Here is a 230,686-nt window from a genome sequence, read left to right on the forward strand (position 1 = left end):
TGATCCGGACTATGCGTCCTTTACGCTGGACGGCCATTCCATCCTGCTGGAGGATTATGTGGAAATGCGGCCGGAGCGCAGGGGACAGCTCGAACAGCTGATGCAGGAAGGGCGGCTGATCGCCGGCCCGTATTATACGCTAGCCGAGGAGTTCAGCATCTCGCATGAGGCGCTGGTCCGTAATCTGATCCTGGGCCGGAGCGTGGTGGAGAAATTCGGCGGTAAGACAGGAACGGTCGCCTACACCCCGTCCTCCTGGGGGCAGACCGGGCAGCTGCCGCAGATTCTCCAGGACTTCGGACTTGATAAAATGATGTTCTACCGCGGCATCTCCCACCACGAGGCCGATGCAGAATGGATCTGGAGTGCGCCTGACGGAACGCAGGTGCTTGCCAGCCGTTTTGGCCTGTATGCTCGTTATAACTGGTATTACCAGGTTCACCGTGCAGTGACCCGCGGTACGGTTTTTGACAAGACCTATCAGTGGGGCAAGGAGAATGACCTGCCTTTCCGGCTGTCGGATGCCTTGTCCGGAGAAGATCAGGCTTACGAGATTAAATCTCCGGTTGTCCAATATGACAAAGAGAAGTTGAAGCAGGCGGTCGAGGACATGATTGAGCGTGAAGGCCGCCACTTCACGACCGAAGTGTTTCTGGCGATGCATGGACACGATATTTCGGTAGCCCATCCTCTGGAATCGCAGATTATTGCCGATGCCCAGGAACTGCTGGGGGATAAATATAACATCGAGCAGACAGATCTGGAGGGCTTCTGGAACGAGGCGCAAAAACATCTGGACCGGGAACATCTTCCTGTCCTCACGGGGGAGCGCCGGTCTTACCTTAAGGAAGGCATGTGGACATTCCTGTTCCCGGGAACGATCAGTGCGAGAACCTACCTGAAGCAAATGGACTTCTTGGCCAGCAATGCGCTGGTGTATTATGCAGAGCCGCTCGCCTCTTTGGCCTCGGCGCTGGGGTCTGCCTATCCGGCAGGATACATGGAGCGGGGATGGCGGTATTTACTGTCCAACCACACCCATGATGCCAACGGCGGCTGTGCGCCGGACAACGTCTGCGCCGATATGGAGTACAGATACCGGAAAGCCGGCGACATCGGGGATATCGTTACGGAGGATGCGATGGCGTACATCGCCTCGCAGCTGTCACCCAAAGGCATGGAGCAGGATGAGATGCAGCTGGTAGTTTATAATCCATTGCCGATGGAACGGAATGCAGTCGTGCTGCTCGATTTGGAGGTGCCGAGAGTCAATGGGGCCCTTTCCGTCAGCCTAAGCTCGGCACTGGACCCGCTGGTAGAACGCCAAGCCATTGCCAGCGGCAATTCCAGCGTGTTCGTGGACAGCATTTGGGATGTGCCCACGATCCTGGAGAGCCGCCGCATCCGGTTGTTAGCCAGCTTGACCCGCCTGCCCGGACTCGGCTACCGGACGTACCGGATTGTGCCGGAGGCGCGCGAGCTGCGCAGCAGCGGCACACTGATTACAGGACCCGACACAATGGAGAATGAATTTCTGAAAGTGCAGGTGAATCCTGACGGGACGCTGGATCTGCACAATAAAACGACCGGCAGAAGCTACAGCAGCCTCAACTATTTGAGCGATCAGGGAGAGAACGGAAACGCCTGGAAGCATGTGTCTCCTCTGCATGACCGTAAATACAGCAGTCTTGGTGTGCCGAGCCAGGTAGCGGTAACAGTAAGCGGTCCCCTGAGCAGTACGATCGAAGCGGAGTATGAATTTGCGGTTCCGGCAGATTACGGGGACGGAGAGTCGCGCAGCCGGGTAATGGCAAAGCTTCCGGTGAAGGTAGCCTATACGCTGGAAAAGGGCGCCAAGCATGTACTTGTGAAGCTGACGGTAGATAATAGGGCCAAGGATCACTGGCTGCGCGCCAATTTCCCTACAGGGCTGCGTACCGGGGTCACTTGGGCCGACAGCCATTATGATGTGTTGTCACGGCCCATCCCGCTGCCGGATTCCACGGATTGGGCGGAACGGGCCGAAGGTACACATCCGCTGCGCACCTTTGCCGACATGACGGACGGAAGAGATGGACTCGCGGTTCTGCCCAAAGGGATCTATGAATATGAAGCCTTTGAGGATGAGCACAGCACCTTGGCGCTGACCTTAATCCGGGCCTGCCGGATCAAGCTGGCAGTGAGCGAAGAGAAGCTGACGGAGCTGCCCGATCAGGGCATTCAGTGCCCTGGCCTGCAAAGCTTCGAATACGCCATCCACGTACATGAAGGAGATTGGCAAGAGGCAGATCTGCTTGCACAGGCGGCGCAGCTGTACACTCCTGTACGGATCGCAGCCTCCGGCCGTGGGCAGGGCGCGCTTCCGGCAGAGGCCAGCTTCTTTACGCTGAATAACCCTGCCCTTCATGTCAGCTGTGTGAAGCAGGCGGAGGATGGCAGCGGAACTATTCTCCGGCTCTTTAACGGTTCGGATACGGAACAGAAGGCGGACATCACCTTCGGCATCGCCCCGGAGCAGGTGCAGTGCTGCCGGATGGACGAAACGCTTCTGGATGAGCCGGAGCTGCAGCTGCAGCTGGCTGCCAATCTCTTGACAGTGACGATACCGGCCAAGAAGATCGCCAGCTATAAGATCTCTATGGGGGTCTGGGCGAAATGACGGAGAAGAAACTGCCTGGATTTGGTCTTGGAATGTCACAGCTGGCCGCCGGCTTCTTTGAGCAGGAGAGCGGAGGAGATGGGTTATTCCGCAGGGGAGTTGGCGGTGTTGCCGCTATTCTGACACCGAAGGACCGTAAGACTGAGTTTATCGTATACGAAGACAAAACGCTTTGTTATGTAAAGTCTTCGATGGGTTCCCCAGCGCTGTATCCTTTTCACGATGCAGCTTTCGAGGGTCCGGCAGAAGCGGTGCTGATGGATCTGGACGGAACCAGTGTCCACAGCGAAGGCTTCTGGATGTGGATTATTGAGCAGACGGTGGCCCGGCTGCTGGGAAATCCCCGCTTCGCGCTGCGCCCCGAAGATGAGCCGCATGTCTCCGGCCATTCCGTGTCGGAGCATCTGCAGTACTGCATAGCCAAATATTGTCCGCAGCGCAGTGTAGAGGAGGCCCGGCAGCTTTACTTTGACATTACCCATTATGAAATGAATGAGATTATGCAGGGCCGGGGGAAGCCGGGGGCGTTTGTTCCTGCACCCGGTCTGGGAGAGTTCCTCCAGACCCTGAAATCTAAGGGCGTAAAGATTGGACTTGTAACCTCGGGACTGTACGAGAAGGCTTGGCCGGAAATTCTGTCAGCCTTCCGGGCGCTGGATCTAGGGGATCCTTTCGGCATGTACGATGCGGTCATTACGGCTGGGCAGACATTTCATCCCGGCCAGGCGGGCACGCTGGGGGAATTGTCGCCGAAGCCGCATCCCTGGCTGTATGCCGAGACGGCAAGGATCGGCCTGGGTCTGAGTACGGAGAAGCGCCGCCGGGTGGTCGGCATTGAGGATTCGGCGGCGGGTGTCATCTCGATCCGTCTGGCCGGATTTGCGGCGCTCGGCGTGACCGGCGGCAATATCCGCAGCAGCGGTGTGCTGCCCTTGCTGCAGCAGGAATTTGGTAGCCTGACGGAGATGCTTCCGCTGCTGCTTGGCGAGGCCGGTCCGGCAGCGGCTTTTGAGGCTTAGGGAGTGCATGCTGCGGGCGAAGAGTAGGAAGAGGAATAGGAATAGGAAGCAGAAGCAGAAGCAGAAGCAGAAGGAGAAGGAGAAGGAGAAGGAGAGGGAGAAGGAGAAGGAAGAGTACAGCTGATCTCAGGGAAGGCAGCCTCAATGAAGATACTGGTATCTATGAGGAAAGCGGCAAATGATGATTGCACCGGGAAAAATGCCCGCTATATTTGTGCAGACAGCCCTTTTGAGGGATATACAGGGAATACATGCCGCTAATATGGACTTATTCTTCAATAAAGCCTTTTTGTAAAATATTAGCGGGCACAATTTCCGTTAGGTATTTGATTGTCGGAGTAATCTCTATATAGCGGCAGTAAATCCCGCTAATGAATCCGTGAGCTGCAAAGTAGCAAAGTAGCAAGGTAGCAAGGTAGCAAGGTAGCAAGATAGCGAGGTAGCGAGGTGGCAGCGTCTTACGCATCACAAGGTGAAATTTGATCAGGGACTCCGAAAATATAATATAGAATGGTCTCCTCCATAGCTGTATTTAGTTAAACCACAAAGGAGCTTGCCCCTGGTCACCGGACCTGAGGCAAGCTCCTATTCTGTGTGCACCTTTTTATTGCGGGAGCTCGATGAAATCCCCGCGGAATCTTTCATAGTCGGCCGTTCTGCACTCCAGCTGAAGTTTTGTGCCTTGCTCTTCATAGCTAATCTTCTGAATATGCGCATGCTCGTTGAAGTACGAGACGACGCTGCCGCGATCGAACGGAACCAGAATTTCACACTGAATATAGTCATTGAAGACATGCCCCCGGATCAGCCCGGTAAGCTCGGAGATTCCGCTGTTCTGCTTAGCCGAAAGAATAACAGAATTCTCTTGGACAACAGGATAGGGCTGGTCCGTCAAATCCGCCTTATTGTAGGCATAGATCGTTGGAATGCCGTCTGCGCCCAGCGCCTTCAGGGTCTCGGTAGTTACCGCCATATGCTGCTCATGCTGCGGATCGGAAATATCGACGACATGAATCAGCAGGTCGGCCTCAGTCACTTCCTCCAGCGTGGAGCGGAACGCCTTGACCAGATGATGGGGAAGCTGGCTGACAAAACCTACGGTGTCCGTAAGCAGGAACGTTTTCTGGTCGGGCAGCTTAATGCTGCGGACCGAAGTCTCCAGCGTGGCAAACAGCATATCCTTGGCAAATACCTGCTTGCCTGAACCCGGATGATACGTCTCTACTATGACATTCATCAGGCTGGATTTGCCGGTGTTGGTATAACCGACAAGACAGATCACCGGGACTTCATTCTTGTGGCGCTGCTTCCGCTGAATCTGGCGCCTGGATACCTGGGTCTGCAGCTCCGTCTGCAGTGCCGAGATACGTTCTTCAATTCTTCTGCGGTCCAGCTCCAGCTTGGTTTCACCGGCCCCCCGGTTCTTCAGGCCCGCCCCGCCGCCTTGTCGGCCGAGGGACTCGCGCATTCCGGTCAGACGGGGAAGCATATACTGCAGCTGGGCAACTTCCACCTGCAGCTGAGCCTCCTTGGTTTTGGCCCGTTCGGCGAAGATATTTAGAATTAGAATCGTGCGGTCAATCACCTGGCGGTCCAGCGACGATTCCAGATTGCGGATCTGCGAAGGGGTCAATTCATCATTGAAGATAACAAGGGTATCTTCATCCTCCAGCATAAGGGACAATTCCTGAATCTTTCCTGTACCGATATAGTGGGAAGGATTGATCCGGCTGGCTTTCTGGCTGAGTTCCCCGATCACTTTGATGTTGCAGGCGGCGGCCAAATTGCGCAGCTCCTCCATGGCATAGGCGAAATTAGTTTCATTCTGCAGTTGAACCCCGACAATTACTGCGTGTTGTGGTGTGGATTCCATATATTTATCAACCTCCTAAAAGTTTTGTGAGCATAACCTCATTGAATAAGCTTCGTGCAAAACTGGCTTCGAAAGTACACACCTAGTTTTGTGAGTATAACCTCGTTGAATAGACTTCGTGCATAACTGGCTTCGAAAGCATAAAAAAGCACAGGCAATCAGCGGCCTGTGCTTAATATCGTAGAGGAAACAGAATAGGACTGGGAGCATCACAAAAGGATTGCAATGCTTCTTCCAGCTGGGCATAACCATAGAAGGTAAAGGGAAAGAACCGGCATCGGCAAAGGGGAATAGCTGCCTATTCCACCGCTGGTGCATGCGGTAATTCCTTGGCTATGGCTGTGCGAATTTCTAAAGGCGAATGCGGCGGAGCGTTCCCGGTCCGCTGGTTAAGCTGTGGGTTGCCTTTAAAAATGGATAGACCTATCCTGAGTCCTCTGCACAAGGCAGAGCTTTAGCGCTATTAAAAGCTGATTAGCCGCGTAAAGTACGAATCCGGATATAATCTATCACATTCATTTGCAACCCTCCGTTCCTAAAAGTTGTGTTCATTTTAGCACATCAGTCATTTTATGGCAATCCTGATCCTTTGCAAGCACCTTCTGGAATTTGCGGCTTTTTGGCCACTTGCCATTCAACCAGAAACTTCCTACCTTGTCTGCATATAATATACTAATTGTCTTAATAGGAAGGAGGGATGAGCCATGGCAGTTCTAACTACAAATACAATCACCAGGAATCCTACCGGCGTTTTAGGACCGATCAGCCAGGCTGTTATAAAAATTGTAAATAGCGGAACAGCCAAAGCAGTGGTCTATATAACGGGCCTCAACAATGATGTAAGTCCGGCAACCCTCTTTGCCCAGGAATTGTTCGAGGTGAACTACAGGGAAGTGGTGAGCAAAACTTACAATATCACCGAAAACTTTTTTCAATTTAATGTACTTTATTCTCAGGAAAAGCTGGGTGTTCAGATTTTTCTTGTGGATAGTGGAGGGAAGTGGTTTCCGGTCAGCCTGACGCAGCTTGCGGTCAGCCGGATTACCTCGGAGTTTCGCGATAACATCGCCGTAACCAGTACTGATTTCGCCGCAATCAGCTTCCGCAGAAATGGGGCGCTGACGATTCCGGAAGGGGTAGCCGCCGAGATCCGGCCTGACGGTGTGGAAATTCTGGCGTCAACGCCCATCCGCTACAAAATCGTGGCCGGCGGTACCGTTAACGGCAGCTTTGTTAATTTTCCGACACCGACTACCGATATTTCCGTGAATGACACGGCGCTGCAGGTGAATTATACCTGCTCGACGGTTACGGGCGGCAGAGTCATCACGCAGGGCCTGGGCTCCGGGATTTCCGGTGCTTATCAGGATGTGGTGGTCAATCTTCTGAATCAGCAGCTTTTTTATGATCTTCAGGAGGAACCGGTAACGCTTGTGGTCAGCTCGCTCGCCGGGGAGGATAATCTGGCAGCCACCTTTAGAATGGCGGAGCAATGGTAGGATTGGCTGCACCGGACAGCAGTCTTACTCCATAATCCGGGCATACAAAAAGAACACCGGCGCATGCAGCATGCAGCAGATGTTCTTTTTTTGCACGTTATAGGTGATGCCTGCTGCTTCAAGAGCTTGAAGGAAAGAGGAGAGGGCCGGGTCAGCCAACCCACTCCTGCCGCAGCGTGAACAGATCTTTCAGCGCATCTGTAGACAGCTCGGTAATCCAGCCCTCGGAGCCGGAGATCACATCATCGCTGAGCTGCTGCTTGCTCTCCAGCATCTCATCAATACGCTCCTCCAGCGTGCCGAGTGAAATGAATTTATGCACCTGCACATCCTTGGTCTGGCCCATGCGGTAGGCGCGGTCGGTGGCCTGGTTCTCCACAGCCGGATTCCACCAGCGGTCAAAGTGGAACACATGATTGGCCGCTGTCAGATTGAGGCCGACGCCCCCCGCCTTGAGTGAAAGAATAAAGACATTTGGCTGATCGGACTGCAGCTGGCCTGCCGCCAGCAGGTCCCCGCCTTCCTGCGGCGGCGTCTGGAATTGTTCGATCATCCGGTCGCGTGCCGTTTTGGACGTGCTGCCGTTCAAGTAAAGGACCGGCTCCTGCAGCTCCTGCCGAAGCACGGCCTGCAGCATTTTGCCCATGCCGACATATTGGGTGAAGATCAGGCAGCGTTCGTTCTCTTCACGCAGCTCCCGCACCATCGCCAGCAGCCGTTCGAGCTTCGAGGAACGCTCAATCAGGGACGTGGTATCCAGTTGGCCCTCGCCATCCGGATCAGGCAACGCCTCCTTCGTCAGCAGCATCGGATGGTCGCAAAGCTGCTTGAGGCTGGTCAACGCAGCAAGAATCGCCCCTTTGCGCTCAATGCCCTCCAGCTGCTTCATCCGTTCCAGCAGCCCGGTTACGTTCTGGTCATAGAGGGCGGCCTGCTCTGCCGTGAGATGAACATAGGTTTTCATCTCGTTTTTGTCGGGCAGATCCAGCTGGATGGCCGGGTCTTTCTTCTTGCGGCGCAGCATGAACGGCTTTACAAGCTTCTGCAGATCCGCCGTGCGCTCCGCATTGCGTTCCTTCTCAATCGCATTCGCGAACCGGTCCTGGAACGCTTTTGGACTGCCGAGATAGCCGGGTGTGATGAAATCGTATATCGACCACAGCTCGGACAGCTTGTTCTCGATTGGTGTTCCGGTCAGGGCGATCCGGTGCAGGGCAGGGAAGCTGCGCACCGCTACAGATTGCTTGGTTCCGGCGTTCTTAATATTCTGCGCCTCATCCAGGCAAACCGTAGCCCAAGTGAACTGCTTCAGCAGTTCCTGGTCGAGCGCGGCCGTGGCGTAGGAGGTGAGGACCACGTCGGCCTGGGAAGCGGCGCCGTAGAAGTAACCGGCATCGAGGCGCCTGCTTCCGTAGTGGAGCATGATGTTCAGGGACGGAGCGAACCGCTGGAGCTCTTTCTGCCAGTTGCCGAGCACCGAAGTCGGACAGATAATCAGCGACGGCCAGTCCGGCGGGTCGGTCTGCCGCCCGGGCCCCATTGCTGATGGGCCGGCTTCGCCCTGCTGTTCCCTCAAGTGGAGCAGGTAGGAGATCAGCTGCACGGTTTTGCCGAGGCCCATGTCATCGGCCAGGCAGGCGCCGAGTCCGAAGCGGCGCAGAAATACAAGCCAGGCATACCCTTCATGCTGGTAGCTTCTCAGCTCGGCATGCAGGCCAGCCGGTACCTCGGGCTTCGGCCAATCCGAGCGGTGGCCGAGCTGGCCAATCAGCCGGACCAGATGCTCGTTCAGCTCGACCTCCAGCCGGAAGCGGGCGGCATTCTCTTCCGCCTGCTCCGCCTCGGCCGCCTCGATGTCCTGCTCTTCGCCGCCGCCCAGCAGGTGCAGCTGGAGCACATCCTGAAAGGACAAGCCCTGGGACTTGTCCATCCCGGCCATGGCCCGCTGGATCTGGGCCAGCAGAGCGGGGTCAAGCGGAATCCACTTGCCCCTGAACTGCACGAGCCGCTCGCCGCGTGCGACCAGATCGGCGAACTCCGCCTCGGAGAGTTCGGCGTCGCCGATGGAGATGCGCCAGTCGAAATCGACCAGCGAATCCAGCCCGAACAGCGACTGGCCGCCGCTGCTTCCGCTGCCCTCGCCGGAGCTGATCTTGGCGCGCAGGCGGGGTTTCTTCCGGCTGGCGGCTTCCCACCACGCCGGAAGGAGCACCTGCCAGCCGGCTTCCAGCAGCAGCCGGCTGTCCACGGTCAGGAACCGCCAGGCGTCCCCGTCGCTGAGCGGTTCACCAAGCACATCGTCCCCGTGGCCGATGTGCTCCCCGGCCAGGCTTTCGCGCAGGCGCGACAGCCACCCGGACGCGCGCTCGTGGACGTGGGGCGTCCACGCTGCCGGCCACAGGCCATGCGGCTCGCCGTCCCCGGTGAGCCGCAGCGGCACAAGCGCGGATTCATCGCGCTTGTCCTGCAGGAGCAGCTGGAGCCGCCAGTACGACTTCTCGTCGTCCGGCTCCAGCAATTGCAGGGCCGGCCGGAACGGCGCCGTGTCCGCTTTCCAGCCGATGGACATCAGCCAGCTGTCGTCGTCCATGCCGGCAGTTGCCGCGCCCGCGCTGCTGCTGAACAGCAGCGGGTATTCGCTGCGCAGATCTGCGGCTTCGGCCTCGGTGCCGTAATACTGCTGGAACACCGCCGCCGAGAAGGCGGCGCGCATTCCGTCCGCAAGGTTCCGGCGCCCGGCAAGTCCGCGCAGGGCAGACTGTGCGCTCCCGCTGCCTTCCGCAGCCAGCTCCAGCGCCTTGTCATCCCAGTCCCACTGCAGCTTGCCTTCGCGATAGGCGGACAGGCTCGGCGCATACTTCTTCTCCGCCAGCAGCCCGGCGATGGCGGGCGCCAGCCCGGTCAGCAGTTCGGCGTCGCCCTGCCAGCTCCAGCCGACATGCCGCAGCAGCCTGCGCTCCGCAAAGAAGGGGATGACCTGCTCGGCAGGCAGAACCACAAGGTCAACCCCATCGGCGTTCTGGAGCGTTAACTCCGTTCCATAAAAAGACTCCTCATGCCAGGAGAACAGCTTCTGCTTAAGCTGAACACCGGGCACATAATCATCCCTGTCATCCACCCCGTAGATCAGCGCATCGCCATATTGGGTTAAGGCAAGCTGGACAGTAATATTTCGCATATATTTGCTCATGGGATCAGCTTTCCTTTCCGCAGCTCTTCCTGCAGTGCGCGCAGCCGGCTGTACCGGAAGGTGAAGGAATCCAGAAATTGTTCCCACCGCTCCTCGCGTTTCAGCTTTTTATAGAGCTTGGACAAGCGCTTTAACAGTTTTACAGCCGCTTTGTAGCCGTGCCGGTTCTTCTCCAGCACGAACCGTTCTGCCGCCTGATGATAGAACGGGAGCAGCAGCTCCGGCGCGTTTTTCTCGATCGGCTGGAGGTCGCTGACACGGAAATCGGCGGGTTCCTTGCCGGAGGAGAGCTGGTAATCCATCCATTCCTGCCAGCGCCCGTGGTCCAGCAGCATTTCTTCATAAATCTCCCGGGACAGCGGCAGCATGCCGATCAGCGTATCCCACATCCGGGATTCGGTCTCCGGCAGGCGGCGGACGGCTTCCTCCCAGTATCCGGCATAGTTCTTCAGGTTATATAGGCGGCTGGTCAGCAGAGGGCCGATTTCGGCCAGCCACAGAGCAAGGCGGGACCAATGTCCGGCCTCCGCCAGGGGAGCCAGAAAGCTCATCAGCTCGTCCGGGTAGAGACCCGGGCGTTCGGAAGCTTTGCCAAGCAGCTCCCAGGCGCCTTTGTCATCGTTCAGATAGAAATACATCCGGCTCTCCGCCAGTTGCTGCGAGTGGCGCGAGAGTGATATGCCGGCTTCCTCGCCGGTCTGGCGGAGCGCTTCCAGCTCTTCCAGGTACATAGCCGGGCCGCTTGCATTCGGTGCAATCCAGCCTCTCCAGATCAGATCGTAGCAGAGGGAGTAATAAGGCTGTTCCCGTGAACGGTCGCGCGGCTCATTCAGCATCTCACGCCGCAGATAGGCCAGCGTTTCGCTGACCCGGGGCCAGGCTTCCGGCTCTGCGGCGAGCGGCAGGCTGTTTTTCATGAGATCTGTTACCGCTTTTTGCAGCTCGGAGACAGCAACAGAGGTATAATAACCCAGAGAAGCACCTGCTCCCGGGACGTGAGGGCCTGCCGGTTTCAGTAAGCTTTCCAGCACAAAGAGATGGGCATGAAGCTTATATAAGAGCCCGGAGGCCGGAGGGAGCGCTGGAGTGGCCTCGGAGATGGCTGCCAGCGCCCTGTCGGTGTATTGGGAATTCCGCACGGTAGGCGCCAGCGGTGCGGTGAGCAGCGCTAAGTATTCACGCCACTGCTCCACATTTCCGGATGGAACCAGGGCAGCCAGCTCCTCCAGCTGCTCCTTGCGGCGGGCGGAGCCACCGGCAACGGGAGTCTCCTTGACTACCGGATTGCGGATCCATTGACTTGTCGTCTTGGCATTGGCCAGCATATGCACCAGCCGGCCCTGCTGCTCGGCATACTTCATTAATACAGCAGCCATATGCTTGCAGGAATGCTGTACCGGGCAGCTGCAACGGCTGGCGGACAGGGTATCCAGATCAATAGTTACGCTGTAGTCTTCCCCGCCTTCCACGAGCGCCAGAATGCTCCCGACTGAGATCATTTTGAACGCATGGACACGGTCCTGCTTATAATACTGAAATCCCCGTTTGAGGGTGATGTCACTGAATTGATAGGCTACGTCTGAAATAAGCTTGTCCCATTCCTGATCGGCCATGTAGAAATTTCGCTGCATCGCAATTGGTCTCCTGTAGCAAATTGGTCTTAACTCATTTTCTCATTATAACATTTGTGACGATCTTATCCTTAACTCCCTAAAATCTTAAAGAATATGACATGCTCCATATTGCCGTATAGGCGAACATGCTACTCTAAGGTCTGAACTAAGCGAACTGCGGAAGGATGAAGCTGCACCCATGCTGCGATTTAAATTAAAATACTTGCTGAACAATAAGCAGACCCGGCTGATTCTGATGCTGACATTCAGTGTATCTCTATTAATTACTCTAATTGGCCTGTTCTCCTATAGAGAGTACAGGAATGCGCTGGATACTGAGCTGAACACGCCAAATGTAGAGCTGCTGCAAATTAACATGGATGTGACTAACCGGGCATTCCGGGAATCTGATAATAAAGCGGTCGATCTGGCCTTTCACCCGGCCGTCCTTAAATATATGGATGCCGATCCGGCGGATAATGCGCTGGCGGCTGCAGAGCCGCAGAATTTCCTGAAGACGCTCGCTACGGAGCCGGATGTCCATGCCATCAGTGTAATCAAGTTCGGGGATCATTCCGTCGTCTCCAGCAATTACGGGTATAGAGCTCTCTGGGAAGAAGCACCGGAGCATGCCTGGAACTCATGGATTGATGAAATGAAACAGAAGCCGCTGCTGATTAAAAGAAGAGTATATACCGGCACGGATGCCCGGCTGACCGGCACGGAGCTGCTCTCGCTGGCCCGGCCGATTGTCCGGAACGGGGACGTCACAGGCGCGGTATTGATCGATCTGGACTATGACATGCTGTTCTCCAAAATGTACACCCATTTATCCAGCTATCAATTTGTATATAACCTGGAGGGAGAGCTGATTTACCCAAAGCTCAATCTGCCTTTCCCTCTGGCGGACATGAATAATGTGCTGTCGGACATTGATGTAAGTCCGTTTGCCCATGTGAAGCTTCAAGGCAAGGCCTATATGGCGAACCAGACGTTCTCGAATGTCACCGGCTGGCGGCTGATTTCCCTCGTTCCGATGGAGCAGCTGCTGAAGAATGTGAAGACGGCACGCAATATGATGCTGATGCTCTCGCTGATTTCGATCGCTGTTGGCTGCTCCGCTATTTATTATTACAGCTTTGCCGCATTCCGGCCGCTGAAGCGGATCAATAAACTCCTGATGCCCGACCAGAAGCTGGCCGGTCATGGAAATCTTTATGATTTGGAGCCGGTCATCGGCAAATTGGTCGGTGATTTTCAGAGCAAGTCGCTGGTGGCCGAATGGAGCCTGCCGGAGCTAAGGTCCAAATTTGTTAGCGATCTGATTACCCGGAGCATCGGGACGCAGGAGACGTTGACGAAATGGGAGCACTACTTTGGAGGCTGGAAGGAAGGGCCCTTCGTAATTCTGACGATCTCTGTAGACCGCCATTCTAAGTGGACCTCCGCATATGTGGAAGAGGATCAGCTGCTGCTTAAATATGCGATGAACAACATTGTATTTGAGTTCTTCGGGCCTGCCTGGCGGACGGTTACGGCCACTCCCCGGAAGGACAGCCTCGTGGTGCTGCTGCAGCCCAAAGATGATAACAGCGGCCATCTGCGCGAGGATGCCGGTAAGCTGATTGCCATTCTGTCCGACGTCTTAAAAGTATCGGTATCCATAGGCATCGGCGAACCGGTCTCCGCGATTTCACAGGTAGCCCGGTCCTACTCGGAGTCCGAGCTGGCTTTATCTTATCGTCTATATGAAGGCTACGGTCATGTCCGTGAGTTTTCGGCGAAGGAGAGCAAATATGAGGAAGGCGGCGCAGCGGCGGATGATGCCTGGCGGCTGGAAGTGCTGCATGCGCTGAAGTCTTTTGATGCAGCGACTGCCCTGCAATGGGTCCGCAAGTGGTCGGCTGATACCCGCAAGAAAGCCGTGCAGCCGCAAAAAGTTGTTCGTGTTGTAGATGATTTAATAGGAGAAATTCTAAATATGGCGACTTCCGGGGGTCATCCGCTGCCAGCCGAGCTGGCGGATTATACGTGGCATCAAGTGATGACGATGGATTTGTCCGATATTGAGGAGATGCTCTGTAGTATTGTTATTCATATGTCAGGTGTACTTGAAGTGCACAGACAGTCCAAAGAATATCTGATGGTACAGGAACTGATCCGGTACATGGAATCTCATTTGCAGGATAACATCGGACTGCAGGATATCGCTGCCCATGTCAAAATGGGCGTTTCCTCCGTAAGCACCATCTTCAAGGAAGAGACGGGTACGACACTATATGATTATTTGACCAACCTGAGAATAGATAAAGCCTGTGAATTGCTGCAAGGCAGCAGCCTAAAGATTGCCGAAATTGCTCTTCGGGTCGGATACCAGAATGAGAACAGCTTCATCCGTGCTTTCCGGAAGATCAAATCGGTTACACCGGGCAAGTTCCGTGAGAGCAGCAAATATCCCAATGAATATGCAGATCGGCCAAAACCGCGCCATTCCGGCGTTTCTGACGATTCAGAATAAGATTATACGATTGATGGCAACCCCCCGTTTACGTTAAAGTTCTATTTGAGAAAACTTTCACAGATTCGTGAATGAGACTGTGATTGAAGAAACTTGGGGGGTGAAGCGGCGCACGCATGGCAGTAGATCCATTGTGGCCTGCGGCTCAATTGTCATTATTAAGGAAGAGGGATGGTCTTGAAACGGACAACAAAAATAGGCATTTGGACGGCATCCGTCCTGGCGGTTTTGACGATGGTATGGGCCGGAAACCGCATGATAACCAGCGATAACAGCCGGGAGAACGTAAGCGGTGATTTTCCGGTGAAACCGATTACCTTAATCGTGCCTTATGCAGCGGGCGGAGGGACGGATACCACAGCAAGAGCTTTAGCTAAAGCAACAGAGAAGGTACTGGGCCAGCCGATTATCGTGCTCAACCGGACAGGCGGCGGAGGTTCCGTCGGACTCATGGAGGGCGCCAATGCCAAGGGCGATGGGTATACGGTCACCTTTCTTCCTGCCGAGCTCACCATCCTGCCGCATCTGGGATTGCTTCCGATTACCTATGAGAAGTTCAAACCGATCGCCCAAACGAATTTTGATCCTTCCGCCATAACCGTAAGAGCCGAAGCGCCGTGGCAAACCGTAAATGAGTTTCTCGACTTTGCGAAAGCGCATCCAGGTGAATTGAAAATGGGGAACGCAGGAACGGGGAGTATTTGGCATTTGGCTGCCGTAACATTGGAGCGGGAAACCGGTGTGAAGTTTGCACATATTCCTTTTGAAGGGGGAGGCCCTGCCGTCTCCGCCTTGATGGACGGTTTTGTCGATGCAGTGCCTGTAAGCCCTGCCGAAGTGAAAAAGTATGTGGATGAAGGGAAGCTGCGGACGCTGGCGGTCAACGCCGACAAGCGCTCGGAGGCAATGCCTGGCGTACCCACGCTGGAGGAAGAGACGGGGATACATGTCAATTTCACAGGTACATGGAGGGGACTAGCTGTACCGAAGGATACGCCGGACGCTATTGCCGAGCTGCTGGCCGGGGCCTTTATCAAAGGGACAGAGGACAGGGACTTCCGCGAGTATATGAAAATCAACGGATTAGGGCTGCTGGTCACAGACGGCAAGGCGTTCTCCAAGCAATTGAAGGAAAGCGACGATTTATTCTCCGGGATGATCCCGCAGCTAGGGCTAAGCCGTAAGTAACATGAAAGCGCCGTCAGGCAAATTTTCTCAGAATCTGCTGCTCACTGATGATTTACCTTTAGTGGACAGGTAAGGTCTTGGGGCTGATTTGCTGCGCCTTCTTCAGGTAAAATCATCAATTTATGCAAGAATTAAGAATCCGACATGAAAGGTCTGATAAGATATGAAAATTAAAAAAGCGCTGGACAAAATTCCCGGCGGTATGATGCTGGTACCGTTGTTCCTCGGGGCGATCATTCACACCGCTTTCCCGAATGCGGGCGAATATTTTGGCGGCTTCACCAAAGGGCTGATGACGGGGACTGTACCGATTCTGGCGGTTTGGTTCTTCTGTATGGGGGCGGCTATAGATGTACGCGCTACAGGAAGTGTGCTGCGGAAATCAGGTACATTGGTACTGACCAAAATTGCCGTGGCCTGGGTAATAGCCCTGATCGCGATCCAGTTTCTGCCGGAGGGCGGCATTCAAAACGGCTTCTTCGCCGGATTGTCGGTGCTGGCTATTATCTCTGCGATGGATATGACCAACGGTGGACTGTACGCCTCCATTATGCAGCAATATGGCACCAAAGAAGAATCCGGCGCATTCGTGCTGATGTCACTGGAATCCGGCCCGCTGGTAACGATGCTTATCTTGGGCAGCACCGGGGTAGCTGTATTTGAACCGCATGTCTTTGTGGGTGCTGTGCTTCCTTTTCTGATCGGTTTTGTTCTGGGCAACCTGGATCATGATCTCCGTACCTACTTTGGCAAAGCGACACAAACACTTATTCCGTTCTTCGGTTTCGCACTGGGCAGCTCCATCGACCTCGGTGTCATCGTAGATACCGGACTGCTTGGCATTCTGCTGGGTATCGTAGTCATCATTATTACAGGGATTCCGCTGATTCTGGCCGATAAGTTTATCGGCGGCGGCAACGGCACTGCCGGACTTGCGGCCTCCAGCACCGCCGGGGCAGCCGTAGCCAACCCTATGCTTGTGGCCAATATGAAGCCTGAATTCCTGCCGGCTGCAGAATCAGCCACGGCACTTGTTGCGGCTTCCGTCATTGTCACCTCTATTCTCGTTCCGATCATTACCGCATACTATTCCGACTATATGCGGAAAAAGAATCCCCCGGCTGCCGATGGCCCCGTGGATCTGAAAACTCAGAAAGCTGCAATCTAATTACGTCATATAACAACGTAAATACTTTACAATTAATGATTACAAAAGCTAAGATTAGCTTCAAAAAGCTGGGATCTTCCGGACGCCTAATGGGCGGTGCCGGAGGGTCCTTTTTTAAAAGATAAGCGTACTATGTCAACAAGCTAAAACTGACTATAAAAGCAACTCAAACACACCTAACTCTTTGTTTTCCAAAAAATAGTTAGCAACTGACGAAGAGCGATGGACAGAACCGGAAGGTCTCGAACTTGAAAGGAAATAGCCTCGTGTTCAATCCTGTTATGCAATCTGGCTGAGTGCAGATCGAGATCTAACGTACAATTCGCATTAACAGGACGAGGTGGATAAGGCTTATTTACGAGGTCTGGGCCTCTAGAATTTAATCCGATCTTCCCTCAGTCCCAGACCCACCGGTTCAGTCATTTCAGGCTTGTTCAGGCAACATCCAGCGTAATGAAACAGCTAAAACGGAGCTTCTTATTGATCTCCTTGGCAAACGGACAAGAGGGCTTGGTGGAGAGAAAGGGCTTCTTGTCACGTAGCATCGCAAATGCAATTTTCAGCATCTTATTCCCCATAGCTACAAAAATGGAGCGAGGATGCTTCCCGCGGCTCTTTAACCGCTCGTAAAACGGTTTGAGATCCGGGTTATGCAGGCAGAGGCTTCGACCGGCTAAGTAGGCAACATAGCGCAAATGAGAGTTCCCTTGCTTGGAAATTTTTCCATAAGATCCGGCACTTCCGCCCGTTTGCTTAACGACGGGATTCGTTCCTGCTTTCTTAATCAACTGTCCGGCATGAGTGTAATGGGACACATCGCCAATCTCAGCGTAGAGCTCGGCTGCAGTGGAAACGCCAAGGCCTGGAACGGTAAGTAAAACCCGCCCGTCGGTCTGAAGCAAAAGGGCTTCGATCTCCTGCTCAAGCGTATCGATCTTAGCGTCAAAGGCGCGAAGATCCTGCAGCTTCATTCGCAGCAGAAGGAGTTCGGGACGAAGCGTTTGTTCGTCAGATGAGAGCGACTCCGCAGCCACCAGAAGGAGCTTGCGAATCGCAGCGACTCGAAGCTTCAGGTTATGCTGGATGGACAACCTCCGGAGTCCCGTTTCCCCCAGCTTACAAATCGCAGCAGGATGTGGATAGTGCTCCATGAAGAAAAGGGAGGCCTTTCCCCAAAAGTTGCTAAACACCTTGATTTTCCGAGCCCGCCCATTCTGATGGTCGGCATAGCCCTGAAATTCGCGCCAAACGATGTCCATGAGTGTTCGGATTTCCATCCGCAGAGTGGAGCGTTTGCGGATCTCCGAGCGTCTGGCCCGGGTGAGAACATGCAACTGCCGTTGAAGGCCCTCGGCCAAACGAAACTCGGTGGCTTTATTGCTCTTCAGCGCATGAGCGATAGCGACTAGATCGAGGTCATCGGTTTTACACCAGTTCAGCGCACTTGCCCGCTCTTCGAAAGTCGTATACGCGTTGAGAATCTGGACGAGGTAGCCTTGCTTGGCCATTTCTCTAACGATATCTTCATAGTAATGGCCAGTAGCTTCAATTCCTAAAAACAGGCGTACGGCCCCAGTGGAGGCCACCGCTTGTTCGATGGCATGGTATAGAGTCTGCATGCCGGATTGATTGACGGAAAAGAAAAAGGGTTTTGCAAGGATGTCGCCGAAATAATTGCAGATCAGGGCTTTTTGGTGGAGTTTGGCCGCATCGATAGCAACGATGAGGACCTGCTCCAGGTTAACACCCCGTAGTTGTTGACTGAACTTGGTTCCCTTTAAGCCTTGAATGTGTAGGGATTTCCCCATGCGACTTCAACCTCCTGTGGTAGGGTAGGTACGATTGAAGCTCTTTGTCAGGTGCTTCTTTCTTCGATAGTCGCTGGGGATTTTCCTTTTCTACAAGGATTATATATTACGCCAGAATTTATATGTTTCACACGATAACTTATCCTTCTATTTCTCGCTGAAACGGTACCGTCCTTAAAAAGGACGGCAAAGCCGTTTCCACTTGGATTGCCAGTTTAGATGAGCCGGCATGTGGAAGCTGTCGGACTCCAGCGCTCTTATTTCGGCAAAATCAGTCTTATTGGGGGCGAAACGGACCTCAGCGCCGCTATTTTCACAAAAACTGTCTAATTGTCGCAGGAAACAGGAAATAACGTCTCTGCAGTCCGCTGGGCATGATAGTGGGCTTTTCTGCTATAAATAGCGTCTCTCCAGTCCGGCAGCGTTGAAAGCTCCCTTCTGGCCGAAGCGGCCCGCTGTGCGCATATCGTGCGGCATGGTGGACTGGTCAGAGCCTTGGTTGCAAAGGTCTTACTGTCGTAATCTTGCTCTCCTATTGCGATAGGCTGCATAAGGCCAAAGCAATCGTTTATACTGGCGGTATGAGGTGATTTCATTTGGATCAGGCATTATTCGAACAGGTCTATGATTCGGTAGTCAAGCGGGAATCAACCTATGACGGGGTTTATTATACAGCGGTGTTGACTACACATATTGTCTGCCGCCCTTCCTGCCGGGCAAGAACGCCGAAGGCGGGAAATGTGGTTTTTTACGGTTCTTTGCAGGAGGCGACGAGAGCAGGTTTCCGCCCCTGCAAAAGATGCCGCCCCGAGGAAGGCGGCAGGCTAAGACCCGACGCGGTGCTTGCCGCACAGGCAGATGCCGTTATGGCAGAACGTTATGGAGAGAAGCTGACGCTGCAGTCACTGGCTGAACAGCTGAAAGTCAGCCCGTTTCACCTGCAAAGAACCTATAAGCGGGTAACCGGCCAGTCTCCTGCCGCGAGGCTGGACCAGCTGCGGCTGGAGAAAGCATGCGGACTGCTCGCGGACACCGGGCTCGCCATTGCTGAGGTTGGCAAGGCGGTCAGCTTTCAGGGACCGTCCCATTTTGCCGCATGGTTTGCGCGGAAGACCGGCCTTGCGCCAACAGAATACCGTACAGAGCTCAAAGGAGGAATCCAGCATGACCCAGACACTCAAGACCATTGAGATTTTCCATCATACCCTCAACGTCCGGAATAGAGACTGGACTTTGTGGGCCAGCAAGAAGGGCCTAATCCGCATATCTTATCAGGAGGATCAAGGCGTGCTTCCGGCATCGTGGCTGAAAACCTATGCACCGTCACATCAGTTCAGCGAGGACGCTGGCATCTTCGATCAATTCGGGGCCACGCAGCTTCTGGAGAGTTATTTTAACGGAGAGCCTGTAAGCTTCAGCAGTATCCCTTTGGATCTCTGGGGCACCCCGTTTCAGCAGGAGGTCTGGATGGGGCTGGCCGGTATTCCGCATGGTGCAATAGTGACCTACAAGGAGCTTGCCGTAAGCATCGGAAGACCGCAGGCAGTCCGCGCGGTGGGTGCGGCTAACGGACAAAATCCGCTGCCGGTCGTGCTGCCCTGCCACCGGGTCATCGGCACGAACGGCACACTAACCGGATACCGGGGCGGCCTCAAGCTGAAGCAGGAGCTGCTGAAATTGGAAGGCATTACGAATGTGGGGGCGGCGGGACATGAACGATTTGCTTTTTGAGCTGCCGCTGCCGGAGTTTTTTGACTTGTCCGCATGTCTGGAATACATGAACCGTTCGCCGCTGGAATGCCTGTTCCGTTCCGATGGGGAAGGGGTTACCCGGCTGTTCATGCTGGAAGGAACGCCGTCGCTGGTCAGGCTGACGGTTGCAGCCGGTACGCCGCGTCTACAAGCCACGCTGCTGACCGGTGCTTTTCCCGGCCCGAAACCTCTGGCGGAACTGGCACAGTATATCGTGGAATGGTTCGATCTGGACCGCGATCTTGCACCGTTCTACCGGCTGGCTGACGCAGACCCGCTCTTGCAGAAGCTCGCGGCGAGTGAACGGGGCTTGCGGATCATCGGCATTCCCGATCTGTTCGAGGCTTTATGCTGGGCTATTCTCGGCCAGCAGGTCAATCTGGCTTTTGCCTACAGGCTGAAGCAGCAACTCACCGCTGAATACGGGAAGTCGCTGGAATATGAAGGGCATACTTATTATCATTTTCCGGGGCCTGAGACGTTTCTACAGGTCTCGATGGAAGAACTCTGTAGTCTGCAGCTGACCCGCAGCAAAGCGCGGACCCTATTGGATGTGGCTGCACTGATCTCCGGTGGTGAATTGAGCCGGGAGGAGCTGCTGGCCCTGCCGTCCCCTGAAGCCGCCGAGCAGCGGCTGCTGAAGATCCGGGGAATCGGTCCGTGGACCTCGCAGTATGTGCGGATGCGCTGCCTGCGCGACACCACTGCCTTCCCCGTAGGAGATGTCGGCCTGCAGAATGCGGTGAAGTTCCTCACCGGCATGGATAGAAAGCCGACCCCGGCGGAACTGCTGGCACTGTCGGTACCCTGGCACGGCTGGGAAGCCTATGCCACATTTTATTTGTGGCGTGCGCTGTATTGACTATCCGCTGCCTGTGAACGAGTATTCTAATCGGTCAATAGTTTTGGGTTGTTTTTGTATCACCTTGTTGTATAAAAACCGATATGCTAAGATACAATTAAAGAAGGAGCCGTGCGTCAACACGACTCCAGTGTACAATCCGCGATAAGAGCGGACGGCCTTGGTATAAGGCAACGGAGAAGTAGATCGCGCTCACCCTACCAAGATGGGCGGTCTACTTCTTTTTGTTGAAGGATAAAATCAACACAACCAGTGTCGCAAATGAAATCATCAGCGTCAGTGCTTGGTATACCTCCACAGGCATCACCTCCCTTCCGGGAGATTAGCCGACCGCTAATCCAGCAGTTAACCGTGCATCAATGGAAATAAGCCCAGCTTTGATAGCCCCATACTTTTTCACACGCGAAAAAGCCCCTGCAGAGTTTGCAGAGGCTCGTCCGGCTATTGATTTATTTAATGGTCTACCCCGTGGCGCAGCGGTCCGAAGCCGCCGCTTGCGATCTTATCCGTGCTGGTGGATCCTGCGTCCGCGCTGACAACAGCTGCATTAACACTTACCAAAGCGACCACAATAAAGATGAGCGTAAACACTTTTTTCTTCATTTTGAAATCCTCCCTAGTCTTGTATTTGTTCCATCAAGCAGAGGTACTCGTCCAGTTGCCCGGAAGTTGTTTGATTTCGGAGTTTCTCAAAGAGAACCGCTGACTTACGGAACCCTGTATCATCTTTAAGCTTAACTGATGATGCCAAAGAACATAGAAGCGAATTTATAGAATCATATATATTTCCATTTATGTAATAATATTTCGCCTTTAAATAAATGTAATCTATGTAATACCGGATGTTCCTTTTTGTTATGTAGTATTCCCCCATCGAGTCGATCTGCTCTTTGAACTCGATCAGCACCTCATCGACGTTGTACTTATGCTTGATTGCTGACTCCAGGATGTATATCATGCCTGGCAAGATTTCCTCTTCGTTATGCCGCAGGAAAACCAGGTAATCCGGAAGTGCGGTGGTGTTCCCCTCGTTCAGTTCGATCACGTGCAGATTAGCTAGGGCAATTTCACGATAATATTCAACCTCGGCCCAGCCCTCGGCGTTCATACCGTTAATCCATCCCAAATCCTCATACTTCGAGATGCACTCTCTCGCCTCGTCATATCGGCCCAGCTTCTCGAGCGCGATTCCTTTCAAACACATAGAATAGCCGAAGTAATAGACGATGCTTCGGTTTAATCCGAAATTGCACACCTTCTGGCCGTCGGCATACTCCCGCCGATATATGTTGTAGAATTGATTAATCTCGCTGTATAGCCTATCGGCGATTTGGAGGATACCGTCCCAATTTTCAAGGGTAAATGATGCCCTTAGCATCTGAACCAGTGAATCAGCATTGATCCCGTTAAGATCCAACTCCAATATGATCCATCCTTCCGTAAAAAGCGAAAAAAGTTTCTCCATGATATTCCACAAAATACAAAATAAGAATTTCTTTGTCTAATCATTGTTCTTTATTTCACCCTTATTAGTAAGTGACCCATGTCACATTTAAAGGTATTTTTATACAAAAAAATTCATTATATGGAAAATATGCAGGGCGTCCGATACGCGTCATACAAAAACGCCTGAAATAAGCTCAGACGCTGCAATATCGCAACAAAGCTACGTCTGAATTAGTTAAATCTATAAAGGAAAAGAGACACCTCTAAAAGAGACATCTCTTGAATAAAACGGAGTTTATGTCACAGATAATCAAAGTTGTATATTCAGGATTAGACTTGAGAATAAATAATATTTTCCAAATAAAGCTGATAATTAGTAATCCGTGGTTGTAAATCCTCCTCCTCTAACTCCCTATTAATAGAAGGCGGTTGATGCAGAGCACAATGATATGGAGTTATCTATTAGCCTCTGCCACTCCATCAGCTAACCCTTCAAAAACAATTGGAGGTTTTATAAATGGGATACCACATTCGGGTTAACTTGAATGCAAACCGGACAAAACTGGGTTCATTGAAAATGTATAATGATAGCGGGGCTTTAGTATTTGGTCCTGTACAAGCACTTGGCCGCTCAGAATACGGTTATTCTTGGTCTCAGACTGACGGACATACACCAACCGGGGTATATTCAGCAGCAATATCGAAAGAGCCAATGCCCCAAACGGTTAAAAATAAACGTTCTTATGGCCCGTCGAAATATATCATAATGGACCCTGTTAGTGGCAATGCGTTAATTGCAGAACAAAATGGCCGCTCAGGTCTATGGATTCATGGTGGAGATCCAGCAGATACAGGTGCCCCTTCTTATCCACTACGTCCAACACATGGTTGCGTAAGACTTTCGAATGAGGACCAACACAGCTTGATTTATGTTCTATCCACATTAGGTGGCGGTACTGGAAAGGTAACTATCGCCGAAGTTTAATCTAAGGAACAAAATCAACATTTGTTCAAGCCGTTTCAAACGGGGTACTTAAATACAGATACAGGCCATGGCTGCCTGCCTATGGAAGGGCAGGAGCCATGGCCTGTTTTTTACCGTGGCCGCTTGGTGAAGATTTGAAAGGTCACACCGAACTTGTCGGTGATCATGCCGTAGGCTGGGCTGAAATAGACCGGACCGAGTTCAACGTCAACCTGCCCGCCTTCCTTAAGGGTGTTGTATAACCGTTCCGCTTCCCCGGCGTCCTCCGTCGAAAGGCAGATGTTGATGCCGTTGCCTGTTTGCAGTACCTGTCCGATGTCAAGATCGGCTACAAAAATATCCGTGTCTCCCACACTCAGGACAGAATGGGCGATACGCGCTTTTTCTTTGTCCGACAATGGTGAATCCGGATTCTGCGGACCTTGGCCTACGGTTTGCTTAAACTGAAGTTTTGCTCCCAGACTCTCCTGATAAAAAGCAATGGCTTCCTCTGCCGTTCCGTCAAGCAGGATAAAAGGATTTAATTGGATACTCATTTCTAATTCGCTCCTTCAAGCTGTATTTGCCCTTTGCGGCTGGGCTTTGATTTCATTGTAGTCTATAATAGTGACAAGTATTGTCATGAATAGAAAAGTAAATGAAGCCAATTTCAAATCATCTGAATGGAGGCTGGCGCATGTCCAAATCGAAAAGGCTGCTGGACCTGATGATGACCGTCAACCGCAGGCGGAAATTTACCGTCAGGGAGCTGGCCGACGAATTCGGGGTCTCTACACGGACAATTCTCAGGGATTTACAGGAGCTTGGCGAGCTTGGGGTTCCGCTGTATTCCGAAGTAGGCCCCCATGGAGGTTATCAGGTGCTGAACGAACGGATTCTTCCGCCGATTGCTTTTACGGAAGCGGAGGCGGTGGCGATTTTTTTTGCCAGCCATGCCTTGCGCCACTATCAGTATCTGCCCTTTAAAGAAGAGTCCCTATCAGCATTGCACAAATTTTATAATTATATGTCGGGTGATGTCCGCGACCGGATTGATGAGATGAAGAACCGGATTGATTTCGTGACTCCGTCAAGGCAGGCAGAGTTTCCTTATTTGTCGATCCTGCTGGAGGCGGCTACCGATCAGAAAGTACTACGGATCGACTATGAATCCAAAGGGCAGCAGTCGTGCAGAGCAATACAGCCTGTCGGCATTTATGCCAGCAGCGGCTTATGGTACTGCCCGGCTTATTGTTTTGTGCGCGGGGATATCCGCGTGTTCCGCTGCGACCGGATCCATTCGGCGGACTATGACCATTCGGGGCTGGCGCCCCTAGATTTGCGGCATATCCATCTGGGAAATAAGGAGATTTACAGCGCCATGGAGCAGGTGCCTGAAGAGGAACGGGTCAAACTTCACGTAGAGCTTGGGAAAGCGGGGGTCCAGAGCTGTGAGGCCGAGCTGTGGTCGGCATCCCTGCTGCATAGGCGTGAAGACGGGACCGGATGGCTGGAAGGCAAGGTATCTGGAAGCGATCTTCGCTTTTTTGCCAGATTTGTTATGGGGCTCGGAAACGGGGCGACGGTCCACGAACCGCCGGAGCTGGTGGAGGAACTAAAGGGTATGCTTGCCGAAATACTGGAGAAATACAGCTGACAGGAAATGCTGCGGCTGTTTCTGGGGATTAGCATACCCCAGCGGGCCGGGGGATTAACTTCGCTATTTGGTCACGCGGATGAATTGCTTATCCGCCAGGTCAAAGGAGCCTTCCGGCGGCAGTGGTCTGTCCGAGCCAAGGTAATGGTCAAGGGTCGTTGGGATTCACCTTCCTGAATGGTCTGCTGAATAACTTCGTTAAATCAAGGGCAGCCATACCTCAGCCAGACGGCGGATTCCCTCTTCGATCAGGTTTTCAGGGATGCCCCCGAATCCAAGGATAAACTCAGGGTCATCGTTTTCGGGCTGCTCCCACCAGGTATAAGACATCGGGGTAACCCGAATGCCGGCCTTTTCTGCCACAGCCGCAAGCTGCCGGGCACTGCCGCCGGATTTCAGTGTGAGCAGAATGTGAAATCCGGCGTCCCTTCCGCTTACGGCTGCCTGGTCTCCGAAATAGCGCTGAATGGAGCGGAGGAGAAGGTCATGTTTTTTCTGGTAGAGCAGCCGCATTCTCCGCAGATGCTTCTCGAAATGCCCTCTTTCCATAAAATAATGCATCGCGATCTGATTCAGCCGGGAGGCTGAATGCTCCAGATACAGCTCCCTCGTCAAATGGTGATACAGCGGCAGCAGTGCTTTCGGCAGAACCATGTAGTGAATGCTAAGGGCAGGGGCTAGAGACTGGGCGAAGCTGCACATGTAGATTACGGGGCTGTCTTCCAGAAGTCCCTGCAGTGCGGGAATCGGCCTTCCGTGATAGCGGAACTCACCGTCGTAGTCGTCTTCAATGATTATGCTGTCCGTTGAACGGGCCCAGTCCAGCAAAGCGTGGCGTTTGGCAATCGGCAAGGTCATGCCTCTGGGGAACTGGTGGGAAGGCGAGATATACACGCTGCTGGCCCTGCTGGTATAGAGCTTCTCCACATCTATTCCGTCTTCCTGTAAAGGAATGGGAATCATCTCAAATCCGTGCCTGCGGAATGCTGCCGGCAGCAGATGATAGCCCGGATCTTCAATGCCGAGCCGTTTGCTGCTGCCCTGCAGTATGAGGCAAAGCAGAGAACATAGCGTATATTGATCCCCGCCGATTACAACCTGCTCCGCCGTGCAGCGCAGCCCGCGGAATTGCCGCAAATGGGCGGCGATGCTCTCGCGGAGGGCAGGCTCACCCTGCGGATCGCCATATTGCAGCAGATCAGGGTTGGCGAGCTGTTCCTGATAGAGGCTGCGCCATATTTTGTGGGGAAACAGGGAAAAGTCGTTTTTCGACATATGGAAATCATAAGCATACGGCCGGGAGTCGCGGGCTGTTATCGGGCGGCTGGGCAGCGGCGGAGCGCCTGCGGCGGCTGTCAGCCCGCTGAACATATGCATAGGCTGAACATAATAGCCGCTGCGCGGCTTGCTTGCGATGAAGCCCTCGGACAGCAGCTGCTGGTAAGCAAGCTCGACCGGTGTAGCGCTGAGGCTTAGCTGGGCGGCAAACACACGGATTGATGGCAGACGGGTACCGGCCGGCAAGGAGCCGCTGATGATTTCTTTTTTGAAATAATGATATAGCTGAATATAGTAGGGAACTTCATGGTTCTCGCTGAGAGCGGGGACAAGCAGCATATTATCCTCTCCATCTGTCCTTCGAAATTGAATGATTTTGTCTATTTTATAGTATACAGTCTTGCAATATCATAGAGCTACACTAAGAGACAGGAGTTGGCAGCAATGAATAAGCAGTCCGGGCTATTAAATGGAGACAAAGTGTATCTGCGTCCGCTTAACGGGGAAGATGCCGAACTGTACTACCACATGTTCTACGATAAGGAGACCCGCTACCTCACAGGCACCCAGAAGCATATCAACAAGGAACAGATCACGGGGTATATTGAGCGAAAAGCCGGGGATGACAGCGCAGTGCTTCTGCTGATTGCCCTTCAGGAGAATGACGAGGTGATCGGCGACATTGCGATTCAGGATATCGACCGGAACAACCGGAATGCAAATCTGCGGATCGCCATCGGCGACGGGAAACATCAGGGACAGGGCTACGGCCGGGAGTCTCTGCTGCTCATGCTGGACTATGGCTTCGGGATTCTGAATTTGCACCGGATCGAACTGGAAGTCTTTAGCTACAACAGCCGTGCAATACATGTATATGAGAGCATCGGCTTTGTCCGGGAAGGCGTGCAGCGGGAGGCGCTTTTTTATAACCATGAATACCATGATGTGATCAAGATGGGCATGCTGGAGCAGGAGTACCGGGAGCGTTATTTACGATAAAGGTCAAACAAGGTCAAATCGTTAAAAAAGCTAAAATTTGTAATATAAAATAAGCCGAAACGCCGGGATTTGCCGGATTTTCGGCTTATTCCGGTTTTGTCATCCAGCGGTAGCCGGACTATAATAAAGCCATAAGGTCAAATAAAGTCAAAGTCAAAATCGAGTTCAAAATTGAAGACATTGAGAGGAGAATGGATCATGTTTGATTTGGTGCCTTTTGGAAAACGCAGAGATGATGTGTTTGGTGTGCTGGCTAAGTCTTTAAACGAAGTGTTTAATGATGAGTTTTTTGCTCCGATGACCGGCGCTGCCCAGTCCTTCCGGACGGATATCCGCGAGAGCGGTCAGGCCTATCTGATCGAGGCCGAGCTTCCCGGCTTCAAAAAAGAGGAAATCGACATTGATTATACCCGTCCTTATTTGACGATCAAAGCGGTACGCAAGGAAGAGGACGCTCAAGAGAACGAAGAGCATCAGGTAGTGCGCAGAGAACGCCGGTACGGGGAGTATGTGCGCCGCTTCTATGTGCAGGATATTGCCGAAGACGAAATCCGGGCTTCCCTAAAAGACGGCATGCTGTCGCTGGAAGTACCGAAGCAGCAGAAATCTCAGGGCAAACGCATTGAGATCCAGGATAATGGTTCATCCGGAGAACAGCTTCAGTAACATATTCCAAGGCTATAACATCCGGGGGAAGCGGAGAGTCCCGCACGCGGATGGAAGGTGAAGTGAGACTTTCAAGCCTGGAGGAATGAGCAGTGTAAAAAGGGATCCCGGGCAGGGCGGCCTATGCCGCATGCCTCTCTGATCCCTGCAGTTGCAGCGGCTTCACCGGGCTTTTCATATAGCAGTAACCATAGAAGGCGCATTGTAGTGGGATTTCCGGCTATGGTGCGTCTTTTCTGAGAGTATATCCCCTGTGGGCAGCAGCAGAGACAAGGTAAAGCAGCACAGGGCTGACCCGGCTGACGAATTACCAGTTGATGGGACGGGAAGAATATATTTAAGAATACAAGCGGAAAGCGCCGGAGGATGGGTGCAGCCAGCAGAAAGGAAGAGGTTCGATTGGCGGCAAAAAACTATTACGAGGCCTTGGAGGTAGGCAAGCAGGCTTCCAAGCAGGAGATTAAAAAAGCCTATCAAAAGCTCGCCAAAAAGTGGCATCCCGATGTTAATAAATCTCCTGGAGCGGATATGAAATTCAAGGAAGCGGCAGAAGCATACGAGGTGCTGGGCAACGAGGAAAAGCGCAAAGCCTACGATGAAGAGCTCCGCTACGGATTTGGCGGCGCAAATACGGGCGGCACGCAGCATTCGGGTTCCGGGAGCGGCGGTATTTCCGAAGAGGATTTGTTCGGCATGTTCTTCGGCAGCCGTGGTGCGGCGGACCGGGCCGGATTTGATTTCTTCTCCGGCAGCGGCGGTGCGCGGCAAGGCGGGGGAGGAACGTGGGGGCAAGCGCAGGGCACCATGCAGGCTCAGCTGGAGATTACGCTGGAGCAGGCTTACAAGGGCGGGAAAGTAAGGGTGCAGGTCGCTGGCAAAGACGTGAACGTTAGCATCCCGGCGCGGTCACCCGAAGGTACGGTCCTGCGGATTCCCGGCGGCGGGAATGCTGCTGCGCAGGGTAGGGACGTGCTGATTACGCTGCATATCCTGCCGCATGAGATTTACGAGCCCGAAGGCGGCGATCTGTATGGGACGGTGGAAATTGCCCCATGGCAGGCCGTGCTGGGCGGAGAAGCCAAAGTGCCGCTGCCCGATGGCAGCAGTGTCAAATTGAAGATCCCCGCCGGGATCACGGGCGGGAAAACGCTGCGGATTCCGGGCAAGGGGCTGAAACGCCCGAACGGCACAAACGGTGACATCCTGTTCGCGATTGAGATTGTCATCCCGCCCGGAACTACGGAAGCGGAGAAGAACATTTATCGCCGTCTGGCCGAGGGTGCAAGCTTTCAGGCCGGAGCCAAACGCCAAGGCTCCGGAGCGCAGCGGCGCACAGCCGCCAGAGGGTAACTAGATATAGGAGCGATGAAGAAAGGGAAAGGTGATGAAGGAGATGGACTTCAACAAACTAACACAAAAACTGCAGGAAGCCGTTGCAGCCGCACAATCGCTGGCGGGTGCGGGCGGACATCAGGAGATCGATAACCTCCACCTGCTTAAGGCGCTGCTCCAGCAGCAGGATGGACTGCTGCCGCGGCTGCTGCAGAAGATGAATATTCCCGCTGCCGAGCTGCTGCAGGGTACGGATGAGCTGCTTCAGCGGAAGCCCAGTGTCAGCGGATCGGGGGCCGGCACGATGCGGCGGTATGCTTCGCCATCGCTGATTGCCGTACTGGAGCAGGCCGAGAAGGAAGCGGCAGGGATGCAGGATGAGTTCGTTGCCGTAGAGCATGCCGTACTGGCCATGGTGTCTGTTTCCGGCAGCGGAAACCGCGAGCTGCGCGAACTGTTTGCCAGCCGGGGGATTACACGTGACAAGCTGCTGGCTGTGCTTGCGGATATCCGCGGGCACCAGCGGGTGACGAGCCGGGAGCCGGAAGCCACCTACGAGGTGTTGGAGAAATACGGCCGCGATCTGGTGGCCGAAGTGCGGGCCGGCAAGATTGATCCCGTCATTGGACGTGACGGGGAGATTCGCCGGGTCATCCGCATCCTCTCCCGCAAAACCAAGAATAACCCGGTGCTGATCGGGGAGCCGGGCGTAGGGAAGACGGCTATCGTCGAAGGGCTGGCTCACCGGATCGTCCGCAAGGATGTGCCGGAGGGACTGAAGGACAAGACGATTTTTTCGCTCGATATGAGTGCGCTGGTCGCTGGAGCCAAATACCGCGGGGAATTCGAGGAGCGGCTGCAGGCGGTTCTGAAAGAGATACGCGAGAGTAACGGGCGGATCATTCTCTTCATTGATGAGCTGCATACGATTGTCGGAGCAGGCAAAACCGAAGGAGCGATGGACGCCGGCAACATGCTGAAGCCGATGCTGGCCCGCGGCGAGCTGCACTGTATCGGAGCGACAACGTTGGATGAGTACCGCAAGTATATCGAGAAGGACCCGGCGCTGGAGCGCCGTTTCCAGCAGGTGCTGGTCAGTGAGCCGGATGTGGAGGACACGATTTCCATTCTGCGCGGGCTGAAGGAACGTTTTGAGGTGCATCACGGGGTCAAAATCCATGACAGCGCACTTGTAGCAGCGGGCGTGCTGTCGAACCGCTATATCACGGACCGGTTCCTGCCGGATAAGGCGATTGATCTGGTGGATGAGGCCTGCGCAATGATCCGCACGGAGATCGACTCCATGCCGGGTGAAATGGATGAGGTGACCCGTCGCCTGATGCAGATGGAGATTGAAGAAGCCGCGCTGAAGAAGGAAACAGACGATGCCAGCAAGCGCAGACTGGAATCCTTGCAGCGTGAATTGGCTGACCTTAAGGAGAAACATCTCGGGATGACTGCGCGCTGGGAAAAGGAAAAGTCAGCTATTCAAGGCATCCGTGAGCTGAAGAAAAAATTGGAGCAGGCGCGCAAGGACCTGGTGGATGCGCAGGAAATCTACGACCTCAACAAATCGGCGGAGCTTAGCTACGGCATCATCCCGGATCTGGAGCGGCAGGTGAAGGCTGCGGAGGAAGCGGCGCAGCAAGATCAGGAGACCCGGCTGCTGCGCGAGGCCGTGACTGAGGAAGAAATCGCGGATATCGTCTCCCGCTGGACAGGAGTTCCCGTGAGCAGACTGGTCGAAGGCGAGCGGGATAAGCTGCTGCGGCTGGAGGATACGCTGCATGAGCGGGTTGTCGGGCAGGAGGAGGCGGTCCGGCTGGTGGCGGATGCCGTACTCCGGGCCCGGGCAGGCATCAAAGACCCGAACCGGCCCATCGGCTCCTTCCTGTTCCTCGGGCCGACCGGTGTTGGCAAAACCGAGCTGGCAAAGGCGCTGGCCGTATCGCTGTTCGACCGTGAAGACGGCATGATCCGTATTGATATGTCGGAGTACATGGAGAAGCACAGCGTCTCGCGCCTTGTCGGCGCGCCTCCGGGATATGTCGGCTATGAGGAAGGCGGCCAGCTTACCGAAGCGGTACGCCGTCAGCCCTACACCGTTGTCCTTCTGGACGAGGTGGAGAAGGCCCATCCCGATGTGTTCAACATCCTGCTGCAGCTGCTGGATGACGGGCGGCTGACCGATTCGCAAGGCCGGGTCGTCGACTTCAAAAATTCGATTATCATTATGACCTCGAATATCGGCTCGCCGCTTCTGATCCAGGGTACCGATGATAACGGGGAGCTTACCCAGGCGGTCAAGGACAGAGTCATGAAGGAACTGAGCGGTCATTTCCGTCCCGAGTTCTTGAACCGGGTTGACGATATCGTAATGTTCAAGCCGCTGACATTGGCTGAAATTGAACAGATCGTTGTCAAGCTGGTCGACGGCTTGCGTCTGCGTCTGAGCGACCGGGGGGTTGGCCTTAAGCTAAGCGAGGCGGCGGTGCGGTTCATCGCCAAGGAGGGTTTTGATCCGGTGTACGGAGCAAGACCGCTCAAGCGGTTCATCCAGCGCAGTCTGGAGACACCTGTTGCGCGCGCCCTCATTGCCGGGGAAGCGCCGGAGGGATCCGTCCTGGAGGTTCACCATGCGGGCGGTGAGCTGAAAGTTTCCATTGCCAAGCCGGAGCCGGCGGAGAAAATAAGCACAGTGTGAGAAGCTGGCAGATAAGTTGTGTCTGGCAGGGAGCAGCGGCCTTGATGCGCTGCTTTCTGAGCTGCGAAGCAGCTTGTGGTGCGCTGTGTTCCGCGCCAAGAAGAAACTCGCGATACGAGGCGTTCTGCGCTGCCTAACACTACTGGTGCGCACTCTGCGCTGCGAAACACTACTGGGTGCGTACTCCGCGCTGCGAAACACTACTGGTGCGCACTCTGTGCTGCGAAACACTGCTGGTGCCGAACTCCGCGCTGCGAAACACTGCTGGTGCGTACTCTGTGCTGCGAAGCAGGGCGCTGGTACTTTGCGTTCCACATCGTGCACCGCTCAGTTCAGACTATGCGATGCCCTGCCTTGGCTGGAATTGGCCGCCAAGGCAGTTCTTCCGATGTGATCAGCAGATAGCTGCACTTCGTACAACTAAATGGACCCGTTATCCATGCGGTGGAGGTTTAATTGTATTTCGTGCAGCTATTTTTTTGATTTCCCGCCCATTCAGCCTTGTGACGGTTTTTTAATTGCAGGAACTGCAACTATAAGCCGCTTCTGGCCTTTTTGGCTGGGAATAGTTGCACGAAATACAGCTATAGATCTGGAATTGAAATTCTGTACTTCACAATTCCGCAATTCCGCAATCAATCTGCTTACGGCAGGCATCCATATATTGCACTTGGTGAAGCAGAGTAACTGGAACAGATTAAGGGTAGCTGTTGCTATCTGCTGCATCAAATCGTCCAAGTCCGGCACAAAAAGAGCGTCCACCAGCTATGTATGGCTGAGGGACGCTCTTTTGTGCTATTGGAAGTGTATAGGCTAGTGGTGCAGCTTTTAACTAAAAATGCTCTTTACTCAAGAAAACTGAGGGCAACAGCGCCCTAGAGCAGTTGACCGCGTTTCTTTAAATGGCGGTAGAGTAATCAGCGGTGCTACTGTCGAGCTGAGGCCGTAGAAGAAATGGGACAGATTCATCATCGTGCCCGAAACGGCCATCCAGCCGAAGATCAGAAAGCCGGCGAACACGGTCAGCAGCTGCAGAATACAGTTTCGTTTAGTTGATGCGTGCAGTAAAATTTGCATGAAAAACCGCATAGGGTCCAGTATACTACCACTCACTCTATCCAAGGAACCAAATTGGGGTGCTGCTCAAGGATGGAGGCATATTGCTCTTTCCAACCGTATATTCCATCCGGATCAAGCAGCATATAGCGCAAATATTTATCCAGCCGGAATTCTGGCCGGGACCAGCCGAGATGCTTAAGCCGCAAATTGCTTAATTGATGGGGCAGCTCAAAAATATTCTCCGGCAGCCGTCCGCAATGCTGCGGCGATTCATTCCAGATATAGGGGAAACCCTCGCGGTAGCGGAGCAGAAACGGACGATAGCTGTGGTGGGAACGCCAATACCTGTCTTCACGGTAATGATGATCATCCCAGAAATCATAGAGCCGGAAGCAGAACAGGTCGCAAGCATCCTCCCGCAGCAGGGCCTCGATGTCCCCGGCAAACCTTTCTTCAAAAATCTCATCCGCATCCAGGCTTAGGATCCATTCCGGCCCACTCTTAACAACCTCATCCCACTGCTGCTTGCGCAGCTCCGCCTCATTGCTGAACTTGGAGACGGTGTTGTGTATAAGACGGAGTGGAATGCCCTGAAGGGCTTCCCGGCAAATATCGGCCGTGTTATCCGTGCTGCCATCGTCAATAATGACGGCTTCGTCGATATACTTGCGATGTTCTTGCAGAATCTGCTGCAGGAAGCGCTGGCTCTCATTCTTGACGACCATCGTCAAGGTCAGCTTTGGTCGTCTGACAGCCGGGGAAGCAGTGGCAGCAGACGCCGACGGGACGGCATTGGCGGCACGATCCTCTGCCTCAGCGGGTTCATCTCCCGGCAGTGCCGGCAGGTCTTTGCTCAGGCGTACCTTCGCCTCAGCCGCTGTCCACGGAGCAGAATGCGGCTGCGAATCCTGTTGAACCGACGTTTCCCCGGATTCAGCTTCCGGGTCTGCGGTCTTTGCAGCTTGGCCAGCCTCCGCCTCCGTTTCTTCTACGACTCCCGGAACCGCCTCCGCTTCTTGTACGCCTCCCGGTGCAGCGGCAGCTTTTATTTCATGTGCGCCTCCCATCGTTCCCGCCGTATCCGCTGCATCTGCCCCGTCATCCGTCCCGTCCACAGCTGCTTCCGGAGCGGGTGACGTCAGCCGGATATAATCATCCACCTTACTAAGGTCGCTGTCCCTGTAGAGATGCAGCGCAGGATAATGGGTGTCGACATATAGCGGAATGCCCAGAGCGGCGGCACGGATGCAGAAATGGCGGTCTTCGCCCCAGTAGGAGATATTCCGGATCACATCATAGCTTACCCCGGACTCGATAGCCCGGCGGCTGATCAGCGTGCAGGCGCCAAGTCCGCCAACCTCATAGATTCCCGGCTGCTGCAGCTTGGCCAGAAAGGCGTGAAATCTGTGGTTGATCTCCTCGTGGGTAAGCTTCTCCCCCGGAAGTGCCTCCCACTGGTTGTACTCGTCATGCATCCAGACCTGCGGCTGCAGCATCGTGTTCGGCTGCCACTGTGTCCAGAAGACCTCCGAGATAATATCTTTTTGCGTCTGGATCAGGTGGAGTAACGTGTCCGGATGTAAGATCAAATCCGAATCGATCAGGAACAGATAATCATAGCCGAAGGCTTCAGCCCGCCGGATCATCAGGTTCTTGAAGCCAGCCACCTTCCAGACCAGGCCCGAATTCCAGAAATGGGTATGGTCATCCCGGACATAGGTATCGCGGAAGCCGGAGGACTGCAGGAATACATTATTGGCGCTTTTGGAGAATTCCTGCAGCAGCGAACTGGACGCTTCATCCTCATTGTCATCAATGAAATAAAAATCCAGCTCAACACCGTCAAGCCGCAGGCGCAGCAGTGATTTTAGAAATTGGTGCAGGATCAGCGGTTTTTGGTGGATCGGGCTGCCGAGCAGTACGCGTGTCTGGGGTCCGCTCATAGCTTTCCATTCCAGTACAGGGTCATCATTAATAGAACATCCCCTTGGATTTACAAATAGATGATATAGGTTATATGTATTCAATATATTTAGAGAGGTACTAGACTAACCCTTATTTTTTAAAGGGGGTGGGAATTTATGGATTGGTGTCTGGAGACGGCCTGTTGTACAATACCGCTTAAAGACTGCAACGGGCAGTCGGCAGGCTGACGGGAGGAGTGGCACTATCGCTATGGATAAATCACCGCTGAAAGTACAACAGCTGATCAATCTGCTGCTGGCAATGAATCCGCGTGCCGAGGTGTTCTGGCATGATGCGGAGGGGAACTACCGTCCGCTGCGGGACGAGGATGTACAGGAGATCTATGCGCCGGAGGAAGCTGCCAAGACGGTTGCCCATATTGGCGGCCCTTATAGAAATGAAGAGCCGGAGGGGAGATCATGAAGCAGGCATCCATCAGACTGGAGCAAGGACAGGTTATTGAGCTTGAGCTTCATGAGCAGGAAGCCCCGGGTACCGTAGCCAATTTTGAAAAGCTGGCGAACAGCGGCTTTTATAACGGCCTGACTTTTCAGCGTGTAGTCCGCGGGTTCGTAGCTCAAGGCGGGTGTCCCGAAGGCACGGGGCGTGGAGGCACCGATAAAATCCCCTGTGAAACGCAGAATAATCCCCATAAGCATGTGCGTGGCGCCTTGTCGATGGCTCATTTCGGGCCTAATACCGGCAGCTGCCAGTTTTTTATCTGCTATGATACGTTTGATTATTTGGATCCCTGGCATACGGTGTTCGGAAGAGTCACGGCAGGAATGGAGCATGTGGACGCCTTGAAGCGCGGGGATGTCATGTCAGAGGTTAAGGTGTGGAATCGTTAGATGCCCTACCCGTCTTTACAGGCGATTCCCTCGAACTCCCATTATTGTGAATTTGCATCCATTGTAATCCCGAGTATTCCGATATATAATTCTTATCAGAAGTAGTGAAGTTGCTCATAGACATGGAGGAGAAACATAATGCGTAGAGGATTATCAGGGGTTATTGTTCTAATATTGTTAACGGTTATGATCAGTGCGTGCTCCGGGGGGAATAACGCAGCATCAACAAATGCAAGCCAGTCACCGGACGCCTCGCAGCAGCCTGCGGCAGGTGAACCCAAAGACGGCGGGAACTTGATTATCGGGGTGGCTTCCGATCCGGTAGTGCTTAATCCGAACTATGCAGGTGACCGGGTCAGCCTGACGATTGACCAGGCGCTGTATGCCCCGTTGTTCCAGGTTAATAACGGAGAGAAAACATTTTATCTGGCGGACAGCCTTACGCCTTCGGCCGATAATCTTACTTATACACTGAAGCTGAAAAGCGGACTCACCTGGCATGACGGAGAGAAGCTGACAGCGGACGACGTAGTGTTTACGATTGACAGCATTTTGGATGAGGCACAGAATAGCTTCCTCAGAGCCAGCTTTGTCATCGGCGACAAGCCGGTCAAAGCGGTGAAAGTGGATGATGTGACTGTAGAATTCCAGCTGCCGCAAGTCAGCCCGGCTTTCGAAGCTGCGCTGGTGCAGGTATTCCCGATTCCAAAGCATATCTTTGAGAACGAAACTGATCTGGAGAAAAGCACCAAAAATGCCTCTCCTGTAGGTTCGGGCCCATTCAAGTTCAAAGAATATAAAGCCGGTGAGTATCTTACACTGGAAAGATTCGATAACTACTTCGGCGGCAAGCCGCACCTGGATTCTGTAACTTACCGGATTGCCAAGGATACCAACGCTGCCAACCTTGCCCTGCAGAATGGCGAGATCAACGTGCAGTACCTGGATCCAAAGGATGTAGCGACTATCCAGGCTACAAATAATTTTCAGATCCTGCCTTACAGTGAAGGCCGCCTGGCTTATCTGATGTTCAACGCCAACAGCGACACAGGTGTTCTGGCTAAAAAAGAAGTACGTCAAGCTTTGTCCCTGGCGCTCAGCCGTGATGAACTGATTCAAACGGCATACACTTCCAGTGAATATGCCGATCCGGCGAAGTCATTCCTGACTCCGGACGCGCTATACTTCACCAATGACGTGACTACGTATGACAATGATGTCGCCAAAGCAAAGGAACTGCTGAAAGCGGCTGGGGTCAGCAACCTCAAGCTGAGATATATTGTGCAAAGCGGAAACAAAACACAGGAAGCCATCTCCCTGTATGTACAGCAGAAGCTTAAAGCGGTCGGCGTAGAGGTTGAACTGCAGAATATGGATTCCTCAGCCTGGGTGCAGAAGTTTATTGACCTGAAGGCTAAGGACTACGAGCTGGCATTGACCGGATATATCATGGGATATGATCCCGATGCTTACCGCATCCTGTTCACTTCGGGCGCTTCCTCCAACTATTCGCATTATGCGAATCCAGAGGTTGACCAGTTGCTGAAGGATGGAGCCGGCGAGGCTGATACAGCCAAACGCGGCGAGATCTACAAGAAAGCACAGCAAATTGTTGCTGAAGATGCACCGATCTACCCAATCGCTTATACTAAAACTGTCGTAGCCGTGTCCAACACCTATGGCGGAATTGAAGAAGCTGTTCTGAAGCCTGTCGTTATTTTCGAAGATTTGTCCAAAATCTATTTGAAATAAAGCGCAGCGAAAAATAAGTACGGCAAAAAATAAGCTGGACATCCAGCTTATTTTTTGCTGATCAAGAGCTGGGAGAATATGCGTATGAGACAACTCATTCTTCGTAGACTGCTGCAAACGATCCCGATGTTGTTTTTCGTGTCGGTTGTCTGCTTTACGATGATCAAGCTGGCTCCGGGAGATCCGGTGCTGTCCTTTGTAACACCGAATATGCATGCCGATGATATCGAGCGCATCCGCCATAACCTGGGGCTGGATAAGCCGGCGTATATTCAATATTTTATCTGGATCAAAGAAATCGCCCAGGGCGACTTCGGGTATTCCCTGGTCAACCATCAGCCGGTATTGGATCAAATACTGGACCGTTTGCCGGCGACAGCCGGACTCATGGGCAGTGCGATCCTGCTTGCGGTACTGCTGGCGATTCCCCTTGGCCTGATTGCCGGTGCGAACCGCAACCGCTGGGCCGACAAGCTGATTAATTTTATCTCCTACATCGGGATTTCGGTGCCATTATTCTGGCTGGCCATTTTGCTAATGTACTTATTTGCCATTAAACTGCATCTGCTGCCGAGTATGGGGATGCGTACGATTGGCGTGGAATCGGCAGTTGATGTGCTGAAGCACGGGATTTTGCCTTGCTCTGTTCTGGCTTTTGGTTTTCTCGCCACATACGTGCGCTACATCCGCTCCAGCACCATCGGACAGCTTAAAGAGGAATATGTGCAGATTCAGTATGCTTTTGGCTCGAAGAAGTCGACGATACTGTTTCGTCATGTTATGAAGCATGTACTGCTGCCTGTAATTACGCTGCTCGGCATGTCCATGGGCGATCTGGTGGCAGGGGCGATCGTGACGGAGACGGTATTTTCCTGGCCGGGCATCGGGTCGCTGGGAATGACGGCAGTCAAGGGAATGGATTACCCGGTCATTATGGGGATCACGCTATTCTCTTCCCTGATGCTGATTATCGGCAATCTGGTGGCAGATATTCTCTATAGCTTCGTTGATCCGAGAATTAAATTAAAGGGGTGACCTCATGAATCGCAGTAAATGGAAAAATCTAAAATCAGAGCTGTTTACGAACGGTCTGGGTGTCGCCGCTCTCGTAATATTGATTGTATTTACCCTTGGAGCCATTTTCGCCTTCCTGTCCGGCTATGATCCCAATGCAATGGATGCGATGGCGAGACTAACTCCGCCGGGGGCCGCCCATTGGTTTGGAACGGATGACTATGGACGGGATTATCTGGCCAGAGCGTTGTACGGCGGCCGCGTGTCCCTGCTGGTTGGCTTCGCCTCGATGGTTGTGGCAACCGTCATTGGGGTAACAGTGGGCGTAATCAGCGGCTATTTCGGCGGCTGGCTGGATAATCTCCTGATGCGTATGCTGGACGTTATCATGTCGATTCCTTCCTTCCTGATTCTGCTGCTGCTCAGCGTGTTTCTGAAACCAAGCGTCAGCAACATTATCATCATTATTGCGCTCCTGATGTGGATGAATGTAGCCCGGGTTATCCGTGCGGAGGCGATGACGATCAAGGAACGCGAATATGTGCTGTACGCCAAGGCGTCGGGACAAAGCGCCACAGGCATTATCTGGCGGCATATTCTTCCCGGTCTGGTGCCGGTCATTATTGTAGGGGCAACGAACAACATTGCTTCGGCCATTATGATGGAATCCTCGCTTAGCTTTCTCGGCTTCGGCGTACAGCCGCCGAATGCCACCTGGGGCAGCATGCTGAACAGCGCGCAGGGCTATATTGCCCAGGCGCCTTACTTGGCGCTGTTTCCCGGGCTGATGATTTTGTTAACCGTACTGAGCTTTAATGTGCTGGGTGATATTTTGCGGGTTGGCTTTGAACCGAAGCTGATCCGGAGATAGGAGAGTGAAGACATCATGACGCAGAGGCTGCTGTCTGTTGAGGATTTGCAAGTATCGTTCTCTACCCGCGATGGGGAGAATCAGGCGGTCCGGGGAGTCAGCTTTCATATAGATGCCGGTGAAACTGTGGGAATCGTCGGGGAATCCGGGAGTGGTAAAAGTGTCACGGCCAAGGCGATTATGTCCCTGATTACGCCTCCGGGCCGCATCACCGCCGGAAATATTGAGTTCCGCGGCGAGAGTTTGAACGGGCTCTCGGAGAAGCAGTGGCGCAAGCTGCGCGGCAACCGGATCGCCATGGTCTTTCAGGACCCGATGACCTCGCTGAATCCGGTTAAGCGAATCGGGCAGCAATTAACGGAAGTCATCCGCAGACACCGCGGATTGAATAAAGAAGCGGCTTATGCCGAAGCGGCGGACATGCTGCGCCAAGTGGGCATCCGTGATCCGGAGCAGCGGCTGAAGCAGTATCCGCATGAGTTCAGCGGAGGAATGCGGCAGCGGGTGATGATCGCCATGGCGCTCTCCTGCCAGCCGGAGCTGCTGATTGCCGACGAGCCGACAACCGCGCTGGATGCAACGATCCAGGCGCAGATTCTTGACCTGTTTAAAGAGCTGAAGGGAAGATCGGAGACCGCTGTCGCGCTAATCACCCATGATCTCGGTGTGGTGGCGCAGGTCTGCACCCGGGTTATCGTGATGTACGGCGGGCTTATTATGGAGGAGGGGACGGTTCAGGATATCTTCTACCGCCCCCAGCATCCCTATACCCAAGGCCTGCTGCGCTCGATTCCGAAACGTGGCGGCGGCTCGCGCGAGCGGCTTATTCCGATTGAAGGCACGCCGCCGGATCTGCTGGATCCGCCGCCGGGCTGCCCGTTCATGGAACGCTGCCCGCATGCCTTTGCCCGCTGCAGCGAGCGGCCTCCGGTAACCGAGCTGTCTCCGGGCCACCGCTCAATGTGCTGGCTGGCTGAAGGCGCGCCGGAAGCTGCTGCAGTTCGTGCGGAAGGAGGGGAAGCCCTGTGAGTAAAAACGATGTGCTGGTGGATGTGAACAATCTCAAGAAGCATTTCTCCAAAGGCAAAGATATGCGCGGACGCGACACCGCCGTGCTGAAAGCAGTCGACGGCGTCAGCTTCCAAATCCGCCGGGGGGAAACCTTCGGATTGGTCGGAGAATCGGGCAGCGGAAAGTCGACAGTAGGACGCTGCCTGCTCCGGCTATACGATTATACAGGCGGCGAGGTGTCATTTGACGGCCAGTCGCTCGGCTCTCTTAGCGAGAAGCAGCTGAAGCCTTTCCGCAGACGGATTCAGTCGATCTTTCAGGATCCGTATTCCTCGCTGAATCCCAGTCTGAATGTGCTGGAGCTGATCAGCGAGCCGATGAAAATCCATGGCGTGCACCAGGGTGAAGAACGCAAAGAAGCGGTGGCTTCGCTGCTGGAGAAGGTAGGACTCAAGAGAGAGCATCTGTACCGCTTCCCTCATGAGTTCAGCGGCGGCCAGCGCCAGCGGATATCCATCGCCAGAGCGCTTTCCGTGCGGCCTGAATTTGTCGTCTGTGACGAGCCGATTTCGGCGCTCGACGTCTCCGTCCAAGCTCAAGTCGTCAATATGCTGGAGGATTTACAGTCCGAATTCGGACTGACGTATCTCTTCATCGCCCATGATCTGTCGATGGTCCGGCATATTTCCGACCGGATCGGCGTCATGTACGGCGGACGCCTTGTCGAGGTTGCGGAGAGCGATGAGCTGTACGACAACCCAATTCATCCGTATACCAAAGCGTTGCTGTCTTCCATTCTGGAGACAGACCCAATGAAGGTGAATCAGAGAATTCATCTCGACGGCTTCTCTGTCTCGCGCGGCGAGGGCGAAGCCGTCAAGCTGCAGGAAGTGAGCCCAGGCCACTTTGTGGCCTACGACTTCGCGGAATAAAGGCCAGCTGTGCTATGATTTGAAATAAGGATAGGCTGAGTTAATGGTGTTATTACTGGAGGGAGGTCATACAATGACAGAAACATCGGGCAAAGTTAAATTATCGCAATGGGATGCGCTGCTGCTGGAATCGCTGCGGTCCTTGGGGTGGGAGAGCGGGCAGCTGCTCGGAATAACCTCCGGGGGAGAACTGCCGGTGGACGAAAGTGAATTCCATTTTGACTATCAGCAATTGGCAGCATTCGCTGCGGAGCAGCCGGAGGAGTACCGCCGCGCGGTAACGGATGGCTACCAGATCAAGTACAATACCATTCGTGGAATCCGCAGCTGGATTGCCGTAGCCCTCGGCAAAGAGGCGCAGCTTGAGCTGGAGGAAGGCAAGGAAGCGGTGGAATTGGCTCTGACGGACGCTGAGAAAAGCCGTCTGGAAGCGGTGCTCTCCTTCGGATGGCATATTATTTCAGGACAGGCTGAGGCGGGAGTATACCGGATTGAGCCGATCCAGCGGTAAACGGGGTACAAGGCATTCATAAAGTTCTATCGACATCAGAGAAGATTGTGCCTGGCGCTGCCGGGGCAATCTTTTTTTATTGAAATATAAGTATTTATATGTGAACTTATAAGGTAGACATAAGAATTTTGCTGGTGTGAAATAGAAACGTTGATCCGGGCTAGGAGGGGAATCGGTGTTAAAATCGAAAAGCGCAGGGGTTACACTATTTCAGAGTGATCTCTATGAGACCAATTCGCTTGTAGTGGAGACTGTAGAATGTGTGCTGGTGGTGGATCCATGCTGGCTGCCGCGTGAAGTGGAGGAAATCCGGCTGTATGTAGAGAATATCCTTGCCGGCAGACGGCTGCTGCTGTTATTCACGCACTCTGATTATGATCATATTATCGGGTATGGGGCTTTCAAGGAGGCCGAAGTTATCGCCAGCAGAGCATTTGCCGGCAAAAGCGAAGAAGAGCGGAAGGCGATTATCGAGGATCTCCGGACCTTTGATGACAATTACTATCTGAGAAGGCCTTACGAGACAAATTATCCGGCAGTGGATCATATCATAGAACAGGATGGGCAAAGGCTAGTATTCGGAGATATGGTGCTGACCGGCTATGTTGCGCCGGGGCATACGGATGATGGACTGTTTACCTTGGTTGAACCGCTCGGACTGTTCATTGCCGGAGACTATTTGTCGGACGTGGAGTTCCCCTATATTTATGACAACAGCCGTTCCTACGAGCAGACGCTGGGCAAACTGGAACTGATCCTTGCCAATCATGCCATCACGCTGCTGGTTCCCGGACATGGAGAAGTGGCCGACAGTCTGCCCGAAATCTCGCGGCGCAAAGCCGCAGGTCTCGCTTATATTGATAATCTGCGGACAGCTATAGCTGAAGGCAAGCAGGAAGACATCGAACGCCTGATCGACGGCTGTGCGTTCCCGCGTAATATGGCCAAATTCCACCGGAGCAACAGGGAGCTGATAGAGAAGGAGCTGGCCGAAACTGCCGGTGAGACTTGAAGACCGGAAACGCAGTTTAGAGCCAGCTCCTCTTTCAAGCCGTTATAGATTAAGCTGGATCTTGCGGGTGTTGAGCACACCTTCGAGTCCGGTAGGGTCTGTGCTTATCTTGCGGGAGACGAAGGCCTCCGCCTGTTCCGAGGTGCGGATCCGCAGCGGCTTAGTTTCCATATGCACCAGGTCCCACATGACGTCCGCTACAGAAGCAGCGGTCTGCGGCACCACGTTCCGCTGCAGGAATGTCGCGGTATAGGCATCAAGAACCGGCTTATATTCGTCCTCCAGAATTCCTCCAGTGTCGGCTACATGACCGAGCACGGTCTTGTTGAATTCAGTGGCGATGGCTCCCGGCTCAAGCAGCGTGACATCAATATTGAACTGCGGCTTGTAGTAGGTAGCCAGACTTTCCAGCAAGCCCTCCACCGCGAACTTGCTGGCGCAGTAGATCTCGTTCATCGGCTGGCCAACCAGTCCGCCGACGCTTGAAGTGGCTACAATGTGTCCATATCCGGTGCGGCGCAGCAGCGGCAGCGCGGCCCGAATCGTATGCATGACGCCATATACGTTAGTGTCGAACACCTTTTGAATGTCCTCCAGCGGTGCTTGTCCAAGCGCCCGGAGATAGCCAAAGCCCGCATTGGCAAACAACACATCAAGTTGGCCCTGCTCCTGATCAATCCGCTCGATCACAGCCTGAACCGATTCCGGCTTCGTAACCTCCAGCTCTACAAAATGAAGATTGCTCTCTCCACGGTACTGTTCCTGATCACGTGCGGGGTTTCGTGTACCAGCGTAGACGATCCAGCCTTCACGCGCGAACTTCAAGGCCGAGGCCAGGCCAATTCCGGATGAGGCTCCGGTAATACAGATGATTTTTCCCATAAGATAAAGACCTCCAGTGGCAGAAATAATTCTGCATATTTAGCGATTATTTTCCACATTATAGCATAATATAGGCTCGGCTCTGATAAGTTGACATAAAGTTTGTATTTCCGCGTATTTTAGGGGCCCTCCAAGTTGCTATAAGTGATTTCATTACTGTAGACTATAAATAAAAGTCCTAATTGCAAGCGAATGGAGAGGAACAATGGAAGTATTCAAGCGTTACTACGCGAATTTAACAGCCCGGCGGTTTTTGATTCTGGCGCTGATCGCACTGTTGCTGTACAGTATTCGAGACATGCTGAATTTGGTGCTGCTGACGTTTTTGATTGCTTATGTAATGAACAGCTTTCAGGTATTGCTGACCAAGCGGACCAGTAGATTTGTTAAGGTGAACAGTAAGGTTATTATTATCATCTTATATCTTGCTTTAATCAGCATGATCGTGATGGCCCTCGTCAAATATCTGCCCAAGGTTTTTGAGCAAATTAAGCAATTAACCAATTTTCTCAGCACCTTAACCTCTGAAGATATTCCGCAGAATGAGATTATGCAGTATTTATTCAACATGCTGAAGGATTTGAACTATGAGTCCTATATGAAGAGCGGCATTGATTATGTGCTCAAGATCAGCAATTGGGGCACAACCTTCGTATTGTCAACCATTCTGAGCTTTGTTTTCATCCTGGAGAAGAACCGGATTGTCAGTTTTACCTCCCGCCTGAGAGAGAGCAAGATTTCCTGGTTCTATGTGGAGCTGGAGTATTTCGGAAAAAAATTCATCTCCTCCTTCGGCAAAGTCATTGAAGCCCAAATTTTGATAGCATTGTTCAATACTTTCTTCACGGTCATCGGGCTGTGGATTCTTGGCTTCCCGTACCTCTTCGCGCTGTCGATCATGATCTTCATGCTCAGCCTGATCCCGGTTGTCGGCTTTGTCATCTCCCTGATTCCGCTCTGCATTATCGGCTATAGCATCGGCGGGCTGGAAATGACGATCTATGTGCTGGCGATGATTGCAGTACTGCATTTTGTCGAAGGCTATTTCCTCAACCCGAAGCTGATGTCTTCCAAAATGAACCTGCCGATGTTCTACACCTTTATCGTGCTGCTGTTCTCCGAGCATTATATCGGCGTATGGGGACTTATTCTCGGCATTCCGATCTTCGTCTTCTTCCTGGATATTCTGGATATTACCCGGGAGAAGCAGGTACCTCTGGATATTGAAGCGAAAAAGATTCAATAACCTGTCAGATTCCTTAGCGGCATAATAAAAAGTGGCATTCCTACTTAACGAAAGTTGGAATGCCACTTTTTCTTTGTTCAAATATAATGAATTTATATGCTGCACGCTATAAATTATCCTTCTATTTCTCGCTGAAACGGATACCGTCCTTTTGAGGACGGCATCCGTTTCCACTTGCGATTGTTATGTAGTTCCCGTTAATCGAATGAGGTAAGAACACTTTGAGCCACAAGCTCGCTGAGTTCGGCTTTCTGAGCGGTATATTGCTCCGAAGTAATGCTTCCGCTTGCCAGTCTGGCATCAAGCTGCTGGGTTAACTGGGCAACCTGCAGGTGAATAACACTGTCAATATTCCCGCCGTTCTCTACAGCGATATCATGTAAGGACTTCCCGTCATAGAGTGCCTCGTACAACTCCTCGTCAGAGGATTGATTCAGTGCCTCCAGTAATTCATCCTTGTCTGCCACATTGGTAGAAGTGGACCATTTTGCTACCGGAGCGGCTGCTGCTGCTACTGCTGCAGGCTTGCCCCAGGTGGTTCCTCCAAAGGACATGGCCACAATCATTGTTCCGACAATCATCACCCGTTTAATGTTCATGCGTTTAATGTTCATGTTCATATGTTTTATATTCATCAGTGTCATCCTCACTTTAAGTGTAATGTTATATCAATCAAGGGGCGTAGGTTACGGCAATTAGGACTTTAGCTTAAGCTTATTGTAAACGGTGAAGCTGAGGCTAAGCTTAAGTCTGGTTTAAGATAACCTAAAAATTGGGCTCCTGACGAATACTACGTTTAAATTGGCAAGCGGGTTCGTTTTTTTGGAAGCAGGCAAGGATTTTGGTCAAACAGGCGAACAAAGGTATACTACAAATAGAACAATTGGCCAAGAAATAATTAAACCGGAAGCGGGAAGGTGAACCGAAGATGGCTAAAAAAGTGCTTGTTGTCGATGACGAGCCGGGCATTGTAAGTGCGATTGCCTATGCGCTCCGCCGTGAAGGTTACGAGGTGGACACCGCCGCTGACGGCGAAGAGGCGCTTGGCAAGGTATTGACCTTCCGGCCGAATGCCATGGTGTTGGATGTGATGATGCCGAAGCTGAGCGGATACGATGTATGCCGCAGGCTGGAGAACCGGAAGGACATCGGGATTATTCTGTTGACCGTCAAAAATGATATCGTTGATAAAATCGTCGGCCTGGAGCTGGGCGCGGATGATTATATGACCAAGCCGTTCGAAATCCGTGAGCTGCTGGCCCGTGTCAAGGCACTCTTGCGCAGGCTGGACAAACAAGGCGGGGAGGCACCGGCCGAGATTATCGAATATGGGGCGCTGCACGTGTACCCCGGAAGGCGCAGTGCCGAGCTCGACGGGCAGCAGCTTGAGCTGACACCGAAGGAATTTGATCTGCTGCTCCTCCTGCTCTCCCACCCGCAACGTGTCTATATGCGCGAAGAGCTGCTGGAACAGGTGTGGGAAATGGATTATGCCGGAGGCACACGTACGGTGGACATCCACATCCAGCGGCTGCGCAAAAAGCTGGGTGAGCCGTACCAGAATGTGCTGCAAACCGTCTATGGGGTCGGCTATAAAGCCATTTCTGCCGGGAGTTACCCATGAGGATCAGCATCAAGCTGAAATTCAGCCTGTTCCTGGCCGTACTGCTCATTCTGGCTGTAAGTGTGCTGAGCTATTTTGTGCTGCAGGGTGTAGCCAGGAATCAGCAGCTACAGGCTGAAGACTACCTGGACCAGCATGTCAAAACAGTGAATCTGCGGGTGAAGCAGACGTATTATACGGGTGCCCGTCTCGAACCGCAGGCATTCATGCAGCAGCGGGGCAGATCGCTGGCTGTGGAGCTGGCCGGGTTCACCGGCCTGGAAGTTACACTTTACGATGCGGCGGGGCAGGTCGTTGGCAGCTCGGTCCAAGGAGAGACTGCCCCGGAAGGGCAGGATGTCTCCGGTGCGCTGGCCTATGCGTTGCAGAATAAAATTGCCTACCAGAACGCAGCGGATGATAAGCTGCTTTATCTGGCTCCTGTGCAAGGACCGGAGAAGCAGATGGGAGTTGTGCAGCTGCAGTATTCGCTGAAGAGCGCCCAAAGCTTTCAGCAAACCTTACAGAACCTGTTTCTGACGATCGGTGCGGCCGTGCTGGTGCTCAGCTTCATCGTCGGCTATCTATATTTCAACCGCGCCGCTGCGGTGATCGGGCGGCTTAAGAAGGCGGCAGAGTCGATCCGCCGCGCCGAATATATCTCTGCTCCACCGGTAAAGCGGAAGGATGAGCTGGGCGAGCTGGCTGAAGGCATTTACTTTATGAGCCGCGAGATTGAGAGCAGTATTGCCGCAAAGGATGAGGAGCAGCGCAAGCTGCAGCTGGCCGTCACCAAGCTGCAGGCGCTGGAGCAGCAGCAGAAGCAGTATATCGGCAATATCAGCCATGAATTCAAGACGCCGCTGACCTCTATAAAAGCTTATGTAGACCTGCTGAATATGTATGACGATGATCCCAAGCTGTTGTTTGATGCCAAGCTCAATATTGCCAAAGAGACTGGGCGGCTGTATGAGATGGTTGAGAAGGTACTGCAGCTGACGGCGCTGGAGAAATACGATTTCGAGTCACAGGCTGAACTGCTGGAGGTGGCTGAGGGCCTGGAGGATATTTGCGGACGCATGAACGGCAAGGCGGAGCGCTACGGGATTACGATTATGCTGGATGCCGAGCCCGCCCATATCTGGATTGATAAGGAGAGCTTTATGCATATCTTTATCAATCTGCTCGACAATGCGATCAAATATAATGTTCCTCAAGGGAGCGTTCATCTTCATAGCGAGGTCCGGGACCAGCGGGTATGGATCACCATCAAGGATTCCGGTATTGGGATTCCTCCCGAGGCCCGCGACAAGATTTTTGAACCCTTCTTCACGGTCAACCGTGACCGTTCCAGAGCCTCAGGCGGGACTGGACTGGGCCTATCCTTGGTGCGCAATCTGGTGGAGAAGCAGAACGGAACCATTACCCTGCTGGAGACAGAAGGGGAAGGCACGGCATTTGAACTGTCTTTTCCGAGGGTCTCTTAATTTACAATTTGGAAACATCCGGAGGCGCTTTGGAAACACTCTTCCGGTATGCTTGGAGCAACTTAAGCTTGTAGGGGGAACGATCATGGCTGCAAAGATAGGCGGAAAGCCGGGCAAGGCGGCGCTGTTTCTGTTGTGCACGGCAGTACTGTTGTGCACGGCGGCTTGCAATACGGGAGAAACGGAGTCCCGGCAGGTCATAGAGAAATCCGGCCAGAAGATCACCGTTCTGGACAATACCAGCGAATCGGTCTACACGAAGCTGGAGCTGGAGGGCATTGACAAGGTGGAGAATGTCCGTGGAATGGATTTTGTCAGTGAAGACAGCCTTGTTGTGGATAAGGAGAATCGTCAGCTGCCTCCACAGACGGTTGAGGGCCAGAAACGTTATCCGCATAATCTCTATCTGCACAACCTATCCACGGAAGAGGAGACTCCGCTCCTGGTAGGGGAGAAGAATTACGGCTCGGCCCTGCTGTCTCCCGACAAGAAGCATCTTCTCTACAAAGAGTTGGAGGATTTCACCGGCTTTGGCTACATTATGAATCTGGAGACCGGAGTATCCGTACAGGTGGACGATACGCAGTTCAGGAGCGAAGAGGGGAAATGGATCGACAACGGGCAGGTTCTTTTTCCCGATATGGAAGGCAATATCCTAAGAGTCGATCTAAAAGGTGATCAAGAAATTGTGGTTAAACCCGGTGCGGCGTATGTTCATGAGGTGGTGCAGTCGGGAAACCTGATCTATTACGTCACAGGTGAAGAGGCGGAGTTGAACGCTTACAATACCGAAACGAAGCAATCCAAGCTGCTGAAGAAAAGTGTCATGTGGGTCATTCCTTCACCGGACGGGAGCAGGCTGGCTATTGTAAAACGGACCAAGCCGGGAGAGATGGTCCTGGTTCTCTGCGACACGGAGGGCAATGAGCAGTCAACACTAGCTTCGGCGCAGCAAATATTCGGAACCAGCTGGTCCCCGGACGGGAGCAAGCTGGCTTATGCACTAACTGCCGGAAACGCTGCTTCGGGTCAGGACGGTTTATTTATCACCGAAGTGGAAACGGGCGAACAAACACCGGTTCTGGCTGACATTGAAGTGGCCGACCAGCTGCGCTGGAGCCCTTCCGGCAAGAAGCTGCTCGCTTCTTCCGGCATTTTGAAGGATAATGCTTACCAGTTCATAACTTATGTGATCCGGTTAACTTAAGATGAAGATACGGGGCATCCTGCGGGATGCTTTTTATTTTTTCTAAATACACACTTGACAGGTTGGTTTAAGGGGGTTTATGATTACTGCAATAATTCACCAGTCATTAAATGAACAGTGAAATAATTACCTGAGCCGATTGGACCGCCAAAGGCTCCCGCATGATCTCCCTATGGGGGGAGTGTGCCGGGAGTCTTTTTTTGTTGGCTGATGGAAGGGAAGTAGGGAGAGCATGACGGAAGAACAATGGGAGCAGCTGGAAGAGGCGGATTATCTGTTCCGCAAAATGGTGCGCAGGTTTGTGAAGGAGCGTGACCGTGTAAGTGTTGCGGGGATTACCTTGCCGGGTATGCTGATTCTGCACAAAATCATCCGCGAGGGTGAGCAGCGGCTTGGCGATCTGGCCGGGCAGCTCGATTTCACCTCCGGTGCGATTACTGCACTAAGCGATAAGCTGGAGGCCGGCGGGTATACAGTGCGCAGGCGCAAGGAAGATGACCGCAGAACCGTATTACTCGATATTACAGCCAAGGGCAGGGAAGTGGCCGAGCGCAACAGCAACATCGGGGCCCGATGTATCACGCTTCTGTTCGAGGGCTTCACGGAGGAGGAGCTTGAGCTGCAGAGCCGCTTTTATGAACGGATCATCAGCAATCTGGAGGGGTTCTCGGATACGCTGCTGGAGCTGGCGCAGCAGAATGCCGAGCCCCCCGTTCCTGCCAGCCCTGAACAGAAGCCGCCGAGAACCGCGACAGAGAGCAAATATCTTAGTTACTGAGAAAATAATCTCTATGCTTCCGAAGCGAGTTTTGTTCGAAGCCGATTCAGGAAGCCAATACACACAAAACTTTAAGGAGAGATGATTATGGGACATTCAACAGTTTATCCAACAGGAGCAACAGTGTACAATCCGGCCAAGGCGTGGAGCGGCTATACGGTATTTCAGGCGGGTGAAGAAGGTGTAGTGCTGATCGACATGAACGGCAAAGAGGTTCATCTGTGGCAGGGGCTGCTCGGCTTTCCGGCCAAAATCCTCCCCGGCGGTTATGTACTAGGCAGCACGGGCCGGAGAGATCCGAAGTTTGGCATTCAGGATAATGTGGATCTGGTGCAGGTCGATTGGGATGGCAATATCGTCTGGAAGTACAACAGCTATGAGCATATTGAAGATCCCGGCTATGAGCCGCTGTGGTATGCCCGTCAGCACCACGATTACCAGCGGGAAGGTAATCCGGTCGGCTATTACGCTCCGGGGCTTGAGCCTAAGGTAAGCAGCGGCAAGACATTAATTCTCGCCCATAAGAACCTGCACAACGAAATCATCTCCAACAAAGAGCTGCTGGATGACACCATTCTTGAAGTGGACTGGGAAGGCAAAATTATTTGGGAGTGGAAGGCCAGCGATCACTTTGCTGAACTGGGCTTTGACGAAGCGGCCCGTAATGTCCTGTTCCGCGACCCTAACACACGTTCCTTCGGTAATCTCGGCGGCGGCGTAGGCGACTGGCTGCATATCAACTCTGCATCGTACGTGGGGCTGAACAAGTTCTATGATAATGGAGACGAACGGTTTCACCCGGATAACGTCATCTGGGATGCCCGGGAAGCGAACATCATCGCGATTACGGACAGGAAAACAGGTGCTATTGTCTGGCGGCTCGGACCGGACTATTCTCTCCCTGAAGTGAAGCATATCGGATGGATTATTGGCCAGCATCACGCTCACATTATTCCAAAAGGGCTGCCGGGTGAAGGCAATCTGCTCGTATTCGACAACGGCGGCTGGGGCGGTTACGGTCTGCCGAATCCGGCATCACCTTTCGGGCAGAAGAATGCGGTGCGCGACCACTCCCGTATCCTGGAGATTGATCCCGTAACGTTAGAGGTCGTATGGCAATACACTTCGGCAGAGGCCGGATTCTCAGTTCCGACGGACTCCTATAAATTTTACAGTCCTTATATCAGCTCGGCCCAGCGGCTAGCCAATGGGAACACGTTGATTACAGAAGGATCGAACGGCAGATTGTTTGAGGTTACTCCGGAGTATGAGCTGGTCTGGGAGTATGTCTCGCCATTTACCGACCGCCGAAACACGAATATGGTCTACCGCTCCTACCGGGTGCCGTATGCATGGGTGCCGCAATTGGAGAAGCCGAAGGAAATTGCGATTGAACCCATAGATGTGACCACCTTCAGAGTGCCTGGTGCAGCGCCGAAGGGCTCGGATTCTGTAGTAAGTGTAGCGACAACCCTGCCGTTTGTAGAAGGAGCTGCTTGTGTGGCTACCGCTGATGAGAGCGCTGTTCAGAGAGCGAGATAGATTAATTCCAAAATGAAGAGGTGTGTTTACTTGAAAAAATCCTGGTATGGTTCTGCTTTTCTGCTCTTATCCTTATCTTTCGTAATTTTTATGTCAGGCTGCAGTTCCAAGGGGGATGCCGCCGCGTCTGAGGGATCATCCGGCAGCAAGGAGAAGACCGTGAAAATCAAGATTGCCGACACGAATTCCAATCCGACCTTCCGTGTAGCTCTAAATAAAGGTTTCTTCAAAAATCATGGAATCGACGCGGAAATTGTCAACTTTGGCACCCCCGCAGAGGGTGTGAATGCTCTTTTCATCAAGCAGGTGGATGTATCCTACGGCGCTGATTTCCCGCTGCTGAACGCTGTTTCCAAAGGCGAATATTCGATCATTGCTTCTGCCGGTCTGGCTACCGATCAGGCTGCGGCGGCGTGGAAGCTGTACGTGAGGGATGAGATCCAGAGTGCCGCCGATCTGAAAGGCAAGAATCTTAGCTTCCTGCGCGGAACCTTCCTACCGTATCTGTGGGATGAATACCTGCAGGAGCAGGGCATCGCGTTAAGTGATGTGAAGCTTACCGGGCAGGGGGCTTTTGACGAAGCCTTTATTGCCCTGAAGCAAGGAGATATTGATGCCGCCTGGGTCATCGGTTCAGCATTGGAAGATAAGCTGAATGCCTTAGAAGGTGTGCATCAGTTAACTGACATGTCCAAAACTCCAGTGCGGCTGGGTACAGGAATTGTGGCCGGCAATGAGCTTCTGAAGGCAAAGCCGGATGTGATCGGAGGATTCCTGGCGGCTGTTGCTGAAGCGTCAGCCTATGCCCAGGAGCATCCAGATGAAGTGGCGGATCTCATGTACGAGGAAGTGAAGCAGCCGAGAGAAAATACGCTGAAGGATCTGCCTGTTAACCCATGGGAGGTTGGCTTTACACAGGCTGCCTATGACAGCTTGGCAGGCCAGAAGAAATACATGGTCGAGACGGGTATCATCGCACAGGACTTTGACCTGGACAGCAAGCTGAATCTGGAGCCGCTGAAGAAGGCTTTGCCGGATACAGTAACCTACGGCAAATAACATGCTCTTATGAAGCGGGTTCCGAAGCCAGTTCTGACCAAGGCTGACCGAGGAGCCCTATGCTATACAAAACTTTTAGGAGGTGTCCATATGGCCTTAACTGCCAAGCAGAATGCCATTCATATCGAGCAGCTTCGCAAAAGCTACAGCGAGCCTGCAGCCGGAAACGTCCATTACATTATCAAAGATGTGAATCTGGTCATTAAAGGCGGGGAGTTTTTTGTTCTGCTCGGACCGAGCGGCTGCGGGAAATCGACGCTGCTGAATATGATTGCCGGGTTTGTCTCCAAATCCGGAGGAAACCTCAGAGTGGATAATGTTGAAGTGGATAGACCTGGCCGGGACCGCGCAGTTGTATTCCAGCAGGCAGACTCCTCCTTGTTCCCGTGGCTGACGGTGCGGGAGAATGTGGAATTTGGGCTGCGGATGAAAAAGACACCGAAGCCGGAGCGGCGCACAATTTCGGACCGCTATATCGGGCTTGTCGGATTGAAGGGTCATGAGGAGAAGTATCCCAAAGAGCTCTCGGGCGGGATGAAGCAGCGGGTGCAACTGGCACGTGTGCTTGCGAACGATCCTGCCATCCTGCTGATGGATGAGCCGTTCGGTGCGCTGGATGCAATGACCCGGCGGACGATGCAGAAGGAACTGGTCAATATTTGGCGTGAGACGCACAAGACCATTATTTTCGTCACCCATGATATTCAGGAGGCGCTGCTGCTCGGTGAACGGATCGGCATTATGTCCGTAGGTCCATCCTCCAATATTACGGATATTTACGACAACACGCTCTCCTATCCGCGAGATGTGGCATCACCGGAGTTCTACTCGCTGTACAACCAAATTCAAGGCCATTTCGAAGAATAGGATAGGGTGTGAAGCATGATGAAATGGATAGAGAAAAAATGGGTCTCCGTCACTTTGCTGTGGTTGGCCGCACTGGCGATCTGGCAATTGGGTGCAGTGCTCTATGGACCTGATGTGATCCCCGGACCGTGGGCTACACTTAAAGGCGGGCGGGAGCTGATTAGTGACGGTACCTTGATGAAATATATCGGCATCAGCTTCTACCGGGTGCTGGTCGGCTGGGTGCTGGGCAGTCTGATTGCCATCCCTGTAGGACTTGTAATCGGCAAAGTCCATGTAATCCGTATTTTTGCGGAGCCGTTTCTGAATTTTATCCGTTTTATTCCGCCGATCGCCTTCATTACGCTGTTTCTAGTCTGGTTCGGCATCGGAGAGCAATCGAAGATCGCGCTGATCATGTACGCGACATTTTTTATTGTGGTGTTGAATACGCTGACCGGGGTGGTGTCTGTGGAAGAGGATAAAATCCGTTCGGCACGCAGCATGGGCGCAAGTGAATGGCAAATCCTGCTGCATGTTATCGTTCCGGCTACGACTCCGTATATTTTTACCGGCGTGCGTCTGGCGATGGGAACCTCCTACATGGCGATTATCGGCGCTGAAATGATCGCTTCGAACGAAGGCGTAGGCTATCTGATCTGGAATTCGCGGCTGTTTTTCCGCACGGACTGGATTTTTGTTGGGCTGTTCTGCCTTGGGTTTATGGGATTTTTCACCGACCGGTTGTTCAACTGGTTCGGGCGTAAGGTGCTGTATCGCTACGGTGTGGTCAGCGTGGCAGTGCGGAAGCGGTAGCTATTTCCTTCATATTGAATCGTCAAACAACCGCCCGGTTCTCCGGGCGGTTGTTTGATCTTCTATAGTAATGACGAATAGGCGGGGTTACGGGCGGTCAGCCGTTCTTTGGCTCCATATGGAATGGGCCGACAGGACAATAAATGAAGCATAAAGGCTGAGCAGGAACCACTCATGAAAATGATAGGCAGGCAGTGCAGTCAATAAAAGCCCCGCAGCATTAAAGACAATAAGCCGTACGGCCAATAACTTACAGAGCTTGGTCAGGATGAAGTTCAGTACACTCACGATCAGATTATATAAATATATAAACAGAAAAATACCGAGGAAATTAAACCCCCAGGAGAACCCCAGCGGGGACTCATCGTTAACTGTCGCTACTATACCTGCAAAAACCGCACTGATTCCAAGGGAGAGATATACCGTATTCAGAAATAACTCTTTGTACGCTTTATTCATTTTCAGTTCCTCCGGAAGATCGGAATCTTACTTTCAGTAAATACTGACGCAGTGAAGTGATATAAGTTTCATCTGGACACTTACACCCGATCCGGACGTTTCCAGGATTCGGCGCTGTTTATGCTATAATGGGGGAACATTGAAATAGAGGATGATCGAAAGGGGCAACACCTGATGGAAGTTACTGCGCAAGAGGTTGCGGAGTGGATGGTCAAGGAGATCCAATTTACCGGAACCTTGTACCAGACTGCTGCGATTGAATATGTGAAGGCGAATTTCGGCGAGCAATTTGTATTTGTAAACGAGAACGGAAATGCTTCGCTGTCCAAGGACGTGAAGAAGGCTTTCCGCAAGCTGCATGCCGGAAGGATTGCCTGGGACCGCGACGGCTTCCTGTGGGCATGGACCTAATTGCGGGAACCACGAACATATATAAATGAATTCGTGAAAAAGTGACCGTTGCTATTAGAGCAACGGTCACTTTTTTTGAAATAAATTATCTAAATAAGCCGGGAGCCACAGCCATTCTTACATTTTGCGGAATTTAGATATATGAAGTCATGCCCTTTTCCTTGAGCAGATCGACGATGTCCTTGACGGATTGAGCTTTGTCCTTGGGGCAGATGAGGACCGCATCCCCGGTATCGGCAATGATAAATCCGTCTACACCTATCGTGGTGATCAGCCGCCCGTTTCCGTAAATGATCGAATTGCGGGTATCAATGCCTATATGGTTGGCTTTAATAATGTTGCCGGACTCATCCGGAGGGAAGATAGCGCCGAGCGCATCCCAACTGCCGATATCATTCCATCCGAATTGGCCGGACAGGACTACCACCTCGTCAGAACGCTCCAGGATTCCGTAATCAATCGAAATATTTTGAAGCAGGGGATAAATGCGGTTAATCGTCTCCGCTTCCTGATCTGTGCCAAGCGCCTCGCTGATCGGCAGCATGGTGTTGTACAGCCGGGGCAGGTAACGCTTGAAATTATCAAGGATTACGGATGTCTTCCAGATGAAAATCCCGCTGTTCCATAAATAATTGCCTGACGCGAGATAACCCTGGGCTTTCTGGAAGTTCGGCTTCTCCACAAATTCAGCCACATCATAGACCGCTACCGGACTTGCTGAGATGGGGTCTTTGTCATAAGCGATGTAACCATAACCTGTAGAAGGAAAGGTAGGCTTGATGCCGATCGTGACAATCCGGTCACTTTCCATGGCTACCGTACAGGCCTCATCCAGCGTAAGCCGGAACTGCGGTTCATCAGTGATATAGTGATCGGAGGGCAGGACGACCATCAAGGAATCCTCTTGGGCCATATGCTGTATAGAGAACGCAGCGAACAGGATACTGGCGGAGGTATTGCGGGCCACAGGTTCAATCAGAATATTGCTCTTCTGCACGCTGCTGTGCATAATGCTCTCCAGCAGCACGGCCTGGGTGCGGTTTGTCACGATGACGGTGTTCTCCTGGGGAATAATGCCCTTGAAGCGTTCAATCGTATCGTTGAGCATGATGTCATTGCCGCTGATATTGAGCAGCTGTTTGGGAATTTCCTGTCTGGACAGCGGCCAGAACCGGGTGCCCCCTCCGCCCGCAAGGATGGTCGCGTATTTATCCATGATGGGTCACCAGATGGGCAATGGAGAAGGAAATGATGCTTTCCGACCCTTGATTCAGATTCAGTCCGCTGCTGTGGATACCGTCATAACAAGCCCCGGATTGAGGATCAATCAGCGGCAGATTTAAGGAATTATGCCCTGTGTACCATGCGTAGCATAAGTCAGCCTGCTGCAGATAAGACGGGTCCTGAAGCACGGACGCAGCCTCCCGGCAGGTCAGCAGCATTTCGCAGGCTTCAATTGGCTGCTCGTCGTAGAGAGCCGGCTCCCCGCCGCGCAGCAGCCAGCCGTGGCTGCCGATGGGCTTGTAATAGCCCTCCCGGGCAAAAGTCCGTGAAGCAAGGAAATCAAGGCTTTCTTTGGCTGTATGCTTAAGCGCAGCATTTCCGGAAAGCTTGAAAGCCCTCAGCAGCGCCCAGGGAAGCATGGAATTTCCGTACGTAAGGCTGTCTTCGTACCAGTTCCAGCCGTCTCCCTTGGTGCGGTTATACTGATTATGCAGCCGGACAGCGATGCGCTCAATCAGGCCGGTGATGAAGTCTTTGGACAGAAATGCCTTTTCCTCTGCCGTACTTGGCGTATGGGGATAGGGAAAGGAGTAGGTTAACGCGCCGGGCGTTTTGATCAGATAACTGAGGCCTACGACGGCATAAGCTACGGCACGGGGCGAACCAAGCTTTTCTATATGCGGCAGCGCCTGATTGATCAGATAACGGCAGGTATTCAGCAGGTTGTCGGGCAGAATCGACGAGTAGGAGAGTGCGAAGCCAAGCGCCCAAAGCGTACGCCCCTGGCAATCCTCGGAGCCGTTGTCCTCGAGAAATGAACGGCTATAATCCATGAAGTTCCGGAAGTTGCCCTGCTCATTTTGTGCGTGATGTATGAAGGAGAGATACGTGTGAATCAGGTCTAGCGAGACGGTATCCTGATCCTTTTTATACAACAGAACGGCTGCAATTAAAGCACGGGCGTTGTCATCGGTCGTATAGCCCTTCGAACGGTCGGGGACGCCAAACTTGGTATGCTGGAAAATCCCCGTATCATCGGTTATTCTGCGCATGTAATCCGCCTTGAACGTTACAGCAACGGAGGTTTGCATCAAATCACACTCCGGTCTGCCAGGCTCGCTTGCGAAATTTTCTCCTGGAAAATCGCAGCGTAGGATTTAGCGACTTCATTCCACATCATCGTTTGTCCCAGCTCATGGGTCCGTTTCTCCATGGCCTCCACTTTGGCCGGATCATCCAGCAGTTCGAGGATGCAGTCTTCCAGCGAAGCTGAATCACGGAATTTTGCCAGCAGGCCTCTGCCTTCGGCAAGCATTTCTTCGGCATAACGGTAAGGGGTGGAAACAATTACTCTTCCATAACCAACGCCATAGGCAAGTGTGCCGCTTACGGCTTGATCCTTGCCGAGATAGGGGGTCAAGTAGATGTCGGACATCACCAGCGACTCAATAACTTCTTCCTGGGTCAACAGCTTATCGACAAAGAGCACATTATCGGACAGACCGAATTCGCTGACGAGGTCTGTCAGTTTTTGCCGGTACACTTCACCCGTTTCCAGCTTGACCACCGGATGGGTTTTGCCCCAGATGATATATAGCGCATCCGGGTGCTGCTTCACCACTCCGCGCATGGCCTGAATAGCATATTCAATCCCCTTGCCGGGACTTAAAAAGCCGAAGGTAGAGAGGATTTTGCGTTCTCCGAAACCATACTGTACTTTAAGCTCCGCTCTAGGGGCTGTTTTTACATAAGGTACACCGTGATGGATACAGGCGATCTTCGAATCCTCGATATTATAGATGGAGGTCAGATCGTGCAGGGTGGATTGGGCCATCGTTACTACCTTGACACTTCCCTTTGCAATCCGGCTGATAATAAGGTGCTGCTTGGCTGTAGGTTCTCTTAATACGGTATGAAAAATAGCTACATACGGCAATTCGAGCCTTTCGATCAATGACAGCAGATATTCTCCGCTTTCCCCGCCGTAGATGCCGAATTCATGCTGGATAACGAGCAAATGGGCGTCTGATTTGTTAAGCTCATCGGCGGCCTCTATATAGTCAGACAACTTATCTTGGTTAATTTCCCTCATGACCTGGTCGCTGTACTGGTAAGTTTCATTGTTGTTCATGGCGATAACCTGAGGCGTATTGAAGCCCGGCAGCCCGGTAAATTGATCTAATAAATCCTGGGTAAACGTAGCAATTCCGCATTCTCTAGGCAGGCTTGTAGATAGAAAAACAATGTTTCGGTTGTTGTTGTCATGATTCAACATAGAGAGCCTCCTAAGAATTTTTATGAAAAAAAAAGAAAATAAGGAGTTCTTATTTTCTAAAGGGAAGTGGTATAAAATTTGACTTCTGCAATTTATTTCCTGCCCATACTATAACATGACCATTTTTTCTTGTCAATTTATTGACTCTCCTCTGTTCTCCAGATATAGTGATGTAGGAGGTGAAGGAATGCCGGTTATACGCAGTAAATTAAGTGAGGTTATGGAGAAACATGACCCCAAATTATCGATCCGCAAGCTTGCCAAAGAAATTAACTACCATTTCGATTCCGTCCGGCGGATGTACAAAGACGAGATGGTGCAGTATCCCCGGGATCTGCTGCTGAAGCTCTGTACCTATTTCAATATCCAGCCCGGTGAATTGATCCGGATGGAAGCGGATGAGAACGATTGGGCGATAGATAAAGCAAACGAATATGAGGAGGAAGGCAATGACAAGGAGACCGTTCAAGACGGCAACCTGTAACGAACTGCTGGACACCTTTTATGCTAGGCTCCGTCATGTGAGCGTGGAGAAGCTGGTTTTTTCCGGTGTTGGAAAACGCGATGTATACAATATAACGGCCCCGTTTGTACATGACGGGGAGGAAGTGATTCTGGGAAGAGTTGAGGAACGGGACAGTGAGTTCTCTCAAGTCTTCTTTTTTACACTCCGCGATGGCGTCTGGATACCCCGTGCGCATACACATACCTATAATCTGCAGGACCCTTGTGTAACCCACATCAAGGGAGAACTGATTGTAGGCGGGGTTGAAGTGATTACCGCAGGGGATGACCCGCAGAAAATCGTCTCGTGGGTTACGCAGTTCTACCGAGGGTACCGGATTGATTCCATGCGCCACTTCTCGTCCGGGCCGGCAATGATGAAGGATATCCGGCTGATAGAGCTTCAGGACGGCCGGATCGGTGTATTCACTCGGCCGCAAGGAGAGAAGGGCGGAAGAGGGATGATCGGCTTCACGATTATCGATTCGCTGGAGGAATTAAATGAGCAGACCTTTCTGGAAGCGGAAATATTTCAAGATCAGTTTGTTCCCGAGGAGTGGGGCGGGGCGAATGAAGCGCATTTATTGAAGAACGGTCATGTAGGTGTTCTGGGACATATCGCCTGTTTTGACCGCTTAGGAAAAAAACATTACTACTCCATGGTCTTCTCGCTTAATCCCGGTACGTTTGAAACTACTCCGGTTAAAATTATTGCCGCCAGGAGTGACTTTCCGATCGGTCCCGGCAAACGCCCGGATCTTCAGGACGTCATCTTTAGCGGCGGACTGGTACGGGGTGAGCAGGGCCGGGCGGTATTGTCAGTGGGCGTCAGCGATGCCGAAGCCTACAGAATTGAACTTCCTGACCCCTTTTTGGAGTATGAGCAATAAATGGGTGAAAATTGACTGGATTCTATGGTCGTGTTATGCTTCTAATGACAAGAATTTATGGTCGAAGAGAGCGGGAAAACAAAAATGAGTAAATTTATTCTATTGAACAATCGTACGGAAGAAACACAGTCCAACTTGAACGTCGCAAGAAAGCAAGGACGGATCCCGGCTGTGCTGTATGGTATTGGTAAAGATACTCTAAGCCTTGAAGTGGGAGAGAAAGAGCTGTTGAACGTGATTAGAACCAACCCGCGGGCAATCCTTCAAGGGAAATTGTCCGACGATACGGTGGTTCCGGTAGTTGTTCAACATATCCAGAAGGATTCCATTTCAGGAAAAGTGCAGCACATCGATTTTCAGCATGTGAATATGTCGATCAGTATGGACAGCAAGGTAACAATCCATTTTGCCGGTGAAGCTGCTGGTGTCAAAGCTGGCGGGGTACTTCAAGTTGAAATCTATGAAGTAGAAGTTCGCTGCATGCCGGGCGATCTGCCTTCTTCCATGGAAGTAGATATCAGCGGTCTGGAAATTGGCGACCAGTTGGCTGTCTCCGATCTGATCTTCCAGAAGGGCATTGAGGTGCTGACGGATCCGAGCACAGTAATGATTCAGATCAAAACAGTACATGAAGAAGTTGAAGAACCGGCGGAGACTCCGGCTCAAGTATAAGAAGACATTAATAGCCCCTTCCGGCAGCAGTGCAGGGAACTCATGGTTTCATGATTCCAGCCAAAGCTGCCTGAAGGGGCTTTTTTTTGCGAAATATCTGTTATACGGGAACCACCCGTGTGCTTTGTTCCATAGGGGAGCTGCAGAGCGGGCAGGGCTTGGAGGATAAGTGATCCTCGGCTCCGCCGGCTTTCATCCGGGTCCAGCCCGGGCAATTTGTACCGGTGCATTTCCAGACGGCAACGGTATGGGTTCTTCCCGCTGACGTTCTGGTGGAGTTGTGCTCTGTTCTGGTATACCCGCTTCTTAGTCCCGATACAGCAGGCGCAGAAGAAGCTACGGCAGAGCGGAAGGCGGACAGCATAAAGCGGGAGACCTCGGCTTTTTTGCCCCGATGCCTTGCCGGCGAGCTGATGAACAACTCTTCCCGTGCTCTCGTGACGGCAACATAGGCCAGTCTGCGTTCTTCTTCCAGCGCCGCAATGCCGGACTCCGGCCCGGTCTTCAGGGGGCTGCCTACTGTCGATTTTACTGTCTTCCGGTCCTTCAGCCGGTCACCCTCCAGCGCGGAACTGTGGGGAAGAATCCCCTCAGAGGCTCCGATCAGGAAGACTACCGGAAATTCCAGCCCTTTGGATTTGTGGATGGTCATGAGTGCAATCCGGTTGCCTTGCTCTTTCAGGCCGGTCTGGCGGCTCAGCTCATTCCGCTCGGTAATGTTATCGATAAAATCAAGGAAGACGGTGATATTGTCGAACCGTTCCGCTGAGGTTTCCAGCTCGTCCAGCATTTCCTTTAGCGTTTCCCGGTGCAGTGTAGCCTGATGACGCTCATTGGCTTCAATGAAGTAATCATAGAAGTTAATGCGGATCTGGCGGATAGCCTGTACTGGAGTTACGCTGCCCAGCCCCCGGATCAGCTCCAGCCGTTCCCGCAGCTTGGTCCCTTTGAAATCCTCCATGCCGGGCATCGACAGCAGATGGATCAGCGGCCCCTGCTTGGGCTGGATGGCCTCCATCCGGCGGATATGGTCCATGCCCTTTTCCCGGTTCATGTAGAGCGTCGGCAGAATATTCTCCATCGCGGCAAAGTTCCGGCGGTTCACGGACAGCCGCAGGTGGTCCAGCACGGGGGAAATCAGCCAATGCTCGTAGAGCAGCTGGCCTTCACCGTAATCAATGTAGGGAATATCGCGCAGCAGCAGCAGCTCCAGAATCGCCCGGTTGCTGCTCGACGCCCGGTACAGCAGTGCGAAATCGCGGTATTCCCGGGAATGGCCGTCAACCTGGCTTACAATATGCTCCACAATTTGCTCGGCTTCCTCGTCCGCCGTCTGCGGGCGCAGGTACCGGGGCGGGCTGCCGCCATTTTTGGCCGCTTGCAGCGTTTTGGAGCGCCGCCGCGTATTATGCCGGATGATTCCGTTGCCCAGCCCGACAATCGCCGGACCGGAACGGTAATTGATATCCAGCGTAATAACCTTTGCGCCCGGATAAAGCTTCTCGAATTCAAGAATGAACTCGCTGCGCGCTCCGTTAAATGAGTATATCGTCTGGTCATCATCCCCGACGACCATCAGATTATGCTGCGGATGGGCGATCATTTTGACGAGTTCATATTGCAGCGCATTCGTATCCTGAAACTCATCAACCATTACATATTGAAATTTATTCTGCAATTCCTGCAGTAGCGCCGGCTGCTCCCGCAGCATCCTGTAGGCAATCAGCAGCACATCGTCGAAATCAATTTTGTGATTATCCCGTTTCCACTGTTCATACAGGGCCAGGACGGCCTTCATTTCCTGCTCGGCGGTTGTAGTTTCCGGCAGATTCTCCGGCTCACCCATATTCATCTTGCAGGAAGAGAGCAGGGCAAGCAGGGTTTCCGGCGGATAAGCATCCTTTGGCAGCCCCAGCTCGCGCATGATCTGCTTCAGCAAAATGTGCTGGCGGCGTGTCTCATGGAAGATGTCCTGCCGCAGACCCTGACGCCTCAGGAAATAGAGGAAAAAGGAGTGGAACGTGCGGGCCTGAAGGCGCGCTGCGTCGTTTTCGCTCACGCCCGGCAGCACTGCAATGCGTTCGCGCATTTCCGCTGCCGCCTTGCTGGAGAAGGTCAACAGCAGCAGGCGGCTGGGGGATATGCCGCGCACCGACAGCAAATAACCGGTTCTGCAGATCAGAACCGAGGTTTTGCCGGAGCCTGCCCCGGCCAGTGTCAGCAGCGGACCCTGGTAATGCCGCACTGCGGCGATCTGCGGCTGATTCAGCAGAATTCCGCCTTCCTCCAGCAAACGGAAATAAGCCGCATCGCCATCCTCCGGCTTCACCATCTCGCGGCTGGTCCGGGCTGAGGCGATTGCCGCCTGGGGAATCCGTTCGCCGGTAGCGCCCAGCGGTATATTATGAAATAAGAGCTTGTTCATTAGATTCACCTTCGTTTGTTTACAATACGGGTTTGGTTTAATTTTTAGCCAGTTTACACTATACCACTGTATTTCCCTTTCTGTATAGAACAGCCGATTTATGAGATAAAAGATCAAATATCCGTTTGGCCGCTATGTTATTTTTGGAACAGAGGAGGGAACACCAATGAGCGATAAAATGCACTTCAAAACGGTGAGAAGCTCACTGGATTATATAGAGAGGAACCTCACAGAGCGGATTACCCTAAGGGAAGTATCGGTGCACAGCAAATTTTCTACCCACCATTTCTACCGGATTTTCTATGCAGTAGTAGGGCAAACCTTGGCAGATTACGTAAGGCGGAGAAGACTTGCGAAAGCGGCAGGGGAACTGATCTACAGCAATAAGCGTATTCTCGATATCGCCCTGGAGTACCATTTTCAATCTCAGGAGGCCTTCTCCCGCGCTTTCAAAAAAGCATACCGGCTCACCCCCGGACAATACCGGACCTATTCGAGAGAACTTAATAAAGGAGAGATCAGGATGAGTACAGAAAAGGCATTGCAGGGCTGGACCATAACCGGCATGAACGGCGGCGGCTATGATGTTAAGGTGGACAAGTCGGAAGTGCATATGGGCAAGGCATCGGCGTTGCTGCAATCCGGTAATGCAAGCGAAAACGGATTTGTTACAATCATGCAAATATTCAGCTCGGAAGCCTACCGCGGGCAGAGGCTGAAGCTGTCTGCTTTTGTCAAAGCAGGGGATATCTTCGGATGGGCCGGCTTATGGATGAGAGTTGATGCCGCGAACGGGGAAATGCTGAAATTTGATAATATGGCCCATAGGCCAATTAAAGGTTCCAGAGAATGGAATCAATACAACGTCATTCTGGATATTCCGCAGGACAGCCATGCGATAGCTTTCGGGGTCCTGCTGAACGGCTCCGGCAAGGCCTGGGTCGATCAGTTCCGCTTCGAAGTCGTAGATGCCAAGACGCCCACGACAGATGAAGGCGGGGAAGATACCCTGCCGCTTGCGCCGGTCAATCTCGATTTTGAACAATAATAGGCTTCTGCAGCCCCTGCCCATGCGAAGTGAAGTATCCTGGGAAAGGGGTTTTGCTGTGCTTACTTTAATTTTCCCAGAATAGAATTGGCTCTGCGCTCGAACAGCCGCGGCTTGTCTTCCTTGATTTCTTCCAGCAGAAACGCCAGGCATCTCTTGATCCGCAGGGGCATGCCGGCGGCGATGTCGGCAAATTCCTTACGGTAGATATCATCGCCCAGTATTCTCTGGATCAGAATAATCGCCCAATTACGGCCTGTCTCCAGCAGCTCCGGCAGCGATTCCAGCAGTTGGGTCAGGTACATCTCCATTTGGTAGCTCTCCAGAAAATGAACAAGACCGAACATAACCTCCTCCTGTTCGGTATCATCATCGAACACCTTGAAAACCTGCTGGATCACAGCGTCCTCCGTATCCCCAGCCAGGCCTTCCAGGGCCTGCTCAAACTGTTCGCATTCCAGCTCCGTGCGCAGCAGCCGATTGTCATACAGCAGGGCAATGCCTGGATACATGTTCATTTAGATTCCCCCTACGCCTTGTCCAAAAGATGGCGGATTCCCGCTGCCACACCATGTTCTGCATTGCTGAGCGTGATGAAATCGGCCGTTTCCTTGAGGATTGAAGCAGCATTCTCCATGGCGATCCGGTAGCCGGCCACCTCAAACATCGGCAGATCGTTGTAACTGTCGCCCATTACAGCTACCTGCTCCAGAGCCATGCCGAAATGCTTAGCCAGCATGCTTACACCGGCCCCTTTATTAGCGTCCTGATGGTTAATCTCAATATTGTTGGGATGAGAAGCGGTGATAATGAGTCCGGGAATGGCGGCGAAACGTGTAGAGGCTTCTTTCAGAAGCTCAAGGTTCAGCGAGAACGCCAGCGTCTTGTAGATGACTTTGTCCGCTTTGCCCCAGATCTCCTCCATGTCCTCCACATAGGTCACGGCAGCCTGCTGAAACTGCTGGTCGATCATGGCCTTAAGCAGCCAGCGGAGTTCTTCCGGCACCTCGTCATCTTTAAGCTCCGATATTTTCTCCAGATGCACCCGTTTATCGAGCTCTACATACACGTTATCCTCTGTGTATACCTCATAATACAATTCAGGAATTTCGTTCATCCAGCGCAGCGCGGGAATAATATTCTCTTTGTTCAGCGGCTTGCTTGCCACAAGCGTCCCGTCAGCCAGCGTCACTACGGCTCCATTCAGACTGACTACCGGACATTCCAGCTCAGCCAGCCGCAGCTGCCGCTCGGCATCCATGTAAGAGCGTCCTGTGGCGATGATTACAATATGTCCCTGGTTTTGGGCGTGTACTATCGCTTCCCGGTTCTCCGGGCTAATGATTCCTTCTTCGTTAAGCAGTGTTCCATCCATATCGAGTGCTATCAGCATATCGTTTGCATTCCTTCCTGTACCGCAGGTTGTCCCCTTCAAGGGCAATGAGATCGTTCCTAGTATCTTATCATTAATGTTCTGAAAATAAAAAATCCATTTTCATGAAAAGAAACTAACCGTAGAAAATTGTGCAGTGTACTGCATTTTCAGAAAGGAGTTTACTCGTGGTACAATGAAAGGCAGACTAACAAGTGAACGGCCGCCGTAATCGTCAGCTCATAGGGTCACAATGTGATTGGCGGTATTTCCCTGTCCAGGGAAACAGCTGTCCGACGCTTTAGGTAAGGGGGATAAAGATGAAATCCAGAAATTTAGCTACGATATCGCTGGCTGTCATGGCCTGCGGTTTTCTGCTTACACTGTTTTTGCCGGATAATCTGGCTGTTGTTCTGCTGAGAGGCGGCTTCGAAGCCGGGCTGGTAGGGGGGATTGCCGACTGGTTTGCGGTTACCGCACTGTTCCGCCATCCGCTGGGCTTGCCGATTCCGCATACCTCGCTTCTGCTGAAGAACCGGGATAAGATCATCCAGTCTCTTATCTCCGCTATGGAGAATGAGCTGCTGAACAAAGAGAGCATCGAGAACAAGCTGCGCAAGATCCGCTTCGTGTCGCTCGGCAGCGGACTGCTGACGAAGTTTGTAGCAAGGAAAAAAGCAAGAGCCGACATGCTGGAGCAGCTCAGCACCTTTGTTCAGCGGCTTCCGGTAGATAAGGCGGTTCCTTATCTTCAGACGGCGGTTGCAGATTACATCCGTGAAGCGGAGCTTGGTACCGCCGCCGACAGCATCGTCACCAAACTAATGAACGACGGCAAGGATATTGCCGCGCTCGATTATGCGCTTGAAGGCATCTCCGGCTGGAGCAGCCGCCCTGAGACGCGGGCGATGCTGGGCAAGATCGCCAGTGAGAAACTGGCCGAGGTGAAGCTGGGGGGGCTGAAAGGCATGGCCTTTCAGGCATTTGTCGGATTTGTGGATGCCGATATGCTGGGAGAAATGCTCCAGGGCATGCTGCAATCCGGTATCCGGGATTTCCGTGAAGCGGATAATCCTTACCGTGAGCAGATCATCCAGGAAATCCGCGTCGCCCTGTTTCAGCTTGTGAACGACGAAGCGCGGATCCTTTCACTGAAGGAATGGGCGCTGGAGGAGCTGCAAGGCGAAGCGGCTTCAGCGTTTCTGCATAAGCAATTGGAAGCTCTGCGCGGCAAGGCGGTTGCCATGCTGGAAGAGGACCGCAGCTGCGGAGGACGCAAGCTGTTTGCGCTGTATGCCTTGTTGGCCCGGCGCATCAGTACGGAAAAAGAGTGGACGGAGAGCTGGGAGGAGCGGATTCGCGCTTCATTAATCGCCTTCGTGGAAGCTAACCATTACCGGCTTGGCGTATTGGTCAAGGAGAACCTTGATCAAATGGATGATGCAAGCCTGGTGAACATGCTGGAGGACAAGGTGGGCAAGGATCTGCAGTGGATTCGTGTCAACGGCGCGGTATGCGGCTTTGTCGTGGGACTTGTGCTTACAGTCATCCAGATGATCTAAAGTCAGAAGACTACAACATCAAGAGGCAGCAAAGCGTACCCTTGAACCGGAACAGCCGGAACCGGGGGATGTTTTGCTGCCTCTTTTCTATTGACCTATTGATCAAAGGGACAAGGGTTACAGTTGGTTTTTACCGTTGCTGATGGTGAAGGTTTCCAGTACAGGAAGCACGAAGATTTTACCGTCACCGAAGGAGCCGTGCTCACCGGTTCTTGCCGTTCTCATAATAATGCTGATTACATCATCCTTCTCATCATCCTGGATGACAATCATCAGCAGCTTCTTGGAAATTTGATTGTAATAGTTGGTTCCGACCTGAATTCCCTTTTGTTTCCCGCGGCCGAGCAAATCCATCTTGCTGATGGAGGGGAAGCCGGCAAGCATTAATTCAGCCATGACTTCATCCGCTTTCTCGGGTCTAACTATAGCTTTGATCATTAACATAACGATGCACCCTTTCTACAGCCAATAGTGTGTGTTGTAGGGGGTTGCCAATTTCATGATAGCGGTATAAGCAATACATTTCGTTAATGGCAACGCTTACAATATGAGTATAATATTTACTGCAGGCCATATCCTGCGAATAAGATCACTAATTTCTTGTTACACATTGTCGCATAGCAGAGGAGCGCCCCTGCGGCAGACTCCTCTGCTATTGCGGCAAAAGCGAGCGGTACAGCTCCTCCAATTGTGCTGTGGTATGCCTCCACTCAAAAGCCCGCAGGGCATCACTCCGCCCTTGCATCCCGATCTTTGCCGCCTTGGCCGGATTGCGTCCGATCATCAGCAGACGTTTGGCAAAGGGGGCGGCCTGACGGTAACGGTCCACCAGGTAGCCGTTGTGGCCTGACGTGATGATCTCACGGATGCCGCCGTTATTCGAAGCAATAACCGGAAGCCCGGAGGCCATGGCCTCCACATTGACCAGTCCAAAGGATTCATGCCCTTGGGAAGGGCAGACGAGGCAATCGGCCATCTGATACAGGCTGTGAATATCCTCATGGGCGATGTTTCCAACGAAAGATACAGATACACCCAGTCTCCGCGCGAGGGTTTTGAGCCGCTGGATATATGGAGGTTTACCCCGGCCGGCTATGATCAGATGGGAGGGCAGGCGTTTATTGAGAATGTGCATGGCCTGCAGCAGTACGGGCACTCCCTTACGGGGGATCACCCGCCCGACGAACAGCACCGTGAACACTTGCGGGAGCCTGTATAACCGCCGGAGACGCTGCCGTTCCGGTTCTTCGGCCGGTATGAACCGGGACAGGTCCGCTCCCAGCGGAATAACACTGAGTTTCTTGTCCAGGCCGGGAAAACGCCGGGAAATTCTTTGCTGCAGGGAGCGGCTGTTGGCAGCGATGCCGTCAGCCTTCGCCAGGCTGCGGGCAATTCGGCGTTCTGCCGGTACGAACGTCAGAGAGTGCAGATACAGCAGTACCGGAGTCAGGGGATGCTGGTGTTTCACGGCGGCCATCAGCAGCGGCCGGTTATCGATCTGAATCATATCGAAGGACGTCTTCTCAAGATATTTGAGTACCGAGGCAAGATAACGGGAAGGACTGCCTGAAGCCAGACGGATAATCCGGACCTGTTCAAGCTCTGCGGAGTCGGGCAGTCCCGGTGACTTGCGGCTTAGTACCGTTACCATATGCCGCCGGGCCAGCCTTCTGGCAATCGCCCAGATGCAGATCTCCACTGAACCGTTCCCCGGTACCGGGAACTGCTCCGGTGCAATAATACAGATATGCATAATATAAGCCTCCTCAAGGCCCGCTGATGGATATTGTCTCTACCTACCATATGCGGACCAAGAGTCGGAAGACACATTCCTTCAGCAATCATGCTGCGATTTGCTTGGCCGCGTCCGCAATCACACCGGCAATTTTTTGCTCAAGCTCAACGATCTTCAGCTTGCTGGCTGCCATTTGACGGTAGCCTGAGATAAGGGATGACAGGGATTGGGCAGTCAAAGCCTGATTTTGCTTGCGGATAGCTGATTTGAAGTCGCTGAAATCCGCCGATATCCGTTTGTTCAAGGAGGTTGCCACACTTTTCTGGGACTTGATCGAGGCCTGCGGGCTTTCAAGCCCCGCCAAGGTTTTACGTGCGGCGGCCATCTTTTTGGCGCGGGTTTCTTTGGCCGCTTTCAGCAGGGCTTCTTTATTGCGGATATCCTCACGGGCGAATTGAACGAGAATTTTCATAGCATCAGCCTGTGTGCGGAGCACATCCTTCAAGACCTTGTCCTTCAACCCTCTGAGTAGGTTAATCCGGCGGTTGAGCGCGCTGTATTGATCAAAGAGAGGCTGGTAACGTTCTTTGGTGCTGCTTACGGCCGTGGACAGCCGGGCCACGGTGGACTGATCTATTTCCTTGATTTGGTTTCGGACAATGATCAGCGCTTGCGTATTGCTGTCATGCAGCCGGCGGATTTGCGCCTCACGGCTGTCATACTGGGCGACCAGGACGGAGAAATCACTGTAATACCCTTTAAGCCTAGTCCTTGTCGTATCGTCCGCAGTGGCGGCAGTCAGTTCAAACGAGGCTTGAATCGAAGGGGTCAGCGCTGTTCCGGATGCGTTTACCGCGCCTGCTGAAGATAATACTGCAAGCAGAAGCGCCAGCATTGCCAGGGGAATCTTCTTAAGCTTGTTCATCTTTTTCCTCCTTAATCTCATCCCTTATTCCGCAACAACAAAAAAAGCACCCGCAGTAAAGGCTACTAAGCCTTTATTACGGGTGCTTCCGTCGTAATAGGTCACGAATGAAATATTATCTAAACTATAAGGGAAGGACAAAACCCCGTCAATATTTGTATTTTAAACTTTTTTTTGATGGAAACCAGGCTGCGCGTTTATTCCGGACTTTTCTTAACGTATACTGGGTAATAAGACAACAGAGAGCTGCATACGAGCCGGCTCGTGACGAAGGGGGCCTTGTTTGATGGAATTGGCATATAATAGCGATATTTTGGATCAAGCCTTCATGATGTCTCCGGTAGGAATGGCCGTCCTGGCCTCAGAAAAGGACAAATGGATCAAGGTTAATTCCGCTTTTTGCAATATCCTCGGCTGCAGTGAACCGGAGTTTCTAGCTGGAGCTTTATTGAGAAGCAAGAGTGCGTCACAGCCAGAACAGGAAGACCGGGAAGGGCTCACACTAATGAGTGTATTGGAGGGGCTTTCATACACCCCCGGTGATACCTTAAAGAGTGAACAGAGGTTTCTTAATCGTGCAGGACATTCTGTTTGGGTTTCCCTTACATTCGTGCGGGCTGATGCAGGACAAGACTCTTCACATATTATTGTATACGCGCAGGATATTACTGACCGGAAAATCGCTGATCAGCTGACAGTAGACAGCCGTGATTTGTACGATTTATTTCTAAAAGACGATCAGAGTATGATTTCGTTCACATTGCCCGACGGCACACTAAGCTTCATCTCCCCCTCATCTCTTTCGTTAATCGGATTTACCCCTCAGGAAATGATCGGCAAAAACCGGCTGGAATTTTATCATCCTGATGATATCGAGGGCATGGACAAGTCTGACGCTCTTCTGAAGAATGACATCTATGTCCGCCGTTTACGCCATAAAGATGGGCATTATCTGTGGTTCGAAAGCTCTTTTCATGTGATCCGGGGGAAAGACAATGAAATTATCCGGATCATGGGTATTGGCCGCAACGTGACGGGCCGCAAACATAATGAGGAGGCTTTGGCCACGGCGCAAAGAGTCGCCAGAATCGGTTCCTGGGTATGGGATTTGACGAAAGGCAAGCTGTCCCTCTCGGAAGAGCTGCAGCGTATGCTGAAGCTTGGTATTGGGGCAGCCGAAGTCGATTACCGGACATTCCTGGAGCTGGTTCATCCGGATGACATCAACGACATATTTACAAGGGTGCGCGAGACGCTGGAAAACGGGAAGTCCGGTGAGAGTACCTACCGGCTGGTTCTTGCAGATGGAACTCTGCTTGCGGTGCATATTCAGTGGGATACGGTACTGGGACCGGCCGGCAAGCCTGTTCAGCTTATCGGAATGATGCAGGATATCACTGAACGCCAGCAGATGGAGCAGAAGCTTAGAGAAAATGAGCGGAATTACCGGCTGATGTCGGAAAATTCACTGGATCTGATCTCGCGCCACGCGATAGAAGACAGCATATTCTTATACTGCTCTCCGGCCAGCCGCTCTCTGCTCGGCTATGAACCGGAGGAGATGGTCGGTACCAGTGCTTTTGATTACTTGCATCCCGATGATTTGATAGTAATGAAAGAAATGATGGCAAAAAGTGAGCAGACCGGCTTCATCCCGGCGGCGGTCTACCGTTACAGGCGCAAGGACGGCGGCTATGTCTGGTTTGAGACGAACAGCAGGTATATTTTAGATGAGCAGGGCGGGATTGTGGAGATTATTGCCGTCGGCCGTGACATAACGGAGCGCAAGCAATTTGAGTCCAAGCTTCAAGAGAACGAACAGCGCTATAAGTCGCTGTTTGAATATAATCCGTCAGCCGTATACTCCATGAATCTGCAGGGGGATTACTTAACCTGCAACTCCAATCTGGAGGTGCTGAGCGGATATTCAATGGAGGAGCTGGTGGGCAGCTATTTCGGCCCCCTGGTGCATGAGAAGGATAGGGCAAAGACGCAGTATCATTTTAATCTGGCTTGCCAGGGAATGCCTCAAAGCTATGATCTGACCCTTATTCATAAAGATGGCCATCTGGTAGAAATCAGTACGACCAACATTCCGATTATTCTCGGGGACAAGGTTGTCGGCGTGTACGGGATTTCCCGTGACATTACGGACCGTATCCGGTATACCGAGCAGATCGAGAAGCTGGGCAATGATTACACACTAATCTTAAATGCAGTCTCCGAAGGCATATTTGGTCTTGATACGGAGGGGAGGGTAACCTTCATCAATCCGGCGGGGGCGCAGATGCTGGGCTTCGCCTACGGTGAAATTATGGGCCATCCTTATCTGGATCACATACAGCACACAGCGCTGGATAGTCTTCATTACCGGCCGGAGGATTCTCCGCTGATGCAGGCCGTCCGTGCCGGGGAATCCCATCAGAGCAAAGATGCGGTATTGTGGCGCAAAGACGGTTCAAGCTTTCTGGCCGAGTATCAGGTTACTCCGCTGTTTGATAAAGGAGACCGTAAGGGTGCGGTTGTTGTGTTCCGTGATATTACGGATGAGAAAGAGATTATCCGCGCCAAGGAATCGGCAGAGAAAGCGGATCAGGCGAAATCAGAGTTTCTGGCGATTATGAGCCATGAGCTGCGGACGCCGATGAACGGAATTATGGGGATGACGGATCTCCTGTCAGAAACCGAGCTGGATGAAGAGCAGCGCGGATATGCGGAGATTATTAGCCAGAGCAGTACTTCTCTGCTGTATATCCTCAATGAAATTCTGGATCTCAGCAAAATAGAAGCCGGAAAAATGATCCTCGTGCATGAGCCGGTAAGTCTTGAATGGGTCTTGGAAAGCGTAACCGAGCTGTTCTCGCCGAAAGCGAAAGAGAAGAACCTGGAATTGAGCTGCCAGGCTGCTTCCAATGTTCCGGAGTTAATCATGGGCGATGCGGCCCGGCTGCGCCAGATATTGGTGAATCTGGTCAGCAACGCAGTGAAATTCACTGAAGAAGGTCATATCTCTATTGAGGTGGGGACGGAATTCTGTCCTAACCAGAATAAGCTGACTCTGAAGTTTAATGTTAGGGATACGGGAATCGGAATTCCGCCGGAGAAACAGTCTCTGCTATTCCAATCGTTCTCCCAGCTGCACCCGTCCATTAACCGCAAGTATGGCGGAACCGGACTGGGACTTTCCATCTGCAAGCGGCTGGTTGAGCTTATGGGCGGAGCGATTGCAGTGGACAGTGTGGAAGGCGAAGGCTCGAACTTCTACTTTACCTTGCCCTTGGATATTGATCATGATCCTAGTGATTTGGAGGAGGAGCCGGTACAGGTGCAGACTCCATCAGTACCGGTGATTAGCCTTGATGATGCCGAGCCCGATGATAATTCCCGGATTGAGGAGGAAGGAAGTGGCCTTCTGCTTACTGGAGGTCTTCCTCAGTTGGAGCCGAAATACGGTCCGCTGCGGATTCTGGTCGCAGAAGATCATCCCGTTAATCAAAAGCTTCTATTGATCATGCTGGAGAAACGCGGATATACTGCGGACCTGGTGGAGAACGGCCAGCAGGCGCTGCAAGCCGTTTTGCAGCAGCCCTATGATCTGGTATTTATGGATGTGCAGATGCCGGAGATGAGCGGGCTTACCGCAGCGGCCAGAATCAGAGACCAGCTCCCCCAGGCCAAGCGGCCCTTTATGGTGGCTGTGACTGCTTATGCCAGACGGGAGGATCGTGAAAGATGCCTGGCTGTAGGTATGGAGGATTTCATCAGCAAGCCGTTTCTCACCTCCGACATTGAACGGATACTGCAGCAGCGTCAGGAGAAGATATCCTTATGAGGAAAGCACTGCGGGAGCACAAGCTGCTCGCTGAACCTTATACGCAGTGGGACCCGGGTGTTGCTTCGCCCGGCTCGGCCTGCGGTCCGGCGACCATCGCCGCATTGATGGAATATTGGCGCACGCGGAAGGGCCGGGCTTTTATTCCCGGAGCAAGTCATTTTGCTTCCAAAGCGGCACATATTAATCACGTATACAGCCATCATGGCGGAACACCTTGGGGAATGAGCGTGCGCAGCTTTACCAAAGGCGTCAAAGCTTATATCCGGTCTTCTGCTCCTCTGGAGGCGAAGGAACGCGGACTCTTCTCCGTAAGTGTGTTTAATGATATAGACCGGTACAAAGCAGAGATTGACGCGGAGCGGCCGGTGGCGCTCAAATTCGATAAATGGCTTACGTTTCGCTGGCGGGGAAAATACGCTTATGATTACCATTGGGTGCTGGGAATCGGTTATCAGGAGCCTGAGGGCGGAGGAGGCCCTGTACTTATTGTTCATGATAACGGGATGCGGCATAAGCACGGCGGGTTCACTCCCGGCCAGGCACGCCTTATCCCTTATAACGTCAATAAAAATGTTATAACCATGGTGGCTTTGGATATCAAGGAAGCTTCCATAGGGCATCAGCTGTAGCCTTCAGGCGGCAGGAAGGGCAGCTTGATGAAACCGTTGAGTACAAACGTTTGCACAAAATCTGTAATAAGGATATAATTCCAATTATTAAAGGGTAAAGGAGACAGATGGCCTTGTCCGTACAAAAGGAATTGAAAGAACCGATTTATTATGGTGATCCGGCGGCTACCGGAGGAATATCCGTGTTCGCCCAGGAATTTGATGAGCTTTTCAGTTATGACGGGGATGACCTTGGCGTGACGTATACGCCTGCTTCCTCGGCCTTTTGCTTGTGGGCACCTACTGCGCAGGAAGCAGCGGTTGTGCTTTATGGCTCATGGCACGAAGCCGCCGGAGATATCTTGCCGATGATCCGTGATGTCAGGGGGACATGGCGTTTGAGCGTGGCCGGGAACTTGGAGGGCAAGTTCTACACCTATCGTGTGCGCATCGGGGAGCAGTGGAATGAAGCGGCCGATCCTTACGCCCGGGCTGTCGGCGTGAATGGAGATCGAGCGGCGATTCTCGATTTGCGCAAGACCGATCCCCAGCGCTGGACAGAAGATAAGCCACCTCTGGCTGACCCTGTGGACGCGGTGATTTACGAGCTTCATCTGCGGGATCTGTCTGTTCATCCGGCTAGCGGCATTGCCCATAAGGGACAATATCTGGGTCTGGCCGAAGAAGGGACGCGCGGACCGGGCGGGATTCTTACCGGACTGGATCATATATCCGATCTCGGAGTGACCCATGTGCAGCTGCTCCCTATTTATGACTATGCTACTGAAAGTGTTGATGAGACCAAGCTGGACCAGCCTCATTACAACTGGGGTTATGACCCCAAAAATTTCAATGCTCCGGAAGGCTCCTACGCTACGGATCCGTATGATCCGGTTCTGCGGATCCGCGAGCTGAAGACAATGATCCAGACACTGCATGACCGCGGACTGCGCGTAATCATGGATGTGGTCTACAATCATGTTTATGACGGCTACCTTGTTAATTTCACTAAGCTTGTTCCCGGCTATTATTTACGTTATAAGGAGAACGGCAGTCTGTCGAACGGCTCGGGCTGCGGCAATGATGTCGCCTCTGAGCGGATCATGATGACCCGGTTTATTGTGGAGTCGGTGCTGTACTGGGCCCGGGAATATCATATCGACGGTTTCCGCTTTGATCTGATGGGACTGCTCGACATAGAAACCATGCAGGAGATCCGCCGCCGTCTGGATGAAATTGACCCTTCACTGATGACTATCGGGGAAGGCTGGATCCTGGATACGGAGCTTCCGGCGGAGCGCCTTGCCAGCCAGAGCAATGCGGATGCGCTTCCGGGCATCGGACAGTTCAACGACGGGTTCCGCGATGCAGTAAAGGGGAATATTTTCCGCTATGAAGAGCCTGGATTTATCGGCGGCAAGACTGGCCTCGAGCAGGCGGTGAAGACGGGGATTACCGGAGGCGTCGTGTACGGTCAATCCATGGGGGCGTTTGCTGATGAGCCGCAGCAGTGTGTGAACTTCGTTGAATGCCACGACAACCATACCCTCTGGGATAAAATTGTAATTTCCACCAAAGGGGAAAGCGATGAGCGGCGCAGAGAGATGCATCGTCTGGCTTCGGCTATGGTAATGACGAGCCAGGGGATTCCGTTTCTTCATGCAGGACAGGAATTTATGCGTACGAAGGACGGGGTGGAGAACAGCTTTAAGTCTCCCGTTGAGATCAACCGTATGGACTGGGAACGCGCAGCGGCACATGTGGAGGATATTGCTTATATGAAGCAGTTGATTGCGCTAAGGCAAGCCCACCCGGCATTTCGCCTGCGCAGCGCGGAGGAAATTCGCGCACAGCTGATGTTTGAGAAGGCGCCTGCCGGGGCAATAGCCTATACACTCCGGGATCACGCCGGAGGCGATCCGGCGCTGCACTTATACGTGCTTTATAATTCAAATACAGCCGAAGTGTCATTGGATGTGCCGCAGCTTGGCGAGTGGAGCATCCTGTTCGGCGAGGATCTGGTCTCGAAGCTTGCCGGGGGCAAGCTGACCGCCAAGGGCATTGGAATGGTTGTATTGGCCGTCCGGCAATAAGTGCCAGCTGCACTGTATATAATAGTTTGATAAAAATGGATGCCACTCGGTTGAGAGTGGCATCCATTTTTTGCGTCGATCCCTATCGTCCCAATTTGGCGGACTCCGTGGGCGTTATCTGCCCGTTAGGGAAGAACGCAGGTGGCAATCTGGAGAGATAACGCCGTTAGCGTCCGCAAACCGTAATAAACGGACCGCAGCCACCCAATAAGGACACTGGAGTCCGACGTCCTATTTTTTCCAAAACTACTTTATCTGTCGTAGTAATTATGCTACAATGCAATTACTACGACAGATGAAGTAATGAGGGATAGGTTAGGAGGATGAATTGTGATCAGCAGTGATGTCATACGGGGATATAACGATACGCTCATCCTCTATATGCTTCTGGACGGAGAGTCCTATGGCTATGAGATTTCCAAGAACATCCGGAAGCTGTCGGAGGAGAAGTACATCATGAAGGAGACTACGCTTTACTCCGCATTCACTCGGCTTGAGAAGAATGGGTACATCGATTCCTTTTTTATGGATGAGACCTTTGGGAAACGACGCACCTATTACCGTATAACTCCGCAAGGTCTGGCTTATTATCTGGAAAAATGCGAGGAATGGAAAGTTACGCAAGAGGTCGTCAACAAATTCATAAAGGAGCTGTGATCAGGATGGATACCATTAGGGGCTATTTGAACAACATGTTTACTTCCCTGCCCAGGACAGAGCAAACATATAAGCTGAAGCAGGATCTGCTGGCTAGTATGGAGGAGAAATATTACGAACTGAAGAAGGAAGGCAAATCAGAGAATGAGGCGGTAGGCATTGTCATATCCGAGTTCGGCAACATCGATGAGCTGATTGACGAGCTTGGGATTACAGTGGGGGGAGAGGATACGCTGCTTCCTGTACTTGCTCCGGAGGATACATGGGGGTATCTGGCTGCCAAGAAGACTAGCGGTTTTATGGTGGGGATTGGTGTAATGCTGTGCATCATCGGCCCGGCACTGCTGATTCTGCTTGTTACCCTGGCGGAATTTGGTTTTCTCCGTGGGGTGATTTCGGAAGACACTGCCGGAATTATTGGCGTGATCGTGCTGCTGCTGCTGGTGGCGCTGGCGGTTGGGCTATTCATATTCAGCGACACAAAGCTGGAGCGATACAAATATCTGCAAAAGGGTTTTAATCTGCCCTATTTTTTGCGGACCGAGATCGAGCAGCGCAGCCGTGCATTTGCCCCTACCTATACCCTGTCTCTGACTCTGGGTGTATCCCTGTGTGTACTCTCTCCGGTTCCTGTCCTTGTCTGGTCTGCAATCAATGAGGATGCCAGCGGCTACGGGGTCACTATTCTGCTTGCGCTCATTGCGCTGCCTGTCTTCCTGTTTATCTACTATGGGAGTATCAAGGAAAGCTTTGGCTTTCTGCTCAAGGAGAAGGAGTACACCGAAGTTCCTGAAGAGAAAGAGGAAAAACGCTTTAAGAGCTCTATCGCATCCATCGTTTGGCCGCTGGCTACCGGCTGTTTTCTGATCAGCGGATTTATTTTTGAGCGCTGGGATATCAACTGGGTGATCTTCCCGGTTACAGCGATTTTGCTGGAAGTATTAAATGCTGTGTATAAAATGATTAAGGTGAAATAACGCTTTCAGCCAGCTCCGCCCATTCTCCGGAATTTTATCTAAAAAAGTGACATTGCTCATTTAGGGTATAGTGGAACAATGATAATATTAAGGCATTTCAATCCACGACAGTACCTGGCAGGACCTGTGAAGGAGGGAGAACTTGGCCTCCTCGCAGTTTTTCACTTTGCTGCTTTACAGTGACAAATGATCAGTCGGTGACAGAGAGTAACTGCCTTTTTGGAGCCGAATGGGCAACATGCCGCCCTTGAAGTTTTCGGCGGTCAATCAGAGAGACTCGGAGGATGACAGGAATGGGTAAAGCAACCGGATTTTTGGAATATCAGCGGCAGACTCCTGCGGAGTGTGAGCCTTTAGAACGGATTAAGAACTGGAATGAATTTTCGGTGCCCTTGGAAGAGGAGAAGCTGCGGGAGCAGGGAGCGCGCTGTATGGATTGCGGAACACCGTTCTGCCATGTAGGACGGCTGCTGTCCGGGATGGCCTCCGGCTGTCCGCTGCATAATCTCATTCCGGAATGGAATGACATGGTCTACCGCGGCAATTGGGAAGTTGCGCTGAAACGGCTGCACAAGACCAATAACTTTCCTGAATTTACAGGACGCGTGTGTCCGGCTCCTTGTGAAGGCGCTTGTACCGTGGGCCTTCATGGTAATCCCGTAACGATTAAATCCATTGAAAAGTCGATTGTAGATAGAGGATTCGCCGAGGGCTGGATTGTTCCCGAGCCGCCTTTGACCCGTACGGGCAAAAAAGTAGCCGTAGTTGGCTCCGGACCGGCCGGCCTTGCCTGTGCCGCACAGCTTAACAAAGCAGGCCATAGCGTAACCGTATATGAACGGGCTGACCGGATCGGAGGTCTGCTGACCTACGGCATTCCGAACATGAAGCTGGATAAGAAAACCGTGCAGCGTCGGGTGGATTTGCTGGCGGAGGAGGGCATTACCTTTGTAACCCGGACAGAAATCGGCAGAGACATTGCTGCTTCGCAGCTCAAGGAAGATAATGATGCTGTAGTGCTCTGCGGCGGCTCGACACAAGCCCGCGATCTTCCGCTGGAAGGCCGCGAGCTTCGGGGAATCCATCAGGCGATGGAATTTCTGACGCTGAATACGAAGAGTCTGCTTGACTCTGATTTGGCTGACGGTGAATATTTGTCTGCGGCCGGCAAGGATGTTGTTGTGATCGGGGGCGGAGACACTGGCACCGACTGTGTAGCTACCTCGATCCGGCACGGCTGCCGCAGTGTCATCCAGCTGGAAATTATGCCACAGTCTCCATTAACCCGCCAATCCAACAATCCTTGGCCGGAATGGCCAAAGGTACTCAAAGTGGACTACGGCCAGCAGGAAGCCGCTGCTTTGTATAAGGAAGATCCGCGCCGTTACCTCGTTTCCACGAAACGTTTTGTTGGTGATGACGGCGGACATGTGCAGGAGCTGCACACGGTGCGCATCGAATGGACGCGCAATGAGCAGGGCCGGATGGTTCCGGTAGAAGTTCCGGGCAGCGAAGAGGTGATTAAGGCACAACTGGTGCTGCTGGCGCTGGGTTTCACCGGTCCGGAAGAAACGGTGCTGAATGAGCTTGGGATAGAACGTGATGAACGCTCCAATGCCAAAGCGGAATTCGGTGCGCAGGCGACCAACGTCGAGGGTGTATTTGCCGCAGGAGACATCCGCCGCGGCCAGAGTCTTGTGGTCTGGGCAATTAATGAGGGACGCCAGGCTGCACGCGAAGTCGACCGCTTCCTGATGGGAGCCTCCAATTTGCCTTAAGTATATCTTGGATAGGTGCTTCATGTGGACGTCCCGGTGGGGCGTTCGCTTTGCGTTCCGGGGCCAAGGAAAGTTAAGATAAAAGATAAGCTATTTAAACGGGTTGAACAGAAAGGGAGATTATACGATGAAGCTGATGTTTATTTCCGATATTCATGGATCGTTATTTTGGCTGGAGCAGGCTTTGGCAAAAGTAGAGGAGGAGCAGCCGCATACGCTAGTGATTCTGGGGGACTTCTTATATCACGGTCCGAGAAATCCGCTGCCGGACGGTTATAATCCCCAGGGAGTCGCAACGAAGCTTAACGCGTACGGGAAATCTCTGGTGGCTGTTAGAGGCAACTGCGATGCCGAGGTCGATCAGATGCTGCTGGAGTTCCCGATGATGGGGGATTATGTACTGATTCTCCACGAAGGCCGGAAGATCTATGCCACTCACGGGCATGGCTTCAGCATTGACCATTTGCCTGCACTTGCTGAAGGGGATGTATTTATCCAAGGACATACCCATCTGCCGGTAGCCGATATAAAAGAAGGCATCTATGTGCTGAATCCAGGCTCCATCTCGCTGCCAAAAGAGAATAACCCGAATTCCTACGGAATTCTTGAGAACGGGGAGTTCACGGTTAAAGATTTTACGGGCAACGTCGTTAAGCATCTCAAATTGTAGGGTGACCTTATTCTGCGCGGCATTGAGCGTAATGGCGGTTTATTGTATGATGGGTAAGGAGCTTTCAGGGATCTTCCCGCTTCAAATATAAACAGCAGAGGTAAACAACAAATGTATCCTAAAGATTTGAACTATACAATGCCGGCGGAATGGGGCAAGCATGAGCGGACCTTCATCTCCTGGCCGGTTCAGGCGTCCATGGTTTTTCCGGACAACCATAAATCCGTTTGTGACGGCTATGCTGAAATCATCCGTGCCATCGCTGAGTTCGAGCCGGTTACCGTAGTTGTCAATCCGGACGATCTGGGGATGGTAGAGGAACTAGAACTCGGGGCGAATGTAACGCTGCTGCCGATCCGGCATAATGACGCCTGGCTGCGTGATAACGGGCCGACGTTTGTTCTAGGTGAAGACGGCGTGCTCGCCGGTGTGAACTGGAAATTTAACGCCTGGGGCGGCAAATATTCGCCGTGGGATCTGGATGATGAGGTGGCTCCGCAAATTCTGGAGCAGCTGAAGATGAAACGTTTTGACGCACCGCTGGTAATGGAAGGCGGCTCTATCCATACCGATGGTGAAGGCACACTGATCACCACGGAGGAATGTCTGCTGAACACGAACCGCAATCCGGAGCTGGACCGGGCAGACATTGAGGAATATGTACGGAAATATACCGGCACCGAGTCGATCATCTGGCTGAAGCGCGGCCTCAGCGGTGACGAGACTGACGGCCATGTAGATAATATTGCCTGCTTCGCCGCTCCGGGCAAAGTCATCATTCAGGTCTGCGGCGACCCGCAGGATGAGAACTTCGGCATCACTCAGGAGAATCTCCGTATTCTGGAGAATGCGGTGGATGCCAAAGGCCGGAAGCTGGAGATTATCCAGATTCAGCAACCACCCCGCGTGGACTATGAGGACAGCCGCCTGACGCTTAGCTATTTGAATTTCTATTTCGTCAACGGCGGCATTATACTGCCGGTATTCGGCGGGACGGCTTCCGAGACAGATCAGCTGGCGGAGCAGAGTCTGGCTGCCTTGTTCCCGGACCGCAGAATCCGTAAGGTGAACGGTATGGCGGTCATCGGCGAAGGCGGAAACGTACACTGCACGACCCAACAGATGCCTGCCACAAAGTAATTTACTCGCTAGGGAGGACAGAAGCATGAGAAAAGTAAAAGTAGCCGCTACACAAATGAGCTGTTCCGGCGACATTGATGAGAATATTCGCAAGGCTGACAGTCTGGTCAGAGAAGCAGCGGCTCAAGGCGCGCAGATTATTTTGCTGCAGGAGCTGTTCGAAACCCCTTATTTCTGCCAGAAGGAGAAATCTGATTATTACGTCTACGCCACTGAGCTAGAGCAGAATAAAGCAGTGAATCATTTCAAGGCTGTAGCCAAAGAGCTGCAAGTCGTGCTGCCGATCAGTTTCTACGAGAAAAAGAACTATGCCCGTTACAACTCGCTGGCGGTAATTGATGCCGACGGCACGGTGCTGGGCAAATACCGCAAGAGCCATATTCCTGACGGTCCCGGCTATGAAGAGAAATTCTATTTCAATCCGGGGGATACCGGGTTTAAGGTATGGAATACCCGCTATGCCAAGATCGGTGTCGGCGTCTGCTGGGACCAGTGGTACCCGGAAGCCGCCAGAGTCATGAGTCTAATGGGCGCGGAGATTCTGTTCTATCCGACAGCCATCGGTTCGGAACCGCAGGACGGATCCATTGATTCCAAAGATCACTGGCAGACCTGCATGCTGGGCCATGCGGCGGCGAATTTGATTCCTGTCGTGGCCTCCAACCGGATCGGCGAGGAAATTGATGAGGATTCCAGCATTAACTTCTACGGCTCCTCGTTCATTGCCGGCCCGCAGGGCAACAAAATCGTCGAAGCCGGGCGGGATGAGCAGACGGTACTGGTCAGCGAATTCGATCTGGATGCGTTGGAAGTGGGCCGGATTGAGTGGGGCATTTTCCGTGACCGCCGTCCGGAGCTGTACAGAATGATATCTTCGTATGATGGGGACTTAACCTTTTAAGGAATAATCGAACAGAAGTATATAACATGGAATAAGAGGGCACTGCCAGGGAGAATCATGATCTCTTGGCCGTGTCTTTTTTGCCCTTATGGCATGTTCATGGGAGATATGGGACTGTGTCTAGCGATAAATGTTACAATCTATGAATTTAGTGTTATATAACATTACATAATGGAGAAAAGTTAATTGTCATCACCACTGTGATCTGTTAAAATCTACTTAAGTATTTTACAAAATGAGTGGGGGATTGGAAAATGGGGATCAGAAAAAAGTGGGCAATGTCAGCTTTGGTGGCATTTTTGGTCTTGTCTATGGTGGGCTGTGGTTCCAACAATAACGCCAAAAGCGGAGATGCGGCAGAAGAGTCGATCAAATTCGCAAGTGACGCCAGCTACGCGCCAATGGAGTATATGGACACGGACACCATCAAGGGCTTTGACATTGATTTCATCAAGGCAGTTATGGAAGAAGCGGGTATCGATTATACAGTGACTAATACGGGATGGGACACGATGCTTTCCAGTGTGAAGCAGGGCACGGAATATCAGGCAGGTCTATCCTCGGTATCCATTACGGACGAACGCAAGGAAACCTATGACTACTCTATCCCCTACTTTGAATCCACTAATATGATTATGGTTAAAGAGGGCAGTGACATTAAGAATGCGCTGGACCTGAAAGATAAAACCGTAGCGGTACAAGGGGCTACAACGGCCGATGATCTGATGAGCGGGATTATGGGTGTCGACAACACCAAACTGAGACGTTTTGAAAGCAATGCGGTAGCGCTGATGGAACTGAAAGGCGGCGGAGCCGACGCGGTTGTGGCTGATATCGCTATTGTGAATGAATACATTAAGAACAATCCGAAAGAGAAAGTAACGGGCATCCTCGATAAGGAGAACTTTGGTTCCGAATATTACGGCATTCTATATCCTAAGGGTAGCGAGTGGAAAGCCAAACTGGATCCGGCAATCAAAGCTGTTATAGAGAACGGAAAGTATGCCGAGATCTACAAAACCTGGTTCGGGGAAGAACCGGATACAGCCACTCTTCTTAGCGCGGAGTAAGCAAGCAGGGAGACAATAAAGCGTGCGTAATGATTGCTATTGCGCATGCTTCTTTTTTTGAAATTTAGAGCAGAAGAGAAGGGAAGAATTCTATGGACTTCAGATTCGACATCATCGTTCATTATTTGCCGGTCTTACTGAAGGGAACGCTATTCACAATTGGAGTATCTATTGTATCTATTCTTTGCGGCTCGATCCTGGGCTTGGGGATGGGCTTTGGCAAAATGGCTCCGAAATGGTATTTCCGCTGGCCGTTCCATTCCTATATTAACTTCTTTCGTGGCACACCGCTGTATGTACAGATCCTGATCGTGCATTTTGGGGTAATTCCACTTTTTTACGGCACGACCAACGTCCTGATGACCTCATTTGTCGCACTTTCGCTGAATTCTGCCGCCTATTCCGCCGAGATTTTTCGTGCCGGTATCCAGTCGATCGATCCTGGGCAGCGGGAAGCCGCGTTGTCGCTTGGAATGAGCAAATGGCAGGCGATGCGTTTTATCATTCTGCCGCAGGCGATCAAACGGATGGTTCCGGCGTTCGGGAATGAATTTATTGTCCTGGTTAAGGATTCCTCCTTGCTTGCGCTTATTGCCGCCCCGGAGATTATGTATTGGAGCAATACGATGAAAGGCCAATACTTGCGGATATGGGAGCCTTATTTGACCGCTGCCTTTATCTATTTCATTCTTACCTATTCACTCAGCAAGCTGCTCAATTATATTGAACGGAAGGTGTAACCTTATATGGAGCCTATTATTTCGGTACGACATTTACATAAATCATTCGGTGCCCATCAGGTGCTGAGCGATATTAACGTGGATATCTACGGCCGGGAGGTTGTGGTGGTAATCGGGCCTTCGGGTTCGGGAAAATCGACCTTTTTACGCTGCCTTAATCTGCTGGAGGAGCCGCAAGAGGGCGATGTTATCATTGAAGGAACTTCCTTGATGGCCAAAAGCACAAGAATTAACGATATCCGTACAGAGGTCGGCATGGTGTTTCAGCAATTTAATCTGTTTCCGCACAAGAAGGTCATTGAGAACATTATGCTGGCCCCGATGCAGGTCCGTAAATGGCCTGCGGACAAAGCGCGGCAGAAGGCGCTGGAACTGCTGCAAAAGGTCGGCTTAAGCGAGAAGGCGGAGATGTATCCGGCATCCCTGTCGGGCGGGCAGGCCCAGCGGGTCGCAATTGCCAGGGCGCTGGCGATGGAACCGAAGATTATGCTCTTCGATGAGCCGACATCGGCGCTGGACCCGGAAATGGTCGGTGAGGTGCTGGCGGTAATGAAGGATTTGGCCCGCGAAGGTATGACTATGGTTGTAGTCACGCATGAGATGGGTTTTGCGCGCGAAGTAGGCGATCGTGTCTTGTTTATGGAACAGGGCGTGGTGGTTGAGGAAGGTATTCCGGAACAGTTGTTTGGCAATCCTTCACATGAACGAACTAAGGGATTTTTGTCGAAAGTACTGTGAAATTGTGGCAAACTAGAATATTGTTTTTCTATCGGTTATATTAGAATAGTAAACTTACGGATCGACAAATACTAAGAATATCTGTCGAATAGAAGGAGAGGAGGCTCTGGGATATCTTTATTTATCATACTCTATAATGATAGAAGGAGAATACGATGAGCACATTTAAAAATTGGTTGAATACAACAAAGAGCGGGTTAACGGAACAAGTTAAGAAATTTAAAAATAAAGATTTCATGAACGCGGTAGTTGCAGGCTGCGCGCTGGTTGCGGCGGCTGATGGCAAGATTGAAGAAACCGAAAAGAACAAAATGGCGGGGTATATGAATCTCAGCAATGAACTCAAAGTGTTTGACATGAGAGATGTCATTGCCCAGTTCAATTTCTACGTAAGCAATTTTGAGTTTTCCCCGGAGATCGGCAAACAGGAAGCACTCAAAGCTATTGCTAAATTCAGCAGCAAGCCGGAAGTTGGACGCGTAATTGTTGGTGTGTGTTCGGCTATCGGTGCAGCAGACGGTGATTTTGATGAGCATGAGAAAGCGGTTGTGCGGAATATCTGCAGTGTACTGGGATTAAGCCCAAGCGAATTCAGTCTCTAAAACAGGAACAAATATCCATTAACCGGATGAAACGGATTGGGTTTTTTACCGTATGAGTGGTATAACATCCAAAATGCTAGACTTACAGGCTGTGATTCTTTTCGGAAACGGAGGTACGTAAAGTTGGCTGGAATTAATTTGGTAAAAGGACAGAAGATTGATTTAACTAAAGGAAATGCCGGGCTGGCTAACGTTATTGTAGGTTTGGGCTGGGACCCTGCCGAACCTGCCCGCGGGTTCTTCGGTGCGAAGAAACAGGCGAATGTGGACTGCGACGCTTCGGCGCTGCTGCTGAGCGAGAATGGTAAGCTGACCAGCAAAATGAATTTGGTATGCTTTCACAACAAGCAGAATCCGAACAATTCCGTTGTTCATTCCGGGGATAACCTGACGGGTGATGGTGACGGGGACGATGAACAAATCAATGTCAATCTGAAGGCAATCCCTTCCGATGTGCACAAGGTACTTGTAGTAGTTAACATTTATGATGCCGTGAACCGCAAACAGGATTTCGGCATGATCAAATCGGCGTATATCCGCATTATCAATGCTGCCGGAAATGCCGAGCTGATCCGGTTTAATCTGACCGACAATTACACAGGCTTTACGGCGCTGATCTGTGGAGAGCTTTACCGGCACGGCGAAGAATGGAAATTTGCCGCAATCGGTGAAGGTGCCCATGCCGCACATATCAATCAATTGGCTGAACGATACATTTAAATCTAATTTCGGAAAGAAGGTTTAATAACTATGGCAATTAATTTATCCAAAGGGCAAAAGATCGATTTGACTAAAAGCAATCCGGGATTGTCCAAAATCAAAGTCGGCCTCGGTTGGGATACCAACAAATACGATGGCGGCAAGGATTTTGACCTCGACGTTTCCGTCTTTCTGACAAATGCTGCAGGTAAAGTTGGGAAAGAAAGCAACTTCATCTTCTTCAACAATAAGCAGAATGAGAATGCTTCCGTTGTTCATGCCGGCGATAACCGTACCGGTGAAGGTGATGGCGATGATGAAGTGATTGAAGTGGATCTGAAGAACATCCCTGCAGATGTTGAGAAGGTTGCTTTTACCATTACCATTTATGAAGCGGAGTCCAGAAGCCAGAACTTTGGACAAGTATCGCGTTCTTATGTGCGTATCGTCAACGAGGAGAACAATGAGGAGCTGATCCGCTTCGACCTTGGTGAAGATTTCTCCGTTGAAACGGGCGTGGTAGTTGGTGAACTGTACCGTCACGGCGCAGAGTGGAAATTTAATGCTATCGGCGCAGGCTACAAAGACGGTCTTGCCGGTCTGACACGCGATTACGGACTGCAATAAAATTTACTGCAGCCAACCTAGACATCTAGACCTTAGATGAAACCATTCACGAAAGAGGGTTGATGCCAGTGACGATCAGTCTTTCTAAAGGACAACGGATCGATCTTACCAAGACTAATCCGGGTCTGACGAAGGTAGTGGTGGGACTCGGCTGGGATACGAACAAATACAGTGGCGGCAAGGATTTTGACCTGGATGCTTCAGCGTTCCTGCTGCATGAAGACGGCAAAGCCAAAGGGGCGGACGACTTTGTATTCTACAATAATCCGACTGGCGGTGCAGGCTCCTTAACCTATACGGGGGATAACCGTACAGGAGAAGGCGACGGGGATGACGAGCAGATCATTGTTGATTTCAGCAAAGTTCCTGCACATATTCAGCGTATCGGGATCACGGTAACGATCTATGATTGTGATGCACGGGCACAGAACTTTGGACAGGTGTCCAATGCATTTGTTCGTGTCGTGGACGCTTCCAGCGATCGTGAAGTGCTGCGATATGATTTGGGTGAAGATTTCTCAACGGAGACTGCTGTTGTATTCTGTGAATTCTACCGGCATGGTGCCGATTGGAAATTCCAGGCGATTGGAAGCGGATTTGCCGGCGGCCTAAGTGCTCTATGCAGAAACTATGGACTGGACGCGCAATAACAGCTTCAAAGGCTTGAAAGGCGGGATCTCATCGATCCTGCCCTTTTTATACTCTTATCCATTTACAAAGGTGGCTTAAGAATGAATATTGAAGTGGTTAAAGGCCAGAAGGCAGACCTGACCAAAGCAAATCCCGGGCTTCGCTCTATTATCGTGGAGATTGGCTGGCAGGCTCCGTCCTCTATGGAAATTGATGCCTCTGCATTTTTGCTTGGAGAACAAGCCAAAGTGCGCAGCGATGAAGATCTGATCTTTTACAACAATCCATCTACGGCGTACATCAGATATAAGGATGTAGCCGGTACCAAATCAAGCGGTCTTAAACACTTTGAAATCGAGCTGGATACCATTCCTGCTCAGACGATGAGGATTGCATTTGCAATTACACTGTACGATGGCGAAAACCGCAATCAAATGTTCGGGCAGATGAGCGAGGCCCATTGCCGGATTCTGGATCGGGCGACGGGTATGGAGATTTTGCGCTGTAATCTTGAAAATCATTTCTCTGTGGAAACAGCTGTTGTAGTAGGAGAATTATATAGATATAGCGGTGAGTGGAAATTCAGTGCTATTGTGGCTGGATTTAACGGCGGACTTAAAGCCTTGTGCGCTAACTATGGAATTGAGGTCGAAGATGATCCGGTTCCTGAACTCCGTGAACCGCAGAAAGGTCCTGCACCGGAATTGGCACGGCCATCCGTACCGCCTGTGCAAGAATCCCGGAGTATCCCGCCGGCTGTACCGCCTGCACCACCGAAGATTGAAGAGGCTTCTGCGCCGCCTCTGAATCTCAACCTCAAGAAGATTGAGCTGAAGAAAAAGGGCGATTCCATAAATTTGAAGAAATCAGCTGCCGGTCTTGGAGAAGTGCTCATCAATCTGAATTGGAATCAGAAGCAAGGCGGTGGGTTGTTCAGCCGTAAAGGGGGCGTGGATTTGGATCTCGCTTGCCTGTACGAGTTGAAGAATGGCCGCAAAGGAGTCGTTCAAGCGCTGGGAAATGCTTTCGGAAATCTTCAGCAGCCGCCTTATGTGGTGCTCGATGGCGATGACCGGACAGGCACCGTAACATCCGGCGAGAACTTGCGTATAAACGGAAGTAAGCTTGCGGAAATAGAACGAATTTTAATCTTTTCATTTATTTACAAGGGGGTTACGCACTGGTCTGAAGCCGATGGAGTCGTCACCATCACTCAGGCTGGGGGTCCGGAGATTATTGTGAATCTGGACGAGCATAACAACCGGAAAGGCATGTGCGCTATTGCATTGATCCGGAACGTAGGCGATACATTCAGCATTGAACGGCTTGTGCAATATTTCAGCGGCCATCAGGAGATGGATCAGGCCTATGGCTGGGGACTGCGCTGGGTAGCGGGCAGTAAATAATTTAATTTTTCCGGAGGCGCAAGCAAAATGGATTGGTTCAGTGATTTTTTTAGAAGTATCAGCGAGAATTATGGGCACTTTTTCTCTTGGAGCGACATTGTAGGAACGCTCTCTGACCCGGTCAGCTGGGGGATTATCGGGAGCTTGATTTTGCTCGAAGGGCTGCTATCGGCAGATAATGCGCTTGTGCTTGCGGTAATGGTTAAGCATTTGCCGAAAGAACAGCAGAAGAAGGCGTTGTTTTACGGGATATTGGGAGCTTACCTCTTTAGATTCCTGGCGATCGGACTAGGGACATTCCTGATTAAATTTACGCTCGTCAAAGTCCTTGGGGCATTATATCTCTTTTATATCGCTTATAAAGGATTATTCAAGCGAAATGAATCCGGCGAAGGTGAAGAAGGGAAAGAACATAAAGGCACCTCTTTCTGGAAAACTGTACTGCTGGTTGAATTGATGGATATTGCGTTCAGTATTGACAGTGTGGTAGCTGCCTTCGGGTTGAGCGACAAAGTCTGGGTTCTTTTCTTGGGCGGTATCCTCGGCGTGCTGATGATGCGCGGTGTGGCGCAGGTGTTCCTGAAGCTCATTGCCAAGTTCCCTGAACTGGAGCAGACGGCGTTCCTGTTGATTGCCCTGATTGCAGGCAAAATGCTTGCTGGAGCGTTCGGATTTGAAATGCCGCATTTCATTTTCTTCACCATTCTGATTGCGGTCTTTGTGGGAACCATTCTGTACAGTTCCGGAAAGAAAAAGAAAGAAATGAACAGAAACGCGTAATTTCAAGGTTTCATAGGATAAAGAGGACCATCACAGGGAAGGTGAGACTCCCTTTTATCCCGGGTAATCGTATATGGAATAGCATGGCCTTTGCTTGTATTTGAGAGAGCCGGAAGCCGTCCCCGAGAGGACGGCATAGCCGGTTCTGCAGCTCTCTATAAGGAGAGGCTATTTGTTTTGCTCCGCTTTGCAAAACTATAAGGGGGAAGGCCTTTGAGATACTTCGATTACCTGACGCAAGAGCAAGAAACGTCATTATTCTACTCTCCGCCTGTTTCATTTAACCATACTACAAGCAAGGAACTGCTGGCTTACGCTGTTGGGGCTGCCCTCTATATGCCGGCAACCCGGTCCACTGTGGCTGAGGATATTCTGAAGCTCAGAGCTGCGGGGCTGGTGACGGTCATAATTGATCTGGAGGATGCGATAGGCGATGGAGAGGTTGATTACGCTGAAGAGTCAGTGGTAAGGCATCTTTCCTTTCTGTCGGCTTATGCCGAGAATGAGCCTGATCCCGGAAATAGTCTTCCCCTGCTATTTATCCGCGTCCGCAATCCGGAGCAGCTGCAGAAGCTGATTTTCCGGCTGGGATCGTTTATTACAATGCTCACTGGTTTTGTCTTCCCCAAGTTCTCAGTGGACAATGGTGTGGAGTACTTTGAGGCGATTGCCGATTATAACAGCTCACGCGGCTATCTTGCCCCTGTGCTGTATGGCATGCCGATTCTGGAAAGCGCCCCGATTATTTACCGGGAGACCCGGACGGACAGCTTGCTGGCCATACGTAACTTGCTTGGCGATTACCGTGATTATGTGCTGAATGTCCGAATCGGAGCGACTGATTTCTCCAGTCTGTTTGGATTGCGCCGCAGTCCGGATATCAGCATTTATGATTTGATGCCGATCCGCGACTGTATATCGGACATTATTAATGTCTTCGGCCGGGTGGAAGAGGGCTATGTCATTTCAGGACCGGTCTGGGAGTATTTTGCCGGCAAAAGACAGCAGGGGCTCCGCCCGCAGTTGCGTCAGACTGCCTTTGAGGATGCCTTCGGCAGGCAGGGCCGGGAGATGCAGCACAATTATAATTCCAGCGCCATGGACGGCTTGATCCGTGAAGTGATTCTGGATAAAGAAAACGGGATTGTCGGCAAGACGATTATTCATCCTTCCCATCTAAGACCCGTGCAGGCCATGTATACAGTGATGCATGAGGAATATGTGGATGCACTAAGCATTGTAGAGAGTAACGATGGCAGCCGTGGAGTGTTCAAGAGCGAATACTACAACAAAATGAATGAAATTAAGCCGCATCTGAACTGGGCAAGACGTATTTTACTACGATCTCAAATATACGGGGTGTTACATGAACAACAGCATTTTACCTTACTTCTACCCGAGAACGAATATACACACGTTTAATATCGTCCAGAACCTGCAGGTTACGGTAACCGAAACATCCAACCCCTTTGATATGCCGGTTGAAGCTTTATTCTCCATGGCTGCACGGATCAATAAAAAGCGTTCCTTTCTCTTTGTCAGCAAGGTGCTCGGCAAGCATATTCCAGTAATGCCCTATACGCCACTGCTTAGCGGAGCTGCGCTAGGGCTGCTTTTATACCGGGAAATGAACGGCGGGGCTAAGGCTGCCGCCAACGAGCCGATGGACAAGCTGCTGGATGCGGCGGTTCACGGCCTCATTCATCCCCTCCAGGCAGAGGAGGCCTACCATGAGCTGCTGGCCGCGCAGCTGGTGCTTCCGCAGCCGGTCGTTTTTGTAGGTTTTGCCGAGACTGCTACGGCGCTGGGTCATAGCATGTACAACATTTTTGCCGGAGGCGCGTCATATATTCATACCACCCGTGAAGACATCCCGGAGATGGCGTCAATTATCAGCTTTGAAGAAGAGCATTCTCATGCGGTTGATCATCTCTGTTATGCCCTGGACGCCGCCCTTTTGTCTGGAGAAGAGCCGATTGTGCTCGTAGATGACGAAATTACGACCGGTAATACGGCGATCAACACGATCCGGGATATCCAGTCCAAGTTCCCGCGCAAGGAATACGTAGTAGCTTCCCTGCTGGATTGGAGAAGCGAAGGGCATATTCAGGCTTACCGTGATCTGGAGCAGGAGCTCGGGATTCAGATTAAGGCGTTGTCTCTGCTGCAGGGTTGTATTGAAGTGAAGGGGACGCCTGTGCTGGATGCCGAAGCCGGTAAAGGACAGGCGAAGCCCGCCCGTGAGGCGCCTGTTGTGACTACATATATCCGGGACGGATTGGAGCGGCTGGCAGTAAGCTCTACCGACTCACGCGGGGAAATCAACACTTCGCCGTATCTGAAGCTTAGCGGCCGCTTCGGCCTTAGCTCAGAGGATAATGTCTGGATCGACAAGGGTGCAGCACAGGTGGCGGCGCAGCTTCGCGAACTGCGCGAGAGCCCCTATGCCCTGGTGATGGGTGTCGGTGAATTTATGTATCTGCCTATGCGGATTGCGGCCGAAATGGGGGAAGGGGTTGCCTATCAGTCATCTACCCGCAGCCCGATTCATCCGGATCGCCGGCCGGATTATGGCGTGCATAGCGCGGCTGCTTATCCATCGCCCACAGACACGGGGATTACGAATTATATCTACAATGTGGACCCCGGCCAATATGGTGATATTTTCGTGCTGCTGGAGCGGGATGTACCCCATAGACGGATTGAGCCGATGATGGATATTTTGAAGGGACTGGCCGGCAACAAGGTGCATCTGATTGTACTGGGTCCTGAACTGGAAGTGGAGGTGCCCGCTGATGAAGGGAACGGATAGCGGAGAAACGATCATGAGCAAAAGAATAGCCCCTCCGGTTCCGCTTGGCAGCTATCCTCCATCAGATGTTCGTTTTCTGCTTAAGGATCTCAGCAATGTCTCCCTGGAGCTGGGTACGGCGGAGCGGGAGAAAGCCATCCAGTCCGGGGTGAGCTATTCGGAGATGCTTCCTGTGGAGTACCAGCCGACGGAGCCGTATATTGCATTGTTTCAGGAGACACTCCGGCACTCTGCGGTAAAGGTCGCACAGGCGGTTGCGGTTGTCTCCGAGCTGATCGTATCCCGGCGGGGGACAGACCATACGGTGCTGGTCTCCTTGGCCAGAGCGGGAACGCCGATTGGCGTACTGATTAAACGCTATATTGCCGAACGGTACGGCGTGGATCTGCCGCACTACAGCATCTCGATTATCCGCGGCAAAGGCATGGATGAGAACGCAATTCTCTACATGCTGCAGCAGCATGGTGCGGATGCCAATCTGCAGTTTATTGACGGCTGGACGGGCAAAGGCGCAATCACCCAGGTGCTTATTGAATCCTGTGCCGATTTCTATAAGAAATACGGGATTGCGCTGAATGACGATCTGGCTGTACTTGCGGATCCGGGAAGCTGTTCGCAGACCTTCGGGACCAGGGAAGATTATCTGATCCCAAGTGCCTGCTTGAATTCGACGGTGTCGGGACTCATAAGCCGTACAGTGCTGCGGGAGGATCTGATCGGCCCGGAGGAGTTCCATGGTGCGAAGTTCTATAGGGAATGGCTGGACAGTGACCTCTCCAATGTGTTTATCGAAGCGATTACACCCCATTTCGCTTCCGTAACCGCGGATGCTGCGGCAATCGCTGCAGGCATGCTGAAAGCGCCGCCGGAGATTACCTGGCAGGGAATGCGTGATGTCCAGAATATTCAGGAGACGTTCGGCATTGATAACATCAATCTGGTCAAGCCGGGCGTGGGAGAGACGACGCGTGTGCTGCTGCGCAGAGTACCCTGGAAAATTCTTGTCGATACTATGGATAACCCGAATCTGCGCCACATTCTGCTGTTGGCGGAGGAGCGGGGGGTTCCGGTAGAAGTGTATCCCGGGCTTACCTATTCCTGCTGCGGAATTATCCAGCCGCTGAAAGGAGGGGAAAGCGATTGATTTACGCCAGCGATTTAGACCGTACCCTGATCTATTCCCTGGGCGCGCTGCTTGTTCCGGAGGATTCACCGGGACTGGTGCCGGCTGAAATTATTGACGGCAAAACGGTCTCCTATATTTCACACGCAGCACTGCAACGCTTGAAGGAACTCACCGCGAGCATCATCTTCATGCCAGTGACTACGCGGACCATTGCGGAGTATAAGCGGATCAACCTGTTCCAGGAGACGATTATTCCGGATTATGCCGTCACCAGCAACGGTGGCAACATTCTGGTTCGCGGAGTGGTAGATCAGCAGTGGCGGGCATTGATCGGCAGGCTGGTGGAACGCAATTCAGCTGCCGCCGAAGAAGTGGGAAAGCTTGTACGATCAGTGGTTCGTCCGGAATGGATTATCAACGAACGTTATTGCGATGAGCTGTTCTATACATTTATGGTGTACCGCGATCTCCTGCCCCTGGATGAGATTAACCATCTGGCAGAACGTCTGCTTGGGCTGGGCTGGAAGGTTTCTTTGCAGGGCCGTAAGCTGTATGTAGTGCCGGAGGCTGTGAACAAAAGCGATGCGATTGTTCATGTGCGCCGCACGGTTCATTCGGAGCCGATGGTTGCTTCGGGGGATTCCCTGCTGGACAAATGTCTGCTGGAAAGCGCGGATTATGCCATTGCCCCGAGGCATGGGGAAATATTTGCCGAGCAGCAGGCCACTCTAGTAGAATTGAACTATCCTTTTACAGAGCTGTCGGGCGTCCATGCCGGGGAAGAAATCATGCAGTATGTTCAGAAGATTTATAACAATCTAACGACATTGGGAGTTGGGCCGCAATGAAAAAGGTAAATATTTATTTCAACCGCTGGTTCTCCGTGGCTTTTCATTATATGAATCTCATACGGAATAATGAGGACGGCATTCCTGTTCAAATCTTTGCTACCCACCCCGATATCCGGCATATGTCGCTGCAAGGCGCTGACGTTGCAGGAACTGAACCTGCTCTGGAAGGGATCGAATACGTGCAGTTCTGTGTTGATTTCTGCCGCCGCAATGAGATTGATATCTTCATCCCGCGTCTGCATATGATGGATATCGCCCTGCATGCTGCAATGTTCGATGCCATCGGCACGAAAGTGCTGGTCTGCCGTGATTTGGACCTGCTGGAGATGATTCTGGATAAAGGCAAGTTCTATAGCAAAGTTAAGGATAGCGGAATAATGGAAATTCCCGATTATCATGTTGTTGATACAGCGGAACAATTCAAGGCGGCTTACGAGGATCTTGTGGCCAAAGGGCATGAGGTCTGCTTCAAGCCTACCGAAACAGAAGGCGGACTTGGCTTTCGTATCATTAATAACAGCCGCAGCCCTATAGAGGAGCTCTTTGGTTATGTGACGCAGCATATTTCGTTTGATGAGGCTTACCGCGTCCTTTCCGGAGTGGATTCGTTTCCCGCCCTGATGGTTATGGAGCTTCTGGAAGGGTATGAGTACAGTATCGACTGTCTGGCGGACGAGAACGGCAGGCTGCTTGCCGCCGTGCCGCGCCGCAAGGACAACGGGCGGCTACGGGTTATGGAGCATATTCCCGAACTGGAGAATATTGCGAAGCGTGTCGCCGAAACCTATCAGATCCCTTATAATTACAATATACAAATGAAATACGGCGGCGGAGTTCCCAAGCTGTTGGAGATTAACCCCCGGATGTCCGGCGGGCTGCATGTTTCTTGTCTGACTGGTATCAACTTCCCTTATCTGGCGGTTAAAAGCGCGCTGGGCGGCGAGGTTCAGCCTGCCGAGTTCGCCGGTGATATACTGGCCAGCCATATAGAGCAGCCTATGATTATGAGAATACACGATGAATCCGCTATTACGGATTCCGTGAATTGAGTGTGATTTCACACGCTCACAAGAGGTGAGGACAATTTATTCGAAATCAAAAGTATTGTTGTATGCAGGAGCCGGCTATGTTGTGGCTCTGCTGACGAGCGCTTTCCTGCCGGAGCTGCTCTCTCTGCTGTTCCCGGTTGCCGGAGCTGCCATCGGGCTGCTTGGAGGCAAGCGCACACGAACTAACCTGCCGGCGGAGGTACTCCCGGCCGGGCAGGAGCCGGCAGCGATCGCCCCGGCTTCTGCTGCGGGCAGTCCTGAAGTGATCCGGGCTGCACCCGCAGGATCGGAAACCGGTGCACCACATTCCTTGTCCGGCAGAGGACATACTGAGATCAGGATCGGAGCGGAATTCGCCCCGGTGGTGGAGTATCTCGGCATTCTGGAGGATATGATTATTTCGGAAGGCCAGAAGGATACGCTCGACAATGAAATTGTTGAGAAATCACTGGCACTGATCGCCAGGCTCCAGCGGGTCATTCCGCTGCTTCAGGAGCTGGGCAACGGTGAGATCAACCACACGGTCCGCAGATTGGTGCTGAAGGACCTGAACGGGGTCATCAATCCTTTCCTGCGGCTGGGCGGTGAGGCCAAAACAAAAAATCGGAGAATGCTGCTGAACGGTCTGCGGGATGTCGATTCCAAAATTACGGAGATCGCCTCTACGATCGAGCATAAAGACCTGATGGAACTTCAGACCAAGGCGGAACTGATTCATCAGCGGTACAGCAGTTCCGAATTATAGGAGGGAAACCCATGTCCACGCAGTTGATAGAGCTCAAAAAAGAAGATGAGCAGAAGGTAGTTGCAGAAGCTTCCCAATTAATTGAGAAGGTAGCCAAGACCGATACCGTTGCACTGGATTCCTTAATGGATGACATCGGCAAGCTTGGGGTGAAGACGCAGGAAAAAGCGGGACAAACCCTGAAACTGCTGGATCGGCCGGTCAATGATCTGATGTCCGGCAAACGCGTCGAAGTGCCGAATATGATTATGAAGCTGCGCAATGAATGCGAGAATCTGCAGCAGAGCAAAAATGTCAGCTTTTTCGGCAAAATGCTGCGCAAGAGTCCGCTCAAGAATTATGTCTACAAATATCAGTCCGTACGCACCAATATCGATGCCATCGTGACCGGCCTGCGGGACGGACGTGATACGCTTGAAGAGAGCATTGTCAACATGCGGCAGCTGAAACGCACCTCCATGGACGAAATCTACAACCTGCAGACCAAGATTGCCTTTGGCAACAAGCTGAAGGAGCTGTTCGAGGTGGAAATCGCCAAACCGGAGAATGAATTCCGCAAGGCTTATCTGGAGCGGGGGCTGCGCAAGGTCATGGTGCGGATCCAGTCCATGACCGAGATGATCCTGCTCTATAATCAGGCTATTGCTGCTACGGATATCATCAATGACAACAATGATAAGCTGATTGATTCGGTCAACAATGCGATTGACAAGACGTCAAATCTGATCACTGTATCCGCGATGATTGCAATGTCCCTGGCCGATCAGGAAAATGTCATTTCCGCCGTGGAAGCGACGAACAAGACGATTGAGGACCAGTTCAAGGAGAATGCGCGTCTGCTGCGCACCACGACTGAGAAGACGACAGAGCTGCTGTCCAAGCCTTCCATGTCGCTGGAGGCAGTGAATCAGGCCATCGGCGATCTGCTCAGTGCCTTGGATACCTCCGAGCAGTCCAACCGCCGGATTATCGAAAGCTGCCAGGATTATACGTCCAAAATGACGACAATCAACACGCAGTTGAACAACCGTCTCGGGCTGAACGAAGCCTCGCAGCCGCAAGCGCTGAAGCAAGCCGGCAGCGACAGCGAGCTGAGCAGCTTCTTGAACTGACACCTTGTCCGAATATAGATAAATAGCTATTTTGTTCTAGCCTGCTGGATGGTTCAGCGGGCTTTTTTGTGCGCATAGCGGTTCAGCCTCGGGTATTAGCAGCTTAAGGAGCATTCATAATAGAGCACTCCCCTACATAAGTTGTCACTAAGGCAACATATGGAGGAAGTGAGGAACTGCGGATGATTCTGGGATGCCTGATATTTGTGCTTATTGTCGTAGCCAGCAGCGAAAAGGCAGAAGCCATTGCCAAGCTGAATGATCCGGATGACGGCAGCTAGCACTGCGGCAACGGATTCTCACTAAAGAAAATTTGTAATATATTGACGCTCTGTGATTCAAGCAATTTCCAGCGGTTTATTGGGTATAATACCCCAGGAGGCTGTATCAGCCTGCCATCATCGCGGAAAATACAAGTATTAAGCGGAGGTCATATGGAGAACGAGGCACTGCTGCAGGTTGAGAAATTGGCACTGAAGAAACAGAAGATTTATCGGCAAAGCATATTGCGTTATATCGCCAGAGCAATGCTGGCTAGTATGTTTATCGGATTCGGCGTAATTGTAGCGTTCAAGACGGGCAACTTCTTCTACATGGAGCAGTCACCGATGACCTATCCGATGGCTGCGATTACGTTTGGCGCGGCCATCATCCTGATCTCCTACGGCGGAGGCGATTTGTTCACCGGGGATACATTTTATTACACGTATGCTGCCTTAAGACGCAAGATGCAGTGGACCGAAGTTGTGCGGATGTGGACCGTCAGCTATCTTGGCAATATTCTTGGAGCTGCGGCCTTTGCGCTGCTGATTTTTTTGACCGGACTGTTCTACGATTCCAGCGTCAACGGTTTTCTGCTGAATGTGGTCGCCCATAAGATGGAGGCTCCGGCGTCTGAGCTGTTCTTCAGAGCCATCCTGTGTAACTGGCTGGTCTGTCTGGCGTTTTTTGTTCCGATGTCAATGAAAAGCGACGGGGCCAAAATGTTCGCCATGGTCCTGTTCGTATTCTGCTTCTTTATTTCCGGATATGAACACAGTATAGCCAATATGTGTACCTTTGCGATTGCACTGGTGCTGGATCATCCCGGTACGATATCTTGGGGCGGTGTGGTGCACAATCTGGTGCCTGTCACCATCGGGAATCTGATTGGCGGCGGTGTATTGATGGGTGTAATGTATTACTATGTGAACAAGCCGTTTCTGGACGAGGAGCACGATGATAAGCATTAAGCTATAAAAGAGTATTCAAGCGTAAACAGGCTTGCATCCAAACGAAAGAGACTCCGCTTCCTGCCGGAAGCGGAGTCTCTTTCGTATAAACTGCTGCTTACATGGGCGGCATTGTCCAGTAAAGAGGCGCTTCTTCACGGAGTGTGCCTTCCAGCGGCCCGCCTTCCTTACGCCAATACTCGATGCCTCCCAGCATCTCCTTCACCTGATAGCCCTGGGCGGCCAGTCTTGCTGCCGCTTTGCTGGCACCATTACAGGCAGGGCCCCAGCAGTAGAGCACCAGCACTTCGCCGGAAGATACTGCAGGATCTTTGCCGGAAGGCCATGAAAGGGCACCGGGCAGATGGGCCTCCTCGTAGGAGCGGGTATCGCGGACATCTATCAGCTTGAAGCCGGATATCCCCTCACGAAGATCAAAGGCGACATCTGCAACATCAGTTTCAAAGGAAGCTTTGGCTGTGAAATAGTGAACGGCTTCCGCTGGTGTCGCTACTGGAGCAGCCAGGATTTGTGATTTGGGTTTTCTATTCATAGGCGGCATCTCCTTTAGATCGCTGGGATTGGATTTATTATATAACGCGATTATAATTGTAGTTATCTATAGTATTTAATGATAAATATCGAAATTATTAATAGTTCAGGAGATAAGGGATGGAATTAACCTATTTGCGTACCTTTTGCGAGGTGGTGTCCTGCGGAAGCTATACTCGGGCGGCAGAGAAGCTGGGCTATGCCCAACCCAGCGTAACTGCCCAGATCGCCAAGCTTGAAGAGCTCTATGGTGCGGTCCTCTTGGAACGCTCGGGCAGAGGGATGATTCCCACCTTTGCGGGACACAGTCTGATTCCGTATGCCCGGCAGATGCTTGCGCTGAGTGAAGAGGCGAAAGGGGCGGTTTCCGGTGGGGATAAGGGCGTGATGACCATCGGTGCAATTGAGACACTGGCGGCCTATTATCTGCCGCATCGGCTGTATCGTTACAGAGAGCGTTATCCCGGCATGCAGCTTCGTGTGCAACCCGGCTCTGAGGAACGGATTATTGCAGACGTCATGGATAAATCGGTCGATTTCGGACTGATCTTTGATGTTCCTTTTGATTCTGAGGAGCTCATCTCGCTGCAACTTCGGAAGGAGCAGTTGTTCGTGATTACTCACCCGGAACATCCCTTGGCGAAGAGGCAGGAAGTCACCCCGTTGGCCCTGGAAGGGGAACCACTTGTATTAACGGAAGACACTTGTACCTACCGGAGGCTGCTGCTGCATGAGCTGAGGCAGTCTGGAGTGATTCCCAGAATTGACATGGAGTTCGGAAATCTGGAGGGAATCAAGCAGGCGGTGAGGCACCGGTGGGGGACGGCTTTTCTGCCCCATTATGCTGTGGAGGAGGAACTTCGGAGCGGCTCGCTGCGGGGGATGTCTTTGACCGGGGAGCAAGAGGGCTTTTACATTCAGCTGATTTATCGTAAAGACCGCAGACTTTCTTTGGCATTCGGCGATTTTATTGCAGAAATGCAGAAGCAGTAGCAGAAGTGATAGAAGTGATAACAAAGCGCCCTCCAGCCAGAATATTGGCTGGAGGGCGCTTGATTTTGGAGGACAGCCGGCAAGCTGGAGCTGTCTGCTGTCCCAGAGAAGGAGCCTCCCTACCGGGTGTTCCTTACCATTTGGAGCCGCCGGAAGATCTTCCACCCGACTTGCCGCCGCCCCAGGAGGAGCCGCCGGAGGAGCGGCTGCTGCTGCCCCAGGAGGAACCACCGGAAGAACGGCTGCCGCCGCCCGAGGAAGAGCCGCCGGAGGAACGGCTGCCTCCGCCCGAAGAAGATCCGCCTGACGGGCGACTTCCGCCGCCTCTGCCCGAGGAAGGCGGGCCGGAGGACATACGCTTGCGGGCTTGTTCTCTCCGCTGCTGTTCGCGCATCCTGGCTAACTGCGCCGCGCGCTCCTCGGCATCCTTCTGGCGTACAAGCTGGGTTACACTTTCAACATAGGAAGTGATCCGCGAAACATAGGCATGGGCAAGAGTCTCGAGCTCATAAAGGTCGTAGGGCTGGGAAACAAGCCGCTGTTCCAGCTCCATGTATTCAGGCAGTGAGGTGAGCTCGAAGCGGTTTCTGGAGGACAGCCCTCTGCTCCGCAGAAGCTCCTGCGCTCTATCTACACGTCCTTCACCTTCCTGAAAGAGCTGATTCACAGTATTGAGCCGTTCATCGAGTTCTTCCAGGCACTGCGTGATACGGTCAAACCCCCGCGAGGTTTCTTCCTGCAGTGTGAGCAGCCGGTCCAGGCCGCTGCGTGCGTTGTCATATTCACCGCGCGCATCACTGGTCCAGGTCTCGATCTGCGGCACCTCTCCTGCACCTTGCCGCAAGCGTGCCCCTGATTCCTCAAGCATATCTTGAAGACTGCTGGTATGATGCTCAGCAAAACGGGTTCCTGCTGCAGCAATTTGGCTCTGCAATGCGTTGCGCCGCTGGGAGAGACTGCTCCAGTTGCTGCGTATCGTCTCCAGATCTCTAAGATTGTTCTGGCGGACCAGGGCCTGACGCTCGGTCATGGAGAAGGCCTCAGTGATCAGCGCATCCATGCTTGCGGCAATTTTGCGCACCTCATCCATGTCGCCGCTGCGCAGAGGCGCTTCAAGCGATGCCGCCGCGGCCCGGGCCTGTTCCAGATTGTCGTAAGGCTTGACCTTCATATTGTGCAGACTGTTTTGTTCGATCAGGCCGGCAATTTTGTTCCGGGCTGCGGCCAGCTCAGCGGGGAATTGCTTCACCTTCTCATCGAAGATGTCGACATCGCGCAAATCGCGTTCAATACTCTCCTGGCGCTCCTGAGCATCCTCAGTAATATCCTGAGCGGCAATGGGATCAAAGAGCTCAAGTTGATCTGCCTTGGCCGTCTCCTCTGCCAGTTCTTTGAGGTCCTCGGCAATCTCCTGAAGCTCATACCCAGTCTCCTTGACGGCGCTTTGCAACTGCTCCTCAAGTTCGGGAGCATCCTTCTTTAGTTCTGTAATATGCTGTTTGACGTTGCGGTCGGCATCGCTGATCACAGTGATATTCTTCTCTTCCTCTTCAAGTGACGAGCGGTAGGAGGCCTCAGTCTGCTGAAGCTGTGCGATGGCCGACTTGAGTGCGTTAAGACGGTAAAAAGAAAGCTGTGCAGCTTGTTCCGCATTTTGCAGCGCGGAAATTTCCACGAGCTGTGCAGACAGCCGTTTGGAAATCCCCTCGACCATTTCCCCGGTTTTGCCTTGAACGATGCCCTGAAACGGCTGCAGTGACTCCAGTGCACGGTTCGCCCGTACCAGCAAATCGGCTAATTGCTCCTGCTGGCGGTTAAGCTGCTTGCGCCGGCGCAGTCCCGTAATCAGTACGAACAGAATAAGTCCAACGGTAATGGCTCCAATGACAATGGCGGCGATGACTGGCGAGGGGAGCGTGGAGTGGTCCCCGGCAGCAGCAGAGTTGCCCGCATTGTCAGAACCGCCTGGGTAAGCACTGTCTTGGCTGCCTGGCGATTGGCTCCCGCTATTGCCGCTTTGGCTTCCGCTTGTCCCTGCGGAGCCGCCGGTGGTTCCGCCAGTATCACTTGAAGTGGCGCTGTCGGAAGATCCGGCAGCACTTCCGCTACCGGAATTCTGCGGACCGCTGATTGAGCGCAGCTCCTCCATTAATGTGATGATCGCCCCTGCAAAGTCACCGTTACCAGCAGAAGGAATGAAATAAGAGTCGATCATGCCGATGATGGCGGAGGTTCCTGTGGCCCCTCCTTCGCTTTGCGACCAGCGGTCCAGAGCGCTTTGCAGTCCCGGATTATCGAAAATCATTTCGACCTGCCGGTCTCCGGCGGAGATCAGCAGGAGAATATCCCGGGTGGTCAGCTTCCAGGCGGTGAATACCTCATCTGCATAATCGCCTGATGCTGCCCCGTCCAGAGAATCTACGGTTAACACATGGAAGGTGTAGCTGTCTCCCGCTGCAGCTTGGGCAACAGTTGCCGCCTCCTGCGTCGAGAGCAGGCCGGCTTCATCGGTAACCAGTCCCTGCTGAGCGGGAATCGCTGCCGCATAGATACTTGGCATCCATAGCAGGCTGATGATCAGGAACAAGGAAATATATTTTTTCAAACTGGCACGCTCCGATCTATAGGACTATTGTTCAGTATATTATGCTGATTATTATACTATATCATTAAACATCCTAAGCTTTGCAGATGCACTTTTAAGCAATTAATGGCCCTTTTGCAGCTTGTATCAAATGTTTTTTTCTAAAATGGCATTAAAAAAAGCCGCACCCCGTAATCCGGGAATGCGGCATTCTGCACGATCATTATCTGACTTGCAGGCAGAGAATATATTGTAATCTGGATTTAATTTCTTTTTGCCATTTCAAATCTCCAACTTTAACAGCAAGATTGAGCAGATCCAGATAGTCGTCAACCTGCAGAGCGGTCCGGGTATTGGCTGAGTTCATGGGTGTTCAGTCTCCTTTTAACTCCATATAGTGAATTGAATGTATTCGTTTATTTAATAATGATAATCATTATCAACCGTTATTGCTATTATCCACATTTTAAGCTAAAAAAGCAATATAAAAAATTAAAAAGATGAACTGTTTTTGCAATGGACAGTTTAGCACTTTGCTCAGGCGGGGCAGTGAACTGGCATATTTGCACAATTTATCACAATAGGTCGGGTAACTTGCAGGAACCATACCATTTTTTGTCGAATACAGCTTCTTATAACTGCTCTTAGCCCGATTTTTATTGGAAAAAGGAGAATTGCGATGAAGCGGTGTAAACTCATCCTTCTAATTAGCATTGTGCTCATGATTGCACCCCCTGCTGCCGCTCACGCTGAAAGACAAGAGATAAGATATCAGACAGAGCTGGGTTATCCGCCTTATAAATACATACAGAACGGATATCTGACCGGCTTTGATATTGACCTGACAAGCATGATTTTTGAGAAGCAGGATTATCTGATTCAGTACAGCACCGGCGAATGGGAGGAAACGTATAAACGGCTAATTGACGGAGAGATTGATACCACCGGACTTATGGCCGTTACGGAGGAGAGAAAGAAGCAGGCATTGTTCTCTAAGCCTGTGTTCAAAAGCTATATCTCTGTCTATTCGCGTCAGGCGCTGAAAGAAGTAGTGAAGCTAAGCACCTTGGAGAACTATAAGGTAGGAGTTGGCAAGGGTCAGTACTCCGAGATGGTGCTGCACGGCAAAGCAGGAGTCTCACATTACATAGAATATGCAACAGTACCAGAAGCGCTGGAGGCTCTGCAGAAAGGCGAGATTGATCTCTTGTTCGAGAACCAGGGTGTTGTCGATTATTTGATTGTTGAGCGTGGATTAACCGGTGCAATTATTCGCAAAATGAGTAATTTATACCCTGAGGATATCGCTTATGGTATCAGCAAATCAGCACCGGAGCTGGTCTCCTACGTTAATGCACGGCTGGAACGGCTGCAGCGGTCCGGTGCTTTTGAGGAGCTGTACCAGCAATATTTTTTCGCTCATTCGGATGATTATCAATCCTTAACCAATGGGAGGATCATTTCAGGCATCGTCATGGGCTTCTGTGTGCTGCTTTTTGGTATTGTTCTAATAAGGGTTTACATCAGGCGTTTACGCCGGACTATCCACTCCGAGCAGGAATTTTTTGAGGATGTTATTGAGCATACCGGGATGATTGTCTGGGCGGTGCAGGGTGATAAGAGGATCGTGCGTTTCAATCAGTATGCGGAAAAGATGACAGGGCTGAAGGAGCAGGACATGCTCGGAAAAAGCCTCGATGATATTTCCGGTCTGGAAGGCAGCACAGCCTTGCTCAGAGATCTCCTTATCAAAGCGGTGTACAAGGACTACGCAGGCAACGTTGAACTGCGGCTTCCCGATCATGTGCCGGATGCCCGCTATTTCTCCATCCGGACTACTCTGATTAAGGGGATGGATGAGCAGGCTGAAGACATCTTCGTACTGGTTGGACTGGATATTGATGAGCGCAAGGAGAGTGAGCTTAAGCTTCAGCTCAGCTACGAGGAGCTGGAGTCGACCTATGAGGAGCTGGCGGCGGCAGAGGTGGAGCTGCAGGAACAGCTTAACAAGCTGGGGGTCAGTGAACGCCGGTTCCGCCTGGCCTCAGAAAGCTCCGGTGCTTATATGTGGGAGCTGGATTGGGAGACAGGGGTCTATAAGCTTTCTGACCGCTGGTATGAAGTGATGGGCTACAATGAAGAAGAAATCAACTCGTTTGACGGCGGGGTGCTCAGTATCATTCATCCCGATGACCAGGAGACTGCGCGGAAGGCGAGAGAAGAGCATCTGTCCGGGTTGACCCCGATATATGAGACTGAATACCGCATGCGAACCAAAGATGACAACTATATATGGTTTGAGGTGCGCGGCAAGTCGATTGTCGATCCAAAGGACAGGATTGTGCTGTTCCTGGGTTCCCTGATTGACATCAGCAAACGCAAGCAAGCTGAGTTCAAGCTGAATAACAGCTATCAGGAGCTGGAGGCGACGTATGAGCAGCTTACGGCAACACAGCAGGAACTGGTAGGACAATATGATATGCTGGTCGAAAATCAGAAGAATATGCACCGTTTGGCTCATGTGGACTCACTCAGTAATCTGCCCAACCGCCTCAGCCTGCTGGAGACGATGGAGAATTACTTCCAACGGCCTGGCGGCAAAGCGGCACTCTTGTTTGTGGATACCGACAATTTCAAATACATCAATGACACGCTGGGTCATAAATCGGGTGATATTCTCATCCGCAAAGCCAGTGAACGGCTGCAGTCGCTTGTGGATGAAAGAGCCATGCTCTCCAGACTCGGCGGAGATGAATTTGTAATCTTCCTCAAGGATACGGATGACCGTGAAGCCGTGCTGAATTTGGCGGAGGACATCATGCGGTCATTCCGCAGGTCTTTCCTTATCGGGGAAAGCAATCTGTATGTCTCTGCCAGCATCGGGATCTCCTTCTATCCGGAAGACGGGGAGACCACAGAGGAGATTCTGAAGAATGCCGATGTGGCGATGTACCGGGCCAAAGAAGAGGGTAAAAGCACGTATGTAGTCTATGATAAGTCCATGCATACCCCGTTTAATGAACGGATGAACATTGAGAAGCATCTGCGAAGTGCGATGAACAACAATGAATTTGAGCTGCATTATCAGCCGCAGGTGGAGATCGGGACCGGGATGATTTCCGGCTTTGAGGCCTTAATTCGTTGGAACAGTCCTGTGCTTGGTTTTGTATCACCGCTGTCATTTATCAAGATTGCCGAGGATTCGAGGCTGATTATATATATCGGAGAATGGGTTCTTAGGGAAGCCAGCAGGTTCATGAAAAGCGTACATGACCGCACCGGAATTCCATATAAAATATCCGTCAACATTTCGATCATTCAGCTGCTGCAGGATGATTTCGTGGAAATGGTGCTGGACAGCCTGGCGGAAAGCGGACTTGAGCCCAGCTGCCTGGAACTCGAAATCACGGAATCCATCTTTATGGAATCCTTCGAAAGCACCGTCAGCAAGCTGGGATTCCTCAAGTCGCGCGGGATCCGCATCGCCCTGGATGATTTCGGAACAGGGTACTCTTCTTTGAGTTATTTGCAGCAGCTGCCGATTTCCACACTGAAGATGGATAAAATCTTTATAGATTCTCTGGAGGATAAGGCCTACAGCCAATCCTTTGTTCAGACGATCATCGTTCTCGGCCACAAAATGGGTCTTGATGTGGTGGCTGAGGGAGTAGAGGATGCCAGACAGCTGGAATTCCTTAAGCAATTCGACTGCGATAAGGTACAGGGTTATTTAATCAGCAGACCGGTTCCGGAGCGCGGAGTATGGGAACTGCTTGAGCCTCATTATTGAAATAGAAATAGAGATGGCTGCACAGCAAAGCGAGCCCGGGACAATATAGTCCGCGGGCTCGCTTATATTTTCGCGTAGGAATAGTCTTGGAAAAGTCTTTTTCCAGTGACAATATAACTATATATTCGACAAAAACCTCAGGTTTCCTTCCACTGATATTTATCTAATAATGTTCGTATTTAAGTGAATGAGCTTAAGGAGTTATAGCTAAAAATTCTCTCATTAAGATCTAAAGACGAATTATTGTCTGGTTTTGTCCTTGACACATTCGTGAATAATCTGTAGAATTTCTATTGGCTCATATAATAAAGTTAAGCTGTTCGTATATCCTCAAAGATAAGGTTTGGGGGTTTCTACAGGGGACCGTAAATTCCTGGCTACGAATAGGGTGCATTTTGCATACCTATGAAGTATCCGGGATTTTTGTGTTGTGGTTAATAAACTATCTATTTTCGCAGAAACGGACAATGGCCTGCATGAGTACGGCGATGCCGTTTCTCCCTAGGAGGAACAGAGAAACAGATGAGTAAATATGATGTGATTGTCGTTGGTGCGGGTCCGGCCGGAATATTCGCCTGCTATGAATTGACACGAAAGGCGCCTGCTTTGAAGGTGCTGCTTGTGGACAAGGGTCATGATATTTACCGCCGCAATTGCCCGATCCTTGAGGAGAAGATCAAGCTCTGTCCGCCCGCTTCGGGGCGCAAGGAATTCGCCGGCTGTCTGCCTGCCTGTTCAATTACTGCCGGTTTCGGGGGAGCAGGGGCCTACAGTGACGGCAAATTTAACATCACGACGGAGTTCGGCGGCTGGATGACCGATTATTTGGCACCCTCCAAAGTGCTGGAGCTGATCGAATATGTAGACAGTATTAACCTGGAGCATGGCGCAACACCGGTCATTACCGATCCGACAACCGAGAGCATCCGCAATATTGAGCAACGGGGATATGCTGCCGGACTGAAGCTGCTGCGGGCGCAGGTGCGCCATCTGGGAACAGAGCAAAACCTGGAAATCCTTAAATCCATATATGAATATTTGAAAACACGTATTGAAATGCTGTTCAAGACAGAGGTTCAGGATATAGTTACCGTAAAAGACAATGGAACGCACCGCATTACAGGCATTACGCTGAAAAACGGGGAAAGCCATGAGGCGGATAAGGTTATGATTGCCCCGGGCCGTGACGGTTCGGCCTGGTTGACCGAGGTGCTGAAAAAACGCCGGCTGAAAATGTATAATAATCAGGTCGATGTAGGTGTAAGAGTCGAAACTTCGGATGTGGTAATGCGGGAGATCAATGAACATCTTTATGAGGGTAAATTCATTTTCAATACATCTGTAGGCACCCGTGTCCGCACCTTCTGCAGCAATCCGTCAGGACATGTTGTTGTGGAAAATCACAGCGGTGTGATGGCGGCCAATGGACATTCCTATAAGGACCCTGCACTGGGTTCGAAGAACACCAACTTTGCCCTGCTGGTCTCGCATACGTTCACCGAGCCCTTCGACAAGCCCAATGAATATGCCCGGGAAATCTGCAAGCGGGCGAACGATTTGTCCAGCGGCGGTGTGATTGTACAGAAATACGGTGATATTCTCCGTGGCCGGCGTTCAACGGAAACACGGATCAAGGAAGGATTCCTGGAGCCGACGCTGAAGGAAGCGGTACCCGGCGATCTGGGACTGGTACTGCCGTACAATACCATGAAAAGCCTGATTGAAATGGTGGAAGCCCTGGAGAAAGTAACTCCGGGTATCGCCTCCGAACATACGCTGTTCTATGGAGTAGAGGCGAAATTTTATTCGGCCCGTCCGAAGCTTACGGAGAATCTGGAGACGGAAATTTCCGGACTGTATTGCGGCGGAGATGGTGCGGGCATCACCCGCGGTCTGGCTCAAGCCGGAGCCGCCGGGGTATGGATTGCCCGGGGGATGATGGAACATACCGGCGCTTATAGACAATAGAATAGGTGAAGAAGGGCAGACTCTGCAGGGATTTCTGCGTTGAGTCTGCCCTTTTTCTATTTAGCTCTCATTTGAACTCCCGCTCATATGGTATACAATAATTATCATAATTGTAAATTAGAGAGGGTGATGCAGCAATGGATTCAAAGCAGGACAAAAGCAGGGGACTTCAGGTGATAGTGTATTTGCTCTTTATTGTGTATGCATTATTTACTGTTCAGGTAATTTTGTTCAAAACTATTCCTATAACAAGCATATTTGAGGCGGACAATGCCTTAAGAAGTGTGAACTTGATCCCATTCCACACGATTTACGGATTTTTCACAGATGAATCCATCGGCAGCGATAGAATGGTGACCAATGTGTTGGGCAATATCGGGATCTTTATCCCCTTAGGCCTTGCCGCAGCTTATATAGGAAAGAGCAGGACCTGGGGATTTAAGGTTGCTTTTGTCTTCTCGGTTAGTATGGCTTTTGAAATCATTCAATATATCTTTGCGCTGGGAAGCAGTGATATTGATGATATTCTGTTGAACTGTGCCGGAGGTGTGATTGGCATAGCCTTGTATAAAGTCCTCTTGAAGATCACTCCTTCCGGAAACCAGCTCCTTGCGGCGATCATTGGATTCTTTTTACTGGCAGGCATTGGCGGAGGTGTTGTGACGGGGGTGGTGGATCGCAGCTTGCTGCCTTTTGCTGATCAGGAGATGGAATACATAGATGAGAACAAGCAGATCATGACAGGCGTAGATGAGAGTACGGCGGATCTGTTCGGCGATTTGACCGCTGCCCAGACTGACGCAATAACCCTATATAACAATCCTAAGTATAGTATGCTGAAGAAAACAGCGGAAACAACAGAACCCGGGCAAGAGAATAGTACCATTCCAGTAGGTGCCTCAACCAAAATCATTATCAGGCATTTGGCGTCTGATCAAAATAAGATTATCAGCACCTACGAAGAAGGTACGATTTCCAGCCTGGTCTCCATAGTGGAGTCATCTCCAGCCGCCCCTACAGTCAGAGTCTGGTTGGACGGAGACAGCAAACAAGCGGCAAGGATGCTGCTCGTAAATGTTCTGAAGTGAAGTGATATTACCAAGTGTTCCTATCTTCTTGGGCAAGCTGGCCGACAGCTGTAATTTGCACCCGAGGCCATAACAACCTCCAGTTCTTGCTGGCGATCCGTTTCTCATAGATAGAGTGCAACTGGCGGTTGGTTATAAAACTCGGAGTGGGTCTGAGCTCCATTTGGATTACATCCCGGATGCCATGAGGGGCGGCCAACCTTAAATTACCGTGTTCATCCAGCGAAAGCCCAAGAGCGGTTGCCGTCTCGGGAAATTTGGACATGCCGTCGACAGAAGAGGTATAGGGCGGAATATCGTTAACCACATGCATTCTCGCCTGGTTTTTGACCGACCAGGGGATGGACGGATCAGCAGCTCGCAGCTGCGCTTCCCAAGCCTTTTCGGTCTCTTCGCGGGTGTCGCTGCTATCATAATAAATAACATCAATATCTGCCAGCGGTGTTCTTTCCGTAAATCCATGCTGGACATCCCAGACTTTAGAGCGGACAAATCCGGCGCAGACCCAGGAATCGGGCAGCATCAGCGCTCGGGCGGCAGATAGAATATTCATCATCCACGGGTCTTCTCTCACTGCCCGCAGGAGATCTTCCTCGGTATGGATCAGCAACATAGGTCCTCCTTTAAATAGTTGCACTAGAGCGTGTCTTCAAACCGCTTCCCCGCCAAAATCTGCTGCTGTATGCCCTAAGGAATCATGGGTACAGTAGCATTTTCTGATCACACACGGAGAAAGGCGTTTACGAACGGACCGAGTTGCACTTAATTGGGGCTTTTAGCCTGTTACAGGAGGAAAACGGACTCCAGCGCAGTTATTTCTCCCTGCTGTCCATTTTTAGATAGAATGCAGAGCAGATAAGGTCGCCTGGGTCCGCAAAAGAAAATAAACAGCTGTTTTACTCTCCATAGCGCCTCCTGAGTCCGTCCCTCGAGTAAACGAACCCGCTGCGGGCTTTTAGGTCCCCTACTTTCAATACTAAATCCCTGCTTCCCCAGAGCTCTTCCAGTTTGAAGACATGCACTAAATAAAAGCAACGGTTTTTTTATCTGATGCCTCTATTATAAGGCCGAGTTTACAGGCTTGGGTACTCTAACAAGACAATAGGACGGATTGCTATTATGATTTGGCACATCTTATAATGGACCGATAGATTGACCATTGGAGGCGTGGCATTGGAACATAACTTGACGATATTGCTGCAATTGTTCGAAAGGGCGGCACTGCTGCTGATGTGCCTGTTTGTGTTGACCCGGCTGCCGCGGTTTAAAGAGATTTTTGTCAAAGGGGCTTACGCTCCGCAGGATCTTGTGATCGTGACGGTGATCTTCAGCCTGTTCGCGATCTTCGGAACATACAGCGGCATTAAAGTCGACGGCTCACTGGTAAATGTGCGGATTATCGCCATTATGGCCGGCGGGATTCTGTTTGGTCCTTGGGTCGGACTGATTACCGGGATTATATCCGGGGTTCACCGTTTTCTGATTGATATCGGCGGCGTGACTTCCGTGCCCTGCCTGATTACAAGTGTCACGGCGGGAATTGTCTCCAGCGTCATTTACCGCCGGACTACGGCTGACCGCCGCTGGATTGCCGGTATCCTGGCCGGGATGGGCTGCGAAGCACTGACCATGCTGCTTATTCTGGTTATGGCAGATCCTTCATCGCTGGGTGTGGATATCGTTTCGAAGATCGCTTTTCCGATGATTGTGGGTCAGATCAGTGTCGGCCTTATTGTTATGCTTGTCCAGAGTGTGGAGGGGGAGAAGGAACGGATCGCCGCGAAGCAGTCTAAGCTGGCGCTGGATATTGCCAATAAGACGCTGCCGTATTTCCGCAACATCAATCCCCAGTCGCTGCGCACCATTTGCGGGATTATCAAAGAGGACATCGATGCCGATGCGGTAGCGATCACTGATACCCGCTTCATCCGTGCCTATGTCGGAGTGGGAGAGGAATACTACACCGAGACGAACGAGATTATCAGTGAAGAGACGAAAAAGACGCTGAGGGACGGCGAAATTACGATCCGCGATGACGATACTGAATATATGAACCGGGCAATCCGGTCACTGATTATCATTCCCCTGAAAGAGAAAGGCGAAGTGACCGGAGCACTTAAAATTTACTATACCAACGCCCATAAAATCACTTACTCGCTGCAGGCAATGGCGGTAGGGCTGTCGCAGATGATTTCGACGCTGATGGAGGTATCGCGGGTCGAAGGCATTAAGGAGATGGCTAACAAAGCCGAGCTGAAGGCGCTGCAGACGAGCATTAATCCCCATTTTCTGTTCAATGCGCTGAACGCGATTAGTTCACTGATCCGGATTAACCCGGATAAGGCACGGGAGCTGATCATCAACCTGTCAGGCTATATGAGATACAATCTGGAGCTGACCGATGAATTTATTGATATCCGGCGTGAGCTGCAGCAGGTCCAGCAATATGTGGAGATTGAAAAAGCCCGCTTCGGCAGCCGCCTGGCCGTTGAGTATGATATCGACGAAGTGGAGGTGCGTATTCCCAGCCTGATTATTCAGCCGCTGGTGGAGAATGCGATTGTTCACGGCATTTTGAAAGTGAAGGGACCGGGCACGGTGACGATTTCGGTAAAAGACCAGGGAGAGACCGTGCGGATCGGCATCGCCGATACCGGAGCAGGCATCGCGCAGGAGACGATGGAGAAGGTCTACAGCGGAAGCATGCCGGATAACAAAATCGGGCTATATAACGTACATCAGCGGGTAAAGCTGATTTATGGCAAGGGTCTGATCATTCACCGGCTGGATAAAGGGACGGAAATTTATTTCGACGTCACAAAGGAGAAGCGATGAAAGCGATAATTGTAGAGGATGAAGTGCTGGCAAGGAGTGAGCTTGCCTTTCTGATCGGAGCACACAGCGATATAGTGATCACCGCCGAGTTTGAGGACGGACTGGATGCGCTGAAATTTCTGCAGGCTGAGGAAGTCGATGTGATTTTTCTGGATATCAATATTCCGTCCATCGACGGCGTGCTGCTGGCCCAGAATATCAGCAGGTTCTCGGTCAAACCCTATATAGTATTTATCACTGCCTACAAGGAGCATGCCGCCGACGCTTTCGAGATTGAAGCATTCGACTATATTCTGAAGCCCTACAGTGAATCGCGGATGAAAGCCATGCTGAACAAGCTGGAAGCGGCATTCGCGGCGCGTAGCCGTCCCAGAGAAGAAGGGCATCTTGCGGTCAGCAACAAGGTCAATCTGTGGAAAAACGAGAAGATCATCGTTGTCGATGCCGACGAGATTTATTATGCTTCAGCGCAGGAGAAGACAACGAGCGTAATGACTAAGGGAGAGGAATACAGTATGGCTCTGAGCATCAGCGAGTTCCACAGCCGGCTGCCGCAGGACAGCTTCTTCCGCTGCCACCGGTCCTATCTTGTGAATCTGTCCAAGATCAAGGAAATTATCCCTTGGTTCAATAATACGTATCTGCTCCGGCTTCGTGATCTGGATTTTGAAGTGCCGGTAAGCCGCAGCAAGGTCAAGGAATTCAGGCAGATCATGCGCCTGTAGCGGCATTTCATTCCCGCATTCGGTCATCTCATTCCCGATTTCTCTCAAGAAAGCGTTGTTTCGCTACAATAAAGGAGCAAAGAAAGCCCTTGCAGCGACAATAGAGAGAAAGAAGGAATGACTCATGACTACGGCTAAATCTGGCAGCAAGCGCTGGATGATCGTGCTGGGTACAGTGATTATGCAAATGGGACTGGGCACAATCTACACGTGGAGCCTGTTTAATGCGCAGCTTGTCAGCAAATTCGGCTTTGAGCTCAGCGCTGTTTCGATAACTTTTTCCATTACGAGCTTTGCCCTTGCCTTCGCAACCTTGTTTGCCGGGAAACTGCAGGACCGGTTTGGCCTCCGCAAGCTGACCGCTTCCGCTGGGATTATGCTGGGACTTGGTCTGATGCTTAGCTCGCAGGCCAACTCCCTCCTGATGTTCTACCTGCTGGCCGGCGTAGTCGTGGGTTATGCCGATGGTACGGCCTATATTACTTCGTTATCCAATCTGATTAAGTGGTTCCCTAAACATAAAGGCTTGATCTCCGGCGTATCGGTCGGCGCCTACGGAACCGGCAGTCTGATCTTCAAATATATCAACGGCAGCCTGATCGAGTCGGCAGGCGTATCGAATACCTTCCTGTATTGGGGCTTGGCCGTTATGATCATGGTTGTCGCGGGTTCGCTACTGGTCAGGGAAGCTCCTGTGGCTGCTCCGGCACTGGCACAAGCAAACAGCAGAGGGACGGATTCCTCTGCCGCAACAATTCCGGCTGCAGTGAAAGACTATACCGTCAAAGAAATGCTGCGCACCAAGGAAGCGTACCTGCTGTTCGTAATTTTCTTCACCGCCTGCATGAGCGGCCTCTACCTGATTGGCATTGTTAAGGATATCGGGGTGCAGCTGGCGGGTCTGGATATCGCTACAGCGGCCAATGCCGTTGCGATGATCGCGATCTTCAATACTGCAGGGCGCCTGATTCTTGGAGCGTTGTCCGACCGTATGAGCCGATTGAAGCTGGTCAGTGCCACACTTCTGGTCACAGCCCTAGCGATGCTAACCTTAAGCTATGCGACCTTGAGCTACGGCTTGTTCTTCGCTTGTGTGGCCACCATTGCTTTCTGCTTCGGGGGCAACATTACGGTGTTCCCGGCGATTGTCAGTGACTTCTTCGGCCTTAAGAACCATAGCAAGAACTATGGCATTGTCTATCAGGGCTTCGGAATCGGGGCGTTGTCCGGCTCGTTCATCGCCGCTTCTCTCGGCGGGTTCAAGCCTACCTTCATCGTCATCGGCGCACTTTGTATTGTAGCCTGTCTTCTGGCGGTTTCCTTAAAGCCTCCGGTGCAGAGACAGGCAAGAGAAAAGGGAATGAGCCTGAAGCCTTCACGGCATACGGCTTAACCATATACAAACATGTTGGCTTAAGAAGTATACAGACAAAGAGAATAGTTATTCGAAAAAGAGATATCCCGGCCTTTCGTGCAAACGGCTGGCGGATATCTCTTTTTTGTATACTCATGGTTCAGTAAGAGGACTGTGTTGCCGCTGCTCGAAATGTATAGGATGGAAAATAGTTCGGGGCGTACAGAAAATAATTCAGGCATAGGCACTTTTTGCAGGGCGCAAGTGTTATAGAGATATACAAGTAAGGAGGTGCTGGCAACGTCACAGGAGCATTTAAGGGATATGAAACAGGTGGAGGCTGTAATCGAACAAGTTCAAAAGGGGGACCGGGAGCAATATGCCTGCATTGTCGAGATTTTTCAGCAGCCAATATACCGTTATTGCTGCCGTCTGCTCGGGAACAGGCAGGATGCGGAGGATGCTGTTCAGGACATTTTGGTAAAGGCCTATCAATCAATCAGAGGGTACAAGCCTGAAGTAAGCTTCTCCGCCTGGCTCTACCGGATTGCCGGCAATCATTGTCTTAATTTGCTGCGCCGACGCCGGCTGCAGGGGCATATTCTGCGGATCTTCCGGCCGGAGACGGTAGCTGCGAGCGCGGAGCAACAGATGGAAGCGCGGCTGTTTAGCCCTGCTCTGGAGTTAGCGCTGCTGCAGCTGTCACTGGAGGAGCGGAATATTCTTGTGCTGCGGGTGTTTGAGGAGCTGACTTTTCAGGAGATGGGCCACATTCTGAACAGCAGTCCTAATGCGCTGCATAAGCGGATGGAACGGATTAAACGGAAAGTCAGGGAATTTATGCAGACAGAGGAGGGGATCTCTTGGAACGAACCGGAATCCATAATGAGTACCAAGATATAACAGCGGCAGCAGCTTCTGGGCAGCAGCTTCACACCATTGAGGTGACAGACAAGGTGATGGCCCGCATTCGGACACTGGATCAGAAGTCAGATCAGAAGCAAGGTCCGCGTGGCATCCGATTTGCCGGCAAAACTGCGGCTACTTCAGGAATGCTGGTTATGCTGCTGCTGATTACCGTAACGGCTTATGCCGCTACGGAATACATTCAGATCCGTAATAAGGCAGGCGAGGTTAAGGTGCAGCATCAGGCAACGGATCCGAATTGGGGAAAGGCTGCTCCTGCACCGTACTATCAATATATGCATAAGCTGATGGATTTCGCGGAGCCGGGAGAGCTGATTGCTTATTTCTTCAGAGGAGAAGCCCTTCCAGAAGGAGCAGTATCCGCTCTGCAGTTTAAGTCTAAGGATCTGGAGCTGAATGATTATCCGGCATTCCTTGCAGAGATGAACAAGCTGAACATGCCGATACTCCCCAAGGAAGCTAAGGGTTATACTTTTACAAAGGGAAAGATCTCTCCCCTAGGGCCATCCGATGCAGAGATCAGTAGTAATCCGCTTTACCGTCAGACTCTTAACGAGTTGATTGCCGAGGCGAGGCAGAATACCGACCGGAATCTGTTTATGAAGATCTTGCCGTGGACTAAAGCGGGCTGGTTCGAAGGCGTGTATACGAAGCAGGGAGCAAACATTAGTATTAGTGCAACCCCGCTGTATGGCGGCTATGTTCAATTTATGCAAGATGATGATGCTGCCGCGGAGAAGCTGGAGGTAGCAGGCAGGGAGGTTGTCTACAACCGAGTTGTCAAGCCGTATGTAAGCTATCATTACCTAAGTTGGTACAACGAGAAACAGGATGCGTATTACACAGTTAGTACCTACGGCAACCGGACGTTGACTAAGGAGCAGCTGCTGGAGCTGGCAGCGGAGTTACTCCAGGGAGGGTTATAGGCAGGCAATTCTGACGGGTTACCTTTTGTACCAAGATAAATCTGGAAATAATTGCTTATTCGATTCATCAGTTATAACAATAAAACAGGCATCCGGTTGGGCGTGCTCGCTCTCCGGATGCCTGTTTGTCTATGGGCTGAAGGAGTGAAGGCTGCTACTGGAGGGTTACCCTTCCAGCAGCAACGCTTCCGGATCCTCCAGCAGTTCCTTGACCTTGACGAGGAAGCTTACCGCTTCGGAGCCGTCCACGATGCGGTGATCGTAGGAAAGCGCGATGTACATCATCGGGCGGTTGGCGCTTCTTTCTTCGTCCAGGGCGATCGGACGGAGCTGGATCTTGTGCATGCCGAGAATACCAACCTGCGGCGTATTGAGAATCGGCGTGGACAAGAGTGAGCCGAACACGCCGCCATTGGTAATGGTGAACGTGCCGCCCTGCAGCTCCTGCAGGCTGAGCGTATTGGCGCGTGCTTTGGAGGCGAGCTCGCCGATCCGCCGTTCGATCTCAGGGAAGCTGAGCCGGTCCGCATCGCGGACGACCGGCACAACCAGCCCTTCCTTGGCAGCGACGGCGATGCCGATGTCATAATATTTCTTGAGCAGCAGATCTTCGCCGTCGATCTCGGCATTCAGCAGTGGATAGGCTTTGAGCGCGCCGATCACAGCCTTGGTGAAGAAGGACATGAAGCCCAGTCCGACTTCATGCTTCTCTTTGAAGGCATCCTTGCGGCGCTTGCGGATGTCGAGGATGGCGGTCATGTCCACCTCGTTGAAGGTGGTCAGCATGGCCGCGGTCTGCTGCGCTTCGACCAGGCGGCTGGCGATCGTCAGCCGTCTGCGCGACATGCGCTTGCGCTCCACGGCCTTGCCGTCCTCTTGCTGCGGCGCTTTGCCCGCCGCAGCTTTGGCAGGCTCCGGCTTGGCCTGCGGCGCCGGAGACACGGGCACAGCGGCCCCTGGGCCGGCTGCGCCATGGTCCTTCACATCGGCCTGGCCAATCCGGCCGATAGGGTCGCGGGCACTGACCTCGCCGAGGTCGATGCCCCGCTCCCGCGCGAGCTTGCGCGCCCCCGGCGAAGCCAGGGCCGCATTGCCTGCCGCACCTTCGGGTGCGGCGGCAGGAACGGCAGCGTCCGAAGGCGCTGCCACAGGTGCGGCAGCGGCAGGTGCAACGCTGCCTGTAGCAGGTGCCGCCTCGGGCTTGCCGCCCGCAGCGGCCTGCGGCGCACTTCCGGCAGCAGCGTCTGCGCTGCCGATCACGCCGATAGCCTCGCCAACGGCTACATTCTCGCCGGCCTGGCGCAGGATGGAGGAGATGACGCCGTCCTCCTCCGCGCTGATTTCAAGATTGACCTTGTCGGTTTCAAGCTCAGCAAGCACATCCCCCTGGCCGACAGTATCGCCCTCTTTAACCAGCCATTTGTAGATCGTTCCTTCGGAAATGGATTCGCCCAGATCGGGTACTTTAATTTCGGACACAGGCCCTTACCTCCCCAAATATAATAGTTAACGTTATCGTGACACCGTCCCCTTTCAGGAGGACGGTACAGCCGCTTGTACTTGCGAATTTAGTTTCAGGGCTTCCGTAACTATACGCCGCTGTTCAAAGCTATGCACATCGGCGTAACCGCTGGCCGGGCTGGAACGTTCCGGACGGCCGATATACTGTACTTTGACATTCTGCGGGGCGATGGCGCGCAGCCGTGGTTCGGCATAACTCCAGCCGCCCATATTCTTAGGTTCTTCTTGTACCCAGATGATTTCCTGCAGGGAGCGGAAGGTGCTCAGATGAGCGGCCAGTTCCCGTTCCGGGAACGGGTAGAGCTGCTCCAGCCGAAGAATGTGCAGCCAGGACCAATCCTGCCCCTTGGCTGAATCCAGCTCAGTCTGCAGGTCGATAGCGACCTTACCACTGCAGACAACCAGTCGTTTAACCTCGCCGGGCTTGCTGCCCAGAAGCGGCTCCGGCAGGACCGGCTGGAAGCTTCCCGAAGCCAGTTCGGCTCCCGGGGAAGTGCTGCGTGTGTTGCGGATCAGGCTTTTCGGAGCCATGACCACCAGCGGGCGGGCATCCGATCTGCCGCAAAGGGCAGCCTGGCGGCGGAGCAGGTGGAAATACTGCGACGCACAGGTCAGATTGGCTACAGTCCAGTTCTCTTCAGCCGACAGCTGCAAGAACCGTTCCAGCCTTCCGCTGGAATGCTCTGGCCCCTGGCCTTCGTAGCCATGCGGCAGCAGAATCGCCAGGTTGCTGCGTTGGGTCCATTTGGCGCGTCCGGCAGCAATGAACTGGTCGATAATGACCTGTCCGGCGTTGGCGAAATCACCATACTGCGCTTCCCAGATGACAAAGGTTTCCGGGGCAAACACGTTATAGCCGTATTCATACCCGAGCACCGACGCTTCCGACAACGGACTGTTGTACACCCCGAAGGAGGCGCTGGAGTCCTTAAGCTGATGCAGCGGAGAGAAAAGTGCCCCTGTGTCACTGTCATGCAGCACCAGATGGCGGTGCGCGAAGGTGCCGCGCTGGGAGTCCTGGCCGCTGAGACGAATCGGTGTGCCATCCTTCAGAATCGTAGCGAAGGCGAGGGCTTCTGCGAGTGCCCAGTCAACACGTTCTCCATCATTCAAAGCGTCTTTGCGGCGCTGCAGAATCCGCTCCAGCTTCGGATAGACCTGGAAGCCGTCCGGCACCGACAGCAGCTCCCGGTTAATTTCCTGCAGGTTGTCAAGCGGAACCGCTGTAGGACGCTTCGGTGTAGGTGCGCTGTCCAGTGCAACTGAGGTTTTGGCCTCCGCGTTCTTATGCTTGCCTTCCTTCATCTTATCAAAGGCTTGCTGCAGTACACCTTCAGCTTCGGCGTTCATTGCCGTAACGTCTTCTGCCGTGATAACTCTCTCCTCCTGCAGCCGTTCCGCGTACACTTTGTATACAGTAGGATGATTGCGCACTTTACCATAAACAATCGGCTGTGTCGTTTCCGGATCATCCATTTCATTATGTCCATGGCGGCGATAGCCGATCAAGTCAATCACGAAATCCTTCTTGAACAGATTGCGGTAGGCGCTGGCCAGACGGACGGCGGCAATACAAGCCTCCGGATCATCGGCATTGACATGGACAATCGGAATTTCATAACCCTTAGCCAGGTCACTGGCATAGTGGGTAGAACGGGAATCCTCACTTTCCGTCGTGAATCCGATCCGGTTATTGACGATAATATGCACTGTACCGCCGTTCTGATAACCTTTAAGCTTGCCGATATTAAGGGTTTCGGCCACGATGCCTTCACCCGGGAAGGCAGCATCGCCATGCATCAGCACAGCCATGGCTTTATTCGTATTTAGCTTAGGCAGACCCGGAGTGCTGCGGTCTTCCTGGGCCGCACGCGTGAAGCCCTCAACCACCGGATTGACGAATTCCAAGTGGCTCGGATTGTTGGCCAGAGTGATCCGTGTACGGACGGTTTCTCCTTCACGGACGGCGCGGTCAGCGCCGAGATGATATTTCACATCACCGGTCCAGCCGTAGTTGATGCCCATGGAGCCTTCGGAAGGGAACAGCTCCTTGTTCGGCGAATGATGGAATTCCGAGAAAATAATATCATAAGGTTTGCCCAGGATATGAGCCAGGACGTTAAGCCGTCCGCGATGCGCCATACCCATCAGGATATGTTCCGCACCGTCATGAGCGGCAGCACGCACGATTTCATCCAGCATCGGCACCAAGGCGTCATTGCCTTCCAGGCTGAAGCGTTTCTGGCCGACAAAAGTTTTATGAAGGAAAGTTTCGAATTGCTCTACCTGAATCAGCCTTTTCAGCAATTCTTTGCGCTCTGTGTTGTTTAGAGGCGCGGGAGAGCTGGTAGATTCCGCCTGGCTGTTCAGCCAGCGCAGCTCCTGCTCGTCACGCACATGCCCGAATTCATAGGCAATGGTCTGCGTGTAGGCCTGGCGCATCCGGTGAACGGCATCCCAAGCAGTATGAACGTCATTCGGGGCATTCTCCCAGATCAGCGAGGCGGGCATAGCCATTAAATCCTCGCGGGTCAGATCATAGGTTTCGTACTCCAAATATTTCGCCATCGGATTGTTTCCCCGGTCCAGCGGGTCGATATTGGCGGCCATATGGCCATGTATGCGGATATTGGCGATCAGCTTGGATGCCCTTACGGCCTTTCTAAGCCACTCAGTATCTCCTGAAACCACAGGCAGCGGTGCCTGTTCGGCATCAGGAGCCAATGGAGGGGGGCCGGAAAGGGTGAAGAGATCGCGGTAATTATGCTCTACTAAAGTTGGATCTTTTACAAATTGCTCATATTTCTCTTGGATGTAACCCAGATTGGGTCCGTAATACTTGCTCCACACAGTTTCGTTATAGGGATCTTTGGCTGCCATGAATACATCCTCCTAACGGATGAACTCCACGCGCGCCAAAATTTCGCCGGCGCCCTTGTGGAGCTTCGATGTTTGCGGTTTCATTCCTCATCTTATTGTGCAACTTTCAAGGCGGGTAATCAATTCATACTTTGGTTGAATCCGTTCGCAAAACGGTATGATTCAGTGCCTAATTCATACAGAACTATTATAAGTTTGGTTTCTTAACTATATGAAAATGATGCGGCGGTGTGATTGAAATGAACGAAATAAAAAAGTTGTTTTCAGTTTTCATATATACATATATAGATAAAGAGGCTTGTTCTACAATTTTTTGGGATTATCGAGTAATTCGTACAAGCAGTTGGCAAAATAATCAATTATTTTCCGTTTCTAATTATACAATATTCCCATAAATCGACACACTTTTCGTGTAAGATATTGTATAATGTTATTGCGGATAACGGTTTCATGAATTTCTAACCAGATCCTTTCATGTAAAGGATCCAGTAAAGGGTAAACCTGCCGAAAGACAGGGGCACAAAGTCTCGGGTCTAATGTAGAAATACTACGACGGCCGGACTGCCTGGGGACGCGTAATCTTAGGAGGAGATTTCTTGGATAAGTCCAACCAGGGGAACAACGGAGAACTGCAGACAGTTGATCTGGATTTAGAATGGGTCTATTTGCTGATGTCGGCTAAGCAGGCGGGCATCAAAGCGGATGAAATCCGCCAATTTTTTAATGAGAAGACTTTGCAGGCGATGTAGCAGTTGGTTGTTAAAAGTTTTTGTACATACAGAAAGGGCACAGCGGATCTCTCCGCTGTGCCCTTTCTGTATGACCGGCAGTAGAAGGAACCTGCATGAATCAGGAATCCTTCTGCTCCAACCGCCATTTTTGATAGTCCAAGAACTCTTTGAATTCCCGCTTGCTTATACCCGAAGCCATAGCTTCCAGTACGAGCCGGGACCATTCTCCATCCAGAGGTGACTCCTGCACATCGGAAGGCTCGCCGTAAAGCAGCGCATGAATGGATACCTGAAGTGCGTCAGCGATTTTTTCAATAAATTGAATAGAGGGGTTAGATTGTATATTTCTTTCCACATTGCTTAAGTATGATTTCGCCACATCAGCCTTATCCGCAAGCTCCGAAAGAGACAAGCCTTTTTCCAGACGGAGATGGTGGATGCGACTTCCCATATTATCTGGCACGATAAAAACGCCCCTCCGTACTTTTTGTTACAGTATAACAAATAACCGGAAGACGGACAAAGCACTATAGAATCAGTTCCGGTATGAATGATCCCCCTTTTATGTCGTTTCCACTCCACATCCCCATTATTTTTATTCCCTCTACGGTATCATTTAGATTTTTCATACGAAAACGTTCGTTAAAAAGTACGATAAGCTGAGGAAAATGAAGCTAAAAGCAGAATTTTAACTATAAATCGTTCTTTATTAAGAATATTGCAACAAAATGAGATTTTTGATTTGTAGGAGTAATGGCATATACTTACGTCATGGTTCTTAATAACGAACAAAAATCGTTCGTCATAAAGGCTGGGTGTTAATAGATTACCTTGTTTGCAGGAAATTGCAAGCAGCTAAAGGAGAGGCTCCTGTGAGGCTTTCACGTTCTTCCCGGAATAGAAACATCCGTCGGTATACGCTTCCCCAAATTGCAGGGATCGTAGTGATTTCGGCTTATGGCATCGGCCAAATTACAACGCCCACGTATGCATTGCTGACTAACGTCGCAGCAACCGAATCATCCAATATCACCACAGCATTTGTGTTTCCAAGCACGGTCGATCACATTGCCAACCAAGCCAGCGAAGCGATGAAGCTTGCGGTCCAGCAGCGTGAAGCGGCGAGAGAGGTGCTAGCGGAGATAACGGATAAGAATACGGACTCGGAGACCGCAGAGGGACGTATTGGAGGTATTCAAGAGGCTGCTGCACAAACGCGTGAGGCTGCGGCCGGCGCGGCTGCTTTTTTAGCTGAGCTTCAAGGCTATCTAACACGCTCGCAATTAGAGCTGGAGCAGCAAGTCAATGAAGTGAACCAGAGACTTTCTCCATATGAGGTCGATTTTAATCAATTAACAGCCGCACAAAATAACGATATCCCGGTATTCGAACAATTGCTCAGCCAAGCCAATCTAACGCTGGGCGAATTTCAGGAGATGGTTAGAAAGCTAAGCTCCATCAGAAGAGTGGACGCTTATGTGCAGGCAGCCTATCATCAGGCATCGACCGCGGCCGAACAGGCTAGGAGTTATGCGGACGAAACCTCGTTGATGCATACAGAGGCCGCTGACGTGATCCAAGGACTGAAAGAGGCTGAGAAGAAGGCGAAGCTCGAAGCGGAAGAAAAGGCGAAGCTCGAAGCCGAGGAGAAAGCGAAACTCGAGGCTGAGAAGAAGGCGAAGCTCGAAGCGGAAGAAAAGGCGAAGCTCGAAGCCGAGGAGAAAGCGAAACTCGAGGCTGAGAAGAAGGCGAAGCTCGAAGCTGAGGAGAAAGCGAAACTCGAGGCTGAGAAGAAGACGAAACTCGAAGCCGAGGAGAAAGCGAAGCTCGAAGCTGAGGAGCAAGCAAAGCCTGATAAGACTGCTGAGCCTGAAGCCCCTGCCCCGGACGCGAATCCTGACAGCATAACGGTAAAAATAGGCGAAAAGCAAGGCGTATTCTAAACAAGGCGGTGCTCTCCAGTGATACTTAAATGGACTCGTAACCTATTGATGTATGCGTTAATTCTCATTTTTCTACTTACGCTGGTATCTGCAATCACTAGCCGGATGAATGGCGGAACGCCCAAGATTCTGGGCAAGGAAATTCTAACGGTGCTCTCCGGCTCCATGGAGCCCGGAATTCAGACGGGGGCTGTCATTGCCGTCAAACCGGTGAGTGAACAGAGTCAGGGATCTTTTAAACCAGGAGATGTAATCACTTACAAAGCTCTGGATGGATCAAACAGCCTGATTACCCACCGCATTGTCAGCGTGCTCGGCTCGGGAGAAAACACCCAGTATATCACCAAAGGCGACAATAACGATGCGCAGGATGCAGATCCTATTCCTTCAAGTAATGTTGTTGCACAGTACGCGGACTTTACCGTTCCGTTTCTGGGATATTTCATGAACTGGGTAAAATCGACCGCCGGGATTATTGTCGTAATGGTTATTCCGGGGATTTTTCTGGTCATCTCTTCCCTTATTACAATCTTCAAATCGATCATGCGCATGGAGGATCCTGTAGAGGTGCAGCTTGCGCCCGGAGAATCCCCGCCTGTTACGAACGGTTGATGCTTCTCCTAACGTGGTTAGGGAAGATTCAATAAATAATTCATAACATACTCCATTCATGGAGATCCAGGAGGAGACAAATAACAATGGCAAATCTCAAAAAAACGATGGCAATGGCAATGGCGACTACAGCACTGGGGGCAACATTAATTGCCGGGGGATCCTTCGCTATCTTTACGAGTTCCGCACAGAATACAGGCAATACGTTTGCTGCTGGCACGCTCAAGATTGAACTGGATAAGAAGGATGAAGCTCAGCAGAAATATTTCAACATCACAAATTGGGCTCCGGGAGATTCTGAGATCCAACCTGTAGTAGTTAGCAACAAAGGAACGCTTGAGCTGCGTTATGATCTCTCGCTGGCTGTAGGCGGCGACCTCGGCGGCGGAGCAACCCCGCTGGTCATTACCGCATACTCTGATGCGGCTGGAACGGTACCGCTTACCGTTGCCGACCGTGTGCTTGCTGTGGGCGGATCGGAGACGATTTATGTCAAAGCTGAGTTCCCGAAAGCAGCTGACAACAGCTACCAAGGCAAGTCGGGTACAGCCTCCATTAAAGTAGATGCAGAGCAGACTAAAAATAACTAAGCACTATAACGAACGGATCTATAGCTAAAAATCAAATAAAAAGGGGGGGTGTCCCCCCTTTTTTAATAAGGAGAGCTTACTTCAATGATGAAAAAGAAAAAAATGCTGATTGCCGCATTTTCCTCCGTGGTGCTGCTCTGCGCCGCCATTGGTGGAGGCACGTATGCCTTGTTCACCAGCTCCGCCCAAAACACCGGCAACACCTTTGCTTCCGGTACGTTGTCCTTAAGTACTCACCGCAATGACGTGCCGGTTGAAGGCCCGATGTTCTATACGGCTGACTCCGATGCCGGACGTATGGGAACAGGATTGTGGGCACCGAAAGATACCCACACCCGAGCCATGCTGATCAAGAATACCGGGACGCTGGATGCCAAACTGACCGATCTGATTGCCATCCCGGAAGGAACACCTGCACAGCAGGCCGATGCGCTCGCATTCGGTGAGCAAGCGGTAGTCACTGTAGCCGCTTTGGCTGCACCAGGCGGCGTCACTCTTAATGCCGATGCGCTCAATGAGGTGAACGAAGCTGCAGACCGGCTGTTCAAATCGTTGATTAACGGTCCTTCCTTCCTGAAGGCACTGGCACGCAACGGACAGGAAGCCTTCGCGATTGCCAGAGAAGCCGTGCTCGACTGGACATACCGCGTAGACAATAACGGCCAGACTGTACTGGTCAGCGTTTCCGATGCTTATGTAGGTTCACTTAAGGATTTGTACAACAGCGGGGCAGGCCGGGATGCCAACCTCCCGAACCTGATTCTTCCTGCCAAGAAGACGATGCATCTGGCCTATAACGTGACTTTTGTTGATGATACGGGTCTCGGCTTTGATAATGACAGTCTGCAAGGCAAATCGGTTAACTTCACCTTCAAGAACAACTTTGAGCAGGTGAAGAATAATTAGAATCAGGAATAGAACATAAAAGGAGCGTCATCTCCGGCTTCATGAACCGGAGATGACGCTCCTTTTGGTATGCGAATGAGGATATGAGGCTTACGGCAGCTTCTCGCCGCGCGAGCTGACATACAGGTCGTACCATTCCTTGCGCGTAAGCTCCAGCTTGTCCGCACCCGCGCAGGCGGCGATCCGCTGCGGATTCACCGTCCCGATTACCGGCTGGATGGCCGCAGGATGAGTCATCAGCCAAGACAGGACAATCACTTCAGGGGTAGTGTTCTTCTGTTCGGCGAGTGTTTGGACCATAGCCGCCGTGTTCACGACACTCTCAGGCTGGCCTGTAAGTGAACGGCCGCTGAATAAGCCTTGGGCCAGCGGACCCCACGCCTGCAGCTGGATGTTCTGCGTCCTGCAGTATTCGAGGGTACCTTCGGGAAAGGTGATGTCTTTCCAGGGTTCACGGTTTACGCTGACCATGGCATCCAGCCAGCTTATTTTGGCCAGACTCATGTGCAGCTGGTTCACGACGAACGGTTCGTCACAATAATGCTCCAGCAGCCGGATCTGGGCGGCACTCATGTTGGATACGCCGAAGTGACGCACCTTTCCCGCCGCTTTGAGTTTATGCAGCGCTTCAGCTACTTCTTCAGGGTCCATAAGCGGATCGGGACGGTGCAGCAGCAGAATATCAATATATTCCGTGCCCAGCCGGGAGAGGGTTCCGTCGACACTCTTCAGAACATGCTCCCCGGAGAGGTCGAAGCTGTTAGAGGTATCGCCTGGCTCAATCAGCTTGATGCCGCATTTGGACTGGATAATAATCTCTTCCCGCAGTCCGGGGCGGTCTTTGAAGAGCTGTCCGAATACCTTCTCCGCTTTTCCGCGGGTATAGATATCTGCATGATCAAAAAAGTTGATTCCGATAGACAGTGCAGCCTCAACAGCCTCATGTCCCTGTCTGACATTCTCGGCAGTGATCGGCTCATGGTCCCAGCCTCCGCCCAGTCCCATGCAGCCCAGAGCAATGCGGCTGGCTGGAATCCCGTGCGTATGCAGTGGCAGCGTTTTCAGCAATAATATCCCTCCGTGAAATAGGATTAACGTTATACTGGATATTGTACACCTTTAGAAACCGGTATGGTATTTTTTGTCGCTGGAGGAGCGGTGTTTCGTGCCCTCTTTATCCTTCTCTTCTTCTTTCTCCAGCTTCAGGTCTTCCAGCGGAATCGGATCCACATTGGCGGAGTTGCCCTATATATCCGCCTGGTGTTCAGCTGCAGTTGCTCGTTAATAAACGGTTTAGACCGGTGTTAAACAGCAAAGAGGCCCCTGAGGGCCTCCAGTGTATAACGTTTATTGCAAATCGAGCGGTGTTCCAATGTCACTGAGCTTGCGGGCGGCTACGTCGTCATAGAGCCGCTTAAGCCACTTCAGCTCAGTGAGGCTATGCTCATATCTGCCGTACATCAAGTGCAGCGCGGACCGGGGGACGATGGAGATATGCTCCTCGTACACCTGATAAGCATAATTGACCTGATGCTCAACTTCGCGTATCCGCTCCTGCAGCAGCTTCTCCACCTTGCCCTGATCGATGTGCCGCGAGAGCACAAGAGCCATGTACAGCGGGTGAAAGACCTCATCGGTCTTCTTGATCTGCTGAATGACAAGCTGTTCGAACAGGGCTTTGCCCTTATCGGAAATCCGGTAGATGGTTTTATCCGGGCGGTCGTTGCTGGAGATGGTCTCAACAGCTTCGATATGTCCCTCCTGTGCCAGTTTATCAACGGCGTAGTACAGCGACCCCATCTGCAGCTTTATCATCCGGTCATACATGCGCTCTTTCATTACGAGTGTAATCTCATAGGGATGCCTGTCCTTCTCCAGCAGCAGCCCGAGAATGACCATCTTCATGGACATTTCCGCTTACCCTCTTCCGCCCGAAGGCTGAGTTTCCTTACTGTGATCGGTGAGCCGGTCTTTAGGCATCAGCAGTACAAAGGCCAGACCCAGCACCGCCGGAATCAGCGCCCACATAAAGGTGTGGGCAATGGAGCTGGACAATGCGCCCGTAATCTTCTCCAGTACCGGAGCCGGAATTTGTGCTCTGGCTTCCGGTGTCAGGGCGGCGCGTGGATCGCCGAACGAGGAAGCTTCGGCACCACCGCCAAAGGCATCAGTAAGGCTGCTTGTGAATCCGTTGCGCTGGATAATTCCGAAGATGGTAATGCCCAGCGTCATGCCCAGAGAACGCATGAAGGTACTGGTAGAAGTAGCGGAACCGCGCTGGCGCATCTCGAAATGATGAATCGAGGACATGCTGAGCACGGAGAAGGAGAAGCCTACACCGAAGCCGGTCAGGGCCATAAATACATTAAGCAGCAGGCGGGAAGTATCCGGCGACAAGGTGCTTAGGGAGAAGACGCCTGCCACAAAGAAAACGGCTGACAGCATCATAATATTGCGGAAGCTGGTTTTGGTGGTGAGCAGCCCCCCGGTCTGGCTGCCGATTACCGTGCCGATCATCATCGGCATTAGAATCAGTCCCGAGTTGGTGGCGGAACCACCATATACACCCTGTACATAAATCGGGATATACACGGTAGCTACGATAAAGGCCGAGCCGTAGAATAAACCGATGATGCTGCTCGTTGCAAACAGCTTCTTGCGGAACATGGCGAAGGATATAATCGGTTCGGCTGCTGTCCGTTCTATAAAGAGGAACGCAATCAGCAGTACTGCGAAGCCGGCGAATAAGCCAAGGATGACCGTGGAGTCCCAGGCATATTCATTGCCGCCCAGCTCAAGGGCGAACATCAGGCAGATGACGGAGCCTACAAGGGTAAAAGCTCCACCCCAGTCGATCCGCTGCTTGGCATGGGAGACGGATTCCTTATAGAACATAGAGATCAGAATAAAAGCGACAATGCCGATCGGCAGGTTGATATAGAAGATCCACTGCCAGCCTACATACTCAGTAATGTATGCTCCGAGCAAAGGGCCGATTACGCTGGAGATGCCGAAGACGGCACCGAAAAGTCCGGTCAGCTTGCCTCTTTTTTGCGGCGGATAAATATCAAATACGATAGTGAAGGCGATTGGCATAAGTGCGCCGCCGCCCACGCCTTGAATAGCGCGGTAGATGCTAAGCTGCGTGATGCTGGTTGCGATCCCGCAGAGTGCTGAGCCGGCCAGAAACACGACGAGGCCAAAAATGAAGAAACGTTTGCGCCCGTACATATCGGACAGCTTGCCGAAGATCGGCGTTCCGGCCATGACCATGACCATATAAGCCGAGGTGACCCAGACAATTTTATCGAGTCCGCCAAGATCGGAAACAATAGTACCCATAGCTGAGGCAACAATGGTATTGTCCATAGCGGACATTAGAATACCAAGCAGCAGACCGACAACTACAAGTTTGAGATTGCTTTCTTTAGTGTGCATGCTTCGCAGGCTCCTTTTTGTAAAGTTATTGATTTCCTTAAGGAAAAACGGCAAGTGGAAACAGAACTCATTATATTCAAATTTGAATAGGGGAGCAAGAGTTATTTTTTTAGCGGGGAATTAAGTAATTAAAATATAGCTTTTTGTATTGTGGTCAGGATTGGGGGCTTCTAGACGAGGGAACAAAAAAAAGAGCTACGGCCGGGGAACTCTGCAGCTATATAGCTGCATCTCCGGCGCTAAGCTCTCTGGCTTCAATATAGGTAATGAAAAATTCAGTCAGTTCAGGGTCGAATTGGCTTCCCGCACAAGCTCTCAGCTCAATGATCGCCTCCTCCACGGACTTGGTTGGCTGGTAGGGCCTTTCCGTAGTCATGGCGTCAAAGGAATCGATAATGGTCAGCATCCGGCATAAGCGGGGAATTTCCTCACCCTTAAACCCGTAGGGATATCCCTTGCCGTCATACCGTTCATGATGCAGCTCGATGTAGGGGGCGAGATCCTTGAATTTGTCGTTGGTGAGCGCCATTTTTTTGCCCCAGGTGACATGCCACTTGACCATTTCCCACTCCTCAGGCTCCAGCTTGTCTTTCTTGTTGAGGATGCCCCACGGAATTTCCAGCTTGCCGATATCATGGATCAGCGCGCCGAGTGTGAAGTGTCTTTTGGAAAGGGCGTCGATGTCGAGCAGCTCACTGATATCCATCGCATAGCGGAATACGCGTTTGGAGTGGCGGAAGGTCTCCATATCCTTATACATAAACAGGTTCAGCTGCTGCTCGATGTCGCGTACATCCTGGCTGAAGTCAAGCTCCTGCTCCAGTGAGGAGTATGCTCCATACGTATGCACTGTATTCTTGCCCTGGCGCTTGGAATAGTAGAGAGCCTGGTCGGCCTGGTCGACGAGCTGTGATTTATCGTGGATATCGCTGGTGCAGGAGGCAATGCCGGCGGAAAAGGCGAGGCAGCCAAGCGGGAAAATTTCAACGCCGTCAAACCGGCTGTTGTTCAGCTTTTTGCGCAGCTGGTCGATGTAAACACGGGCTTGCAGGATATCGTAGGCCGGCATGAGCAGCGTAAATTCCTCACCGCCATAGCGGGCGGCAATAATCCCATGCTGCTGGGCTTCGCTCTTAAGCGTCTCACCGACAAATGCGATCAGCTTGTCCCCCTGCAGATGGCCGAAATGGTCATTATATTTCTTGAAGTCGTCAAGGTCGATCATGGCGAGCGAAAGCGGAACGCCCGATGCCCTTGATTTCTGGATTTCCTGTTCCAAAGCTTCCTCAAAGTAGCTGTGATTGAATAGCCCGGTCCGCTGATCGGTGTTGGCCCGTTCCTCAATGCTGCGGTACATGGAGAACAATCTCTTGAAGGAGTAGCAGAGCAGCGTGCTCAGGCACAAGAATAGGACAAGCCCGAAAAAGCTGTTATGGACGATCAGTACAACGAGAACCAGAGAAAGAACCAATGTGCACAGATAAACGACGAAAGAATCTTTTATAATATCCTTAATCGTCTCATAAAGTGTGCCTTTATATATAATGTAGTAATATAGTCCGATCAAGAGGGTGTTACCTATAAAATAGACCGCAAGTGTCATCAGATAAGCCGGCAGTTCGTCATTGATCAGCGGTCCGGGATGTCCTCCAAACAAATCAAAGGTGTAGGAAGAAAGACAGATCATAATGGAGTAAATCGAGAAATTCGTCAGGTGTTTCCACCAGCTGGTGCTTGTGTCAAAAAAGAAAAAGATCAGGCAGTTGAGAAGAAGAACAGTCAAAGTGGTAGAGCCGCCAAAGACAAAAATGCAGGCCAAATATACCGCTGATTCCATGGTCAGTTCGTTGCCCTCCGGAGGAAGCTGCACCAGGGAAAAGGTGAGTATTAAACTGGCTCCGGTAAGCGCATAAATCCATACCCACCTTGGGGTCGGATACTGCAGAAATTCCAAATGATTGCTATACGTGAAAAGCGCTACTCCCAGAAGGGATATGAGCAGTGCATAGACATGGCCTGAATTAATCTTGCCTGCAAACGTTTTAAGCTTGGTCATGATTACCCCTCTTTATTAACAAAATGTGCCTGTGTACATAATAATGGTTTTAGGGATAAATGAATAGTAATTTGCAAAGAAGCAGGCTGTTTTCAGCCTGCTTCTTGTGGAGGAATTAGTGTCCGCCGATTCTGAAACCCGAAGTAAGAGCGATAACTACGGAAGCTACAATAATAGCATTGATCGCAAGACGGGAATATTTGATGCCTTCCAGTTTCTTATTCATGGGAACTCCTCCTTTCACTTGGTTAACGGCTTATCCCTGTACTTTGGGCAATGTTTTCAGGTCTGCAGCGGCCGGTGTCATTATCGACAGAATGTAGAGGAAAATCCCGAGATTCATCACTACATCTCCGATGCTGATCGCCTGGGTACGCGGATAAGGGCTGGACAGGGGGATGATATCGCCAAGAAACGGCAGGCGTGTTGAGGCGTCAAGCAGATAGTGCTTGGTCACCACATCGCCGCTCTGCAGCATCTCCAGATAAACCGGATCGAGTACAGAAGCCGCTTCAAAGGATACCGGCATTCTCCCTCCGTTGACGAGCATAACCAGGAAGTTAAGGAATACACCCGTCATAATGAGCCAGAATCCTTTGTTGTGCCGGTTCAACCATAAAAAAATCAGCCCAACCACATACACAGCGGTAAAGATATAACCGCTGGCTGCGGCTACAGTGGACGACCGCTCCTGAATATAATACATAAAAAATTGGAATACCAGTAGCAGCGGGAAGATCCATCCTGCCTTGAGCCGGATGTTGCTGAACTGGACAAGGCCGTGTCTTAAACCGCCCCGGAAGAACCCTACAATTAGACCAAGAATGATGCCATCGTAAACCATTACCCTACCTGCCTCTGTTCAAGAATGGAAAATATGAAATAATTGGATTCCTGAGTCTTTCATTCGTTATGCTTCGCCAAAATACCTTTTTTTAGGAAGGTTATTTTTCCTTGACATACCCATGGGGGGTATATTAAACTTAAATTGCAGCCAGGATACAAGGAGGTGCGTAGATGGCGCCCAAAGAAGAGAAGCTGTCTCCTGAATCATGTGATAGCAGTTGTCATACCCCCGGAGAACGCAAGAGCCACCATTCACCGGAATTCAAGAATGGGCTCACGACCCGCCTCAACCGGATTGAAGGGCAGATCCGCGGCATCAAGGGCATGATCGAACGGGATACCTACTGTGACGATGTGCTTAACCAGCTCGCGGCAGTACAGGCTGCGTTGAACGGTGTCGGAAAGCTGCTGCTTGAAGGACATATGAAGAGCTGTATTATTGAGCGCATTGAAGCCGGTGAGCATGAGGTTATTGACGAGCTGCTGATCACGGTTAACAAGCTTATGAAATAAGGATTGTACGAAGTAGAATCAATGAAGTAAAGCTCACAAAACTAAGCGTATGCTTTCGAAGACAGTTTTGTACGAAGTAGAATCAATGAAGTTAAGCTCACAAAACTTTTAGGAGGTTTTTAATATGTCAAACGTAACGTTAACTGTAGAAGGAATGTCCTGCGGTCACTGTGTCAGTGCTGTGGAGAAAGCCGTAAGCGGTCTTGGCGCTGCCGCCAAAGTCGACCTGCCTGCGAAGACTGTCGCTGTTGAATACGATGAGAACAAGGTAAGCCTTAGTGCGATTAAGACAGCAATTGAGGACCAGGGATACGACGTGGTTTAAGTCGGATGAATGAATATGAGGCTTGGGGCGGGGAACTTTGCAGGTTCCGTAGGCTTCAGCCTTTTCTTTTACACATTAATATACCCCTAAGGGGTATGAGGAGGCGCGGAGATCGTGGAGAAGACGACAGAATCCGGCCTGCAGCAGACAACGCTGCAGATTACCGGCATGACTTGCTCGGCTTGCGCGGCCCGGATCGAGAAGGGGCTGTCCCGGATGGAGGGGGTATCGCGGGCCAACGTTAACCTGGCACTGGAGCAAGCAACAGTGGGCTTTGATCCAGCGGTAGCGGGATTGCCGCAAATTGAAGAGAAGATCCGCTCGCTGGGATACGATACGCTGAAGGAGTCGGCAGATTTTGATATTACAGGAATGACCTGTGCCGCTTGCTCGGCAAGGATTGAGAAGGTGCTTGGGCGCATGCCCGGAATCGCGGCGGTCAATGTGAATCTGGCCCTGGAGACGGCGCATGTGGAATATACACCCGGAAACATCAGCACGGCTGAGATCATTGAGAAAGTAAGCAGCATCGGATATAAGGCTGCGCTGAAACAGGACCGCAAGGACACGGCCGATCAGCGCAGCCAGGAAATTGTGCGCAAGCGGAATAAATGGATCATTTCCGCAGTTCTGTCTTTTCCCCTGCTCTGGGCGATGGCGGCGCATTTCTCCTTCACTTCATGGATTCCGGCACCGGATATACTGATGAACCCCTGGTTCCAGCTTGTACTGGCGACCCCTGTGCAGTTCATTATCGGCTGGCAGTTCTATGTCAGCGCCTATAAGGCGCTGAAGAACGGCAGTGCCAATATGGATGTGCTGGTTGTTCTGGGCACCTCGGCTGCTTATTTCTATAGTCTGTACCTGACGATAGATTCCTTGTCGATGGCAGGCATGAGCCATTCGGTGGAATTATATTACGAGACCAGCGCGATTCTGATTACGCTGATTCTAGTCGGCAAATGGTTCGAAGCACTGGCCAAGGGCCGTTCCTCCGACGCCATTAAAAGCCTGATGGGCCTTCAGGCTAAGACGGCGCTGGTCATCCGTGACGGTGTTGAGCTCAGTATTTCTGTGGAAGAGGTCATTCCGGGAGATATTGTGCTGGTTAAGCCGGGAACGAAGGTGCCGGTAGACGGCGAGGTCGTTGAAGGGCTGTCATCTGTGGATGAATCCATGCTGACAGGCGAGAGCATTCCGGTGGAGAAGAAGCCGGGAGATACTGTCATTGGGGCAACACTGAACAAGAACGGAATGCTGAAGATTAAGGCACTCAAAGTTGGCCGTGACACCGCCTTGGCGCAAATCATCAGAGTAGTGGAGGAAGCGCAAGGCTCCAAGGCTCCGATTCAGCGGATTGCCGATGTGATTTCCGGCATCTTTGTGCCGATAGTGGTCGTAATTGCAGCTGTAACCTTTGGAGTCTGGTATATCTGGGGAGCGCCGGGCCAGTTCGCCGATGCACTGGAGAAAGCCATCGCTGTACTGGTCATCGCCTGTCCTTGTGCACTGGGTCTGGCTACACCAACCTCCATTATGGCCGGATCGGGACGCGCGGCTGAATTCGGGATTCTGTTCAAGGGCGGCGAACATCTTGAAGCCGCACAGGGGATCAAGACCGTTGTACTGGATAAGACGGGAACTGTAACCAGCGGCAAGCCGGTGCTGACGGATATTATAACGACAACGGGAATCGCCGCACATGGCAGAGTACTGGCCGAGAACCGGCTGCTGTCCGTTACGGCGGCTGCCGAGAAGCTGTCGGAGCATCCGCTGGCGGATGCCATCGTGGCTGGTGCTGCGGAAAGAAGCCTGGACCTGCCGGGTGCCGAGCAGTTTGAGGCGGTGCCGGGACGCGGCATTTCTGCGGTGGTTGACGGCCAGAGCATCCGCGTGGGAACACGGCGGATGATGGAAGAAAGCGGTGCAGACACCGGTCCGTGGACCGGGCTGATGCAGAAGCTGGAGCAGGAAGGCAAGACGGCGATGCTGGTATCCGTGGACGGGGCCATTGCCGGGATTGTCGCGGTTGCCGATACCATCAAGGATACTTCGCGGGCTGCCGTAGCCAAGCTGCATGATATGGGCATTGAAGTGGTCATGATTACGGGAGACAACAAGCTGACAGCCGAGGCCATTGCCGGGCAGGCCGGCATCCGTACGGTGCTGGCCGAGGTGCTGCCGGAGGGGAAGGCTGCCGAGATCCGCAGGCTGCAGAGCGGGGGAACCAAGGTGGCGATGGTCGGGGACGGCATCAATGATGCCCCTGCCCTGGCCACTGCCGATACCGGTATGGCTATTGGTACCGGCACCGACGTAGCGATGGAAGCAGCGGATATTACCCTCATGCGGGGCGATCTGATGAGCATTCCGGATGCGATCCTGATGAGCCGCAAAACCATGACCAATATTAAGCAGAATTTGTTCTGGGCGCTTGCTTACAATACCATTGGGATACCGATTGCTGCGCTGGGCTTTCTGGCGCCATGGCTTGCCGGTGCGGCAATGGCCTTCAGCTCTGTATCGGTCGTACTGAATGCGCTGCGGCTGCAGCGGGTCAAGCTGTAAATCTCATAATTTTCTCCACAAAGGGAATGCTCCATTATTGGAGCAGAACGGATAAAAAAGCCGCCGGGCATTAAGCCCCGGCGGCTTTCTTGCGTCCCAGACGGTTGGTGCCAATAACCCCTGCAATAATCAGGAACGATCCGATCCAGTGATACACAGTGATGTTTTCCCCGAGAAACACTGCCCCGGCCACAATGGAGACGATGGTCGAGAGATTGGTGAACACACTCGTAAGGGAAGCTTCGATTTTGGACAAAATATAGGTTGATGTTAGGGTGGTGACGAGCGACGCTATAATACCCAAGTAAAGGGTAGACAAGATAAAGGTGCTGCTGCCGAGCGGTTTGAAGAAATCGCCAAGCGTGCCGCTGGACACATGTCCGGTAAGCGAAATGATCAGGAATGTGGCGAAGCCAATTCCCATCATTAAATAGCTGAGTTCAGCGGGGCTGAAATGCTTGGAGAGTGACCGGGCCAGTACGCTGTATCCGGCAAAAGCCAGACAGGTCAGGAATAACAACACAATCCCGGTCATGTTGGACAGATTAATACTGCTCCCTTTCATGACAAAGATGAACACAACGCCGAATACGGACAGGAAGATACACAGCTTCTGCAGAAGCGTCGTGCGCTCTTTCAAGAATATAGAGGCGATGATCATCGTCACAACCGGGGTGAAAGAATAGAGAATTCCTCCCTCGGCAGAGGTGGCATGCTGGAGTCCGAATACCTGGAGGGTGAAGAATCCGAGCGGGTACATGGCTGCCAGCAGCAGCGCTTTACCAATTGGCTTGCCGCTGTAGGATATTTTGACCCAGCCGAAGGCGACCGGGATCGACATCACTATAAATGAAGCCGCGAAGCGGTAGGTCAATGTATCGAGCGGTCCGGCATGACCGAGCGCTACTTTGGTGAATAAGAATGAGAATCCGATAATAACTGCGTTAAGCACGGCAAATATATAAGCCAGCTTAAGTCCTTTTTGCGGCATAGTAGCATCTCCTTTTCGTTAACAGGACAGGATCGTCTAAACGTCTTATCTGTTACTTTAAAATTAAAGGGAAATGCCTGCCCGAACAATACTATTTTTCCATGACTGTACCGATACAGTTCGTTGATTGCTATATAATGAATAGAGACGAATAGTGGTAACATGAACTTACAGTTAGTGTAGAAGGCCATTCAGGAGGCGCATCATGAAAAAGTATCTTTCGGTCTTGTCCGACATGGAAAACCGGATCAGAGAGGGGCAATACAGCCCGGGGCAAAAACTGCCCTCTGTGCGTAGCAGCGCAGAATTCTACGGCTGCAGCATCAGCACTATTCTGCGGGCATACGGGGAGCTGGAAAGACAACACGCGATTTATTCTATTCCGCAGAGCGGATACTACATGGTTGAAAGGTCTGAAGATGCGGGGCCTGCCAGGGGCAGTGAGACGATTGATTTTGCTTCGGCCTCGCCCGATCTGAATGTGTTTCCGTATTTGGATTTTCAGCATTGTCTCAATAAAGCGATTGACAGGCACAAATACCACTTGTTCACCTATGGAGATGCGCTGGGACTGGGTACGCTGCGCCAGACTCTTGTGCCCCATCTGGCCGAATATCAGGTCTTTGCCAAGGTGGGGCAGATCATCATCACTTCGGGAACCCAGCAGGCGCTGGAGGTGCTGGCCAAGATGCCATTTCCGAATGGCGGGACAGAAATCCTTGTTGAACAGCCCGGATATGATCTGTACCTGCGTTATTTGGAGGCGGAGGGGATGCCGGTGAGCGGGATTGCCCGTTCGGCAGCCGGCATTGATCTGCGGGAGCTGGAGGAGAGGTTCAGCGGCGGGGGAATCAAATTCTTTTATACCATGCCCAGATATCATAATCCGCTCGGAACCTCTTTCAGTACGGAGGAACGGAAAGCCATTGCCCGGTTGGCCGGCAAATACGATGTATACATCGTTGAGGATGATTATATGGCAGACCTGGGTGCAGAACGGCGCTTTGATCCTATTTATGCGTATGACCAGACTTCACATGTTATTTATTTGAAAAGCTATTCCAAAATCATTTTTCCGGGTCTCCGGCTGGGTGCGGCTGTTGTACCGGAAACCCTGTTTAAGACATTCTGCGCGTATAAAGGATACACGGACAATTCGTTATTGTCCCAAGCAGCCCTTGAGGTGTATATCAGGAATGGCATGTATGAGCATCACAAACACAAAATAAAGGCTCTGTATGCTGAAAGAATCAGCGCAATGTACGAGGCACTCCAGCGGCACAATACGGAAGGTCTGATTGAAGTGTCTTCGGACAGCTCCGGGATCTACATGCAGTATAAGCTGCCGGAGACAGTGAATTTGGATCGTGTGGTCAAGCGGCTCGCGCAGAGAAAGATCAGCGTCGTATCAGGCAAGGGATTCTATATGACCGGTTACGGGAACCGGGAGAAGTTTATGCGGATCAGCATTTCACGCGCCCGGCTGGACCAGATCGACGAAGGCGTCAAGGCCATTGTCCAGGAAGTGAAGCGCGGGGGCGGATGGTAAGAGTGAGGCCTGTATTCATTTGTTTATGTACTGATTTGTGTTCATAATATACTTGAAGTCCAGAAAAGAACGAAGTGCTAATAAGGAGAAAAGAGAGGCGAACAGATCATGAAGCCGAATAACGAAACCCTTGAATTATTAAATCAGCATGTCTCCGTCCGCCAGTACCTGGACAAGCCGGTAAGTGAAGAACAGCTTGCTGCCATCATCGGCGCAGGCCAGATGGCTTCGACCTCCAGCAATGTCCAGGCCTATAGTGTCATTGCAGTCACTGAGCCCGGGCTTAAAGCACAGCTTGCCGCCCTCTCGGGCAATCAGGCTTATATCGAGCAGTGTCCGGTCTTTCTGGTCTGGTGTGCCGATCTGTACCGGCTGCATGAAACAACGGCAACCTATTTGCAATCAGCCGAATCCTTCGATTCCACTGAGAATTTCATTGTTGCCACCGTTGACGCAGCGCTTGCGGCGCAGAACGCTGCCATTGCTGCAGAATCGCTAGGCATGGGCATCGTCTACATCGGCGGAGTCCGCAACAATATCGCCGAGTTGTCGGAGCTGCTGAATCTGCCTGAACGGGTCTATCCGGTATTCGGCATGTGTCTCGGGTATCCTGCCGGGGCCTCCGGACTTCGTCCGCGTCTTCCGCTGGAAGCTGTACTGCACCGGAACGGCTATGACAAGGCCAAAACTGCCGGGCAGGTTGCAGCTTATGACGAAGTGTCGAGTGCCTATATGCGCGAGCGGACGGGCGGACAGAGTGATGCACCCTGGTCGGCTATGATGGCTAAACGTTTTGCGGAGCCGGCCCGCATGCATATGAAGGAATTTCTGCAGAAAAAGGGATTTATGCAAAAATAGCATGGTTATAAGCTTCTTGAAGCGATGCAAAGAGCCTCATGCCAAATGCTTGCCGTTTGGTGCGGGGCTCTTTGCTATGCGTTTATGAGCAAGGTGACAGTTGTCATCTCAAAGGAATGACAGTCCATACTGATCTCATTTCCCCGTTTTTTATACCATAGAAATATAGATCAGGGCTTAAGATACGGAGGGGAACGGACATGGACGGTATAGACAACGTGATCGAAATGGATGGGGTAAGTAAAATATTTCACGGAAAAAAAGCGGTGGACGGCATTAGCTTCAAGATTGGCAGGGGTTCGGTTACTGCGATTCTGGGGCCTAACGGGGCGGGGAAAACGACCGTGTTATCCATGCTGCTTGGACTGAAGGAGCAGACGGAAGGCAGCATAAAGGTGTTCGGGCTTCCGCCCGGGAGCCGGTTGGTCCGGGAAAAAACGGGGGCCATGCTGCAGGAAGTAAGCGTAATGGACCGGCTGAAGGTCCGGGAGATCATCGCTCTGATCCGCAGCTATTACCCGCAGCCAATGGCTATGGAGGTTCTGCTGCAGGCGACGGGCCTTGCCAAGGCCGATCTGCAGCGGTATGCCGAGAAGCTCTCCGGCGGCCAGCGGCGCAGCCTGAATTTCGCGCTGGCCCTGGCGGGCAACCCGGATCTGCTGTTCTTTGACGAGCCGACAGTCGGGATGGATATTACAGCGCGGCGGCATTTCTGGGACAGGGTGCGCGGACTGGCCGCTGAAGGAAAGACGATCCTCTTTACGACCCACTATCTGCAGGAGGCCGAGGATATTGCCGACCGGATTCTGCTGTTCAGCCGCGGCGCTCTGGTGGCGGACGGCAGCCCGGATGAGATTAAGGGGAGAATTGTGCGGCAATCGCTGTCCTTTCTGGCTGCAGGCGATCCTGAAGAGCTGCGCGGACGGCTGCGGCAATTGGCGGCGGTCGAGGAAATGTACGATAAAGACGGCCGGATTGTGGTCACGACAGAGAATACGGACGAGGCGCTCCGTGCTATTTTTACCGGCGGGCTTGAAGTGAAGGATGTACGCATCGATCAGGGCCGGCTGGATGAGGCCTTTGAGCAATTGACAATTCAACCGGAGGAGGGCGTCAAGCCATGAAACTAATTATCAACCAATGCAAGTCCGAGCTGCTGCGGATCTTCCGCAATCCTTATTATGTGTTCTGGTCGCTGGTTATGCCGATCATGTTCTATTTCATCTTCACTAAAGTGGTGAATACAGGCATGGACGACGCGGCCCTCTGGCAGGCTCATTATCTGATGTCGATGGCGGCGTTCAGTGTAATGGGGTCAGCGATCATGACGCTTGGCATCCGGCTTGTGCAGGAGCGGACCCAGGGCTGGAACACCTTTATCCGCATTACTCCGCTGCCGTCCTATGTCTATTTCATCGGCAAAATGTTTGCTCAGATGATCATGCAGCTTTTCTCCGTGGTATGCATATTTGCCGCCGGTTATTTGATGAACGGGGTGTCCCTGACTGCAGGGCAGTGGCTGTTCAGCGGATTATGGATTGTTGTCGCCTCCCTGCCTTTTCTGGCGCTGGGCACACTTGTCGGCTTTATGAAACGGGTAGACACGGCAAGCGGTGTCAGCAATGTGCTCTATATGGGGCTGGCGCTGGCCGGCGGCATGTGGATGCCGCTGGATATTCTTCCGGAGCTGATGCAGCGGATCGGCCGCTGGCTGCCTTCTTATAATTATGGAAACGGGGCGTGGGAGATTGTACGGGGCGGCCATCCACAGTGGAGCGGTGTGCTGATTTTGCTCGGCTATCTGGCAATGTTTATGTTACTATCGCTGTATATTCGAAAAAAACAGGAAGCGGTGTAATACATGTTGTCAGGCAGGAAGTTTCGGTTGTTCCCGCAAAAATACGGTTTTTTCCCTTTTGTATGGATGTTCTATTTGTTGCTTCCGGCCTTTAATCTACAGGAGGAGCGGGGCCTGAAGCTGATCATTGGAGCAGCTCTGCTGCTGCTCTTCGCCGTGACATACCGCCAGTTATACTGGGCCGGTGACAAAGCCTTTAACTACTGGCTGGGGCTGCAAATGCTGCTGATTGTGGTGCTGAGCCTATGCTACAACCCGGTTAATTTTTTTATGGGCTTTTTCTCTTCCAACTTTGTCGGCTGGTATGCCGGTAAGAGAGAGTTCAAGATAGCCTATGTAGTTTTTTGCGGTGTAATTCTGGTACCGCTGGTTATAGCGGCATGGGGGATGAATTTGCATGACCTGCTGTTCTTTTTTCCTTTTTTAATTATCATGCTGGTCTCTCCGTTCGGGGTAAAATCTCTAGGCCGTAGAAAAATACTGGAGAAACAGCTGGATCAGGCGAATGAAGTCATCGAGGAGCTGGTCAAACGCGAAGAGCGGATGCGGATCGCCCGGGACCTGCATGATACGATGGGTCATACCCTGTCGCTGATTACGCTGAAAAGCCAGCTTGTCGAGAGGCTTGTCGCCAAGGACCCGGAGCGCGCGCAGGCCGAAGCCAGGGAGATTCAGCGCACCTCGCGTGCGGCACTGCGCCAGGTTCGCGAGCTGGTCTCGGAGATGCGGGCAGTTACCGTAGCCGAGGAACTGGCAGAGGCCGGGAAAATGCTGCGGGCTGCAGAGATCGCCCTTGAAGTGCAGGGGGAGGTGTCGCTGGAGGACGTGCCTGACCTGACACAGAATATCCTCAGCCTCTGCATCAAGGAGGCGGTGACGAATATAGTGAAGCATAGCCAAGCCACCCGTTGCCGAATCGGAATTGCGCTGACGGAGGGGGCAGTGCGGATCACCGTTGAGGATAACGGAATCGGCCTCACTCCTGATGAAGCAGGACGGGAACGCCGCGACGGCAACGGAATGAAAGGGATGGCCGAGCGGTTGTCGCTCGTTGACGGTTCAATGACATTATGCTCCAATCCGGGCGGGGGGACAGCATTATCTGTAGTGATTCCAAGGATTATCAAGGAACATAAGGAGGGGGAATTGGCATGATAGGCATTGTAATCGCCGAGGATCAGCGTTTGCTGCGCGGGGCGATGGCCTCGCTGCTTGACCTGGAGGAGGACATTGAGGTTCTCGGAGAGGCCGGTGACGGGGCGGAGGCGCTTGCGCTGATCGAGCGGCTGGAACCGGACGTGTGTCTTATGGACATCGAAATGCCGCTGAAGAGCGGGCTGGAGGTTGCGGAGCTGCTGAAAGCCAAAGGCTGCCGGACGAAGATCATTATCCTGACGACCTTTGCCCGGCCGGGCTATTTCGAACGGGGCGTGAAGGCCGGGATTCAGGGCTATCTGCTGAAGGACGAGCCGGTCGACAAGCTGGCGGATGCGATCCGGCGCGTCATGGAAGGGCACCGTGAGGTGTCGCCGGAACTGGTCTTTGGCAGCCTGCGGGAAGAGAATCCGCTATCCTCCCGTGAACGGGAGATTCTGCGGCTGGCCGGAGCAGGGCAGACGGCCGGTGAAATTGCCGGGAGTCTGCACCTCTCCTATGGGACAGTACGCAATTACATCTCGGAAATTCTGGGCAAGCTGGAAGTGAAAAGCCGGATCGAAGCCGTACGGCTGGCTGAGGAGAAGGGCTGGATTTAGGCGTTTATTATCTCTTGATATTTCTGAATGCTGCGGTGGGCGTGCTACAGGTGGATTGTTACTGGTTACGTCCGGATAAATTCTATTAAGGTTGAATGCTTAATGGAGCGGCGGGAAGGGGGCCAGTAGTCTCTTTATGGAGCCTATGTATGCCTATAGCTTAAAGGGAAATGGTCCCGCTAATTATGCCACCGACAGAATGGTGCGGCAATCAGAGGGATTTACTACCGGTAATTCCTTTGAAAACGGAAAAAGGGCTTAGTAATTGAATAATATAGGGAGTAATTCCCTCTAAATCAATAAAAATAGGTTTTATATGAAAATAGCGGGCGTGTTTCCTTTTGTTTGTGTTGCGGAGCCCTGCGCTGCCTGAATCAGTGTCGCATTCGGGTGTGGTTATCTTGAAATAACTACATATTAATAAGACCAGCCGTCCGGTTCATCGGACGGCTGGTCTTTTGCACAGGCTGTTAAGCGGATATCGCTTAAGATTACTTGGCGCTCTTCGCCTGCTCTTCCCGCATCCACTGCGACAGCTGGCGCTTGAGCTGGAGGAATTCCGGCGAATCGGCGATTTCCTCGCGGCGCGGCCGGGGAAACGGGACATCGACCGTATGCAGGACGGAGCCGGGACGTCCGGAGAACACATAGATGCGGCTGGAGAGCAGCAACGCTTCTTCGATGTTGTGGGTGATGAACAGCACGGAGCGGCGGTTCTCCTCCCACAGCTCCAGCAGCCAGCGCTGCATTTCGCTGCGCGTCAGCGCATCCAGCGCGCTGAACGGCTCGTCCAGCAGCATCAGCTCCTGCGGCGCGAGCAGAGCCCGCAGGAAGGCTGCCCGCTGCTGCATGCCGCCCGACAGCATATGCGGGTAGGCCCGCTCGAAGCCGCTAAGGCCGACCTTGGCCAGCCAGTGGCGGGCGGTTTCCCGCGCCGCAGCCTGCGGCGCGCCCTTAAGCTCACCGGCGAGCAGGACGTTGTCCTCGATGCTCCGCCAAGGGAACAGCGCGGGCTGCTGCGGCATATAGCTGATCTCTCCGCGCTGCCCTGTAACAAGGTTGCCGTTCATGCTTACCGTTCCGGCATCCGGCAGCTCCAGGCCCCCGATAATATGGAATAAAGTGCTTTTTCCGCAGCCTGAGGGTCCGACAATTGAGACGAATTCCTGCGGCTGCACTGTTAAGGATACGTTGTCCAGCACGCGGGTTTCGCGGCGGCGGTGGGTGAAGGTTTTGGAGACTCCTTTTACCTCAAGTGCAGGCGGTAAGGTCCTGGATTCAGGAATGCCGGCTGCTTCAGTGCCGGATGGCGGGTTATCTGTAATATGCGGCATTGTCGGCCATCCTCCTTTTCTAGGAACTTTTGCGCGGTTTCCAGCGCACCAGCCATTTCTCCAGCAGCGCGATAAGTGCGAACAGCACAAGACTGAGCAGCACGATGATGGCAATGGCGACGAATACGCGGTCTGTGCGGTAAGCGGATTTTTGCAGCAGCATGTAGTAGCCGATGCCCTTGTCAGCGCCGATCCATTCCGCGACAACAGCGCCCATTACGGCGTAGGTGGCCGAAATTTTAAGTCCCGAGAACAGGGCGGGCAGGGAGCCCGGAAGCTCCAGCTTGGTGAAGATCTGCCATTTGTTCGCGCCGGCCATCTTCATATAGTTCAGCATGGTCCGGTCGCTTTGCATCAGGCCGCCCATGGCAGCGACTGAAACCGGGAAGAAGCAGACCAGCGTAATCAGCACAATCTTCGGCAGCAGCCCGAAGCCGAACCAGATAATCAGCAGCGGCGCGAGCGCAATGGAGGGCACATTTTGACTGAGAATGAGCAGCGGGTAGAGCGCTCTCTTGAGCCAAGGCAGCAGATGCAGCAGCAGGGCAACAATAAGACCCACGCCTGTGCCGATAGGGAAGCCGATCAGGGTAAGGCGCAGCGTAGCCGCTGTATGTGCCCAAATGCCGGAAGCATTGCCCGAGGTTTCCCGGGCGATATCGCTTGGGCTGGGAAGAATCCATGACTCGATATGGAACAGGGATACCGAAACTTGCCATAACCCCAGAAAAAAGACGACCGCCACAAGGGGCGGCCAAATCTGTTTCCAATACGATCTCACGGCCGGTATTTCTCCGTCAGCTTGTCCATGCTGATTCCATTCGGGTTATGGGCAATTTTGATCTGGGAGATGACGCTCGGACTGCCTGCTGCAATCAGCGCTTCATGCATCTGGCGCACAACCTCAAGCAGCTCGGTGATGTCGCCCTCCATCGTGGTCTCCAGCGGGTTCACCTGATGTTTCACACCGGATTTCTGAATCACTTCGATGGCTTTGTCCACGTAAGGAATCGAATCCTCGTTGTTCGGAGTTTTGGGAATTACCTGAATGCTTAGCAATGTATTGGCCACAACATATCAATCCTCTCAGTTTAAATGGGTAATCTGCGTACAGCGCGAAACGAACATTCAATCACTTCATCCTTAATCAGTTAGCTGGCAAAAACTCATTCGTAAATGTGCTTGGAACATCCAGCGGCTGATCGAGCAGCTTCAGGCCATACATCCAGTCGGCGTAATCCTGCCAGACCTCGCTCTTCTGCTCGCCCCAGCGGACGGCATCATCCTTGTATTTCGGGCTGATCCATTTCTGGCTGGCCAGGACCAGCTTGGGATCCAGCTCGGGAACAGCTTTGGAAAGAATGGCTGCGGCTTCCTCCGGCTGATCAATGGCGTATTGATAACCTTTCGAGGTAGCCTTAAGGAAAGCCTTCACCAGCTCCGGATGTTCGGCAATTTCCTTCTCGCTCGTAGTCAGTACCGGCGTGTAGTAATCGAGCTGGGGTGCATAATCCTTGAGGTAGAGCATGTCGAGCGGTTCTCCGCGCAGCTCCGCTTCAATCCCGGTCCAGGCATAGAAGATCCAGGCAAAATCAATGTCGCGTTTCACGGCGGTGAAGAAGTCCGCTTCACCGATGTTCACCAGCTTCACCTTTTTCACATCTCCGCCTTCGGGGTCCATAATGGCTTTCATGGCCGCTTCTTCGGCAGGGGAACCCCAGCCACCGTAGGTTTTGCCTTCGAAATCCTTCGGTGTCTTAATATTGCGGTCTTTCGGTGCAGCGAACCCGGAGGTATTATGCTGAATGATAGCGGCGATGGACACGAGCGGCACCTTCTGCAGGCGGGCCAGCGTCAGCGCCTCTTGGGCACTGATGCCAAAAGCAGCTTCGCCCGAGGTAACCATCGTGTCGGACCCGGCAGCACCCGGCTGCACGATTTCAACATCCAGCCCTTCCTCTTCGTAATAGCCCAGCTCTTTTGCCGCATAAAGCCCGGTATGATTTGTATTCGGCGTCCAGTCCAGCGCGACCTTGACCTTGGTCAGCTCCTTCGGAGCGTCCGTTGCTGCCCCGGCAGTGGTTTCAGGAGCAGTGGTGCTGTTCCCGGCAGTGTCTGCTGCATTCCCGCCAGAGTTCCCATTGCTATTGCCGCATCCGGCAATGGCAAAGACCAGCATGCAGGTGAGGCTGAGCTTTAATACTTTTGTGACTCCCATTTCTCTTCTTCTCTCCTTCCAGCAACCCTAGTCTTCCAAATTCTGAATAGTCCCATACAAAAAAGGCGCCCCGAGAATCGGGACACCAGTTACTTGCGCAAGGTTGTGCTTGGGCCATAAACGGCCGTAAGCGATTGACGATTCCTACGCTGGCATTATCCAGATCAGGTATAAGGGTCAGTATCTTGTGGGATACAATCTCAGCCGGCCAATTCCAGCACCCCTGGTACTATGAAGTTATAGGTATTGCTGTGTTCTTACGGTGTATTATAGACGCCCGCTCCATAGTTGTCCAGTAGCAACTCTGCTTAGCTATCAAGCTTCAGCGGCAGGCGCCACGGCCCTTTGAGCAGAAAATGCGGCTCGGACAGCTTAAACCGCAGCTTATCCTCCCCGGGTTTTGTTTCTAAATGGAGGGTTTTCATCACGCCGTAGGTCTGGTCGGTATTCACCCAAGAGAATGAGCTGTTGTCCGCCTGCCCCGGATAGCGAATAAGGAAATACTTCAGCGTCCGTAGTTTTGCGGCATTGAAATTCACATTCACATCGACGCTGGCAGCCGTCTCGCCGGTACGTTCAATGCGGGTGAACTCTACCGGAAAGCCCGCGATTTCCGCGCGTGTGTGGAGCATTTTCTCCTGGCCGATATCAGGCAGCGGAATCTCTACTTCTGCAGATACGGCGTCACGATCTGAAACTTCAATATAAGGAATGAAGACCGTATAAGGCCAAGTGCCCGCCCCGGCAGTCTCATGAAACCGGAAGTCGGAAGGATAGGACATGGATTCAGGCTGCTCCAGTGCCGCCTTTTCTCCTGCCGCGTTCTCTATATAGAGACCTGATCCAGGCACCAGCGGCTCCAGTCCGTAAGAATGGACAGTCAGCCCGGATTCCGCCGTCAGAGTGGGCAATAACTGGACACGGACAAGCCCGCCGCCAAGGTCCACCGGAAAAGCAGTAATCCGCACATCCTGCTGTATATCGCTTGCGCCGAGTTCCCCGAGCTCCTCAGCTGTCTTCGGAGCGGTGAGCTGTAACGGACCAATGGTTGTGCCGCCCAGATGCAGGGTTAGAAGATTATCCTTCTTCAGTTGCAGCGCTTGAGTTGAACTGTAGCTGCCGTACCACTCTCCCTCCGAGGACGAACGCATATAAGAGGTGAAAGTATAGCGGTTACCGCCGATATCTGCCTCAAACTCGCTGACTTCAGGGACTTTCCGGCCGCGAAGCGTAATGCTCCCGCCAAGCTCTTGCAGGAGAACGGCATCTACGGTCAGACTTCCGTCCCCCACAGCAATGTCATAGGGTTTGCTCAGTACATAGATCCGGTCACCGGGGCTGTTCTCCACAACAGTGCCGAAGCCAGGAAGGAAACTCAGCGCCTTTCTTAACCCGGCCTGTACCTCAGGAGAGAAAGCGAGCATACCGGCAGCGATGAGTATTACTGCCGCTGCGGCCGCGAAGATATTCCGCCTCCGGGATCTCCAGGCGAGGGAACGGAAGGTGTGGACAGCGGCTTCGGGCTCCAGACGGGCAAGTGTACATGCTTTGACGCGGGCGAGCGAAGCTGCCTCCTCTTCGTCTGCCAGGTGCGGACCTTGGTCAACCTCCGGCAGAACACCTAAGGCAAGCTCTGCATCGCTGAAGCTCATAGAATCAATCATCCCGAACAGGCGCTGTTCCTCAATTTTCATGTCTTTGGCCATGTTGAGCCTCCTTTCCCTGACTCTCAGACAGGCCTAGCGCCTGCTTGATCAGCGTCCGGCAACGGTATAAGCGGCTTTCGACTGCCCTTTTACTGAGACTGAAGGTTTGCGCTAGCTGATCAAGGCTCTCATAAAGGAAATATCTGCGCAGAAACAGGCTGCGGTCCGGTTCGCCCAGCTGCTGCACGCAGCCGATCAATTCACTGGCCGTCTCTCGGGAAAGAACTTCCTGTTCGGCGGAAATCTCATTCCATGTAGCTCTGGAGGCAGCTGCTTCTCCGGTTCCGCCCCGGCGCAGCAGCTTGCGTCTCAGGTCCAGCGCTTTGTATTTGGCCAGCAGGAACAGCCAGGTGCGGAAGGAGGCGCGCTCGGGCTCATAACGGCTGATTCCGCTCCATGCCGCCATAAACACATCGCTCACACATTCCTCAACATCCTCCGCGCTTCCGGTGCCGGACAGAATACGCCAGACCAGTCTTTGCACATCAGGGCCAAAGAAATCAATCGCTTCTGCGAGTGCTTTTTTATCTTTGTTTTTGAACCGCCCGGCCCATGCCAGGCTGTCATTAGGATTGAACGTCATAGGCAACCTCCGGCGTATATACTATTCATTACTACGTCGTCCGGAGAGCAAATCACTCATGATTGTTTCCGACAGCTTATCAATCCTTGGAATAAAATCTTTTTCTGCGGCGGCTGCGGATTCCGTTCCACAGCTCTTTCAGTGTCAGGAGGATGCTGACGAGGATGCCGGTGAAGGTGAGCAGCAGTGCCAAATATTCAAAAGGAGAGTATTCCAGCATTTTGCTCCATTCAATACGTCCCTTCAAATCTTCAATGACCTGGTTCATCCCGTAGATGCCGCTCACCACTGTGAAGACGGTCAGAATCATCAGCAGCGTATCCCGGCGTTTAGCCTGGAATTTCTCCTGGTACTGGAACAGGTCGTTCAGGGTCATTTTGACTTCATCAAAAAGGGCGTCGTTGCCGTATACTTTGCGCAGCTGGATGAAGATCTCCCGGCCCTGCGACTGTGAAATCAGCTCCAGAAAATAAAACTTGGCCGAAAACTTGTTAATCAGGAAGATCAGATTCTCAATTTCATCATAATCGTGGTTGATACGCAGCCGGGAGTGGAGATTGGAAAGCTTCAACAGGACGATTTTGTGGAAAATACTAAGGAGCAGCCCGTAGTAATACTGCCCGTACATCTGATTGACCAGTGGAGTGGCTACCTCCGGTTCGGCCCGGCTCAGGCAGCAGAAGGTTTGCTCGTTGGTCATATAGTAGGTATCCGGCCCCCAGCGGTTGTACGAATGTGCCTGGCAGTACTCTTCGATGTACTCGGGATCGCTGGCGCTGATATAGGGTTTTCCGTCCAGATTCAGCCCATCCAGCTGGGAGGCGCGGTAACGCAGCTCCACGCTGATTTCGTCTGCGTCCTCCTGCCGGTTGAAGCCATAAAAGGCTTGGACCAGCATTCGTTCATCAACGAAGAAGGGAAGCGTCTCGAAGTAGGCCCCGTCAATTTCCGATTGGTCCATAAACGGCTGCAGGCCATCGGCCAGATTCCTGAACACAAAATCCTCCACCTGATCGAAGGTTTTGTCCTGGCAATGGATATGCGTATGTTTGTCCTGGTAGGAGACATCCTCGAGTGTGCGGAAACGGTCGGCGAATTCCAGCGCGGTGCTGAAGGGCAGGTTCTCTTCCTCGATGCGGACTCTTACGGTCAGAAATCCAAGCTGAAACGGACAAATGAATACATCCGTCGAGAGTACCCGGAAGTTTATGGATTGCTGTGTCATTTCCAGTATGCAGGCCAGCTCGTTTACCCGGGAAAACCGGCGGAAGGAATCTTCCTTATCCTTGTCCCGCGGGAATAGGACATGGGCTGCGAACGGCAGATAGCTGCGCTCCATTTTCTCATGGGATACGCAGTAGCTTTCGCCGTAATAAGCATCCTCCAGCTCTTTGTTGTCGAGAAAAAATCGGGTGAAGCCGTCAAGCCCAAGCTGCCGGGCCAGGCTCTTGTCCTCACCGTCCTTGATGGAGAAGGGGAAAATAAACTGCAGTAGAACGGTATGTAGTGTAGGTTCGGTGTGTTCGGAGAAATGCTCAGTCATTAACGGTTCCACCCTTATGCACAGGATATTGACATCTTCTATATTACCCTAATTTCCAGGCTGCCAAGCTGAGCACAAATAGGATTCCTGCAAAAATGGCCAGCGCCTGCAGCCACGGCGATGACATACATCCAGCTCCATGGCGGGAGAAAAGCATAAGTGAGTTCATGATTTTGTCCCGGATTCATTCTGAACCGGACGGGTACACTATAATAAGCACACATATTGGAAAGGAGCTGTTTCGTCAATGGATAACAATGAGCTGGAGCAAAATATCATCAAAGCGCTGGATGACAATAAGTTCGGTTCCTTCGGCACGATAGAAGCCGGCAACAAACCTAAGGTGCGTTATATGGCGGTATTTCATGACGGCTTAAACATTTACCTCGCTACCAATCGGAAGACGCATAAGGTAGAAGAGCTGAAGGATAATCCGCATGCTTTTCTGTTGCTTGGATATGAAAAGGGCGGCGGCAAGGATGTGCTGGAGATCGAAGCAACAGTCGCGGTCACCAAGGATGAAGGCTTACGGGCCAAAGTATGGAACAAATCACTGGAGCAATGGTTCAAGGGACCGGATGATCCTGACTATGTCATTCTGGAGCTTGCACCGGCACGGATAGAGTATGTTGGCAAAAACGAAGAGCATGGCGTTTGGCAGCCTACAGCTGCCGTTAACGGCTAATAAACCTAAGATATGAAGCAGCTGGCCATCTTAAACCCTACGGTTTATAGATGGCCTTTTGCCGTCCGGAAGATAGCTGGCTTATGGTAAATCATGTTATAATTACTGGACTGAAATCTGACATCTAGAGGCGAGGAGAATGCACATGAACTGCAGTGAGTGCTCTGACATCGAACCGGTAGAGGACGCAGGAGAATTAAAGATGCGGCCCTGCCCGATCCGGAATAGCCGCCTATGCTTCCAGAGAGGAGCTCATGGATTTGCTGGAGCTTCTGGATGGATTGCAGAATGAGTGGGCTACGCCGCTGTCCCTATGTATAAAAGGGCATACCCGGCGTATTCCTGTAGAAATCTGGCTGACGCTGGAATAGCTGAGCGTCCGGTTTGCCAGTGATAATCTGATAACGATCATTTCCAATCATGATTTCTGCAGCCATTTGCAGCCGATCGTGAACTTTAACGAAGAAATTGTGGGTTTTGAATTGCTGCTGCGGCCACTGCCGCAGGGTAGCCCCTTTCAGCCCTATGAGTTGTTTGACCTTCGAAGCGATTCATCGTTTGGAAGAGGACCCGGAAGATTTTGTATTTGAAGCTTCTGCGATCAGGACGACCGGAAACAGAGAAGCGTACTCAATATTGTGAACCGGGCCGGTTCCTTTGGTGCCAAGGTGCTTGCCGAGGGAATCGAACGGCGGGAAGAGTTCCTCTTCTGCCGGGACATCGGCATTGATCTGGGCCAGGGGTATCTCTTCGGGAAGCCGGATGACAAGCCCCCGGCTAGTTTTGGAAACCGTGCATAATCAATACAACCTATATCCTCCCCGAAGCGCAGACGGTCATCCGCCGCCTTCGGGGATTTTATGATGTCCTGCCATTTCCACCGAGAAAGGGATTGAAAGCTAAATGAGCGTTACATTGTTATATGTTGAAGATGACCGGGAGATTGGCAGTGCGGTTTCCGCCGATCTTCGGGAACGCCAGTATGCCGTCCGCTGGCTGGAGAGCGGTGAAGGGGCAGTGGAGGCGGCTGCCGGCTGTCAGTTGGCCATTCTCGATGTCATGCTGCCCGGTCTTGACGGCTTCACCATTGGGCAGCGGCTGAAGCGGACGTACCCGGGGCTGCCAATTCTGATGCTCTCCGCCCGCACCTCCATCGACGATAAGCTCCAGGGGCTGGAATTCGCCGATGATTATTTGACCAAGCCGTTTCACCCGGATGAGCTGGCTGCACGGATTGAAGTCCTGCTGAGAAGGAGCGGTGCTGCGGCACCTGCACCGCTAAGGATTAAGCATCTGATCGTCCATGAAGGGGAACACCTTATTCAAGAGGCGGCAAGCGGCAAAGAAATCCTGTTAACCGGCAAGCAGTTTCAGATATTCTCCTACCTGCTCCGCCATCTTGGGCAGATTCTGACCAAGGAACAGATCTATGAAGCCGTCTGGGGTGAGGCTTACATAGAGGGGGACAAGACGCTGATGGTACATATCCGTTATTTGCGCGAGAAGCTGGAGCTTGACCCGGCAGCACCGGAGATTATAGAGACGGTCCGGGGAATCGGCTACCGGGTGAGAGCATGAAGGCCAGCGGGCGCTCGCACAAACTGCGCAGCTCGCTGCTCTCCCGTTATCTGCTGATTATTGTTGCTGCGCTGCTGTTCCTGCCTGTCATGATGACGGCAACTTTTGTCGGATACGGCGTATTCAGCGCATGGACCCGGGAAGGTCCGCCTGATGAATATGCCCCTTACTCCAGCATCACCAAGCTGGAGAAGATGTGGCATCAGGAAGCGCTGGGTCTGCTGGGCAAACCGCCGGAGGCGATCAATGAGCGGATGCGGCAACTCAGCAGTGAGTATTCTTTGGCCGGGATGTTCTGGGTAGACAGCCACGGGAAAACCAGGCTAAGCCTTATGCCGGAAGATCCCGAGCTGCAGAAGCAGGTAGAGGGTGATGTTTTGCCCGCGCAGTGGAGTGCTGCAGAAGCGGTTGCCTTTATGAAAAAGAGCACAGAGCTTAATCCGCTCGCCATTGTCGCCTTTGTAGGAGACCGTGCGGAAGCCGGAGAAGGTTTTATGGTGATGCAAATTCCGGATGCATTGAGGGATGAAGAAAGTATTGATGGGCTAAGCTCGTGGTATTTAATCGTTCTGGTTTTGTTTTTTGCCGGCTTCATTGTGGTGTCGCTGCTGTTCTTCATAGGGATCCGAACCCGGCTGCTGCGCCTGCAGACGGCCATGAGTTTCACGGGCGGGGCCGGAATTCCGAAGTCTGTTACTTCCGGCGGCAGAACGGATGAGATTGGCCGTCTGGAGGAGGCCTTTAATACGATGGTGACTGAGCTTACTGCCAGCCGGTCCAGAGAGGCGGAAGAGGAGGGACTGCGCAAGCGCCTGGTTTCGGATCTGTCGCATGATTTGCGGACTCCCCTCACCGTAATCCGTACTCATCTCCATGTGCTGGGCAAGGAAAGCCTATCGCCGCGCGGGCAGGAATCGCTGGAGCTGATGGATGAACGGATTGCCGGGCTCAGCGTGCTGATCGAGAATCTGCTCTCTTATAATCTGCTCAGCAGCGGAAAGATAACGCTGAAGCTGGAGCGCAGGGACGTGCTGCGGCTGCTGCGCGAAAGTGCCGCTGCCTGGTATCCGCTTTGGGAGAAGGAAGGGTTCCAGGTTGATATTGACCTGGAGGGTGAACCTCTATACTGGACTATAGACGAGAGCTGGTTCCGCCGGATTCTGGACAACCTGTTTCAGAATATCCTGCGCCACGCCCGCTGCGGACTATATGTAGGCATTGCGCTGGAAGTCCGGGACAGCCGCCCTGTGATTGTCGTCTCGGACCATGGCAAGGGAATGATGAGCAACTCCGACTCCAAAGGGGCGGGACTTGGTTTGTCTATTGTAGAGCTGCTGCTTAAGCGGATGGAGCTGGAGTGGACGGTCGACAGCAGTGAGCAGGGTACCTCTATTGTCATTTCTCAGCGCCGGGACAAAATTTAAACGAAATTTAAACTTGCTGCCGCCGCTCTTTTAACCTTGGGACGTTATGCTAGTTACCGAGGTGAACGAGAATGAAAGAAACTGTGATTGAAACAAAGGATTTACTGAAGGAATACCGCGGCCGGGCTGCGGTGGAGCGTTTGAACCTGAATATCGGCAAAGGTGAAATTTACGGCTTTCTTGGACCCAACGGCGCAGGCAAAACAACGACTATCCGCATGCTGCTGGGGCTGATCAAGCCGACATCGGGGCAAATTAAGGTATTCGGCCAGGAGCTCCGTAAAAATAAGCTGCAGATTCTGCGCAAAGTGGGGTCACTTGTGGAGTCCCCGTCATATTACGGGCATTTGAGCGCACTGGACAATCTGGAGGCGATCCGCCGGATTCTTAATGTGCCTAAGCAGCGGATCGCCGAGGTGCTGGATATTGTCTCGCTGACAGGAGAAGAAAAGCGGCCTGTGAAGGGCTTCTCGCTGGGCATGAAGCAGCGGCTGGGCATTGCTGCCGCACTGCTCGGCAGTCCGGAGCTGCTGATCCTCGATGAGCCGACCAATGGGCTTGATCCGTCAGGTATACAGGAGATCCGCTCGCTGATCAAGCGGCTTCCGGAAGAGCAGGGAATTACCGTGCTTGTGTCCAGCCACCTGCTGAGCGAAATTGAACAGATGGCGGATACGGTCGGCATCATCCGCCAGGGTAAGATGGTTTATCAGGACTCCATTGCTCATCTGCAGCAGCAGGCGGCAGGAGACCTCCGGCTTGCCGTATCCGAGCCGGAAGCCGCACTGGCGCTCGCGTTGCGAAGAGGCTGCGGCGGTGAAATGCAGGAGGGGCGGCTCGTGCTGCCGCGGATGAGCGATGCTAGAGTGGCGCTCCTGATTAAAGAACTGGTCGAGGATGGACATGCAATCTACCGGGTGGAAGAACGCAGACAATCACTGGAGGAATTCTTCCTGCAGGTTGTTGAGGGAGGCGCATCATGATGTGGCGGGCGCTGTCGGCTGACTGGCTCAAAATCCGCGGCAAAGGCCTGTGGTTCCTGGTCTTTCTCGGCCCCATCGGCCTGCTTGCCATGCAGGGGCTGAACTTTGGGCTGCGTTACGATTATCTGACCCAGCAATATCGTGCCGATTTATGGGGCGGACTGCTCAGCAATGTGGCCGACTTCGTTCCGGTGGCCCTTTATCTGGGGGGCACGCTGATCTGTTCGATGATGGCCAACGTGGAGCACCAAATGAGCTCGTGGAAGCAGCTCCTGGCGTTGCCGATTTCCCGGACCTCTGTCTTTATGGCTAAGCTGCTGCTCTGCCTGCTGCTGCTTACTATCTCCTGTCTGCTGCTGGCGGCGGGTACGGTGGGCTTGGGAGTGATCCTCGGGTTCCAATCGCAGCCAATCCCTTATGCGAAGGTGCTGCAAATCGGCTTTGCTTCTTATGCTGCAGCACTCCCGGTGATCTCACTGCAGCTGTGGTTCTCCCTGTCCAGCCGCAATCAGACGTTTCCGGTGTCGGTGGGAATTACCTTGTCGCTGCTAAGCATCTTCTCCTTGTTTCTGTCGGAATGGGTTCCCCTGAGCTGGCCGGCCCTAGCCTGGAGCGCTCCCCGGCCCTGGCTGTTCAGCGGAGCAGGCTTGCTGCTTGGCCTGCTGATTCTGCTGCCGGGATCCATACATTTTGCGCGAAAGGATGTGGACTAGGATGAGAACCTTTTGGAGAGTTCTATCGGCTGAAAAGCTGAAAATGTCCAAATCTCATGTCTGGCTGCTTATTTTGCTCAGTCCGGCTGTAGCGCTGCCTATCGGAGGGCTAGCCGATATGCAGGATGATAGGCAGATCACCTGGCAGGTGCTGCTGAGTGTAATGTCGCTAATGCATTCAATGTTGTTCCTTCCCGTGCTTGCCGGTATATTTGCGGCTCTAATCTGCCGTTCCGAGCATACCGACGGCGGCTGGAAGCAGTTGTTGTCCCTGCCTGTAACACGAAGTTCTGTGTACCTAGCTAAATTCACACTGATTATGGGAATGCTGGCCGCCGTGCAGCTGCTGTTTATCGTTGTAGTGGTAGGCCTAGGGATATATCGCGGTGCGGAAGGCGCCGTGCCTTGGCAGCTGCTTCTCACCAGCCTCTTCGGCGGCTGGTTCGCCTGCCTGCCGCTGGCCGCGCTGCAATTGGCAGTATCCCAGGGCTGGAGCAGCTTCGGCGCACCGCTGGCACTGAATGTAAGCCTGACTTTACCGAATATGCTCATCTCCAATTCAGCCACCTACGGCCCATATTATCTCTGGGTGCAGCCGATGCTGGCCATGTCTCCTTACGGTGAAGATAAGTTCGGAGCTTTTAATTTGCCGATGGAGAGCTTGATGCTGGTAGTTACAGGAAGCCTGGTTCTCTTTTTGGCGGGAGGCCTGCTCCACTTCTGGCGCAAAGCGGTATAATATCGCGTATGCTGCATGCTGTGCTGAATCCTCTCATGGACATCCGGTGAAGTTTTTTCTATAATTAATCGTAGAAGATACTATTAACAACCAGTAACACCGGATAAGCATATTAGAGGAGGGCGAGAGCATGGAGCCAGCGGCACTTGAAGAATGCGACAACACATGCAATGGTTCGGAGCTGGAACCGGAATCTATAGCGCTGATTCTGCCGGACCGCGGAACAACGGATAAAATGGCGGAAATGTTCAAAGCGCTGGGCGACCCGACCCGGGTACGGCTCATTTACGCTTTGTCGCAGAGAGAGCTGTGTGTGCACGATTTGTCGGTCATCCTCGACATGGGGCAATCGGCCGTATCCCATCAGCTCCGCTATTTGCGCAATCTGCGGATCGTAAAGCGCCGCAAGGAAGGCAAGACGGTCTATTATTCACTAAATGATGCGCATGTGGAACAGATTTTTCTGCAGACGCATGAGCATATCAGACACGAATAGATTTTCATGAGAACTCAGCTGTAAACACAAAACCGTCCTGCGCTGGCTTAGCGCAAGGACGGTTTCTTTTGTTTGCGTCAGGAGATTTCACAGTCCTACTAATGCAAGTTAAACCTTCAAGCTTCTGTGCTTCATGGACGAGTTCTCAATTTGCAGCGTCGAATGCTGAATGCCGAAAGTTTCTTCCACGAGGCTGGTGGCCTCCTGGAGAACACGCTGATGATCCTTATGGTCCTGAATCAGCAGATGGCCGCTAAGCGCATCCAGCCCTGAGGTAATGGTCCAGATATGCAGGTCATGAACCTCGATGACTCCGTCAATGCGCAGCAGCGCTTCTTGTACATCGCGGGTATTCACGTTAAGCGGAGTTCCTTCCATTAAAATGTGGAATGCCTGTTTAATTACGCCCCAGGCTCCTCTCAGGATGAGCAGTGCGACAAGCACGCTGATGATTGGATCTGCAATATACCAGGAGAACAATTTCATGATTAACCCGGCAAGCAGAGCTCCGACCGAGCCTAGTGCATCACTAACGATATGAAGATAGGCGCTGCGGACATTGATGTTCTCTTGCACATTGCTTTTTCGCATTAAAGACCATGCACTGACCAGGTTGGCCAGCAATCCGACTGCCGCAATGATCATCATTGTACCGCTTGCTACCTCCGGAGGTGAGAAGAAACGCTGATACGCTTCCCATATAATAAATCCGGCAATGATAAACAGCGTAACTCCGTTGAATAGGGCTGCCATAATCTCGAATCTGTAGTAACCGTAAGAATTTTTCAGAGAAGGGGGCTTTACAGCAAAGATCATGGCGACAAGGCTTAAGGCCAGCGAAACAGTATCGCCCAGCATATGGCCGGAGTCCGACAGCAGGGCTAAGCTGCCCGTAACCAGACCGCCGAAGAACTCCAGCAGCATGATGCTTCCGGTAATGATCAGAGCGATTAATAGGCCTTTGAGGTTATCGGGTGCGTGAGAGTGGGAATGAGAATGGCCGGAATGATTATGTTCCGAATGATTGTGTCCATGCTCATGCCCCTGATGTTCATGCTTATGGTGGCTATCGTTGTGTTGATGATTTGTCATACAGGTACCCCTTCCTAAAATAACATATGAATGATTGCTCATATGTTAATAGTATTCGCAACTCAGCTGAATTACAAGTCCCTTTTGGAAACAATTGTGATCTTCTTATCATTTTGAAAAAAGTGGTGAAGTATACGGAATCTGCATTGACACTGCAAGTTTAGGGAGAATATAATATGTGTAAGTAAACATATGAACAGATACTCATATATAGTTTTTTCCAAGGGAGATGAGTGATTTGAATGCGGTGGAGGGAAACGTAAGACGTCAGTGGGTGCTCGAGGGTCTGGATTGCGCAAATTGCGCCATGAAAATTGAGAACAAGGTAAAAAAGATTGAAGGAGTGTCATCCTGCTCCGTAAATTTCGCCATGAAGATGATGACACTGGAGACTGCCGCAGCTTATGCGGACACGGTATCCGAAGAGGCAAAGCGGACAGTAACTACCCTTGAGCCGCATGTGAAGCTGAAGGAGGTTCAAACTGCCGGTGCAAGGAAGAAGCAACAGGCTGCTGCTGTGAATTCTGCATCCTCAGTAGCACAAGGGCAAGCCCACAGTCATGCCCAACATGAACATCAAGGCCACACTCACGGACATAGCCAGGGAGAGGCCCACGGACACAGTCACACTCATGGCAGTGATGATGCCCATAATCATGATCATGCACAGGATGAAGCTCATGGCCACACCCATAGCCATGAGCACGGGGAAGGGGATACACGCAAAATCCTGCTGCGGCTGGGCGCCGGCGGAATTCTAGCGGCAGCCGGAATGTTCCTGCCGGTCAGCGGATTCCCGGAGCTGTTGATTTTCCTGGCCGCTTATTTTATTGTCGGCGGCGAGGTCGTCTGGTCAGCCGCAAGGAATATTGTCCGCGGCCAAGTGTTCGATGAGAATTTCCTGATGGCACTGGCGACGATCGGGGCTTTCGCCATCGGCGAGTACCCGGAAGGCGTTGCTGTCATGCTCTTTTATCAGGTTGGCGAACTCTTCCAGGGCCTGGCGGTTAACCGTTCCCGCCGCTCCATTACAGCGCTGATGGATATCCGTCCGGAATTTGCCTTTCTCAAGGAAGGGGAGAAGCTGAGAAAAGTATCGCCGGAGGAAGTAGCCGTCGGAGACATCATTGTTATCAAGCCGGGTGAGAAGGTGCCGCTTGACGGAACAATCCTCGAGGGCAGTGCAATGATGGATACGTCCGCGCTTACCGGAGAATCGGTGCCACGCTCGGCTGAGCCGGGCGCTCAGGTGCTGAGCGGCTTTATCAACCGCAACGGTGTGATTACCGTTCAGGTCACTCAAACCTTCGGGGAATCAGCGGTATCCAAAATTCTTGAACTGGTGCAGAATGCTTCCAGCAACAAGGCGAAAACAGAGAATTTCATTACGAAATTTGCCCGGGCCTACACTCCGGTTGTAGTCATTACAGCTCTGCTGCTGGCAGTACTGCCGCCACTGTTTATTAGTGGGGCCACCTTCTCGGATTGGATCTACCGGGCGCTTGTCTTCCTCGTCATTTCCTGCCCCTGCGCGCTGGTCGTCTCCATTCCGCTTGGCTTCTTCGGCGGCATTGGAGCGGCTTCCCGGAATGGCATTCTGGTTAAAGGCAGCAATTATCTTGAGGCACTGAATGATGTGAAGATTGTCGTGTTCGATAAGACGGGAACACTGACGAAAGGGCAGTTCAAAGTTACTGGCATCTTTCCTGCGGAAGGTATTGCCGAGAGTGGGCTGCTGCGGCTTGCCGCTTATGCAGAGAGCCATTCGCCCCATCCTATTGCGGAATCCATCCGGTCGGCTTACGGCGCAGATATTCCGGGTGAAGCTATTGCCGATTACAATGAAATCTCCGGTCATGGCATAGCCGTTACTGTAGAAGGCAGGGCAGTGCTCGCCGGAAATGCCCGGCTCATGGAGCGTGAGGGAATCTCCAGCGGGACTCCTGAGGTGAGCGGAACAATTGTTCATATCGCTGTTGATAAACAATATGCAGGATATCTGGTCATATCTGATGAAGTGAAGGACGACTCCCTTCAGGCGATCCGCAAACTGAAGGCGTTGGGCATCCGCAAGACAGTCATGCTGACAGGTGACGCTTCATCGGTAGCGGAGGCTGTCGGACGCCAGCTGGGAATTGATGAAATTCATGCCGAGCTTCTGCCGCAGCATAAAGTGGAAGCTGTCGAAAGATTGGAGAAGGAGAAGTCACAGCGGGAGAAAATTATTTTTGTCGGCGACGGAATCAACGATACCCCTGTGCTGGCGAGGGCAGATGTGGGCATTGCAATGGGCGGACTTGGCTCGGATGCAGCGATTGAAGCGGCGGATATTGTCATTATGACCGACGAACCGTCGAAGATTGCGGAAGCCATCGGAATAGCCAAGCGGACGCGGAGCATTGTCTGGCAGAATATAATTTTTGCCCTGGCCGTCAAGGCGATCTTTCTGCTGCTGGGTGCATTCGGGATTGCTACAATGTGGGAGGCGGTATTCTCGGATGTGGGTGTAACCGTACTCGCTGTGCTGAACAGTATCAGGGCGCTGCAGGTGCCTAAAATAGAATGAATGTCATAGGAATGGAAGTGACGGAGGGGAAGTTTGGAACTGTAGGAGCGATAGCGACCGCCTGAAAGCTTTCCGCAGGAAAGCTCGCTTCGGAAGCATAACCAGTCTACGGATTTCAACCGCAAACAGCGGAATAAATTCAAGAAATCTGTAGACAACAGCAGCCGGAAGTCCAAACATTCACCGCAGTTGCGTTCTATGCCGGCCCGGTAAATTTAAGTTCAACTTGTATAGCTTGAAAATTATGTGAAAAAACATGAAAATAGTATGAAAAAGTAAGCTCTTTAGATTCCATATTGTGGGACTAAGGGCTTATTTTTTGTCGTGAATATAATGATTTATGTCTGTTTTTGCCGATATATTAGTATACATTTACAGCAATTGGAAAACTGTATCTAGTACTGCTAGGAGGACTTAAGGTGGAAGAGACAGAAATGAAGCAGAAAAAAATGAAAATGAAAGCAAAGAAAAGAAAGCCAGTATCCGTGCAGACGAAATGGTCGCTTGTGATTCTTGCCATTTCCATCGTGCCTTTGCTGGGAGCTACCATCTTTTTTATGCAGTATTTCGGCGGTGTAACCAAGTCGGATAGTCAAGAGCTGGCGGAAAGTACTCTGAACATGAATAGTTCCCAGCTCGGGGAATGGCTGGAGTCCAAAACCTCTGCGGTGCAGGAACTGATCGCTATGCATCCCGAGTTCGATACGGCAGTGCCGGAGAGCATTTTTCCGGTAATCAGTGTGCTCGAAGACAGTGACACTCAGTCTGAAGGCTATAGCGTTATCAGTAAAGAAGGCAAACTCAGCAATATGATGGGGATGACGGCGGATTCGGGTGCCTCCCCGTATTTCTTGGAGGCCAAGGAGACACATAAACCGTCAATAGCTGATATGACTTTTCTGGAACAGCTAAATAAACATATCATTACGATTATGGTCCCGATTATGGATAAGAATAACCAGTTTAACGGCGGTATTGCCTTTTCGGTTACACCGGAGATAATGATGGAAATGGCCAAAAATATCAAGGTGGGAGAAACCGGGTACGGATTTATAGTTTCAGGGGAAGGGAACTATTATGCATCCTCTGATCCGAGCAAGATCGGAAAAAATATTGCGGATTATGCAGAGAAACCCGGGACGCAAAAAGCGGTTAAAAGTATATTGAGCAAGCCTAACGGTTCGGTAACCTATAAGGGCGAAGAGGGCGAAGCTCTTATTACATATTTCAAAACCATCCCTGGCACCGATTGGAAGCTGCTGATTAATGTTCCCAAAAGCGAAGTTTACGCTAAAGTGAATTCGGCCCAGACCTTGACGACAATTTTTGTAGTCATCGTTATTTTGCTTGTCGTGGTATTGTCCCTCTATCTTACCCGGAAGATTGTTAAGCCGATTGTCGCTATTTCGGAAGTGATGAAAAGGGTGGCAGACGGACGGCTGAATGAGCGGGTGGCTGTTAGCTCAGAGGATGAAATTGGCCAGATGAGCCGGAGTATTAATCATATGATTGAATCCCTGTCCGGAATTGTCAGCAAGATCGATACAACCGTAGTGGAGGTAGCGGTATCTGCGGAAGGTCTGCTGGATTACGCCACTCAGTCTTCCAACACTTCGGCAGAGATTGCAGAGGTGATTCAGGAAGTGGCGCAGGGAATGGAGGAGCAGTTCAGAGGTTCAGAGCAGTCCGCACGGGCTACGGAAGAGATGGCGGTAGGCTTGCAAAGGATTGCTGAATCCTCCGTGAGTGTATCTGATCAGGCGGAGTCCGTAAGTATGGAGGTCGAGAACGGCTATCATGAGATCAAGGCGACTTTTGAACAGATGAAGGTAATCAGTTCTACTGCGGGCCAGACTGCTGAACTCATCGGCACACTGACACAGCAATCGGAACAAATCGGGCAAATCGTCGATGTGATTTCAGAGATATCCAACCAGACTGGGCTGCTGTCCTTGAATGCTTCCATCGAGGCAGCCAGAGCGGGTGAGCATGGACGGGGCTTCGGAGTGGTAGCGAATGAAGTGAAGAAGCTGGCCGAGCGTACCAATACAGCGATTGTGCATATTGTTGAATTAATCAGACAAATTCAGAATTCGACAACGAATGCCGCAGTATCCATGGAGAAGAGCATTTCCGAAATCGGCGATGGTATGGACAAGATGACGAAAGTTGGGGCTGCCTTTGACCATATCCGTTCCTCCATCCGTGAGGTTTCGGTGCAGATCCAGGACGTATCCGCTATTAATGAAGAGATGTCTGCAGGCACGGAAGAAATTACGGCATCCGTTTCCGATATGATGACTATCGCCAAGAATTCCGCGGACAACGCCCAGGCGGTCGCTGAGGCCTCGACAGATCAGAAGGAGCTAATGAAGCAGGTGGTCAATTCTGCGGAATCACTGAATCTGATGATGTCCGAGCTGAAAGAAGAGATCGAAAAATTCCGTTAATCAGCAGATAAAATAAGAACAGCCCCCGGCTTCGCGCGTTGCAGCGCGGCAGCCGGGGGCTGTTTCGTTAAAATATAAGAATGTATATGCTTCACGCTATAAATTATCCTTCTATTTCTCGCTGAAACGGATACCGTCCTTTTGAGGACGGCGAAGCCGTTTCCACTTGAGAATTAAACCTTCTCTTCCAGGTGCAGGCTTTCGATGCCGGATCGGATGATGCCGCATGAAGCATCAAACTTCGCATACTCCTGATCACTGAGATTCAGCTCCAGCAGTTCCTGAATGCCGCCCCCGCCGATAATGGCAGGAGCTCCGGCGCATACATTCTTTTGCCCGTACTCCCCGTCCAGAATCGCCGAGACGGCAATGATTTTGTGTTCATCATTCAGGATGGAGCGCGTGATATAAGCCAGAGCACTGCCGATGCCAAAATGCGTGGAGCCTTTGCGTGTGAAGATCTCCCAGCCGGCATCCTTCGTTTTGCGGGCGAGATCCTCCAGATCCAGATCCCTGAACCGCTCGCGGTGCTGCTCCATAATCTGCAGAAGCGGTTTGCCGCCGATCGTTACATGCGACCAGGCAACAAACTGGGATTCTCCATGTTCGCCGAGTGCATAGCCGTTCACACTGCGGGGATCAATGGAGAATACTTCCGACAGCAGCGTCTTCAGCCGCGATGAATCAATAGAGGTGCCGGTGCCGATAATGCGGTGGCGCGGCAGTCCGGAGATTTTCCATACCATATAGGTGACAATATCAACCGGATTGGCGGCAATTACAAAGATACCGTCGAATCCGCCAGCCATAATTTCCGTAATAATAGACTTGGTTATAACCGCAGCATCATCCAGGACATCAAGTCTGGTCTGACCCGGTTTGGGATTGGCCCCGGCAGTCAGGATAACGACATCCATTCCGCCGCAATCGCTTGTGGTACCGGCATATACTTTGGTGCGTGTCCCTGTGAAATCCATGCAGTGCGAGAGGTCAAGCGCTTGTGCCATGGCCCAGTCATAGGTGCGGTCGACCATCATGATCTCATCGCATATCGCTTGGTTGACCATGGAATAGGCACAGCTGGAGCCCACATTACCGGAGCCGACGATCGCCACTTTTCTCGATTTTGTTTTCAATTGCCTTATCCTCGCTCTCTAAAAATAATACGTTTCCTATTCCTTGGTGAAGTATGCTTATATTTTAACTGATCTGATTGCAAGTTACCTGACATGAAGGTGGAAAAGCGTGTTTTGACCGAACATTTTTTGCCACAAATGACATGAAAGGTTAGGAATGACTGGGCGGAGTTATAGAATATTCTATGCTTGTAGCGTGAAGGTGGACTTCCGGAAATAAAAAAAGAGCATTCGTGCGGCCCTAAGGGTCAATGAAATGCTCTTTTTACTCATTTGATGCTTCATTCTTATCCGCGGGGCTGGGGAATAGGTGCCTTCGGCAGAGCCATTCGGGTATAGCGCTTATACATGTACACCCTCCAGTGGAGGATCATGCCAAAGGCCAGAATAAAAAATAATCCGCCTGACTGCGGTATGGATACATATCGGTTGATAAACTCATGAAGCACTGTGCGGATTAGCAGTAATCCGAGCAGAATGAAGGCGAAACTCTTGGAACGCTGGGCGTAGATCAGCCCGTCCCGTTCTTCAAAGACTGTGCTGCGCATTAGCGGATAGGCGAAAATGAACCAGCCGATCAGGAAAGCCGTAACTGCCCACCACCAGGGAAACCGGACCTCTGGTACAACGAACATGGCAAAACCTGTGGACATGCCGAGCGGCGGTATCCATATTTTACGGAGGGTTACCGGTCTCGCACTTGCCTTCAGGCGGATAAAAATAACCATCAGCGCCATAAACACGGCCCCCAGTGTGGAGCCCACATGCAGAAGCGAGGGGTTAATATTGCCCATGATTCACTTTCCTCTCTGTGATTTGTGTCACTATTTCTCCATTATAGCAGAAATTCTGTGATGTTCAGAATCGCGGCTGAAACTAAAATTCAGGCGGGTTTGCTGAGGATCTCTGATCGTCCAGACACAATAAACCCGCCAGGGTGACCCTGGCGGGTTGTTTCCAAATGTTCAACTCATCTGGTCAGCTTCGATCGCCGGCAAGCTTAAGAACGGCTGCGTCCACCGACCGAACGAAGGATCAGGCTGACGATAAAGATCAGGACAATGGCACCAATCAATGAAGGGAAGACGTAGAAATCACTGATTTTTGGTCCCCAGCTTCCAAGCAGCATGCCACCGAGCCATGAACCCAGAACACCGGCAATAATGTTGCCGATAATGCCTCCAGGAATATCTCTGCCCATGATCAGACCTGCCAACCAACCAATTACTCCGCCTACAATTAACATCCATAATAAACTCATTATGCTTCAGCTCCTTTGTGTTTGTTATCTTCGATGGTTACTATTAACCTCAAGCGGAACGTTTAAACCATGTGTAAAATATTGCCTTGCTGCTTATTATCAGTATTCAAGTATGCCCCAAAAGATGCTGTTTAATCCGCATAATGTGTTGGGTATATAAACATGTTATAGTGAAAATGAAGCGCGGATATGAGTGAACAGGGTGCTTTGCAGGGTATATAAGAAGTAAGGGAATACACCTGCAAACGATGGCTCCGAAAGCGGGTCTGCCGGGGTCAAGCAAGATACGCTGCTATTACACTAAAAGGAGACGCTGCTATGCAACAGCCTAATGAAGTACTATTTTATGTAGGGACTTATAATAGCAAGGAAGAGGATGCTATTCTGCTGGGGGCTTTGAACAAGGATACAGGGGAAATGAGAGTTCTGAACGGTACTAAGGGCATTGAGAATCCATCCTATCTGGCTGTAAACCGTGCGGGAACTGTTCTATATGCAGTCAGCGAACAGGATGAGGGCGAAATTCATGCCTTTACCATTGAAGCCGGAACCAAAGCCTTGCACCCGCTAGGCGGCAGAAGTACAGAAGGCGGTGCCCCCTGTTATGTCTCCATTCATCCGCAAGGGGATTACATATATGTCGCCAATTACACGGGCGGCAATGTCAACGTGTTCCCTGTGGGCGGGGACGGTTCTCTCCAAGAGATGTCGGCCCAGGTCCGGCATGAAGGCTCAGGGATTCGCACAGACCGCCAGGAAGCGCCGCATCCCCATTCGGTAATTCCCGATAGTACCGGCGGGCGGGTGCTGGTCTGCGATCTGGGTCTTGATCAGGTTCTGCTGTACCGTGTGCAGGACGGCAAGCTGATTACACATCGTGAAGTGGATCTGCCTCCCGGTTCGGGCCCGCGCCACCTGGCCTATCACCCCACGGAACAATGGTTATATCTGATCAATGAGCTGAACAGCACCATTACGGTATTTGCAAGCGACGAACAGCAGGGGGACCTGAGAGTACTCCAGAGTGTCAGCTCACTGCCGGAGCAGTACACAGCGGGCAGTGATGATACGGCTGCTGACATTCATGTTTCTCCTTGCGGACGGTTCCTTTATGCCTCTAACCGCGGGCATGACAGTATCGCCCTATTCCTTATAGATGCAGCTACAGGTCTGCTTGAACCGGCGGACTGGGTCAATTCGGGCGGCCGGACGCCGCGCAACTTTGCTATTATGGGGGGAATGCTGCTCGCTGCCAATCAGAACAGCGGCAATATCGTCTCGTTTAGAATCGACTGTGAGAGTGGCAGGCTGATTCCTACCGGCAATGAACTGGAAGTTCCTTCACCGGTCTGCATAAAAGCCCTGTAACAAGAAGCAAGAAGGAATTGTAATAGGAATAATAGGATAAGGGCCTCTCCCTTCGCTGTTAATCAGCAAAAGGGAGAGGCCCTATTTAGTGCAACCCATTGATTTCGCCGGATCTGTTATAAAATCCGATATCGTCGAGCATGATTTTATCGCCTTCTTCCTGCAGATAGAAGGTTATTTCAGTCAGCTTGCCGGGATCAAGTGCAGGCTCTTCCTCCAGGAAGGCTTCAAGCGGCAGCTCGTAGGTCTGGAACACGGCTTCCGAAAGATCACCGTATTTGCCGTCGCTCATCCGTTTTTCCAGCCAGGGATTTACCGTGAACTGGGTTTGGGGCAGCGGCAGAACCTCCATCACCTCATCCAGCGGCAGGCGGGCGGCAATGTCATTGCTATCCGTGAGTTCGACCACTACATCAGGCGAGAGGGAAGGCTTAGTATTGTCGGCAGTGCCGGTATCCTCATCCTCATCCTCATCAGCATCAGCGTTGCGGTTAGCCAGGGAAAAGCTCAGGCCTTCTGCATCGGACTCGGCAATATCGTTAGTGACACTATCCTTAAGCGTGATGGTGTAAGCAGCTTCTTCACCGCTCTTGCTGGCACTGCGTTCCAGCAGGATGCCATGTGTTGCTTTGCTCTTCAGCTCACGGTCCCGGGCAACTTCTTCCGTCCAGCTAAGTCCCGTGGCAGCTGCCGTTCCGCCTAGTACTGTGTTCTTGTTGCGGTCTTCGTCAAAAGTGGCTACCGGGATGAATTCTCCGCTCTGAAATCGGCTATAATACGCAGTATCCGGCAGCCACTTCGCTCCGCTGCGGTAATCGCGGAATAGCCCGCGATAGTCAGCCTCTCCATGCAGGGTTGTTTCCAGGAACGCGGCTACATAGACCTTGGCAATTTGCCGCTGCTCGTCTCCGTCCATAATATGCGTTCGGCTGAGGAACAATCCTGCCGGCAATGACTGATCCAAGAGTCCCCAGTCGGTATTGAACTGGCTATGATTGGCATCGGCGATATATAAAGAGCTTTTGAAAGCGGAGGAGCCGCGGGAATAACTAGAACGAATATACTGGCGGTCTCCATAGAAGTCATGTACATCCCCGTCCCGTGCGCCTTGCAGGGTCAGGTAATTGACGTCAATCAGCTTAGCCTGCTGCTCGTCGATTGCCTTATCTGTGGGAGCGAGGGCAATGACCGAGGCTATCGAAAACTTTTTGGCGTCAGCCAGCACGGGATCGCTTTTGAACCAGCGTTCGGCATCGGCAGCCATGGCAACAGCCTGCCCGCCGCGGCTATGGCCGAGCAGGGCGGTCTTGGTGTAATCCACCTTGTGATAGAAAGGGTTGCCGGCCTGCTCGTTGAAGACACCGATCTGCTGGAGATGCTTCAGAATCATCCAGGTCCGCACCTTGAAGTCGTTGTCGGGAATGCCGGACCAGGCTGAATAATTCAGGAAGTTCTCATCCAGGGAGAGCGCGATAAATCCCCGGCTGGCCAGCAGCTGGCCCAAGTAAGTGTAGCCTTCGTCGGAGTAGTCCTCCATCATATGGTTGCCATGAACCATAAGCACAAGCGGGAAGGGGCCTTCACCGTCGGGCATCCAGACACGGGCATTTAACGGGAGCGAGCTGTAGTCGAATCCCCAGAATATAGTCCGCAGCTTGGGCCAGGTTTTGATATAGGCCGAGGCATCCGCAGTGGAGGAGAGAAGACCGACTTCCTTGCCGTATTCAGAACGGTGCAAGTCCTCGCCGCTGCCGTAAGTAAAGCTGCGATAGGTATAGTCACCGGGCTCTCCCGGATTTGCGGCGGGGATATCATCCTCCATCACCGTGGACGCTGCTAACACGGGCATCGCTCCGCCGTAGCTCTTGATGGGCAGGGCTATCGAAGATAAGGCGACAGCAACTGCGAGCAGCAGTCCCGAAACGATCCGCCTGCTGCGCAGCAGGCCAAGTACGAGTCCTCCGAACCCGCCGAATAAGGCGGCAAGAACAGCAACGGCAGCCGCTGCTTCAATCTCCAATTCAGCATAATAGAGGATTAGCAGAACGGCGCCCGCCGCACTCAATATAGAGCCCGTAAATAACCGCGGGATAGGCAGTCCGGTCAATGCCAGCACCAGAGCCAATATGTTAGCTGCCAGAGCGAGGAAGATGGTCCCGGTTCCGGCCGCCAATATAATATCCGCCGGGGCACCCAGGCCGGTGGGGATGCCCAGAATAGCCGCCGTAAATATAAGAACACATATTATCCAAGGACCGGTAAGTGCCATCCTCCATAGTGCTGTATCATAACGGTAAGTTTCCCTAATTCGCTGTGCAAGGCTGCTGCGTATCCTCCGGTGCAGCCGCGGTCTCCCCGGCGCCGGAGCATACTCCAAATCCATTCCCATGATTGTCTCCCCCGACATTTTGCGGTGATTTCCACTCTCTCTTTTTCCCCTATTAGATGTAGCAATCTTATTACTTTAGAGCTTTAATGACAAGTGGATCTTGCAGGAACGGCCGCCACTTGCTGCCGCTCAGCCGGAGAATGTCTGATTGCCGTCTTTTTCTAAAAAAAGGTTTGACAGGGTAAGGAGCTTTCAGTATTATGTCTTTATAACCTACTAAATGGGTAGGAATAATTGAATAATAGTTCTTACCGTACAGACGGAGGAACGCCCGCTTCAGGCTCGCAGATACGTGTCTTTCAGGACCGATTTGACCTGCCATACGTGGGCCTTCCTCCGTCCTTTTTTTGCAAACATTAGCGCATAGAGAGTTCAGCAATCATCTATTTAAGAGAAAATATGGGGGAGTGATTGTGATGAAGAAAGGGATCAAGAAGGGGCTGCTCGCCGGATTTACACTATTGTTGACGGCAGGGCTTACTGCTTGCGGAAGTAATACTAACAATACGAACAACAGCGCAGGTGCAGCAACCGGTACGCCGGAGAGCACCAATGCGGCGGCAACGGCAGAAGCGACCAAAGCACCGTCTAAAGATCCGGTAGAGCTGCTGAATGTATCCTATGATCCTACACGTGAGCTTTATGAGAGCTACAACAAGGCTTTTTCGGCTTATTGGGAGCAGGAAACTGGCCAGAAAGTAACGATCAAGCAGTCCCATGGCGGTTCAGGCAAACAAAGCCGTGCCGTTATTGACGGTCTGGAAGCGGATGTGGTCACGCTGGCGTTAGGATATGACATTGACGCTTTGCAGGAAACAGGACTCATCAATGAAGGCTGGCAAAATAAATTTGAGCTTAACAGCTCGCCCTACACGTCGACTATTGTTTTCCTCGTGCGCAAAGGCAATCCGAAGGGCATAAAGGACTGGCCGGATTTGCTTAAGGAAGGTGTAGAGGTGATTACACCAAATCCGAAAACCTCCGGCGGTGCACGCTGGAACTATCTGGCGGCTTGGGGATATGCGCTGGACCACAACAACAATGACGAAGCCAAAGCACAGGAATTTGTGCAGGAGCTGTTCAAGCATGTGCCGGTCCTGGATACCGGGGCGCGTGGTTCTACGACAACCTTTGTGGAACGCGGAATCGGTGATGTGCTGATTGCCTGGGAGAATGAAGCCTATCTGTCCATCAAAGAGCTGGGGCCGGACAAATTTGAAATTGTGAATCCTTCCGAGAGCATTCTGGCTGAACCTCCGGTTGCCGTAGTCGACAAGGTTGTCGATAAAAGAGGGACACGTGAGGTATCCGAGGCTTATCTGAAATATCTCTACACCGAAGAAGGTCAAAAAATAGCTGCAGAGAACTACTACCGCCCCACACTGGAAAGTGTGAAGGAGCAGTTCAAGGACCAATTCCCGGACATCAAGCTGTTTACGCTGGCTGATAAATTCGGCACCTGGAAAGAAACGCAGGAGAAACATTTCAATGACGGAGGCATTTTCGACAAGATTTATGTACCGGGCAGCTAACAAATCTTACTTTAAGTGCGGGTCATTTATAACTCGCTGCTGGTGATAGAGCCGCAGGATCTGTAAAGATAGGCTTCGGAAAGTTCGTCCCGTTAAGGGTGCTGATCAGCCCATAAGCTGAAGGCAGGAAAGGATGAATACGTAAATGAATGTCACTACTACGGCTGCGGTGCGGCGTAAGGTGCTGCCCGGCTTCGGGCTTACGATGGGCTACAGTGTACTGTATTTGAGTCTCGTTGTCCTGCTGCCGCTTTCGGCGCTGCTCTTCAACTCCACCGGGCTCAGCTGGGCTAAATTCTGGGATGTAGCCACAGACCCGCGCGTCCTGGCTTCCTACCGGGTCAGCTTGAGCACTGCGGCAGCGGCAGCTTTGACGAATGCTTTTCTGGGACTGCTGCTGGCATGGGTGCTGGTACGCTATGAGTTTCCGGGAAAAAGAGTATTCGACGCCCTGATCGATCTCCCGTTTGCACTGCCGACAGCCGTAGCGGGTGTCTCGTTGACAGCACTTTACTCACAGAATGGCTGGATCGGCTCCCTGCTGGAGCCGCTCGGCCTGAAGGTTGCCTTCACGCCGCTGGGCATCACGCTTGCGCTGATGTTTATCGGCATTCCGTTTGTTGTCCGCACCGTACAGCCCGTGCTGGAGGATCTGGACAGAGACATGGAAGAAGCCGCCGCGACGCTGGGGGCAGGCCGCTGGCGGACCTTTCTGCGGATTGTGCTGCCGGAGCTGTTCCCTGCGCTGCTCACCGGCTTTGCACTGGCTTTTGCCCGGGGGATCGGAGAATACGGGTCCGTGGTATTCATCTCCGGCAACATGCCGATGAGAACGGAGATTGCCCCGCTGCTCATTATGACCAAGCTGGAGCAATTCGATTATGCCGGAGCCACAGCGGTGGCGCTTCTTCTCCTGCTGATCTCCTTCCTGATGCTGTTCGTGATTAACCTGCTGCAGCGCTGGGCCCGCAAAAGCTCACGGTAAGGGAAGTGCAAAACTTAAGCGTATGCTTTCGAAGTGATTTTTGTCGAAGCCCATTCAGTGAGGTAACGCTCACAAAAATTAAGCGTATGCTTGCGAAGCCAGTTTTGTACGAAGATTAATCAAAGCTGCTATCCTAACAAAACTTAAGCGTATGCTTGCGAAGCGATTTTTGTCGAAGCCCATTTGGTGAGGTATTGCTCACAAAAATTAAGCGTATGCTTTCGAAGCCAGTTTTGTACGAAGATTAATCAATGCTGCTTATCCTAACAAAACTTTTAGGAGGAATAATTATGGCCGGTACTGTGCCGATGCTCGCTCCAGGGCGGAAGACCAGCGTATCCTCGCCTGCGACGAACGAATCTCCTGCGGTGAAGTGGGTGCTGATTGCCGCCGCCGGGCTGGTGCTGTTCTGGCTGATCGCCCTGCCGCTGATTGTCGTGCTGACAGAAGCGTTGAAGAGGGGCTGGGATGTCTACTGGGCCGCGCTGACTGATCCCGACGCCGCTTCGGCGCTGCGGCTGACACTGCTGGTGGCCGCGATTACCGTCCCGCTGAATACAATCTTTGGCGTGGCGGCCGCCTGGGCAGTGACCAAATTCCGTTTTCGCGGCAAAGGCTTCCTCATTACCTTGATTGATCTGCCATTCGCCGTATCACCGGTCATCGGCGGGCTGATCTTTATTCTGGTCTTCGGCGCGCATGGCTGGTTCGGGTCCTGGCTCAGCGACCATGATCTCAAGATCGTATTTGCGCTTCCGGGTATTGTGCTGGCTACGCTGTTTGTGACTTTTCCTTTTGTGGCCCGTGAGCTGATTCCGCTGATGGAAGATCAAGGTACACAGGAGGAAGAAGCGGCGATTACACTGGGGGCGCACGGCTGGCAGATTTTCTGGCGTGTGACACTGCCCAATATTAAATGGGGTTTGCTGTACGGGATTATTCTCTGTAATGCCCGTGCTATGGGCGAGTTCGGCGCGGTATCGGTAGTCTCCGGGCATATCCGCGGAGAAACGAATACGCTGCCGCTGCATGTCGAGATTTTGTATAATGAATATCAATTTTCGGCATCGTTCGCGGTGGCTTCATTGCTGCTGCTGCTCGCCTTGGTAACGATGATCATCAAAAGCTGGTTATTACGAAAAAATGCTCATTGACAGCTCTTTTGATTCCATGCTAAGTTAAATCTTAGTAAACAAGTTGGTAATAACGGGATTAAAGGCGGAGAACATCCCCTGTCCGGGGAAAGGGAGGCTGGAGAATGGTTAAGCCACTGAAAGTGGATGAGGTATGGCTGACGCGGATTGCAGGACTTCTGGATGACATGGAGTTTGGCTCATTGCACATCGTAGTGCATGAAGGTCAGATAGTACAGATGGAGCGTACGGAACGCAAACGTTTCGAGAACAGCACTGCAAATGCACGATATAGTGGAGAGACCGGAAGCCGGCGCACCGATACCCGTTCTGCGGGACGAGGATAGAAGGTATAAAGAAAGACCTCCATCAGTTGAAGGTCTTTCTTTTTTTTGATTTAACTAAGGCTTCCCATTTGTCAAAAGATAATTTGTCAGTGATATGCTTCAGTTCTGCCGGAACCTTGACAGAGCACATTAATTCCAGGCTATTGCCATCCGGGTCATTAAAATAAGTATTGCCTTAATAACGCGGTCCCCGACGGGAAGAGGAGAGGCCTTCAAGCAGTAAGACTATCGCCGTGATCACATGCATGATCCAGCCAACGATCGGAATTAGAGCGACTATCGAGGTAATGATACCAATGACGTTGCCGATAAAAGGCCCCCGTTCCTTAAGCATGATTATAACAGCCACTGCGTGCAGCAAAAAGGCGATGCCGAGCGGGACCCATGCATTGGCTACAACGAACACCCCTCCAATGATCGGCAGGGCCAGGAACGCTTCATAAGTGAAAGTCCCCCATTTCAATAATTTCCCCAGAGAAGACATGAGTGCTTCACCAATCCTTTCTTTATGATATTGTGAATATTTGGTTTTATCTCTAGGTTACCCCGGGATGCAGGCTGAGAATAATAGTATTGCTTTTCTAAACAATTTATTAGTTCTGTTACGTCAGAATTCCTTCAACGTTTCAAATCTCCGCATGTACCCATTCCGCCAGCCGGTTACCCGGCCTTGCTTGAAATCAATGCTTAAGTATATATTGGTAACAGCATTGCAGATCCTGAGACCGTCCCTCGTAATTAAGAGGGATTCTCACGAATGCTCACTCATTCGCAGGATTTCATCGCTACGAAGCGGTGGAGATGGTTGGCTTGCGATGGAAATTGAACCGTCGAGCGGCTAGCGGGCGGGCGGGAACAGAAGCAACGCATGACGTGCCTTTAGATCGTCGATATCCTGCACACTCCACTTGGCCCACGGAGGTTCACCCTCCCAGATCTCAACGGGTCTACGCCCTCACATTCCTTCGTTACACCTGTCCATGGCGTGGAGACCGATAGCGTTTACTTAACGGGTCAATGCCCTTACGGACTCAAGCACTCGGTTCTCTTATGCATATATGCTGTACAATCCTGCGAATAAGTCAATTCTCGTGGTTCGGGTTTACGCGGCAACCGGGGCTGCAAGTGCACTGCGGTATGTTTCCCCTCGCTGCACCATGCCGATCAGAATACGAGCCAGCTTGCCAATCAGTTTAAAAAGCGACGCCTGCTTCTTCATACCCTGCGCCTGGTTGTGCGCATGCCACCGCTTGAAATCGGGGTTTTGCCGCACGAGATTCAGCATCCCCCAGTATAAGTGTTTGCGGAGCGTACTGTCGCCGCGTTTGGAGAGCTTGATTTGTCCTTTGAATTTGCCGGAGGTGCACTCGGCCAGATTCAGGCCGGCTCGCCGCAACAATTGCCTGCCATGCGCATAGAGGCGCAAGTCGCCAGCTGAAGCCAGAATGGCTGCCAGCGTCATGTTTCCAAGCCCGCAGATGCTCCGCAACTGCTCGGCCAAGGGGATCTCCGCCAAGATAGATTGGATGGCCTCATCCATTTCGCCGAGCATAGCGACCACGTGCTCATAGGTTTGAAGCAGGCGGCGGATGTCTTGCCGCGCTTCTTCCGTTGCCCTCGTATCGCCAATACTGTGCGTTGCTGCTGCCAGCAAGGCCGCCGCCTTAGCTCTGCCGCTGACGCCAGAAGCACGTCTCATCCCTTGCTTACGCCAATGGTCAATGACTTCGTCGATGCTCAGTCTCTTTAGGTCACACGGCATAGGGCAAGCGTGGAGCGACGCCAGCGACCTTAGCACCGTCCAGTCCGGGAAGACTTGGCGAAATTCCGGGAAGTAAAGGTCTATCCAGCGAACGATCCGGTTGCCCAGGCTTGTCGATTGTTTGACCCAATACTCTCTATCGCTCATGAGCGTCTTTAACCGTTCGAATACGGCTGCCTGAGTAACGTAGTCTGTGTAATAGCCACGGCTTACGACGTCCGCAATGACAAGCGCATCCTTGGGGTCGTTCTTGGATGGACTATTGTCCCGGTTCTCTTTGTTGCGGTGAGTCGTCACTGGATTGACCAACACCACCTCGATCCCTTGCTGAAGCAGCCAATTGGCGAGGTTAAACCAGTAATGGCCGGTGGGCTCCAGACCGATTAGAAGGGATGTCAGCCGATGCTTCGACTGAGCTTCCTTTACCCAGCGCAAAAACTTCTCAAAGCCTTCCAGTGTGTTAGGGAAAGACAGGTGACGGGGAGTGAGCGAACGTCCGCGAAAATCGGTCATCTGTGCGGCGTGTGCATCCTTAGCGATGTCGATCCCGACCACTGCATGCTGCATGCTAATTCGTTCAATGCGTTGATTTGTCCTATCGTTTCGGTTAGACTTCATAGTAAGCGCCTCCTGATGGGTTTTTAGGGCTGTAGACCCCTTACACCCCCATCATACGAGGCGCTCTTGTTTTTGTCTAAGCTGAAAACTTAGCGTATACAGGAATGTTTAGTAGGAACGAGAAGGGAAGGACCGTATGGATGCAGCAGAAAAAGTAGAAATTAGACATGAATGCCCCTCGGTGGAGCAATATCTGGCGCTGCGGGTTGAGGCAGGACTTAGTCCGATGAGTATAGAGGGGGCTAAGACCGGACTTCCGCGTTCTTGTTATGCAGTATCCCTCTATGAAGAGGACATGCTGGTAGGGATGGGACGCGTCATCGGGGACGGAGGCTGTTTCTTTCAGGTGACGGATATTGCCGTTAAGCCCTCCCGTCAAGGGCGTGGCTTGGGGAAAGTCATTATGGGTGAGATCAGGGCATTCCTGGATACGGTGCCCAATCCGTCGTATGTTAGCCTCATTGCTGACGGAAATGCTTCGAAGCTGTATGATCAGTATGGCTTTGTTCCGGTAATGCCTTATTCGCAAGGGATGTTCCTGCGGCGGTAGCGGGCCGGAATGGCAGATTGTAATCTTATGATAGTGAGGCTGGCCGACCCCCACCTAGCGGGGGTATTTGAATGCTGCTTCTACCCGGAGGGTTTCAGAACGCCACTATGGGATAAATTAGAATTAGGGCTTGAGAAAGCGAGGAAAACTAGAGATGGATGTTGTTGTGCTAGGTGCGTCGGGGACGCTGGGAAAAGCAATTGTACAGGAAGCACTAAAAAGAAAACACGAAGTAACCGCAGCCGTCCGCCATCCGGATTCGCTGCAAATCGAGCATGAGCGGCTGCAGATTGCCACCGTTGATATCCTGAATCCTTCCTCGGTAGCTGCCGTAGTTGGCGGGCACGGGGAGGTCATCAGTGCGTTCGGACCGGATTCCGGGCGGGAAAATGATCTGCTTGGCGCAGCGGATTCGCTGCTGGAGGGGATGCGTATAGCCGGGGTGGAACGGCTGATGATCGTCGGCGGAGCGGGTAGTCTGAAGACGGAATCGGGAGAGTGGCTGATGGACACGGCTGAATTCCCGGAGGAGCTGCGGCCGCTGGCTGCCGCACATGCCAACGCCTATGAAATCTATAGAGGTTCGGCACTTGATTATACGTATATCAGCCCGCCTGCGGTCATCGTGCCGGGCCGGCGGACAGGCATGTTCCGCATCGGACTGGACCGGCTTGTCGTGGATGAAAATGGTGAGAGCAGCATCAGCGTGGAGGATTTCGCCGTGGCGGTCATTGATGAGCTGGAGGAAGGCAATTTCAGCCGGGAGAGATTTACGGTAGCTTATTAGCCGAGCCGGGTACAGAACAGAAGCAGTTGTAAGGCTGCCTTGAACTGAACAACAGGACAGATACAGTGCCGGGCGTGGATTCCGGCTATGCGCAAAGGGTAAGACTTATTGCATTTTATGCCGTAAGGCTTACCCTTTATTGCGATGGACATGTAGCGAAAGGGGTGCGAGTCATGGATCTGGTAACTGCTGAGCAGATGCGGCAATTGGACCGCAAAACGATTGAGGGTTTGAGCATTCCGGCGGTTGCGCTGATGGAGAATGCAGGTCGGGCCATCGCCGAGGAGGTTATTGCGCTGTGCCGTAGCAGGCACGGCGGAGGCGCAGGCGGAGAAGACCGGAACGGTGGACGGGCCGGAACGGGAAACGGCTGGGCTGATGCTGTTATAGCGGGGCGCGGCGGCTATATAAACGCGGGACCGGGTGCAGAGAACGGCAGAGACGCGGGAACGGATGTGGGGCGTGGCGGCGGCGAGGAACCGGGAGCAGGGCGTGGCAGCGGCAGAGGTGTTGCTGCCATCCAGCGAAGCGGCGGCCCGGGGATCCAGCCGCCGGGATTCACGGTCAGCGGCGATACCGCGCTGACCCTGGACTCTGCCGAAGCCGAGCACTGGCTGATTCTCGTCGGCAAAGGCAATAACGGCGGCGACGGCCTCGCCGCCGCCAGGCATCTGCGTGAGGCGGGCCTCGCCGTCACGCTGGTGTACGCGGCCGCGCCGGAGTCGCTGGCCGGCGAAGCCGCGCTGCAGCGGGATGCCGCTGCAGCCATGGGCCTGCCCGCCGCCGTCTACGGCGCGGACCGGCTGGACTTTGCCGCATGCAGCGGCATCGTGGATGCGCTGCTAGGCACCGGCAGCGCGGGAGCCCCGCGCGGTGCCTATGCGGAGCTGATTGCCGCCGCGAACGGCAGCGGCAAACCGGTGGTGTCCGCGGACATCCCGAGCGGGCTGAACGCGGACACTGGCGAGCTGCATGAGCCGTGCATTCATGCAGCAGTGACAGTCTGCCTCGCGTTTCTCAAACGCGGGCTGGTGCAATATCCCGGCGCGGGGGCAGCCGGGCATGTGGTGGTCCGCTCCATCGGCATTCCGGCTGCCTTGGCCCGGGAACACGGCGTGCAGGCTTGCCTGCTGACGCCGGAGGTGCTGCGGACACGTCTTCAGATCGACGTGTCGCGCCGCCGCTCGCCCGAAGGCCACAAGGGCACTTACGGGCATGTCCTGCTGGCCGGCGGAAGCCTGGCCATGAGCGGTGCAGGCCTGCTCTCCGCCCGGGCTGCGCTGCGGGCGGGTTGCGGCTTGGTTACCTGGGCACTGCCCGGCGGGCTGCTGCCCTATGTGATCGGTGCCGCCCCTGAAATGATGCTGGCTGCAGCCGGCAGCGCAGAGGATGGCACCTGGAAAGCAGGCACGGCCGCAGAGGTGCTGCGGCTGGGTGCCGGAAAGGAGGTTATCGCCGTTGGTCCTGGCCTTGGCCGGTTCGAGGGCGATACGGATTGGCTCCGCACGATTTGGGAGAGGACGGAAACGCCCCTGGTCATCGATGCCGATGCTTTAAACATCCTGGCTGATGCCGATTACAGCTCCTGGACCCGCCGGGGGCCTGTGATCTTGACGCCGCATCCGGGAGAAATGGCCCGGCTGGCAGGTCTTCCCACGGCAGAAGTGCAGCGCGACCGGATCGGTCTGGCATTGGACTATGCCCGGGAGCATGGCGTGGTGCTTGTGCTGAAAGGGGCGCATACAGTTATTGCAACGCCTGAAGGACAAGCCTATGTAAATGTCACAGGCCATCCGGGTATGGGAACCGGCGGAGCGGGCGATGTGCTGACAGGCATCATTTCCGGACTGCTGGCTCAAGGGCTGAATGCCGTACAGGCTGCGGCTTTTGGCGTGTATCTGCACGGACTGGCCGGAGAACGGGCAGCCCGCCTGCGGCATCATCCGGCGGCATTAATTGCCGGGGATATCATTGAAGCACTCTGATTGCAGGAAGCTGTGTGGAGAAGCCTGATCACACTATCTTGCCGGATGCATGCCGGTCCGGCACCCGGTGCAACTGCCTGCAGGCTAAAGCAGCAGCAGGCAGAGCAGCGGGATGAATAGCGCGAATACAGGAAGCAGCAGCGGCTGCCGCTCGCCGGCTACCTGGGCGAGCCGGAATACCAGGAGTACAGCTATGCCGTAGATGCCGCAGGTCATGGCTTCTCCGCCCTGCTCCGAGGCCAGCCACAGACCTGCGCCAAAGCCGGCAGCCGCATACAGTACCAGTGACGGCCCGAGCGAAGACGAACGGAACATGCGCAGCAGCAGATCTGCCAGCAGTGCCGCCGGCAGTCCATAAGCGTAAATGGCATAGGGCACCGATATCGGCCAGCCTTCCGGCACTCCGCCTTCGTGCGGAAAGAACAGCATCAGCAGGGAGACGAGCATAAAGGTCAGACCGGCGGCGGAGAGTTTCGCCAGTGCGTACATGCCTGCGGATAGGCGGACGGACGGAAGATCGTAATCCTTGATTTTATTCATCCTAAAACTTCCTTTCAGGGTGGGATTAACGCTACTACGGCGGACTTAGGGCCTCTACCGGAGGCAGCTCAGCTTGTGACCATGTCCCCTCCATTAACATGAATACATGTGCCTGTGACATAAGAAGAATCGGAACTGGCCAGATAGACATAGGCTCCGGCCAATTCATAAGGCTGAGCCGCACGCCGGAGCGGAGTATCCGTTCCGAAGACGCTGACCTCGGCAGCGGAGTAGCTGGAGGGAATGAGCGGTGTCCAGACCGGCCCGGGGGCGACACTGTTGACACGGATTCCGGTATCAGCGAGCGAAAGGGCAAGAGAGCGTGTAAAGGTGACGATGGCACCTTTGGTGGTTGAATAATCGATGAGCTCTTTGTGGCCCTGGTAAGCGGTGATTGAGGCAGTGTTTATGATGGAGCTGCCTTTTTTCAAATGTGGAAGTGCGGCCTGTGTCAGGTAAAAGAACGGAATAATGTTGGTATGAAAGGTCTGGAGCAGCTGTTCTTCTGAAATATCGAGAATGCTCTTCTGCGGATACTGCACGCCATGGTTATTGACGAGGATATCCAGCTTGCCAAAGGTCTGTACTGTCTGCTCTACGGCCTGGAAGCAGTTTTGCTTATGCCGCAAATCAGTTTCGATCCGCAGGCAACGGCGGCCCAATTGTTCAATGCGCTGCTGTGTGACTTCGGCATCCGAGGCTTCGTACAGATAGGCAATGGCTACATCCGCCCCTTCCCTGGCAAATGCGATGGCCGCCGCCTTGCCGATGCCGCTGTCCCCTCCGGTAATCAGCGCCACCTTGCCTTCCAGCTTTCGGCTGCCGAAGCTCTCAGGATTTTCGCTGATCGGGCGGGGGTTCATCAGACTTTCAAGGCCCGGCTGGCGGTTCTGATGCTGCGGCGGAAAGGCAATGGGCTGCTTGCAGCATACCGTCTGTTCCCCATAATAGGGGTAAGTGGGATTCATATCGCGGTTATCCTCCTTGGATGCTGTCATTCGTATATTTTTATGCATGCGCCCAGGAAAGCGTGCGCTTCCGCAGTGTGAATCCGGCATTTGAAGCGGGCAATGATCAGGGGGACAAATCTTGCATTCTATGAAAAAAATTATGATATATTACCTGGGAGGAACGTATGGCGGATCGTGTGAACTGGTTCAATATTGCCTATTTGCAGCAGGGCACGGTACTTCAACGAGAGGTATACAATCTGCTTCAGGAACTGCGGATTATGGAGCTTCTTGCGGACTATGAACCGCTGCTTGCAGGTACGATACCTCTGGGAATTCAAGTGGAAGGCAGCGATCTCGATCTGATCTGCGAGGTACATGACCCCGTGCGCTTTACCGCCAAGGTTCACGGTTATTTCGGGCAGTGGACCGGATATTCCGCCGTAACCCGGGTGGTTGGGGGAATAACACGCACCAAGATTAATTTTCATGCCGGAGGCTGGCCGATTGAATTGTTCGGGCAAGCCAAGCCAGCGCGGCAGCAGAACGCTTGGCTGCATATGCTGGTAGAGGGGCGGATATTGGATCTGCTGGGGGAAAGTTTCCGCGAAGAAATTATTTTGCTGAAGTCAGGCGGAATGAAGACGGAACCGGCTTTTGCGAGACTGCTGAAGCTGGAAGGCGATCCTTATGAGGCGCTGCTGGACCTTGGCAGGCTTCGTCAAGAGGAGCTGGAACACATGTGCAAGAAGGCTTATCCCTACATACAATGAACAATGGAAACGGGGGAGGAATATTGAAGTACAGAGCAATGGTTGCAGATGATTATGAGGAAGCGTATCTTTTATGGGGGAATACTACAGGCATGAACCTCAGCCAGGCTGACTCCCGGGAAGAAATTGTTCGTTATCTGGAGCGCAACCCCGGACTGAGTCTCGTCTACGAGAATGAAGCGGGCAAAATTGCCGGGACTGCAATGTGCGGACATGACGGGCGCAGAGGGTATATGTATCATGTAGCTGTCAGCGGAGAATGCCGCGGAGCAGGAGTCGGCCGTGAACTGGTCTCCCGTTGTCTAGGTAGATTGCGGGAAGCCGGCATTGTGAAATGCCACTTGATGGTTATTGAGGGGAATGAGCTGGGCCGCAGCTTCTGGTCGGGCATCGGCTGGCAGGAACGCGATGGGATTGTTCTTTTCTCACAGGATACTTAATCAGGCGGAGAGATTTCAGAGCATTGGCCCTGATAATGATCTATCGTAAGGTGACATACCAATGTAATAGTGTAGCTTCTGCATTCGTGCAGTATAATATATGTGAGTATATTGTCGAATTTTGATAGGTGGCGATCTGAACTATGCGCTTTAAAGATGTATTCTCAATTATCGGCCCGGCGATGGTCGGGCCTTCCAGTTCGCATACTGCGGGAGCGGCCCGGATTGGCAGAGCAGCCCGTCAGGTGCTTGGTGAAGTGCCGGGCGAGGCTGAGGTCATTTTCTTCGGTTCCTTTGCCGCAACCTATCAGGGGCATGGCACAGACCGGGCAATTGCCGGTGGCCTGCTGGATTTCGCTACGGATGACCAACGTCTGCCTGATTCTATCGAGCTTGCGCAAGAGGACGGGATGGAGATTTCCTTCCGGCAGGGAACGGGGCTGTTCCCCCACCCCAATACGGTTCGCCTGCGTCTTGTCGGCCGGGAGACCGGAACAGAAATGACGCTTACGGGGATCTCGATTGGCGGCGGCAATATTGAAATTGTAGATATCGACGGCTTCGGGGTTAAGCTTACGGGAATGTATCCGACAGTGCTGATTAACCATATGGACTATTTGGGAGTACTCGCGAGTGTTACCGATGTAATGCGCAAAGGCCAGTTTAATATCGGACATATGTCCCTGGACCGCAAGAACCGCAGCGGTGCGGCTTTGACAGTGCTGGAGCTGGATGAGCCAGCCACAGCAGAGCTGCTCAAGGATCTGGCGGGCCTGCCGGCCGTGAAGTCGGTAAAGGTTGTTGATTTAAACGAACCAACGCAAGTAAAGAAAGGGAAGGATAGCTCATCATGAATTTTCAAACATTAAGCCAGTTGGCGGTACTATGCGAGGAACGGGGTTTGGGTATCGGCCAGCTTATGCTTGAGGAGCAAAGCGCAGAGTCCGGACGTTCCACAGAGCAGGAGTTCGCCACGATGAGCCAGTACTACGGAGTGATGAAAGAGGCGGTGCACCGCGGCATGCACGAAGATACCACCTCACGCAGCGGTCTGACCGGCCTTGATGCGCAGCGGGTTGCTGCCTACAATGCGGCAGATGAACCGTGTCTTGGCGGATCTGCCGGTACCGCGATGGCCTATGCGCTGGCTGTATCTGAAGTGAATGCGTCCATGGGCCGCATTATTGCCACGCCGACCGCAGGTTCTTGCGGTATCATTCCCGGTGTATTTCTCAGCTGCCAGGAGCGGTTTGGCTGGGACGATGATTATATGGTGTCGGGCTTGTTCGCCGCCGGTGCCATTGGTTACGTGATCGCCAATAACTCCTTTGTATCCGGTGCGGAAGGCGGCTGCCAGGCAGAGGTTGGTTCGGCGATCGGGATGGCTGCGGGAGCGCTGACCGAGCTGCGCGGCGGAACCCCGGCACAGGCAGTACATGCTGTCGGTTTGGCACTCAAAAATACACTCGGCCTAATCTGTGATCCTGTGGGTGGCCTTGTGGAAATTCCCTGCATTGTGCGCAACGGCTTTGGTGCCGTTACGGCACTCGCCGCAGCGGATATGGCGCTGGCCGGCGTGCGCAGCGTAATCCCTTCGGACGAAGTGATCAAGGTAATGCTGGAAGTCGGTTCCGCTATGCCTGAGAAGCACCGTGAAACGGCAGGGGGCGGCTTGGCTCAGACCCCTACCGGGCGCCAGATTATGAAGGATCTGCGGAACAAGAAGTAATCGGGCCACGCAAATACGGTATTATTTCAAATCATGCGGAACCGCTCCAACTGCTCCCATAATCCCTCCTGCCGGAGTATTTCCGGCTGTTTCGGACCCATAAGATCGAAATGGGGGAAGGGTTTGCGGTTGTGGATATACTGCGGCGGAAGACCCTTCTCCTTACACCAGCGTTTTAGACGGGGCAGGTCACTGCAGCCTACTTTAGTCACTGTAGTAATTCCCGGAAAGCGCGGGTCAATCCAATAATGCGTCAGAAAAGCGATCTCTCCTGCCGAGACTGCCTGTTTCCACCGGGTTAATTCTTCTCTGTTAATTCCGAAGGCCATAGCTGTCCTCATCCCTATTCTTTTCAGTAATTGTTGACTCCATTATAACCTATGAAAGGGGAGAACATCATGAGCGGGCAATCCAGAGCAGACATCCGCCCCGGACTTGAGGTGGATATTGTACTCAAGCAAGACCAGCCAACAGGCAAACTTACGCATGGCACGGTCAAAGATATTTTGACCAATTCGCCCCGCCATCCGCACGGCATCAAGGTGCGGCTGACGGACGGACAAGTCGGCCGGGTTAAGAATATTACCAGCTGAATGAACAAGTCGTTGCATCCCTATTTTTAACTTTCAATAGCGCTCCTCTCGCCTGGCTACTACTGCCCAACAGCACAGCAGCCACCGGCGGAAGGAGCGTTTATTGTTGTTTAGGCACTTGGTGTTGATCATTGGAGAGAAGAGCAAGTTCTGCTTGAATTGAACAATACAATAGAACATGTTATAAACTGGTAAAAATTTAGGGGTGTGAGTGGAATGGAGCCGGGTAGAGCAAGCTTGATCAGCAGGTGGATTTCTAAAGCTGCCCCGCTGCTCTTAACGGCCCATAAATTCTTCTACATATTGGTCCGCTTTTGTCTGGTTGCATTGATTGCAGGCACAGACGCAGTTGTCAGGAGTGGTGTGGCCGCCTTTGGCGCGCGGCAGCAAGTGGTCAATAGTGTCTCCGTACAAGCCGCAGAAATGACAAGTATAGTTGTCCCTGTTTAGAATTAACGCCCGAAAATCCTTATTGCTGTACAGGCGGCGAATCGTGCGGCGGTTCACAACTACTGCGGCATGCTCTCTGACAAGGGTCACAGCCAGCTCCAGATCGATTTCCTGGTGCCAGCGGCGGCCCTTGTCGCTATGTCCGCGCATCAGAATCATCCCCTTAAATGAAGGGATCAGGGCGGAGGCGTCCTGCGGATCGGGCTTAGGTCCGAACGGCTGCGGCGATTTCCGCCGCTGCTCGGCTCCGCGCGGACGCGTCTTTCCCTTGACTGCAGAGGTAAGGGTTGCGGCCTTACCCTCTTTGGAGCGCTCCGGCAAGGAGTGCAGATGGGTTTTGGGTACAGGCGGTTTGGAAGCTGCAGGAGCCGGGGCCGATGGGGCCGGTGACCGGCGGGACGCAGGTACAGGTCCGGGTTCGGAAGTCTGAGCTGAAACAGCGGACACAGACACAGCTCCCATTCCGCGAAGCAGTGCAGGAGCGGATCCCTCTTCGCGGGCCTTGCGGCATTCCCGGCAGGCCCCGCGGCGGGCCTGGCCCTTGGAGCGTTTTCCGGTCCGCCGGCGGAATTCGGCAAGTGGTTTTAGTTTATGGCAATAGGCGCATTGTTTGGATAAAGGCTGGTTCGTATCGGTCATAGGCATGTGTGGATGATGCTTTGCCAGCGTCACCCGGTCCCCTCATTTTTTTATGGATTAGTAAAGCCTTCCTGTTTAACAGATAATAACTTTAGTATAACGTAAAGTGTGTCTGTTCACACCGCAAGCATAAAAATTCGCCGATTCCCTAATTTGTGACATCTGTCTTAGCGGGGTGGAGGGAGAACCTGTAAAATCTACTCAAAGCAAGTTGAGATCGATATTTTGGGACGATGAATGCGGGGGGATTAGCAATGACACAAGCCGGGAAAAGACCGGGTGCTGTAATTTTACTGTATATTCTTCAGGCTTTCCTGGGAGTCGGAGCGATAGGGGGAGGACTGGTGCTGCTGGCCGACCCCAGTGGTGAAATGATTGGGATGCCGTCTTCCGTGCTGGAAAGATCGCCCTTTGAGAATTTTGCAATCCCTGGCATTCTGCTGCTGGTGATCTTTGGACTTCTGCCGCTGCTGGTGCTGTATGGTCTAGTCAAGAAGCCGGATTGGAAGTGGGCGGCCCCGTTGAATCCGTTCAGGACACTGCATAGTGCGTGGGCACTTTCGCTCTATATCGGCTTCGGGCAAATTATCTGGATTATGGTGCAGACCTACATGATGAACGCCGTATCCATTGTCCATGTGGTCTATACCAGCTTGGGCCTGCTGATTCAGGCTGTTACACTGCTGCCTGCGGTACAGGAATATTTTATGCTGGACGGACGTGCGGAAAGACGTTAGAATGGCAGTGAACAAATAAAGGGCTTTCATTTGAGCCGGGGGAGTGCACCGGAATGACAACTATATATGATATTGCCAAAAGAACCGGTTACTCTCCAACTACGGTATCAAAGGCATTTAATAACTACTCCGATGTGCGGGAGAAGACGCGCCAGGAGATTCTGCGGACTGCCCGTGAGATGGGCTATTTACCCAATGCACATGCGCGCACGCTGACTACGAAGAAATCATGGACCCTTGGCGTGCTGTTCGTAGAGGGCACAGGTGTCGGTATCCGTCATCCGTTTTTCGGCGCGGTGATTGAGAGCTTCAAGCAGGTTGCTGTGGCCAAAGGGTATGCCCTGATGTTTATCTCCAAGGATGTCGGCGGCAAGCAAAGCGGGTATTTGGAAAATTGCCGGATTCATGGCGTGGACGGAGTCGTGGTGTTTCTCTCTGATTATGAAGATCCTTATTTTCAGGAGCTGCTGGAGAGCAATATTCCCACGGTTATACTGGATTATGAAACAACGCAGTCACATACGGTCTGCTCGGACAATATTGCCGGTGCGCTGCAGGCGGTGGAATACCTGACTTCTTTGGGACACCGGAGAATCGCTCATATATCCGGGGGAGAGAATACATTCCCGGGCAAACAGCGAGAGAATGGATATAAGGCTGCAATGAAGCAGCACGGGCTTGAGGTGCAGGAGGGGTATGTTTCAGTGGGGGCTTTTTATTCCCTGGAGAGCGGCTATGCCGCGATGCAGAGTCTTCTTGAACTGCCGGAACGCCCGACAGCCGTCTTTGCTTCGGGTGACTTGCTGGCGTTAGGCGCGGTTATGGCAGCCAAAGACAAGGGGCTGGCGGTACCGGCGGATATTTCCGTTATGGGTTACGATGATATTGAGCTTGCCCGGTATGTTACTCCAGCTCTGACGACTATTAGGCAGGATACGGCTAATCTCGGAACCCGGGCGGCTGAGATTCTTCTGGCTTCGATCGACGGCAATCGGCAAGAAATGGAAGCGCTTGTGCTTCCCGTCGAAGTGGTCGTGCGGGATTCCTGCGCACCGCCAGGCAATGAATAAAATGAAGTCCGCCTCGGTGCGCTTTTTTTTCGAAATAATCGAAACCGGTTTCGATTATCATAGCATTCATAATTTATCCAAAAGGAGACAGACAAAATGACAAAGGCAAGCACAGTAGTAACTGCCAAAGAAACAGGAGAACGTTTAAGTCCGAAGGAGGGAATCCAGTTTAAAGCCCGGATTGCCGGACAGCAGGCCGATGTGCAGCTGCAGCCCGAGATAGAATTTCAAAAGATGATAGGTTTTGGCGGCGCTTTCACCGAAGCGGCGGCCTATACTTTATCGCGTATGAGTCCGGGCAAACGTGCAGAGGTTATACACCGCTATTTTCACCCTGTTGAGGGATTGAATTACAGTATGGGCCGCGTGCATATTCATAGCTGTGACTTCGCACTCGGCAATTACACCTATGTGCAGGACCATGATACAGAGCTGGCTACCTTTGACATCTCCCATGACCATAAGTGGGTGCTGCCGCTGATCAAGGATGCCATGGAGGTAAAGGGCGGACCTTTCACAATGCTGGCTTCTCCCTGGAGCCCTCCGGCATGGATGAAGACGAACGGGGAGATGAATAACGGCGGTTCGCTGAAACCGGAATACGGGGATGCCTGGGCGCGTTATTATACAAAGTTCATTGAAGCCTACCGCAAAGAGGGCATTCCGGTATGGGCGGTCTCGGTTCAGAATGAGCCGGCAGCTGTTCAGACCTGGGATTCTTGTGTCTACAGCGCGGAAGAGGAACGGGATTTTGTTAAAAATCACCTCGGACCGGTCATGCACAAAGCGGGATTGGCGGATGTGAATATCGTGATTTGGGACCACAACCGCGATATTATGGTCGAACGTGTAACACCTATCTTATCCGATCCCGAAGCGGCGCAATATGTATGGGGCAGCGGTCTTCACTGGTACGGCGGTGAGGAATTCGACAAGGTGGCCAAGGTGCATGAGCTTTTCCCGGATAAGCATCTGCTGTTCACGGAAGGCTGCCAGGAGGGCGGTGTACGGCTTGGAGAGTGGTTCACAGGAGAACGCTACGGGCGGAATATGATCGGTGATCTTAACGCCTGGACCGAAGGGTATTTGGACTGGAATCTGGTGCTGGATGAGACTGGAGGACCAAACCATGTAGGCAATTTCTGCGATGCTCCGATCATTGCCGATACGACGACGGACGAGGTGCACTATAACAGCTCTTATTATTACATCGGGCATTTCAGTAAATTTATCGCTCCGGGTGCTGTGCGGATCGGGCTGGAATCCACTGCAGAAGGTGTGCTTTCCACAGCTTTCCGCAATCCGGACGGCAGCATTGCCGTGGTGCTGATGAATGAGAGCGAGGAAGAACGTTCCCTGACCCTGGGTCTGGGTGCAGAGCTGGCTGAATGCCGCCTGGCGCCGCACTCCATCGTCACGCATGTCCTCTCGTAGGTCAGCATAAGCTCACAAAACTTAAGCAAATGCTTCCGAAGCGAGTTTTGTACGAAGCTAATTCAGGAAGCATAAGCTCACAAAACTTAAGCAAATGCTTCCGAAGCGAGTTTTGTACGAAGCTAATTCAGGAGGCATAAGCTCACAAAACTTAAGCAAATGCTTCCGAAGCGAGTTTTGTACGAAATTAATTCAGGAAGCATAAGCTCACAAAACTTAAGCGAATGCTTCCGAAGCGAGTTTTGTACGAAGCTAATTCAGGAAGCATAAGCTCACAAAACTTTTAGGAGGGCTTGTCATGAGTAAATCTTATTTTGATGCAGGCAAATTTGTGATGGAGCAATTTCACGAGAGTAAGCCGTTTGCCAGCTTTTTGCCCGGGCTCGCCGGGCTCAAGGGAATTCCGATGTGGACCTTCTATGTCAACCGGGGCCAAGGGGTCTGCAGCTTCGGGGTACGGGATAAAAACTCGCCGATCATGGAATTTTCTCCGGCGAATATTTCTTATAAAAATGTAGCGTCTTCCGGCTTCCGCACCTTCATCAAGCTGGGTAATACGCCGGAAATTTATGAGCCGTTCCAGTCGGCACGTCCTGATCCAGCAGCCAAGCGGACCATGACCATCCTGCCGAACGGGCTAACCATTGAGGAAGCTCATGCCGGGCATGGATTAAAGACGACCGTACACTACTTTAACCTGCCAAATGATGACTACGCCGCGCTTATCCGGCGGGTGGAAATCGAAAATACGGGCACTGAGAAGCTGGAGTTTGAGCTGCTGGACGGGTTGCCGGAGATTCTGCCTTACGGTGTGGAGAACAGCGGCTACAAGGAAATGGGCAACCTGCTGCGCAGTTGGATGGATGTATACAACCTGGAGAATGGCATTCCATTCTACAAGCTGCGCTCCAGCACGAATGATGATGCGGAAATCAGTGAAATCAATAACGGCCATTTCTACCTTTCCTTCACAGCGGAGGGGGAAATGCTGGCGCCAATTGTAGATTTCGAGCTTGTGTTTGGCGGAAACACCTCGCTTGCCTACCCGGACGGCTTTGCCGGACAGCCACTTGCAGTGCTGCTGGAACAGCCGCAATATCCGGTGAACAAGGTGCCTTGCGGCTTCAGCGGTACAGCACGTACGCTTGCTCCCGGCGGCAAGCTGACGCTGAATACGATCATCGGGCATGTCAACGAGATCGGGAAGATCAATCAGAAATCGGCAGAGATCTGCCGCGAGGAGTATATTACAGCCAAGGCGCAGGAGGCAGCCAGCCTGACCGAGGAGCTGACGGCGGATATCGCCACCCATACCTCCTCAGCAGTGTTCGATGCCTACTGCCGGCAGTCCTATCTCGACAACTTTCTGCGCGGCGGCTATCCGTTTATCTTTGACAACGGGGGAGACGGCTTTGTCGTACATCTATACTCGCGCAAGCACGGCGATATGGAGCGGGATTACAACTTTTTCTCTCTGGCACCGGAATATTATTCCCAGGGCAACGGGAATTTCCGCGATATGAACCAGAACCGGCGCAACGATGTATTTTTTCATCCGCAGGTCGGCAGCTTCAACATCAAAATGTTCTACAGCCTGATTCAGGCGGACGGCTATAATCCGCTCAGTGTGCAGGGAACCAGCTTTGAAGTGCTGCCGGAGAATGCGGAGAAGCTGAACGGCTGGATTGCCGAAGCTGCAGCCGATCACCGGGAGGAACTCGTGAAGTTATGCACAGGCCGCTTCACACCGGGCCGCCTGATCAATTACATCGCCGACCACAACGTTACGCTGAAGGTAGACGAACAGCAATTGCTCAGCGGTGTGCTTGCCCTGTCGCAGCAGAATATAGAGGCTGCCTTTGGCGAAGGCTTCTGGTCCGACCACTGGACGTACAATCTTGATCTGGTCGAAGGTTATCTGGATGTATTCCCGGATCAACAGCAGGAGCTTCTGTTCGGGGATGAATCCTACACGTTCTATGACAGTCCGGCCTATGTGCTTCCGCGCAGCGAGAAATATGTGCTTAGCGGCGGGAAGGTCCGGCAGTACGGTTCGCTGCTGGAGGACGAGGAGAAGCTGCACAGACTGCAGCGCAAAGCCGGAGATACCCAGTGGCTGCGCACGGAAGGCGGGTTCGGGGAGATTTACCGCACGAATCTGTTCGTGAAGATGATCTCGCTTGCCTTGAACAAATTTGCGACCCTTGATCCGTACAGCATGGGCGTGGAAATGGAGGGCAACAAACCAGGCTGGAATGATGCCATGAACGGGCTGCCCGGATTATTTGGTTCAGGGATGAGTGAGACGTTCGAGCTGAAACGGATGATCCTCTTCTTACTGGAAGCGCTGGAGAACGGGGGGGACGGCACCGAAGCTGTAGCGCTTCCGGTGGAGATGGCGCTGCTGCTGGAGCGGGTGCATCAAGCCGTGACGGTTATGCTTGCCGGCGGGACCAGCCAATTTGGCTACTGGGATACTGTGGCTTCGGCACGTGAAGCTTACCGGGAGAGCATCCGGTTCGGAATTGCCGGTGAATTGGCAGAGGTCACACTTGCCGTCATCCGTGAGGCGCTTGGCAAATTCCTGCTCAAAATTAACGAAGGCATTGATAGAGCCGTAGAAATGGGCGGCGGGCTTGCACCAACTTATTTCCGGTTCGAGGCCGTGCGCTTTCAGCCGGTGACGGATGAGGCGGGTAAACCGGTAATCAGCGGCTACGGCTTGCCGAAGGCTGTGGTGGAAGAGTTCGAAGCCTATGCCCTGCCGTATTTCCTGGAGGGGCCAACCCGCTGGCTCAAAACGCTGGAAAGCCCGGAGCAGGCCAAGGACATCTATACCAGAGTCAAAAATACCGGTCTATACGATCCAGTCACTTCGATGTACCGGACGTCGGTCTCGCTGGAGCAGGAGTCGAACGATATCGGGCGGATACGGGCGTTTACTCCGGGCTGGCAGGAGCGGGAGTCCAATTTCCTGCATATGTCCTATAAATATTTGCTGGAGCTGCTGAAATCAGGGCTGTACGAGGAGTTCTTCAGTGAAATGAAGACTTCGCTGATTCCGTTCCTCGATCCGGCTGTATACGGGCGCAGCACCCTGGAGAATTCCTCGTTCATAGCTACGGGCGGAAATCCGGACCCGGGCACTCATGGCCGGGGATTTGTAGCCAGACTCAGCGGTTCCACCGCAGAGTTCCTGAGCATGTGGAGAACGATGATGGCCGGAAGCCGTGTGTTCACAGTAGAGGATGGTGAGTTGACGCTGGCGCTTGCACCGGCACTGCCGGGCTGGCTGTTCGATGAGCAGGCCAATCTGTCGTTCACCTTCCTGGGGGGCACGGAGATCACCTATCACAACCCCAAACGGGCCAATACCTTTGGAGCAGAGCGGGCGGTGATCCAGAACCTTACACTGGTCTACCGTGACGGGACCGTTACCGCTATTTCGGGAGCGCTGCTGCGCGGTGCGGAAGCTGAAGATCTGCGCCGGGGAGAGATTGTGGCGATCCGTGCAATTATGGGTTAAAGAGACTGTACAAATGAGGAAGGCTGAAAAAGCCTTTCTCTTTTTTTTGTGAAATATCTTAAATTTCGTCCTTATCCGAAAAATGAGCCCCTAAATATGAAAATTGCGGCCTTTCGGGGAACGCGGAATACAATTACAATAAATACATAGAGCTGTAAGCGCTTTAAATATAGATAGATTGGTTTTGGAGGTCCATATCATGGAGAACAAAAGAGGCGACGGAATAAATCCGGCGAAACGGCCGCTGATTCCTGCGGCAATCGAAACCGGTTTTGGTAACAAACGGCCATTCTGGAGGAGATTTCTGGCCCAGCGCCATCTGCAGACAATGGCATTGCTCGGCGTGGTCTGGATGATCATTTTTAACTATATTCCAATGTACAGCATCATCATCGCTTTTAAGGAGTACAACATCGTCAAGTCGATTTCCGAGGCCCCCTGGGTAGGTCTTACCCACTTTAGGGAGTTTCTAGCGGATGATAATTTTGGGAATGTCATGAAAAACACTCTGGGGATCAGTTTAATCAAGTTGTTTGTCGGTTTTCCTTTGCCGATCATATTCGCACTTTTTCTGAATGAAGTCCGTTCGATCCGGTATAAGAAAACCATTCAGACGATTTCCTACCTGCCGCATTTTCTTTCCTGGGTAGTGCTCGGCGGGATTCTCGCCACATGGCTGGCGGATGTCGGGATCATCAACCATATCTTGATGGGGCTTCACTTAATCGACCAGCCCATTACTTTCTTGGCTGAGCCCAAGTATTTCTGGACCATCATCATCACCTCTGATATTTGGAAAGAGCTTGGCTGGTCAGCTATCATCTATCTGGCAGCGATCGCCGGTGTATCTCCCGAGATGTATGAAGCAGCAACGATTGACGGAGCCGGAAGGTTCCAGAAGATGTGGTATGTTACTTTGCCATCGATCAAATCGACGATCAGCATCCTGTTTATTCTTGCGGTCGGCGGTGTGATGAACTCCAACTTTGACCAGATTCTGGTCCTGCGCAATTCGCTTAATGACAGCAGAAGTAATGTAATTGATTATTATGTTTACCAGACCGGCCTACTTTCGGCGCGTTTCTCTTATTCTGCTGCTATCGGGCTGTTCAAATCAGTTATCGCTCTCATTTTGCTGCTGATTGCCAATCGAGTAACCAAAAAAATCAACGACACATCGTTGTTTTAGGCCAAGGAGGACCTGCACATGTTTGCACTGAATCGCAAAACAAAGGGCGAAGTCATCTTCGATCTAGCCAACAATGTCTTCATGTTATGTATATGTTTCATTACCCTATATCCTATCTGGTACGTGCTGATCAACGCCTTTAACGATGGCAAAGACGCCATGTTGGGCAATATTTACTGGTGGCCGCGCATGTTCACCTTTAAGAACTTCGAGGCGGTATTCGCAAGCCCTGGCATCATGCGGGCCATGTGGATTACCGTGGCTAAGACCGCAATCGGTGTAGTCGCCCATGTATTCTTTACAGCCATGGTAGCTTATGCGCTTTCCCGCAAGGATCTGATCGGAGGCAAAATTTATATTCTGATGGGTACAGTAACTCTCTTCTTTGCGGGGGGGCTCATTCCAAGCTATCTGCTCATGCGGGATCTGCATCTACTAGAGAACTTCTGGGTTTATATTGTTCCAGTGTTGTTCAGCTTCTACGATCTAATCATCCTGATGACCTTCTTCAGGGAAATTCCAGACGGATTGGAAGAGGCGGCCCGGATTGACGGGGCCAATGACTGGTCGATTTTCCTGCGGATTATACTGCCGGTATCCATGCCCGTCCTTGCTACGATTGCATTATTCCATGGTGTGTATCAATGGAATGACTATTTTACAGGGATGATCTATATCAACAATGAGAGTATGCAGCCCATTCAGACCTATTTGTACCGTGTTGTGGCCCAGTCCAGTTCAAACCAGATGATGGTTGCCGTTCAGGGCAGCGCCCTTACCAAAACGGTAACGTCACAGTCGATTAAATTAGCGACTATGGTGGTCACTACACTTCCAATTGTATTCGTATACCCGTTCCTGCAGCGTTATTTTGTCAAGGGAATGATGATTGGCTCGATCAAGGGCTAAAAGTGACCTGTAAAACAAAGCTTCGGCACACCAAGGTAACTCCTCCAGTCGTTTCGCAACGGTTCTGGGGTTATAGCTAATAATTACACATTCTCAGAAAAGGGGTAAAAAAGCATGGGAATAAAACGTAAGCCAAAGAAAATGGTGCTTCTGCTGTTGACATTAATCATGTCACTTTCAACAGCAGCCTGTTCCAGCGGCAATGGTGAGAAGAATAACGAGGGTAAGGCTAATAACGGGAAAGCGGCCAATGCGTCAGCAACAGCAGAGGCGACTAAAGCGCCCGCATCTGCGGATGAACCCGGATGGAAGTCCGATACTTCTCCGATTACCTTTGACTGGTATCTAAATTTCGCCTGGTTCCCTAATAAATGGGGTGTAGACCCAACCTCCCAATATATTACCAAAAAAACCGGTGTAGATATTAACTTCATCGTTCCTGCAGGTAATGAAAATGAAAAACTGAATACCCTTATGGCTTCCGGTAAGCTGCCCGACTTCATCACGCTGGGCTGGTACGAAGATGCTGTTAAGAAAATGATCGAAGGCGAGCTTGTGCTTCCGCTTAATAAGCTGGCTGATGAATATGACCCTTATTTCTACAAAGTATCCGATCCAGACAAATTAGGATGGTATACTCAAGCGGATGGTAATGTTTACGGCTATCCTAATGCTTCCTCTTCTCCAGCCGACTACGAGAAATATGGCGATAAATATGTATCCAACCAAACCTTCGTTGTCCGCAAGGATATGTATGAGGCTATCGGCAGCCCAGACATGCGCACACCGGAAGGATTCCTGAACGCGCTGAAGGCTGCAAAAGAGAAATTCCCTGATATCGATGGACAGCCGATGATTCCGCTGGGTCTGCATGAGTTTACCGCAACCGGTAACGATTCGTTGGAGCAATACATTCAGAACTTCCTGGCGATTCCAAGAGAAAAAGACGGCAAGCTGTACAACCGCGAGACAGATCCTGAATATATCAGATGGATGAAGACACTTCGCCAAGCTAATCAGGACGGACTGCTGGCCAAGGATATCTATATCGACAAACGTCCGCAAATGGAAGAAAAAATTGCTCAAGGACGTTACTTCGCAATGCTGTATCAACGTACCGACTTTGGAACACAGCTTGGTACACTGTATCAGCAAGATCCGAATAAAATCTATATCGCTGTAGACGGACCGGCTAACACGAACCTGGATGCGCCTACGCTGAACGGACCTGCCATTTCCGGCTGGACAGTAACCCTTATCTCCAAAGATGTGAAGGATAAAGCCCGTGCCATCAAGTTCCTCAGCTACCTGAACAGTGAGGAAGGCAATAAAGACCTTTATTTAGGGGAAAAAGGTGTGAGCTACGATACCATCGATGGCAAAGATCAATTCAAACCCGAAGTATTTGAACTGATGAATAAAGACCGTTCTGCATTCGACAAGAAATACGGCTCCTCCTTTACCTTCTGGATGCTGATGAATACCAATATTACAGATCAATGGACACCTAAATCGGTAGAGCCTTTCAAACAGCTTGAAGACTGGACCCGGGGAAAAACACACAGTATCTCCGAGTTTGACCAGATTGATCCATTGGCCAACTCTCCAGAAGGGATTATATTAGCCAAAGTTAAAGAGCTGCGCAGCAAAACACTGCCGAAGCTGCTGATGGCTTCTTCGGACGGGGAATTTGACAAAATTTGGACAGAGTACATCGACAAACAAAAGGATCTGGGTCTTGAAAAGGTGCAGGCTTTCCAACAAACGAAATATGAAGAGAACAAGAAGAAACTCGGCATGTAAAATAGTAAGGTTCAAAACGCCCGCTGACCGCGGGCTTTTGGGCGTTTAAAATAAGTAGTCGTACTAACGGTGAGGTGAACGTTACAGCGTGAAACTGGGCAAGCGTACTCGGGATATATGGGAATCATTTTTTTATTGGTGGGGGAGGCGTTCACTGCAAAGCCGCTTAATCGCCGCATATATTTTTATTATTTTGGGCCCCTGTTTAATGGTGTCCTTTTATTCGTATAAGGCTATCAACAATACTTATTTCAAGGATGCTATCGACAAGAACAGCTATCTGCTGCAGATGGAGAAGCTGCATATCAATAATCAGGTCGAAGCGATGGAACGTGCGGTTCAAATGGCCTATGAGGATAAGGAGGTACAGGATTATCTGGCAAATACGGAAGAACCGGATCTGGTAGAGTTAGTGGATTTTAATACCAATGTCTTTACGAATATGACACGCATCCAATATAACAATCCGAACATCGAACACTTGCGCTTGTATTCGAATAGTAATGTTCATGAGATTTCGCCCATTATCTTCCGTGAAAGTCGTGTAGCCTCTGAGCCTTGGTACCAGAAAGCAGAAAAGCTGAAGGGGAAATTTTCGTGGTCTTTTCTAAATAGTGACCGGGATCTGCTGGAGCGTTTTTACGGACAAAAACCAAAGCTTGTGCCAAAAGTATCGCTGCTGCGTGAAATGAGTATTCCAGCGGATAACCATATCGGAATGGTTCAAGTCGACATGCTGCTGGAGCGGTTTACGCCTAAGACTTATACAACTGTACAGGATAGCCAATCTCAAATGTTTCTGGTTGATGGGGAGATGCAGCTGTTTACGCGGCCAGACCACTCTTTTCTGCAAGAGAACAGGAAGATGGCTGCAGCAATTACGGATCGTCTGCAATCGTATAATAAGACAGGGAATTGGGATATTCACTATACGGAGAACGGAAAGTCTTTTCTGTTGATTAATACTCCGCTGGAACGGATTGATGCGCACCTGCTTAATGTAGTCTCCATGGAAGGCGTCATGAAGGAGATTTCACATACACGGAATTTAATTATCGGCGTTAACATCGGTTTTATTATATTAGTGACCGTTATTGCTTACGTGCTTAATGCATTTATTCTTAAGAACTTGCGCCGCTTGACCGAAACGATGAAAAAAGTGCGTAGAGGTGAGGCGTACACGGGAATTACGATCCGGGGCGGCGGGGAAGTGGGCGAACTCGCGCATCATTTCTCAAAGCTGATGAATACGATTAATACTTTGGTTGCTCAAGCCGTACAGAAGCAAGCTCTATCCAAGGAGGCAGAGCTTCGTACATTACACAACCAGATCGATGCCCATTTTCTGTATAATACACTCGAAAATATTAAAATGCTGGCTGAAATGGAGAATCAGCGTACGATCTCCGATGCACTGACCTCGCTCGGCGGCATGATGCGTTATAATTTCAAATGGTCTGGCGAGTATGTAAAGCTGCGTGATGAAGTCCGCCATATCGAAAATTACATTGAAGTGATGAATATCCGCTTCGAGTATCCTATTGTTTTGAAGCTTCGCATTGAAGCTCGCTATTTAGAGCTGGAGGTACTGAAGATGTCATTACAGCCTATAGTTGAGAACAGTGTTAAGCATGCCTGGACCGGAGATAAAGAGGAAATGAAGGAGAGAATCATCTGTATTGATATCTCGGAATCCGAAGGCGATATCTTTATAGCTGTCCATGATAATGGGATCGGGCTTACGGCGGAGCGGTTGGCCACTTTGAACGAGAGCGTGTACGCTGTCAAAGAAGAGCAGCCGGCCGCAAGCTTTAGCGGTACGGGAGCTAATAATCCTAGAGCAAGCGGAATCGGGCTAAGGAATGTGCACCAGCGGCTGCAGCTATTTTATGGCGGCGCTTACGGGCTGGAAGTGCAGAGTGAGCCAGGGAAATGGACTACGGTCTTCATGACGCTGCCTAAAGTTCTTTTGACGGGGGATAAACAACCATGATGAAACTGCTGATTGTAGATGATGAAAAAATGATCCGCCAGGGCCTGCAAGCGATGATCGAAAGGGAATATCCGTCGCAGTATAGTATTGCGCTGGCAGGTAATGGTGCGGAGGCGCTGGAGCTGTTCAGGCAGGAACACAGAGACATTATTATTACGGATATCCGCATGCCGGTCATGGATGGCATTGCACTGCTGGAGCACTTGTCTGCGGAGGCAGCGCCGGGTGAAGACCCGGCTGTTGTCATCCTGAGCGGCTATGATGATTTTGAATATGCCAAAAGTGCCATCCGCTTCCGTGCCAAGGATTACTTGCTAAAGCCTATCCGCCGGGATGAGCTGTTCAGTATTCTGGAGCAAATCGTTCAGGAGAAGAAGGAGCGTGAGTCCGGCGTCCACAGACTGGAGCTAGAAACGGAGGGTTTCCGCAGGGAGCTGCGTTCTGCCCGTTTGAAGGGACTGCTGATGCCGCAGAAGGTGCAGCCATCGCCCGAACAGCAAGAGGAACTGGGCCGGTTGGAGCTGCCTTTTACAGTTGGTGTACTGAATTATTATTATAGTGACGGCGCGCGAATGAAGCCGGAGGAAGTGCAGGGGATGGCCGAACGGCTGGTCGGTCCGCTGGAACAGAAATTTATCGAGATTCTGACGGATTGGGAGGGGAAGCTGGTGCTGGTCGGCGGCGGCAGGGAAGGTTTTCTGGAGCTGTCCCGGCAAGCCGGGGCCAGGGAGCTGAAGGGGCTGCTCATCGGTATAGGCAGCAGAGGCTGCAGTCCGGAGGAATTCCAGACCTGCTACAAAGAAGCCTGCCGTGCGCTGCAATATACCTTCCTGTCTCCGCAGGCAAGCTTTATGGATTATACCGATATCCAGGCCGACCGGCTTAGCTTTCCGTCACCGGACGAAGAACTGCGCAAGCTGCTCAACATGCTGGGCACAGACCGTGAGAAGGAGATCAGGAATCTCCTGGGCGTTATTTTTCAGATCGAGCATTTGCCGCAATTGGATTTGGCTTACCTGGAGAGTGTGGGCCGGAGTATGAATGAACGTGTGCTGGATGAGGTGTTCCGGGTACACGGAGAGGCCTCCGTAGAGGTACTGAAGCTGTATCGTACGGTCGGTGATTTGTACAATTACCGCCATTTCCATGACTATTACCGTGCACTGGAGCATTTGCTCATCAGTATAAACGATTATATTATAGGCATTAGGACTGCTCATAGTGAGCATGCCGATATGGAAGAGGCACTGGCTTACATCGAGGAGCATTATTCCCGCCCGCTGAATATGGCGATGGTCAGCAATTACGTTTCGCTTAGCTACTCCTATTTCAGTGAAGCCTTTAAGGCTTATACTGGCGAGAGCTTTGTCGTATACTTGAAAAAGGTCCGCATCCGCCATGCAAAGAAACTATTGTCCGAAAACTGCATCAAGCTGGCGGAGGTGTCTGAGGCTGTCGGGTTCGAGAACAGCAAGCAGTTTGCCCGCGTATTTAAGGAACTGGAGGGCATCTCCCCGGGGGAATTCCGGATGAAGCAGCTGGAGAGGACGCCTTCCCGCGCGGATAACAAGGAATTCTATTAGCTGTTTGGAGGGTTTAAAGTGGAAGAAATACAAGGGGATTTGATTACGGTTGAGACGCTTGCGGCAGATCTCCGGAAGCTGGGAGTAACCGAAGGTATGACTTTGCTGCTGCATTCGTCCTTTAAATCGCTGGGCCAGTGGGTAGCCGGCGGACCGGTGGCGGTTATTCTCGCCCTGGAGCAGGTGCTGGGAGAGGAAGGGACGCTCGTGATGCCTACCCACTCCTCCGATCTCACCGATCCGGCCGGCTGGAGCAATCCGCCGGTGCCCAAGGAATGGTGGCAGAGTATCCGGGAGCAGATGCCGGCCTATGATCCGGACATGACGCTGCTGAGGGGAATGGGGATCATACCCGACTGCTTCCGCAAGCAGAAGGGGGTTAGGCGCAGCAGCCATCCAATCCATTCCTTCGCCGCATGGGGGAAACACCGGGATGTGATTATTGACAGCCATGCGCTGGATTTTGCCTTGGGGGAGCATTCTCCCCTCGCCCGGATCTATGATCTGAATGGAAGCGTGCTGCTGCTCGGAGTGGATCATGTCAACAATACCTCACTTCATCTGGCCGAGCACCGGGCCAGTTATGCCGGGAAGCAGGAGGTCACCGCCGGAGCGCCAATGCTGGTGAACGGAACCAGACAATGGGTGGAATTCAGAGATTTCAACTGGGATTCGGATGACTTCGCAGCGCTTGGCGAGGAATTTGGCCAAGATACGGGGCGGATTACATATGGTATGGTTGCCGCCTCTGCAGCTCAGCTGATTCCGCAGCAGGAGATTGTTGATTATGCGGTGAAGTGGCTGGAGAAGAAGCGGAATCTTTGAATCCGCCGGAATGAATGAATCACGAACAATCTGAACCAGGAAAAGGGGAGCGAACATGGGGACGACAACAATATATCTCACACGGCATGGACAGACGGAGTGGAATGTCCAGCAGCGGATGCAGGGACATCAGGATTCGCCGCTTACGCCGCTTGGCGTGCAGCAGGCGGAATGGTTGAACCGTGGATTAAACAAGGTACAGATTGATGCCGTCTACGTAAGCTCCAGTGAGCGGACCCTGCGGACGGCAGAGATTATCTGTGGAGAACGAACGCTCCCGGTAATCGCTTGCGATGAATTCAAGGAGATCCGAATGGGCTTGTGGGAAGGCTGCGAGTCTGCGGAAATTGAGCTTGCTCATCCGGAGCAGCATCATCATTTCTGGAAAGACCCGGAGAAATTCTCTGTTGAAGGCAGCGAGACGTTCCGGGAGGTGCAGGAACGGGCACTGCGGAAGCTTCTGGAGATTGTGGACAAGCATGAAGGGCAAACTGTACTCATTGTTACGCATACTGTAGTGATTAAGGTGCTGATGGCCCATTTTGAAGGCAGGGCAATGAAGCAGCTATGGGATCTGCCATATATTTATCCGACCTGCCTGTGCAGAATTGATATTACGGACGGTGTGCCGGAAATTGTGCTGCATGGCGATACGAGCCATTATGAAACAAGCGAAGCCGGAATGGAATCCTAGCTGATTCGTGATTTGTGTTCCTATAAATTATTAATCAAATAGATGCGGCCAACAGGCGATGATCCGGGAATCCGGCATCGCCTGTTTCCGGTGGACTGATCTGAGCATTTATTTGTTCCGTCACTGTTCGGCGATTGCGCTTTGCGCTACAAAGGTCCCGCCGCTCTGCCGGGTCTTAGCTTCAAGTGCTGACAGGTCGCCGTCCAGCGCCTTCAGGCCCGGGAGCAGCAGCGCCAGTCCGGCACAAAGGAGAGGAAGCAGCCCGGCGGCCAGGAACAGTGCAGGCACGCCGTAAAGCTCGGCGACGGCTCCGCCTGCAAAAGCGCCAAAGGGCTGCAGGCTGCCGCCGATCAGGAAGCGGATCGAGTTGACCCGGCCCTGCAGGTTGCCGGGAACCAGCCGGCCATGCAGGGAGGAGCTTAACGAGCCGAAGAAGGGGCCCAGGACTCCGGCAGCGAACACGGCAGCGAGCGCAAACGGAAAGCTCGGAATCAGGCCCCAGAGCGCAGTGGAGAGCCCGATGGCTCCCAGGCTTCCCAGCATCACGAAACGTCTTCGTTTGATTTCACCCAGCAGGGAAATTATGCCGAGTCCGGCTAAGGTTCCAAGTGCGGAAGCTGTTGTTAGTGTACCCATAGCCGCCGCGTCACGGTGGAGTACCTCGCGTACATAGGGAACCATCATAGTCCAGACGGAAACGGAGCTTAAGTTGCTGATGGAGGCCATCATCATAATGGTCAACATCGCCGGAAACTGCTTGTAGAAGGTGAAGCCTTCGGCAATCTCGCGCATATAAGCCGGTATGGAGAAGGTGCCGGAGCGCGGCGATGGCTTCGGCATCTTCGGCAGGCACAGCAGGGTGGCTATAGCAGCGGTATAACAAACCGCGTTGATGCCAAGCGCCGGCAGGGCACCGCTGGCGGCGGTCAATACTCCGGCCAGCGCCGGGCCCAGCAGCGCGGCCGCGCCCTTGCAGCCGTCGATAATGGCGAAGGCGCGCATCAGCTTCCGGCTGTCGGCGACGCCGGGAATCACCGCCATGGCCGTCGGCATGAACAGCGCGGCGCAGGCCCCGCTGAGGCTGGCGGCGGCGAAGAGATGCCAGAGCTCCAGCTTCCCGGCCAGGCCCATGCCCAGCGGCAGCGCAATCGCCAGCAGGCGGATAGCCGCCAGGCAGGCCATGAAGCGCACGCGGTGCAGCCGGTCGGACAGCGGCGAGCCCAGCAGGCGCAGAAGCAGCTCCGGAATGCCGGAGCTGAGGGCCAGTGCCCCCATAGCCAGCTTGGAGCCGGTCAGCTCGTAGACCAGCCATTCCATGGCCAGCAGGCCAAAAGCATCCCCGAAGGCGCTCAAAGATATGGTGGACAACAAACCATAATAGCTGCGTTTTTTCACAGGATGTACTCCCCTTTCAAGGCAAACCCTACTAGATCAGTTCCAATCACTGCATCAGCTCTCCAGGTAGGCCCCGATCTGATGAGGCAGATTGTCCAGTGCTTCAAGGCGCAGACTGTACGATACGCTTTTTCCGCTGGAGTGGACAATGACGAGACCAGCTGCACGCAGAGCGATAAGATGATAATGAATCGTGCTTTTGGACAGGCCGACCTGCTTGACGATCTCGGTGAAGTTCAGCTGTTTGCCTGCAAGCAGGCGGAGAATGTACAGCCGCGTCTCATCGGACAGCGCCCGGGTAAGCCGGAGCAGTGCGGGAGCCGGACGTCCTTCTTCCGGAGGAAGAACATCACAGGAGTAGCTGGTAAATACAAATTCATCGTACATAGCGGAAGTAACCAGAGGCCGGGGATGATATTGCGGAATAATAATCACCTGCTTCAGCTGCTCGGCAGGATACAGCCGCATGCCCTCGGTTGCCTGTTCGAAGACCTCCATGTCATTCCCGCCGTTCAGCATCGCCCGTCTGGCTTCAGCCTCCCGGCTTAACCCTTCAAGGATTTCGGGATTGATTCCACTGAAATAACCTGCATCCCAGGCACGCAGAATTTCAGAGATGGAGTTCCGCAGCTCCGTAAGATTGGACGGGACGGATTGTCCGAAGCGTCCGGCAATCTCAAACAGCTCACCCGCAGACAGATCCTCGAACCAGTGCATAAAGCCGCTGACCGAACGGTCCCCCGGACAACTCCAAATATACGGCGCCAAACTGAAATCCTCGACAAGGGTAATAATCTCCCGCATTCTCTGGAGCTGCACCGGTGCAAATCTGGCCTGGACCTCACGGACCCAGAGCTTTCCTCCATCCATGGCATTATGATTCTGCTTCCAGAGAAAAGCGTTCAGGCTCGCGATACATTCATACATGGGCGCAAAGTCGACTTCTACTTTGTACATTGTTGGGGTTCCTCATTTCCTTCTGTAAATGTGTGTGCAAGATATTTGTTCTATAAATATAGAACTATTTATTTGTTTTATTATATGCGAACTAAATAATAATTTCAATATAAAGGAAAAATAAAAAAAGGCGGTTCCACAGGACGCCATTTGCGCCTTTGGAACCGCCTTTTTATGCTGCTGTAAAAGTTGTCTTAGCTTAGTTGATGAACTGAAGGGACTTCAGAGTCTTCTCCAGCATGGTAACTGCTTCCGCGCGGGTAGCAGACATTTGTGGAGCGAATGAGCCGTCCGCTCTGCCCTGGATGATGCCCGCTGCAGCAATTTCCTCTACCGCACTTTGCGACCATGCGGCAATGTCGGCGGCATCGCTGAATTTCGCAAGCCGGGCCGGATCGGCAGTTAAGGTTGCCCCGGTGTACTTCATCGCCTTCGACAGAATGGAGGCCATCTCCTGACGGGTGATTGGACTGTTCGGCTTAAAGCTGCCGTCTGTGTAGCCCGTGATCAGGCCCGCTGCGGCTGCTGTGTGAATGGCATCGGCATACCATGCGCTTACACTGACATCACTGAAGGCTGCTCCGCTGCTTGTTGCCGCAAGGCCAAGGGAGCGTGTGATCAGTGCCGCAAATTCCGCCCGTGTCACCTTCTGGGCAGGGGAGAACGCCGTATTGCTGGTTCCGGTAATGATCAGCTTGGAGGCCAAGAGATCAATGGCCGACTTGGCCCAGTGCCCCGTGATGTCTCCGAATGTTTTGGCTGATTTCACAACCGTGTAATAGCTGTTGCTGTTCCGTTTAATGGTGACATCGGTAGTTCCGTCAGCCTTTGTTGTAAAGAGAGAAGGCACGAAGGAAATTTTGCCTGTTGCCGGATCAAAGGATACCGCTGTTGCACTCTCGGAGTTCAGTTTTCCTGGAGCAGTGATACTCCGCTTCACATAAGTGCTTCCGAAGCTGTTGAGCGGCACGCTGTTAGTTCCCGCTTGTGCGGTAATGCTGAATTCAATGACCGGAGCCGCCAGAGTGACGGAACCGGCTTGGGAAGCCAGCGCCTGATTCACGCTGCTGAGTGTTGCCGGACTTGCCAGCAGCATGGAAACTGTAATCGTAAAGTCCGTGGTGCCAAGCTGCGCAGCCAGTGCTGTTCCGTTCAGGACACTTAACGGAAGCGAGTAGGAAGCTCCCTGTGAAGTGAACGTAAGAACTGTCGCAGGGTTGGTTGCAGCCTGCTTGACCAGCACGCTGCCTGGCAGTACAACCTGTACTCCGCCTGCAGTGACAGTAACCGGAATGACGAGCTCATTGCTGCCGCTAGGCAGTGATGCCAATTTGCCAGTCAGATCGGCTGCTGTAATTGTAGTCACCTGCGGTGCTGCTGATGGTGCCGGTGTTGCACTAGGTGCCGGTGTCGGCGTTGGCAGCGATCCGCCACCAGTTGAAGGTGTTGTTGTTGGCGTCGATCCTTTCAGATCGGTAATACGGCCTTCCGTAGCAGGGTTAACAGTGCCGGATTTTTTCAGATAGTCGGTAAAGACCTCATAATCCGGCAGGTACAGTTCATAGAACCGGCCGTCTGCCTTAGCTGTAGCCAGTGAGCGGTAGAAATCTCCGCCGCCTGCCATGAAGGAGTTCGTGGACAGGATATAGTAAGCTGCAGGGTCAATGGCAACGTAGCTGCCATCTGCTTGTTTAATATCAACCGAAACTATGCGCGCCCCTTCCTGCTCCAGAACGTTTGTAGTTGCATTGATTTTTTCTGCCGGTTTGGTGGAGTCGTAGGTATAGCGCATACCCGAAACCTGTGCGAACCGTCCTTGGTCGGTTTCAAGTCCGCTGACACTGTTCTCCAGAGAATCAATAATCTCTTGTCCGGTAACCTTGAGAGCTACCAGACTGTTGGAGAACGGCATTACAGTCAGCACTTCACCAAGTGTAATGTCTCCCTGATCAATGCCGGCACGGATGCCGCCGCCATTCTGAATAGCGACAAAGCCTTTAATCGTGGATAGATCTTCGGCAGAAATCAGCTTGCTTACCAATTCCTTGGCTTTGGCGTTAATGCCGTCGGCAATGAGATTGCCCAGATTGGTTTCTTCCTTGCGTACAACACGGGTTGTTTTTCCGTCTACAAGTCGTTCATAGACCAGAGGCACATCGGTTTTGCCGACAAGGGTCTGGCGGATTTCCGCAAGCTGCACGTCATATTTGGCCAGCATTTCCTTAGCGGCCGGATCATCGGCGAACTTGCTTACGTCCAGCAGCTTGCCCGTATAGTTGGTAATAACGCCGTTGTCGTCGAATTCAACATCCAGTTCGCCGAGGTTCTGGCCATACTCACCGGTCTGTACAACCAGTGTCGGTTCGCCGTCTTTATTGAAGATTACAGGAGCGTCCAGCTTGGTATGGGTGTGCCCGCCGACAATTACGTCGATGCCAGGCACCTGAACAGCCAATTGCTGATCCATGTTGTACCCCAGATGGGAGACAGCAATGATTTTGTTGATGCCTTGTTCCTTCAGTGCTTTCACTGTGTTCTCTGCGCTTGTTTTGTAATCTTTAAAGGCAATCTTGTCACCCGGTGAAGACAAGCCCACGGTATCCTCGGTGGTGAGTCCGAATATGCCGATTTTTTCACCATACACATCCTTAATGACCGAAGGATAGATGTGGCCATCCAGTGCTGGTGTGGCGGTAGTGCCGCCGGTTTGATTTACAAAAATATCCTTCAGCTCGTTATCCTTGCTCGTGAAGTCGATATTTGAGCTGATGAACGGGAACTTGGCCTCATTAATAAACGTTCTTAATGCAGGCAGTCCTTTATCAAACTCATGATTTCCGAAGGTCATAGCGTCATAACCGATATAGTTCATGAATTCAAGATCAGCCAGTCCTTCGAATTTCGTAAAATACAGTGTGCCGGAGAATACATCCCCTGCATCAAGCAGGATGGAGTTGCCGGTCCGTTCTTGCTTGATCGCTGTCATCCGTTTAACTACAGTTTCCAGATGGCTGTGCGTATCGTTGGTGTGCAGAATGCGTAAAGAGAAATCTTCGTCCGGTGACGGAGTTCCCTTCAGGTCCGTGATACGGCCCTCGACTTCGACATTGACCGGTTTATGCTTATTCAAATAGGACAAGAGAACCTCGAAGTCCGGAAGACCAAGCTCATAATAACGTCCGTCTGCCTTGGCAGCAGCCAGGGCACGATAGAAGTCTCCGCCGCCTGCCATGAAGGAGTTCGTGGACAGAAGATAGTAAGCGTTCGGATCAACCGGTGCGTAGGAGCCGTCAGCCTGCAGGATATCGACGGATACGATACGTTCCCCGGTTTGTGTTACTTTGCCTGTTATGGGATCCACAATTTCAGGTGTTTTCGTGGAATCATACGTGTATTTCATGCCGGAAACCTGAGCAAAACGTCCTTGGTCGGAGCTCAGGCCGCTGACCGAGTTCTCCAGAGAGGAGATGATTTCCGAGCCCGTTACCTTGAGCGCAGCAAGGCTGTTGGCGAAAGGCAGTGTGGTCAGCACTTCGCCCATCGTGATGTCGCCTTTGTCGATGGCTGCACGGATGCCGCCGCCATTCTGGATGGCCACAACGCCCTTAATGGAAGCAAGGTCGCTCTCCGGCACAAAATTCGGCATAAGCTCTTTAACTTTTTCCGCGATACTGTCGGCAATCATGTTGCCGATCGGTGTTTCTTCCTGACGTACAACACGTACAGACTTACCGTCGATGGTGCGGTTGGTGTAGAGGTCGACGTCAGTGAAGCCTACGACTTCGCTGCGGACAGCTGCCAATTCAGCGTCGTAAGGAGCAAGCAAAGCTTTGGCTGCAGCATCCTCGCCGAATAGATTAACATCCAGCAGTTTGCCGTTGTAGGCGAGAATTTCACCGTCTTTATCAAAGGTTACGTCCAATTCGCCGAGGAATTGGCTGTATTCACCGGTCTGCACGATCAGTACATTCTTGCCGGTTCCGGCATTAACAATTGGCGTCGGAGGATTATCGACCTTCGTATGCGAATGTCCGCCAACGATAATGTCAATTCCGGGAACAGCCTTCGCCAGTTCCTGATCAACAGTGTAACCCAGATGGGTAACGGCGATGATCTTGTTAATTCCCTGGTCCTCCAGCATTTTAACTGTGTTTTTGGCGCTTTCTACATGGTCCTTGAAGCTGATTTTATCACCTGGCGATGCCAGTCCAACGGTGTCCTCGGTTGTTAGGCCAAAAATACCGATTTTCTCGCCGTAAATATCTTTTATGACCGCAGGATAAATGTTGCCATCCTTGGCCGTGCTCAGGGACTCGTCGGTTTCCAGCGTTCCGATCGTATTGTGATAGAGCTCCGCGAGTTCACTTTTCTTCGTAGTGAAATCGATGTTGGAGCTGGCGAACGGGAATTTGGCTGCCGTCACGAAGTCCTTCAGCACTTCCGGCTGATCCTTGTTCAGATCAAACTCATGGTTGCCGAATGTCATCGCGTCATAGCCGATGTTGTTCATGAACTTGATATCTGCCTGCCCCTTGAACTGGGTAAAATACAAGGTTCCGGAGAACACGTCCCCTGCATCCAGCAGCACCGTGTTGCCTGTGCGTTCGCTGCTGATCGCCGACGTGCGTCTGGTTACATTCTCCAGGTGGCTGTGCGTATCATTTGTGTGCAGCACACGCAGGTTGAAAGTGTCGGCACCGAAGTCAATTTGAGTCAGCAGCGGGTCATGGTCGCTTACCCGTCCTTCTTCTTCCTGGAAGTCGGCATTGATGTGCACGATGTCGAGTGTGGATCTGGAGGCCAGCTTATTGTTGACCAGCATGTGATCCAGCGTTTGGGAATTGCCCTCATAAATATAGGAGTAGCGCTCTCCCAGAGGCAGGGTGTCGATCAGATTGGTCAATGCGCTGCCTTTCAGGACCTTTAGTGTATTCGAGAACTGGAAGTCATTCAGATCGCCAAGCACGACGATATTGGCATCCGGATTCTTGGTCAGGACATCTGACACGAAGCCATTTACCACGTTGGCGATTTCCGCCCGTTGGGTTTCACTTGCCTTAACCGGAGGCTGTGTGCCGCCATAAAGGCCAGTATCGCCTGTTTTGGAATTGAAGTGATTAGCGATAACCATAACTTTTTCATTGTTAAACATAAATTCGGCCGCAAGCGGCTTGCGGGAACTCTTGAATGCGGAGTGGGTTGGATCAATCCGGCCCGGATTCAGGCTGAGTCCGCCGTCTTTAGTGTAAGCAACTGCTGTTGTTGCGTCGCCTTTGCTGGCTGATCCAGCCAGTTTAACGCGTGCAGTGTTGTAAATAAATCCGGCCCGGATGTTAGCGCCTGGTGCACCGCCATCCATGTTGTTTGCAGGGGAGATGTCAGTATAAGCATAGACTGGACCGCCTTGTGCTGTGATGGCGTCGATCAGCGCCTTGTAGCTCTCAGCTGCATCGACATTGCCGCTGTCCGTGGCACCGTCGTTGTCCTGGATTTCCAGCAGGCCGACGATATCCGGTGTTTTCAAATTGCTTACAATGGATTTAGCCACATTGTTAATTTTAGTGGAGGAGTTGGATTTGGAGAAATTCTCCACATTAAATGAAGCGACCGTCAATTTGTCCGCTTCGGCTGTCAAAGCGGTAGTTTCCCGGTCCTTGGAGGTTCCCGGGTTTACCGCAGGCAGTTCGCTATCCGGACGCACTTTGAAATTTCCGTAATCATAGCCGAGAATACCGGTGATGTTGCCGGCAAAAACCTGCCCTGTTTTGACCGGGCTGCTTGGTTTCTTGGCAATCAGAATCCGCTGGGGATTATAGTCTGCTCCTGTCAGGACCAGACCGCCCGCCGGGGAGCTGACTTCTGTCGTGCTGGTACCGTTGTTTACGGTAACCGGAATTTCATGATCATAAGGTCCGATAATCTTTGGGGTATTGAGCTGAACGCGCATGCCTTCAAGGCTCTCGTAGAAGTCGAGCGCATATTTGGCAGGTTCAAGCTCTTTGCTCAAACCGGCCGAAATGACAGCAGTGGGAATAGCGCGGCCACCGGTGCCAAGAACGGTAGCAGCGGGAAGAGCGTTTCCGGAAGATATGACTTTTGCCTGAGCTGCGGCAATTTCCGTAGTCAGCAGATCGGAGGCGCCATCATATCCGCCTTCCTTATATTCCTTGACCGTTCCGTCCACGAGCACGGAATCACCAACCTTCACCTTGTTCCCGGGAAGGTAGACCATGATCGCCTCGGAAGTCCGGACATCGCTGTCTGGCGTCGGGTTCTGGATATAGAAGGTGCTGCCGCTTGTGTAAGTCACAATGCCCGGCACGCCTTTCACCAATTGACCAGTATAAGTAGAGGATTGGACGGTGCCCTGGATCTGGGGAATCGTCAGTCCGCTCACGGCATCCTTGGTCGTATAGTTAAACTGTGAAATATCGCTGTCGGGTTTGCCTTCTTCTTTAGAGAAAGCTTTGATCAGGATACTGTCATCCTGCAGAACAATCGGGGCATTATACCATGCGTAATCTGCTAAGGCGTCAGTGCTGCCATTTGCATATACACTGTAGTATACGCTTGCGGTTACACTGCTTGTAGTAAGGGCGAGTTCAGTTCCCTTGCCCACGAGCAGGCCGGAAGCGATGGATGCGGCAACGGCCGGAGATTTGGGGTCGACTACCCCGGAACCGGAACTGCGCGGATCTGGTGCTTGTGTAGTAATAAAGTCGGTAGAGTTCTGGTTAGTATCCAATCCGCGGTTACCTGACGGCAATACAAGGGACTGTTGGCGTGTTGCTGCGGTTGCGTTGGTCAGGGCAGGAGCCGCCGCTGTACCCTCAAAAAAGTTAGCAGTGCCGTATCCAATAAGGTCAACCTGGGTATCGGTACTGTTCAATAAATCGACTTTACCGTTGGTGGCACTCAGATTGATAAGCGAAGAAGGGATGAGATCGGGGGTAGGCAAGGCATCTCCAGTATTTCCTCCTGCGCCCATGATTAAATAGTAACCGTTGGCTGGAAGGGTACCGGCGAGAGGGATGTTGTTGGTGCCGAATGATCCGGCACTGCTGGCATATCTAACCTTCCAGCCAGTCAGATCGACAGCTGTATCGGTCGGATTATAAAGCTCAATGAAGTCATTTTTGTACTTGGCTCCGGAGTTTCCTCCGCCGCCATATACCTGGGAGATTACGGGTGAGCTGTTATCCTCGGCCGCAGAAGCGGTCTGTGGTGCGGGCAGGGCAATACCGGTAACGAGCAGCATTGAGAGTGCCGCAGACCACCATTTTTTTTGCCTTGATGAGATTTTCATTTGTTCGAATCTTCTCCTCTCGTTTACGATAATCACTCAACCTAACCTAACTCTATCATTTGTTCATTAAATGATAGGTTGTCTACCATTAAATATATATTAAACATGGGTTGAATAACATAGAAATATTGGAAGTTTTGGTTCAGAGCACAAAAGACGATGATATTTTTCTCGTTCAATCCAAAGAGTTGTGTTGAATTTATGAAATGATAGGTTTGAGACTATCTTTTTCTAATTTAGCTAGTGTTATCTGTATGTTATGTTTATGTGAAAAGAACATAAAAATGCCCCCGGCCGCAGTAAGGCCAAGGGCATTTATGAAACGATAAAAAGATTTGCAGGATCGTATTCTGCTATTTCTCTGTCTGTGCCGGAGCAGGGAGGGAGTCTAAGCCCCCCATATAAGGCTGGAGCGCCTTTGGAATATAAATCGTTCCGTCCTCCTGCTGATGGTTCTCGAGCAGCGGAATCAGAATCCGCGGCGTAGCCACTGCGGTGTTGTTCAAGGTGTGACAGTACTGCAGCTGTCCGTCCTCATCCCGGTAACGGATGCCCGAACGGCGGGCCTGGAAATCGAGCAGGTTCGAAGCCGAATGGGTCTCCCCATAAGCGCCTCTGCTGGGCATCCAGGTCTCGATGTCGTATTGCTTATGCGTTTTCAGCGCCATATCACCGCTGCAGACGGCCACGACCCGGTAAGGCAGCTCGAGCAGCTGCAAAATATGCTCGGCATTCGCCAGGATTTCCTGCAGCATTTGCTCCGAGACCTTGTTATCGCCTCTGCATAACACAACCTGTTCGATCTTCGAGAACTGATGCACGCGGTACAGGCCGCGCACATCGCGTCCCGCTGAGCCGACTTCGCGGCGGAAGCAGGTGGACATCCCGGCTAACCGCATAGGCTCCGCAAGATCGACAATCTCATCGCTATATAATGAAACAAGCGACACTTCCGAGGTTCCGGCCAGCCAGCGTTTTTCACCGGCCAGCTCATAGGTCTGATCCATGCCGCCGGGGAAAAATCCCGTCCGCTCCAGCGCCTCCGGCCGGACGATGACCGGCACATCCATTGTCGTGAAGCCGCGTGCTGCCAGCACATCCAGGGCCAGCCTCTGCACAGCGAGATGCAGGTTCAGACCCGCACCTTTCAGCACATAGCTGCGCGGTCCGCCAGCCTTGACGCCACGCGGTATATCGATGATATCATGCAGTTCGCCGAGCTCGACATGATCGCGTGGCGCGAAGCCGAAATCCGGCAGCGCACCGGTCCGCCGCAGCTCCACATTCTGGCTGTCATCGCCGCCGATAGGCGTATCACCCGATACCGGGTTCGGGGCGAGCAGCAGCAGCTCTCCGCAGCGGCGGTCCGCCTCCGCCAGATCAGCTTCAAGCTTGCCCAGCAGGGCGTTGATCTTCCGCACCTGTTCCTTGGCAGCTTCTCCGCCTTGGGTGTCACCTTGTCGCAGCAGCTGTTCCACTTCTTTGGTCAGCGTGTTGCGCTGTGCCCGGTGCTGCTCCGTGTCCCGGCGCAAAACCCGCCGCTTATCGTCCCATTCCAGCAATTCATCCAGCGGGAAATCCACCTTTTTCCACACTGCCGTGTTTCTTACGAGTTCCTCATTCTCCCTGATCCAGTTCATGTCCAGCATACCGCTTCGCTCCTTTTGGTTTAAAAAAATGCAAAAAACGCCCTCATCCATGGGACGAGGAGCGTCAGCTCGCGGTGCCACCCAGGTTGACCGAATCCCTGTAAAGCTGCTTCAGTAGCGGAATCCGATCCTCTTTGGTCTTCGCGGTAACGGGCGAAACCCGGTAAACTTAGGGAACAAGTAAATGCTCCGGTCGCAGACGCCTCACGGTTGGATGCCGTTCATTGGCCTGGTCGGGATATAGTATTGCCGCTTATTATATCCCATGATTTTGCGGGGTGCAAGGGTAATTCCTGTTTGACATTAATCCTTGCTCTTTGATAGGATTATTACTAATTTAAAGTATTCAGGCTTGAGATCAGGTGCATCTTGCATATATTGTGAAATGAACGGAAGAGGTGGAGAAATGGGCAAAATAGTTGTGATCAACGGAACGCCGTCTCTGGTATCGCGGATCAACGCGGTTATTGAATATGCGGAGGACGATTTACGCGGGCGCGGGTTTGAGGTGGAGCGCATTAATGTCGCTGAGCTGCCGGCGGAGGATTTGATCCATACCAAGTTTGAAAGTGAAGCGATCGTCAAAGCCAATGGTCTTGTAGCCGAAGCAGATGCAGTAATCGTGGTTAGTCCGGTGTATAAAGCCTCCTATACAGGGGTGCTCAAGACCTTCCTCGATTTGATCCCGCAAAAAGGGCTGGCCGGCAAAATCGTGCTCCCGCTCTTTATGGGCGGTAGCCTGGCGCATTTGCTCACCATAGACTACGCACTGAAGCCTGTATTGTCCGTGCTCGGCGCGCGGCATATTCTGGGCGGCGTATATGCCGTGGACTCACAGGCTGTGCGGAGTGATCAGGGGATAGTTGAACTGGCTGAGGAACTCAAGCTGCGGCTGAACAGCGTTCTGGCGGAGCTGGCGGAAGAGACTGCGCATAAAGCGGCCCGCAAGGCCGGAGAGTAACCGGCTGCGCGAGCCATGCCTGTCGTACAATAATACCAAAGAGCTCCTTTTATCCGGTGGATTCAGGGGGCTCTTTGATGTGTGGAAGGGGGTGCTGCGCAAACTGGCTGCATCTCGTGCGGGATCATGAGGACGGTTCAAGTCCGTTTTATACCTGCTCTTAAATTGAGTAAATACCAGTATTTTCGAAATCTAAAGTTACAATAGCAGTTTCAAACTTAATTTCAAATAATATCAGGAAATCACCAGCCTGCTCAATGGTGTTTTTGTAGTCGGGAATTTTATGAACGAATCCGTCTTGTACATCATGAATGTTTTTTGCACTTTTTACAGCAAGACCTTCCGCTTTTACATGCTCATTGCCGCTGGATGGAATGGTTGTGAATGCCACTCTGTTGTTTTTTTCTATCTCATTGACTTTCTGATTGTCGGCAAACGTTGAAAAGAAAAGGGAATGTGATCTGTCATCGTAATAAAAATTTACAATTCTAACCTTCGGGTGGTTTTCTGCAATGGTTGCCAATGCTATTTCTGTTTGCTGTGCCATCATTCTTAGAAACTCTCTTTTCGTATCCACAATTATTCCTCCTTTAATATCTCCTGCATGTAAAGTATACTGCTGAAAGGTATCATATTTTGACACCTTTCAGAACGTGAGGAGATAACAAATGAAAAAGTCGGAACGGATAAACGATATGATTATTTTTTTGAACGGGCAGGAGCAATTTAACTTAAAGGACATTATGGACAGATACAATATCTCTAAAAGCACAGCCTTGCGGGATATCCAGTCATTAGAGGAAATAGGGATGCCTATCTTTTCTGAATTGGGGCGATACGGAAAATATGGGATCTTGAAAAATAGATTGTTGTCACCTATTGTGTTTACAGTAGATGAAGTATACGCTTTGTATTTTTCAATGCTGACACTAAAAACATATCAATCGACACCCTTTCATTTAAGTGTTGAAAAATTGAAGAAGAAGTTCGAATCCTGTCTTTCCAGTGAGCAGATACTAAGGGTCTTCCAAATGGAACGACTATTAAAGCTGGAGACATACAAGCATGCTAACAGCAGTCCTTTTCTCCAGGAAATTCTAAGAACTGCGCTGGAGGAAAAAGTATGCGAGCTTGGATATGCTAAAAATGGTGCCGGGGAATCCTATACGATTCAGTTTTTTGATATCTCAGCATCTTATGGACAGTGGTATGCCACAGGATTTAATTTTAAGAATAATCAGGTGCAGGTTTTTAGGTGCGACAAAATAATATCAATACAGGAATTGAAGGATCATCCTTCCAAAAAAGCGGAAGAGTTAACGTCATCCCCTGCTGACATGTATAAATTAGAGGGGGCCGTTGATTTTGAGGTGGAGATTTCGGAAAAGGCAGTGGATTTGTTCTATAAGGAGCATTATCCGTCTATGACGTTAAGTGTGAATAAGGAGAAATATGCAATCTGTGGATTTTATAATAAAGGAGAAGAAAAATTTATTTCGAGCTACTTCATCAAATATGGAACAGCTATTATCTCTATCCAGCCTTCTTGCTTGAAGAATTTAGTTGTTACTGAACTAGAGAGGATATCAGGATATTATAAAAAGCTGTGACTTTGAATAGCAGAAGAGGAAAAAACCCGGAGAACCTTGATTATCTAAGGCTTTTTCCGGGTTTTTGAGGTTATTTCCTGGACCTGCTATCTACAGCCGGCTGGGTCGAATCTTACAAATCGTCGAACCCGTTGTCGTCGCCGACTTTGCCGTAATTGCGTGACTTGGCTTCGAAGAAATCGGTTTTGGTGGCGTTCAGCGCTTCGTCGGAGAAAGGCTTAATCCATGGCATGCAGTTAACGTCCACGCCTTTATAGGCTTTTTCCATGCCCATCAGGGTCAGGCGTTTGTTAGCGGTGTATTTGATATAATCGCTCAGCTCGTTCATGTCAATGCCGCGCACGTTGGTGAGCGTGTAGTGACCCCAGTTGGTTTCCAGCTCTACGGCGCGGTCGATGGTGCGGTACACATAATCCATATTCTCCGGAGTGTTGAGCTCTGGGAAATCCACGAGCAGCTGCTTGAACACTTCCGCGAAGAAGTAGCAATGCTGGTTCTCGTCGCGCTGGATGTAGGAGATCATCTGGCTGGTTGCCATCATCTTCTGGTCACGGGCCAGATTGTAGAAGAAAGCAAACGTGCTGTAGAAGAAAATCCCTTCCAGAATGAGATCGGCTACCAGCGCGCGGAAAAAGGTTTCCTTCGACGGCTCGTCGCGGAACTCCTGATAAATATCGGAGATGAACTGGTTGCGCTCCAGCAGGACCGGATCATGTTTCCAGTATTCGAAGATTTCCTTCTGCTCGCTGTCCGAAACGATGGAAGAGAGGACGTAGGAGTAGGATTGGTTATGCACAACCTCCTGCTGCCCGATGATCGCGGAGATCGCCTCCAGGGAAGAGTCGGTAAAATACCGCTTTACGTCGCCCACAAACATGGTCTGCATGGAGTCCAGTACCGCGAGCAGGGAGATGTTGATCTTGAACACACGCTGTTCTTCAGCCTCCAGCATCGGGAACTGCTGGGCGTCCTTGGACATCGGAATTTCATCGGCGATCCAGTGGTTGAGCAGCAGCACCTTGTACAGCTTATACATATGCGGCATGCGGATATCGTTCCAGTTCAGAATGCCCGAGCATTCCCCGTCAATGATGCGGGTAGACATATTCGGCGCTTCTGTATTAAAAATCTTTTGCAGTTGCATTTATATTCCCTCCTGTATTTTGCACTCAAACTGTGGATGGGTTCCCGCCGCCATGCCCTCTCGCCGGAACGGGCTTCCAAATGGAGAGGGGGAGCAAGCTTCCTGGCTCCTAAGGGGGTAACGGGAAAGTCACCCGGTAATTTTGTATGAATGGTTCTATTTATTCTTATAGAGGGAATTCATGTCGCTATTATGGGCTGTTTATCAAATAGAGCCCTTTTGTGAAAATTTAGCGGGCAGAATTCCCGTTCCTTGTGGGATTTTCAATCCAGGGGCACAGGTAGCGGCAGGAATTCCCGTTATTGATTAAAAACGGGTAGGAAATGGCTTGCTGCGCATTGAACAAGGAAGAGGAAGCCTGAATTGGTCAACCGCCAATTATGATATTGGGACATCGTTCGCGCAGCTAACTGGTGAATGCTTACTTTAAAAACCAGCGCTTAGTCACGGAGAGGAAGTTTGGAGCTGTAGGAGCGACAGCGACCGCCTGAAAGCTTTCCGAAGGAAAGCTCGCATCGAAAGCACAGGCTGTCATCGGATGTCGTCCGCTATGAGCGGTACAATCAAGACATCTGATGACAACAGCGGCCGGAAGCCCAAACATTTCTCGTAGTTACGAATACATCACCGTGTTTCTATTCAAGGCATGAAGACAATTAGCTGGCGCAAGATTCACACTCTTCTATGGTTAATGCACGGCTCCGCACATAATACGTCGACTTGAGTCCGCCCTTCCAGGCGTTCAAATGCAGGTTCAGGAAATCGGTGGCCTTGATGTCCGGCGTCACGTACAGATTGAAGCTCTGGCCCTGATCGACGTGGCGCTGGCGGGCTGAGGCCATGCGGATCGACCAGTTCTGGTCAATCAGGAACGCCGTTTTGTAGTACCAAATCGTCTTCTCAGACAGATCGGGTGCCGGGTTGGCGATCTTGTAGGTTGTTTTCTCCTCGTAGGAGAGCAGCTCGTACAGAGGATCAATACTGGCTGTGGAGCCGGCGATGATCGAGGTCGAGCCGTTTGGAGCAATCGCGAACATCCAGGCATTGCGTACGCCGTCTTTAGCTACTTCCTGCTGCAGCTCACGCCACTGCTCAGTTGTCACATATTTGCCTTCCTGCTCGCCGCTTGTATAACCGCGCGAGTCGAAGTAGGCTCCGGTATCCCAGTCGGAGCCGGCAAACTTAGGATAGCGGCCCTTCTCGCGGGCCAGCTCCATGCTGGAGTGTACCAACAGATAGTTGATGTGCTCATACAGGTGATTGTTGTATTCCACGGCTTCGTCGGACTCCCAGCGGATGCCCTCCAGCGCCAGCAGGTGATGCAGGCCGAAGGTGCCGAGGCCGACTGCACGGTATTGGCTGTTTGTGTACTGCGCCTGCAGCACTTCTATATTGTTAATGTCGATGACGTTGTCGAGCATGCGTACCTGAATCGGCACCAGCCGCTCCAGCACTCCGGCCGGGATGGCGCGTGCCAGGTGGATGGAGTTCAGGTTGCAGACTACGAAGTCGCCGGGAACCTTCGAGATAACGATCCGGGTCTGGCCGTCTTTGGTAACCAGCTCTTCACTCTCAATGACCGTTGGCGACTGGTTCTGCATAATTTCCGTGCACAGGTTGGAGGAGAAGACCATCCCCTGGTGCCGGTTCGGGTTGGAGCGGTTCACCGTATCGCGGTAGAACATGTAAGGTGTGCCGGTTTCCAGCTGTGATTTCATAATCCGCTTCATGATATCTATGGCCGGAACCGTAATTCGGGACAGCTCCAGATTGGCGGTAGCTTCGGCATATTTGTCGCGGAATGCGCCTTGGCCAAGCTTTTCGTCATAGAAATCCTCAAGGCCAAGTGCGCGGCCGTTCTCATCTTTCCAGCCCATTACCTTCTTCACCTCATGCGGACAGAAAAGGTTCCAGTGGCCGCGCGCTTCTACGGCCTCCATGAACAGATCCGGCAGGCAGACGCCGTGGAACACGTCATGCGCGCGCATCCGCTCGTCGCCGTTGTTCAGCTTCAGGTCGAGGAAGGCGAGAATATCTTTATGGAAGACGTCGAGGTAGACGGCAACTGCACCTTTGCGTGTGCCGAGCTGGTCGACGCTGACGGCGGTATTGTTCAGCTGGCGGATCCACGGGATAACACCGGAGCTGGTATTCTTGTGGCCGCGGATATCGGAGCCGCGGGCCCGTACCTTGCCGAGGTAGACGCCGATGCCGCCGCCCATTTTGCTCAGCCGGGCTACGTCAGTGTTGGAGTCGAAGATGCCTTCGAGCGAGTCGTCGACGGTGTCGATGAAGCAGCTGGAGAGCTGTCCGGCAACCTTTTTACCAGCGTTGGACATCGTTGGCGTTGCAGCCGTCATGTAGATGTTGCTCATCGCCCAGTAGGCTTCTTTAACCAGATCCAGACGTTTCTCTTCGGGCTCTGTGTGCATGAGGAACATGGCGATAATCATATAACGCTCCTGCGGAAGCTCCATCACACGCCCGTCAAAGTCATGGGCCAGATAACGGTCGGACAGGGTAAGCAAGCCGATGTAATCGAACAGCAGGTCGCGTGTATAATCAATGCAGCCGCCAAGCTCGGCAATCTGTTCTTTGGTGTAGTGGGTCAGAAGCTCTTCACGGTAGATGCCTTTCTTCACCAGATCGGAAATCAGCGGGTACAGCTCGCCGTATGGCTCATCCGGGTATGCTTTATAGCGGCGGTTAACCGCGGCTTTTTTGTATAGGGTCGTTAAAAGCGAGCGGGCGGCAGCGAACTTCCAGTCCGGTTCTTCTTTGGTTACGAGCTCAAGGGCGCTCATGGTGAAGGCGCTGCTGATTTCTTCTCCGCTGACCTCGCTCCGGCGAAGCTTGGACTGCACCCCGCGCAGCAAGGTTTCTTTGCTTAATTGCTCAAGGCCGTTCAGGATACGGTCGGCGTAAACGGAGAGGCGGATTTGATCAAAAGCCAATTGGCGGTTGTCGGGTTTCACTACGAGTTCTGGCATAGGGGATTCATCCTTTCGTATTTGGGTTTAATTTTCAATATTAAAAATTGATATATTATAGCGCAGAAAGCGGCCAGGAAATGGCGGCTCAGCCGGCATTTCAAAGCTGCCTTCGAAACAGGCGATAGGTCGTATCGCCTGCTAGAATCCGAGTCTGCGGAAAACAGAAGCTTAAAGTATACCATGAAATTTATATTTCCAAAAAGCTAAAGTACAGCAGGCTGCCAATGGATGATTTCCTTGCCGGCAAGGCTGGCCGGAATGTCGATAATCCGCTGGTTGCTGCTTCCCCGGTAGGGAAGGGTAGTATCTTTAAGCTCTTCTACAAATCGTCCGTCAATCACTACATGGCACAAGGCCAGCAGATTCCATTCCGGCGAGCCCGGAGAAGCCGTCAGCTCTTCATACGTATAACCGGTATAAATCCAAATTGAGAAATCCGGCAGCACAGCGCGAAGCTCATGAATGAAGCCCGCAGCCTCTTCTGCCGAGAAAAAAGGGTCCCCGCCGGCCAGCGTCAGGCCGTCCAGCAGCGGATTAGCGGCAATTTCAGCAATAATCTCACGCTGCCGCTCCAGGGTGAACACTTCACCGAAATTGAAATTCCACGTTTTCGGATTGAAGCAGCCCGGGCAGCGGTGGCGGCAGCCGCTGAGGAAGAGGACGGCCCGCATGCCCTCTCCCTCATTAATTGATTCCGGGTAGTAGCCGCAAATATTCATAGATGCTTGATGCGGTCTCTTACTTCGGCCTGCTTGGCGGCGTTGAAGCGGGTCTGGTAGTCGCCGGTCAAATATCCGGTTACCCGGCGCAGGCGGCGGATATGGGTATCATGCTCATGTGCGCCGCAGGAAGGGCAGTTCGTGCCGATAACCCCTTCATAGCCGCAGCCGGAGCAGCGGTCAATCGGGTGGTTAATGCTGAAATAGCTGATTTCCTGCTCCAGCGCGTAGCGGATGATTTTGACAAAAGCTGCCGGGTTGCTGCGGGCATTGCCGTTCAGTTCCACATAGGAAATGGCTCCGGCGTTGCAGTATTCATGGAAAGGGGCCTCAAGGCTAATCTTCTTGGCCGCACTGAGCTCGTAATACACTGGAATGTGGAAGGAGTTCGTATAATATTCGCGGTCGGTTACGCCGGGAATAGAGCCAAGCACCTTGTGGTCCACCTTGGTGAATTTGCCGGACAAGCCTTCGGCAGGTGTTGCAAACAGCGTGATGTTAAGATCAAGTTCTTCGCTCTTGCGGTCGCAGTACTCGCGCATATGGCGGACAACGGCGAGCGCTTTGGCATGGACTTCCATGTCCTCACCATGATGTTTGCCGTACATGGCTTTCATGCACTCCGCCATACCGATGAAGCCGAGCGACAGACTGCCGTGCTTCAGCAGCTCGCCTACGCTGTCCTCAGAAGCAAGCTGTTCGCCGCCTTCCCAGACGCCTTCGCGCATCATGAAATCGGAAGCTTTGGCTTTCTGGGCCGCCTGAATCCGGAAACGGTGCAGCAGGCCTTCCAGTGCAATATCCATATAATGATTCAGGTCGTCGTAGAAGCCTTCCTCGTCGGGAGCAAGACGGCGGCCTGTCACAGTGCCGTGAGCGAGGCCCAGACGGACCAGATTCAGGGTGTTGAAGGACAGATTGCCTTTGCCGGAGCAGTGATTGCGTCCGAAACGGTCGCCCAGTACCCGGGTGCGGCAGCCCATCGTAGCAAATTCAGTGTCCGGGTCAGCCGGATCATAGTACTGCATGTTGAGCGGAGCATCCAGATTGGCAAAGTTAGGATACAGTCTGCGTGCGGAACATTCGGCTGCTTTAAGGAACAGCTCATAGTTCGGATCGCCCTGCTGCTGGTTGACGCCTTGCTTGCATTTGAAGATTTGGATCGGAAACACCGGTGTTTCTCCGCTGCCGAGGCCGTTCATGGTAGCGGTCAGCAGGGAGCTGATCACAAGCTGGCCTTCGGGGGAGATGCAGGTGCCATAGTTGATGCTGGTAAAAGGAATCTGTCCGCCGGAACGGCTGGACATCGTATTGAGATTATGTATCATACTCTCTGCTGCCTGTAGTGTTTCGCTTTCGGTCTCTTTCTGCGCAAAGCGGAAGGCGCGCGGGTACTGCTCCGCCAGATCGCTGCGGCTCATCGTGATTTCGCCGAGGTGATCACCGGCTTGGCCTTCTTCAAAGTATTCCAGTCCCTTTCGGAACAGCTTGGCGAAGGATTTGGTCACATACGGGGCAAGATCGTAATCCAGTTTATTGGCGGATACGCCGCCGTACTGGGCATTTTGCTGGGATTGGAAAATAATCGCCACCAGCGACATTGCGGTCATAATCGAGTTCGGAGGACGGACACTGCCGTTGCCGGTATTGAAGCCTTCGCGGAGAAGGCGCTCAAACGGGATGAAGATGCAGTTGGTCGTTCCGATGGCGTATTGATCCAGATCGTGGACATACACGACATTATCCTGAATAGCCTGCACGAGCTGTGGCGGCATCGTGAAGTTGCGGGCATACCACTTGGAATATTCACTGCCGAATTTGCTCATTTTGCCGGAGAAGCTTTCTCCGTTCAAATTGGCATTCTCGCGCAGCAGATCCAAATCCCGGCTGTCGATAATATCCCGTCCCAAATGAATAACTTCCTCCAAAAGAACTTCCTGTGCAGCTTGTCCACCGTTGTACCGTTTCTCCAGCAGCGTCATTGTCTAGCTCTCTCCCCTCGGTATAGTAAGAACGAAGTATATACTTCCTGATAGCAGTAAAAAAGCATCTCCCGCCGAGGAGGCGGAAAATGCCCGAATGCGTACGAAATATCCTTACAAGGATATTTGCCGGTTGTCTTGATGAACATACAAGCAGGGGACAGGGGTAATCTCTGTCCTGTTCTTATATATTCCGCAGAAGCCGATACCTGAGGGCGATAACGGTTTATCGCCTTCAGGTATCGGCAGCCTTGGCTCCTTAAAACACGGGAAGGCTATGTCTGCTTGTGCAGGCCGCATTGCGGACACCTCACCTGGTCCTCGCAGGCATGAATGATGGTGTCGGCGAAACAGGCAGGTCTCCTGGCTTCCGGTGAATCTTCCGGCGCCTTCCCGAGAGCTTTACCGCCCCTCAGTGGCTATTGCCGGTAGACGCTGCTTCGCGGGCTTCAGAGAGCCTGCAGGCATCCGGTTACAGTGGCGGGACCACAGCGGATTTGCACCGCGTTTCCCTATTAAGCTTCAGCTCCCTATGAAAGAGCGAAACACCTGTTTCCACTATATTTTGTTGTCGTTAGATAAAAATAACCCAATATGTTGTGTTTGTAAACCATTTTTTGAAACTCCGCGCGGGGAGCGGGTTCTGCGGTTTTACTCACAAATGATCCACAGTTAGTCCACAGGTAATCCACAAGTTGGGTGCAAAAAGTGTCTGGATAAAGTCATAAATTGTCTTAAAAGATGCCACAAAGAATCCATAAATATAGTGAGCGTGACACTGGAGTGCCTAACGGAGAAATATGGGGAGGCGAAGGTTACGGAGGGTGTTAAATGGAGCAACAATCTTCACGGCGATTTGTGGGTGTGCGGCGGAGTTGCTACAATAAGAACAGGCCGGAGACATATATCAGGAGTTTCAGGTTTATAGTCCGGAATGAGTTACCACGAGGAAGTTTCCATAAAGGGTTTTGCTTTACAGCATATTAAGGAGGGATTCAGGATGGCTATTGGCGAAGTAACCGTAATTCCGATCGGCACAGGCAGCACTAGCCTTAGCAGCTATGTGGCCGATATGCAGCGTGTGCTCAGGGGAGTGGAAGGGATCACTTATGAGCTTACATCCATGGGGACGATTATCGAAGGGCCGATCCCGCGGATTCTCGCTGCCGTAGAAGCGCTGCATGAGTCACCTTTCGCTGCCGGGGCGCAGCGGGTATCCACGTCGCTGAAGATTGATGACCGCCGCGACAAGCCGTCTACAAGCCGCAGCAAGCTGCAGTCCGTTGAACGCAAGCTGGAGGAGAATTGAAGCCCAGATGTTGTAAAAAAATGTTGCGTTTTTGGCTGGAAGTTGTATAATATTTTTTGTTTGACAGAAAAAATGCTTTAAGCTGGTGTAGCTCAGGGGTAGAGCAACGCACTCGTAATGCGTAGGCCGGGGGTTCAATTCCCTTCACCAGCATCCTTAACAACTCAATCATGGCGCGGTTTTCCGGATTTCGGAGGCTGCGCTTTTTTGTTGCAGTTTCTGATTAAAGGAATTATGTTCATCTGATTATTTAGTCTCAAGTTTTTTCTTTTTCTCTTCTATAAGTTGCTTTACGGGATACAGTTCAAGATCTTTAACGCCCACTTCCTCTATAAAAGAATCGACCTTAACCGGGTCCTCATCCCACCAGCCCAGAGCAAGAGGCTCTGGATCAGTGGGTACCTGGTTGATTTTTATCTTTGATCCTTGTGTTGGTATGCGGACCCACAAAAGTTTTGACCTTGACAGTTACGTTGAACAAGAACCCGCCCTTTTGTACACGTTCGATTTTTATGATCTCTGCATCATACAGTCCGTATTGCCGTGGAGAGCCAAAATATCCGTTTACTGCATTTTGGATCGCTGGGTTTAGTGCAGTAAGTAGAGCGTCTTTGCATAACTGTTCCTTCTCTTCCGGATCGGCTCTGACGCCAGGGGCCAGTAAGAGGCTACACATCAGTAAAGTGACCATTGAGAATTTCTTCAAGAGCTAAGCGCTAGTCTGAATAAGCACACCCATTAAAACTTTCAGGTCCGACACGGTTAACGTTTACAGTGCTGTTCACAAATAAGGAATAGATGATCTCATCTGCTGGAGCGGGATTGTAGTCAGAGCCTATTAAGTAAAGCGGGAACAAATTAGTAGGTGTTGTTGCACCGGGATTTAACTGAAGCCGGTTTGAAGCAACTATGGGATCGGTAGCTGCACTCCCCCTAACCACAAACAGGTTTAACGTGATAAATCCTCCTGAAAACACAAAAAAAGTTGCGACGCCATTGAACTGTACCCTAATAGGGCCCTGAGATCCGGCAGTGGTTAATCCAATCTGGCCAATTAATACATTTTGGTTTGCTGTCAATCCTGCGCCATTCATGCTGCCGGCAATGCTAGCGTTTTGAGAAGTCCGAGCATCGAGTAAACGTGTCATATATCTAGCCTCCCATAGTTTTTGAGATATGGTATGCAGCTATTCCGAAGAGTTCGTCCGCAGGGAGGCAATCATTTAGAGACGGCTGGCCGCCAAGAGTTGTAATACATCCTTCACTAGCTTGTCTCATTGGAAACTGCGGGATTATGGCGGTCAGGATGAATGAGTAAACGGATTCCAGAGTGGGCCAATATGTAGAAATTGCACAGCGGGGGATAGCGGTTATACAGCGGCAGTTATTTTGAGGGGCTGGCAAAGGCGAAGGGAGGGGAATTCCCTCCCTCCTGTCATTAAATAAAAAACGGGAGTAAGAACAAACCAGTAATGGCGCCAAAAGGAATCCGTCTCTGGATAAAGCGGCGTCTGGGGAAAAAACCTGGATGGAAACCGAATTGTCTGTAGGTAGAGTTTTTTGCGGGCATACCCTGAAACATCTCATTTGTGGGAATAGCAAGAGTAACAAAATCCTGGTCTACATGGGCAATAAACCCATCATGAGACTGACCATCCGTAGTAGTTACACCAACGTACTTATTCATGCAACTCCAAGCGACTTGTTGATAATTATTTGCTTCCATAAAATAATACCTCCTCTGATAAATACATCCTGACAACAGTCTATGGACTATAACCTACATTGTTGACGGCGAATGCCCATTAATTATTATTTGATGTATTACATTCTTAAGGAGGGAATGTTCATAATCTGACCTTCCCAAACAAGGCTCATGTATCCATTCTTTAACTAGTCATAGGGCCTTCCGGATGCACAGTGGAATAGTAAAATTGAACCCGCGGCAAACCAATGACGGCTAACCTTGCTTTAGCCAGATCGCCGCTGTTCAATTCTTTTTGAATCTCTGGATTTGGAAAAAGTTGCAGCATCAAGCAAAGCCGGGGCCTTAACCTTGGAATAGGCAGCCAGCCATCTGCCATTTCTTCTACCGTCGAGAGGAACTTTACAAAACCTTATTGAACCTTATAATGAGTAGTGAAGCGCCGCAAAGATCATACAGAACCTAATTGAACCTTACAGATAGGTGTGGGTTACGCTCATAATGCTTAAGCCGGGGGCAATTTCCTTCACCAGCATCTCAAAAAAACTATATGCGGCGCGGTTTTCCGGATTCCCGGTGGGCTGCGCCTTTCCTTTGTTGCAGAGAGGGGGCAGGATGTTATGCGATGCCTGACTATACGGCAGCCTTGGGCGACGCTCATTGCTCTTGGTGAAAAATCATTCGAGACCCGTTCCTGGAGAACGGCTTACCGGGGTGAAATCGCCATTCATGCCGGTTTGAAGATTGATAAGGCAGTATGCTTACGGGAGCCTTTCCAATCGGTGCTCGCCCGTCATGGTCTTACAGCGGACAATTTGCCTGCCGGAGTGATTGTAGCGACAGGATCGCTGATAAACTGTTATGAAGTTACAGCTGGTATGGCTGAAGAAGGCTGGCCCTACGGCAGCGAATATATCTTTGGAGATTATAGGGAGGGACGGTTTGCCTGGGAACTGACGGGGGTCACTCCGCTTGAGGACAACATTCCGGCCAAAGGCCGACTGGGCTTCTGGGAGCATCCTGTTCTGCAAAGAAAGCGGTGAAGCGCTTATGGAATTTCAGACCGGCAAGTCTAACTGGATAGACGGAAAATGTTATGACAGTACCGGCGGTTCGGTGAAATATAGGTATGAATGGGATGCTGTCCGGGTATCTTTTTAAATATAGGGCTTTGTGTATCTTATCTCTGCCGGAGCCAATCAGGTGTTCAGGAAGGAGCGTATGCATAGGAAATGGGCAGTCTTCTTATTGCGTGGCTTTGCATGTTATGTTTATTTCTTACGTTTAAGGATAAGGTAAGCCGGAGAATTCTATATCCCGTGGCGCTGGTAGTTATTTTCGGCACATTGGGTTATTGGAAGGTTTTAATGTAATTTATAGCGGGTACTTTACAGGTCTTGCCGACTCCCATGGCGAGGCCTGTTTTTATTCTTCAACGCACCAAAGGCTATAGGCTTGCTTGAGGGCCGGATTTGTTTTTGTACTGTTCCTCATAGCTGTGGTAGCCGGAGATATCGAGTCCCAGGTATTTGCGCATATGGATAGCGGCCTGTGCAGCGATGACGTCATCCAGCAGCAGCATCCGTTCATGATATCCCCGGCATATAAATTTGGCCTCGATGCCGACCTGGAGCCGCTGCTGTTCATAGACCTTAATTCCGCGTTTCCTCATTTCGGCGCGCACATCCCTCAGATCGGCAGTAGCCGCATTCGCAGCAGTACGGAGAACATCCATGTATGGGGCGGGGGTCCGCAGTTGTGTCGACATAATGGCTGAATCCCGTTCAAAGGCTGATAAAATCAGCGGAAGCAATATATAGGATTTGACCAGTGTATTATCGTTACTCTCCGCTCTATGCATAAATTCAATCACCTCTAATAAGAACGTATATTCGTATTTTAACCGATTATTCAAAAATTAATCAATGGAATTTCTAAACAACTGAAACAATGTGACATAATTCACAAAATAATTATAAGAATTATTTTATATTAAAATTGAAATAATAAATATTGAAAAATAAAGCTCATTGATAAGGAGAATTGTGATGAATTATGAGGGAAGTCTCCGCCGCGGGTTGTTGTTCGGGTTGTTTCTAAGTGTTCCACTATGGATGTCCATGATCGGCTGGGTTCAGCTGTTATAAAATATACAAATTCTAAGTCCGGCTGTTGCCCGCTGACTTATGTAAATTGACAATGACTAAAAACTGCTGCCAAGAGCTGGTGACAGTTTTTTTGCCGTTTCGACATAAGTTGAAAAGTGGTTCGAATATACTAATTTTTAATATTGAAAATTTGTTTTATATGATCGGCAAATACAACGAAACCCTTATGTGATGCGGGATTGAGGACTTTTTTAGAGAATCTATCAAAAAAAATAAGGAATAGATTGACAAACGGAGGGGTGAAGAGATAGACTGATTCTAGTCCGAAAGTAACAAAAGTCATAGACTACATAGAATACAACTGTTACCAACTTCTCATGTATAATCGCAAACCGTTCGAAAGAGCGGGACGCAAAGTCAGGAATCTACAGCACTCTAAAGGTGCCATGATCGTCCGGCCGCCATGAAGCTAACCCTTCTTGGCGGTCTTTTTGTTGTTACGGGCTAATCTGTGCATTCATAGAATAGTTACATAGGAGGTGCACATCGTTGTTGAAGAAAAAATCATTAGCCTTGATTCTGACGGGGATTTTAACCATCGGCAATATGCTTCATCCGGGGATCAATGCAGAGGCGGCAAGCATGCCGTACACCCCAACACCGGTGCTGGGAGTCGCCGGGAATTTCAACGCCTTTATCTTTGGAGATTTCGCGCAAAGCAATGACCAGATCCACGGACGGCTTGCTGCTGCAGGGAACATTACTCTTCAAGGATATGGCGTATCCAAGGATGCTGTAGGCGGAGATGTGCTTATCGCCGGCAAAAACATCGACTTTTCAAATGGAACAGTTTATGGCACCTCTGTGTATGGAGGCAGCATGAAAAGTTCAGGAGCTGATCTTAAAGGAGGTACGCGGCAGGATCATCCGATCGATTTTCAAGCTGAGGAGCAATTTTTGATTCAGCGTTCGAGTGAACTAGCTGCTCTGAAACAAACGCAGCCCTTTGTCAGAGATGGAGGGAAAATGACGATTAACGCTCCGGATTCCTTTAATGTCATTCATTTGACTGCTGCGGATTTGGCGGTTACCAACGGTCTCCAGTTCAACATTGCAGGAAATGCCACGGTAATTATCAATGTAAGCGGGAATAAGGTCGTCATTCCGGATTTTCAAATGTGGAACGGCAAACCTCACAATGTGCTGTTCAACTTCTACGAAGCTTCTTCTGTAGCAAATGGCAACACAACCATTGAAGGAACCATGTTAGCGCCTCATGCCTTTGTGGCATTCAGCCGAGCTGAGCTGCATGGTACCCTTATTGCAAAAGGATTCAGCGGTTATATTCAGATGCATCATCATACCTTTGAGGGAACGGTGCCGCCAGTCGGGCCGACGCCGACACCAACGCCGACGGCGACGCCAACACCGACGCCGACACCGACACCAACGGCGACACCAACGCCGACACCAACGGCGACGCCAACACCAACGCCGACACCGACACCAACGGCGACGCCAACACCGACACCGACACCGACGCCGACACCAACACCAACGGCGACGCCAACACCAACACCAACACCAACGCCGGTACCGACGCCGACACCAACGGCGACGCCAACACCGACACCAACGCCAACACCGACACCGACACCGACACCGACACCAACACCAACAGCAACGCCAACACCGACGGCGACGCCAACACCGACACCAACGCCAATACCGACGCCGACACCAACACCAACGCCGGTACCGACGCCGACACCAACGCCGGTGCCAACGGCGACGCCAACACCAACACCGACGCCGACACCAACGCCAACACCGGTGCCGACACCGACGCCAACACCGGTGCCGACACCAACGCCAACACCGGTGCCGACACCAACGCCAACACCGGTGCCAACACCAACACCGGTGCCGACACCGACGCCAACACCGGTACCGACACCAACGCCGACATCAACGCCAACACCGGTGCCAACACCAACACCGGTACCGACACCAACGCCAACGCCGACACCAACGCCAACACCGGTGCCAACACCAACGCCGGTACCAACACCGGTGCCAACACCGACACCAACACCGACACCGACACCAACGCCAACACCGACACCGGTGCCAACACCGACACCAACGCCGGTACCGACGCCGACACCGACACCGGTGCCAACACCGACACCAACGCCGGTACCGACACCAACACCAGCGCCAACACCGGTACCAACGGCGACACCAGTGCCGACACCAGTGCCGACACCAGTGCCAACGGTAGAACCAACGCCAGCGCCGACAAGCGTAACGCCAACGGTAGACCCGACGCCAGCACCGACGAGTGTAGCGCCAACGGTAGAACCAACGCCAGCGCCGACGAGTGTAGCGCCAACGGTAGAACCAACGCCAGCGCCGACAAGCGTAACGCCAACGGTAGACCCGACGCCAGCGCCGACAAGTGTAGTGCCAACGGTAGACCCGACACCAGCACCGACGAGTGTAGCGCCAACAGTAGACCCGACGCCAGCGCCGACACCAACGGTGATTGGTACGAATGACGATCAGGAGATTACGATTGATGAGGATCCGCTGCCTTTGGGCCCTGTGACCACACCTTCGCCTGTGCAGCCAACGCCGGAGACTACTCCAGCGACTGATCCAGTACCTGCTCCGGTACCGGATGAAGAGATTGTTCTTGATGAAGAAATTCCGCTGGGGCCAGTGGATCCAGCCGAGAGTCTGCCGCAGACGGGTGAAGCCAGCCCGGCACCTTATTATATTACCGGTCTCGCTATTGCCGGAGTAGGTCTGCTGCTGAGCAGAACGGCAAGAACCAGCAGACGAAAACGCTGAGGCTTTCATTGAATCACACTCGGGCCAATAACAGTCCAGACGCCATGTTCTAAACATAATTCAGGCCGCTTACGGGAGAGAAAATCCCGGAAGCGGCCTTTTTATAGGGTGTTTCCTAAGTTTTGAGGGTTATTATACAACAATGCTTTAGATTTCAATCCATCTGTTATATGTACATTTCTCGCAGGCGAGGCTACCATGTTATACTATGCAGAAATCATTGCGGAGCCCGCATGATTGTGACTGGAGTATCCCACAGCTACGAGAAGGAAAGGTGAGAATATTCATGTGGAGTGTAATTATACTGGCGATTATTATCGTCATTGCCGGAGGATTGACCTATGCGGGTTTCTTTTTCTATGGAGTGGCGATCCATCGGGCGCCTAAGGAGTTTTTGGCGAATTCACCTGCGCTGAAGGTAGATCCGCCGGTGGCTGGAGCATCCTGGGGAGAAGGGGCGGAGTGGATCGCCCGGCAGAGCTTCCGGAATGTCGACATGAGCTCAGAGGATGGACTGAAGCTGCGGGGTTATTATCTGCCGTCAGAGCGGGCAGCCGGACGTACAGCAATCGTTGCCCACGGCTATTCCGGCAAAGCAAAGGATATGGGGGCCTACGCCAAGATTTATTATGAAAACCTGGGCTATAATGTGCTGATTCCCGATGCCAGGGGACATGGTGAAAGCACAGGCAATTACATAGGATTTGGCTGGCCCGAACGCCGGGATTATGTAAAATGGATCGAATACATCATTGAAGAGAATGGGCTGCAGGCGCAGATTGTGCTGCATGGGGTGTCTATGGGCGGAGCAACGGTGATGATGACTGCGGGTGAAGAGCTTCCGCCGCAGGTGAAGGCGGTTGTTGCCGACTGCGGGTATAGTTCGGTCAAAGCACAGCTCTCTTATCAGCTCTGGCGGATGTATCATCTGCCAAGCTTTCCCTTCGTGCAGATTGCCAGTCTGATTACCCGGCTGAAAGCAGGCTATTTCTTCGGTGAGGCATCAGCGCTGAAGCAGGTGCGTAAGGCACGGGTGCCGATCCTGTTCATCCATGGTGATGCCGATAAGTTCGTACCCTATGCCATGATGGACAAAGTGTACCAGGCATGCCGCAGCCCCAAGGACAAGTTTGTAGTGCATGACGCAGGGCATGGGCTTTCTTATGATACGGATAAGGCGGGATATGTCAGCAAGGTAAGTGAGTTTGTTAACCGGTACGTGAAGTAGTCCAATAACCCCGGAAAGTAGACGCGCCTACGTTCGGGTGTGTTTAATCCCTGAGTCGATCGAGTGTATTAGTTATGTACCTGTTAATGTATTGCGCAATGTATTCACATGATCATTAAAGTATCATCTCTCTATCGCTTTGTACTTTACGGTAGAAAGATGATACTTTTAAGAATGAGGGGAGTATATTGATAAAAAGATGTTCTAATCAGTTTCATTGTAAGTGATTGCTTTTGAGAATAATT

Annotated in this window: 196 protein-coding genes, 1 tRNA gene, 1 pseudogene and 5 riboswitches (2 of these 203 running past the window's edge); of the genes and pseudogenes, 129 read left to right on the forward strand and 69 right to left on the reverse strand. The window is 52.1% G+C overall.

The genetic code is table 11. From position 1 onward, the window contains the following. A protein-coding gene (locus H70357_RS01330) for an alpha-mannosidase (protein WP_038584867.1) crosses the window boundary here: on the forward strand, window positions 1–2,659 show its 3' portion. The gene continues 140 nt to the left of window position 1, outside the view; the window shows 2,659 of its 2,799 coding nt (coding positions 141–2,799); the start codon falls outside the window, past its left edge; it ends in the stop codon at window positions 2,657–2,659. Next, window positions 2,656–3,678, forward strand: a complete 1,023-nt coding sequence (locus H70357_RS01335) for an HAD family hydrolase (protein ID WP_038584870.1) — start codon at window positions 2,656–2,658, stop codon at window positions 3,676–3,678. The genes H70357_RS01330 and H70357_RS01335 overlap by 4 nt, the downstream gene beginning before the upstream one ends. 604 nt (window positions 3,679–4,282) lie before the next feature. On the opposite strand, the gene hflX is transcribed toward H70357_RS01335, so the two are convergent. Then, entirely contained in the window at window positions 4,283–5,551 is a 1,269-nt protein-coding gene (hflX, locus tag H70357_RS01340) for a GTPase HflX (RefSeq protein WP_038584872.1), read from the reverse strand. Between the two features lie 704 nt (window positions 5,552–6,255). Here hflX and H70357_RS01345 point away from each other — a divergent pair. Beyond that, window positions 6,256–7,050: a hypothetical protein gene (locus H70357_RS01345; RefSeq protein WP_038584875.1), complete on the forward strand. Its 795-nt coding sequence runs from the start codon at window positions 6,256–6,258 to the stop codon at window positions 7,048–7,050. Window positions 7,051–7,074: 24 nt separating this feature from the next. On the opposite strand, the gene H70357_RS36850 is transcribed toward H70357_RS01345, so the two are convergent. Genes H70357_RS36850 through H70357_RS01355 form a run of 3 tightly spaced genes read right to left on the reverse strand, consistent with a single transcriptional unit; the run spans window position 7,075 to window position 11,871 of the window. Next, window positions 7,075–7,209 carry a hypothetical protein gene (locus tag H70357_RS36850; protein ID WP_269322461.1) on the reverse strand — a complete coding sequence of 45 codons (135 nt, stop codon included), beginning with the start codon at window positions 7,207–7,209 and terminating at the stop codon, window positions 7,075–7,077. Further along, a complete protein-coding gene (locus H70357_RS01350) occupies window positions 7,202–10,240 on the reverse strand; it encodes a DEAD/DEAH box helicase (RefSeq protein WP_038584878.1) in 3,039 nt (1,012 codons plus the stop codon). The genes H70357_RS36850 and H70357_RS01350 overlap by 8 nt, the downstream gene beginning before the upstream one ends. Beyond that, on the reverse strand, window positions 10,237–11,871 hold the full coding sequence (locus H70357_RS01355; protein ID WP_038584881.1) for an SWIM zinc finger family protein: 1,635 nt from the start codon (window positions 11,869–11,871) through the stop codon (window positions 10,237–10,239). The genes H70357_RS01350 and H70357_RS01355 overlap by 4 nt, the downstream gene beginning before the upstream one ends. Window positions 11,872–12,052: 181 nt before the next feature. Between H70357_RS01355 and H70357_RS01360 the strand changes: the two genes are divergently transcribed. The 3 genes from H70357_RS01360 (at window position 12,053) to kdgT (ending at window position 16,727) form a co-directional block, all read left to right on the forward strand. Further along, complete coding sequence (locus tag H70357_RS01360; protein ID WP_038584884.1) at window positions 12,053–14,371, forward strand: helix-turn-helix domain-containing protein; 2,319 nt, start codon at window positions 12,053–12,055, stop codon at window positions 14,369–14,371. A gap of 255 nt (window positions 14,372–14,626) precedes the next feature. After that, window positions 14,627–15,559: a tripartite tricarboxylate transporter substrate binding protein gene (locus H70357_RS01365; RefSeq protein WP_231578447.1), complete on the forward strand. Its 933-nt coding sequence runs from the start codon at window positions 14,627–14,629 to the stop codon at window positions 15,557–15,559. 163 nt (window positions 15,560–15,722) lie between these two features. Next, entirely contained in the window at window positions 15,723–16,727 is a 1,005-nt protein-coding gene (gene kdgT / locus H70357_RS01370) for a 2-keto-3-deoxygluconate transporter (RefSeq protein ID WP_038584890.1), read from the forward strand. Between the two features lie 434 nt (window positions 16,728–17,161). Here kdgT and H70357_RS01375 read toward each other — a convergent pair whose 3' ends face one another. After that, the gene (locus H70357_RS01375; protein ID WP_038584560.1) at window positions 17,162–18,535 is read right to left on the reverse strand and encodes an IS110 family RNA-guided transposase; all 1,374 of its coding nucleotides are present in this window, start codon (window positions 18,533–18,535) and stop codon (window positions 17,162–17,164) included. Window positions 18,536–19,131: 596 nt separating this feature from the next. Here H70357_RS01375 and H70357_RS01380 point away from each other — a divergent pair. The 3 genes from H70357_RS01380 to H70357_RS01390 are packed head-to-tail and all read left to right on the forward strand — an operon-like array spanning window position 19,132 to window position 21,149. Next, on the forward strand, window positions 19,132–19,725 hold the full coding sequence (locus H70357_RS01380; RefSeq protein WP_038584893.1) for a bifunctional transcriptional activator/DNA repair enzyme AdaA: 594 nt from the start codon (window positions 19,132–19,134) through the stop codon (window positions 19,723–19,725). Next, on the forward strand, window positions 19,700–20,266 hold the full coding sequence (locus H70357_RS01385) for a methylated-DNA--[protein]-cysteine S-methyltransferase (protein WP_038584896.1): 567 nt from the start codon (window positions 19,700–19,702) through the stop codon (window positions 20,264–20,266). Before H70357_RS01380 ends, H70357_RS01385 begins: the two co-directional genes overlap by 26 nt. Next, complete coding sequence (locus tag H70357_RS01390; protein WP_052091750.1) at window positions 20,247–21,149, forward strand: DNA-3-methyladenine glycosylase family protein; 903 nt, start codon at window positions 20,247–20,249, stop codon at window positions 21,147–21,149. The genes H70357_RS01385 and H70357_RS01390 overlap by 20 nt, the downstream gene beginning before the upstream one ends. A 214-nt stretch (window positions 21,150–21,363) precedes the next feature. Here the strand turns inward: H70357_RS01390 and H70357_RS37000 are convergent, their stop codons facing one another. The 3 genes from H70357_RS37000 to H70357_RS01395 all read right to left on the reverse strand — a co-directional run bounded on the left by H70357_RS37000 (window position 21,364) and on the right by H70357_RS01395 (window position 22,572). Then, window positions 21,364–21,453, reverse strand: coding sequence for a putative holin-like toxin (locus H70357_RS37000; protein ID WP_379142086.1), 90 nt, complete (start codon window positions 21,451–21,453; stop codon window positions 21,364–21,366). A 149-nt stretch (window positions 21,454–21,602) separates the two neighbouring features. Next, window positions 21,603–21,752 carry a hypothetical protein gene (locus H70357_RS35605; RefSeq protein WP_156130793.1) on the reverse strand — a complete coding sequence of 50 codons (150 nt, stop codon included), beginning with the start codon at window positions 21,750–21,752 and terminating at the stop codon, window positions 21,603–21,605. Window positions 21,753–21,765: 13 nt separating this feature from the next. Further along, complete coding sequence (locus H70357_RS01395) at window positions 21,766–22,572, reverse strand: hypothetical protein (RefSeq protein ID WP_052091751.1); 807 nt, start codon at window positions 22,570–22,572, stop codon at window positions 21,766–21,768. Window positions 22,573–23,112: 540 nt separating this feature from the next. Here H70357_RS01395 and H70357_RS01400 point away from each other — a divergent pair. Beyond that, entirely contained in the window at window positions 23,113–23,580 is a 468-nt protein-coding gene (locus H70357_RS01400; protein WP_038584902.1) for a L,D-transpeptidase, read from the forward strand. Between the two features lie 110 nt (window positions 23,581–23,690). On the opposite strand, the gene H70357_RS01405 is transcribed toward H70357_RS01400, so the two are convergent. Further along, window positions 23,691–24,116: a VOC family protein gene (locus tag H70357_RS01405; protein WP_038584904.1), complete on the reverse strand. Its 426-nt coding sequence runs from the start codon at window positions 24,114–24,116 to the stop codon at window positions 23,691–23,693. A gap of 140 nt (window positions 24,117–24,256) precedes the next feature. Here H70357_RS01405 and H70357_RS01410 point away from each other — a divergent pair, with 140 nt between their 5' ends. Then, window positions 24,257–25,216, forward strand: coding sequence for a helix-turn-helix transcriptional regulator (locus H70357_RS01410; RefSeq protein ID WP_038584907.1), 960 nt, complete (start codon window positions 24,257–24,259; stop codon window positions 25,214–25,216). 198 nt (window positions 25,217–25,414) lie between these two features. Here the strand turns inward: H70357_RS01410 and pdxR are convergent, their stop codons facing one another. After that, window positions 25,415–26,833, reverse strand: coding sequence for a MocR-like pyridoxine biosynthesis transcription factor PdxR (pdxR, locus tag H70357_RS01415; protein WP_038584910.1), 1,419 nt, complete (start codon window positions 26,831–26,833; stop codon window positions 25,415–25,417). A gap of 105 nt (window positions 26,834–26,938) precedes the next feature. Between pdxR and H70357_RS01420 the strand changes: the two genes are divergently transcribed. From H70357_RS01420 to clpB, 4 genes are all read left to right on the forward strand, one after another. Continuing rightward, complete coding sequence (locus tag H70357_RS01420; RefSeq protein ID WP_038584913.1) at window positions 26,939–27,493, forward strand: GNAT family N-acetyltransferase; 555 nt, start codon at window positions 26,939–26,941, stop codon at window positions 27,491–27,493. A gap of 198 nt (window positions 27,494–27,691) precedes the next feature. Next, complete coding sequence (locus H70357_RS01425) at window positions 27,692–28,159, forward strand: Hsp20/alpha crystallin family protein (protein ID WP_038584915.1); 468 nt, start codon at window positions 27,692–27,694, stop codon at window positions 28,157–28,159. A gap of 399 nt (window positions 28,160–28,558) precedes the next feature. Beyond that, on the forward strand, window positions 28,559–29,509 hold the full coding sequence (locus H70357_RS01430) for a DnaJ C-terminal domain-containing protein (protein WP_038584918.1): 951 nt from the start codon (window positions 28,559–28,561) through the stop codon (window positions 29,507–29,509). Between the two features lie 43 nt (window positions 29,510–29,552). Continuing rightward, a complete protein-coding gene (clpB, locus tag H70357_RS01435; RefSeq protein WP_038598350.1) occupies window positions 29,553–32,195 on the forward strand; it encodes an ATP-dependent chaperone ClpB in 2,643 nt (880 codons plus the stop codon). A gap of 1,109 nt (window positions 32,196–33,304) precedes the next feature. Here clpB and H70357_RS36450 read toward each other — a convergent pair. Then, window positions 33,305–35,197 (reverse strand): glycosyltransferase family 2 protein, encoded by a 1,893-nt coding sequence (locus H70357_RS36450; RefSeq protein ID WP_038584924.1) that lies wholly within the window; start codon window positions 35,195–35,197, stop codon window positions 33,305–33,307. Between the two features lie 232 nt (window positions 35,198–35,429). Here H70357_RS36450 and H70357_RS01450 point away from each other — a divergent pair, with 232 nt between their 5' ends. The 9 genes from H70357_RS01450 (at window position 35,430) to H70357_RS01490 (ending at window position 43,173) form a co-directional block, all read left to right on the forward strand. Then, window positions 35,430–35,642, forward strand: coding sequence for a hypothetical protein (locus tag H70357_RS01450; RefSeq protein ID WP_038584928.1), 213 nt, complete (start codon window positions 35,430–35,432; stop codon window positions 35,640–35,642). Then, on the forward strand, window positions 35,639–36,070 hold the full coding sequence (locus H70357_RS01455; RefSeq protein ID WP_038584931.1) for a peptidylprolyl isomerase: 432 nt from the start codon (window positions 35,639–35,641) through the stop codon (window positions 36,068–36,070). Before H70357_RS01450 ends, H70357_RS01455 begins: the two co-directional genes overlap by 4 nt. Window positions 36,071–36,208: 138 nt before the next feature. After that, a complete protein-coding gene (locus H70357_RS01460) occupies window positions 36,209–37,822 on the forward strand; it encodes an ABC transporter substrate-binding protein (protein ID WP_038584934.1) in 1,614 nt (537 codons plus the stop codon). Window positions 37,823–37,906: 84 nt separating this feature from the next. After that, window positions 37,907–38,857, forward strand: coding sequence for an ABC transporter permease (locus H70357_RS01465; RefSeq protein ID WP_038584936.1), 951 nt, complete (start codon window positions 37,907–37,909; stop codon window positions 38,855–38,857). A gap of 4 nt (window positions 38,858–38,861) precedes the next feature. Then, complete coding sequence (locus H70357_RS01470; RefSeq protein WP_038584939.1) at window positions 38,862–39,707, forward strand: ABC transporter permease; 846 nt, start codon at window positions 38,862–38,864, stop codon at window positions 39,705–39,707. Between the two features lie 15 nt (window positions 39,708–39,722). Next, window positions 39,723–40,736 (forward strand): ABC transporter ATP-binding protein, encoded by a 1,014-nt coding sequence (locus H70357_RS01475; protein WP_038584941.1) that lies wholly within the window; start codon window positions 39,723–39,725, stop codon window positions 40,734–40,736. Beyond that, window positions 40,733–41,650, forward strand: a complete 918-nt coding sequence (locus tag H70357_RS01480) for an ABC transporter ATP-binding protein (protein WP_038584944.1) — start codon at window positions 40,733–40,735, stop codon at window positions 41,648–41,650. The genes H70357_RS01475 and H70357_RS01480 overlap by 4 nt, the downstream gene beginning before the upstream one ends. Window positions 41,651–41,723: 73 nt before the next feature. Beyond that, entirely contained in the window at window positions 41,724–42,161 is a 438-nt protein-coding gene (locus H70357_RS01485; RefSeq protein WP_038584947.1) for a hypothetical protein, read from the forward strand. A 175-nt stretch (window positions 42,162–42,336) separates the two neighbouring features. Continuing rightward, entirely contained in the window at window positions 42,337–43,173 is an 837-nt protein-coding gene (locus tag H70357_RS01490; RefSeq protein ID WP_038584950.1) for an MBL fold metallo-hydrolase, read from the forward strand. A gap of 42 nt (window positions 43,174–43,215) precedes the next feature. On the opposite strand, the gene H70357_RS01495 is transcribed toward H70357_RS01490, so the two are convergent. Further along, window positions 43,216–44,055 carry an SDR family oxidoreductase gene (locus H70357_RS01495; protein WP_038584953.1) on the reverse strand — a complete coding sequence of 280 codons (840 nt, stop codon included), beginning with the start codon at window positions 44,053–44,055 and terminating at the stop codon, window positions 43,216–43,218. Between the two features lie 205 nt (window positions 44,056–44,260). Here H70357_RS01495 and H70357_RS01500 point away from each other — a divergent pair, with 205 nt between their 5' ends. Beyond that, window positions 44,261–45,301, forward strand: a complete 1,041-nt coding sequence (locus H70357_RS01500; protein ID WP_038584955.1) for an AI-2E family transporter — start codon at window positions 44,261–44,263, stop codon at window positions 45,299–45,301. A 197-nt stretch (window positions 45,302–45,498) separates the two neighbouring features. Here H70357_RS01500 and H70357_RS01505 read toward each other — a convergent pair whose 3' ends face one another. Further along, window positions 45,499–45,936, reverse strand: a complete 438-nt coding sequence (locus H70357_RS01505; protein WP_231578361.1) for a hypothetical protein — start codon at window positions 45,934–45,936, stop codon at window positions 45,499–45,501. A 293-nt stretch (window positions 45,937–46,229) separates the two neighbouring features. On the opposite strand from H70357_RS01505, the gene H70357_RS01510 reads away from it, so the two are divergent. From H70357_RS01510 to H70357_RS01545, 8 genes are all read left to right on the forward strand, one after another. Continuing rightward, a complete protein-coding gene (locus tag H70357_RS01510; RefSeq protein WP_038584958.1) occupies window positions 46,230–46,925 on the forward strand; it encodes a response regulator transcription factor in 696 nt (231 codons plus the stop codon). Beyond that, a complete protein-coding gene (locus H70357_RS01515) occupies window positions 46,922–48,391 on the forward strand; it encodes a sensor histidine kinase (protein WP_038584961.1) in 1,470 nt (489 codons plus the stop codon). The genes H70357_RS01510 and H70357_RS01515 overlap by 4 nt, the downstream gene beginning before the upstream one ends. Before the next feature lie 85 nt (window positions 48,392–48,476). Continuing rightward, window positions 48,477–49,598, forward strand: a complete 1,122-nt coding sequence (locus tag H70357_RS01520; RefSeq protein ID WP_038584964.1) for a TolB family protein — start codon at window positions 48,477–48,479, stop codon at window positions 49,596–49,598. A 232-nt stretch (window positions 49,599–49,830) separates the two neighbouring features. Then, a complete protein-coding gene (locus H70357_RS01525; protein ID WP_038584966.1) occupies window positions 49,831–50,376 on the forward strand; it encodes a MarR family winged helix-turn-helix transcriptional regulator in 546 nt (181 codons plus the stop codon). Window positions 50,377–50,463: 87 nt separating this feature from the next. Next, entirely contained in the window at window positions 50,464–51,918 is a 1,455-nt protein-coding gene (locus H70357_RS01530; protein WP_038584968.1) for an aryl-sulfate sulfotransferase, read from the forward strand. 30 nt (window positions 51,919–51,948) lie between these two features. After that, on the forward strand, window positions 51,949–52,977 hold the full coding sequence (locus H70357_RS01535; protein WP_038584971.1) for an ABC transporter substrate-binding protein: 1,029 nt from the start codon (window positions 51,949–51,951) through the stop codon (window positions 52,975–52,977). 90 nt (window positions 52,978–53,067) lie between these two features. Beyond that, the gene (locus H70357_RS01540) at window positions 53,068–53,844 is read left to right on the forward strand and encodes an ABC transporter ATP-binding protein (RefSeq protein WP_038584974.1); all 777 of its coding nucleotides are present in this window, start codon (window positions 53,068–53,070) and stop codon (window positions 53,842–53,844) included. A gap of 18 nt (window positions 53,845–53,862) precedes the next feature. Beyond that, window positions 53,863–54,639: an ABC transporter permease gene (locus H70357_RS01545; RefSeq protein ID WP_038598357.1), complete on the forward strand. Its 777-nt coding sequence runs from the start codon at window positions 53,863–53,865 to the stop codon at window positions 54,637–54,639. 87 nt (window positions 54,640–54,726) lie between these two features. Here the strand turns inward: H70357_RS01545 and H70357_RS01550 are convergent, their stop codons facing one another. Beyond that, entirely contained in the window at window positions 54,727–55,098 is a 372-nt protein-coding gene (locus tag H70357_RS01550) for a hypothetical protein (RefSeq protein WP_038584977.1), read from the reverse strand. A gap of 174 nt (window positions 55,099–55,272) precedes the next feature. Here H70357_RS01550 and H70357_RS01555 point away from each other — a divergent pair, with 174 nt between their 5' ends. After that, the gene (locus H70357_RS01555; RefSeq protein ID WP_038584980.1) at window positions 55,273–55,509 is read left to right on the forward strand and encodes a DUF6953 family protein; all 237 of its coding nucleotides are present in this window, start codon (window positions 55,273–55,275) and stop codon (window positions 55,507–55,509) included. 133 nt (window positions 55,510–55,642) lie between these two features. Here the strand turns inward: H70357_RS01555 and H70357_RS01560 are convergent, their stop codons facing one another. Genes H70357_RS01560 through H70357_RS01570 form a run of 3 tightly spaced genes read right to left on the reverse strand, consistent with a single transcriptional unit; the run spans window position 55,643 to window position 59,008 of the window. Then, on the reverse strand, window positions 55,643–56,725 hold the full coding sequence (locus H70357_RS01560) for a mannose-1-phosphate guanylyltransferase (RefSeq protein ID WP_038584983.1): 1,083 nt from the start codon (window positions 56,723–56,725) through the stop codon (window positions 55,643–55,645). Beyond that, window positions 56,718–57,824, reverse strand: coding sequence for a glycosyl transferase (locus H70357_RS01565; protein ID WP_052091752.1), 1,107 nt, complete (start codon window positions 57,822–57,824; stop codon window positions 56,718–56,720). The genes H70357_RS01560 and H70357_RS01565 overlap by 8 nt, the downstream gene beginning before the upstream one ends. Next, window positions 57,824–59,008, reverse strand: coding sequence for a glycosyltransferase family 4 protein (locus tag H70357_RS01570; RefSeq protein ID WP_038584986.1), 1,185 nt, complete (start codon window positions 59,006–59,008; stop codon window positions 57,824–57,826). Before H70357_RS01570 ends, H70357_RS01565 begins: the two co-directional genes overlap by 1 nt. Before the next feature lie 187 nt (window positions 59,009–59,195). Between H70357_RS01570 and H70357_RS01575 the strand changes: the two genes are divergently transcribed. The 3 genes from H70357_RS01575 (at window position 59,196) to H70357_RS01585 (ending at window position 61,074) form a co-directional block, all read left to right on the forward strand. Beyond that, window positions 59,196–59,492: a helix-turn-helix domain-containing protein gene (locus H70357_RS01575; protein WP_052091753.1), complete on the forward strand. Its 297-nt coding sequence runs from the start codon at window positions 59,196–59,198 to the stop codon at window positions 59,490–59,492. After that, complete coding sequence (locus tag H70357_RS01580) at window positions 59,458–60,402, forward strand: DUF1861 family protein (protein WP_038584989.1); 945 nt, start codon at window positions 59,458–59,460, stop codon at window positions 60,400–60,402. Before H70357_RS01575 ends, H70357_RS01580 begins: the two co-directional genes overlap by 35 nt. Before the next feature lie 84 nt (window positions 60,403–60,486). Next, on the forward strand, window positions 60,487–61,074 hold the full coding sequence (locus H70357_RS01585; protein WP_038584991.1) for a 50S ribosomal protein L25: 588 nt from the start codon (window positions 60,487–60,489) through the stop codon (window positions 61,072–61,074). A gap of 100 nt (window positions 61,075–61,174) precedes the next feature. Here the strand turns inward: H70357_RS01585 and H70357_RS01590 are convergent, their stop codons facing one another. Next, complete coding sequence (locus tag H70357_RS01590; protein ID WP_038584994.1) at window positions 61,175–63,499, reverse strand: UvrD-helicase domain-containing protein; 2,325 nt, start codon at window positions 63,497–63,499, stop codon at window positions 61,175–61,177. Window positions 63,500–63,665: 166 nt separating this feature from the next. Between H70357_RS01590 and H70357_RS01595 the strand changes: the two genes are divergently transcribed. Then, window positions 63,666–64,547, forward strand: a complete 882-nt coding sequence (locus H70357_RS01595) for a helix-turn-helix transcriptional regulator (protein WP_038584997.1) — start codon at window positions 63,666–63,668, stop codon at window positions 64,545–64,547. Between the two features lie 62 nt (window positions 64,548–64,609). Here H70357_RS01595 and H70357_RS01600 read toward each other — a convergent pair whose 3' ends face one another. Further along, entirely contained in the window at window positions 64,610–65,065 is a 456-nt protein-coding gene (locus tag H70357_RS01600) for an Imm30 family immunity protein (protein ID WP_038585000.1), read from the reverse strand. Window positions 65,066–65,076: 11 nt separating this feature from the next. Beyond that, the gene (locus H70357_RS01605; RefSeq protein WP_038585003.1) at window positions 65,077–65,940 is read right to left on the reverse strand and encodes a Cof-type HAD-IIB family hydrolase; all 864 of its coding nucleotides are present in this window, start codon (window positions 65,938–65,940) and stop codon (window positions 65,077–65,079) included. Window positions 65,941–66,239: 299 nt separating this feature from the next. On the opposite strand from H70357_RS01605, the gene H70357_RS01610 reads away from it, so the two are divergent. After that, complete coding sequence (locus H70357_RS01610; RefSeq protein ID WP_038585005.1) at window positions 66,240–67,481, forward strand: DUF445 domain-containing protein; 1,242 nt, start codon at window positions 66,240–66,242, stop codon at window positions 67,479–67,481. A 117-nt stretch (window positions 67,482–67,598) separates the two neighbouring features. Here H70357_RS01610 and H70357_RS01615 read toward each other — a convergent pair whose 3' ends face one another. The 3 genes from H70357_RS01615 to H70357_RS01625 form a co-directional block, all read right to left on the reverse strand. Next, window positions 67,599–67,925, reverse strand: coding sequence for a P-II family nitrogen regulator (locus tag H70357_RS01615; RefSeq protein ID WP_038585008.1), 327 nt, complete (start codon window positions 67,923–67,925; stop codon window positions 67,599–67,601). A gap of 208 nt (window positions 67,926–68,133) precedes the next feature. Then, window positions 68,134–69,234, reverse strand: coding sequence for a glycosyltransferase family 4 protein (locus tag H70357_RS01620; RefSeq protein ID WP_038585011.1), 1,101 nt, complete (start codon window positions 69,232–69,234; stop codon window positions 68,134–68,136). Window positions 69,235–69,322: 88 nt separating this feature from the next. Then, window positions 69,323–70,141, reverse strand: a complete 819-nt coding sequence (locus H70357_RS01625; protein WP_038585013.1) for a hypothetical protein — start codon at window positions 70,139–70,141, stop codon at window positions 69,323–69,325. Between the two features lie 286 nt (window positions 70,142–70,427). Here H70357_RS01625 and H70357_RS01630 point away from each other — a divergent pair, with 286 nt between their 5' ends. From H70357_RS01630 to H70357_RS01755, 26 genes are all read left to right on the forward strand, one after another. Next, window positions 70,428–73,973: a PAS domain-containing hybrid sensor histidine kinase/response regulator gene (locus H70357_RS01630; RefSeq protein WP_063848009.1), complete on the forward strand. Its 3,546-nt coding sequence runs from the start codon at window positions 70,428–70,430 to the stop codon at window positions 73,971–73,973. Further along, window positions 73,970–74,605, forward strand: a complete 636-nt coding sequence (locus H70357_RS34050; protein ID WP_052091754.1) for a C39 family peptidase — start codon at window positions 73,970–73,972, stop codon at window positions 74,603–74,605. The genes H70357_RS01630 and H70357_RS34050 overlap by 4 nt, the downstream gene beginning before the upstream one ends. 113 nt (window positions 74,606–74,718) lie before the next feature. Then, complete coding sequence (gene pulA / locus H70357_RS01640) at window positions 74,719–76,677, forward strand: type I pullulanase (protein WP_038598372.1); 1,959 nt, start codon at window positions 74,719–74,721, stop codon at window positions 76,675–76,677. Between the two features lie 330 nt (window positions 76,678–77,007). Continuing rightward, on the forward strand, window positions 77,008–77,334 hold the full coding sequence (locus H70357_RS01645) for a PadR family transcriptional regulator (protein ID WP_038585016.1): 327 nt from the start codon (window positions 77,008–77,010) through the stop codon (window positions 77,332–77,334). 5 nt (window positions 77,335–77,339) lie between these two features. After that, window positions 77,340–78,311 carry a permease prefix domain 1-containing protein gene (locus tag H70357_RS01650; protein ID WP_038585019.1) on the forward strand — a complete coding sequence of 324 codons (972 nt, stop codon included), beginning with the start codon at window positions 77,340–77,342 and terminating at the stop codon, window positions 78,309–78,311. 293 nt (window positions 78,312–78,604) lie between these two features. Then, window positions 78,605–80,089, forward strand: coding sequence for a glutamate synthase subunit beta (locus H70357_RS01655; protein ID WP_038585022.1), 1,485 nt, complete (start codon window positions 78,605–78,607; stop codon window positions 80,087–80,089). A 127-nt stretch (window positions 80,090–80,216) separates the two neighbouring features. Further along, a complete protein-coding gene (yfcE, locus tag H70357_RS01660; RefSeq protein ID WP_038585025.1) occupies window positions 80,217–80,759 on the forward strand; it encodes a phosphodiesterase in 543 nt (180 codons plus the stop codon). Window positions 80,760–80,870: 111 nt separating this feature from the next. Continuing rightward, window positions 80,871–81,899, forward strand: coding sequence for an agmatine deiminase family protein (locus tag H70357_RS01665; RefSeq protein WP_038585028.1), 1,029 nt, complete (start codon window positions 80,871–80,873; stop codon window positions 81,897–81,899). Between the two features lie 25 nt (window positions 81,900–81,924). Beyond that, on the forward strand, window positions 81,925–82,800 hold the full coding sequence (gene aguB / locus H70357_RS01670) for an N-carbamoylputrescine amidase (protein WP_038585030.1): 876 nt from the start codon (window positions 81,925–81,927) through the stop codon (window positions 82,798–82,800). A gap of 254 nt (window positions 82,801–83,054) precedes the next feature. Continuing rightward, entirely contained in the window at window positions 83,055–83,870 is an 816-nt protein-coding gene (locus tag H70357_RS01675) for a transporter substrate-binding domain-containing protein (protein ID WP_038585032.1), read from the forward strand. A gap of 92 nt (window positions 83,871–83,962) precedes the next feature. Continuing rightward, entirely contained in the window at window positions 83,963–84,610 is a 648-nt protein-coding gene (locus tag H70357_RS01680) for an amino acid ABC transporter permease (protein WP_038585035.1), read from the forward strand. Between the two features lie 15 nt (window positions 84,611–84,625). After that, window positions 84,626–85,348 (forward strand): amino acid ABC transporter ATP-binding protein, encoded by a 723-nt coding sequence (locus tag H70357_RS01685; RefSeq protein ID WP_038598375.1) that lies wholly within the window; start codon window positions 84,626–84,628, stop codon window positions 85,346–85,348. Between the two features lie 155 nt (window positions 85,349–85,503). Continuing rightward, a complete protein-coding gene (locus H70357_RS01690) occupies window positions 85,504–85,950 on the forward strand; it encodes a tellurite resistance TerB family protein (RefSeq protein ID WP_038585038.1) in 447 nt (148 codons plus the stop codon). Window positions 85,951–86,073: 123 nt separating this feature from the next. Then, on the forward strand, window positions 86,074–86,670 hold the full coding sequence (locus H70357_RS01695) for a TerD family protein (protein WP_038585041.1): 597 nt from the start codon (window positions 86,074–86,076) through the stop codon (window positions 86,668–86,670). 30 nt (window positions 86,671–86,700) lie between these two features. Beyond that, window positions 86,701–87,276 carry a TerD family protein gene (locus H70357_RS01700; protein ID WP_038585044.1) on the forward strand — a complete coding sequence of 192 codons (576 nt, stop codon included), beginning with the start codon at window positions 86,701–86,703 and terminating at the stop codon, window positions 87,274–87,276. 68 nt (window positions 87,277–87,344) lie between these two features. Then, a complete protein-coding gene (locus H70357_RS01705; protein WP_038585047.1) occupies window positions 87,345–87,926 on the forward strand; it encodes a TerD family protein in 582 nt (193 codons plus the stop codon). Between the two features lie 81 nt (window positions 87,927–88,007). Continuing rightward, the gene (locus tag H70357_RS01710) at window positions 88,008–89,312 is read left to right on the forward strand and encodes a TerD family protein (RefSeq protein WP_038585050.1); all 1,305 of its coding nucleotides are present in this window, start codon (window positions 88,008–88,010) and stop codon (window positions 89,310–89,312) included. 27 nt (window positions 89,313–89,339) lie between these two features. Further along, the gene (locus tag H70357_RS01715; protein WP_038585053.1) at window positions 89,340–90,092 is read left to right on the forward strand and encodes a TerC family protein; all 753 of its coding nucleotides are present in this window, start codon (window positions 89,340–89,342) and stop codon (window positions 90,090–90,092) included. A 213-nt stretch (window positions 90,093–90,305) separates the two neighbouring features. After that, window positions 90,306–91,514, forward strand: a complete 1,209-nt coding sequence (locus H70357_RS01720; RefSeq protein ID WP_052091755.1) for an HpcH/HpaI aldolase/citrate lyase family protein — start codon at window positions 90,306–90,308, stop codon at window positions 91,512–91,514. A 76-nt stretch (window positions 91,515–91,590) separates the two neighbouring features. Beyond that, the gene (locus tag H70357_RS01725) at window positions 91,591–92,904 is read left to right on the forward strand and encodes a phosphoribosyltransferase family protein (RefSeq protein ID WP_052092412.1); all 1,314 of its coding nucleotides are present in this window, start codon (window positions 91,591–91,593) and stop codon (window positions 92,902–92,904) included. After that, a complete protein-coding gene (locus tag H70357_RS01730) occupies window positions 92,888–94,048 on the forward strand; it encodes a cysteine protease StiP family protein (RefSeq protein WP_038585056.1) in 1,161 nt (386 codons plus the stop codon). Before H70357_RS01725 ends, H70357_RS01730 begins: the two co-directional genes overlap by 17 nt. Next, entirely contained in the window at window positions 94,045–94,878 is an 834-nt protein-coding gene (locus H70357_RS01735) for an HAD family hydrolase (RefSeq protein WP_038585059.1), read from the forward strand. The genes H70357_RS01730 and H70357_RS01735 overlap by 4 nt, the downstream gene beginning before the upstream one ends. Further along, a complete protein-coding gene (locus tag H70357_RS01740; protein ID WP_038585061.1) occupies window positions 94,875–95,930 on the forward strand; it encodes an ATP-grasp domain-containing protein in 1,056 nt (351 codons plus the stop codon). The genes H70357_RS01735 and H70357_RS01740 overlap by 4 nt, the downstream gene beginning before the upstream one ends. A 34-nt stretch (window positions 95,931–95,964) precedes the next feature. Next, a complete protein-coding gene (locus H70357_RS01745) occupies window positions 95,965–96,675 on the forward strand; it encodes a hypothetical protein (protein WP_052092413.1) in 711 nt (236 codons plus the stop codon). Between the two features lie 11 nt (window positions 96,676–96,686). Next, the gene (locus H70357_RS01750; RefSeq protein ID WP_038585067.1) at window positions 96,687–97,787 is read left to right on the forward strand and encodes a toxic anion resistance protein; all 1,101 of its coding nucleotides are present in this window, start codon (window positions 96,687–96,689) and stop codon (window positions 97,785–97,787) included. A gap of 434 nt (window positions 97,788–98,221) precedes the next feature. Next, window positions 98,222–99,019, forward strand: a complete 798-nt coding sequence (locus H70357_RS01755) for a formate/nitrite transporter family protein (RefSeq protein ID WP_038585070.1) — start codon at window positions 98,222–98,224, stop codon at window positions 99,017–99,019. A gap of 97 nt (window positions 99,020–99,116) precedes the next feature. Here the strand turns inward: H70357_RS01755 and H70357_RS01760 are convergent, their stop codons facing one another. Further along, window positions 99,117–99,551, reverse strand: coding sequence for a rhodanese-like domain-containing protein (locus H70357_RS01760; protein WP_038585072.1), 435 nt, complete (start codon window positions 99,549–99,551; stop codon window positions 99,117–99,119). Window positions 99,552–99,670: 119 nt separating this feature from the next. Between H70357_RS01760 and H70357_RS01765 the strand changes: the two genes are divergently transcribed. Continuing rightward, on the forward strand, window positions 99,671–100,543 hold the full coding sequence (locus tag H70357_RS01765) for a LysR family transcriptional regulator (protein ID WP_038585074.1): 873 nt from the start codon (window positions 99,671–99,673) through the stop codon (window positions 100,541–100,543). Between the two features lie 133 nt (window positions 100,544–100,676). Here H70357_RS01765 and H70357_RS01770 read toward each other — a convergent pair whose 3' ends face one another. After that, window positions 100,677–103,148, reverse strand: coding sequence for a TPM domain-containing protein (locus H70357_RS01770; RefSeq protein ID WP_038585077.1), 2,472 nt, complete (start codon window positions 103,146–103,148; stop codon window positions 100,677–100,679). Window positions 103,149–103,350: 202 nt separating this feature from the next. Further along, window positions 103,351–103,494 (reverse strand): hypothetical protein, encoded by a 144-nt coding sequence (locus H70357_RS36215; RefSeq protein WP_197073643.1) that lies wholly within the window; start codon window positions 103,492–103,494, stop codon window positions 103,351–103,353. A 312-nt stretch (window positions 103,495–103,806) separates the two neighbouring features. Here H70357_RS36215 and H70357_RS34055 point away from each other — a divergent pair, with 312 nt between their 5' ends. The 3 genes from H70357_RS34055 to H70357_RS01785 all read left to right on the forward strand — a co-directional run bounded on the left by H70357_RS34055 (window position 103,807) and on the right by H70357_RS01785 (window position 109,973). Next, the gene (locus H70357_RS34055) at window positions 103,807–106,917 is read left to right on the forward strand and encodes an EAL domain-containing protein (RefSeq protein WP_052091756.1); all 3,111 of its coding nucleotides are present in this window, start codon (window positions 103,807–103,809) and stop codon (window positions 106,915–106,917) included. Window positions 106,918–107,217: 300 nt separating this feature from the next. After that, window positions 107,218–107,317, forward strand: a riboswitch (purine riboswitch). Window positions 107,318–107,439: 122 nt separating this feature from the next. Then, the gene (locus H70357_RS01780; RefSeq protein WP_038585080.1) at window positions 107,440–108,885 is read left to right on the forward strand and encodes an NAD(P)/FAD-dependent oxidoreductase; all 1,446 of its coding nucleotides are present in this window, start codon (window positions 107,440–107,442) and stop codon (window positions 108,883–108,885) included. A gap of 137 nt (window positions 108,886–109,022) precedes the next feature. Continuing rightward, window positions 109,023–109,973: a VanZ family protein gene (locus H70357_RS01785; protein WP_038585083.1), complete on the forward strand. Its 951-nt coding sequence runs from the start codon at window positions 109,023–109,025 to the stop codon at window positions 109,971–109,973. A gap of 7 nt (window positions 109,974–109,980) precedes the next feature. Here the strand turns inward: H70357_RS01785 and H70357_RS01790 are convergent, their stop codons facing one another. After that, complete coding sequence (locus tag H70357_RS01790; protein WP_197073698.1) at window positions 109,981–110,583, reverse strand: nucleotidyltransferase family protein; 603 nt, start codon at window positions 110,581–110,583, stop codon at window positions 109,981–109,983. A gap of 563 nt (window positions 110,584–111,146) precedes the next feature. Here H70357_RS01790 and H70357_RS01795 point away from each other — a divergent pair. From H70357_RS01795 to H70357_RS01815, 5 genes are all read left to right on the forward strand, one after another. Then, entirely contained in the window at window positions 111,147–112,808 is a 1,662-nt protein-coding gene (locus H70357_RS01795) for a sensor histidine kinase (RefSeq protein ID WP_269322462.1), read from the forward strand. Next, window positions 112,805–113,533 carry a LytR/AlgR family response regulator transcription factor gene (locus tag H70357_RS01800; protein ID WP_038585089.1) on the forward strand — a complete coding sequence of 243 codons (729 nt, stop codon included), beginning with the start codon at window positions 112,805–112,807 and terminating at the stop codon, window positions 113,531–113,533. The genes H70357_RS01795 and H70357_RS01800 overlap by 4 nt, the downstream gene beginning before the upstream one ends. A gap of 124 nt (window positions 113,534–113,657) precedes the next feature. Continuing rightward, window positions 113,658–114,926, forward strand: a complete 1,269-nt coding sequence (locus H70357_RS01805) for an L-lactate MFS transporter (RefSeq protein ID WP_038585091.1) — start codon at window positions 113,658–113,660, stop codon at window positions 114,924–114,926. A gap of 285 nt (window positions 114,927–115,211) precedes the next feature. Further along, window positions 115,212–115,790: an RNA polymerase sigma factor gene (locus tag H70357_RS01810; RefSeq protein ID WP_038585094.1), complete on the forward strand. Its 579-nt coding sequence runs from the start codon at window positions 115,212–115,214 to the stop codon at window positions 115,788–115,790. Further along, window positions 115,751–116,740 carry a hypothetical protein gene (locus H70357_RS01815; protein WP_156130795.1) on the forward strand — a complete coding sequence of 330 codons (990 nt, stop codon included), beginning with the start codon at window positions 115,751–115,753 and terminating at the stop codon, window positions 116,738–116,740. The genes H70357_RS01810 and H70357_RS01815 overlap by 40 nt, the downstream gene beginning before the upstream one ends. 165 nt (window positions 116,741–116,905) lie before the next feature. Here H70357_RS01815 and odhB read toward each other — a convergent pair whose 3' ends face one another. Both odhB and H70357_RS01825 read right to left on the reverse strand, forming a co-directional pair. Beyond that, on the reverse strand, window positions 116,906–118,219 hold the full coding sequence (gene odhB, locus H70357_RS01820; protein WP_038585099.1) for a 2-oxoglutarate dehydrogenase complex dihydrolipoyllysine-residue succinyltransferase: 1,314 nt from the start codon (window positions 118,217–118,219) through the stop codon (window positions 116,906–116,908). A gap of 54 nt (window positions 118,220–118,273) precedes the next feature. After that, window positions 118,274–121,141 (reverse strand): 2-oxoglutarate dehydrogenase E1 component, encoded by a 2,868-nt coding sequence (locus H70357_RS01825; protein WP_038585102.1) that lies wholly within the window; start codon window positions 121,139–121,141, stop codon window positions 118,274–118,276. Between the two features lie 484 nt (window positions 121,142–121,625). Further along, a riboswitch (cyclic di-GMP riboswitch) is annotated at window positions 121,626–121,710 on the forward strand. Window positions 121,711–121,737: 27 nt separating this feature from the next. On the opposite strand from H70357_RS01825, the gene H70357_RS34910 reads away from it, so the two are divergent. After that, window positions 121,738–121,890, forward strand: a complete 153-nt coding sequence (locus tag H70357_RS34910) for an anti-repressor SinI family protein (protein ID WP_081965649.1) — start codon at window positions 121,738–121,740, stop codon at window positions 121,888–121,890. A 100-nt stretch (window positions 121,891–121,990) separates the two neighbouring features. On the opposite strand, the gene H70357_RS01830 is transcribed toward H70357_RS34910, so the two are convergent. Then, a complete protein-coding gene (locus H70357_RS01830; RefSeq protein ID WP_038585105.1) occupies window positions 121,991–122,323 on the reverse strand; it encodes a helix-turn-helix domain-containing protein in 333 nt (110 codons plus the stop codon). Between the two features lie 421 nt (window positions 122,324–122,744). Here H70357_RS01830 and H70357_RS34060 point away from each other — a divergent pair, with 421 nt between their 5' ends. From H70357_RS34060 to H70357_RS01850, 4 genes are all read left to right on the forward strand, one after another. Then, window positions 122,745–123,815 (forward strand): hypothetical protein, encoded by a 1,071-nt coding sequence (locus H70357_RS34060; RefSeq protein WP_052091757.1) that lies wholly within the window; start codon window positions 122,745–122,747, stop codon window positions 123,813–123,815. Window positions 123,816–123,833: 18 nt separating this feature from the next. Then, complete coding sequence (gene sipW / locus H70357_RS01840) at window positions 123,834–124,427, forward strand: signal peptidase I SipW (protein WP_156130796.1); 594 nt, start codon at window positions 123,834–123,836, stop codon at window positions 124,425–124,427. A gap of 86 nt (window positions 124,428–124,513) precedes the next feature. Further along, a complete protein-coding gene (locus H70357_RS34065; protein ID WP_052091759.1) occupies window positions 124,514–125,017 on the forward strand; it encodes a TasA family protein in 504 nt (167 codons plus the stop codon). A gap of 84 nt (window positions 125,018–125,101) precedes the next feature. After that, window positions 125,102–125,923 (forward strand): TasA family protein, encoded by an 822-nt coding sequence (locus H70357_RS01850; RefSeq protein ID WP_038585108.1) that lies wholly within the window; start codon window positions 125,102–125,104, stop codon window positions 125,921–125,923. 90 nt (window positions 125,924–126,013) lie between these two features. On the opposite strand, the gene H70357_RS01855 is transcribed toward H70357_RS01850, so the two are convergent. From H70357_RS01855 to H70357_RS01875, 5 genes are all read right to left on the reverse strand, one after another. Beyond that, window positions 126,014–126,991: an aldo/keto reductase gene (locus H70357_RS01855; protein WP_038585111.1), complete on the reverse strand. Its 978-nt coding sequence runs from the start codon at window positions 126,989–126,991 to the stop codon at window positions 126,014–126,016. 279 nt (window positions 126,992–127,270) lie between these two features. Then, window positions 127,271–127,834 carry a PadR family transcriptional regulator gene (locus tag H70357_RS01860; RefSeq protein WP_038585114.1) on the reverse strand — a complete coding sequence of 188 codons (564 nt, stop codon included), beginning with the start codon at window positions 127,832–127,834 and terminating at the stop codon, window positions 127,271–127,273. 6 nt (window positions 127,835–127,840) lie between these two features. After that, on the reverse strand, window positions 127,841–129,361 hold the full coding sequence (locus tag H70357_RS01865; protein WP_038585117.1) for an MDR family MFS transporter: 1,521 nt from the start codon (window positions 129,359–129,361) through the stop codon (window positions 127,841–127,843). Between the two features lie 217 nt (window positions 129,362–129,578). Next, entirely contained in the window at window positions 129,579–131,417 is a 1,839-nt protein-coding gene (locus H70357_RS01870) for a bifunctional diguanylate cyclase/phosphohydrolase (RefSeq protein ID WP_052091760.1), read from the reverse strand. Window positions 131,418–131,673: 256 nt separating this feature from the next. Next, window positions 131,674–132,261: a DUF5317 domain-containing protein gene (locus tag H70357_RS01875; protein ID WP_038585121.1), complete on the reverse strand. Its 588-nt coding sequence runs from the start codon at window positions 132,259–132,261 to the stop codon at window positions 131,674–131,676. Window positions 132,262–132,434: 173 nt separating this feature from the next. Between H70357_RS01875 and H70357_RS01880 the strand changes: the two genes are divergently transcribed. From H70357_RS01880 to H70357_RS01890, 3 genes are all read left to right on the forward strand, one after another. Continuing rightward, entirely contained in the window at window positions 132,435–132,776 is a 342-nt protein-coding gene (locus tag H70357_RS01880) for a metal-sensitive transcriptional regulator (protein WP_038585124.1), read from the forward strand. A gap of 124 nt (window positions 132,777–132,900) precedes the next feature. Further along, window positions 132,901–133,101: a copper ion binding protein gene (locus H70357_RS01885; protein ID WP_038585127.1), complete on the forward strand. Its 201-nt coding sequence runs from the start codon at window positions 132,901–132,903 to the stop codon at window positions 133,099–133,101. Window positions 133,102–133,215: 114 nt separating this feature from the next. Continuing rightward, window positions 133,216–135,669, forward strand: coding sequence for a heavy metal translocating P-type ATPase (locus tag H70357_RS01890; protein ID WP_038585130.1), 2,454 nt, complete (start codon window positions 133,216–133,218; stop codon window positions 135,667–135,669). A gap of 70 nt (window positions 135,670–135,739) precedes the next feature. On the opposite strand, the gene H70357_RS01895 is transcribed toward H70357_RS01890, so the two are convergent. Next, the gene (locus H70357_RS01895; RefSeq protein ID WP_038585132.1) at window positions 135,740–136,660 is read right to left on the reverse strand and encodes a DMT family transporter; all 921 of its coding nucleotides are present in this window, start codon (window positions 136,658–136,660) and stop codon (window positions 135,740–135,742) included. Window positions 136,661–136,865: 205 nt separating this feature from the next. Between H70357_RS01895 and H70357_RS01900 the strand changes: the two genes are divergently transcribed. From H70357_RS01900 to H70357_RS01925, 6 genes are all read left to right on the forward strand, one after another. Continuing rightward, window positions 136,866–138,209, forward strand: a complete 1,344-nt coding sequence (locus H70357_RS01900; protein ID WP_038585135.1) for an aminotransferase-like domain-containing protein — start codon at window positions 136,866–136,868, stop codon at window positions 138,207–138,209. Between the two features lie 108 nt (window positions 138,210–138,317). After that, window positions 138,318–139,067 carry an oxygen-insensitive NADPH nitroreductase gene (gene nfsA / locus H70357_RS01905; RefSeq protein WP_038585138.1) on the forward strand — a complete coding sequence of 250 codons (750 nt, stop codon included), beginning with the start codon at window positions 138,318–138,320 and terminating at the stop codon, window positions 139,065–139,067. A gap of 209 nt (window positions 139,068–139,276) precedes the next feature. Continuing rightward, window positions 139,277–140,191 carry an ABC transporter ATP-binding protein gene (locus H70357_RS01910; protein ID WP_081966085.1) on the forward strand — a complete coding sequence of 305 codons (915 nt, stop codon included), beginning with the start codon at window positions 139,277–139,279 and terminating at the stop codon, window positions 140,189–140,191. Next, a complete protein-coding gene (locus tag H70357_RS01915) occupies window positions 140,188–140,925 on the forward strand; it encodes an ABC transporter permease (protein ID WP_038585143.1) in 738 nt (245 codons plus the stop codon). Before H70357_RS01910 ends, H70357_RS01915 begins: the two co-directional genes overlap by 4 nt. 3 nt (window positions 140,926–140,928) lie before the next feature. Beyond that, window positions 140,929–142,080, forward strand: a complete 1,152-nt coding sequence (locus H70357_RS01920; protein WP_156130797.1) for a sensor histidine kinase — start codon at window positions 140,929–140,931, stop codon at window positions 142,078–142,080. Beyond that, window positions 142,077–142,679, forward strand: a complete 603-nt coding sequence (locus tag H70357_RS01925) for a response regulator transcription factor (protein WP_038585146.1) — start codon at window positions 142,077–142,079, stop codon at window positions 142,677–142,679. The genes H70357_RS01920 and H70357_RS01925 overlap by 4 nt, the downstream gene beginning before the upstream one ends. A 491-nt stretch (window positions 142,680–143,170) precedes the next feature. On the opposite strand, the gene H70357_RS01930 is transcribed toward H70357_RS01925, so the two are convergent. The 7 genes from H70357_RS01930 to H70357_RS01960 all read right to left on the reverse strand — a co-directional run bounded on the left by H70357_RS01930 (window position 143,171) and on the right by H70357_RS01960 (window position 150,063). Beyond that, a complete protein-coding gene (locus H70357_RS01930) occupies window positions 143,171–144,013 on the reverse strand; it encodes an ABC transporter ATP-binding protein (RefSeq protein ID WP_081965650.1) in 843 nt (280 codons plus the stop codon). A 19-nt stretch (window positions 144,014–144,032) separates the two neighbouring features. Next, window positions 144,033–144,794 (reverse strand): ABC transporter permease, encoded by a 762-nt coding sequence (locus H70357_RS01935; protein ID WP_038585149.1) that lies wholly within the window; start codon window positions 144,792–144,794, stop codon window positions 144,033–144,035. Beyond that, window positions 144,791–145,084, reverse strand: a complete 294-nt coding sequence (locus H70357_RS01940; protein ID WP_038585151.1) for a thiamine-binding protein — start codon at window positions 145,082–145,084, stop codon at window positions 144,791–144,793. The genes H70357_RS01935 and H70357_RS01940 overlap by 4 nt, the downstream gene beginning before the upstream one ends. Window positions 145,085–145,160: 76 nt before the next feature. Beyond that, window positions 145,161–146,231: an ABC transporter substrate-binding protein gene (locus H70357_RS01945; protein ID WP_038585152.1), complete on the reverse strand. Its 1,071-nt coding sequence runs from the start codon at window positions 146,229–146,231 to the stop codon at window positions 145,161–145,163. Window positions 146,232–146,355: 124 nt separating this feature from the next. Further along, a riboswitch (TPP riboswitch) is annotated at window positions 146,356–146,466 on the reverse strand. A 73-nt stretch (window positions 146,467–146,539) separates the two neighbouring features. Next, window positions 146,540–147,937: a hypothetical protein gene (locus H70357_RS01950; RefSeq protein ID WP_038585155.1), complete on the reverse strand. Its 1,398-nt coding sequence runs from the start codon at window positions 147,935–147,937 to the stop codon at window positions 146,540–146,542. Then, complete coding sequence (locus H70357_RS01955) at window positions 147,915–148,520, reverse strand: sigma-70 family RNA polymerase sigma factor (protein ID WP_052091761.1); 606 nt, start codon at window positions 148,518–148,520, stop codon at window positions 147,915–147,917. The genes H70357_RS01950 and H70357_RS01955 overlap by 23 nt, the downstream gene beginning before the upstream one ends. Before the next feature lie 79 nt (window positions 148,521–148,599). Next, window positions 148,600–150,063, reverse strand: coding sequence for a hypothetical protein (locus tag H70357_RS01960; RefSeq protein WP_052091762.1), 1,464 nt, complete (start codon window positions 150,061–150,063; stop codon window positions 148,600–148,602). 247 nt (window positions 150,064–150,310) lie between these two features. Between H70357_RS01960 and H70357_RS01965 the strand changes: the two genes are divergently transcribed. From H70357_RS01965 to H70357_RS01995, 8 genes and pseudogenes are all read left to right on the forward strand, one after another. Beyond that, entirely contained in the window at window positions 150,311–150,748 is a 438-nt protein-coding gene (locus H70357_RS01965) for a pyridoxamine 5'-phosphate oxidase family protein (protein WP_038585158.1), read from the forward strand. A 611-nt stretch (window positions 150,749–151,359) separates the two neighbouring features. Beyond that, window positions 151,360–151,548 (forward strand): annotated as a pseudogene (locus tag H70357_RS34915) (EAL domain-containing protein); the annotation flags it as partial. Between the two features lie 103 nt (window positions 151,549–151,651). Then, a complete protein-coding gene (locus H70357_RS01970) occupies window positions 151,652–152,326 on the forward strand; it encodes a response regulator transcription factor (RefSeq protein ID WP_038585160.1) in 675 nt (224 codons plus the stop codon). Beyond that, window positions 152,323–153,750, forward strand: a complete 1,428-nt coding sequence (locus tag H70357_RS01975) for a sensor histidine kinase (RefSeq protein WP_038585163.1) — start codon at window positions 152,323–152,325, stop codon at window positions 153,748–153,750. The genes H70357_RS01970 and H70357_RS01975 overlap by 4 nt, the downstream gene beginning before the upstream one ends. 71 nt (window positions 153,751–153,821) lie before the next feature. Continuing rightward, window positions 153,822–154,733, forward strand: coding sequence for an ABC transporter ATP-binding protein (locus H70357_RS01980; RefSeq protein ID WP_038585166.1), 912 nt, complete (start codon window positions 153,822–153,824; stop codon window positions 154,731–154,733). Further along, complete coding sequence (locus H70357_RS01985) at window positions 154,730–155,446, forward strand: ABC transporter permease (RefSeq protein WP_038585169.1); 717 nt, start codon at window positions 154,730–154,732, stop codon at window positions 155,444–155,446. Before H70357_RS01980 ends, H70357_RS01985 begins: the two co-directional genes overlap by 4 nt. Before the next feature lies 1 nt (window position 155,447). Continuing rightward, window positions 155,448–156,185, forward strand: coding sequence for an ABC transporter permease (locus H70357_RS01990; RefSeq protein WP_038585172.1), 738 nt, complete (start codon window positions 155,448–155,450; stop codon window positions 156,183–156,185). A 130-nt stretch (window positions 156,186–156,315) separates the two neighbouring features. Beyond that, the gene (locus H70357_RS01995) at window positions 156,316–156,681 is read left to right on the forward strand and encodes an ArsR/SmtB family transcription factor (RefSeq protein ID WP_038585175.1); all 366 of its coding nucleotides are present in this window, start codon (window positions 156,316–156,318) and stop codon (window positions 156,679–156,681) included. A 108-nt stretch (window positions 156,682–156,789) separates the two neighbouring features. Here H70357_RS01995 and H70357_RS02000 read toward each other — a convergent pair whose 3' ends face one another. Next, window positions 156,790–157,773: a cation diffusion facilitator family transporter gene (locus H70357_RS02000; protein WP_038585178.1), complete on the reverse strand. Its 984-nt coding sequence runs from the start codon at window positions 157,771–157,773 to the stop codon at window positions 156,790–156,792. A 238-nt stretch (window positions 157,774–158,011) separates the two neighbouring features. On the opposite strand from H70357_RS02000, the gene H70357_RS02005 reads away from it, so the two are divergent. After that, window positions 158,012–160,339, forward strand: coding sequence for a heavy metal translocating P-type ATPase (locus H70357_RS02005; RefSeq protein ID WP_038585181.1), 2,328 nt, complete (start codon window positions 158,012–158,014; stop codon window positions 160,337–160,339). Window positions 160,340–160,758: 419 nt separating this feature from the next. Beyond that, window positions 160,759–162,789, forward strand: a complete 2,031-nt coding sequence (locus tag H70357_RS02010) for a methyl-accepting chemotaxis protein (RefSeq protein WP_081965652.1) — start codon at window positions 160,759–160,761, stop codon at window positions 162,787–162,789. Between the two features lie 173 nt (window positions 162,790–162,962). Here H70357_RS02010 and H70357_RS02015 read toward each other — a convergent pair whose 3' ends face one another. The 3 genes from H70357_RS02015 to H70357_RS02025 form a co-directional block, all read right to left on the reverse strand. Beyond that, window positions 162,963–163,925 carry an L-lactate dehydrogenase gene (locus H70357_RS02015; protein WP_038585183.1) on the reverse strand — a complete coding sequence of 321 codons (963 nt, stop codon included), beginning with the start codon at window positions 163,923–163,925 and terminating at the stop codon, window positions 162,963–162,965. Window positions 163,926–164,212: 287 nt separating this feature from the next. After that, window positions 164,213–164,719, reverse strand: coding sequence for a CcdC family protein (locus tag H70357_RS02020; protein WP_038585185.1), 507 nt, complete (start codon window positions 164,717–164,719; stop codon window positions 164,213–164,215). A gap of 206 nt (window positions 164,720–164,925) precedes the next feature. Beyond that, a complete protein-coding gene (locus tag H70357_RS02025; protein WP_038585188.1) occupies window positions 164,926–165,186 on the reverse strand; it encodes a GlsB/YeaQ/YmgE family stress response membrane protein in 261 nt (86 codons plus the stop codon). 318 nt (window positions 165,187–165,504) lie between these two features. Between H70357_RS02025 and H70357_RS02030 the strand changes: the two genes are divergently transcribed. After that, complete coding sequence (locus H70357_RS02030; protein ID WP_038585190.1) at window positions 165,505–166,554, forward strand: lactonase family protein; 1,050 nt, start codon at window positions 165,505–165,507, stop codon at window positions 166,552–166,554. Between the two features lie 85 nt (window positions 166,555–166,639). Here the strand turns inward: H70357_RS02030 and H70357_RS02035 are convergent, their stop codons facing one another. Together H70357_RS02035 and H70357_RS02040 are read right to left on the reverse strand one after the other, a co-directional pair. Continuing rightward, window positions 166,640–168,943 (reverse strand): alpha/beta hydrolase, encoded by a 2,304-nt coding sequence (locus H70357_RS02035; RefSeq protein ID WP_038585192.1) that lies wholly within the window; start codon window positions 168,941–168,943, stop codon window positions 166,640–166,642. Between the two features lie 70 nt (window positions 168,944–169,013). Beyond that, a complete protein-coding gene (locus H70357_RS02040; RefSeq protein WP_038585195.1) occupies window positions 169,014–169,265 on the reverse strand; it encodes a hypothetical protein in 252 nt (83 codons plus the stop codon). A 94-nt stretch (window positions 169,266–169,359) separates the two neighbouring features. On the opposite strand from H70357_RS02040, the gene H70357_RS02045 reads away from it, so the two are divergent. From H70357_RS02045 to H70357_RS02060, 4 genes are all read left to right on the forward strand, one after another. Continuing rightward, on the forward strand, window positions 169,360–170,475 hold the full coding sequence (locus H70357_RS02045) for a sulfate ABC transporter substrate-binding protein (RefSeq protein WP_038585197.1): 1,116 nt from the start codon (window positions 169,360–169,362) through the stop codon (window positions 170,473–170,475). A 145-nt stretch (window positions 170,476–170,620) separates the two neighbouring features. Next, window positions 170,621–171,460 (forward strand): sulfate ABC transporter permease subunit CysT, encoded by an 840-nt coding sequence (gene cysT, locus H70357_RS02050; protein WP_038585200.1) that lies wholly within the window; start codon window positions 170,621–170,623, stop codon window positions 171,458–171,460. A 290-nt stretch (window positions 171,461–171,750) separates the two neighbouring features. Then, on the forward strand, window positions 171,751–172,614 hold the full coding sequence (gene cysW, locus H70357_RS02055) for a sulfate ABC transporter permease subunit CysW (protein WP_038585202.1): 864 nt from the start codon (window positions 171,751–171,753) through the stop codon (window positions 172,612–172,614). A gap of 104 nt (window positions 172,615–172,718) precedes the next feature. Next, entirely contained in the window at window positions 172,719–172,940 is a 222-nt protein-coding gene (locus tag H70357_RS02060) for a YezD family protein (RefSeq protein WP_038585204.1), read from the forward strand. 175 nt (window positions 172,941–173,115) lie between these two features. Here the strand turns inward: H70357_RS02060 and H70357_RS02065 are convergent, their stop codons facing one another. Continuing rightward, a complete protein-coding gene (locus H70357_RS02065; protein ID WP_231578364.1) occupies window positions 173,116–173,403 on the reverse strand; it encodes a hypothetical protein in 288 nt (95 codons plus the stop codon). A gap of 639 nt (window positions 173,404–174,042) precedes the next feature. Next, window positions 174,043–175,320, reverse strand: coding sequence for an IS110 family RNA-guided transposase (locus H70357_RS02070; RefSeq protein WP_038585209.1), 1,278 nt, complete (start codon window positions 175,318–175,320; stop codon window positions 174,043–174,045). A 136-nt stretch (window positions 175,321–175,456) separates the two neighbouring features. On the opposite strand from H70357_RS02070, the gene H70357_RS02075 reads away from it, so the two are divergent. The 3 genes from H70357_RS02075 (at window position 175,457) to H70357_RS02085 (ending at window position 178,642) form a co-directional block, all read left to right on the forward strand. After that, complete coding sequence (locus tag H70357_RS02075) at window positions 175,457–175,870, forward strand: GNAT family N-acetyltransferase (RefSeq protein WP_038585211.1); 414 nt, start codon at window positions 175,457–175,459, stop codon at window positions 175,868–175,870. Window positions 175,871–176,024: 154 nt separating this feature from the next. After that, window positions 176,025–176,657 carry an NAD(P)-dependent oxidoreductase gene (locus H70357_RS02080; protein WP_038585212.1) on the forward strand — a complete coding sequence of 211 codons (633 nt, stop codon included), beginning with the start codon at window positions 176,025–176,027 and terminating at the stop codon, window positions 176,655–176,657. A gap of 173 nt (window positions 176,658–176,830) precedes the next feature. Continuing rightward, complete coding sequence (locus H70357_RS02085; protein WP_038585215.1) at window positions 176,831–178,642, forward strand: bifunctional ADP-dependent NAD(P)H-hydrate dehydratase/NAD(P)H-hydrate epimerase; 1,812 nt, start codon at window positions 176,831–176,833, stop codon at window positions 178,640–178,642. Window positions 178,643–178,726: 84 nt separating this feature from the next. On the opposite strand, the gene H70357_RS02090 is transcribed toward H70357_RS02085, so the two are convergent. Beyond that, window positions 178,727–179,182, reverse strand: coding sequence for a hypothetical protein (locus H70357_RS02090; protein WP_038585218.1), 456 nt, complete (start codon window positions 179,180–179,182; stop codon window positions 178,727–178,729). 68 nt (window positions 179,183–179,250) lie between these two features. Then, a complete protein-coding gene (locus H70357_RS02095; RefSeq protein WP_038585221.1) occupies window positions 179,251–180,150 on the reverse strand; it encodes an SDR family oxidoreductase in 900 nt (299 codons plus the stop codon). 167 nt (window positions 180,151–180,317) lie between these two features. Between H70357_RS02095 and H70357_RS02100 the strand changes: the two genes are divergently transcribed. From H70357_RS02100 to sdaAA, 4 genes are all read left to right on the forward strand, one after another. Further along, on the forward strand, window positions 180,318–180,905 hold the full coding sequence (locus H70357_RS02100; RefSeq protein WP_038585224.1) for a DUF4269 domain-containing protein: 588 nt from the start codon (window positions 180,318–180,320) through the stop codon (window positions 180,903–180,905). Window positions 180,906–180,928: 23 nt separating this feature from the next. Further along, entirely contained in the window at window positions 180,929–181,345 is a 417-nt protein-coding gene (locus H70357_RS02105) for a GNAT family N-acetyltransferase (protein ID WP_156130798.1), read from the forward strand. 143 nt (window positions 181,346–181,488) lie between these two features. Next, window positions 181,489–182,199 carry an L-serine ammonia-lyase, iron-sulfur-dependent subunit beta gene (gene sdaAB, locus H70357_RS02110; protein ID WP_038585230.1) on the forward strand — a complete coding sequence of 237 codons (711 nt, stop codon included), beginning with the start codon at window positions 181,489–181,491 and terminating at the stop codon, window positions 182,197–182,199. After that, the gene (gene sdaAA, locus H70357_RS02115; protein WP_038585233.1) at window positions 182,196–183,074 is read left to right on the forward strand and encodes an L-serine ammonia-lyase, iron-sulfur-dependent, subunit alpha; all 879 of its coding nucleotides are present in this window, start codon (window positions 182,196–182,198) and stop codon (window positions 183,072–183,074) included. The genes sdaAB and sdaAA overlap by 4 nt, the downstream gene beginning before the upstream one ends. Window positions 183,075–183,100: 26 nt before the next feature. Here the strand turns inward: sdaAA and H70357_RS02120 are convergent, their stop codons facing one another. Continuing rightward, complete coding sequence (locus tag H70357_RS02120; RefSeq protein WP_038585236.1) at window positions 183,101–183,403, reverse strand: hypothetical protein; 303 nt, start codon at window positions 183,401–183,403, stop codon at window positions 183,101–183,103. 69 nt (window positions 183,404–183,472) lie between these two features. Between H70357_RS02120 and H70357_RS02125 the strand changes: the two genes are divergently transcribed. Next, window positions 183,473–183,667 carry a YwbE family protein gene (locus tag H70357_RS02125; protein WP_038585239.1) on the forward strand — a complete coding sequence of 65 codons (195 nt, stop codon included), beginning with the start codon at window positions 183,473–183,475 and terminating at the stop codon, window positions 183,665–183,667. Window positions 183,668–183,943: 276 nt separating this feature from the next. Here the strand turns inward: H70357_RS02125 and H70357_RS34745 are convergent, their stop codons facing one another. Continuing rightward, the gene (locus H70357_RS34745) at window positions 183,944–184,789 is read right to left on the reverse strand and encodes an HNH endonuclease (RefSeq protein ID WP_231578365.1); all 846 of its coding nucleotides are present in this window, start codon (window positions 184,787–184,789) and stop codon (window positions 183,944–183,946) included. 221 nt (window positions 184,790–185,010) lie between these two features. Between H70357_RS34745 and H70357_RS02135 the strand changes: the two genes are divergently transcribed. From H70357_RS02135 to H70357_RS02185, 11 genes are all read left to right on the forward strand, one after another. Beyond that, a complete protein-coding gene (locus H70357_RS02135; RefSeq protein WP_038585243.1) occupies window positions 185,011–185,493 on the forward strand; it encodes a hypothetical protein in 483 nt (160 codons plus the stop codon). 53 nt (window positions 185,494–185,546) lie between these two features. Next, window positions 185,547–186,563, forward strand: a complete 1,017-nt coding sequence (locus H70357_RS02140; RefSeq protein ID WP_038585246.1) for a LacI family DNA-binding transcriptional regulator — start codon at window positions 185,547–185,549, stop codon at window positions 186,561–186,563. 96 nt (window positions 186,564–186,659) lie between these two features. Continuing rightward, the gene (locus tag H70357_RS02145) at window positions 186,660–187,997 is read left to right on the forward strand and encodes a glycoside hydrolase family 30 protein (RefSeq protein ID WP_038585249.1); all 1,338 of its coding nucleotides are present in this window, start codon (window positions 186,660–186,662) and stop codon (window positions 187,995–187,997) included. 298 nt (window positions 187,998–188,295) lie between these two features. Continuing rightward, window positions 188,296–191,523: a hypothetical protein gene (locus H70357_RS02150; RefSeq protein ID WP_038585252.1), complete on the forward strand. Its 3,228-nt coding sequence runs from the start codon at window positions 188,296–188,298 to the stop codon at window positions 191,521–191,523. A 199-nt stretch (window positions 191,524–191,722) separates the two neighbouring features. Beyond that, entirely contained in the window at window positions 191,723–192,712 is a 990-nt protein-coding gene (locus tag H70357_RS02155; RefSeq protein WP_038585255.1) for an ABC transporter permease, read from the forward strand. A gap of 18 nt (window positions 192,713–192,730) precedes the next feature. After that, window positions 192,731–193,621 carry a carbohydrate ABC transporter permease gene (locus H70357_RS02160; RefSeq protein WP_038585257.1) on the forward strand — a complete coding sequence of 297 codons (891 nt, stop codon included), beginning with the start codon at window positions 192,731–192,733 and terminating at the stop codon, window positions 193,619–193,621. Between the two features lie 114 nt (window positions 193,622–193,735). After that, the gene (locus H70357_RS02165; protein WP_052091763.1) at window positions 193,736–195,424 is read left to right on the forward strand and encodes a type 2 periplasmic-binding domain-containing protein; all 1,689 of its coding nucleotides are present in this window, start codon (window positions 193,736–193,738) and stop codon (window positions 195,422–195,424) included. A 208-nt stretch (window positions 195,425–195,632) separates the two neighbouring features. Further along, a complete protein-coding gene (locus H70357_RS02170; RefSeq protein ID WP_231578366.1) occupies window positions 195,633–197,417 on the forward strand; it encodes a cache domain-containing sensor histidine kinase in 1,785 nt (594 codons plus the stop codon). Beyond that, a complete protein-coding gene (locus H70357_RS02175) occupies window positions 197,414–199,000 on the forward strand; it encodes a response regulator (protein WP_038585263.1) in 1,587 nt (528 codons plus the stop codon). The genes H70357_RS02170 and H70357_RS02175 overlap by 4 nt, the downstream gene beginning before the upstream one ends. 18 nt (window positions 199,001–199,018) lie before the next feature. Then, on the forward strand, window positions 199,019–199,825 hold the full coding sequence (locus H70357_RS02180; protein WP_038585265.1) for an AAC(3) family N-acetyltransferase: 807 nt from the start codon (window positions 199,019–199,021) through the stop codon (window positions 199,823–199,825). Between the two features lie 55 nt (window positions 199,826–199,880). After that, window positions 199,881–200,519, forward strand: coding sequence for a histidine phosphatase family protein (locus H70357_RS02185; protein ID WP_038585268.1), 639 nt, complete (start codon window positions 199,881–199,883; stop codon window positions 200,517–200,519). Window positions 200,520–200,639: 120 nt separating this feature from the next. Here H70357_RS02185 and H70357_RS02190 read toward each other — a convergent pair whose 3' ends face one another. From H70357_RS02190 to serS, 4 genes are all read right to left on the reverse strand, one after another. Continuing rightward, a complete protein-coding gene (locus tag H70357_RS02190) occupies window positions 200,640–201,914 on the reverse strand; it encodes an MFS transporter (RefSeq protein WP_038585270.1) in 1,275 nt (424 codons plus the stop codon). Between the two features lie 54 nt (window positions 201,915–201,968). After that, window positions 201,969–202,871, reverse strand: coding sequence for an ArsR/SmtB family transcription factor (locus H70357_RS34075; RefSeq protein ID WP_052091764.1), 903 nt, complete (start codon window positions 202,869–202,871; stop codon window positions 201,969–201,971). A gap of 199 nt (window positions 202,872–203,070) precedes the next feature. Next, on the reverse strand, window positions 203,071–210,177 hold the full coding sequence (locus H70357_RS34080) for a 5'-nucleotidase C-terminal domain-containing protein (protein WP_052091765.1): 7,107 nt from the start codon (window positions 210,175–210,177) through the stop codon (window positions 203,071–203,073). 353 nt (window positions 210,178–210,530) lie between these two features. Then, window positions 210,531–211,826 (reverse strand): serine--tRNA ligase, encoded by a 1,296-nt coding sequence (serS, locus tag H70357_RS02210; protein ID WP_038585272.1) that lies wholly within the window; start codon window positions 211,824–211,826, stop codon window positions 210,531–210,533. A gap of 406 nt (window positions 211,827–212,232) precedes the next feature. Here serS and ssuE point away from each other — a divergent pair, with 406 nt between their 5' ends. Beyond that, window positions 212,233–212,787: an NADPH-dependent FMN reductase gene (gene ssuE, locus H70357_RS02215; protein ID WP_038585274.1), complete on the forward strand. Its 555-nt coding sequence runs from the start codon at window positions 212,233–212,235 to the stop codon at window positions 212,785–212,787. 160 nt (window positions 212,788–212,947) lie between these two features. Here ssuE and H70357_RS02220 read toward each other — a convergent pair whose 3' ends face one another. Further along, entirely contained in the window at window positions 212,948–213,364 is a 417-nt protein-coding gene (locus H70357_RS02220) for a pyridoxamine 5'-phosphate oxidase family protein (RefSeq protein ID WP_038585276.1), read from the reverse strand. Between the two features lie 91 nt (window positions 213,365–213,455). On the opposite strand from H70357_RS02220, the gene H70357_RS02225 reads away from it, so the two are divergent. After that, the gene (locus H70357_RS02225; protein WP_038585278.1) at window positions 213,456–214,397 is read left to right on the forward strand and encodes a helix-turn-helix transcriptional regulator; all 942 of its coding nucleotides are present in this window, start codon (window positions 213,456–213,458) and stop codon (window positions 214,395–214,397) included. A 112-nt stretch (window positions 214,398–214,509) separates the two neighbouring features. Here H70357_RS02225 and H70357_RS02230 read toward each other — a convergent pair whose 3' ends face one another. The 4 genes from H70357_RS02230 to H70357_RS02245 form a co-directional block, all read right to left on the reverse strand. Beyond that, complete coding sequence (locus tag H70357_RS02230) at window positions 214,510–215,541, reverse strand: ribonucleotide-diphosphate reductase subunit beta (RefSeq protein WP_038585280.1); 1,032 nt, start codon at window positions 215,539–215,541, stop codon at window positions 214,510–214,512. A 656-nt stretch (window positions 215,542–216,197) separates the two neighbouring features. Beyond that, a complete protein-coding gene (locus tag H70357_RS02235; protein WP_038585282.1) occupies window positions 216,198–218,531 on the reverse strand; it encodes a ribonucleoside-diphosphate reductase subunit alpha in 2,334 nt (777 codons plus the stop codon). A gap of 206 nt (window positions 218,532–218,737) precedes the next feature. After that, on the reverse strand, window positions 218,738–219,253 hold the full coding sequence (gene nrdG, locus H70357_RS02240) for an anaerobic ribonucleoside-triphosphate reductase activating protein (protein WP_038585284.1): 516 nt from the start codon (window positions 219,251–219,253) through the stop codon (window positions 218,738–218,740). Then, a complete protein-coding gene (locus H70357_RS02245; protein ID WP_038585287.1) occupies window positions 219,250–221,235 on the reverse strand; it encodes an anaerobic ribonucleoside triphosphate reductase in 1,986 nt (661 codons plus the stop codon). Before H70357_RS02245 ends, nrdG begins: the two co-directional genes overlap by 4 nt. Window positions 221,236–221,571: 336 nt before the next feature. Then, a riboswitch (cobalamin riboswitch) is annotated at window positions 221,572–221,803 on the reverse strand. 432 nt (window positions 221,804–222,235) lie between these two features. Between H70357_RS02245 and H70357_RS02250 the strand changes: the two genes are divergently transcribed. Both H70357_RS02250 and H70357_RS02255 read left to right on the forward strand, forming a co-directional pair. Continuing rightward, window positions 222,236–222,544: an MTH1187 family thiamine-binding protein gene (locus H70357_RS02250; protein WP_038585290.1), complete on the forward strand. Its 309-nt coding sequence runs from the start codon at window positions 222,236–222,238 to the stop codon at window positions 222,542–222,544. 81 nt (window positions 222,545–222,625) lie between these two features. Continuing rightward, window positions 222,626–222,697, forward strand: a tRNA-Thr gene (locus H70357_RS02255). 238 nt (window positions 222,698–222,935) lie between these two features. Here H70357_RS02255 and H70357_RS37005 read toward each other — a convergent pair. The 3 genes from H70357_RS37005 to H70357_RS02270 form a co-directional block, all read right to left on the reverse strand. After that, window positions 222,936–223,235: a DUF3888 domain-containing protein gene (locus tag H70357_RS37005; protein WP_038585293.1), complete on the reverse strand. Its 300-nt coding sequence runs from the start codon at window positions 223,233–223,235 to the stop codon at window positions 222,936–222,938. 25 nt (window positions 223,236–223,260) lie between these two features. Then, window positions 223,261–223,692 carry a hypothetical protein gene (locus H70357_RS02265; protein ID WP_038585295.1) on the reverse strand — a complete coding sequence of 144 codons (432 nt, stop codon included), beginning with the start codon at window positions 223,690–223,692 and terminating at the stop codon, window positions 223,261–223,263. A gap of 290 nt (window positions 223,693–223,982) precedes the next feature. Then, the gene (locus H70357_RS02270; RefSeq protein WP_038585298.1) at window positions 223,983–224,270 is read right to left on the reverse strand and encodes a hypothetical protein; all 288 of its coding nucleotides are present in this window, start codon (window positions 224,268–224,270) and stop codon (window positions 223,983–223,985) included. Between the two features lie 599 nt (window positions 224,271–224,869). On the opposite strand from H70357_RS02270, the gene H70357_RS02275 reads away from it, so the two are divergent. Beyond that, window positions 224,870–225,292 carry an ASCH domain-containing protein gene (locus H70357_RS02275; protein ID WP_038585300.1) on the forward strand — a complete coding sequence of 141 codons (423 nt, stop codon included), beginning with the start codon at window positions 224,870–224,872 and terminating at the stop codon, window positions 225,290–225,292. 404 nt (window positions 225,293–225,696) lie between these two features. Here H70357_RS02275 and H70357_RS02280 read toward each other — a convergent pair whose 3' ends face one another. Further along, complete coding sequence (locus tag H70357_RS02280) at window positions 225,697–226,110, reverse strand: YhjD family protein (protein WP_052091766.1); 414 nt, start codon at window positions 226,108–226,110, stop codon at window positions 225,697–225,699. Between the two features lie 623 nt (window positions 226,111–226,733). Beyond that, a riboswitch (cyclic di-GMP riboswitch) is annotated at window positions 226,734–226,823 on the forward strand. Between the two features lie 83 nt (window positions 226,824–226,906). Between H70357_RS02280 and H70357_RS34920 the strand changes: the two genes are divergently transcribed. Together H70357_RS34920 and H70357_RS02295 are read left to right on the forward strand one after the other, a co-directional pair. Continuing rightward, the gene (locus H70357_RS34920; RefSeq protein ID WP_081965653.1) at window positions 226,907–229,213 is read left to right on the forward strand and encodes a collagen-binding domain-containing protein; all 2,307 of its coding nucleotides are present in this window, start codon (window positions 226,907–226,909) and stop codon (window positions 229,211–229,213) included. Window positions 229,214–229,499: 286 nt separating this feature from the next. Beyond that, on the forward strand, window positions 229,500–230,441 hold the full coding sequence (locus tag H70357_RS02295) for an alpha/beta hydrolase (protein WP_038585304.1): 942 nt from the start codon (window positions 229,500–229,502) through the stop codon (window positions 230,439–230,441). A gap of 204 nt (window positions 230,442–230,645) precedes the next feature. Here H70357_RS02295 and H70357_RS02300 read toward each other — a convergent pair whose 3' ends face one another. Then, window positions 230,646–230,686: the 3' end of a hypothetical protein gene (locus tag H70357_RS02300; protein WP_038585307.1), read on the reverse strand. 508 nt of this gene lie beyond the right edge of the window; the window shows 41 of its 549 coding nt (coding positions 509–549); its start codon lies beyond the right edge, outside the window — the gene reads right to left on this strand; it ends in the stop codon at window positions 230,646–230,648.

It is taken from the genome of Paenibacillus sp. FSL H7-0357, assembly GCF_000758525.1.
Taxonomy (GTDB): Bacteria; Bacillota; Bacilli; order Paenibacillales; family Paenibacillaceae; genus Paenibacillus_AQ.

What these genes read in the sequence shown, in the direction of transcription:
- H70357_RS01990 (WP_038585172.1), top strand. Translation starts at nt 155,448, where the DNA reads ATGAGAACCTTTTGGAGAGTTCTATCGGCTGAAAAGCTGAAAATGTCC.
- H70357_RS01450 (WP_038584928.1), top strand. Translation starts at nt 35,430, where the DNA reads ATGGATAAATCACCGCTGAAAGTACAACAGCTGATCAATCTGCTGCTG.
- H70357_RS01575 (WP_052091753.1), top strand. Translation starts at nt 59,196, where the DNA reads ATGCCGGTTATACGCAGTAAATTAAGTGAGGTTATGGAGAAACATGAC.
- H70357_RS01755 (WP_038585070.1), top strand. Translation starts at nt 98,222, where the DNA reads ATGGAGAACGAGGCACTGCTGCAGGTTGAGAAATTGGCACTGAAGAAA.
- H70357_RS01985 (WP_038585169.1), top strand. Translation starts at nt 154,730, where the DNA reads ATGATGTGGCGGGCGCTGTCGGCTGACTGGCTCAAAATCCGCGGCAAA.
- H70357_RS02230 (WP_038585280.1), bottom strand. Translation starts at nt 215,541, where the DNA reads ATGCAACTGCAAAAGATTTTTAATACAGAAGCGCCGAATATGTCTACC.
- H70357_RS01355 (WP_038584881.1), bottom strand. Translation starts at nt 11,871, where the DNA reads ATGCAGCGAAATTTCTACATGGCCGATCAGGAATGGGACAAGCTTATT.
- H70357_RS01690 (WP_038585038.1), top strand. Translation starts at nt 85,504, where the DNA reads ATGAGCACATTTAAAAATTGGTTGAATACAACAAAGAGCGGGTTAACG.
- H70357_RS02035 (WP_038585192.1), bottom strand. Translation starts at nt 168,943, where the DNA reads ATGGGAATGGATTTGGAGTATGCTCCGGCGCCGGGGAGACCGCGGCTG.
- pdxR (WP_038584910.1), bottom strand. Translation starts at nt 26,833, where the DNA reads ATGCTGCTTGTCCCCGCTCTCAGCGAGAACCATGAAGTTCCCTACTAT.
- H70357_RS01785 (WP_038585083.1), top strand. Translation starts at nt 109,023, where the DNA reads ATGGATTCAAAGCAGGACAAAAGCAGGGGACTTCAGGTGATAGTGTAT.
- H70357_RS01555 (WP_038584980.1), top strand. Translation starts at nt 55,273, where the DNA reads ATGGAAGTTACTGCGCAAGAGGTTGCGGAGTGGATGGTCAAGGAGATC.
- nrdG (WP_038585284.1), bottom strand. Translation starts at nt 219,253, where the DNA reads ATGAATATTTGCGGCTACTACCCGGAATCAATTAATGAGGGAGAGGGC.
- H70357_RS01945 (WP_038585152.1), bottom strand. Translation starts at nt 146,231, where the DNA reads ATGGGAGTCACAAAAGTATTAAAGCTCAGCCTCACCTGCATGCTGGTC.
- H70357_RS02070 (WP_038585209.1), bottom strand. Translation starts at nt 175,320, where the DNA reads ATGAAGTCTAACCGAAACGATAGGACAAATCAACGCATTGAACGAATT.
- H70357_RS02245 (WP_038585287.1), bottom strand. Translation starts at nt 221,235, where the DNA reads ATGACGCTGCTGGAGAAACGGTACAACGGTGGACAAGCTGCACAGGAA.
- H70357_RS02075 (WP_038585211.1), top strand. Translation starts at nt 175,457, where the DNA reads ATGGATGCAGCAGAAAAAGTAGAAATTAGACATGAATGCCCCTCGGTG.
- H70357_RS01930 (WP_081965650.1), bottom strand. Translation starts at nt 144,013, where the DNA reads ATGCCGCATATTACAGATAACCCGCCATCCGGCACTGAAGCAGCCGGC.
- H70357_RS02270 (WP_038585298.1), bottom strand. Translation starts at nt 224,270, where the DNA reads ATGGAAGCAAATAATTATCAACAAGTCGCTTGGAGTTGCATGAATAAG.
- H70357_RS01655 (WP_038585022.1), top strand. Translation starts at nt 78,605, where the DNA reads ATGGGTAAAGCAACCGGATTTTTGGAATATCAGCGGCAGACTCCTGCG.
- H70357_RS02040 (WP_038585195.1), bottom strand. Translation starts at nt 169,265, where the DNA reads ATGGCAGGTCAAATCGGTCCTGAAAGACACGTATCTGCGAGCCTGAAG.
- H70357_RS02140 (WP_038585246.1), top strand. Translation starts at nt 185,547, where the DNA reads ATGACAACTATATATGATATTGCCAAAAGAACCGGTTACTCTCCAACT.
- H70357_RS01800 (WP_038585089.1), top strand. Translation starts at nt 112,805, where the DNA reads ATGAAAGCGATAATTGTAGAGGATGAAGTGCTGGCAAGGAGTGAGCTT.
- H70357_RS01715 (WP_038585053.1), top strand. Translation starts at nt 89,340, where the DNA reads ATGGATTGGTTCAGTGATTTTTTTAGAAGTATCAGCGAGAATTATGGG.
- ssuE (WP_038585274.1), top strand. Translation starts at nt 212,233, where the DNA reads ATGGGCAAAATAGTTGTGATCAACGGAACGCCGTCTCTGGTATCGCGG.
- H70357_RS01650 (WP_038585019.1), top strand. Translation starts at nt 77,340, where the DNA reads ATGGATACCATTAGGGGCTATTTGAACAACATGTTTACTTCCCTGCCC.
- H70357_RS01805 (WP_038585091.1), top strand. Translation starts at nt 113,658, where the DNA reads ATGACTACGGCTAAATCTGGCAGCAAGCGCTGGATGATCGTGCTGGGT.
- H70357_RS01680 (WP_038585035.1), top strand. Translation starts at nt 83,963, where the DNA reads ATGGACTTCAGATTCGACATCATCGTTCATTATTTGCCGGTCTTACTG.
- H70357_RS01500 (WP_038584955.1), top strand. Translation starts at nt 44,261, where the DNA reads ATGGAAGTATTCAAGCGTTACTACGCGAATTTAACAGCCCGGCGGTTT.
- H70357_RS01520 (WP_038584964.1), top strand. Translation starts at nt 48,477, where the DNA reads ATGGCTGCAAAGATAGGCGGAAAGCCGGGCAAGGCGGCGCTGTTTCTG.
- yfcE (WP_038585025.1), top strand. Translation starts at nt 80,217, where the DNA reads ATGAAGCTGATGTTTATTTCCGATATTCATGGATCGTTATTTTGGCTG.
- H70357_RS02165 (WP_052091763.1), top strand. Translation starts at nt 193,736, where the DNA reads ATGGGAATAAAACGTAAGCCAAAGAAAATGGTGCTTCTGCTGTTGACA.
- H70357_RS01970 (WP_038585160.1), top strand. Translation starts at nt 151,652, where the DNA reads ATGAGCGTTACATTGTTATATGTTGAAGATGACCGGGAGATTGGCAGT.
- H70357_RS02135 (WP_038585243.1), top strand. Translation starts at nt 185,011, where the DNA reads ATGACACAAGCCGGGAAAAGACCGGGTGCTGTAATTTTACTGTATATT.
- H70357_RS01560 (WP_038584983.1), bottom strand. Translation starts at nt 56,725, where the DNA reads ATGGATAAATACGCGACCATCCTTGCGGGCGGAGGGGGCACCCGGTTC.
- cysW (WP_038585202.1), top strand. Translation starts at nt 171,751, where the DNA reads ATGGCCGGTACTGTGCCGATGCTCGCTCCAGGGCGGAAGACCAGCGTA.
- H70357_RS01345 (WP_038584875.1), top strand. Translation starts at nt 6,256, where the DNA reads ATGGCAGTTCTAACTACAAATACAATCACCAGGAATCCTACCGGCGTT.
- H70357_RS34055 (WP_052091756.1), top strand. Translation starts at nt 103,807, where the DNA reads ATGAAGCGGTGTAAACTCATCCTTCTAATTAGCATTGTGCTCATGATT.
- H70357_RS02020 (WP_038585185.1), bottom strand. Translation starts at nt 164,719, where the DNA reads ATGGGCAATATTAACCCCTCGCTTCTGCATGTGGGCTCCACACTGGGG.
- H70357_RS01665 (WP_038585028.1), top strand. Translation starts at nt 80,871, where the DNA reads ATGTATCCTAAAGATTTGAACTATACAATGCCGGCGGAATGGGGCAAG.
- H70357_RS01610 (WP_038585005.1), top strand. Translation starts at nt 66,240, where the DNA reads ATGAAATCCAGAAATTTAGCTACGATATCGCTGGCTGTCATGGCCTGC.
- H70357_RS01830 (WP_038585105.1), bottom strand. Translation starts at nt 122,323, where the DNA reads ATGGGAAGTCGCATCCACCATCTCCGTCTGGAAAAAGGCTTGTCTCTT.
- H70357_RS02030 (WP_038585190.1), top strand. Translation starts at nt 165,505, where the DNA reads ATGCAACAGCCTAATGAAGTACTATTTTATGTAGGGACTTATAATAGC.
- H70357_RS02045 (WP_038585197.1), top strand. Translation starts at nt 169,360, where the DNA reads ATGAAGAAAGGGATCAAGAAGGGGCTGCTCGCCGGATTTACACTATTG.
- H70357_RS02125 (WP_038585239.1), top strand. Translation starts at nt 183,473, where the DNA reads ATGAGCGGGCAATCCAGAGCAGACATCCGCCCCGGACTTGAGGTGGAT.
- H70357_RS01475 (WP_038584941.1), top strand. Translation starts at nt 39,723, where the DNA reads ATGACGCAGAGGCTGCTGTCTGTTGAGGATTTGCAAGTATCGTTCTCT.
- H70357_RS01350 (WP_038584878.1), bottom strand. Translation starts at nt 10,240, where the DNA reads ATGAGCAAATATATGCGAAATATTACTGTCCAGCTTGCCTTAACCCAA.
- H70357_RS01725 (WP_052092412.1), top strand. Translation starts at nt 91,591, where the DNA reads ATGGCTGCACGGATCAATAAAAAGCGTTCCTTTCTCTTTGTCAGCAAG.
- H70357_RS01995 (WP_038585175.1), top strand. Translation starts at nt 156,316, where the DNA reads ATGGAGCCAGCGGCACTTGAAGAATGCGACAACACATGCAATGGTTCG.
- H70357_RS01545 (WP_038598357.1), top strand. Translation starts at nt 53,863, where the DNA reads ATGAAATGGATAGAGAAAAAATGGGTCTCCGTCACTTTGCTGTGGTTG.
- H70357_RS02235 (WP_038585282.1), bottom strand. Translation starts at nt 218,531, where the DNA reads ATGCCAGAACTCGTAGTGAAACCCGACAACCGCCAATTGGCTTTTGAT.
- H70357_RS02175 (WP_038585263.1), top strand. Translation starts at nt 197,414, where the DNA reads ATGATGAAACTGCTGATTGTAGATGATGAAAAAATGATCCGCCAGGGC.
- H70357_RS01375 (WP_038584560.1), bottom strand. Translation starts at nt 18,535, where the DNA reads ATGGGGAAATCCCTACACATTCAAGGCTTAAAGGGAACCAAGTTCAGT.
- H70357_RS02155 (WP_038585255.1), top strand. Translation starts at nt 191,723, where the DNA reads ATGGAGAACAAAAGAGGCGACGGAATAAATCCGGCGAAACGGCCGCTG.
- H70357_RS01400 (WP_038584902.1), top strand. Translation starts at nt 23,113, where the DNA reads ATGGGATACCACATTCGGGTTAACTTGAATGCAAACCGGACAAAACTG.
- H70357_RS01525 (WP_038584966.1), top strand. Translation starts at nt 49,831, where the DNA reads ATGACGGAAGAACAATGGGAGCAGCTGGAAGAGGCGGATTATCTGTTC.
- H70357_RS01895 (WP_038585132.1), bottom strand. Translation starts at nt 136,660, where the DNA reads ATGCCGCAAAAAGGACTTAAGCTGGCTTATATATTTGCCGTGCTTAAC.
- H70357_RS01675 (WP_038585032.1), top strand. Translation starts at nt 83,055, where the DNA reads ATGGGGATCAGAAAAAAGTGGGCAATGTCAGCTTTGGTGGCATTTTTG.
- H70357_RS01485 (WP_038584947.1), top strand. Translation starts at nt 41,724, where the DNA reads ATGACAGAAACATCGGGCAAAGTTAAATTATCGCAATGGGATGCGCTG.
- H70357_RS01580 (WP_038584989.1), top strand. Translation starts at nt 59,458, where the DNA reads ATGACAAGGAGACCGTTCAAGACGGCAACCTGTAACGAACTGCTGGAC.
- H70357_RS02150 (WP_038585252.1), top strand. Translation starts at nt 188,296, where the DNA reads ATGAGTAAATCTTATTTTGATGCAGGCAAATTTGTGATGGAGCAATTT.
- H70357_RS37000 (WP_379142086.1), bottom strand. Translation starts at nt 21,453, where the DNA reads ATGCCTGTGGAGGTATACCAAGCACTGACGCTGATGATTTCATTTGCG.
- H70357_RS01625 (WP_038585013.1), bottom strand. Translation starts at nt 70,141, where the DNA reads ATGAACAAGCTTAAGAAGATTCCCCTGGCAATGCTGGCGCTTCTGCTT.
- H70357_RS01585 (WP_038584991.1), top strand. Translation starts at nt 60,487, where the DNA reads ATGAGTAAATTTATTCTATTGAACAATCGTACGGAAGAAACACAGTCC.
- H70357_RS01615 (WP_038585008.1), bottom strand. Translation starts at nt 67,925, where the DNA reads ATGTTAATGATCAAAGCTATAGTTAGACCCGAGAAAGCGGATGAAGTC.
- serS (WP_038585272.1), bottom strand. Translation starts at nt 211,826, where the DNA reads ATGCTGGACATGAACTGGATCAGGGAGAATGAGGAACTCGTAAGAAAC.
- H70357_RS02095 (WP_038585221.1), bottom strand. Translation starts at nt 180,150, where the DNA reads ATGAATCCCACTTACCCCTATTATGGGGAACAGACGGTATGCTGCAAG.
- H70357_RS01420 (WP_038584913.1), top strand. Translation starts at nt 26,939, where the DNA reads ATGAATAAGCAGTCCGGGCTATTAAATGGAGACAAAGTGTATCTGCGT.
- H70357_RS01870 (WP_052091760.1), bottom strand. Translation starts at nt 131,417, where the DNA reads ATGACCAAGCTTAAAACGTTTGCAGGCAAGATTAATTCAGGCCATGTC.
- H70357_RS01920 (WP_156130797.1), top strand. Translation starts at nt 140,929, where the DNA reads ATGTTGTCAGGCAGGAAGTTTCGGTTGTTCCCGCAAAAATACGGTTTT.
- H70357_RS02025 (WP_038585188.1), bottom strand. Translation starts at nt 165,186, where the DNA reads ATGAGTTTATTATGGATGTTAATTGTAGGCGGAGTAATTGGTTGGTTG.
- H70357_RS01780 (WP_038585080.1), top strand. Translation starts at nt 107,440, where the DNA reads ATGAGTAAATATGATGTGATTGTCGTTGGTGCGGGTCCGGCCGGAATA.
- H70357_RS01765 (WP_038585074.1), top strand. Translation starts at nt 99,671, where the DNA reads ATGGAATTAACCTATTTGCGTACCTTTTGCGAGGTGGTGTCCTGCGGA.
- H70357_RS01365 (WP_231578447.1), top strand. Translation starts at nt 14,627, where the DNA reads ATGATAACCAGCGATAACAGCCGGGAGAACGTAAGCGGTGATTTTCCG.
- H70357_RS02100 (WP_038585224.1), top strand. Translation starts at nt 180,318, where the DNA reads ATGGCGGATCGTGTGAACTGGTTCAATATTGCCTATTTGCAGCAGGGC.
- H70357_RS02225 (WP_038585278.1), top strand. Translation starts at nt 213,456, where the DNA reads ATGAAAAAGTCGGAACGGATAAACGATATGATTATTTTTTTGAACGGG.
- H70357_RS01865 (WP_038585117.1), bottom strand. Translation starts at nt 129,361, where the DNA reads ATGCACACTAAAGAAAGCAATCTCAAACTTGTAGTTGTCGGTCTGCTG.
- H70357_RS01425 (WP_038584915.1), top strand. Translation starts at nt 27,692, where the DNA reads ATGTTTGATTTGGTGCCTTTTGGAAAACGCAGAGATGATGTGTTTGGT.
- H70357_RS01595 (WP_038584997.1), top strand. Translation starts at nt 63,666, where the DNA reads ATGAGCGATAAAATGCACTTCAAAACGGTGAGAAGCTCACTGGATTAT.
- H70357_RS01980 (WP_038585166.1), top strand. Translation starts at nt 153,822, where the DNA reads ATGAAAGAAACTGTGATTGAAACAAAGGATTTACTGAAGGAATACCGC.
- H70357_RS01860 (WP_038585114.1), bottom strand. Translation starts at nt 127,834, where the DNA reads ATGTCCATGAAGATGGTCATTCTCGGGCTGCTGCTGGAGAAGGACAGG.
- H70357_RS01455 (WP_038584931.1), top strand. Translation starts at nt 35,639, where the DNA reads ATGAAGCAGGCATCCATCAGACTGGAGCAAGGACAGGTTATTGAGCTT.
- H70357_RS01710 (WP_038585050.1), top strand. Translation starts at nt 88,008, where the DNA reads ATGAATATTGAAGTGGTTAAAGGCCAGAAGGCAGACCTGACCAAAGCA.
- H70357_RS01955 (WP_052091761.1), bottom strand. Translation starts at nt 148,520, where the DNA reads ATGACGTTCAATCCTAATGACAGCCTGGCATGGGCCGGGCGGTTCAAA.
- H70357_RS01410 (WP_038584907.1), top strand. Translation starts at nt 24,257, where the DNA reads ATGTCCAAATCGAAAAGGCTGCTGGACCTGATGATGACCGTCAACCGC.
- H70357_RS01590 (WP_038584994.1), bottom strand. Translation starts at nt 63,499, where the DNA reads ATGAACAAGCTCTTATTTCATAATATACCGCTGGGCGCTACCGGCGAA.
- H70357_RS01495 (WP_038584953.1), bottom strand. Translation starts at nt 44,055, where the DNA reads ATGGGAAAAATCATCTGTATTACCGGAGCCTCATCCGGAATTGGCCTG.
- H70357_RS01605 (WP_038585003.1), bottom strand. Translation starts at nt 65,940, where the DNA reads ATGCTGATAGCACTCGATATGGATGGAACACTGCTTAACGAAGAAGGA.
- H70357_RS01630 (WP_063848009.1), top strand. Translation starts at nt 70,428, where the DNA reads ATGGAATTGGCATATAATAGCGATATTTTGGATCAAGCCTTCATGATG.
- H70357_RS01530 (WP_038584968.1), top strand. Translation starts at nt 50,464, where the DNA reads ATGGGACATTCAACAGTTTATCCAACAGGAGCAACAGTGTACAATCCG.
- H70357_RS37005 (WP_038585293.1), bottom strand. Translation starts at nt 223,235, where the DNA reads ATGGTCACTTTACTGATGTGTAGCCTCTTACTGGCCCCTGGCGTCAGA.
- H70357_RS01825 (WP_038585102.1), bottom strand. Translation starts at nt 121,141, where the DNA reads ATGGCAGCCAAAGATCCCTATAACGAAACTGTGTGGAGCAAGTATTAC.
- H70357_RS01900 (WP_038585135.1), top strand. Translation starts at nt 136,866, where the DNA reads ATGAAAAAGTATCTTTCGGTCTTGTCCGACATGGAAAACCGGATCAGA.
- H70357_RS01740 (WP_038585061.1), top strand. Translation starts at nt 94,875, where the DNA reads ATGAAAAAGGTAAATATTTATTTCAACCGCTGGTTCTCCGTGGCTTTT.
- H70357_RS01950 (WP_038585155.1), bottom strand. Translation starts at nt 147,937, where the DNA reads ATGGCCAAAGACATGAAAATTGAGGAACAGCGCCTGTTCGGGATGATT.
- H70357_RS01730 (WP_038585056.1), top strand. Translation starts at nt 92,888, where the DNA reads ATGAAGGGAACGGATAGCGGAGAAACGATCATGAGCAAAAGAATAGCC.
- H70357_RS01515 (WP_038584961.1), top strand. Translation starts at nt 46,922, where the DNA reads ATGAGGATCAGCATCAAGCTGAAATTCAGCCTGTTCCTGGCCGTACTG.
- H70357_RS01360 (WP_038584884.1), top strand. Translation starts at nt 12,053, where the DNA reads ATGCTGCGATTTAAATTAAAATACTTGCTGAACAATAAGCAGACCCGG.
- H70357_RS34075 (WP_052091764.1), bottom strand. Translation starts at nt 202,871, where the DNA reads ATGTACAAAGTAGAAGTCGACTTTGCGCCCATGTATGAATGTATCGCG.
- H70357_RS01875 (WP_038585121.1), bottom strand. Translation starts at nt 132,261, where the DNA reads ATGGTTTACGATGGCATCATTCTTGGTCTAATTGTAGGGTTCTTCCGG.
- H70357_RS02170 (WP_231578366.1), top strand. Translation starts at nt 195,633, where the DNA reads ATGGTGTCCTTTTATTCGTATAAGGCTATCAACAATACTTATTTCAAG.
- H70357_RS02160 (WP_038585257.1), top strand. Translation starts at nt 192,731, where the DNA reads ATGTTTGCACTGAATCGCAAAACAAAGGGCGAAGTCATCTTCGATCTA.
- H70357_RS01405 (WP_038584904.1), bottom strand. Translation starts at nt 24,116, where the DNA reads ATGAGTATCCAATTAAATCCTTTTATCCTGCTTGACGGAACGGCAGAG.
- H70357_RS01390 (WP_052091750.1), top strand. Translation starts at nt 20,247, where the DNA reads ATGAACGATTTGCTTTTTGAGCTGCCGCTGCCGGAGTTTTTTGACTTG.
- H70357_RS02120 (WP_038585236.1), bottom strand. Translation starts at nt 183,403, where the DNA reads ATGGCCTTCGGAATTAACAGAGAAGAATTAACCCGGTGGAAACAGGCA.
- H70357_RS01470 (WP_038584939.1), top strand. Translation starts at nt 38,862, where the DNA reads ATGAATCGCAGTAAATGGAAAAATCTAAAATCAGAGCTGTTTACGAAC.
- H70357_RS34080 (WP_052091765.1), bottom strand. Translation starts at nt 210,177, where the DNA reads ATGAAAATCTCATCAAGGCAAAAAAAATGGTGGTCTGCGGCACTCTCA.
- H70357_RS02145 (WP_038585249.1), top strand. Translation starts at nt 186,660, where the DNA reads ATGACAAAGGCAAGCACAGTAGTAACTGCCAAAGAAACAGGAGAACGT.
- H70357_RS01880 (WP_038585124.1), top strand. Translation starts at nt 132,435, where the DNA reads ATGGCGCCCAAAGAAGAGAAGCTGTCTCCTGAATCATGTGATAGCAGT.
- H70357_RS34065 (WP_052091759.1), top strand. Translation starts at nt 124,514, where the DNA reads ATGGCAAATCTCAAAAAAACGATGGCAATGGCAATGGCGACTACAGCA.
- H70357_RS01975 (WP_038585163.1), top strand. Translation starts at nt 152,323, where the DNA reads ATGAAGGCCAGCGGGCGCTCGCACAAACTGCGCAGCTCGCTGCTCTCC.
- H70357_RS01565 (WP_052091752.1), bottom strand. Translation starts at nt 57,824, where the DNA reads ATGCAAACCTCCGTTGCTGTAACGTTCAAGGCGGATTACATGCGCAGA.
- H70357_RS01335 (WP_038584870.1), top strand. Translation starts at nt 2,656, where the DNA reads ATGACGGAGAAGAAACTGCCTGGATTTGGTCTTGGAATGTCACAGCTG.
- H70357_RS01915 (WP_038585143.1), top strand. Translation starts at nt 140,188, where the DNA reads ATGAAACTAATTATCAACCAATGCAAGTCCGAGCTGCTGCGGATCTTC.
- H70357_RS01550 (WP_038584977.1), bottom strand. Translation starts at nt 55,098, where the DNA reads ATGAATAAAGCGTACAAAGAGTTATTTCTGAATACGGTATATCTCTCC.
- H70357_RS01505 (WP_231578361.1), bottom strand. Translation starts at nt 45,936, where the DNA reads ATGAATATAAAACATATGAACATGAACATTAAACGCATGAACATTAAA.
- H70357_RS02000 (WP_038585178.1), bottom strand. Translation starts at nt 157,773, where the DNA reads ATGACAAATCATCAACACAACGATAGCCACCATAAGCATGAACATCAG.
- H70357_RS02295 (WP_038585304.1), top strand. Translation starts at nt 229,500, where the DNA reads ATGTGGAGTGTAATTATACTGGCGATTATTATCGTCATTGCCGGAGGA.
- H70357_RS01540 (WP_038584974.1), top strand. Translation starts at nt 53,068, where the DNA reads ATGGCCTTAACTGCCAAGCAGAATGCCATTCATATCGAGCAGCTTCGC.
- H70357_RS01810 (WP_038585094.1), top strand. Translation starts at nt 115,212, where the DNA reads ATGAAACAGGTGGAGGCTGTAATCGAACAAGTTCAAAAGGGGGACCGG.
- H70357_RS02090 (WP_038585218.1), bottom strand. Translation starts at nt 179,182, where the DNA reads ATGAATAAAATCAAGGATTACGATCTTCCGTCCGTCCGCCTATCCGCA.
- H70357_RS01885 (WP_038585127.1), top strand. Translation starts at nt 132,901, where the DNA reads ATGTCAAACGTAACGTTAACTGTAGAAGGAATGTCCTGCGGTCACTGT.
- H70357_RS35605 (WP_156130793.1), bottom strand. Translation starts at nt 21,752, where the DNA reads ATGAAGAAAAAAGTGTTTACGCTCATCTTTATTGTGGTCGCTTTGGTA.
- H70357_RS01760 (WP_038585072.1), bottom strand. Translation starts at nt 99,551, where the DNA reads ATGAATAGAAAACCCAAATCACAAATCCTGGCTGCTCCAGTAGCGACA.
- H70357_RS01460 (WP_038584934.1), top strand. Translation starts at nt 36,209, where the DNA reads ATGCGTAGAGGATTATCAGGGGTTATTGTTCTAATATTGTTAACGGTT.
- H70357_RS01385 (WP_038584896.1), top strand. Translation starts at nt 19,700, where the DNA reads ATGACCCAGACACTCAAGACCATTGAGATTTTCCATCATACCCTCAAC.
- H70357_RS01850 (WP_038585108.1), top strand. Translation starts at nt 125,102, where the DNA reads ATGATGAAAAAGAAAAAAATGCTGATTGCCGCATTTTCCTCCGTGGTG.
- nfsA (WP_038585138.1), top strand. Translation starts at nt 138,318, where the DNA reads ATGAAGCCGAATAACGAAACCCTTGAATTATTAAATCAGCATGTCTCC.
- H70357_RS01700 (WP_038585044.1), top strand. Translation starts at nt 86,701, where the DNA reads ATGGCAATTAATTTATCCAAAGGGCAAAAGATCGATTTGACTAAAAGC.
- H70357_RS02275 (WP_038585300.1), top strand. Translation starts at nt 224,870, where the DNA reads ATGCGATGCCTGACTATACGGCAGCCTTGGGCGACGCTCATTGCTCTT.
- H70357_RS01960 (WP_052091762.1), bottom strand. Translation starts at nt 150,063, where the DNA reads ATGACTGAGCATTTCTCCGAACACACCGAACCTACACTACATACCGTT.
- H70357_RS02250 (WP_038585290.1), top strand. Translation starts at nt 222,236, where the DNA reads ATGGCTATTGGCGAAGTAACCGTAATTCCGATCGGCACAGGCAGCACT.
- H70357_RS01965 (WP_038585158.1), top strand. Translation starts at nt 150,311, where the DNA reads ATGGATAACAATGAGCTGGAGCAAAATATCATCAAAGCGCTGGATGAC.
- clpB (WP_038598350.1), top strand. Translation starts at nt 29,553, where the DNA reads ATGGACTTCAACAAACTAACACAAAAACTGCAGGAAGCCGTTGCAGCC.
- H70357_RS36215 (WP_197073643.1), bottom strand. Translation starts at nt 103,494, where the DNA reads ATGAACTCAGCCAATACCCGGACCGCTCTGCAGGTTGACGACTATCTG.
- H70357_RS01600 (WP_038585000.1), bottom strand. Translation starts at nt 65,065, where the DNA reads ATGAACATGTATCCAGGCATTGCCCTGCTGTATGACAATCGGCTGCTG.
- H70357_RS02185 (WP_038585268.1), top strand. Translation starts at nt 199,881, where the DNA reads ATGGGGACGACAACAATATATCTCACACGGCATGGACAGACGGAGTGG.
- H70357_RS36450 (WP_038584924.1), bottom strand. Translation starts at nt 35,197, where the DNA reads ATGAGCGGACCCCAGACACGCGTACTGCTCGGCAGCCCGATCCACCAA.
- H70357_RS02265 (WP_038585295.1), bottom strand. Translation starts at nt 223,692, where the DNA reads ATGACACGTTTACTCGATGCTCGGACTTCTCAAAACGCTAGCATTGCC.
- H70357_RS01465 (WP_038584936.1), top strand. Translation starts at nt 37,907, where the DNA reads ATGAGACAACTCATTCTTCGTAGACTGCTGCAAACGATCCCGATGTTG.
- sdaAB (WP_038585230.1), top strand. Translation starts at nt 181,489, where the DNA reads ATGCGCTTTAAAGATGTATTCTCAATTATCGGCCCGGCGATGGTCGGG.
- sdaAA (WP_038585233.1), top strand. Translation starts at nt 182,196, where the DNA reads ATGAATTTTCAAACATTAAGCCAGTTGGCGGTACTATGCGAGGAACGG.
- H70357_RS34050 (WP_052091754.1), top strand. Translation starts at nt 73,970, where the DNA reads ATGAGGAAAGCACTGCGGGAGCACAAGCTGCTCGCTGAACCTTATACG.
- H70357_RS01750 (WP_038585067.1), top strand. Translation starts at nt 96,687, where the DNA reads ATGTCCACGCAGTTGATAGAGCTCAAAAAAGAAGATGAGCAGAAGGTA.
- cysT (WP_038585200.1), top strand. Translation starts at nt 170,621, where the DNA reads ATGAATGTCACTACTACGGCTGCGGTGCGGCGTAAGGTGCTGCCCGGC.
- H70357_RS01925 (WP_038585146.1), top strand. Translation starts at nt 142,077, where the DNA reads ATGATAGGCATTGTAATCGCCGAGGATCAGCGTTTGCTGCGCGGGGCG.
- hflX (WP_038584872.1), bottom strand. Translation starts at nt 5,551, where the DNA reads ATGGAATCCACACCACAACACGCAGTAATTGTCGGGGTTCAACTGCAG.
- kdgT (WP_038584890.1), top strand. Translation starts at nt 15,723, where the DNA reads ATGAAAATTAAAAAAGCGCTGGACAAAATTCCCGGCGGTATGATGCTG.
- H70357_RS01620 (WP_038585011.1), bottom strand. Translation starts at nt 69,234, where the DNA reads ATGCATATCTGTATTATTGCACCGGAGCAGTTCCCGGTACCGGGGAAC.
- H70357_RS02280 (WP_052091766.1), bottom strand. Translation starts at nt 226,110, where the DNA reads ATGCATAGAGCGGAGAGTAACGATAATACACTGGTCAAATCCTATATA.
- H70357_RS02080 (WP_038585212.1), top strand. Translation starts at nt 176,025, where the DNA reads ATGGATGTTGTTGTGCTAGGTGCGTCGGGGACGCTGGGAAAAGCAATT.
- H70357_RS02085 (WP_038585215.1), top strand. Translation starts at nt 176,831, where the DNA reads ATGGATCTGGTAACTGCTGAGCAGATGCGGCAATTGGACCGCAAAACG.
- aguB (WP_038585030.1), top strand. Translation starts at nt 81,925, where the DNA reads ATGAGAAAAGTAAAAGTAGCCGCTACACAAATGAGCTGTTCCGGCGAC.
- H70357_RS01510 (WP_038584958.1), top strand. Translation starts at nt 46,230, where the DNA reads ATGGCTAAAAAAGTGCTTGTTGTCGATGACGAGCCGGGCATTGTAAGT.
- H70357_RS01570 (WP_038584986.1), bottom strand. Translation starts at nt 59,008, where the DNA reads ATGTTGAATCATGACAACAACAACCGAAACATTGTTTTTCTATCTACA.
- H70357_RS02060 (WP_038585204.1), top strand. Translation starts at nt 172,719, where the DNA reads ATGGTTAAGCCACTGAAAGTGGATGAGGTATGGCTGACGCGGATTGCA.